This is a genomic window from Alphaproteobacteria bacterium, from assembly GCA_039980135.1.
GTDB lineage: Bacteria > Pseudomonadota > Alphaproteobacteria > UBA6615 > UBA6615 > UBA8079.
Genome location: JBDXCV010000009.1, coordinates 168,525 through 399,210, shown reverse-complemented (window position 1 = coordinate 399,210; position 230,686 = coordinate 168,525). Strand labels below are relative to the sequence as shown.

The following is a 230,686-nucleotide window of genomic DNA, read 5'->3' as shown; positions in this document are numbered from 1 at the left end:
CTCCCAAACGAGGACAGGACTCCAGACGGGTACGCACGGCACTCGGCGCCGTGGCGGTCGCTCTTGCTGTCGCATTTGGTGGAAACGTTGCAACCACAACACCGATATTGGCGTCAGAAAAGGTCACGATGGCCTACCTGCCCGTGACCCATGCACTGCCGCTTTTTGTGGCGCTGGAAGAGAAGATGTTCGAGGCCGAGGGCATCGAGCCTGAAGCTGTCAAGATGGAGAACCCCAATCTGATCATCGACTCATTCATTTCGGGGCGTTCGGATATCGGCCCGCTGGCGTCGGCGGCAGGCATTACCGTTATCGCCTCCACGCGGTTTCCGGGCACCATGAAAGTTTTTGGTTTGCAGGGTGGCAACCCTACCGGCGGTCAGGTCAACGAATCGCTCATCGTGCCGGCCGACAGCGCAATCGAATCTTTTGCGGACCTGAAGGGCAAGCGCATGGCGCATTTGCCGGGTATTCAATGGAAGACCATCAGCCGGTTTATCATTCAGAAGAACGGTCTTGACCCGGACAAGGATGTGACCTTGCAGGATCTGGCCGTGCCTAACTGGACACAGGCACTCCTGGGTGGAACCGTCGATGCCGTACTCGCGCTTGAGCCTGTCGCGTCCATGGCGGCGGCCAACGACAATATCAAGGTTGTTGTCGTCAATCCGACAGCGCTGTTTATTGCCGACCCGTTTTGGGCGGGTGCTTCGGTGATCACCACAAAGTTTATGAAAGAGCGACCCTCCGTGGCCAAGAAAACGATCGCCGTGATCGACAAGGCTACCCGCATGGTCGAAGACGACTTCAAGAAGTATGCTCCCCTGCTTGCCAAGTACACAGCTGTTCCGCAATCGGCCATTCCGGTTGTCGGACCCGTCTACTGGCGCACCAACACCCAAATCGAGGAGAAGGACATCGTCGCCTATCAGGCGTTCGCGGATATCTTCCATGACGCCGGTGTGATTAAGGCTCATCTGGATGTCCGGACCATCATGCTCCAGCCCGACGACCTGAAGTAGACCGTATCATTCGACCCTGACTAGGGGAGGCCGGAATGACCGCCTCCACTGGCCGGATCGTCTATCGCGTGCCGGTGTGATCGAGTTCTCAACCTGTTCGGGGCGTCAGGTCAGCTAAGGCACGAGGGATGTCCAGCCAGTGGTTTAAGGCGGTGCGGTTTCCAACCTTACGGACGGAGAAATTCTAGATGGAACGCTTTGTTCGGGGACTCTATCCCTGGCCATTCGATGGTTCACTTTCGGTGGTAAATACGGCTCTTGTTGTTATTGATATGCAAACAGATTTCTGCGCCGAAGGCGGTTGGCTAGATGGGACAGGCGTAGACCTTGCGCCATTACGAAAGCCAATTCCGAAACTGCAAATGGTCCTTGCGTCCGCACGTAAGGCCTCATATCCGATCATTTATACCCGTGAGGGTCACCGCCCGGACCTGACTGACCTCAACGCCAACAAACACTGGCGATCGGTTCAGAACGGTGCCGAAATCGGCGCTGAGGGACCGTTAGGGCGATACTTGGTGCGCGGTGAAGCCAACTGGGACATCATCCCGGAACTTGCACCAATGCCGTCTGAAACCATCGTCGACAAGCCGGGCAAGAGCGCTTTCTTCGCAACCGACTTCGAACAATTGTTGCGCAAGGCAAATATTCGCAACCTTATCTTGACCGGGGTTACGACAGACTGTTGTGTTCAGTCCACCTTGCGCGACGCCAATGACCGAGGATTTGAGTGCCTCCTTCTGGAGGATTGCTGTGCCGCCGTTCTTCAAACGGAACATGAGGCGCAGGTGGAAATATTTCGGCTGGTTGGCGGACACTACGGTTCCATCGCGACATCGGGGGATTTGATCGATGCCATCGGTTGACAAGGTCGCGGATTCAGTGCTGCCGCCGCTTGTCGCACAACCTTATGCCTTCCCGTTTGACGGCAACTGGAACCCGCAGAATACGGCGTTGATCGTCATCGATGTTCAAACGGACTTCTGTCTGCCGAGCGGATATGTCGATCAGATGGGCGTTGATGTTGGCTTGACGGGCGGTGTGATCGAGCCCATTCGCAGGTTGCTCGATGTCATTCGCCCGTTGGGATTTCATGTGTTGCACACCCGTGAGGGACACCGGTCCGACCTCTCCGATCTCAATGACAACAAGCGTTGGCGTTCCGCGCGTACGGGCGCGGAAATTGGCTCGCCCGGTCCATGCGGCCGTCTCCTGACGCGCGGACAACCCGGCTGGGAAATCGTCCCTGCACTGACCCCGTTGCCGCACGAACCGGTTATCGACAAGCCGGGCAAGGGTGCGTTCTACGCAACGGACTTGGAGCAAATACTCCGTCGCGCTGGCATCCGGAATTTGATCTTTGCCGGTGTGACAACCGATTGCTGTGTTCACACGACCATGCGTGACGCCAATGACCGGGGTTTTGAGTGCCTGCTGTTGGAAGATTGTTGCGCGGCGACGGAACAAGCCAACCACGATGCGATTATTCGTTCGACCATTCAGGGGTACGGACTGTTTGGAACTGTCGCGAATTCGCAAGACCTGCTGGATGCCCTTGAGGCTGCGAACCCGTCAAATGAAATATCGGGGTCCTGATCTTCAGATACGTGCTTGGGTTTGTAGCCTGATCCGAATGGAACCGGTTCGCGATCCTAAAGGGAAAAATGATGTCGAAAAGTAATGAAATCTGCTCCATGTCTGCGACTGAGCTGGCTGGACTGGTCCGTAGCAAGAAAATTTCACCCGTTGAAGTAGCCGAGGCCTCAATCGAGCGTATGGAATTGCTGGACCCCGTGCTCCACGCCTATTGCACACCCACGCCAGACCTCATGCGGGCGCAGGCAAAGGCGGTTGAGAAGAAGATCATGGACGGGGACGAAGTGGGGCCGACAGCCGGCGTGCCTGTGGGGATCAAGGACCTGGTTGTCATGAAGGACTACCCGACAGTTTCCGGGTCTGTCGCCTATCAGGACTACATCTCCGAAGACGACGATATTGTTGTCGAACGTCTGAAGGGTTCCGATAGCCTTATCCTGGGAAAAACCAATGTTCCGGAATTCGGATTCTCGGGCGTTGGTCACAATCCTGTTTTTGAAACCACGCGAAATCCGTGGAACACCGATCTAACGCCCGGAGGGTCTTCGGCGGGGTCGGTGGTTTCGACAATCACCGGAATGACACCCTATGCGATCGCCTCGGATGGAGGGGGTTCAATCCGGATTCCGGCATCGCTGAGTGGTGCCTACGGGTTGAAAGCGTCCATGGGGCGCGTGCCATTGTGGCCCGGCACGAAGGACGAGCGTTATCCCGGTGTGTCGTCCTGGGAAGACCTTGAACATATCGGGCCGGTGGCACGAACGGTCGAAGACGCGGCACTGATGATGTCCGTCATAGGTTCCGGGCCGGATTCACGCGACCGGATGTCACTGCCCGGCCCCGAGTTCGATTGGCTGGAATGTATCAAGGGGGATATCAAGGGCTGCAAGGTCGCGTTCAGCCCGGATTGGGGTTATGCCGCCGTCGATCCGCAGGTTCGCGAAGTGGTCGCGGCCGCCGTCAAGGTCTTCGAAACGGATCTGGGCTGCACCGTTGAAGTTGCCAACCCGGGCTGGGACGATCCGGGTGCCGATTTCTTTGCGGCCGTTATCGGCGGGAGTGATCTCAAGGGTCTTCGCGAGATGGTCGACAAGCACGGCCATGAAATGACCCCACATCTTGTGGAGCTCATCATGTACCCGTGGACTGCGGAAGATCTGACCAATGCACAAATGACCCGCAAGGCCGTTAACAGCAAGATGTGGCGGTTTATGGAGCTTTACGACTTCCTTCTGACTCCCACGCTGGCGGTTCCGGCTTTTCCGGTGCACATGCAGGGGCCTGAGAAAATTGATGGCAAAATCGGGAGCCCGTTCAGTTGGCTCGCGTTTACCTTCCCGTTGAATTTTACCGGTCAACCGGCGGCTTCCATTCCGGCCGGGTTCACCGATGACGGATTACCCGTTGGCTTGCAGATCATTGGCAAGCATCTCGATGATCCCATGGTTCTGCGAGCTTCGGCCTGTTTCGAGGCGGCCCAACCCTGGATTGACAGAATGCCACCGATCCTTGCAGAAATGATCCCGGGATAACGTTCCGACGAACAGCATGGTCGGACGTTGTGCCCGAAGCGCAAAATGAGAGGGCGGGGGCCGCGCATGAGGGAGTTGGCGCTGCGCGGCGAAGCACGATCCTTCGATACGGTGCTTCTCACCTCTTCGGGATTAGGATTGGATTTGTTCCTGCCGACCTCAGGATGAGGACCGGTTTTGTCGCTGCCGACGCCGATTCCATTCCGCGATCGAGAGGTTGGAAAGTGGGATGGACCGGTCCGCAATCTCCGGCATATAGGCACCCGATGTGCCATGCTGCGTCCGGCGCAGGGTTTCGATCCGCCCCTCCTGCACAGCGAAGGCTTCGGTGGAGAGCGCCATGGGTTTCTGGTCGCGGGATTTCTGAAGCTCGCGCGCATCGGAACAGAAAGTCACGATCACGCCAGCCGATGAGCTTCGTGCGCTCGGGCGCGGCTTGGAGCGCGAGGTTGATGATCTGAAACGCCTCCGAGTCGCGCCAGGAGGCCAGGAAGTAGCGGATAGTCATCACGACGATGGCCGACCATGGCAGCTGGTTGAGGCAATCGACGAGGCTGTCGAACCATGTCCGCCTGGTGATTCCGCGTGTCGCGCGCGCGTCGGTTGCTCGCGACGGCGCGCTGCAGCCGACCGAACTGGGCGGGCGCGACGGGCTGGCGGCGATCACGGAGCAGGTGCGCGCGGAAATGCGCGCGGCGCTCGCCGCACGCGAAACCCGCTAGGCGTCGAGCAGGACGTTGAGCAACGCCGGGCGACCCTCTGCGACCGCCGCGAAGGCTTGCTCCAGGACGCCGGGCAGCTCGGCCGGGGTCTCGACTTTGGCGCCGAACGCGTCGAAGGGTCTGGCGAGTTCCGCATAGTCGAATTCGGTGATCGGGTGGCCCATCCACAGATCGTTCCGCGCCGCGACGCCGTCGGGATAGTAGCTCTCCTGATCCTTCCGCATGGCGTTGTAGCCGTGATTGTTGAACACGATGGTCAGGGTCGCGAGCTGGTGCTCGCGCGCGAAGGCGAGCGCCTGGACGGCCGGGTTGTAGAGGAAGGTGCCGTCGCCCAGCGTGTTGACCACGGCGCGCTCGGGCGCGGCCAGCTTGGCGCCGAGCGCTACGCCCATCGACTGGCCGAGCCCGCCATTAACGCGGAAATAGCTGTGCGGCGCCCCGCTGCGCAGATGGCGCAGGATCGCCGGGCGGTGGGTGATGCATTCGTCGACAACAATCACGTCGTCGGGTGCGGCCTGCGCGATCGAGGCGGCGAGCAACGCCGGCGAGATGGTGTCGCGCTTCGCGGCGTCGGCTTCCGCCGCCTTTAACTCCGTGCGTCGGGCTTCCGATGCGCTGGTCCAGGTCGCGCGTCGCGCCTCGACCGCGTCGGTGTCCGGCCCGGCGGCGCGAATGGCCGCGGCGAGAAGCTCCAGGTTGGCGGTGATCGTGCCCTCGATGAAGCGCTCGGCCTCGCTTGGCTGATAGACCATGTGATCGCGGAACGGGGTGTCGTCGATGGCGACGATGCGCGCCTTCTTGGGCTTGTTGGCCAGCGGGTACCAGGGCTGGCGGCAGCCGATGGTGAGGATCAGGTCCGCCTCGTCGATGAGCGGCGGGCGGCCGGGGCCCTGATACAGGGCATGGTCGGTGGGGAAATTTGCGTAGAGCGCAAACAGCCCCTCGACCACGGGGATCGCGAGCAGTTCGGCGAGTTCGCGCAATGCCGCATGACCGGCCGGGTCGCGCCCGGCCTCTTCGGTGATGACCGCGGGGTTCTTCGCGGCGAGCAGCATCCGGGCGACCGCGTCGATATCGTCGGCGGTGGCGGTGAGAACGGGTGCCGGCGGCGGGTCGCGCAGCTCGTCGGGCGGGGTCCAGGGCTGGGTCATGACCTCGATGGGCACCGACAGATAGACCGGCGCGCGCGGGGTGCGCTGGGCGAGCTCGCCGGCGCTGACGATCTGCTGGTGCATGGCGGATACGCTGCCGGCCTGCTGAGACCATTTGACCAGCGGTTCGAGCAGCCGCGGGTTGCTGCCGACCTGGTTCAACAGCGCCTGCCACTGGAAGCCCGGATTGAACTCGGGGTCCTCGCCGAAGCTGAGAGACTCGCCCGACAGGACGACCATGGGAATGGCGCCGCGCAGCGCCCCCTCGACCCCGAGCGCGCCCTGGAGCAGCCCGACACCGGCGTGGAGCATAACGGCCTGCATGCGGCCGGTGATCGAGGTGTAGCCAACCGCCAGATTGACGGCGAGGGTTTCATGGGCGCAGGTGAGATAGGTGGGGCCGGGCTCGTTGGAGAGCTTCTGCTGGGCCATTGCCTCCCAGACGGGGCCCCATTCGGAGCCGGGGGAAGACATCACATAGTCGATTCCGAGCGCGCGGAAGGCCTGGAGGACGGCATCGCCGCCGTCGGGTGAATTTCTCATCGCATTTGCTTCCCTGATCAGATCGGCGGCCGGGTTGGTTCCCCGGCACCTGTTGCCCGTATCGTGGTGCAACGGGCGGGGACAGGCAAGCATCCCCGGCCGTCGAAGACAGACCTAGGGGTGCATGCCCTTATTGTTCTGCCGGAGCGAAAATCTCCGCGTAGATTGTCTCTATTTTTTGTGTCTCGTCAGGAGTTAACTCGCTGAATTCCTTATCGCGGGCGCGATTGGAAAGACGACCTTCATTTTGATGCAGGAAGCGGAAGAGCAGATCAATCAAGCGTTCGGGCATGTCGATTAGCGCTTCCACCCTTGTTCTGAATTCATCGTAGCGACGCAAGAATTCTGTTTCGTTGGGCAGGTCTTCTTCGATGGTTTTCCGGACACAGGCATACAGAAACTCGGCATGCGGAGTGGCGTCAAAAAAACGGTAAAAATCTCCGGTGTCGTTGAGAACGCGGACATTGAATTGCTCAGTGGCCTCCCACTCAATAAACGGGAGTAAGCGCTCTGAATAGCTTTCGAGAACCCTTCGATAGGTGTCGATCTGCTCTAAAATGGCAGCAGATACAGGGAAGACGACGCCGGGCGGATTAAAGCCCCGTTCTGACAAAACATGGTGGATTAAGTAGCGGTGGATGCGGCCATTACCGTCATCAAACGGATGGATGTAGATAAACCCAAAAGCCAGGATGGCGGCGGCCATGACCGGATCAAGCGTGCGCGCCGCGCCATGCCCAAAATCTATCAAGCCGGTGAGAAGGTCTGGCAGATCTTCATGTCGGGCACTCACATGATCGGGGAGGGGCAGACGGCTATCGCGGTCATGTTCGCCGACAAATCCGCCCTCCTGCCGAAACCCAAGTTTTACAAAGCGGGCATCTCCGATGACTATTTTTTGCAAACGGAGTAATTCTTCACGATCAAGTGGCTGACGGCCCGCTTCGGCAATCGCTCTTCCCCAGCGTTGAATACGATCTTGCGGGGCCGCTTCGCCTTCGATGGCGTAGCTCGATCTGGAGTCTTTCAGGAGCAAGAACGCAGCCGTTCGGGCGAGGAGATCACGAGGTACATCTGCAACGATATCCCTGGCGCGCTTTGGCAGATCAAGCCCTGTGAATTGTTCGAGCCGGTCTGTCCTGGCGACCAAAGGGCAAAACTCGGGGCTGCCCGGCAAGTTGTTCCGGACCCTGTAACGGGCTGCGTTTTCACCTTCGGATGCATATTGTAGCGTCGGATCGACAACGGGGACGTAACGCCCGGCGGATGCGTCAGGCAGGTCGAGTGTCTGACCAGTAAGCCACTCATAGAGGAACCAGATACGACGCGCATACGCACCTGTCGGCTTTTCGCGAATGAGCGCTTCTATCTTGTCTGGCCCGGTTGCGAAGAAGAGGCGTTTTAGAACGGCAAGGTCGAGTCCCTCATATTTGAGGGCAAAGGTGAGATGTCCTTCAAGTGTGGGGTGTGGGGCGTGGCGCGGCGTCAGAATGCGCCAGCTATTTTCTTCTGTGACACGGTGGTGCTCACCCGTGGCTGAGAGAATCCTGGGCAATGGCACCGCAAGACGATAAGCGTCGATTAAGGCGCTATAGCCAGCAGGGGTCGCTGTCTCAGGAATGCGTCTTTCCTGAAGAACGGTAACGGGCCCTGAAAATTGAGTCTGCGCCTCTTCTGGCATGAAAACTGTATCTCTATCCTGAATTTTGAGTTCATTTTAGTTTCGTTATGAATTTTGATACTAACACATGAAAAATGATTCCAAAATAGATAATTCTATGACAAATGATACTTAGAGTGTCCGGCGCTGCCAGGTCGGGTTCTCGTGAACCGGGGCCCATTAGCGCGTCTTCGCATTTATCTCTGCAAGAGACTGCTGGATTGCCGCCGACCGCTCATAGAGTTCGACAAGGTGTGTGCTGATTTGGCCCAAATGATACAACGAGCGTGACGCCCTTGGTGTCGATGACATGGCCCGCACCGATAAAGCCCTCAAGGGCATCGGTGGCAAGCGCCTCACCTATCGACGGCCTGACGAAGCCCAAGACGGTCAAACAGCACCTTAGGGCGTTCCTGAGGTGGCGAGAACGAACCAAGAACTGATTCGCGCGCTGTGGTATAATAGAGAAGCCGCCCCAAGATTTGGACATCTGGCGGGGCGGCTTCTTAGCAACCAATCGAAAGTAGAAATCAATGCAGACAACTACCCTGACCGGAATTACCGGAAAAACGTACACGTTCGAAATTTGTTTGGCAAACGGCCAATGGAGGCATGTCGCGGGCATCTACGCCTTTGTGACGCCGGAAGGCATCCCAAAATACATCGGGCAAACAAACAGCTTTGCGTCTCGCAAACCGGGGCCATCTCACGATAAGTGGGCCGAATCGCAACGATATGGAGCGACCGTCATTCTGGCGATGCACCTTCCGGGCAGCGAGGCTGTTCGCCGCACTGCGGAGAAGGATATGATTGAGTTCTATAATCCTCCAGCCAATGAACAGTTGCGCACCTCAACATCGGGGTTGACGGGGTCAACGGGGCTATTTGGCCTCGGGCTTCAAGGGCGCGGCAAAGGTCTATTAGGCGGTTAGTTATCGCCGCCTCTACGCGAGGCTCTAGCAGACGCCATATGAGGCCAATCACGAGTCTTTGGGGGCGGGCGGCTTATCGGGTCGCCCGCCTTCCTTGTGCGGCTTCGGCGGCGTGTTCAGCATCCGCCTTAACACTTCATCCTCGCGCTGACTCTGTTCGTCAGCGGGGAGTGATTTACTCTCCGGCTTCTGCTTCGGCATTCTCAACCACCAACAAAGGCAACTCCGGCACGTTGCTCTGCATCTCGCGAGCCATCGCCATGATCGCGGTGGTGCCATTATTGAACATCTCGACGGCCTTGCTCTCTGTGTACGTTTCGCGCGGATGCATCACAGGATTTCGATCCAAATCACGCATCTGGTCAAGGTTCCGAACCGTCTTCCTCTCAGGGCGGATCGGTGCGTCGCTTTCCGCCCACTCGGTCAACTGCGTGATGTAGTCGTGCCAGCTTTTGCAGGGCCTGGCATCAGGGCCAGCAAAGGTCCGGTAGTAGTCTTCCAGCACCAACTCAGTGGCGCGCAGCACGTGAAAACCCGCAGCAGTGGCCAATCCGTACGCTATGGCCTTGCCCGCGAGATTCAGTTCTCGTTTGGCATCCTCACTAACCATTGATCTAAGATCAACAGGGATGTGGTCCTCGGCAGTGTCAACCAATGACGACGTATTGAAGATTCCCACGTCGGCGACTTGGTACGTCGGAGAACCGCGCAATTCCGCTGCCAGATTATGCTCAAACCGGTCGATTAGACTGTGAAACCCCCAAAAATGATGGGACGGCACCTGGTCGTCCCAATTCTTTTCGCCGTCCCATTCATCGGTCCCCGGCCTGAGGTAGTTTTCTCTATGAAACGCCTCCAGCTTTCCGAGGAGCTCCGTTGCATCGTGCCTGCAATGCATAACCGAAACGGGCTTGCCCTCTAAAAGATCTCTGAGATGGGTCATCGCCGTCATGAGCGGCGCTATCGCATCTTCTAGAGACACCCCCTCTCTTAACGAGCGCAGGCGGAAGAACGCCTTGCCCATCTCAATAAATTCATACTGATTTACGCGGTACATCTTCCGTTCCTCATCACACCCCCCACGGGTAGTTGAGAAAAGACATACCACTTCTGCCGAATCGCGACGATCCGCGAGATGTTCTGAATCTGCGTGTGTCATCTATATAATCGCCCAGATAATGCGAAAAACGCAAGTTTTTGCAAGCCCGAGATGCCGGTCCCCGGAGTGTCCCTATCCCCGCCCGGCCCAGATAATCAGGTGCAGGCTCTCGACCTGATCGCGGGGAAATTCAAGCTGTATCGCCGGATTGAACTGCTTCAGATACAGGGTCTCGGCGGTCCGCCGGAGAAACTGTTTGACCAGGGCGCGGGGCGGCTCACCCTCGGCGTCGGGCCGGAGCTGGACGACGACGAAGGTGTCGTCGCCGTTCACGACCGCGCGGCCGGGATGGACATGCAGGGTCTCGCCGGGGAAGTAGCGGGGCACCATGGAGGTGTCGGACACATAGACGGCATAGGCGCTGGCCACACCACGCAGGGATGGCGGCCGCTCCACATAGTCCTGGATTTCGCCGTTCATCAGGAACATGCCGTCTGATTCTCCGCCGGATTTCCCGACGGATCCGCCGACCGCAGTGCCCATCACCGGTAGGTCCCGAGAGCCGAACCCGGCCGGGCGAACGGGTGCGGCCGTGCGTATGCCCGCCGATGCGGCAGATTCCGGTGTGAGGCCGGATGGAATCCCGGACTCCAGATAAGCCGCGACGACGGGCAGTTCGGCGGCGCGCAGCTGACGGGTGCCGGCAAGCAGCCGGCTGATTGCCGACGGATCGACACCGAGGGCGGCGGCGAGACCGCGCTGGGTCTTGCCGGGCTTGGTCAGCCCGTCGCGTATCCAATCGAGTTCCATGGCTGCGAACATGTTGCGATTTCAGGAAGTTGCGAAATTATCATGTTTTAAGTTGCATGCGCAATGTGAAAAACACAACATTCCGATCGCGTTGAGTTGTCCACCGTGATCGGAAATTTCGCATGCATCGGGCGGCAAAATGCGTAAAGTGTTCACGATTCGTTCTCATCTGCGTTTGCAGTTTAACAAGGGGAGACAAGCCATGTCGAAATTTCGCCGCAACCGGCCGGACCTGCAATGGCCGCCGCGATCCGATGAGGAAATGCTGGCCTGGCAACGGGCCGTGGGGACCGATCTGGAGATCGCCCGGCTGCTCGGCCTGAGCCGCGCCAGCATCTATGGGCAGCGCATGAAGTTCGGGGTGGCGGCATTGCCGCGCAAGAAACGCGCGCGGGTGCGCGAACAACGTGCCGGCAGCCGGATCACCAAGACGGCGATGCGCCGGCTCTATGCCGGTCGCGAGTATGAGGATTGGGGCCACGAGCCGGCTGCACGGACCGTGCGGGCCCGGGGGCAGGTGCAGCCGTGGATGCTGGAGCCGGTCCCGCTGTATCAGGCGGCGGAGTAACCGGATGGCGCGTGCGGGCCGGAAACGGAAGCTGGATGCAGTACGCCGCAAGACCACGCGGCGCGAACGCCGCCCGGCCGATGCCGGGACACCGGAATTCTATGCCCGACGCGCGCTTGTTGTTGGCGCGGACGGCGCACGCGATCCCCGATCCGGGGACCCGCTCGGAATTCTCCGCCTGTCGGGGCATATCACCCAGGCGCAGATGGATGCCGGCTGGGTCTATACGGTGATGCGCTGGCGGGCCTTCGGGAAGCCGACGCCCTACACCCATATTTATCAGCGCTATGCCAGCGGGCTCACGGGGATGAACGCCGGCGGCGCCAATCTCTATCCCGACGCGGATGCGCGGGCGCGGGACATCTTCGCGCGCGGCGACAATGTTTTGCGCAATGCGGGACGGCTTGCCTGGTCGGAGACGCGCCGGGTAAGCGTCGAGCATCGGCTGCCCGCCTGGTTCTGGCGCGCCAAGGCCGGGTCGCTGGGCAAGGCCGACGCGATCGAGCGGGCGGCGCTGCTGCGCGGGCTGGACGCGTTGGCAGAGGCCTATGGGCGCGGCGACAGGAACTCCGCTGCCGCCCGCGCGACAAGACTAGCCTGATGGAAGCCTAGAGCCCGCCATCGGATTGGCGGGCCTCGTAGGCCTTAACGCCGGCATAGGCCGTGGCGAGCAGCGGGTCGTCGATGCCGACCTCGCGGGCCGTCCGCAGCAGCATGCCGAGGATATGCTCGCCTTCCGAGCGGTTCCCCGCCTCGATATCACGCAGCATGGAGGTGACGTATCCGGAGTCCGGGTCCGCGAACAGCGCCCGGTAATTTTCCAAGAAGGCGTCGCTCGGCGGGTAGCCCGAGCGTTTGGCGACCTCGGCGGTTGTCTCGAGGAAATGCCGGAACAGGGCCGCGCCCTCCTGCGTGCGCACGATCTGTCCGACATTGGCGCGCATCAGCGTGGTCATGCCGGCGGCCGACGCGAGATGGACCATCTTCTCCCACATCTCCGCCATGGCGTTCTCCAGCGCCACGGGTTCGAGGCCTTTTGCTCCTTCGAGTGCAGCGCGGAGTGCGCTGACCCGGTCGGTGATGCCGCCGGCCTGCTCGCCGAAATTCAGCCAGCGCCAGTCGTTCATATGCTTGATCGTGCCGTCGGGCATCCGGGCGGCGGAAATCTTCACCGTGCCCGCGAGGACATGATCGGCACCGAACCGGTCGTTGAGTATCCGGATGTGGTCGAGCCCGTTGAGAATCGGGAAGACCATGGTGTCCGGGCCGACGCCGGGCGCGATCGCGGCGATCGCGTCGTCGAGATCGTAGGCCTTGCAGGTGAGGAGAATGAGGTCGTAGTCCGGCGTCAGCTCGGCCTGCCGGATGGTTTTCACCGGTCCCGCGAAATCGCCGTAGGTGCTCTCGATGCGCAGCCCGTCGCGCGCCAGCCGTTCGCGCGTCGCGTCGCGAACCAGGAACGTGACGTCGCGCCCGGCCTCGGTAAGCCGTCCCCCGACATAGCCGCCGATCGCGCCGGCCCCCAGAATCAGAAACTTCATGCCCCGCACCTCCCCGTGCTTCGGTTATTGTAGCCGATCATTCCGATGTGAAACGAGCCGTCCGGGGCACCAATATGAAGATCACCAAAACAGAGATCACCCGCCTGGCGGTGCCGATGCGCCGTCCGATCCGCACCTCGTTCCACGATTTCTCCCACGCCCACACGGTGCTTGTGCAGATGCGCACGGATGCGGGGCTGACGGGCATGGGCTGGTGTTTCGCCTTCGAGGAACGCAAGGCCGATGTGCTGGCGCTGCTGGCGGAAGATCTGGCCGCGCTGTACACGGGCCGCGACCCGCGCGCGGTGCGGGACAATCATGCCATGGCGTGGAAGGACATGAATTTCCTCGGTCACGCCGGGGCGTCGATGATCGCGCTGTCGGGTATCGACACGGCGTGCTGGGAGCTGGCGGCGCTGGCTGCCGACGTGCCGCTGTACCGCCATCTCGGCGGGGCCAGGACGCGGGTCCAGACCTATGCGTCGTCCGCCCTTTGGCTGGACCGGTCGATCGATGCGCTCACCGCGGAGGCGCTGGAACTGGTGAATGACGGCCACCGGGCCATGAAGGTGCGTGTCGGACAGGCGGATTTCATGAAGGATGTCGAGCGGGTCCGCGAGGTGCGCGCGGCGGTGGGGCCGGACATTACTCTGATGGTTGACGCCAACCAGGCGTGGCCGGAATCGGTCGCGATCCGGGCCGGACGCGAATTCGAGGCGCTGGACATCTTCTGGCTCGAGGAGCCGGTCTACTATACCGACATCGAAGGCTGCGCGCGGATCACCGCGGCGCTGGATATGCGGGTGGCGACCGGCGAGACGGCCTACGGCTCGGCGGCGATGAAGCAGCATCTGGATGTGCGCGCGGCGGACGTGCTGATGCCGGATCTGCAGCGGATGGGCGGGATCACGGATTACCTGAATACCTGCGCGCTGTGCGCCGCATACGATCAGCCGGTGTCGTCGCACCTGTTCACGGAAGCCTCGGGCCATGTGCTGGCGGCCCAGCCCCACGCGCTGATGCTGGAGCATATGGAGTGGTGGGAGGAATTGTTCACCGACCCGCTTGTTGTTGAAGAGGGTGCCGTGGTGCTGCCGGACGGCCCGGGGCTGGGGCTGACGCTTAAACCCGGCGCGCTTGAGAAGTTTGCCGTCTAGCTAGCCGGCCCGGCGGGTGTCGTCGGCCTCCGGGTCGTCGATTGACCCCTGTAGCGCGGAGATGCGTCGCTGGAGTTCATCGGCCGGACACGGCCAGCGAACGGTGGCATCGAAGCCGGGCAGGGAATCGAAACGGTCCATGCCGGACATCGACGGCGGAATCATCAACACCTTCGGGTAGGCCGCGTTTTTCAGGAGCCGCACCATCATCGGGGCCTGCATGTCGCTGGTGTTGAACGAGACCAGAAGCAGATCCGGGGTGATGCTTTCCTGACAATCGAGGAACTGCTTGCCGCTGTTCATCTCGATCACCATGTGGCCGCCGGCCTCGACCGCCATGCGAATTTCCGACAGATCGAACTCCGCATCGACGACGGCGACCACGGTCATGGGATTCCCGGCGATGACGGCCGATGCGGGATCGTCGACCGGTTCCGGCGTCCCGGACAAGGCGCGGTAGAGGCGCACGAGCTGCTCTTCCTTGTGCCGGTTGATCCGCACGATCTGGCGCAGGCGCGATTCGACGGTCACCAGCAGCATTTCAAAATCTACGGGCTTCGTCAGGTAGTCGTCGGCGCCAAGTTTCTTGCCCGCAATGATGTCCTTGCGGTCGGCCAGGGCTGACAGGAACACAAACGGGACGTCGTCATATTCCGCATGGGCGTCGCGCAGCTTCGTGAGGAGCTCATACCCGTTCATGTCGGGCATGTTCACGTCGCAGAGAACCAGATCGGGCTTGTGCGCGACGATCGCGTCGTAGCCCACGCGGCCGTTGGCGGCTTCGAACATGTCGTAACCGGCTTCGCGCAACTCTTCGACAATATCTTCGCGCAGCTCGGCTTCGTCTTCGATACAGAGGATTTTTGTCATGGGCGTTTTCCCGGTTCGGCCGTCTAGGCGGCCGCGTTGACGTCAAGGGGTGAACTGGAGTCGCCGCGGGCATCGGGGCGGCGTTCCGGCAGGCGCACGGTGAAGGTTGTCCCCACGCCGACATTGCTTTCGACAGTGATGTTCCCGCCATGCATTTCCACGAGTTCGCTGGCCAGGTTCAGGCCAATGCCGGTTCCCGCGATTCCCTCGGACGTGGTGGCCCGGAAGAACCGGTCAAACAGGCGCGAGAGTTCGTCCTTGGGGATGCCGATGCCGTTATCCGCGATCGCGATTGTCAGAAAACCGTCGGCCTCGCGGGCGCCGATGACCGATATGCGCGGCGTGTTCGGTGTGTATTTCACGGCGTTGGAAAGAAGGTTCGTGAAGACCTGGTCGAGAAGGGCCGCGTCCGCCTCAACCGCGTCCGGCAGGTCTTCCAGATCCAGGTGAATATCCACCTCATCGGAGAGTTCGGCCTGGCGTTCGCAGACATTGCGGACGAGTTCCGCCAGATCCATCATTTGCGAACGCAACTCGACATGACCCTCGTCGAGACGTGACGCGGACAAGGTGCTTTCGATCAGCGCCAGCATCCGGCGCACCGCGCCGCGAATCCGCGACAGGCGTTTCTCCAGTTCCGGCGCTTCGATGATGTCTATGCGACGTTCGACGCGTTGGGCGGCACCGTCGATGATGGCGAGCGGTGTGCGAAATTCATGGGAGGCCATCGAAACGAACTTGCGCTGGAGGGCGCTGAAATCCTTTTCTTTCTCGAGCGCCGTTTCGAGCTGGGCGGCCTGTTCGCGAACCTCCGCCGTGCGCTCGCGGACCTTGTCTTCCAGGCGATCGCGATGCTGCTGGAGTTCTTCCTGCGTCTCGTGAAGCTGGTCGATGCGTGTCTGCAGCATCTTTTCCTTGTTGAAGATCTCCGCCTGGGCCTTTTTCCGCTCGCGAATGTCGCGCGCGATCACCGCCGCGCCGCGGATATGGCCATCCTGACTGCGAATGAGCGAGAAACGCAGCGACACGTCGACCAGCTCGCCGTCCTTGCGCACCCGGATCGTTTCGCGGGTCGGCGTCGGCGCGCCCGACATCATCGCCTTCATCAGCTGGGTGGTTTCGTGCTCGAAACCTTCCGGCGACAGGATGCTGACATCATTGCCGATGATCTCTTCCGCCGTGTAGCCATAGAGCCGCTCCGCGCCCTTGTTCCAGCTGGTCAGTTCACCGGTTGTCGAGAGGGTCAGGATCGAATCTTCCGCCTGTTCGACGATCGCCGCGAGATCACGCAGGCGGGCCTGCACGCGGCGGCGCTCGGCGACCTCGGTCTGCAGGGGGCCGGTCAGGCCACGCAGCAGCAGCCATCCGGAAAGGCCCGCGATGATCGATGCCGCGATCACCGACGCGATGGCGATGAGCTTGGTGCTCTCCAGGTCGCGCATGCGCTTGACCAGAACGCGGCGGAGTTCCGGAAGGATCTGGTCGTAGAGCCGTAAACTGGCCTCGATCGAGGATGTGCCCAGGGCGAAAACCTCGCCCGGCGGCCGGTTGAAATCACCGCTGGCGATGAAGTGGTGGAACTTGTTGGTGTCGCGGTCGAAATCCTCGAACTGGCGGGTGAGGTTGCGGGCAATCTCGCCGTCCTCCCCGACGGCGATGTTGAAGCCGTAGAAAAGATTGTCGTGCGCGGTCTGCAGCGCCCAATCGTCAATGCTCAGGAGCTGGCGGTCACGCAAGGTCGGTTCGCGACCGCTTTCCAGTATGTTGAGCGCGCGGCTGCGCGCCTCGCTCACCCGGGCGATCATCTGCGGCAGTTCGATGACCACCAGGTCGATCAGATGCGTCGATTCGAGGCCGGAATCGACCGCCAGATTCGACGTGTTTCCGAGGTGCCGGTTCAGGTCCACCAGCTCGCGCTCGATGCCCTGATGCGGGTTCTCGGTTGTCGCCGCGTCGCCGGCGCGTCGGATTCGCTTCACGTTGGTCCAGACCGCGTGCAGGCGGGCGAAGGGTTCGGAGACCCGGAACGGGTCGCCGGATATTTCGGCCCGCTCCAGCAGCGCCTCGATCCCGGCATCGATGGCCGCTTCGATCTCCTCGATCCGGGAGCTGGATTCGCGGTCGTCGCGCCGGGCGAGCTGGACGAGTGCGCGGTGGCGGGGCGCGAGTTCGAACAGGTGACGCAGTTCGACGAGATATTCGAGGCCGGCGACTTCGTTCCGGGCCGCGCGAATCTGTGCGTTGCGGTCATCTACCAGGATGAAAACGAACACGATCAGCGGCAGCAGCAGGGTCATGGCCGCCAGCGTCAGTTTCGACGCATAACTCAGCTTGATCTGACCTTGCTGGCCCATCGGAGTCGACTTTCGCGAATGCGCGCCGAAAAGTCGGCACACCGGATGATCGACAATGGCGGGAGCAGGTTAAATTGGTCTTAAGCCCATGGGCCGCAAACGCGCGGTCACGGGGTTTTTACGCATCCAACCAGGCGCGCCAGGCCGGCCATTCCGCGATCAGCGCGGCGATCATGGCGTAGCCATCGCCCAGCACATGCACGCCATCACAATTTCGTTGCGCGGTCTCCCAGTTCGGGTTGCCGTGCAATGTCGCGAAAATATCCAGGTAGGGAACGGCCAGCTCGTCGCACAAATCCGCGTAGCGCCGGTTGAGTTCGGCGATGCGCGCGTTGTTGAAGTCGTAAGCGATGCCGTTGGGGAAAATATAGGGCTGCATGTCCTCGATGACCGGGATGGGGCCGAGCATCAGTGTCGGGCGCCAGTCGCGCGCCTCGGTGAGCATCGCACGGGCGTTGGCGACGGACTCCTCGACGGGCACCCGGATGCCCGCTCCGCTTTCCTCCGCCATGTCGTTCACGCCGAAGGAGAAGACGAGGCGGCCGTTCACATGGTCCGGCAGGCGTGAGTCGCATTCGGCGCGCCAGCGCGGCCGGATCATCGCGCTCGTGTCGCCGCGTACGCCGTTGTTGTACAGCGTGATGTCATGGCCGCGGGCGGTCTCCGCCACGCAGAGATGGCCGGGCCAGCCGAGAAATCCGGCGTCGCCGCTGCCGACCGTGATGCTGTCGCCGACGAAACAGATGCGCAATGTGGCCATGGCGGTATCTCCGTTTGTGCATTTGTGTTCAGCAGGTCAGCCGCTTCGCGCCTGGAGTCAGGGTGTTGCTGAACGACGGTCTATGTGGAACTTGAGTGACCGCCGCTCAGCCTGCACTAGATTTTTGCATTCCTTGTTGCGGAGGACTAGCGTGCACGAAATTCATGATCACAAAGTTGCGCCCGCCGGGGTCCCTCCGGCGGGTTTTTTCGTTTGCACGTCGGAGGATTTTTCCATGGCGCACGGAAACACATGGCCGAGCCACCGCCGACCCCATGGCTCCGTTCGGGTCAACAAGGCGAAGCGCGAACTTTTCCTCGAGGTGCTGGCCGAGACCGCCAGTGTAACGGCCGCGTCACAGGCGACCTGTGTTTATCGCGCGAAGTGGTACCGGATTCGCCGGGCCGATCCGGCGTTTGCGAAAGCCTGGGACGAGGCGCTGGAAATCGGTATCGACGCGGCGGAGGATGAGGCGATCCGCCGCGCGGTCGCCGGACATGAAGAGCCGATTTATTTCCGGGGCGAAAAGATCGGCGCGGTCACGAAATACTCGGACCGGATGCTGATGCAGCTTCTTCAGGCGCGCCGTCCGAGCCGCTATGGCGGCCAAGCCGCGCGCGCGGAGGCTGACGATCTCCGGAGCCTCCTGCGCGAGATCGACGGCGGCGACGTGCCGCGCGACGCGACCCCCGAAGTCCCGCGCGGATTTGCCCAGGGCGGCGCCCGCCCGGGTGCGGGACGGCGGAAATGACCGGCGACCCGGATCGCGAGGCGGCCCTCGCGCGGTTCTCCGACCGCCGCTGGCGTCTCAACAATCTCTACTGGATCAAGGACGCGTATGGCCGGCGGGTGAAGTTCACGATGAACCGGGCGCAGGCCGCACTTTTCGACGATCTGCATTCGCTCAACATCGTGCTCAAGGCCCGCCAGCTGGGCATGACGACTTTCATTCAGCTGCTGATTCTCGACGCGTGTCTGTTCACCGCCAACACGACGGCGGGAACGCTGGCCCACACGCTTCACGACGCGGAGGCCATCTTCAAGGAGAAGATACGCTATCCCTACCAGCAGTTGCCCCGCGCGCTGCGCCGCGTGATCCCGACGGTCGGGAACTCGGCGCGCGAGCTGGCGTTCGCCAACGGTTCGAGCCTGCGGGTGGGGACGAGCCTGCGCTCGGGCACGTTCCAGTATCTGCATATCTCCGAGCATGGGAAAATCTGTGCGCGGTACCCGGACAAGGCAGCCGAGATCAGGGCCGGGGCGCTGAACACGGTACATCCGGGGCAGACCATTTTCATCGAATCCACCGCGGAAGGCCGCGAGGGAGACTTCCACGAATTCTGCACGCAAGCCCGCAACCGGGCGAAGGAAGGCGCGCCGCTGACCGCACTGGATTTCCGGTTTCACTTTTTCCCCTGGTGGCGCCATCCCGGCTATGCGCTGGCGCCCGAAGATGTGGTGATCCCCGAACGACAGGCGCGGTACTTCGCCGACCTGGCCGCCGCGGGAATCGCGCTCGGCCCCGAACAGAAGGCCTGGTATGTGCGCAAGGCCGCGCAACAGGGCGACGCGATGCGCCGCGAGTTTCCCTCGACCCCGGACGAGGCCTTCGCCGCCTCGGTGACGGGGGCGTATTACGCGCGCGAGATGGACCGGGTGCGCGGCGAGGGGCGTATCCTGGGCCTGCCGCATGATCCGGCGTTGCCGGTCAACACGTTCTGGGATTTGGGCATCAACGATGTGAACGCGATCTGGTTTCACCAGCGCGCCGGGCGCGAGGACCGCTTCATCGACTATTACGAAAACGAGGGGGAGGGGCTGGCGCACTATGTCCAGGCGCTGCGCGACCGGCCCTATACCTATGGGCGTCACTATCTGCCCCATGACGTGGAGGTGCGCGAACTGGGCAGCGGGCTGTCGCGCCGGCGGATGCTGGAGGATCTGGGCCTGCGCCCGATCGTCACCGTGCCGCGCACGACGGAGATGAGCACGGATATCCAGGCGGTACGCAATGCGCTGGCGCGCTGCTGGTTCGACGGCGGCCGTTGCGACGCGGGGCTGCGGCACCTGGACGGGTATCGCCGGGCCTGGGACGACAAGCGCGGGGTGTGGCGCGACCGGCCGCATCACGACGGGGCGTCCCACGGCGCGGACGCGTTCCGGATGTTCGCCGTGGGGTATCACCCGCCCGCGCCGGTGCAGGATTTCCCGGCGACGGTGGGGATGGACTGGGACCCGTTTGCATGAGGGCCACGTCGTACAGGCGGCGGACTCGCCTCGGAGAGATGCGGACTTGAGGTTGGCGCGACGATGGCGCACAATTTTGACGGGCGATAACTATTGCTTGCACCTATTCCCGGTAACGGGTCGGGGGTTGGTGCGCCCGGAAATCAGGGGGTAGCCTGTTCGTCCCGCGCCGGGGCGGTGATCCAGGCTGTGGGGTTCTATGACCGATGGAAATGGCCACACCGGGATAATCGAATCCGCAAACGGGATTGCCGCGTGGTGCGAGGAACGCGCCGAGGCCCTCGGCAAGCAGGCCGCCGTCCAGTTTCGTCTTATTCTGCTTATCGTCGTGGTCGGCGTGGGATTGATCCTGATCCTGCCCCCGCTGGTTGGCCAGATCGACTTCTGGACGACCGAAAAATTCGGTGGTGCGCCGGCGAATGAGGCTGTCGAGAATGTCGAACGGGCTGTCGGTCAGTTGGAAGTTCAAGTTGGGCAATCCCAGGAACGTTTCGATGCGCTTGGAAACGAGCTTGCGCAAATCCAGGCCGATCTCGATCAATCGTCGATGGTGCGCAGCGAGCTTGTTGAAAGATTGTCCGCGAGCCTGAGCCAACCGTTCGCATTCTGGCGAAGCCAGGCGGAGGATCTGGATGACGAGTATGACTACGACATCTTCGCATCTCTCGTGGCGCGGGACGGGACCATCATAGCCGTCGGAACGAGCGACACGAGCTTCGACGGCGACATGATCATCCTGAACTCGTCGAATGGCACAGACTGGTCTGCCGCAAACCTCGGGGATGATTTCGACGACGAGTTTCCGGGAGTGCTTTACGGAATTGTGCAGACCGCCGAAGGCGGTTTCGTCGCCGTCGGGGGCGAGGTCTCGGAATTCGATACGAATACCGTGTTTGTCGCGCGCTCGTTTGACGGCGTGAACTGGGAAGCTGTCCGCCCGAACGACGCAGCTGGTGAATTGATCAACGGTACGTTGTTCACCGTGACGTTAAAGCCGGATGGAACGTTGGTCGCCGGCGGGGTCGAGGAGCATGAAGGCAACGGCGGCATTGAACTCGATGAAAGCGCATCCGCCTTGATCATGACGTCTCCCGACGGCCAGGCATGGACGGAGGTCGCGGCGCAGACTGCGAACGCTACGCGGATCGACAGCGTTGTACTTTCTCTGGTCGTTGCACCCGACAATGCGTTGATCGCTTTTGGCAACAAGGAAGTTCGGACCGAGAACGCAAGGTCGGGCGAATTTGAAATCGACATCCTGCGGTCGGCCGACGGTCGAAACTGGACATCCGTGCGACCCCTGAGCGTCACCGGAAAGCCGATTCAGGGCAGTCTCTTCAATGCCCAGACTTTGTCCGATGGCAGCCTGATCGCCGTGGGCCGCGAAGGGGCCTCTTTTTTCGAATCAAGGGCGCTTCTTCTGCGATCGAAAAACGGAGTCGACTGGTCGCCCGTTCGTCCCGTCGACAAAAACGGAAATCGAATCGGTGGCTCGCTTTTCGGTCTGACAAGGATGTCGAACGGCGTGGTGGTCGCGGCAGGCAGCGAGAGTGGCAGAGGCGCCGGAGGTGCCGTCCTGATCTATTCCCGCGATGGAGATATGTGGGAGGTTGTGCGGCCCGAGGATGACTTTGGTGAGCGGGTTTCCGGTACGCCGTCGGCGCTCAGCGCCGTTCGATCAAACGAACTTTACGTGCTCGGCGAGAGCATCTGGCAGCTCTGGATTGGTTCGGATCAGGACGGCCCCTGGAAGGCGTGGTCGCTTGACGGAGAAAGGACCGACCGTCCGGAACTGGTGACGGATACGCTCAACGGCATGGTCGAGTTGCTGTCGGATGGGACTTCCGGGTATCCGCCGGGTACGGACCTTGAGCGCAGTCTGGCGACCGATACGCGCAACCGATGGCTTCAGAATCTCGATTCCGAACGCCGGGTTACCGCATTGCAGAACGATACGAGTAACGCGCTGGCGCAGCAGAATGACACGCTGGCAAGCGTTCAGGGCGGGGTGGAGCAATTGTCGCGCGCGCTGACCGACGCCGACGAATTGCGCCGGGCGAGCCGGATCGCAACGCGAATTGCCATCGTCGCATTGCTGATCTACCTCGTTCAGATCATCGTGAACCGCTACCGGTATCTCCAGCGCATTTCCGGATTCTACCGTGGACGGGCACAGGCGATCAGGCTCCTCACGGCGTCTCCCGATGCGCAGGATATTCTGAAGGGCGTTCCGTTTACGGACCTCATGGCGACGCTCTCTCCGGATTCCATCGGTTTTGATAAATCCGCGGAGCCACCGACCCAGAACCTTGTCGGAATGTTTCGCGACGCGATTCGGCCGGGCCGCTAATTGATCCGGTAAAGCTTTGGAATGATTACGCGCCGCCGACCCCGCCGACGCATGTGCCTTCGACGATGAATAGCGAATCCGGCTGCCGCTCAGGCCTGGGCCTTTACAATCCGGTTCGACAGCACGCCGATGCCCTCGATCTCGCAGGACACGACATCGCCGGGCTTGATCCATTTGTCGATTTCGAAGCCGACGCTGTAGGCCGGCGGCCCGGAGCCGAAGAAGTCACCGACTTCGACGAATTCGTCGCGCGAGACATAGGCGATCAGCTCGGCAAAGGTGAAGGACCAGCCGCTGATCGCCCCGTCGAACCAGATCTCGTCGTTGACCTTTGTGGTCAGCCTGAGGCCGTCGAGATCGGGAATTTCATCCGCGGTGACCAGGCAGGGCCCCATGACCTTCGAGGTCGTGAAATCCTTGGCCTTGGCCGGGCCCATGCGTAGTGTCAGTTCATCGGGCTGGACATCGCGCAGGCCGAGGTCGTTGAAGACCGTATAGCCGGCGACATGATCCCAGGCGCGTTCGGCGGGAATGTCCCGGCCGCGCTTGCCGATATACATGCCGAGCTCGAACTCATAGTCGAGGCGTTCGGAGTATTTCGGCCAGATCACATCGTCGTCCGGTCCCGCGACCGAGCCCCGGCTCGGTTTCCAGAAGATCGGCATCGATTTGGCGGCTTCGGGAATCCGGTCCTGCTCGGCAATCTTGAACAGCCGCTCCATGCCGACGAGATAATGGTCGAGAATGAGAATGCCGTCGCGGATCATCGGCGGGCGCGGCACCGGTGCCAGCAGACGCACATCGGCCCTGTCGAAAGTCAATCGCTCGCCCTCCGGCCCGACGGGCGACGGTCCCGACTTCAGGCAGTCGCCGACATGATCGATGGCCGCCTGGGCGGCCGCGCGCGAGACCTCCGCACCTTCGAGGAAGCCGATCATGTCGGGCGGCACGAGCCCGAGGGCCGTCCGCTGGGCGGCGTTGAGATCCCCGGACTGCGCGAGATACGCGAAATAGGCGGAGGTCAGATCGACGATCGTGTCGTGGGCGAGCGCGCCGATCCGCTCAAAGCGGCCGAGCACTGTCTGAACTTCGAATGTCACCAAACGCATGGTTGCCTGATTCTCTCTTTTCGGATTTCGGCCCGGTTCGGTTCAAGCGGGAACGGGCCAGGGTTCTGAATGCTCTGATCTCACCCAATGCGGGGCGCGTCGGTCGTCCTGCTTTACAGGCTGCGCGAAGTTTCAGAAGGTCTGCGCGCTGTCGAGCATGGCGAGCCCGGCATTCGCGCATTCCCGGTCCTGCGCGCCGGTGCCCGAGCCGACACCGACGCCGCCGACGCATTTGCCGCCGACGATGATCGGCAGGCCGCCGGGCAGGTTGATGCGCTTGCCCTGGGTGGCGATGGCGAGGCGGAGGTCGGGGCCGTCGGCGATCTCGCCGGTCGGGTCCCGGTAGATCGCGGCGGTCACGGCCTTGGCGATGGCGGTGTCGTTTGACAGGGCGAACGCGCCGTCCATGCGCATGAAGGCCAGCAGGTGTCCGCCGTCATCGACCACGGCGATGCATTGGGGCTGGCCGATCTCCTCGGCCCTGGCGACGGCGCCGCGGATGATCTTGCGCGCGCCGGCGACGGTGAGTTTGGCGTGGGGCTGGAGGTCTTCGCTCATGATGGAGTCTCCTGTTTCAGGGTTGAACGGGGGCAGCCGGCGCCTTCGCGACCAGCAGGACCGCGACCATGCCGGCGAACCTGTTGCACCGGGTGCGCCGGGGCGATGCCGAAATTTCGCACGAGAAGGCCATGGGCCGATCCAAGCACCGACGACGGGTCCGGGCAATGTCCCAGATCAACTTCCCACGATTTTGCACAGGAGAAACAAGCATGAGCGCCGTGTTTTCCAGACCGCCGCCCCCGCCACCCCCGGCGCCGCCGGCACCCACGCGCGACGACCCGGCCGTGGAGGCGGCGCGACGGCGCGCCGTGATCGCCGCGCGCCATGCCCGCGGCCGGTCCGCGACCGTCCTGACCGGAAACAGGGGCCTGGCAAGCGGTGCGGGTCTTCCGGGCGACACACCGATCAGCAAGAAAACATTACTGGGAGCATGAACCGATGAGCACACCGATCAAGATACAGACCGCGGGCGTGTACCTCGAGGCGACGACGAGCCCCGGCGACCGGGTCGCCTTGCCCGGCTATGGCAGCGGCGCGCAGGTGCTGGTCTACAACGACGGCGGCGCGCTCGCGTTTGTCGAGTTCGGCACCAGCGATGTCGCCGCGACAGGGGGCACCGCCACGCCCGATATCCCCGTGCCGCCCGGGGCGATGCTGGCGCTGACCCGGCCGGCCTGGGCGACCCATGTCTCGGGCATCACCGACGCGGACAGCGCGGATCTGTACTTCGCATTCGGGGAGGGCGCCTAGATGGGACTGAAGGCACTGAGCCGGCTGATCGCCGGCGCACCGGACTATGAGAGCGGCACCTGGACACCGACGATCGCCGGCGCGACGGTGGCGGGGGTGCAGACGTATGCGGTGCAGAATGGCGTTTACATCAAGCTGGGTAAGCTGGTTGTTGCGTGGGCGACGATTACGATGACGGCGAAGGATGGAGCCACGTCCGGCAATATCCTGATTGCGGGGCTGCCGTACATGTCGGGGACTGCATCAGGTTTCCCCTCGGCACTTAACAACGTGAGCAACGTCAATCTCGACGCCGGCTACTCACAGTTCATCATTCGCGTTCGACCCAATGGAAAGACAGACGCAATCATGGGGATGGCGGGTGACAATGTGGGGTCCACGAACGTGACAGATGTGGATATTGGCAACGACACAACTGTTAGCGCCGTCTTGATTTACCAAACTGATCTATAGCCCATTCGTAGAGTTCGATATCGTAAGTGCTTTGCTCGATAGACAAGCTAACTGCTCCTGAATGGGTCTCTGGATGGAGATAGAACAGATTTCTCGACCGTGAAGGTTGCACAAATTACGAGCACATCTACTTTGGTGGTTGAGCAATTTTACTAGCCGGAGAATCGGTAGAAAGTTTCTTGGCGCATTCGTACAAGGCGATATCTAGTGCGTTTCTTTCCTCAAGAAATTCTCGATCGGCATCGCTTATATCCAGTAGAGATCGATCATAGTTGCCGACGTTGACGCGAGGTATTGGGCTTGATGGAAGACTGAGGCCACGCAGTATAACTTCTGTTGAAACGTCGAAGTTTTCATAGAAACCAATGGCGGCGCAATCTTGCAAAACCCCAACAGCTTGTTCGTACATCTCTTGTGTGACGCAGCCGAGAGGCGTGCGCCGCGCCCAATGGATACTGGTAACAGGCCAGTCGTAGGTGCAAAGGCGCCTCGTGAGCATATTGTCAATGATCGGATACTCGGAGAAGTCGTAGTCTCGCAACGAAACTGATGCGGGGTCGAACCCCTTACTTAAAAGGTGCTTCACGAAAATACCGGGCAAACGCTCGATAGGGTCGCGGAGCATCGTCGCGTATGCGCATTCTTGTCCGAGAACACGATGAATCCCGTGGGGTACATGCCCGGAAATTCCTAGTACTTGCGCCCGCTTGTCTTTGCTGAGTGTCCAGAACCCATCAAACTGAGTTTGGTTGCGTATTACTAGTGTGCCCGGCAACAAGGATTCTAGGGTCGCTGACAACGCCGACCCCCCTGTCGAGGGGATGTGAAGAAAGACGGGTAAACGTATATTTTCTTTCATTATCAGCCGGGTAGCGCCTAAATCACGTCTTCCAAAATCTGATTTGTCCGCTCAATCTGAGCGGTCGACATTTCATCCAGATAAGACCCGATTTCGCCTCTCCGAAAATGCGTTGTGCTATCTATTGAGTCGGACTGGTCAATCTCGGGAAATTCAATTTTGCCCGCCGATATTCCGTGGAAACCTAATATTTTCGAGATTGTCTCCGTCTTATTGGTGACAAAGTCCTCATAGCGAATGATCTGTTTTGAAACTCGCGTTTCCGCCTCCCATTGGTTTTGCCAGGACAGAAGCCGGGGAAGGTACATCTCGATCAAGGTGTCTAGGGCATTCTCCGGTGCGAGTTCGTAGAAGTTATCCGGTGACGTCCTTGCCGCAACAAGCATTGCGTGGTGCCAGCCGAAGCTTCGTACGTCTGGTCGATATAGGTGGTGCCACCAGGATATCACTGCGTCTCTTGGGTCGCGCAACAGCAATGTCACCCGTTCGATGCCAGCCTGTCGCAGCATTTCTATGTTGTAATCGCTCGCGGGCATGTGTTGGCCGCCGATTGCGGACGGTGCATTTGCAAACCGCCAGAGTCCTTGTGGCGAAATTTGCTGAACCAGCGGGCCGGAATTGCAAATCTGGATTTCTTCCAGACCCGCCGACAATTGCAGCGACCGCGTTATGAAAACCGTCGCGCTTTTCGGCATCGACACGAGAACAATGTGATTATCCGGCATGTCCGGCAGGGTATCCCCGCCGCGCGGTGACGCCAATCCACAAACTTACTCAACAGGAGAACCACGCACATGGGCGTTTCCGTGAACGACATCCTGCGCCAATGGGACGAGGTGGCCGCGGGCCGCGCGGGGTTCCAGTCGGTCTGGCAGGAGATCGCCGATCACCTGCTCGGCCGGCGCGACTTTACCGGCGCGGGCGCTTCTCCAGCCACGCCCGGCCGCAAGCGCATGGCGCGCATCTACGACACGACCGGGCTGCAGGCCGCCGACCTGCTGGCGGCCGCGCTGCATTCGTTCCTGACCAATCCCGCGCTGCGCTGGTTCGGGTTGCGGCCGGAGGATGATTTCCTGGCGGAGGATGATGCGGTGCGGGGCTGGCTCGGGGCGGCGGAGGATGTGCTGTATGCCGCGTTCAACGGCCCGGACGCAAACTTCGCGCCGCAGATCCACGAGGTCTATCTCGACCAGGTGGCGTTCGGCACGGCCGCCCTGTATGTGGGCGACCGGCCGGGGCGCGGGCTGCTGTTCTCCGCCCGGCCGCTGGGCGAAATCCATATCGCGGAGAACGCCGAGGGGCGGGTCGATACGGTGTTTCGCCGGTTCCGTTTCACCGCGCGCCAGGCCCATCAGGCCTGGGGCCCGGCGGCGGGCAAGGCGGTGACGGCGGCGCTGGAAGCGGGGAAGGGCGAGCGCAGCTTCGCCTTCCTGCATTGCGTGAAGCCGTTTTCGGATGCGGCCCGCTCCGGGCCGCGAACCGGGACGCGCGCGGCGTTCGCCTTCGGGTCGTATTACGTGAATCTGGACGAACGCGCGCTGGTGGCCGCGGGCGGATATCACGAGATGCCCTACATGGTGCCGCGCTGGTCGAAGGATGCGGGCGAGATCTACGGCCGGGCGCCGGGCTGGAACGCGCTGCCCGACCAGAAGATGCTCAACGAGATGAGCCGGACCACCCTCAAGGCGGCGCAGAAGGCGGTCGACCCGCCGCTGTTGATCGCCGACGACGGGGTGGTGATGCCGCTGCGCACCCAGCCGGGCGGGATCAACGTGGTCCGCGCGGGCGCGCTGTCCCAGGACCCGCTGCGGCCGCTGCCGGCGGCACCCCGGATCGATATCGGGCTGGAGATGATGGAGCAGCGCCGCGAGGCCGTGCGCGCGGCGTTTCACGGCGGCCTGCTGCAGCTGTTCCAGGACCCGCGGATGAGCGCCACCCAGGTGCTGCAGCTGGTGCAGGAGATGCAGCGGCTGCTGGGCCCGATGCTGGGGCGCCAGCAGGCGGAACTGCTGGAGCCGATGATCGAGCGGGTGTTCGGGATATTGCTGCGGGCGGGGATGCTGCCGCCGCTGCCGGATGCGTTGATCGGCGTGCCGCTGCGCGTCGATCACGTCTCGCCGATCGCGCGGGCCCAGAAGGCAGGCGACGCCCAGGCCGTGTTGCGAACCCTGGAGGCGGCCGAGGCCATGGCGGCGATCGATCCGCAGGTGACGGACCTGATCGACCCCGACGCCGGGCTGCGCCTGATCGCCGAGGCGAACGGGGTGCCGGCGAAGGCGCTGCGCGGGGCCGAGGACGTGGCCGTGATGCGGGCGCTGCGGGCGGTTTAGAGGGCGGCGCATGAGATGCCCGGATCAAGTCCGGGCATGACGAAATAAGGAAAGGCCGGGCATGACGAAATAGGGAAAGGTTGGGCATGACGAAATAAGGAAAGGCCGGGCATGACGAAATAGGGAAAAGTTGGGCATGACGGCATAAAGAAAGGCCGGGTCTGGTCACACCCACTGCCGTCATGCGCGGACTTGATCCGCGCATCTTGGTGCTTGTCCGTCTGCTGGTGCATGAGATCCCCGGAACGGACTTTGTCCGCCAACGCGCAAAGCGCGCGGGCGGGGTCCGGGCATGACGCAATTACTTTAATCCGGCCAGCCCGCCGCCCGGTCAAAGCCGGGGCGGGTCCGGTGACCTGCCCGAAAGCCGGGCCGCCCGACGCGGGTGTGAAACGCGAGACGGGTCCGCCGTGCCTCCGGGCGATGCGGGCAGCCCTTCGATTCTTCAGTCGGCCGTACGGGCGGGTTTCAAACCCGCCCCTACATCATTTGAATCGAAAGGAGGACGGATATGTCCGTCGAGATCACGACTGCCTTCCGGCAGGAATACAAGAGCGGCATCGAGATGCTGGTGCAGCAGATGAGCAGCCAGATGCGCGGGGCCGTGCGCGAGGAGGCGATTTCTTCCAAGCGCGCCTTCTTCGACCAGGTGGGTGCGGTCGCGGCCAGCGAGGCGACCGAGCGCCACGGCGACACGCAATATGTGAGTACGCCCCACAAGCGGCGCTCGGTGGCGGCCAAGACCTACCGGGTGGCCGACCTGGTCGATGTGCCGGACCTGATCCGGACCCTCAACGACCCGACGAACGCCTACAGCCAGGCCTTCGCTGCGGCGCTCAACCGGGCCATCGACCGGGAGATCGCGACGGCCGCGCTCGGCACCGCCTACACCGGCGAGACCGGGACCAACGCGGTGACGTTGCCGGCGGGCCAGAAGCTCGCGGCGGGCGGGGCGGGCTTCACGCTGGCGAAACTGCGCAGCGCCATGAAGCTGTTCAAGGCGAACAACGCGATCATGCCCGGCGATGATCTGTATGTGGCATGGACCTCGGCCCAGGAGGACGAGTTCATGGACACCAACGAGGTCAAATCCGTCGACTACAACACCCAGAAGGTGCTGGTCTCGGGCGGGGTCGAGGGCTTCTACGGGTTCAAGTTCATCCGCCTGGAAGACGCCGCCGACGGGACACTGCTGCCCAAGGCAGGCAGCACGCGTTCGTGTTTCGCCTGGGCCAAGTCGGGGTTGTTGCTCGGGCTGGGGCAGGACATCACGGCCAGGATCGACCCGCTGCCGAACAAGAACTACGCGGTGCAGGTCTACGCCTCGATGGATATCGGGGCGACCCGGATGCAGGAAGAGAAAATCGTGCAGATTGATGTGGTTGAGGGATAGGAGAAAAGACGCATGGCCATCACGACCGAAAACAGTACCCAGTACGCCAACACGCTGGCCGAGCCGCGGGTGGCGAACCCGACCCATGACGCCCACGGGCGGCTGCGGTTTGCGCGGTTCAACTTCACGCAAGGGGCCGCGGCCGGCGATGCGGGTTCGCTCGCGCGGCTGGTGAAGCTGCCGAAAGGAAAAGTGCGGGTGATCCTGCCCCTGTCGCGGCTGGCGCATTCAGCACTGGGCGCGAGCCGGACCCTCGACCTGGGCTGGGAGGCCCATGTCGGCGACGACGGATCGGGCGCGGTCGCGGCCGATCCGAACGGCCTCGATGACGGGGTGGACGTGTCGTCGGCGGGTGCGTTCGTGCCGGGCGGCACGCTCGGCGGGGACGAGACACAACTTTTCGAGAGCCTCGACGGGGTGGTGATCACGGGCCAGGTCAACGACGGGACGATCCCGGCGGGGGCAACGCTCGACGGCTATCTCGCCTACGTCATGGACTAGCGGCGACGCGTATCACCGCGCATTGCGGGGCGCTCTTCTTTTCGGGAGCGCCCCGTTTTCTTTTGAGGAGACTGCCCATGACCACCGACGTCGATATCGTCAACGCCGGGCTGATCAAGCTTGGCGAGGCGACCATTGCCAGCCTGGCCGATGACGTGAAGGCCGCGCGGCTGGCGAATGCGATCTTTGCCGACCAGCGCGACGTGGTGTTGCGCGCGCATCCGTGGAACTTCGCGCTGGCGCGGGCCGAGCTGACCGCGCACGAGACCGCGCCCCTGTGGGGCTTCGCCAACGCCTATGACCTGCCGGGCGCGCCGGATGTCTGTTTGCGGGTGATCTCGGTGGAGGGCGAGGCGGATGCGGGGCCGGGAGCATGGCAAATCGAGGCCCGGCAGATCGTGAGCGATCTTTCGAGCCCGATCCGGATTCTGTATCTGCGGCGGGTGACCGATTACGCGCTGTGGGATGCGCTGGCACTCGATGCGCTGGCGGCCCGGATGGCCATGGCGCTGGCCGAGCCGTGGGGCAAATCCACCTCGCTGCACAACGCCATGGCGCGGTTGTATGACAACAGCCTGCGCGGCGCGCGCTCGGCGGACGGGCAGGAGGGCGTTCTCGATGTTCTTGAAGCGAACTCCTGGATCGAGGCGCGCATCTGATGGTGGATTTGCAGCCAGCCCAGACGAATTTCACCGCCGGGGAGCTGAGCCCGCGTCTTTTTGGGCGGCGCGACCTGGCGCGCTACGACAACGGGGCGGGCACGCTCCTCAACGCGATCATCCAGCCCCACGGCGGCGTGACCCGCAGGCCGGGCACGCGGTTCGTCGCGAAGACGAAGGACGCGACCGACCCGGTGCGCCTCGCGCCGTTCCGGTTCAACCAGGCGCAGGCCTATGTCCTCGAATTTGGAGATCGCTATGTGCGGTTCTACCGCGACGAGGGGCAGGTCACAGGCCCGGACATAAACGGGGCCACAGTGAGCAACGGCGATTTTACGTCGGACATTTCCGGGTGGACGGACCAGTCTGCCGGCGGGGCGTCGATCGCCCATGACGCGGCGAATGGCCGGCTGAGCCTCGTGGGGTCCGGATCGGACAGTGCGGCGGCGAGCCAGCAGGTCACGAATGCGAACGCGTCCGTCAACGACGCGCTGGTGGCGTTCGACGTGATCGGCGACCCGGGAGACCGGGTGGGGGTGAGCACGGGTGCGCTGGGCGGGTTCGCGTTTATCCGCAATGCGGGCGTGGGACACCATGTGGTGGCGTTTCCCGCCTCGTCGGGCCCGCCGGCGGATGATTTCCACGTCATGTTCGAGCACAGCCTCGGCAAGACCGTGCAGATCGACAATGTGGCGGTGCTGGACGATGTGCCCGTCGAGCTGGCGACACCTTATGCCGCCGCCGACGTGTTCGGGTTGAAGATCGCCCAGTCGGCCGACACGCTCTATTTCGCGCACCCGGATTATCCGCCCTACAAGCTGCTGCGCTACGCGGATGACGAATGGTCGCTCGAGCGCGTGGATTTTCGGGACGGGCCGTATCTGGACGAGAACACGAGCGGCAAGACCATGAACCCGGCGGCGACAAGCGGGCGGCATGTATTGGTCACCTCGCAGGAAAACATTTTCACCGGCACGGATACCGGGCGTTGCCTGCGTCTCAAGCACGGGTCGACCTGGGGCTGGGGCGTGATCGTCGAGGTGGTCAGCTCGACCGAGGTCAATATCGACATCAGGTCGGACTTCGGCGGTTCAGGTGCGACGGCGGCCTGGCGGCTGGGGGCGTGGGGCGCGGTCGACCCGTCGCCGTCAGTGGACCAGGTGCCGGGCGATCAGTATCTGGCGGTCGGCCATCCGGCCTGCGTGAGTTTCCACGAGCAGCGGCTGTGCTGGGCGGGCGAGCGGAACAGCCCGCAGATGTTCCGGGCCTCGAAGTCGGGCGATTTCGAGAACATGGCGCCGACCACGACCGACGGCGCGGTGGAGGACGACGCCGCGCTCAATTACCGGATCGGCGCCGACCAGGCGAACGCGATCCTGTGGCTCCAGTCCCAGCGCTCGCTGGTGCTGGGTACCCAGGGCGGGACCTGGCCGGTGCGGGCGAGTTCGCTCGACGAGCCGCTGACGCCGACGAATATCCAGTTCAAGCGCGCGAACACCTATGGAAGCGCGGACATCCAGCCGGTGACGGCGGGGGACGTGACGCTCTATCTGTCGCCGACAGGGCGCAAGCTGCGCGAGCTGGCGTACCTGTTCGAGCGGGACAATTTCGCGGCACCCGATCTGTCGATCCTGTCGGAACACATCACCGCGGGCGGGGTGGTGCAGATGGATTTCGCCCAGGAGCCCCACGGGCTGGTGGTCATGTGCCGGGCCGACGGCATGCTGCTGGCCATGACCTACAACCGCGAGCATGAGGTGATCGGCTGGCAGCGTCATGTGCTCGGTGGGGCCTATCGGGGCGGGATTGCGCGATGGGAATCGGTCGCGGTGATCCCCGCCCCCGACCGGTCCCACGACCAGATCTGGGGCGTGGCGGCGCGGACCATCGACGGCGCGGATGTCCGCTGTGTCGAGTTCATGGTCCGGGACTTCGATGCGAACGGGGACGACGAACTCTCAGACGCATTTTTCGTCGATTGCGGCCTTTCCTATGACGACCCGAAGGCGATCACCGGCGCGACCCGGGCGGACCCGGTCGTGCTGACGGTTGCGGGACACGGATTCTCGAACGGCGATCTGGTGGATATCGAGGATGTGGTCGGCATGACCGCGCTGAACGGCAACCGCTACACGGTTGCGAGCGCCAGCACGGACGCTTTCGCCCTGGAGGATCTGGATGGCACGGGTTTCGTTGCCTACGCATCGGGCGGTGTGGTCCGCAAGGCGGTCACAACCATCGCGGGCGCGGATCATCTGGATGGTGCGGCGGTGGAGGTGGTGGCCGACGGGGCGCATCTGGGCACGAACACACCCGTCGCGGGGGTGATCGCCCTGGCGGCCCCGGCGAGCCGGGTTCATGCCGGGTTCGGCTATACGACCGATGTGGTGACCCTGCCCATCGCCGCGCGGACCCCGGACGGGTCGGGCGAGGGCAAGACCAAGCGGATCGGCGACGTGGTGGTGCGGTTCCACCGGACCAGCGGCGCCAAGACCGGACCCGATTTCGCCACGCTAGACCGGGTCCCGTTCGAGAGCGGCGATCCGCCCTATAGCGGGGTCAAGATCGTCGGCTTCCCCGCCGGGTATGACGTCGAGGGGGTGGTGGCGCTGCGCCAGGACGCGCCGCTGCCGATGACCATCCTGTCCCTGTCGCCCCGTGTAAATCTCGCCTCGAGGTAGGACCCATGCAAATTGTCCCGTTTGAACCGCCGCATCTGCGCGCGGTCGCACCCCAATGCGCGCAGGCCGAACACGCCGCCTATGTGGAAACCCTGGAATTGTCTGCACTGGTGCAGCCCGGTGCTGCCTTTACCGCGAGAGATGACACAGGGGTGCTGGGATGCGCCGGGGTCGTGCCGCTCTGGCCCGGCGTCGGTCAGGCCTGGGCGGTGTTTTCCGATGCGCTTCTGACGCACCCGGTGGCGCTGACCCGTGCGACCGAACGCGCGTTGGACCACATCATGGCGGTGGAAAACATGCGGCGGGTCCAGGCGACGGTGCTTGACGGGCACGGGGCCGGGGCGCGCTGGCTGTCGTTTCTCGGCTTCGAGCTCGAAGGGCTGCTGTTGAATTACGGACCCGGGGGTGCGGGCGATTACTGGATGTATGGGAGGACGATATGACGGGACCCGAGGTGATTCTGGCGACGGCGGCGCTTTCGGCGCTGCGTGCGGTCGAGGACGGGCGTGCGGCCGGGGCAGCTGCGGAATCTTCCGCGCGCACGGCCGCGCGTGACGCGGCGACTGCGCAAGAACGCGGTGCCGTGAACGCCGACGAGGAACGCCGGCGCGGTTCGGCCAAGGCGGCGGCGCAGCGCGCGCGGCTGGCGCATTCGCGGGCGGATGCGACGGGGACGCCGCTCGATCTGCTGGGCCAGATCGGTGGCGACGCCGAGTTCGATGCCCTGCGCCGCGCCGATGCCGGGAACCTGGTTGCGGTCAACCAGCTGTCCCGGGCAAGCATGTTTCGGCGGCGTGCGGCCGCAGCACGGCGGTCGGGTCTGCTGCGGGCGGGGTCCACGTTGCTCGGCGGTCTGCGATAGCGGGGGCGGGCAACTTCTCAAAGATCACAGACAGGAGCGTGGCCATGCGCCGGACGGTCGAACAATTGTGGCGCTTGAAGCACGACTACCGGGTCGTGTTTTCGACGCCGGAGGGAAAGCGCGTGCTGCGCGACCTCAACCGGTTCTGCATGTACGCCGCACCCACGGCCGACGCCAATGAGGCCGTGTTCACGATGGGCATGCAGCGGGTGTTCCGCCGCATCGCGGCCATGGCGCGGGCGGACGAGGACGCGATGTTGAATGAATTTCAAACCGGACAGGAGAATGACGATGACTGACGCACAGATCGATGTTTCAGAGGCTGAAGTCCCGGTGACGGACGGGCCTGCCGAGAGCTGGCGCGCCGAGCTTTCCGAGGATTATCGAGACCATCCGGTACTGGCGCGTTTCGCGGATGTCGAGGCGCTGGCGCGCGAGCATGTGAACCTGCAGAAGCTGATCGGGCGCAAGGGTATCGTGCCGCCAGGTGCGGACGCGGACGATGCCGAACGCGCACGTTTCCATGACGCGCTGGGCCGGCCCGCGCGTCCGGACGACTATAACCTGGACGGGCTGGAACGACCGGACGGGATGCCCTGGGACGAGGATTTCCAAACCCGGATGCTCGAAAGGATGCATGCCTCGGGCCTGACGGACGGGCAGGCGCGGGCGCTGCTCGAAGGCTATGTCGAGCTGCAGGGTGCGGCCTGGCAGGACGCGACCGCCGCGCAGGGCCGGGCGCTCGACGCGGCGGAGACCGGGCTGCGCCGTGAATGGGGCGAGAGTTTCGACGCGCGGATCGACGTGGCGAACCGCGCCTTCGCGGCGGCTTTTGGTGACCGTGTGGATGACGTGCGCCAGCTGCGGCTCGCGGACGGGCAGCATCTGGGCGACCACCCGGACATGGTGCGGGCGTTTGCCAAGCTGGGCAGCCTGATGGGGGAAGACGAATTCGTCGGCGGCAAGGAGGCGCGGATCGGACATTCGTCATCGGCGGCGCGTGCCGAGCTATCGACCCTGGAGGCCGACCCCGAGTTTCGTACAGCGCTGCTCGATCGGGCCCATCCCGAGCACAGGCAGGCGGTGGCGCGGCGCTCCGATCTTGCCCGCGCGGCCTATGGGGGCGACGCGGAGGCGTTCGACGAATAGCACCACGAATGGCAATCGGGGGCGAATGACCGCATGATCGGCCACAGCTTCGCCAAATTTGATTGGCAGGTTTACCGTTCCATCAAGTTGTCCGGAGAGTTGATCATGCGGTTTTTGCTTTCGTTCGTGCTGGTGTTTTCCCTGTTCGGGACAGGTGCCGCGTTTGCCGATGACGATTCTTCGGTGCCGAGGACATTGTCCATTTCCGGCAGCGGGACGGTCGCCGCGACGCCGGACCTGGTCTCCATCACCGTCGGGGTGACGACGACGGCGCCCGCCGCGCGCGAGGCGCTGACGGCCAACAACGCAAAAACGGCGGAGGTCTTCGCGTTCCTGCGCGCCTCGGGCGTTGGCCCCGGGGACATGCAGTCGACGAATATATCGGTGTCCCCGCAGTTCCGGCCGCGCCGGGGCAATGATCCCGTCCAGCCGGAGATCATCGGCTACATGGTGCGCAACAACGTGCACATCACGGTGCGCGATCTCGCCGACTTCGGCGTGGTCCTCGACGGGGTGGTCGAGGCCGGTGCAAACATGGTGCAGGGGATCAGCTTCGATATCGCGGCGCGCGACGATCTGGAAAAGAAAGCCATGGCGAACGCGGTGGGAGATGCCTTCGCGAAGGCCCGCAACATCGCCGCGGCGGCGGGGATCGAACTGGGGCCTGTCCTGACGATCAACGCCGGCGGCGTGGGGCCGGCGCCGCGCCAGTTCCTGGCCCGCGCGGCGGCCGAAGGCGTGCCGGTCGCGGCGGGAGAACTGACCGTGCGGGCGCAGGTCTCGGTCGTGTTCGCGATCGAGTAGGCGATTCGAATGTTCGCGCAGACGGCCCCGCATCGCGGGGCCGTTTTCGTATGTGGAGGAAGATCATGCAAAACGGGGTTCTGCGCCTGGTGGATCAGCCCGTGACCGTGCGGATTCTCGCCAAGATTCTGGCGACGCTCGTGGCTATCGCGGTCAGCGGATGGTGGTTCATGTTCGACGAGGTGCGGCTGGTGCGCGGCGACGTGGCGCAACAGGGCAACGAACTGGCACAGGAGATCGACAGTTCCGCCCGCTTTCAGCTCGAACAGCGCGACCGGCTGTGGAACCGCGTCGATGCGCTTCGGGAGGAAATACATGTCGTGCAGCTCGAGCTTGGCGATTTGCGCGCGCGGGTGCGGCAGGTCGGCCAGACGGCGGATGCGATCTTTGCCGTGGTCAGCCCGCGGGCAACCCGGCCTGCGGCCCCGGATCGACCGCCGGGTTCGGGCACCGCGCCGCCGCCGCCGGACTGAGCGGATGCGGGCGTGCGGGGCGTGCCCGGGGTTGTAACCTCGGGTCTTCGCCGTCAGTCTGCACCTCCCCGCGAAACAGGTGAGCATGGGGCTTCGGGATATACGGAGCTCCGGGATTTACTGGAGCGATGCTGGAACTGTTTGCGTTCTACTGGCCGTTTGCGACGACCTTCGTGCTCGGCGTCATTCCGATTGCACTCGCGGCTACCGTGATCCTCCACAAGCGCAACGAGAATGCCGCGATCGCCTGGGTTGGTCTGATCCTGCTGTCACCGGGTATCGGGTCTGTCGCCTATCTGTTGTTCGGGATCAACCGCATACGCCGCCGCGCCGCGCGGACCCGGCCGCCGTCGGGCACGCCGGTCGGATCGCTTGCTGGCCAGCCCGACGCCGAAACCGCCCTGGACCGCCTGATCGACAATCTCGCGCCCAACCCGGCCGTCGGGGGAAACCGGGTCGAATTGCTGCGCAACGGCGACGCGGCCTACCCGGCGATGATCGCGGCGATTGACGGGGCTTCCCGATCGGTCATGCTGTCGGTCTATATATTCAAGCGCGATGCCGCCGGCCTGGAATTCGTCGCCGCACTCGCCCGGGCCCGGGCGCGCGGCGTGGACGTGCGGGCGCTTGTCGACGGGGTCGGCCAGATCTATTCCTTGCCCTCGATCATCGGGGCGTTGCGGAAGGCCGAAATCCCCTTCGCCCGATACATGCATTCCTTCTGGCCCTGGCGGATGCCGTATCTCAACCTGCGCAGCCACCGGAAGATTCTGGTCGTCGACGGCGCCATCGGCTTCACCGGCGGCATCAATATCTCCCAGAACAACCGGCTGGACGCGGGTCCCCGGCGGCCGGTACGCGACCTGCATTTTCGGTTTTCCGGTCCCGTCGTGGGGCAGTTATCGGACGCCTTCGCCGACGACTGGGCGTTCACGACCGACGAGACCCTGGAGGGGGAACAATGGTTCCCGCCGCTGGCCGAGGCGGGTGACGTGGCCGCCCGCGCCATCCCGACCGGTCCGCACGAACCGATCGACCGGACGCGATGGATACTCCACGCCGCGATCATCGAGGCGCGGGAACGAATTTCGATCCAGACGCCGTATTTCCTGCCCGACGAAATCCTCATGTCGGCGTTGCGGATCGCGTCCATCAAGGGTGTGAAGGTCGATATCCTGATCCCCGAACGGAGCAACCTCCGGTTTGTCGACTGGGCGGTCCGGGCGCGTTTGGACGAGTTGCTGAAAGACGGGTGCCGTGTCTGGCTCGGGCCCCGGCCCTTCAACCACGCCAAGCTGCTGATGGTGGACCGGGAGTGGGCCCTCATCGGGTCGTCGAACTGGGACCCGCGGAGCCTGCGGCTGAACTTCGAACTGAATGTCGAATGCACCGGCGTTGCCTTCGTGGAGGAACTGTCGGAATCCTTCGAGGCGGAACGCGACCGGGCCCGGCTCCTGACGCTCGACGAGCTCGGCGCGCGATCCTTGTCTGTGCGCCTGCGCGATGGCGTGGCAAGATTGTTCTCGCCTTACCTATAGCAAAGCGGGGGACTGTGATGGCCGAGGGACAAATCGACGCGCAGGAATATTGGGTGCAGAAGGGCGACATACGCCTGTTTGTGTTCCGCAAACGGCTGGCCGGAACGCCGGCAGGCGAGGCTCCTGTGCTGTTTCTTGTGCACGGGTCGTCGTTATGCGCGCGCACCGGGTTCGATCTCGACGTACCGGGCAAGCCCGGTTTCTCGATGATGGACTGGTTCGCCGAACGCGGCTTCGATGTCTGGACCATGGACCATGAGAATTACGGCCGTTCGGACCGCACCGAGAGCAACTCCGACATAGCGAGCGGGGCGGACGATCTGGCGGCGGCGATGCCGACCATCGAGGCGGAAACGGGTCAGAAGGCGTTTCATTTCTTCGGCAGTTCGTCGGGCGCCCTGCGGGCCGGGCTGTTCGCGACCCGCCATCCCGACAATGTGCATTCGCTGACGCTCGATGCCTTCGTGTGGACCGGCGAAGGCTCGCCGACATTGGAGAAACGGCGCGAGAATCTGGACCACTTCCGGGCCCATCCCACGCGCGATGTCGACCGGGCCTTCTTCCACTCGATCTTCAACCGCGACCGGCCCGGCCTGGTCGAAGACGGGGTGGCGGACGCGTTCGCCGATGCAGAGCTGGAACATGGGACGACGATGCCGACCGGCACCTATCTGGACATGTGCGCCAATTTGCCGGTCGTCGATCCCGAACTGATCGACTGCCCGGTGCTCATCCTGCGCGGTGAACATGACGGGATCGCGACGGAAGAGGATATTGTGGCGTTCTTCGGGGCGCTGCGCTCGGACGACAAGCAGATGGTCGTGCTGCCCGATCAGGCCCATGTCGGCGCGCTCGGCCTGAACCGCCACCGCTTCTTTCATGTGCTGCTTGGGTTTCTGACGCTCCCCGAGCGGCTGCGTGCGGCGTCCTAGGGCGCGCTAGTAGGCGCGTTCGACGCAGAAATCGACGACATTCTCCAGCGCGGTGCGGTGCGCATTGTCCGGCAGGCTTGCGAGCGCGGCGCGGGCGGTATCGGCGTAGCCCCGGGCGCGGATGAGCGTGTCCGACAGCGCGTCATGGGCGGATAGAATTTCAACCGCCCGCTCCAGGTCGCCGTCCCGCTGGTCCAGATCCTCGAGGGTGCGCTTCCAGAAGGCCTGCTCTTCGTCATTGCCCCGGCGCAGCGCCAGGACGATGGGCAAGGTGATCTTGCCTTCACGGAAGTCGTCGCCGACGCCCTTGCCGAAGGCCTTGTCGGTCGCGGAATAGTCGAGATAGTCGTCGACCAGCTGGAAGGCGATCCCGAGATTGCCGCCATATTGTTCGAGCGCGGTTTCGTCGTTGCTGTTCCGGGCCGCGATATGTCCGCCGACCTGACAGGCGGCCGCGAACAGGGCCGCCGTCTTCGACCGGATGACGTAGAGATAATCCTCTTCCGTTGTCGCCGTGTCATTGGCCGTCGTGAGCTGTGCCACTTCGCCCTCGGCGATGACCGCGCTGGCATTGGCCAGGATGTCGAGCACCTTGAGGGATTCGCTTTCGACCATGAGCCGGAAGGACCGGCTGAACAGGAAGTCACCGACCAGCACGCTGGCCTGGTTACCCCACACGGCATTGGCCGTGTCGCGCCCGCGCCGAAGATCGGATTCATCGACCACGTCGTCATGCAGGAGCGTGGCGGTATGGATGAACTCGACGGCGGCTGCGAGGCCGATATGCTTGTCGCCGTCGTAACCGCACAGCCGCGCGCTGGCCAGGGTGAGCAGGGGCCGGAGCCGCTTGCCGCCGGCGGCGACGAGATGGCCGGCCAACTCGGGGATCAGCGGGACATCGGACTGCATGTGGTCGACGATGAGCTGGTTTACCCGGGCAAAATCCGAAGCGCACAGATCACGCAAATCGTCGAGCGCGTTCGGCGCTCCCTTCGACGGCGACCCCTCCAGACGGGCAATGACGGCCACGACAGGTTCTCCAAGATTGTTTGCCGGATGGCTGGTCGGCGCAGCAAGAATGTCCACGCCAGCGGCGTGCGGCGAGCATATGATGTTTGATAGGGGCGTCAAGTAAGGTGCCGACCACATTACCGCGACGGGACGGAGCGAAGCTTGCGCGAATTGTTGAGGACGAACGATCATGTCGCCCTGTCGCTGGCGATGGCGTTGTTGAAGGATGCCGGTATCGAATGCGTCATGTTCGACACGCACGCCGCAATCATCGAGGGCAGTATCTCCGCCATCCAGAAGCGCATGATGGTGCTCGATGAAGACTATGGTGTGGCCCGCGAGTTGCTGGTGGGCGCGGAACTGCTTGATTCCCGGCCATCCCGCGCGGCGCCCCGGGACGGGCCGGCGTGACAGCGGCGGCGGAAACCACGGACCGATTGCTCGGCGGGCGTGTCGAAATCAGACAGCCCGGCGCCGGTTTCAGGGTCTCGGTCGATGCGGTCCTGCTGGCGGCGGCTGTGGCGCTTGACCCCGGGCAGCGCGCGCTCGACATCGGCTCCGGTGCGGGCGGTGCGACGCTATGTCTCGCATCGCGCCTGCCCCATGGCGACGTACTCGGGATCGACCGGGACGCGCGGATGACCGGCTATCTGCGCGCGAATATTTCGGCAAACGGTTTTGACGGACGCGTCGGGGCCGAGACCCTGGATGTTGCCGGCGGCGTGCCCGACCATTTGCGTGGCACGTTCGATCACACCTTTTCCAACCCGCCCTACCTGCCGGTCCACCGCGCGGACAAGCGCACGATCGGGGATGCGGCCGGCGCGGCGACGATCGAATCCGTGCCGTTCGAAGACTGGCTGGGGTTCATGGCGGCTTGTACGAGGCCGAAGGGGCGGCTGACGATTGTCCACCGTGCCGACCGGCTCGAGGAACTGCTGACCGCCTTTGCCCGATGCAGCGGCGAGATCAGGGTGCTGCCGATCTGGCCGCGCGCGGGCGCCCCGGCGAAGCGGGTCATCATCACCGGGCGGGTTGGCGTGCACGCGCCGACTGCGCTTTGCCCCGGCCTGGTCCTGCACGGGCCCGACGGCGGCTACGCACCCGAGGCGCGGGAGATTATCGAAGCCGGCGGCGGGCTGGGGTTCGGGGCGGCGCCCGGGTAGGCACAACCCCGGCGGCGCGCTGCGAACGGTTGGCGGAACCGGCGAAGCTAGTGCTATGAAGCTGCCTGAACGCGTCGCACGGGTGTGACGCGAAGTCATTCGGAAAGCTGGCCATGTTCGGATTTTCGCTCTCAAAGCTGCTCGTTCTGGCCCTCATCGTCGGCGCGGTGATGATCGGATTCCGCCTGTTCGGGCGCGTCGCGTCACAGGGTGCGACAAAGGGCAATTCGAAGGGCGCGGCAAGCAAGCCCGAACCCGACGCGTTCGATACCGAATATGACGCGGAAAGCGATACCTACGTCGTGCGGGACAAGGACGCGAAGCCGGACTGAGCCGCCGGATCGCCGGTGCCGGTTTCGCTGAAAGTTATCGCGCGAATTCGAACCGCGCATTCTCGTTGAATATTGCACACAGAATGTCGTCTCCCGCGCCTTGACCGGGGGTGGGGGCGCTTCTATTTTCCGCCGCGCCGAAAGGCATTGGTGCACCACTTCGGACAATCGCGATCAGCCAGCCCGATGCAGCTCGCTCTGCGGCGTCGCCGCACAGCTTTCAAGACCTGATCCTCACCCTGCAGAGGTTCTGGGCGCAGCATGGCTGTGTCATCCTCCAGCCCTACGATATGGAGGTCGGTGCGGGCACGTTTCACCCCGCGACCACGCTGCGCGCATTGGGTCCGGACCCCTGGCGCGCCGCCTTCGTACAGCCGTCCCGACGGCCGACGGACGGCCGCTACGGCGAGAACCCGAACCGCCTGCAGCATTACTACCAGTTCCAGGTGATCCTCAAGCCGTCGCCGCAGGACAGCCAGGAGCTGTACCTGCAGAGCCTCGGCGCGCTGGGTATCGACCCCAAGTCACACGACATCCGGTTCGTCGAAGACGACTGGGAAAGCCCCACATTGGGCGCCTGGGGCCTGGGCTGGGAAGTCTGGTGCGACGGGATGGAAGTCAGCCAGTTCACCTATTTTCAGCAGGTCGGCGGCTTCGATTGTGATCCCGTGGCGGTCGAACTGACCTACGGCCTGGAGCGGCTGGCGATGTATGTGCAGGGCGTCGAGAATGTCTACGACCTCGATTTCAATGGTGCCGGCACCAAATATGGCGACGTCTTCCTGCGGGCCGAGCAGGAGTTCAGCGCCTATAATTTCGAACATGCGAACACCGAAATTCTGTTCCGGCATTTCGCGGATGCCGAGGCAGAGTGCCACGCGCTGATCGCGCAGGAACTGGCGCTGCCCGCCTATGACCAGTGCATCAAGGCGAGCCACACATTCAACCTGCTGGATGCGCGTGGCGTGATCTCGGTGACCGAGCGCCAGGCCTATATCCTGCGGGTGCGCGAACTGGCGAAGAGCTGCTGCGAAATGTGGCTCCACGCGCAGGCGGGTGGCTGAGCGCAATGGCCGAGCTTCTTGTTGAATTCCTGTCCGAAGAGATTCCCGCGCGCATGCAGCGCCGGGCGGCGGCGGATCTTGAGCGGCTGCTGTCGGCCGCGCTGAAGGACAATAATCTTGCGCATGGGTCGGTTGATGTGCGTGCCACGCCGCGGCGCCTCGCCATCCGGGTCGACGATCTTCCCGAGACGCAGCCGTCGCGCGCGGTCGAGCGCAAGGGGCCGCGCACGGACGCGCCTGAAAAGGCGATCGAGGGGTTCGTCGGGTCGATCGCGATAGCGCTCGAAGACTGCGAGGTCCGCGAGGACAAGAAGGGTTCCTTCTATGTCGCTGTCTGGGAGGAAACCGGCCGGCCGACCCGCGACGTGCTCTCGGAAATTATTCCCGCAGTCGCCAACGACATGCCCTGGCCGAAATCCATGCGCTGGGCGGAGTCGCGTTTTCGCTGGATCCGACCATTGCATGGCGTTCTGGCCCTGTTCGGCGGCGCGCCCCTGTCGGGCGGTCTGGATACGGGCGATGGCATCCTCGCATTCACCGACCGGACGGCGGGTCACAGATTTCACGCGCCCGCGCCTTTCGCGGTCAGGGATTTCGCCGACTACGAGACACGGCTGCGCGACGCCAAGGTTGTCGCGGACTCCGCCGCGCGGGAGCAGTCGATCCGTGAACAGCTTGCCGAGCTGTGTGCGGGTGCCGGTTTTCAGGTGCCCGACGATGAGGGGCTCTACGCGGAAGTGGCGGGTCTCGTCGAATGGCCGCGGGTTCTGATCGGGTCGATCGATCGTGACTTCATGGGACTGCCGGCGGAAGTGCTGGTTTCGTCCATGCGCGAGCATCAGAAATATTTCGGCCTGAAACAGGCCGACGGCGAGATCGCGCCTTCATTTGCGTTTGTTTCGAACATCGAGGCCGATGATCCGGCCGCCGTGGTTGCGGGCAACGAGCGGGTGCTGCGGGCCCGCCTGTCGGATGCCAAGTATTTCTGGGACCAGGACCTCAAATTTCCGCTCGAAAAGATGGGCAAATCTCTCGACGGGATCGTGTTTCACGCCAAGCTGGGCAGCATCGGCGACAAGGTCGGGCGGGTCGAGGCGCTGGCGATGTGGTTTGCCGGGGCGATCCCCGAGGCGAATCCCCAGACGGTCGGGCGCGCCGCGCGTCTCGCCAAGGCGGATCTGGTCAGCGGCATGGTCGGGGAGTTCCCCGATCTGCAGGGCACCATGGGGCGTTACTATGCGACGGCGCAGGGTGAGCCCGGCGACGTGGCGGATGCCATCGCCGAACATTATTCGCCGGCAGGCCCGTCCGACGCCTGCCCGTCGGTGCCTGTAAGCATGGCGGTTGCCCTGGCGGACAAGGTGGACACGCTGATCGGCTTCTGGTCGGTCGACGAAAAACCGACCGGTTCGAAGGACCCGTTCGCGTTGCGGCGTGCGGCGCTCGGCGTGATCAGGATCGTGCTTGAGAACGGTCTGAGGATCAGCCTGCGCGCGGCCTTCGCCGAGGCGCGGGCACATCACAAATGCAATGACGCGGTGATCGATGACGACCTCCTGTCGTTCTTTGCCGACCGTCTCAAGGTCCATCTTCGCGATGACGGCGTGCGCCACGACCATATCGAGGCGGTGATTGAACAGCAGCGCGATGGCGACCTGGTCGAACTGGTCGCGCGTGTACGCGCGCTGGGCGAATTTCTGCAATCGGATGACGGCAACAACCTGCTGGTCGCGTTTCGCCGTGCCGCGAACATCGTGCGCGCCGAAGAAAAGAAAGACGGCACCGAATATGATGGGGCGGCATATGACCCCGGGTTGGGCGGCGACGAACCGATCGAGAGTGCGCTTTGGGACGTATTGACGCGGACCGAAAGCGAAATCGAGGCGGCGCTGGCTGGCGAAGCATTTGAATCCGCCATGAGAAGCCTCGCCGGATTGCGTCAGCCGATCGACGCGCTCTTCAATGACGTGACCGTAAATGTTGACGACTCTGTCGTCAGAGGGAATCGATTGCGCCTGCTCGCGCGAATCCAAGGGGTTATGAACAATGTCGCAGACTTCTCCAAAGTCGAAGGCTGATGGAAACTCGATGAACGCTACAACGGAAAAATGGGTTTACAGCTTCGCGGCCGGGTCTTCCGACGGCAATGCCGAAATGAAGAATCTCCTCGGCGGCAAGGGCGCCAACCTGGCGGAGATGAGCAATCTGGGGCTGCCTGTTCCCCCGGGTTTCACCATCACGACCGACCTTTGCACCCATTACTACGACAATGGGGAGACGTATCCCGACACCCTCGATGCGCAGGTCGAATCGGCGCTGGCGGCGATCGAGAAGGATGTCGGCACGCGTTTCGGTGACGCCGAGAATCCGCTGCTCGTGTCCGTGCGCTCGGGCGCGCGCGCCTCGATGCCGGGTATGATGGATACGGTCCTGAACCTCGGCCTGAACGACACGACGGTGGCGGGCCTGGCGACCCGTTCGGGCGATGCGCGCTTTGCGTTCGACAGCTATCGCCGCTTCATACAGATGTACAGCGACGTCGTTCTGGGCGTCGACCATTACATGTTCGAAGAGGTGCTCGAGCAGCACAAGCTGGACAGCGGCCTGACGCTCGACACCGACCTGTCGGCGGACGACTGGCAGGCCATCGTCACCGAGTTCAAGGCCATCGTCGAGCGGGAGCTGGGCACGCCCTTCCCGCAGGACCCCCGCGTGCAGCTTTGGGGGGCGATCGGCGCGGTGTTCGGCTCGTGGATGAACCAGCGCGCGATTACCTATCGCCGGCTGCAGAACATCCCGGCGGAATGGGGCACGGCGGTGAATGTGCAAGCGATGGTGTTCGGCAATATGGGGGACGATTGTGCGACCGGCGTCGCCTTCACCCGCGACCCGTCGACCGGCGAGAATATTTTCTACGGCGAGTATCTCGTCAACGCCCAGGGCGAGGACGTGGTGGCGGGCATCCGCACGCCCCAGCATCTGACGATTGCGGGCAAGGAACGGAACGGCTCCGACCTGCCGTCGATGGAAGAGGTCATGCCGGAGGTATTCGGTCAGCTGGCCGAGGTCCGCGAGACGCTTGAGGCGCACTACAAGGACATGCAGGACATCGAGTTCACCGTGCAGAGCAACAAGCTCTACATGCTGCAGACCCGCTCGGGAAAGCGGACCGCGGCTGCCGCCGTGCGGATCGCCGTGGAGATGGTGGATGACGGGCTGATCAGCCAGTCCGACGCGATCATGCGGGTCGAGGCCGGACAGCTGGATCAACTGCTGCATCCGCGGCTCGACCCGGACGCGCCCCGCAAGGTTTTGAGCAAGGGCCTTCCGGCGTCGCCGGGGGCGGCATCCGGACGAATCGTGCTCAGCGCCGATCTCGCCGAAGATATGGCGCAGAAGGGCGAGGACGTTATCCTGGTGCGGATCGAGACCAGCCCGGAGGACATCCATGGGATGCACGCGGCACGCGGCATCCTGACGACCCGTGGCGGGATGACCAGCCACGCGGCGGTTGTGGCCCGCGGTATGGGACGCCCATGTGTTGCCGGCGCCGGCGAGATCAACGTGGATTACGACAAGGGGCAGGTGCGTGTCGGCGAACGCACGCTCGAAGCGGGGGACCGCATCACGATCGACGGCGCGACGGGTGAGATCATCGATGGCGAAGTGCCGACGATCGAGCCTGAATTGTCCGGCGACTTTGCGAAATTGATGACATGGGCGGACGGGATCCGGCGGCTCAAGGTACGCACCAATGCCGAAACCCCGGTGGATGCCAAGACGGCCCGGGATTTCGGGGCCGAGGGCATCGGGCTGTGCCGGACCGAGCACATGTTTTTCGACCCCGAGCGGATTGTCGCCGTGCGGCGCATGATCCTGGCCGAAGATGTGACGGGCCGCCGCGCCGCGCTGGACGAGCTCCTGCCGTTCCAGCGGCAGGATTTCGTCGAATTGTTCAACATCATGGCGGGCCTGCCGGTCACGATCCGGCTGCTCGACCCGCCGCTGCATGAATTCCTGCCGAAGTCCGATGAAGAGATTGGCGAGGTGGCGCGCGCCGCCGGGCGTGATCCGCAGGCGATGACCGACCGGGCGACCCAGTTGCATGAATCGAATCCGATGCTGGGGCATCGCGGTTGTCGGCTCGGCATCACCTATCCCGAAATCTACGAGATGCAGGCCCGGGCGATTTTCGAGGCCGCCGTGATCGTCGCGAAGGATTCCGACGAAACGGTATTGCCCGAAATCATGATCCCGCTCGCGGCGACGCGAAAGGAAATCGATATTCTCAAGGCGTCGATTGATCAGGTCGCGGAGGCCGTGTTCGGGGAAACGGGCACGCGCGTCGAGTATCAGGTCGGTACCATGATCGAGCTTCCGCGCGCGGCGTTACGCGCTGCCGAGATTGCCGAATCCGCCGAATTCTTCAGTTTCGGGACCAACGACCTGACCCAGACGACGTTCGGTATCAGCCGCGACGATGCGTCAAATTTTCTCAACGATTACGAGCGTCAGGGCATCATCGAAATCGACCCGTTCGTGTCGATCGACGTCGACGGGGTCGGCGAACTGGTGTCGATAGCGGCCGAACGGGGGCGCGAGACACGTCCCGATATCAAACTCGGTATCTGTGGTGAGCATGGCGGCGATCCTGCTTCGGTCAAATTCTGTGACCGGACCGGGCTGGACTATGTGTCCTGCTCTCCCTACCGGGTTCCGATTGCGCGCCTGGCGGCGGCGCAAGCCAGCGTCGAAGCCGGCGCGGAACCCAAGGCCTAATCGCCTTTCAGGCCTGACCGGGCCTCTTTTCAGGTACTATAAACGCAAAAGCCGCGCCCGGAAGGGGCGCGGCTTTGTTGTTTTGGGGTCCGGAATCGGCGCTATTCGGCGGCGACTGCGTCTCCGGACACCTCGGTCGGTTTGTCGTGGTTACGCTCGGCAAACAGCCAGCGGAAGAAGGCGACCATTGCCTCACCACGCTCGTGTTCTGCCTGGCGCAAGATCTCCACATCCGACTGGAAAGTGTTGAGGTTTTTCATCGTGTGACTCCTACGCTCGGGTTAATCGTTGTGCCCCACATATCTAGGTCAGCAATAGTGGTACATCAAGATATGTATTATGCAAAATATGCATATCTGGTGACGATATATGAACGTAGTTTGCTAAAAATACGTTAATTTATTCCAAACAGGAACATTAACGGGCCGGTGAAACACCTGGCGCGATCAAGGGTTCGCCGCCGACGGTCAGCTGTTGGCCCCCGGATTCCAGGGCGTCGAGGCGAATGGAGATCAGTAGATGATCGCCACTGCGCGATCGTATATCGCCGACTTTCTGGTCCCCCAGGAGGACATCCGTGCCGGGGATCTGGGACGCGTGGGTGGCTTTGAAGGCTGCAAGTCTGCGCTTTACGAGGCCGCGATATTTCGTCCGGGCCGTCAATTCCTGGCCCATGTAGCAGCCCTTTTCCCAATCGATCCCGTTCAGCGCGTCGAAATTGGATTCGAGGAGTGTTGATTTCTCGATATCCATATCGCGGGAGCCGTCGGGTACCTCCAGAGAGATGCGCAATGCGTCGTAGGTATCGAAATCCGCTTCCGCGATGCCGGCCCGGGTCAACCAATCCGGGGTTTCCACGTCGGGTCCGATCAGGCGACATCCCAGCGCAGGGGCGCGGGGGTCAGTAAAGGCCAGCCCCTTGGTTACCCGATCGTTCAGGGCGATCGGGGCGGTTTGCCCGGCCACCGGCGACAATCCCAGTGCATCGTGGGCGCCTTCGCCCAGAATCGCGAAAACACCGAGATCGTCGCGCGGTTCGAGCTGGACGTCTGCACGAAGCCTGAACCGCGAAAGCCGCTGGATCAGGTCAGCGCCACGCCCGGCCTCGCAGTCCAGCAACAAGCCGTCCCCAAACTGGGCGACGAAAAAGTCGTGCAGATACTTCCCCTGGGGCGTCAGCAGGGCGCTGTACACGGACAACATGGCCGAGACCCGGTCCATGTCCTGCGACACCAGTCCCTGCAGGAATGTCCGGTTGTCGGCGCCACTGATCGCGACGACATCGCGCGGCAGTTTGACGGAGAAAATGGTCATGAGACGTCTCTCGCGGCCGGCGGCGGCCAAGCGTTGTTCATCGGGATCGAATTGATAATTGGCTTGTCGCGCCGGTCTGGCAAGGCGCGCGCGCATTCTTTTTTCAGCAAGAATTGGCACGGAGCTGGGCACACGGGTATAAGCCTCATCGTCATGCGAATACTCTATGTCGGTCCCAACCGGATTGGCGATGCCGTCCTCTCCTCGGGTTTGCTGAGCTTCCTGAACAGGAACTTTCCCGACGCGCGATTCACCGTCGCCTGTGGCGCTTCGGCTGCGCCCCTGTTCGAGGAGCTTCCGGGCCTCGAACGCCTGATCCCCATGCACAAGAAACCGCGCGCCGGCCATTGGCGGTCGCTCTGGCGGCAGGTTGCCGGCCATCGCTGGTCGCTCGTTGTGGACCTGCGGCGTTCAATCATTCCCTGGACGGTCATGTCGTCACGCCGCGCGGTGGCACCCCCGCGCTCGCAGCATGATGAACATGCGGTCGTTTCGTTCGCGCGGACATTGGGTCTGTCGGAGAATCCGCCGATCCCGCACCTTTGGACCGGCGAGAAACATCGGGCTGCGGCTGCCGAACTGTTACCGGCGGAAACGCCGGTCATCGCTGTCGCACCGACGGCGAACTGGCGGGGCAAGACCTGGCCGGCGGATCGGTTCGTCGAAACCCTCCAGCGATTAACGGGTATCGCCGGACCTGACGCAGACACGATCCTGCCGGACGCGGCGATTGCCGTGCTCGGCGCCGAGAATGAGCGTGATGCGGCGATGCCGGTGCTCGATGCCATCCCGGCGGCGCGCCGGATCGACCTGGTCGGCACGCAGGACCTGCCGACGATATCGGCCTGTTTGCTGCGCTCGGCGCTGTTTGTCGGCAATGATTCGGGCCTGATGCACATGGCCGCCGCCGCGGGAATTCCGACGTTGGGGCTGTTTGGCCCGAGCCGCACGGAACGCTATGCGCCATGGGGTTCCAGGGCGACATGGGTTGCGACCGAAAAACCCTTCTCCGAACTTGTCGGCGGGGCGGGCTATGATCACCGCACGACCGAAACACTGATGGACAGCCTTTCCGTCGATACGGTCGTCAGTGCATCGGCGCGTTTGTGGCGCCGCGTGGGTGAAGACCGAGAATGACCGATCACGAACATATGCCGCGTTTGTCCGCGCTCGTCGTGGCACACAACGAGGAGGCGCAGCTCGCCGATTGCCTGACCGCGCTCGGCTTCGCCGACGAGATCGTCGTCGTTCTCGACCGATGCACGGACGGGTCCGAAGAGATCGCGCGCGCGCACGGTGCCGTTGTGGAGGCCGGGGCCTGGGAGATTGAAGGCGCGCGCAGGAACCGCGGGATCGATCTCTGCACCGGCGACTGGATCGTTGAAGTCGACGCCGACGAACGCGTGACGACGGATCTGGCGCAGGATATTCGCGAGACGATTGCGCAAGCGCCTTACGGCCATTTCCTGATCCCGTTCCACAATTACGTCGGTGACCGGCTTGTCGAGTTCGGCTGGGGCGCGGCCTGGGGCGTGAGTGCGACGGTCCGCCTGTTCGCCAAGGACCCCGCGCGCGGTCCGGCCAAGATATGGGGCGATCAGCGCATCCATCCCGCCCTGGAGCTCAAGGGCGCTTCGGGACGTTTGACGGCCCCGATGGTTCACTATGTGGACCGCAATATCTCGGACATGATCCAGCGGCTGGACCGTTACACGAGCGCGCGTGCGCGCGATTTGCGCGAATCCGGCGATATCGGCAGTTTCGGACATAATCTGCGGCGGATATTCTCGCGCTTCTGGAAATGCTACGTGGCGCGGCGGGGATATCGTGAGGGTCAGTACGGATTTTTGATTGCATTGATGGCCAGCCTCTACCCGATCCTCAGCTACCTCAAAGCCCATCTGGAGGATGAATAACCTTGCGACTGCTCCAGGCCATGGCGGGTGCAGAAGTGGGGGGCGCGGAGGCGTTTTTCGTCCGGCTGGCGATTGCGTTTGCCAACATCGATATCGAACAGCGCGTGATCATCCGTCGGGATTCGGTCCGCGCGCGTGCGCTGCGCAAGGGCGGGGTGGAGCCGCTGGAATTGCCGTTCGGCGGACGAATGGATTTCCGAACCCGGCCCGCATTGCAGCGTGAGATAGATCGCTACAAACCCGATATCGTCCTGAGCTGGATGAGCCGTGCCAGCTGGGCCACACCCAAATCTGAGGGCCCCGACGGCTACAAACTGGTCGCCCGGCTCGGCGGCTATTACGATCTCAAATATTACCGACACTGTGACTATCTGATCGGCAATACGCCGGAGATTGTCGAGCACATCGCCAAGCAGGGCTTCGACCAGGACCGGATTGTCTATCTGCCGAATTTCGTGAACCCGCCGCAACGCCCCGCGATATCGCGGATCGGCTTCGATACCCCGCTGGACGCACCGCTGTTGCTGGCGATGGGGCGGTTGCATGAAAACAAGGCCTTCGATGTGCTTTTGCGCGCGCTCGCGAAGCTGCCGGACACATGGCTCTGGATCGCCGGTGAAGGCCCCGAGGCGGCCAACCTGTCGAAACTCGCCGCCGAGCTTGGCGTAGATGATCGTGTGCGATTCCTCGGGTGGCGCGACGATTCCGATGCGTTGATGCAAGCCTGCGATATTTTTGTCTGCCCGTCGCGCCAGGAGCCACTGGGCAATATCGTGCTGGAAGCCTGGGCGGCCGGGAAACCCGTCGTGGCCGCTGCGGCCGCCGGGCCTGTCAGCCTGATCGGAGATGATGAGGCCGGTCTTATTGTGCCGGTGGATGATACCGACGCGCTTGCGGCCGGCATCCAGGCGTTCGTCGCCGACCCCGCCAACGCGGCGCGCCTGGCCGTTGAGGGCCGCCGGCGGTATGAAGAAAGTTACACGGAGGCGGCGGTCGTCGCGCAGTATCAGAACTTCTTCGAGCGGGTTTCCTGACGATGTGTGGAATCGCCGGTGTCATGGGAGCTGACGGCTCGACCGCGGATGCAGGCGTATTGCAGCGACTGGTCGACGCGCTGCGGCACCGCGGGCCGGATGGCGAGGGTGCCTATTCGGCGCGCAATGTCGCGTTGGGCCAGACGCGCCTCGCCATCATCGATCTGGAGACGGGCAACCAGCCGCTCTACGAACCGGGCGGGGCGGTCCTGGTGGCGAACGGCGAAATCTACAATTATGTCGAACTGCGGGCGCAGATGGAGGGCGAGGAGTTCTCCACCCAGTCCGATTGCGAACCGCCCCTGCATCTCTACAGGAAATACGGTCTCGATTTCGTAGATCATCTGCGGGGGATGTATGCCATCGCGCTGTATGACCCGATCGAAGGGCAGCTCGTGCTGGCGCGCGACCCGTTCGGCATCAAGCCGCTTTACTACGCCCAGACGGACCGCGGTTTTGCGTTCGCATCGGAACCCCACGCGCTCATCGAATCCGGGATGGTCGCGCCGCGGGTCAATCCGACGGCGTTGTCCGAATTGCTCCAACTCCAGTTCACGACCGGCGCGGAGACGGTATTCGACGGCATCACGCGCGTATTGCCGGGGGAATCGGTCGTCGTGCGCGACGGTCGCGTGGTCGCCCGGCGCCGCCGGTCCGTCCTGCCCTCGGATGGGGTGGCGGACTGGTCGGAGGAAACGGCGCTCGAACTTCTCGATACGGCTTTGCGTGACAGTGTCGAGGTACATCAGCGGTCCGATGTGCCCTATGGGATGTTCCTGTCCGGGGGGGTCGACAGTTCCGCGCTGCTGGCGTTGATGTCGGAGCTCAACAGCCAGCCGGTGCAGGCATTCACAGCGGGATTTGTTGGCACCTCCGTGCCGGACGAGCGCGCCCGCGCGCGCGAACTGGCCAGGATAACCGGTGCGGAGATGACAGACCTGGCGATCGATGCGGACATGTTCTGGCGCGCGTTGCCGAAGATTGCCGCGGCGATGGATGACCCGACGGCTGACTATGCGATGGTGCCGACTTATTTCCTCGCAGAGGCGGTGAAGGCGGCCGGTCTGAAAGTGGTCCTGACGGGTGAGGGGGGCGACGAACTGTTTGCCGGATACGGGCGCTACCGCAGCGCCATGCGGCCATGGTGGCGCGGCGGGCGAACCATGCGCGCGCGCGGCGTCTTCGATGGTCTTGGCGTGCTGCGTGATTCACCCACCGGCTGGCGCGATGGTATCGCTGCCGCGGAGCAGACCGCCGACACCGGCACCTACAGCCGTTTGCAATCAGCGCAGGCGGCGGATTGCGCGGACTGGCTCCCCAATGATCTTTTGATCAAGGTCGACCGCTGCCTGATGTCCCATGGCGTGGAGGGACGCACACCGTTCCTGGACCCGGAGGTTGCGGCGGTCGCGTTTCGCCTGCCGGACCAGCTCAAGGTGCGCGACGGCCGCGGCAAATGGCTTTTGCGCAAATGGCTCGACGGGGTGCTGCCCGAGGCGCGTCCGTTCGAACGCAAGCGCGGTTTCAGCGTGCCGGTCGCCGAATGGATGGAATCCGGCGCGGTGGAGATCGGGCAGCTGGTCGCGTACCAGCCGGGTGTTCTGGAGGTCTGCGACCCGCGCGCGGTGGAAGCGCTTTTTGCCAAGAAGGGCAAGCGCCCGGGCTTTGCCGCCTGGGTGTTGCTGTTTTATGCGCTGTGGCACGCCCATCACATGCTCGGTATCCGCGATGTCGAGAATGTCCGCGACGCGCTCGAGACCGGGCGCCGGGCAGCCTGACAGTGTATCCTGACAGTGCGGCGTGTCAGTGCGTCCTGATCGGGTCGCCGGACAGGGTTGCGCGGCAGCGGAAAATCGAGCGCCGGCGCCGGGTGACGCAGGATTTCTGCAAATAATTCAAACTGTTGTTCACGGGATGGGATGGTCTCCGACTTTTGGCTGACTTCTGCCCCCTGCGGGCCTATATTTTCCGTTCATATTGTGCGCCGCACCCAAGTTTGCCGGCGATAGACTCGTCCGACCATTGTGAAAAAGAAGGGGCCACAGTCGCCCCTCGAGACCGAGGAGAACCACTCATGACCGCATGCATTGTCGGTTGGGACCATCTGAAATTCGGCAAGCGCCCGGATGACGACATCGAGGACATGATCGTCAGCGTGGCCACGGGCGCCATGCGCGATGCCGGGGTCGAACCCAAGGATGTGGACGCGATCTATCTGGGCACGTTTGGCGGCGGTTTCGTGCGCCAGGAATTCCCGGCCTCGCTCGTGTTGCAGGCCCATGAGGATCTGCGCTTCAAACCCTCGACCCATGTCGAGAATGCCTGTGCGACCGGGTCGGCCGCCATCTACCAGGGCCTCAATCATATCGCCGCCAAGCGCGGGCGTATCGTGCTCGTGGTCGGCGTCGAGAAGATGACCGAGGTCAGCGGCGAGGTGCTCGGCGGCATTCTCTCCAAGGCCTCCTACCTGCGTGAGGAATCCGCGTCGAGTTTCGCCGAGATCTTCGGGCAGATCACCGATGCCTATTTCCAGAAATACGGCGACAAGTCCGACGCGCTGGCGATGATCGCGGCGAAGAACCACAAGAATGGCTGCGATAATCCCTACGCCCAGCTGCAGAAAGACCTCGGCTACGAGTTCTGCCGCAACGTGTCCGAAAAGAACCCGGTCGTCGCCGGACCGCTCAAGCGGACCGACTGCTCGCTGGTGTCGGATGGCGCCGCGGCCATCGTGCTGAGCGATGTCGATACCGCGCTGAAGATGGACAAGGCCGTCTATTTCCGTGCCGCCCAGCATGTCCAGGATTATCTGCCCATGTCGCGCCGGACCGTGATCGATTTCGAGGGACCGGCCGAAGCCTTCGCGCGCGCCTTCGACGAGGCCGGTATCTCCATCGGGGATCTCGGGTTCGCCGAGGTCCATGATTGTTTTACCAGCGCCGAGCTCCTGTCTTACGAGGCGATGGGCCTGACCGGGAAGGGCCAGGGCGAGACCGCGATCAAGGAAGGCTGGGTCTATGCCGACGGCAAACTGCCGGTGAACCGCTCCGGCGGTCTCAAGTCCAAGGGACACCCTCTGGGCGCGACCGGATTGTCGATGCATGCCATCGCGTCCATGCAGCTCACGGGCATGGCAGGCGATCTGCAGCTCGACAGCCCCAAACTGGGTGCGGTGTTCAACATGGGCGGGTCGGCGGTCTCCAGCTATGTGTCGATTCTCGAGCCGCTGCGCTAGACCCACGGCACTTCGAACCGGGATTGCGACGACATGAGCGATACATTCAAGGCCGTCCTGCTTGCGCAGGGCGACGATGACAAGGCGTCGTCGTCCGTCACGGATGTCGGCGTTGGCGATTTGCCCGACGGCGATGTGACGGTGGCGGTCGAGTATTCGACCATCAACTTCAAGGACGGCCTGGTCGTGAACGGCAATATCGGCCGCCTGGTAAGGGAGTTTCCCCATGTGCCGGGCATCGATTTCGCCGGGACGGTCGAGACGTCCGACCATCCCGACTATGCCGCCGGCGACAAGGTCGTCCTGACCGGCTGGCGGGTCGGCGAAATTCACTGGGGCGGCCTGGCACAGAAGGCACGGGTGAAGGCCGACTGGCTGGTGCCGCTGCCCGACGGGCTGACGACGCAACAGGCGATGGCGGTCGGGACGGCGGGATTTACATCCATGTTGTGCGTCGATGCGCTGGAGGCGCATGGACTGGCCCCCGACAGGGGAGATGTTCTGGTCACCGGCGGCGCGGGCGGGGTCGGCAGCGTGGCTATCGCCATCCTGGCGAAGCGCGGCTACACGGTCGTGACGTCTTCGGGACGCCGGGAGCTTGACGACTATCTCAAGGGTCTGGGCGCGAGCGAGGTGATCGATCGGGCCGAGCTGTCGGAGGCGGAATCCAAACCCCTGGAGCGCGAGCGCTGGGCGGGCTGTGTCGATGCGGTCGCGGGCAAGACACTCGCGACGGTCCTGGCGCAGATGAAGTATGGCGGTTCGGTCGCGGCCTGCGGGTTGGCGGGTGGCAATACGCTTGAAACCACGGTGCTGCCGTTTCTGCTTCGCGGTGTGAACATCCTGGGCATCGATTCGGTGATGCAACCGAAGGAACATCGCACACGGATTTGGCAGCGGATTGCCGCGGACCTTCCGCTCGACAAGCTCGATGCCATGACGAGTGTGGCGCCACTCGGCGATGTCCCCGATCTCGCAAAGGCGATTCTCAAGGGCGCGTTGCGCGGCCGCACGGTGATCGACGTCAACGCGTGAGGGCGTTCGGGTCGGGGCGGGTAAATCCTCTCTTAACCCGCGGGCGCTAGGTTTGAGCCCAACTGAGGTTGGGTGCATGGTTTCCAGGAACAACAGATGGCAGGTCGGGGCTGCGCTTGGCGCGGCGTTGCTGCTGTCCGCGTGCGAAAACCCATGGCGCGAATATCTGCCGGATTTCGACGGGGTGCTTTCGGCAGGGTGGCTGGAAGATGAGGCGCCGCTGCCGGTGGTCCCGGTCTATTGCTATGACACGATCGGCGCCGCGGATTGCTATGAGGCCCCCCTGGAAGGCGCGGGGAACCGGCTCCGGGGATTCGAAGGCCCGCCGCCGAACATGATGGACGACCGCTAGCGCGTGTTTCGCCGGGCCGCCTGCGACTTGCAACAAACGTAAAATTGTGGCGCTTTTGACCCTCGAACATGCGTACACCCGTGCGCGTGACGGATGAGGTGGAGCGTCGGATGGTGCATTTGGGGCGTCTGGGTCGTGCAACCATGGTTTTCGCGGGTCTTGCCTTTGCGGTGCCGGCCGCGGCCCAAACCGCTGCACCCGAGGGCTATACCGGCACCCTGAACTGGTACCACCAGCAAGCGGAAGCCGGGAATGCCCGCGCCCAGTTCCTCCTTGCGATCAAGTATGAAACCGGGACCGATGTCCGGCAAAACATTGCGCGCGCCGCCGATCTTTACGAGCGGGCCGCGGTCCAGGGATTGACGGATGCGCAGTTCAAGTTCGCGACGTTCCTCGAAACCGGGCGCGGGCGGCCGGTCGACATGGCGGCCGCCGAGGTCTGGTACCGGGCGGCGGCACTTCGCGCGCATCCGTCGGCGCAGTACAATCTCGGTGTCATGCTGCTGAACAGGGCGGAAACCGATGATGCAATGGCCGAAGCCATCTCGTGGCTCCTGCGTGCTAGCCGGGCCGGCCTGACGCCGGCACAGGACCTCACGGCGCGGATTTCACGTCTCCATCCGGCAGACGTGATGACAAATGCACGGATGCTGTCCGAGCTGCCCTTGTCCCCGACCGCCGGTGCGCGCTAGACCATCGAACCGGATTATTGTCTGCAGTTTACAGTGCAGAACTCACCCATCGTTTGGCGACGAGAAACTGATGCGCATCTATCGATGGATTTTTGTCCTTGGGCTGGTGTTCGGCGTGGGGGCTCTCTTTGCCGTGTTCACGAACGAACAGCAAAGCACCGCGCCCAAGCCGGTAAGATCAGGCCAGATCGCGCCTGAAAAGGGTCCCGGGGAATCCGGGTCGGGAAGTCCCGGCAGCCTGGATGAGTCTCTGGACCGGCCGGCGCTCGACCTCGATTCGAATTCCGCGCCTCAGATTATCGTCGATTCCTTCCCTCCCGGCCGCCAGACGCAGTTCGACGATTGGCGTCGAACGGATGAAGCATCCGGGCATTTCGACCGCCTTGCGGTGATCGGTGAGGGCGGCGTGTTGGTCGATCAGAAAATTGTCGGGGCAGAGAATGTTCTGGTGGCGCAAGGGTGGGCCGGCGAACGGCAGGTCGGCATCCGCTACAAGGATGTTCTTCTGGTCATGTGTCGTCTTGTTGTCGCCCGCGCGCAAGTCAGTCAGGACCGTCCCGACGTGGCCGAGGCCGTCCACCCGAATCTGGGCCGGTCGGGTTGGGAGGCGCAGATTGTCGTGGCGGATTTGCCCCTATGCGACGATGATCGGCTTTCTGCCTGGGCTGTTGTTCAGGCCACCCCGCCGTTTCTGGCGCCGCTGATTGGCTCGCACCCGGTCAGAATAAAGAATGATCGCGGCAGCGCGGTGCCCCATGTCTCGGCCCAATCTCCCCTGACCCCCGATTCTTATGATCCGCTGACCGTTGTTCGTGTCGAAATCAAGGCGTCACGGGCGAACCTGCGCACATGTGCAACGACGGCATGCAGCCGTGTGGCGCAGATCGATGGGGGGGTTTATCCGTCCGTTATACTGGACCGTGTGGACGGCTGGTCGCTGATCGCGTTTTCCGACAGGATTGGCTGGCTGTTCGACGATCTCTATGGGGTTGTGAAATAGGCGCGCGCGGCTCTCTCGATTGTCGCGCATTGTTCACTGTGACATCATTGCCGGGAAATCAGCCGATCTCGCTTCTTGCGAAAGCCCGAGTTGTGCGGACCTTCCTTTTTCATTGTGTGGCGGTGTGTCTCGTCATCGCCTACGTCAACACTTTCGTGATCTGGCAGGCGATCAGCAATGTGACATCGAAGGGGTTTCGCGACGCGATACCCTTTGTGGTGATTGTCCTCCTTGTCCTGATCATTGTCGTCTCGGCATGGATGCGGAGCCGACAACGGGGCGCCGTGATCGGCTGGAAGTATATTGCCGCCGCATTGGTCGTTGCGCTCATCGGGCTGGCGTCGACGGACCCCGCGTTTCCCGCGAAACGAATCCATGTACCCCAATATCTGATCCTGACGGTTCTGCTGTCCTTCTCGCTCCCCAAGGGTCTGCGAACCAATCGGACGCTGTTTTTCGTGCTCGTCGCGGCCGCTCTCTACGGTGTTCACGATGAGTTTCTGCAGGGGCTGCACGACAGACGTACATTCGGCGTGCGCGATATGTTCATTAATTTTTGCGGTGCTGGGGCGGGCGCACTCGCGATCCGCGCGTTCACATCGACTGTCGGCAGGCCGGCCCTCGAGGGGGCCGAGTACCGGATGTCGAAGTCCGTTGGAGTCGCGATTGTCCTGATTGTGATCGGTGTCTCGCTGTTTGCCAGCGCTGCCACGGGCTTTCGGTATGACCTTCTTCCCGACTGGACCGTTTTGCCGGCAATTGCCGGCGCGGTCGCGCTGGCCCTCGTGCTGGAACGGCTCCCGTCGGCCGGCGACAGAGCTGCACTTCGACCCATCGTCGTGATTTGTCTCCTGTTTGCGGCCTATCCGGCCGCGATCACTTTTGCGGTGCTGGAATTTGCCTAGGCGCGCCAGGCGGGTCGTGATCATGGCCGCCCTGGCACTTGCGGCATGTACACCCGTTGTCGAGATGGGGGGTGGCTGGCGCGTTCTCGAGGATGCCCCGCAAGTAATTTACCGCGAAGGGGTGCCGCACACGGATGCGCAAGGCCGACCCCGCAACGGGTATGACCCGGAGGTATCCTTCTTTCCCGTCGGGATTTACCACGGGCTTACCGGGACCTTCGGCGAGATAGAGTATGGGTTTGCGCCGCTGGTTGCGGCGGGATTCAACACGGTCGTTGCCTGGGGCGGGTTGAAAAATACCGACGTGCTCGATGCCGCGCGTGATGCCGGCTTGCAGGTCGTGATGTCGTTGCCGAGCGATGAGACCGTGAGATTGGCGAAGGGTCATCCGAATGTCCTGGCCTTCGATGTCGATCACGAACCATCCTTCGATCTGCCGGGGCCCGCGGCGGACGCGCGCGTCGATCGATTTCTGGCGCGCCGCGCGCAGATCAGAGCGATAGATCCCGATCGCGCGGTGTTTGTTGTTGATTCGCCGACGGTCTCGGCGCCGCATCTCGACCTCTGGCGGACCTGGAAGCGCGCGGGAGACGTCGCGTCCTTCTTTTCCTATCCCGTTACGGACTACACGATGGCGACACTGGATGGTCGAGAGGGGGTTGGTCCGGTGACGTCGCTTGCGGTCGAGGCGAGCATTCAGCAAAAGCCCGTCTGGTATGTGGCCCAGGCCTTCGAAAGCCGTTCTTTCGGGTGGTTGATGCCCGACGAACGCCAAGCCCGGTCGATGGCCTATACCGGGCTTGTCCACGGGGCTACGGGCATCATCTGGTTCGGCTTCGACAGCTTCGTCACGCGCAACGGGCTGGTGACCGGGATCGGACCTGAGCCGCTTCCGGCGTATGAAACGATCCTGCCCGGAAGCTTGGTGGGTGCGACGCCGTTTGCGGCAAACAGGGACGTGATCGGCAAGAGCAAGGCGCTGTGGCGCGCCGTCGTGGCGCTCAATCGCGAAATCACGGAACTGCGCGACGTCTGGCTTTCGCCGGCCGCCGCGATCGACCATGTGGTCGACGTTCGTGGTGAGGCAGACAGCGAGACACCCGTTCGCACGGTGCTCAAGGCGATGGGGCCGGACCTGGTCCTGGTGGTGGTAAGTGTTGACGACAGATCGCTGGAGTTTCGGGTGCGGCTCGACGATCCGATCCTGACGATCGACCGACTGGCCGGAGATGCCCGTGTCACCGTCAGGGATGGTCTGGTTATCGGCAGCCTCGATGGATTCGGAACCGCCGTGTTGAAGTTAACGACCGCGGATCGTTAGGGTGATGACGCACCAAGGGAAGACGCTTTTGTCGCGCAACGTGATCCTACCGGGCCTGTCGATGTTCGTTCTGGCGGTGATGTTTGTGCTCGCGCTTCGCGACGTTGTTCGTGAAGAGCCGCTCAACGTGATCGTGCTGACCGTCGAAAGCTGGCGCGCAGACACCGTGACCGCGGATGGGATGCCGCGACTTCTAGCCGCCGCGGAAGCCGGGGTCCGCTTCGACCGTCATCGGGCCGTTTCCGCGTGGACGGCACCCAATATCATCTCGGTGCTGACCGGCGTGTCGCCGCTCCAGCAAGGCACCGACACACGCGGCGATTCGCTGCCGCCGGAATATGATGTGCTGACCGAGCAGCTGTCGGCGCGCGGGTGGCGCGTTGCGGGATTGCAGGCGTTCATGCAGATCGACCTGTTTCGCAATCTCGGATTCCAATATGAACTTGGTGCCGATATGCGAAGTTGGCTGGCCGGTCGCGTGCGAGAGAAGGAGCCGTTCTTTCTTTGGCACCATTATCTCGATACCCATCTTCCGTATAGCCCGACGAAGGCAGATGAAATTCTTGCCGAGTTTCCCGTTGCCGGCCCGTCCGAAACCGCGCGGCGCAAGATGGTACGGACCTTGCCGGCCATTCCCGATGACGCTGTTGCATTCGCCGCAGGCGACCGGGCCTGGATCGAGGCGCTGTATGGTGGCGGCATTGATGATTTCGACAATTGGTTTGGGCAATTCTGGGCGTTTTTCGAGCAATCCGGTCTGCGCGATACGACCGTTCTCATCGTGACCGCCGATCACGGGGAGGAGCTGCTCGAACGGGGGCATGTCGGCCATGCGTCGACGACGCGCGCCGGGCATCTGCATGCGGAAATCGTGCGGGTCCCGATGTTTGTCTGGGCGCCGAAAGACCTGCTGCCGGTGCCGCCCGGCACCGTGGTCGACAGGCCGACCGACCATCGCATGATCGCGCCGACACTGGCGGCCATGTTGGGGTTCGGCACGATGCCTGAGGCCAAGGCACCGGACCTGTTCGACGCGCGTTCAGCCCTGGCCTGGGCTGGCTTTTCCAGTCGCGCCGGGTTTTCCGAGACCGATCCGGAGAACGTGAACGCGTTCGTGCTCGCGGGTGTCGAGGGCGATCTGAAAGTACATGTGACCGTCGATGCGGCGACGACGCCGGGGATCGAGGCATGGGATCTGGCCCGTGACCCGGGAGAGCGCATGGCGCTTAACCCGCGTCCCGCCGAAGCCGACCGGATCGCGGCGCAACTGCTGCGCGACTTCGCAGTCCGCCGGCTGCCGCCGGCCGGCGATGGCGGCGGCGATGTTTCGCGCGGAAGTGTCGGGCCGAGTTGGGTGCGGCCAAAAGTCAGCCGGCGGATCGGCTATCAGGATATCGCCGAGGCCACATATCTTGCGTGGACGGGCGATCCGAACGCGGGCTATGTCGTGGAGTATCAGGCGGGAACCGGCCTGCTTTCATTGTCGGGGGAGCTGGAGGTTGAAGGGACACGTCACGATTTCGGCCCCGTGAGCAGGAAATACTGGGAGACATGGGTGGTGCCCTACAAAAGCGTGCGGTTCCGGGTTCGTCCGTCCGAGGCATCCGAATCTTGGAGCGCGTGGCTCGAACTGGAGTTGGAGCGGTAATGGTGCGGCTCGCAACGATACGATGGCAGCTTGCCGGGCTGACACTGTTTGCCGCCGCACTGGCTGTTTTCGCTGTCGGCCTTGCCGGATCTGCACTTGTTGATGCCCGGCAAGCCGAACAACAAACGATCATCAACAACTATGCGCGCGCCGGTTCGATCGATCAGGTCCGTGAAAAGGTGCTTGCCGAGGCGTACTGGCGGCGCAATCCGGATGTTGCCGCCGACGATGTATATGGTGCTGCCAGTACGCTGGGCGTGTTCGGTGCGCGCGAGCATTTCAACCGGCATGGCCGGGTGGAGGGGCGCAAGTGGGGGCCGTAGGCGAGACGACGCCCCGGCCGCTACTGCGCTCGGTGGGCGCAAACATTGCGCTTGCTGGCGCGGTGCTGTCGCTCCTTTCGATTTTCTCGGCGTTCGCGCCGATCGAACTCGGTGTTTGGCCGCGCCTGGCCCCGATGAGCATGACGCTGTATCTGTCTGTCGGCATTTGTGCGCTCGGGCTGGTTCTCGTCTGGCTCGATGACCATGATCCCGTTGAGGCCGCGCTGACGCACCCGGCGGTACTCGCGGGCTTGTTCGTCGCATTGTGGAGCGGGGCACTGGCGCCGTTTTCCGACTATTCATGGTTGTCGATCTTTGGGACCACGGATATCGGCGAAGCAACTCTTCGATACGCTGGTTTGGCCATCTTGATCGCGACGGCGCTGGTGCTCGGCCCGGACCGGGCGCGCATGCGTATTCTGCTCGCGGTGCTCGTTGCCATTGGTGCCGGGGCGCCTCTCATTTTTGTCATCTGGGGGCAATCCTTCTTCACCAGTCTGGATCTGTTGGGGGGACTTGCGGCCCCCGCTGCGGTCGGCGTGTGGTTCCTGACCCCTGAGTTTTCGCTCAAGCGACGTTGCCTGGCGTCTGCGGCGGCGATGATCCCGGCGCTGGCTTTCTCGGTAAATCTGTCGGCCCTGATTCTCATCCCGTTTCTTGCGGTTCCGGCCGGGATCGCCGCTTACACGGTGATTCGTATCTGGCCGAATATGGAATGGCGCGTTCGTCTGGTGGCGGCGGCCGCGATTTTTTTCGCGCCGTTCGCCGGTATCTTTGCAACCTGGCTCCTGCCCGAGTTGGTCGAAGTGCCTTCGATACTCTCGCGAAAGCTCCTCAATCAGGTCTTGTTTACGGCGCTGGAGGCGGATCCCTGGATATTTGCGATTGGACAGGGGTGGGGCGAAATCGAGCTGACATTCGACCGCTTCCTGTTATTCGCCAACGCGCCGGTGTGGGGGACCGCCTGGGACTTGCCCGGACGTGGCACATCCCATGCGCACAGTATCTATCTTGAGGCCCTGTTTGGTGCCGGTTTTCCGGCTGTTCTGGGCGTTGTCGCGATCCATGCGGCGGTGGTTCTGTGTGCCCGGCGTGAGGACATCCCGGTTGCAATATTTGCCGCATCGTCGGTCGCCGGCATCGGCGCGCTGAGCGGACAACTGGCGGGAACCGTCGGCGCAAGCGCCTTGATGCTGGGCATTGTGACGGCGCGGCGAACGGCATCCCCGTCCCAGGTTTTGTCGCGCCATGGTGCACGAGCTGTGGCCATGCTCCTGCCGGTGATGGCCGCGATTTTCATCGGCGCGGGGCTCTGGCTGTTCGATCGGGACAATGATGTCCGGTTGCGGGTGGCCGATGTTCAGGCAAGGGGGGCACAAAGCCCTTTTGCCTGTGAAACCCATCCCGCCAGTGCGGTGTTCGCGGATATGGATCTTGCCCGCGGCCTCATCACATCCTACCGGCCGGCGTTCGAACGCTATGGACAGGCGGATGAGGCGCCGACCGAGACATTGCGATTGATCGACGCCTATGTCTGCTCCGCCCAGTCGCGCGCCGCGACGAGCCAATCCGTGGCGCTGCAATTGGCAATGGAAGCGTTCAGAACCGATGTCGCCTTTGGCGGTGAGGCAGGCTCGCTTCGAAGACGATACGAAGGCTCGCTCGAGAACTGGCCGCAGAAACTGGCGCGTTCGCTGATCCTGGTGCCACGGCGCTTCGATATTGCGATCGGATACCTCGCAAAGAATCTGGAACTTGAAAACTGGAGAGAAGTCGAACTCCTGTCCCGGGTGCTGTTGGATATCAGCCCGGATGACCCGATCGGTATGTGGTATCTGGGAACAATTCTGCTTCGCGCGGAACAGCAGGACCGGCGTACGGAGGGCCTGCTTCTGCTCGCGCGTGCACTCGAATTCGGCGTCACGCAGGTTCTTGAGATACCCGAGGAACTTCAGGCCCAAATTCGTCAACATGCGGTTGCCGTCGTGCGCGAACCGGAAGGTTAAATGCGTGAGACCAGCCAGGATGCTTTTCGGGTTTCATTAACCATATGTTATGGTTGTTAAATTACGAAGAAACACACTGTTGCAAAATTGCATCTAAAGGCGATTCGGTGTATCGAATCGTCTTCGAATATGGTTGTTCTGGCACGGTATTGAATGTACAAAAACCTGTGTAATTCCAACTGTTGGTACTGGATCGTCGGATGAAATTCATAAACACGTTTGGTGCAATGGCAATTGCGCTGCCTGTTCTCGCACTCGCGGGCACGTCAAGCTGGGCGGCGACGAACAAGACGACCGGAACGTCGAACAGTGACACGACCCAGGCAGCGACCACGGCCACGACCAAGAACACCGTTCAGACGACCCAGACCGGTGTGACTGGGACGGTCGCGCAGTTCGTGACAGCGACGGGCGGCACCTTTCCGAGTGGCGGTGACACAGGCGGTGGCCCCGGGGAAACCAGCCAGATTGAATACAGGTTTGACCGCAAGGACGGCTTCAAGACCCTCACGCGCGGCGCTGCGGCCGGTGGCGTGGATGGAAAACTCGCCGTTTGGCTGAATGCCGGTTACTCGAAGTTCGAGGAGGACTCGGTGGCGATTGAGGCCGATGGCGACACCTACTCGGTCTCCGCGGGCGCCGACTGGCTGTTCACGGACCGCCTGATCGGCGGCCTGTCGGTATCGGGTGAGTTCACGGAAACGACACTGACCTTTAACGACGGCTCGCTGGATAGCGAAGGCCTTACCGTTGCACCGTATTTCGTTGCCATTCTTGGCAAGAACAGAAACCTGCTTCTGGACGTCGTGGCCGGCTATGGCATGACCGAGAACGATGCGACGCGTGCGAACGGCGCAATCACGGGCAACTACGATTCATCGAAGTATTTCGTTGCGTCGAACCTCACCTATCTTCTGCGTCACTCGAACTTCGCCATTGCACCGAAGGCGGGGCTCCTCTGGTTTGAATCCAGCAATGACGGTTACACGGAATCGGGCACCGGTGGTGTCGATGTCCCGGCGGGTGATTCCCAGCTGGGCCAGGTGAATTTCGGTGGCCGGATCGACTATGTGAAAAACCCGAAATTCATCCCCTATCTTTCGATCCAGGGCGAGTATGACTTCGTCGGCGCGGATTACTCCGCCCTCGACGCTGCAACGCGGCCGCCCGAGGATGACGTCGGTGCGACCCTGGGTGCGGGTGCTTCGGTCCAGTTGTCAGAACGGGCGACCGGTACTCTTGCCGGCACAACCGCTCTGGCACGTGAGAACTTCTCGGCCTACTCCCTGTCCGCAACATTGCGTCTCAGGTTCTGATATGCCGCGCAAACTGCGCCGAAAGGCCCGCCCGAAAGGGCGGGCCTTTTTCGTACCCGCCATCGTGATGATGGTGCTTGCCGGCTGCGAGTCCGTCACGGGCGTGTTCGGCGAACGCGCCGATGTGGCCGCACACATTGCAACCGGTGCCAAGATGGAGCCGTTCTTTGTCGAGACGGGCCAGTTTGAGCTGACCGGTTACAAGCGGTTCCGCGATCCATCATCACGCGAGGTCTCGATCTACATCGAAGGTGACGGTCTCGCGTTTCTGGACGCAACGACGGTTTCCCGCGACCCGACACCGCGCGACCCGGTGTCTTTGCGGCTCGCCGCGCATGACCCGTCAGCGAACGTGGCCTATCTGGCCCGCCCGTGCCAATTCCAGACAGCCGAACGCCTGAGCCGGTGCAATTATGCCTATTGGACGAATGCCCGTTTCGCACCAGAGTTGGTCAGGGAGATGAACATTGCCGTCGACGCGATTGTTCAGGCATCCGGGGCAGACCGGGTGCGCCTCTACGGTTATTCCGGTGGCGGGGTGATTGCCGCGCTGCTGGCGGGTCAACGCCCGGATGTCGTGTTTCTGGCAACGGCTGCCGCGCCGCTCGATCATGGCGAGTGGACGCGTATCGGCCGTTACTCTCCGTTGGACCGCTCCCTCGATGCAATCGATCAGGTCCAGACTATCAAGCGCGTGCCCCAGGTTCATTTCGCCGGTGCGGACGATAGCCTGGTCCCGAAACTCGTTATCAAACGATTTGCGGAACGGGTGCATGCCGAAGGCGGCGATGTCGCGTTTGTCACGGTGCCGGGCACGGATCACTATTGTTGCTGGCAGGATGCGTGGCCGGCGCTATACCGGGACTGGGTCCGCAAACCATAAGGCGTCGCCTATTAGGTCCGGGCTCGCCTTTTGTGGGAAAATGGTGCATCCGAATTGTCCTGAACTCCCCTTGGATATTTTTCAGAGAGCCACCTGGTGCGAAGCCCCAAGAAGAACAGCAAGACGGGTCGTCGTAACGCGGACAAGGCGGGGGCGAATTCGCTCGATATAGCGACGCTTGATGTGTCCGTCGTCATCGTGAATTACAACGCGGGCGCGTTCCTGAGCGACGCCGTCGCGTCGGTGTTTGCGCAGAGCGCCACGCCTGTCGAGTGTATTGTGGTGGATAACGCATCGCGCGATGACAGCATTTCGACACTGCGATCGCGGGTCCCGGACCCGCGGCTGACCATTCTGGAACAGGAGTCGAATCTGGGATTCGCCGCCGGTTGCAACCGGGGTATTGCGCAGGCGCGTGGCGAGCTCGTTTTGCTGATGAATCCGGATTGTTTTCTCGAGGATGCCAGTCTGGCACGTCTGGTCGCCGCGCTTGCCGAGAATGAGGATGCGGGGGCTGTGGGGCCGTTGATCCTGAACATGGACGGGACCGAGCAGCGGGGTTGCCGCAGGGATATTCCCACACCGTGGCAGATCTTCTGTGTGGGTATCGGTCTGCATCGTTTGATGCCGAACCATCCGCGGTTTCGCAGCTTCAACCAGCAGGGGGCGGCACTGCCGGACGAGGTTGTCCGTGTGCAGAGCGTGTCGGGTGCGTGTATTCTCATTCGCCATGAGACGATTGAGCAGGTGGGGCTGCTCGACGAACGCTATTTCCTGCATTTTGAGGATCTCGACTGGTGCCTGCGCGCGGGGGAATCAGGGCATGAAATTCTCTTCGTACCAGATGCGGTTGCCCATCATGTCGGCGGGATCAGCAGCCGGAAATTTCCGATCCGGGTGGAAGCACACAAGCATGCCTCGCTGATACGCTTTGTGCGCGGCAACTTCGCGCAGTATTACCCGTCGGCCTTTATCCTGTTTGTCGCGCTGGTGGTGTATGCGCGCTTTCTTGCGGTTGTCGCCGGGTTGGCGTTGCGCGGCCCGAAAAGGCGCGATCGTGGTTGGCCCAGCCTCTTTGCGGATGCCGGTGCGCCGAAGCCACAGCGGGGACCGGTGACGGAGCGCGAGTCGAGCGATGACGACGGCTGATCGTACCAGTAACCTGAAGCATCTCGTTCGCGTCGCCGGCTCGGCAGTCGCGTTTCGTATTCTTCCCGTCTCGACGCGCAACATGGCACTGCTTCTGGTGTCGGTGTTCGATGTCCTGCTTTACGCCGGCGCGTTTTCGGTGGTTCTGAGCACGATCTTTTCCCTGTCGGGATGGGATCGCTTCATCCTCATGCTTCTGGGGCTGATCGTGGTGCGCTGGTCGCTCGGCTGCGCCGTCCAGGCATCACGGTTGGCAGGCTTCACAGAGATTTCCCGTCCTTTCCTGCGATATCCGGTCGTGTCGACGGCGATTGTTGCCATGGGCCACCCGACCCTCATATTTGCGCTGTCCATGGGTCTGTTGATTCCCGTCCTGCTGTTGACCGGCTCGGGTGTCAGCAGCACCCCGATCATCTGGTGGGGTTTGTACGCCGTTGGTGTGCAGGCATTCTGGAACTTCCTCCTGGTTTTGCTGGTTCTCTACATGCGCACCCACCGCTGGTTCGTTTCGGAGATGCCCGTGTTCCTGGGCTTTGCGTTGCTCCTGATCATATCTCCGGTTTTCTACCAGTTTCCCGATATCCCGCTCGCGGCAAGCCGGATTCTTACCAGCTTCAATCCCGGGTCACATTTGCTTGCCGCCTACCACAACGCGCTCTGGTTCGGCCGGGCGCCCAGCCTTGAGGTGCTGCCCTGGACGGTCGCATTTGTCATCATCGTGGCGGCCGCGATGCTGCGGATGCGATTTGGCCAGCCGACGCTGCTGGCGAGCTTTGGGGAGTCCGGGGCGCGCGTTGAGACGCTCACACTGCGATCGGGCCTGTGGCTGCATGATCACGATTATGATCATGATCATGATCATGATCAGGCTCCGGGCGAAGGACTGACGCGGTTCCGCCCCTGGCGTGGTGAATTGCCCTGGATGACGGGGCGTGAGCTGCTGCGGTTGCTGTTTCACGACCGTGACGAGCGCGCACGCGCGGTCCGGATATTCACCGGGCTTTCGCCCCGGGACCAGGAGGATGTAACCCTGGACCTGCTTTTGCCGGTGTTTCCGGATCGAATCCGCGACCGGCTATGTTGCGCTGCGGCCCTCGCGAAGCCGGGGGGCGTGTTTCTGGATCGTCTGCTGGACCTGATGGAGCCGGAAGATATTCAGAACATCAATCTGGCGGCGCGAAACAAGCGTCAGGATGGCAACGCGCCCCTCAGGGTGCGTGCGCGGGCCGGGGCCGCCCAACATCTGGTTCGTGGGCGCAACCATTGATGTGCGGAGTCAATGATAGCGGGTAAGAGAGGACGTATTTTCGGTTTCCCGATGGCCCTGTACGGGCCGTGGTTGATTTTCGTTTTCGTGGCTCGTCCTACGAAAACAGGAAGTCGTCCGTGTGCAAGTCGGTACGGTTGACGCCGATCAGGGTGAGATTGTCGTCGGAGTCGAGGGCGATGGAGACATTGGCGCCCACGTCGCTGGACGCCGCAAGCAGATCGTTGATGTCCGAAAAGCCGAAGGCACTCACATCGAGAATGTCGTCCGTGCCCGCACCGGCGACGAAGTCGGTGATCGCATCGGCGCCATCTCCGTTCTCGAAAATGAACAGGTCATCGCCCGCACCGCCTGCGAACCAGTCATTGCCGCGACCGCCGACCAGCACGTCATCGCCGCCCGCACCGTTGATCCAGTCGTTTCCGGCGTCGCCCTCGATCCGGTTTGCCGAACTGTTACCGGTCAGCGAGTCACCATGCTCGCTACCCTGCAGCCGTTCGATATCGATGTAGCTGTCGCCCGCAGCGTCGCCGAGATTACCGCCATTGGCCAGGTCCGCCGAAACACCCGTGGTCGAATCTTCATAGCTTGCGGTGTCATATCCGCCCGCACCGTTGAGCGTATCGCTGCCGGCCCCGCCAAACAGAACATCGTCACCCACGCCGCCGAACAGGGAATCGTTTCCGCCGTCCCCACGCAGCACATCGTCGCCGCTGGCCCCGTTGAGCCAGTCGGCGCCGTCATTGCCGCTGATGGCGTTGGCGCCGCCGTCGCCGACGAGCGAGTCTCCATGGGCGCTGCCGGAGATGTTCTCGACATTCGTAAACAGGTCGCCGGCGGCGTCGCCGTGGTTGCCGCCATGGGCGAGGTCGACCGCAACACCGCCGGAAGATTCGTCATAGCTGACCGTGTCCATGCCGTCGCCGCCATGGATGGTGTCCGCACCGGCGCCGCCTTCCAGGATATCGTTGCCGGCGCCGCCATCCAGCACGTCGTCCGTCGCGCCGCCGGTCAGGATATCGTCGCCGGTGTTGTCTTCCAGATGGCTCGTGACGGCGCTGAGGATGATATCGTCGGCCGCAAGGCCCGCGACGCTCGTGCCGAGGATCGTCAGCGTCGTGTTCGCGTCGAAGGTGACGACCACGTTCGAGCCGACATCCGCGGCGAGGGCGAAGAAGGTCGAATGCAGCGCGATCCCGAAATCGATGACATCCACCCGGTCGCCCAGGCCGGTACCGCCGTTGAAGTCGACGATCGTGTCGTGCCCGCCGCCGGTGCCGAAGACGAAGCGGTCGTTGCCTTCGCTACCGGTCAGGAAGTCGTTACCGCCGGCACCGTCGATCCGGTCGGCGCCGCGGCCACCATCGATTCGGTTCGCCGCACTATTGCCTGTCAGGGTGTCTGAATAACGCGAGCCGACGATGTTCTCGATCCGGATATATGTGTCGCCGTCGGCCTCACCGCCGGTACCGCCATTTGCCAGGTCCAGTGCGACGGCGCCGCCGGCGCTGAAAAATGCCGCCGTGTCGGTGCCGTCCCCGCCGTCGAGCGCGTCTGCGCCGCGACCGCCGCTCAGCCAGTCATGCCCGGCGCCGCCGAACAGGAAATCGTCGCCGTTGGCGCCGAACACCCAGTCGTCGCCACCGTTGCCCCAGATCGTGTTGTCGCCGCCATCGCCGCCCAGCGAGTCGCCATACTCGCTGCCGATGATATTCTCGATCCCGTTGAAGGTATCGCCGGCCGCGTCGCCATAGCCGCCGCCATGGGCCAGGTCGACGGCCACGCCGCTGCCGGCATCCGCATAGGTGGCCGCGTCGGTGCCGGCGCCGCCCGTGAAAGCATCTCCGCCCGCGCCGCCGTTGAATGTGTCGTTGCCGCTGCCGCCACTCAGGCTGTCGTCGCCGGAACCGCCGGTTGCATTGACCACCCCATCGGTGATGAGTTCGAGCGATTCGACATGGTCGGGCAGAACATAGTCGGTGAGGGTGGTGCGCACCGTGTCGGTACCGCCGCCCGCCAGTTCGATAATCACGTCGTCCAGGCTGTCGACAATGTAGATATCGTCGCCCGCGCCGCCGGTCAGGGTGTCGTTCCCGGTCCCGCCGTCGATCGTGTCGTTGCCGTCGCCGCCGTTGAGAGTATCGTCGCCCGCGCCGCCGTCGAGACTGTCATTGCCGGCGAGACCGCGGATAATATTTGCGCCGTCGGATCCGGTGAGTACATCGTTGCCGAGTGCACCGACAAGTTCCGGGATTCCGAGATTGTAGACATAGATGTCCGTATCGATTCCGTTTACATCCGTGACACCGGCGCCAATAGTCGTCGTCTGCGTGTAGATATAGACACGGCTGCCATCATCTGAGATGCCGAAACTCGACGAGTAGCCGTTTGCAGCTTGGTTGGAGTTGCCGGCTACAGAACTGAGAAGTGTCGTCTCACCATCCTGATGATCGTACAGAAAGACATCGTAAGACCTGGCGCCGTCTGTGACGTTGGGGACGACTGTCGGTTCCCTTGAAGCGAACATGACGTAGCGACCGTCGGCCGACATGGTTGCGCCGTTGATGGCATTTTCACCGATCGACAGCGACGGATCACTCCACTGATGGGTGACGAGCGTTGCCTGATCGGATTCCCGGTCAAACAGGTAGATGTCTCCAATCGACGAAACACCGCCGCCATTGTCGAAATTCTGCATCAGCACGAAACGGCCATCGTCGCTGATCTCGAGCGCGGTCGACCTTCCGGCGGCATTCATGTTCGATGGCGCATTGCTGGCCGTCAAAAGATCGAAGGTCGAGGACTGCGTGTCATAGACGAACACATCAGTCGAGTTGCCGTTCAGATCGGTCGCGCCTGAGACCAATCCGACACTTTGGCTTTCCAGAAGCACGTAGCGTCCGTCGGGTGTCATATCGATGCCCGCGGTCGCCGCGCGTGAGGTCGCGAGGCCCGTCGCAGGCGTGTCCGAAATAAGCGTTACTTCGTTCGTCAGCCGGTTGAAGAGATATGTGTCCAGAGAGTTCGCGTTGTCCGAAACACCGGAAACGATGTTCCATGATTCCGAGTTGAAGAGCACGAACTGGCCGTCGGCTGATATGTCCACGGCTTGGCTGTGGTCATTGGCAGTCGTGGTGGCGCTGTTGGGTGCGTGGCTGACGAGGGTGACTGTGCCGGTATCCGCGTCGAACAGATACACATCCGTGTTGCCGTTTCCGTCGGTCCCGCCGGATATCATTCCGTCTGAACTGGTGTTCTGAACGTTAAAGACCACAAAACGGCCATCGGCCGACATGCCGCCATTGGGCAGCGATATGTTCGAGATGGCGTTGGGTGTGCGCAACCCGGGTGCGGTTGTGTCATCAATCAGTTGGAACGTGTCCGTGTCGACCGTATAGAGATACAGGTCATCACGGGCATTTTGGTCGCTGATCCCCGACACTAGACTGGTAGCTGACTGAACGACGACCCGGTTGCCGTCCGCCGAGATCATTCGCGGTGTCATGTCGACGGCGGAGCTGTTCGGCGAGATCAGCGTGAAGTCGTTGGTCTCTTGGTCATAGAGGTAGGCGCCCCGGCCGCCTCCGCTGCTCACAAGGTCACTCGCACGGCTGTGGACCGCAATATACTGCCCCGTCGCCGACACCACGTTGTCCTGGGACGACCCGCCCGAAGTGAAATAGCCCCAGGTGGGGCCGTTCGCCGTCTGGCTGTCATTGCCCGCCGAATGACTGACGAGCGTGGGGGCTCCCAAGCTGCTGCTGGTGGCGGTCAAGGTCAGCGGTACATATTCTGCGCTGAAAGCGCCGCCGCCGGTGAAGCTCACCAATTCGATGTCGATGAATGTGTCCACGTCGCCGGAGCCGGCATGTGTGGCACGGACATTGCCATTTCCATCCCGATCGAAGATATAGTCATCGACAACGCCGGAGAGTTCCGCCGTGTCCACACCGGCCCCACCGTCGAGAATGTCGTTTCCTGCCCCGCCGAGCAGGGTATCGTCGTCTTGTTCTCCGCTGAGGCTGTCGTTGCCGGCGCCACCTTCCAATCGGTTTGCACCGTAGGATCCAGTCAGGATGTCGTCGTGGTCGGAACCGATAATGTTCTCAAAATCGAGAATGACATCGGACCCGCTGCCGCCCGACGCGCTTGACCCGCCGATATCCGCCGTGACCCCCGACAGCGCGGCCACATAACTGACCGTGTCGACGCCCTGACCGCCCATGAAAAAGTTGCTGTCATTCGTTCCGATGAACGTGTCGTCGTGGTCGGAGCCAATGAGCTTGGCGATGTTGATTAGAGTATCGTTCCCCGCCCCGCCGGTTGCGGTTCCGGCCACCAGATCGACGGTCACACCTGATGCCGCCCCTGCATAGGATGCATAGTTGTCGTTTGCGCCGGCACCGGGTGCAACCGCACCGCCATCGAGAATGTCGTCGCCGAGCCCGCCGACCAATGTCGTCGAAGACGAACCGCCCGTCAGAATGTCGTCGAACGCCGAACCGACGATATTTTCGATATTCACGAGACTGGCGACCACACCGCCGGTAGCCACACCCGTATCCAGGTTGACGGTAACGCCAGTGGCGATTGACGCGAAGCTGACGGTGTCACTCCCGGAGCCGCCGTCGAGGCTGTCGGTATCAGCACCGGCGACGAAGGTATCGTGATAGACGGTCCCGACGACGTTTTCGATGCTGATTAGCGTGTCCGCCCCCAACCCGGTTCCACCACCGGATACCGTGCCGGCATTGAGGTCGACCGTGACACCCGAACTGGCGTTGGAAAAACTGACTGAATCAGATCCCGCGCCGCCATCCAGGATGTCGGTCCCCCTGCCACCGACCAGCATGTCGTTGCCACCGCCACCAATCAGAGTGTCGTTGCCATTGTCGCCCATCAGAACGTTGGCACCTGCATCACCGGTCAGGGTGTCGTGGGAGGCCGAACCGACCAAATCCTCGATACCGGAGAGCGTGTCGGTACCTGCCGCGCCGGTTGCCGTGCCGTCGGCCAGGTTTGCGACGACGGCAGAATTGCCGGCGAAGGAAACGCGGTCCGTCCCCGCGCCGCCGTTCAGCGTGTCATCGCCGAGGCCGCCGAAGAGAAAATCGTCACCATCTCCGCCGATCAGGACGTTGGCCAGACCGTCGCCCGCCAGCGAGTCCGCGAATGCGGTACCTGTCAGGTTTTCGATGTTGGAAATCGTGTCGGTCACACCGCCGCCGGCAACCGTGCCGCTCGTGAACGAGGCGGTAATTCCGCTGGCTTCTGCCGCATAGCTAACAGTGTCCACACCTGCGCCGCCGTCGAGTATGTTGGCGCCGCTGGTGCCGGTCAGCGTATCGTCATGGTCCGAACCGACGATGTTCTCGATACTTGTGAGCGTGTCGTTCCCGGCACCGCCGGTCGCCGTTCCGGCATTCAGGTCCACGACCACCGACGCCGAAGCACCGGCGTAGGATGCGGTGTCCGACCCGGAGCCACCGTCGATCATGTCGTTGCCGGCGCCGCCGAGGAACAGATTGGCGGCCGCATTGCCCACCAACGTATCGTTGAAGGCCGTACCGATGACCGACTCAAAATTCGCCAGCGTGTCGTTGCCACCACCGCCGGATGCGCTGCCCGCGAGCAGGTTTACCGAGACACTCGATCCGGCAGATGCGTAGCTGATCGAATCCGAACCCGCGCCGCCATCCAGCGTATCGGCCCCCGCGCCCGAGACAAACGCATCGGCAAAACCCGATCCGATGTAACTCTCGATGCTGATCAGCGTGTCGGCGCCGGCACCAACCACGGTTCCGGCAATCAGATCAACGGTGACCCCGGCGCTGGCGGTTTCGTAGCTGACGGCGTCGAAACCTGTGCCGCCGTCGAGCAGGTCGTCGCCCGACCCGCCGCCAAGAATATCGTCGCCACCGCCGCCGGTGATCGTGTCGTTGCCGCCGCCGCCGAGCAGGGTGTTCGCAACCGACGAGCCGGTGAGTATGTCGTCAAAGGCGGAACCGATAACATTTTCGATACTGGTGAGCGTGTCGCTGCCGTGACCGCCCGATACGGACCCCGAAGTCAGGTTCACAGTCACGCCCGAGCCGGCGCCCGCGTATGACGACGTATCGTTGCCCGCGCCGCCGTCGATCACGTCGTCGCCCGCATTGCCAATGAACAGATTGTCGGCGCTGTTGCCGGTCAGGATGTCCGCCGCCGAACCGCCCGTCGCATTTTCGATGACTACGCCGTTTGCGATCGTGCGGCCACCGTAAACACCATCCGCCTTGGAGACAGCGCCACCGGCCAGAGCGCCGTCCGCGATGTCCAGCGTAGCGGCACGAAGATCGATCGTGACGCTATCGGAGCCCGAGTAGCGCATCTCGTCGGTACCGCCGGTGTCCCAGATCGACTCGTACCAGTGTCCTCCGGTGCCGATGTCCGGAAGGAAGTAAACGTTGTCGCCCGAACGCGCGGTGTCGTTGGCGCCGTACAGATGCTGCAGCGCCGCGATATCCAATGCGCCGAGAACCTGGTGGCCAAAATCGAACGAAAGCGGACTTATCGGTGTGCCATCGGCCAGCGTCTGTCCGTAATCATTGTAGGACATGACCGTGTAGAAGTTTGTATTCAGCCCGAAATCGCCCGTGTCGTAGGCGTCGGAAACACCCGGGAACACGAATGCGTTGTCGTGAGGATGTCCGAGACCCAGCGCGTGCAGTGTCTCGTGGATAACGGTGATAAACCCGTAGCCGCCGGGCTCGAGCGTACTGTGGCTCCACACTTGCGTGTAGTAGTCGTTCAGATACACCTGCCCTGTGCCGAATTCGGTAAAGACCGAGAGATCCGGAGGTAGGGCGAATCCCAGGGATCCGTCGTTTGCGGTGTATTGATTGAAGGTGAGGTCGGTCGAACCGGACCTCAGGTCGAACGTCAGGTTCGTGGCCTCGGAAATGAAATTGAAAGCGTCGGTAACTGCCGCTTTTTCCCACCACTGCCAGGAACCGGAAAAGGAATAGGTTAGGTCGGGGGAACTCCATTTGACGCCATTAGACGTGCCGAGACCTTCCCCCCACATGATCCCGTCGAGGAGGATATTTCCGGTAAAACCAGCGGTCGTCTCAACGGCCATAACTTACCTTCGACCCCCCAATATGCGGGAAGCGGACGACGCGTTCCTATTGCCAAACCCTCATACGTGCTTCGTCACAAACGAAATACTCTAACTTATTGTTTTATTTAGCAAATATTAGCAAATCCGCGCCGGTTTGCAAAGTGATCCACCCGGATTCGCAGTCGGCCATGGCGGTATTCCACAACCGTTTGAATTCTAACGGTTTCTTCCTCACGGGTGCGTGAAGGAACGACACCCTCAAGGCGCGAATCCGCGCCCGGATATACCTCTTTTCGGGAACCAACCGATTATGGCGATCGGGAGTCGGGGAATACGCGTCGCCGGCGACCTATTTGGTGGCGGTGATATTCCAGAAGTTGCCGAGGCTATTGTGCCCGCTGCGCGGACGTCGCGACGGCAAATTATATCCGAACGGGATGACCTCGCACGAGGCGAAGGGCGCGAACAACTCGGTCACCTGCGGGCGCGTATAGGAATACATGTGCGGCACGCCGAAGCATTCGTGCAACATGGTGCCCAGGCCGGGTAGGGCGGAACGTTTCTCGAGAAACATGGCGTAGATGGATCGTTCCCGACGCGTCAGAACATCGCTGGCCCGCTGCACGCCGCGAAGAATTTTGGCGACCCCGACCTTTGCCGAGAAGGTCCGATACAGGAAGACGTGGCAGGTCCCGCCGGGCTTCAGGACGCGATGCACCTCGCGAACGGCCGCCGCCGGATCCGGCGTGTGGTGCAGGACACCAAGACTGAAAACCCGATCGAAGCGATCGTCGGGAAAATCAAGATCGAGCGCGTCACCGGTGGCAAACTGTGGCACCGTGTTCAGCATTTCCGGCGGAACTTCCTCGCGCAAGCTGCGTTCCGATACGGCAATCGATTCCGGCGAGAAGTCGATGCCATGGTAGGACGAGCCGGGGGCAAGGTGCCGACAGATTTCGATGGCATCAGTCCCCTGGCCGCAACCCACTTCGAGACAGTCCAGCCGGCCACCGTTCGCCAGACTTTTCAGATATGCCGGCAGCCACGGCTCGATGATATGCCGGTGTCGCCGCCGCTCCGCGAGCGGGGCGTCGATTCCACATGGATGCGCGGACCAGAAATCTTCCTGCGTCGTCAAATCGGAATCTTCCATCCAAAACACTCTAAAAGGTGACCGTCGGCCGGCTGCGGTTCAGCCCGCGTCGGCGAAGGTGCGTCGCGCGCGTTGCGACACCCGCCGCCGGTAACTATCGATGGGCCTTTCTACGATATAGACGAGCAGGATTGATAGCGCGATCGTCAGCAAAAACACCATGATCGCCATTTCGTTTTCTGTGGGACGAACGGCGGAAATGCGGTGCCAGTTGCCGCCGATGAACTGTTTCACAAATATATGCGAGATATAGATCGGGAAGCTGAGTGCGCCGATGAAATCGTCCAGCCGGCTGTTCTTCGTGGCCAGGAAGATAAACGGCGTTGCCACCAGCGCGAACAGATACAGGGACCAGACGAGGCCCGAATCCTTGTCGGCGATGTACAGGGGGCTGTCGAGTTCGCCAAACCCGACGATATAGTAGACGCCAGCCGCGATCACCAGAATGAACAGAAGTTTGCCGACGTTTCTGGCGGTATCGGAATCGCGCAGGCGCGCATAGATGAGGTAGCTGAAATACCCCATCAGGAACATGACGAGCGTGGTTGGAATAAACCTGTAGCGGCCGGGATCGGAGGCGACGAGGCGCCGGGATATCTGCTCACTCACGCCGGCCTGGCCGGTGAGGAACCGAAAAATTTCCTCGGGAAACTGAAAGATGGCCAGTCGCAACGCCAGGCTCGACAAGGCGAGCGCGGCGACGATGGCGCGGTACTTGCGCGGTGTCGCCAGAACGAGGAACGGTGCGAGAAAGTAGAACAGGAACTCGCTCCCGAGTGTCCAGGATTGCGGAATCAGACTGCTCTGAACCGAATCGTAGGCCGGAATCAGACCGGAAATGATGTCCTCGCCGACCAACGTGATGTTCAGGATCATGAACAACACACGCTGTCCCGCATCCATGTCATCGCTCGGGATGGTGAACACGTTCTCGACGTTGTTAACCGTGAACTGCACGATCATCAGGGCCAGCACGACGTAGTAGGTCGGATAAATCCGGAGGATCCGGTTGAGAATGAACTTTCGCCGCCAGCGGTCGATGTGCCGGTATTGCTCGTTGATGATCATCGACATGTAGAAGCCGGAGATCAGGAAGAACAGCAGGACGGCAATCTGCGCGTTGATCAGAACCACGCCAAAGAAGGGCCCCCAGTGGCCGATCGCGACAGACAGGGCAAGGAAGCTGCGAACGGTTCCCATGGTCAGGCGGCCCCGATAGGGCCCGCGGGATCCGCATCCATGAAGGTGCGGAACCAGAGTTCGACCATCGCCAGCGAGTACAGCTTGTTGGCGCGGGCATAGTCCGCCAGCGTATCGGTCGAGGCGTGGGCATTCGTATCGAACATCGACCGTGCGCGCGCCGTGTCGAAGATTCCCCGCTCTTCGGTGCGGCGTGATCCGACCAGGTCACGGATGACCTCATTCAGCGGGGCTTCCCGGAACCAGCGGGCCAGGGGCGTGGGGAAGCCGCGTTTCGGGAGATCGAAAATCATCGGCGGCAACCAGTCCCGTGCCGCGGCGCGGGGAATGGCCTTCAGGGACCCGCCTGCGAGTTTCGACGACAGCGGCAGCGATGTCGCGAAATCGAGCAGGTCGTTTCCGCAGATCGGCATGCGCGCCTCGATCGAATGGGCCATGCCGACGCGATCTTCCTGCATGAACAGTGTCGGAAGATAGGTGCGCAGATAAAGCGTGAACAGGAGCTGCGCCGGTGTGTAACCGTTGCCGCCATACCGGTCGGCCACCGTGGAGGTCGGAACATAGTCAGGCTCCAACCCCTCGATCAGCGCGGGACCGGCGGTCTTCGGCCAGCCCTTGCGCGACGTCATGATGAAGATGCCGTTTCCGACTTCGGGCTGAATGAGCGGAAACATCAAGTAGTAGAGCACACGGGTGAGCTCGTCGGGCCGCACGGACGAAAGCGCACGGAACAGGCCCACGGGGCCGTGCCGCAGCCCGTCGCGAATCTGAAACGCCTTGTTGACCTGATAGCCCGCGAAAAGCTCATCGCCGCCATGGCCCGTGAGCACGACCTTCACATGCTCTGCGGCAAGCCGGGAGACGATGAATTGGGGAATGGCGCCCGTGCCCAGGGTCGGTTCGTCCAGGTGCCACATCACGCGGCGCATTTCCGTCTCGAACATCTGCGGGGTGATGACGATATCCTGAAGGCTGGCGCCGATATTGGCTGCGACCGCGCGCGCGCCGTCACGCTCGTCATAGTAGGGCCGGTCGGTGAAGGCCCCCGTGAACACCGGGAAATCGTCTCCGGGGCGCTTCGCGGCGGCCCGGGTGGCGACCGAGCCACTGTCGATGCCGCCGCTCACATAGCTGCCGACCGGCACATCGGAGATCAGGTGGCGGTCTACCGACGCGTCAAACAGTTCGGCGAAGCGCTCGGACGCCGGACCGAGAGACATCTCCTGGGGGTCCTCGGGAAACGCCAGGGACCAGAATTGTCCGCTGCGGAATCCATCCGGTCGCCATTCAACCCAGCCGCCGGGTTCGAGCTTTTCGACACCGGCGAAGAAGGTCTCTTCGGTGAGAACGTTCTGAAACGTCAGGAACTGGGCAATCGCGCGGTGGTTCGGTTTGCGCTCTATCCAGGGCAGCATCGCCTTGATCTCGGATCCGAACACGAGCTTGCGACCGACCCGGGCGGTGTACATCGGCTTGATCCCGAACCGGTCGCGCGCAAGCACGAGGCGGCGGGTTTGCCGGTCCCAGATGGCGAACGCGAACATCCCGTCGAGGTCGGCCAGCCCGTCGATCCCGAATTCCTGAAACCAGTAGGCGAGGGTTTCCGTGTCGCTGTTGGATTTCAAGTTCACGCCGCGCGCGTGCAGGCGGGCTGCGAGATCCCGGTAGTTGTAGATTTCACCGTTGAACGAAAGTACGTACCGGCCGTTTTCGGTGGTGAAGGGTTGTTGCCCGTGAGCCGGGTCGATGATCGCGAGGCGGCAATGACCCAGGGTCAGGTGGTCGTCGGCATAGACGCCGGAATCGTCGGGTCCGCGATGGGCAATCCGGTCGAGCATCCCGCGAACCTGCTCGAGGCAATTCTCGCCCGCGACCCCGATAACACCACACACGGATCAACGGTCCACGGAATCGTGACGTGTGACCTTCGTCAGGAGTTCGCGATGGTTGGGATAGGCCCGCAGCCAGTTGTCGCGCGAGAGTTCCCGAAGCAGGGTGAAGACCACGGCGAACCCGGTAAACAGCACGCCGAACAGGAACAGCAACATGGAAATCACGGCGAAAAATGCCGATACACCGCCCGTCAGAAGGTTCCAGATCGCGGCCAGCGCAAACAGAATTCCGCCCAACACCGCGATGGCCGAGATGACACCGAAATAGGCCATCGGCCGGGCCAACGCGATAAACAGGAGGTGCGACGAAATAGTGCCGAGCATGCGCCGGTTCAGGACATGCGCACCGGGTCGCTGTCGACGCGCGGTCTTGTTGCGTATTTCCCAGCTGATCGCCGCCGGAATTTCGATCGCGTTGAATCCCAGCGTGAGCAGTTTCAACAGGACCTCGAGATGAAACTCCTTGCCGTCGGACTTGAACTGGAGCGGCTTGATGATCTCGCTCCGATAGGCGCGGGTCATCCCGGTATGCATGGTGATCCCGCCGGAAAAAAACAGGCCGATCAGCTTGTTGCCGAGACGGCTGATCAGGCGCCTGCTTATCGGGACCTCGATGTACCCGACCCCCGAAAGATTGGGCGACGCGATGACGAAATGGGCTGTCTCGTCGGCTGCCAGCGCGTCGAATAATTGCGGTACGATGTTCTCGCCCCAGGACAGATCGACCTCCGTGGTCACGATAATATCGCCACGGGCGGCATCGATGCCCTGGCGCAGCGCGTGCCCGCGTCCCCGATTGGGCTGATAGGAAATCACCGCAACCCGGCCGGCTTCGAGCGAATCCCGGAATGCAAGAATTTCCGCCAACGAACCGTCGGTCGACCCGTCGTCCACCAGGATCAGCTCCCAGTCGTCAAAGCATTCGGAAAGCTTGGCGACCATCACTTCGGCCGCCGTCCTGATAATCGCCTCTTCGTTGTAGAACGGGCAAACGACAGTGACGGAACCCCGGCGTGAACCGGATGGCGTGGCAATCGGATTTTCCTGAGTCACGGTCAATCTGTCGGCAATCATATGTCTGTCACGCCCAGAATCAGGCGATCAGGGTACTCACGCAGCACCTGTCTATCTGATTTTTCCCACCGGTTAAATCCAATTGACGATCTCGGCGACTATTCGCTCGGCGGCGCGCCCGTCCCAAAGGTCCGGGATTGTCGTCTCTGCGGTATCTGTCTCGCGATATCGAAGGAATGCCGCGCGCAGGGCATCGGGGGAGTTCCCGACGATGGTGTTGGTTCCCGCGGCCACCGTGATTGGCCGTTCGGTATTTTCGCGCAAGGTCAGGCAGGGAATACCGAGCGCCGCACTTTCTTCCTGCAGGCCGCCGGAATCGGTCAGCACCAACGCGGCATCCTTCAGCAGGCCCACCATCTCGAAATAGGCAAGCGGGTCCATCACGGCCAGGCGTGGATGGGTTGCCAATTCCGTGAAGTTCGCGGCGTCGATTGCGGCACGCGTTCTCGGATGCGCCGGGAAGATCACCGGCATTTCATCGGCGATTTCCACCACGGCCTCCAGAAGCGGCCCGAGCACCTGCGGATCGTCGACATTGGACGGCCGATGCAGTGTCAACAATGCATACTTGTCCCGGGAAATCTCGCGCGCCTCCGGATCCAGTCCCGACTTGCTGAGCGTGCGGGATGCCGGGATCGCCCTGGGAAGTGCGTGAAACAGGCTGTCGATCATGACGTTCCCGACGAGCCTGATGCGTTCGGCCGCGATGCCCTCGGCCAACAGGTTGTCGACACCCGTCTGCTCCGTGACGAACAGAACGTCGGATATCCGGTCCGTGAGAATCCGGTTGATCTCTTCCGGCATCGTCCTGTCGAAACTGCGCAGGCCCGATTCCACATGAATGACGGGAATGCATTTCTTCGCGGCCACGAGTGCGCCTGCCAGAGTCGAGTTCACGTCTCCAACCACCAGGACAGCATCGACGCCGTCCGGATCAAGAATTTCGTCGAGCCCGGCCATGATCCGGCCCGTCTGGACGGCGTGCGACCCGGACCCCACGTTCAAGTTGATCTCGGGCGCGCGTATTTCGAGATCCCGGAAGAATTGTCCCGACAGGCTTTCGTCATAGTGCTGACCAGTATGCGCAAGGCGCACGGAAATTCCGTCGCACAGCGCGAACTGGCGCATGATGGGCGCCACCTTCATGAAATTTGGGCGCGCGCCAACGATACAGACAATCGTTTTCATCTATCGTCCCTCAATCGCGCTGCCGCAGTGGTGTGGGTCTGGTCATACCTGTATACAGGTTTCCGGGTTCCCCAGCCGTACCCTCGATCATTCTGTACGGTTCACACGGACCGGAAAACCCGATGTGACGTGACGATGAATTCCGCAGCAAACCATATCCGTTCCGACCCGACCCACAACCCGGTTCTGGCCCCGGTAGAAATACGGGAGCGCGCGGATGTCGGACGATGACGTGAATGTCTCCCGTGCGCCCGGCGCGCGGTTGAGAATGCTGGTGCCTCTGGTTATGACGCTGATCGCTTTCGGTCTGCTGGCGTTCTTCATTGACGTACCCCGGTTGCTCTCGATCCTGGGGGCGGCGCAGTTCGGTTTCCTTCCGCTTATTGCGCTTGTTGCGGCCACGATGATTGCGCTTACCACCATTCGCATCAACCTCATCTTCGAGCAAATCTCGGGCGGACGAATGGCTGTCGCCTTCCTGCTGCGCTTGAACTTCTTTACCGCGATCGTCGGATATATGGTTCCGATTGCCGTCATGGCGGATGGCGTGCGTGCCGCAGTGCTTTGGGCCGAGATGAAAATTTCGCCGTCGCGGGCCGTCGAATTGTCACTCCAGGACCGCGTCATCGCGCTTCTGGGGTTCATTTTCTTTGGCGCGATTCTGGTGCTGTTTCAGGACGCGGATGCGCCCGAATATCTGTTCACCCAGGCGGTTTTCTATTGGGGCTCTCTGGTTGCGCTGTTCATCGGGACGATTTCGATATCCGCTTTTCACAACCGCGTCCCATGGCCGTGGGTCGTTCGCATCAACGAACTGGTGCAACGACTTGTCGGGAATATTGTCAGGCCCAGATATCTGGTCCGGCAGGTCATTCTCGCGGCGATGTCTGTCATGTTGTACGGCGCCATGCTCTGGCTGGCGTTACAGGCGCTCGGTATCACGCAATCGCCATATTGGGCGTTGGTTGCGGTTGCGCCAAGCCTGTCGATTGCCCAGAACATCCCGGTGTTCTACCTCGGGTGGGGATCACGCGAGGCGGTGGCCGTCGTGCTGCTGACCTCGGTCGGAAACATTGATCCGAGCCAGGCGGTTGCGGCGTCACTGCTGGTCGGTGCCGGGGTGTTTCTGGGGTCGCTTCCGGGGTTGCTGTTCTTTGCGCGATTTGCACGCATGCGCCGGTCCATCTAGGCGGAATTCGCTTGCAACGGCGCCGACGCTGGCGCCCGGGCGATCAGGCGGTTGCCGAGGATCAGGTAGTCCAGGCCACTCGCGGCGAACGCGCGCAGCGCGTCGTCGGGGCTTCTGACGATCGGTTCTTCGTGCATGTTGAAGCTCGTGTTGATCAGGCAGGAAACGCCGGTGCGCGCCTTGTAGGCTTCGATAATTGCATAGAGTTCCGGATTTGTGTCGCGGCGCAAAAGCTGCGGTCTGGCGGTGCCATCCACATGGACCGCGGCAGGACACTGGGCCTGCATGTGATCGGTGCAATCAACCGTGATGGTCATGAACTCACACGCACGGCGGTCTCCGGGCCGAATCCGGAAATAGGCGTCGGCGTCCTCATACAGACAAACAGGTGCAAAGGGCATGAATTCCGAGCGCCCCAGCTTCTCGTTCAGCCAGTCGTTCACCGTGGCATCGGCACAGTGAAACAGGATGGATCGATTGCCGAGGGCTCGCGGGCCGAACTCCATACGGCCGTCGAATCGCGCGATTGTTTTCTTTTCGGACAACAGGTCGGCAACGCGTTCTGCCATGCTCTCCGGCATCGAGACGGGTCCGCAGTCATGCCGTTCGATCGCGTCGGCGATCTCGGCATCCGAATACCGGTTGCCGAGATAGGCATCGGCCAGCGGCACAATAGGAGCCGCGGTGACGGCGAGGGCGGCGCCGATGCAAAGCCCTCCGTCGCCCATATTCGGGAACACATAGGTTGAGCGGACGTTCTCGATATTGCTCATGGCCTGATTGAGTTTGACGTTCGCAAAAACGCCGCCGGCAAGTGCCAGGTCGAATTCCGAGTCTGGCAGATGTCCGTGCTCGATCAGTACGCGCCCGACGTCGTGCTCGAGTATTTGCTGGCCCGCCTGAGCAATATCCTCTCGTCGGTATCCGCGAAGCAGTCGCCGCAAGGGCGCTTTGTAGTTCCGGTAGTCGAACGAACGTGCCGCAGTGCCGAGGCCCCGGGTCAACAATGTTCGAATGCTCAGTCCTCTTGGGAAGCCCTCGCAATAGTAGCGCTTGTCGGGAACGAATTCGCTTCTCGGTTTGACCGTGCTTCGTATCGTTTCCAGGGCGCCCGAGTTCTCCATGCCGTAAGCCGCGAGACCGGTGACTTTGCCTTCATGACGGTTTGCGCGAAACCCGATTACCTGTGTGAGAGCTGAATAGAACTGGCCGAAGGAGTTTGGGTAGAACTGGTGATAGACACGATGGATGACACCGGCTCTGCCGTGGGAAATCGTGACCGAAATATCGTCGCCGACACCATCGGCCGTCATGATCACAGCCGACTTTGTGGTGCCTGTCCGGTATGCGCTCGAAGCATGTGCCTCGTGATGCTCGATAAAATAGGCCTGCGGCGTAATCCCGAACTCGTCCCGCAGGAACGAGAGGGCACGGCCATATTGATTGGCGCGGAGAAAGTAATACAGCCGGTAAAAGAATTTTGCGAAATGCGGCAGATAGTCACTAATTCCGTGGAAATCCCGAATGTCGGCGATCTGGCTTTTCAGCGACCGCGTGACGAGATCGCGCCGTTGCAGTCCGGCGATTGCCACCGCGTCTATCTCTGCTGGCGCGATGCCGGCGCTCGTGATGGCATCGCGAATGGCGCCCTTCGGCGGGTACTGCGTATCGAATTTGCGGCGCGATATACGTTCCTCGGAAACGGCGCTCAGAATTTCGCCGTTCCGGACCACGCATGCGGCGGTTTCGTGGGTCGTACTGAGGCCGAGAATCGTTTGTGGTGCGCGTGCGCGCGAATGTGCGGGCCAATCGGCAATGAAGTCTTCACTGTTGGAAATCGTGTAACGCGATCGGAGTTGACCCACCAGCGTATCTAGAAACGGCTTCTTGCGGCTCCATGACATATCGTTGGTGTAGATCTTGAGTTTGAGGTCGCCCCGCAGCCCGATTTTGTCGGCGAAGTCTGTCAGATGAAACAGATAGGTGAGGTGGTCATGGCTGCGGGCGAACCTGTTGAGGGCCATTCGGTGGTAGTGCCTGGACAGGACGAAAGCATAGCAGGGATGGAAGGGCGTCATTCCGAGGCCGCGCCGCGGCATGGGAAGTTCGATCAGTCCGCTTTCGGGAATGACTTCAAACGGCCCCGAAAAGAGACGGTAGAGGCCGACCCTTTCGTAAAAACTGTAGTCGGCGAATAGAGACGTGTCGTAGCGGTATCCCGCTTGCGCGATGAGTTCGAGCGATTCGAAGTCGATTTCATAGTCCGGCGCCCGAAATCCAATAACGGGTGCACCGGTGGCATCCTCGATGATCTTCTTTGAATCGAAGATTTCCGTCTTTTTTACCTCGGGTGACTGAAACCGCAGTTTTACGTGCGAAATCGAATGGGACGCCAGATTGTGGCCGGCGTCGACAACCTGGCGCACGGCACGCAGGCGCTCCGGCTTCGCCAGGTCGTTTGCGATAACGAAGTAGGTCGCCTTGATGGCATGTTCTGCAAAGAATTCGAGGGAATGTTCGACCGCGCTGGCAAAGTAATGGTCGGGATCGACCGACTTCAGTTCGCGCCCGTGATGCGCGTAAATGGCCTCCAGGCCATCCATGTCCACATGACACCAGGCGAGCTTTTCAGGTGTTTTTGCGGTCATGGCAGTGCGGGTGTCCACGTGGAAATGCTCGGCGCCGGATTTTGCAATGCCGACCGGTGAATATGCTGTTTTGCCACGGTTTTCCTAGGCTGTTTGCAACAATATCCAGCGCCGGAAGAAAAGGATAGTTGGTGACCTCGAACGCGTTAACGGCTATAAAATCGAGTTGGTTGCAAGTTTAGAGCACAGAAACAATTGCTTCTCTCCGCCGCCGCGAGCCGGCGGGTGATTCGAGCGTTGGTTCCGATACGATAAAGGCGCGGTGTTGAAGGCATGAGTGATACCCTGAAGTCCTTTCTGGTGCAGGCAAAGCACGCCGCGGACAGCGCGCCTGTGCACATGACAACTGCCGCGCGCCCGCTGAAGGTTTTGCTTTTGCAGGGGCCGACGATCGAAGGTGTGCAGTCCTTTCTGCCGCAGGTCGAGGAGGGGAGTGAGGGGATCGGTTACAAGCCGCCGCTCGGAATTCTCTACATCGCGACCAACATTGCCAAGAATTCGCCGCACACTGTTGAGGTTATCGATACGATTGCCGAACAGCTTTCGTTCGACGAGATCGTCGAGCGGGCCGTTGCGTTCGGTCCCGATGTCGTCGGAATTTCGGCTTGGACCGACTTCTGGTATCCGGCCTACCGCACAGGGGAGCTGATCAAACAGGCCCTGCCGGACACACATCTTTGCTACGGCGGGCCGCATCTGGGCATCTACCCGCAAGAGACGCTCGACGTGCCGTTCGTCGACAGCGTTGTGTGCGGTGATGGTGAAACACCTTTCCTGTACCTCTGCAACATGGTGTCCCATGGCATTCTGGACAATTCCATGGACGGGCTGCATTTCAAGGAGCACGGGATCAAACCGGTCCAGAACGTCTTTTTCGTCGAGGGCGATCTCGACAGCCTGCCGCAGCCCGATCGGACATTGCTGCCGATAAAGAATTACAGTTCCGTGCTCGGTAAACAGAAGTTTGTGACGACCATGATCACAAGCCGCGGTTGTCCGCACCGGTGCACCTTCTGCAAACTGAACTTCCAGAAGAACCTGGCCCGCTCGGCGGAGAGTGTTGTGAACGAGTTTCGCGAGATTCATGCACTGGGCATCCGCGAAGTCGAGATCTACGACGACACTTTCACCTGGTCGCGTAAACGACTGCGGGAAATTTGCGAGGCGCTCATCGAAGCGGATCTGGGAGTCGAATGGGCCATCCGCGACAGGGTTTCGTCGGCGTCCGTGGATGATGACCTGCTCGAGTTGATGCACAAGGCCGGCTGCCGCCGAATTCATTTCGGAATCGAGTCGGGTGTGCAGCATGTCATCGACCGTATGAAGAAGAAGATCACGCTGGACCAGGCACGCGATGCCGTGCGACTGGCAAAGAACGCCGGGATGACGGTTCTGACCTACTTCATGTTCGGCAATCTCGACGAGTCAAAAGCCGACATGTACCAGACCATCGAGTTCGCCAAGGAACTCGATGCCGACTACGCCCAATTCTCCATCACGATCCCCTATGCCGGTACGGAGATGTACACGGAAGGCCTTTCCATGGGGGTTATCAAGGCGGACTTCTGGGGCGAATATGCGTGCCGCCCGGTCCCCAATTTCCTGCCGCCCGAGATTATCGAGACCTACGCATCGCTGGATGAGTTGAAGAAGATCAGAAACGACGCCGTCCAGAAATTTTACTTTCGCCCGCGATACGTTGTGCGTGAACTTCGGAAACTCAGCAGCTTCCACGAGTTTGTCCGCAAGGCAAAAATGGGACTGCAACTGGCAGAATCGGTCTACGTAAAATAATCACATCTTCAAATCAATTGCCGGCGACGGACCCTCCTGAGGTTGTGACTCCTGCATTGCGTTTTGCGCGATCCGGTCTCTGGACGGTCTGCCCGATCTGTTGCCAGGATGCTTGCCGTGAATAGCCCGGACGACACCACCGTTGTCATCAACCCGCACTACAATCCGGACCGGCGACCGGAACTGGATGCACGCAGCGTGGCTTTCGTCCATCTGCAGAAATGTGGAGGCGGGACGTTTGCAACGCTGAATTCTGCGTTCTGCGCGCGGTTTGGTTTCACCCATGTCTGGATGAGCGGTGCCGCGCGGTTTCCCCACGATTGCGGCGAACTGTACAATTCGGTTTTTGAGGCCGAACGTCGGAACTTCATGTTCGGCCATGCACCGCTACATGTAGAAGCGCGCGCTTACGGTGCCATCGACGCGGTCACGATCCTGCGCGACCCGATCGAGCGCCTGGTTTCGGAATGCCTGTTCATGAATCTGTCCAGTCACAATGTGGCGACGACGATCGACGAACTCATTGATGTGGTCGGGCAAAGAATACGGCGGAATGCCGACGAGCTTCTCAAGGGGCCGGTTCTCGTCAAGAATTACATGACCCGGACAATACTCGGGAATGTCGATCGCAATGAGCCCCTCTCGGGCTCGCATGTCGATGCGGCGATAGCAAACGTCGCAAACGATTTTACCCTGGTGGGAACGCTCGACGAGTATGAGAAGTTCGTACGTGCCTATCTGGTTCGATACAATTTCCCCAGCGTGGCCTTCCCGCGCATCCACAGCCAGGGGAGCGCGGAGCGGCAGTTTGAGTATCGCCTGCGCTACGATGAGCTGTGCAAGCTGTTCGAAGAATTTGTCGATGCCGATCTGGAACTTTATCAGAAGGTGAAAGAAACGGAGGCGGACAGACTGAACGAGGCCATCTGGAGCGATCTATCGGAATTTTCACTGTCCGCCAACGCACCAATTTTGGCGGTCAACGAGCGCTCAAAGACGCGCGCCGGAAAATTGCTTGGTCAGCCTGTCGAGTTGCCGCCGGAGAGCAGCGCCAGTGTGGTGCTGGATTTCGACCATGCAGCGTGAACCGGCAATTACGCAGTCATGATCGGCAAGGACGTTATTCGTGGATTTCTGCTCTGGCGTATCTGGCTGAACTGGGCCTGGATCGACGTCAAGCAACGCTATCGCCGATCGGTCATCGGACCATTCTGGTCCACCATAAGCCTCGGCGTATCGGTGGTCGGGATTGGCGGTGTGTTTTCGATCCTGTGGAATGTTGAAACCCATGCGCTGTTGCCCCATTTGGCGACGGGCCTGATTCTCTGGACCTTCATCTCAACGTCCGTCAACGAGGGAACAGCGGTTTTTGCCGGCAGTGCGCATGTGATCAAGGCAATCAACTTGCCCATGTCTGTTCATGTGTTTCGGTTCATTGCGCGCAATGCCATCCTCTTTGCGCACAATTTCATCATCTACATTGCAGTATTCTTCATATTCAGCTTGCCGCTGAATACGAACACCCTGTTGATTCTGCCGGCGCTGCTGCTCTACCTCCTGAACGCCGTCTGGGTGGTTTTGTTGCTGGGTGTCGTATGCACCCGCTACCGGGATATTCCGCAAATCATCCAGAACGTGATGCTGATTTTCTTTTTCGTGACGCCAATTTTCTGGTTTTCGGAGACGCTCGGTGACGCCCAGATAATCGTCAAGCTCAACGTGTTCGCGCATTTTCTGGATCTGGCGCGCTTGCCGCTGTTGGGCAAGAGTCCGCAAAGTGAGACATGGATGGTTGTGGGCGCGGTGACGCTTGTCGGCTGGGCTCTCGCACTTCCGCTGTACGAACGATATCACCGCCGAGCTGCGAGTTGGGTCTAGTTCGCCATGGTTGAATGTGTGGCAGTTTGTCAGGCGCGCGATGGATCAACATCGTTACGCAACATCCTTCAGAGTTACCTCTTCTTCAACAACGAGAGCCTGTCCTATTGCGGGTATGTATCGGACACATTCGATCTCTGGCCCAGTTTGAGGGCCTATGTGTGTGAGTCGGACCCTGCGCCGCTTTACGGCCTGATGATGTCATGGGAACAACGTTTCGAAGTTAGTCATGGTCTCGGTTTCGCACTGCCTGCAGTCCGAGCGGTTCTGGGCGCGGACACCCGAATCATTCGCGTCACTCGACAGCGCGAACCGCATTCACGCTCCCTTGAGAATCAGTCTCAAATCGATCCGGAGCATTGGCTGGGCTACAGTTCGTTCGACGAGAGTGAATTCCCAGGGATGAGAACGATACAGCGGTTGACCGCACCGGATTTCGACGAAATGTCCGAGGAGGAATGGCGCGCCATCAGCCTGCGGGAACGTTTCGGCTGGTTTGTCGACAAGCAAACACGACTGACCGACAAGAACATCCACCTTTTCAGAAATGTCCTGACGATCGCCACGGAGGATCTGAGCGAACCAGAGGCCGTCCACGAAATCGGGAAATTCGTCAATCCCGATTGGAAATATCGGCCTTCCCCGGTACATGTACACAAGATGGGGACTGCAAATATCTCGGACCTGGATACCGAAGACCGTCGGCGGATCGAAACCGTGTGGCAGACGTTCGATATTATGCAAGCGGTTCGTGATCCGGCCTATGCGGTGGAATTCATCGTGCAGGAGCTGCAAGATCGATACAGCCATGAACCAGACGTTGTTGAACGTCTGACCGCACGACTGCAGCATGCGATCACCAGCGCGGATGGAACAACGCGCCACGACCGGGCGGAAGATCAATCAGATGAGGGGGCGCCCGAATGCTGAGGCGCGGCATACAAAGGGTTCTCGGCGAGTTCGGGTACACCGCCGTAAAAATCGTCGAACTCGAGGAGGTGCGAAACAGTCATTCGCATGCGATGCGCGTGATCGAAGCGCTTCGTGCGGAGGCAGATATGCGTGACGCCGAAGTTGAGAACATCATCGCGCATCGTGATCAGATTGCTTCGAGCCTTGCGCGGCAAAACGATGAGTTCCACCGGGTTCTGGGCGAACGCAACGAGACGCTCGGTCAAAACGAATCGCTGTCTGATGAACTGGCTGCCGTGGTCGTCCGGGCCGACCAGGCTGAACGCCAAGTTAAGAGTCTCCGCGGCAAGTTGAAGCAGGGGCTCGAGGCGATCGACAGAATTTACGAGAAGCATGTTGAAATCCTCGAAGATCGCGGGAAGGCGTGGATTGAAGCAGAAGAGGCAACTGCGCGGGCGATCGGATCGTCCGAACGGGCTGACGAAATGTCCGAACGGGCTGATGAAATGTCCAAACGGGCTAACGAAATGTCCGAACGGGCTGACGAAATGTCCAAACAGGCCGACGAATTGTCCGAACGGGCTGAAGCATTGTCTGCCGAGAACGGGGCTCTGGTGGTCCGATTGCAGGAATCAGAAGCAACGCGGCAGGGGTTGGAAGCAGACATTGCGGCGCGCGCGGCTGAACTCGATGACGCGCGCGCGAATGCCAGCGCAATTCAGCAGGAGTTGGAGCGCAAGAGTGAAGAACTCCGTGCTGCTGGCGAATTGGCCGAAGCTTCGAGAGCTGAAATTGACCAGTTAACGGCGGCACTGGCGGCCGCGCGCGACCGCGTCAATGAACTCGAACCTCAGATTGGTGCGTTGCAGGCTTCGGCCGACGAAGCTCGTCGCGGTGAAACCGAGTTGCGTACGGAACTGGATGAAGTCCGTGGTCTCGTCGCCGGTCTGCAGAAAGACGTGAGCGACGAGGTGGCACAGGTTCTTGCCGATCATGAGAAAACGCTCGAGGAGCTTGCGGGGGCGAAACACGCATTCGTCGAGGCGGAAGCGGAAATAGAACGGCTCAGGAAGTTGCGGACGGCGGCGGACGATGATGCGGACAGCCCGTCACTCCATGACAGTCACATCGTTATCGCGGGGTTGCCGTTTTCGCGAAGTGAGTCACTTGCGGAAGCGATGCGCGATGCGGCTGAGTTTGTGCCGGTGGAACTGTGCAACGGATACTTTCCGAACGATCTGCTGTCGACGGATGCGTTCCTCCAGGACCGACGATGCGTTGCGGCGACGTATCTCGACGCCTCCCCCAGGAATCTCGATGGCCTGAAACTGGCGCTCGCGGCGGTGATCGTACATGTCAGCGACCCGCGGCTGATCGTCGCCAGACGGACGCGCCTCTACTTCGAGGATCAGGGGCAGTCTCAGATTGTTGAGGCGGGATTGAGCCCGCCCTTGCAGGAGGGACAGTTTACAAATGCATCGGAACTGGTCGACTGGCAGATCGAGAACTTTGTTCCATTGATGGCAGATTGGATTCAGGGGTGGATCGAGTTTTTCGACAAACGTCCCAACTGGCCGATCATCCTCATGAGTGAGGCCGATGGTGACAACACGGACCGGCGTCGCGAGATTGCAGCCACGCTGGGTGTGCCGGACAGTGTGTGGGAAGGTGTGCCCGTGGATAAGGATATGAACTGGACGGAGGTGCTTTCGGATGAGCAGGCCGAGAGAACCATCGAACAATTTGACGACAAGCTGCGCGCCGATATGGCGTGGCGCTGACGCCCCGCGACCCGAAGAAGTAGATCAATGCCGTCCATTAAGCTGACAGATGTGGGTATGGATTTCCGCATCAGCCATGTAAGCCAGAACCGGTTGCTGCATCCCGAGTTTTTCCGTGAATTTCTGGGCGGAAAACTGGGAATTACGGCGCGCAACCAGCTGATTATATCGGCGCTGGACGGAATCAGTATCGACATCAACGAAGGTACACGCCTGGGAATACTCGGGCATAACGGTTCGGGTAAAAGCACACTGCTTCGCGTGATGGCCAATATCTATGCGCCGACGCGCGGATCGGTCACGACAGACGGCATCATCTCGACTCTTTTCAGCATCTCCCTGGGGCTCGACGAGGATCTTACGGGCCGAGACAATATCCGGTTGCAAGGATTGGTGTTCGGTATGACCGCCAACGAGATCGAGGACGCGCTGCCCGATATTGAAGAGTTCACGCAGTTGTCGGACTTTCTGAGCCTGCCCATTCGCACCTATTCATCCGGCATGCGTGCGCGTCTTTCGTTTGCCGTAGCTACCGCCCTGAAGCCGGACATTCTGCTGCTTGACGAGGTCATTGGCGCGGGTGATGCGGCGTTCATGAACAAGGCCAACGAGCGCCTCGAGCAGATGCTCGAGGATGCGAACATTCTTGTCATTGCGTCTCACTCCAATGACATCATTCGAAAATTCTGCAACCAGGCGATTGTATTGGAAAAAGGAAACCTCGTTCATTTCGGTGCGGTCGAAGAATCAATCGAAGTCTATGCAAAGCGGGTGGCGGAAGTTAGCAGCCACTGAGCAGTTCGCCGTCGCAGGTGAGACCGGCCGCGGGCGATTGCGTTAGCCGCGCGCAATCCTGTCCTGATTTGAATGTATCCAGAGTGCAAAGCCGTCATACGGTGCCAAGCGAAGTCGCGTCAGTGCTTCGTCACCGCTGAAAAAACCGAAATCCTGGCCCTCCCCGAGATCAAGCGATCGGAGCTGGTCGTTGCCGGGTGAAAGTTCGAAGAAGGTTCGGTCGATCCTCGGGCCGCCGGCAAACTCGAAGTCGAAGCCAAACACGGTCAGTTGGTTCAGTGTGCGTTCCTCGACGTGAATATCAAGCTCTTCGGCCAGTTCCCGAATCAATGCCTGAGCCGGTGTCTCCCCGGGTTCCAGGGCGCCGCCAAAGAAACCCCAATGGTCGGGGAAAAAGATGCCGGGCTTCTCATCTCTGTGCTGGAGCAGGTATTTGCCCTCGTCGTCGCGGATTATGGCGACGGCCGCGTCATCGGGTACGAGCGTCGAATCATCGGTGATGAATACATGGTTCCGGTCCAATGCTTCGGTCCTGACCTTTCGCGGGGGTCTTCTTTTTCGCCGTCGGTACGGGGCAAAAACGTAAACTAGCACTGCAACAATCGTGTGCCTTCAAGTATAAGCATGTGTGCGGAAAATGCGCGTAACGTGGGCAAATTCGTGTGTTGCGCCTACAGGGCTGTGACAGCGCAGGGGCGATATGGAAAGCTGGCAGAAAATACTTCCAAACCAGGCATTCAACGCCAACCTGTATGCGAATGCGGATGTGCCCATCGAGCAATCCATATTCGATCTCATTCTCGACGTTTGTGACCTGAGATTGCCACAGGATACCTTCGATCTTGAGGTGCCGGATTCACAAACGATCGAGGAAATGGCTTCGAGCCCGGTGGCGCTGAGCTTCCTTCAATGCCTCGTAACCCTGCGTGACGCACGTTCCATATTGGAGATAGGCACGTTCATCGGGGTGTCCGGGCTATATATGGCAAAGACCCTGCCGGACGACGGGCACCTGGTGACGATCGAGAAATTCGATCAGTTCGCGGCGATCGCAAGGCGAAACTTCGAGCGCAACGGTCTGTCGGACAAAATCGAGCTGATCAACGGCAGTGCAGATGAAGTGCTGCCGTCGTTGGTGGCTGATCGCAAGTTCGATCTGGTTTTCATCGACGGTCACAAAGAGGCATATGCCGCGTATCTGGACATGGTTGTCGATGCCGTCACTCCGGGCGGGATCGTCGTCATCGATGATGCGCTGTTCCATGGCGATGTGATGAATGCAGATTTTTCGACCGAGAAGGGAAGCGGTGTGCATGCTGCTCTGATGCGCGCCAAGGAGCTTTCCGGCTGGCGGCGCGTCCTTCTTCCCGTGTCGAACGGCATGTTGCTGCTGATGAAACCCGGTACACAGAACCGGGTTGTGGGTGATGAATGAGATTTGCGCTCAACACAGTCGTTTGGGGGCACACCTATGTCGACTTGTTGGTCAACCACTCGCTGCCGACACTGTTTTCACGCGGAAACTTTCTGGAGAATTCCTGGACTGAGCACTTTGTGTATCAGTTGATGACCACCCGGGAGGATTTTGCGGAGATTTCGCAAGCGGCCACCTACCAGCGCCTGGAACGTCTGCTGGAAGTCGATGTGATGTTCATCGACGACATCCAGGTCGATACCTCTGTCGATATCCATAAGTATAATCGGGTCTCGATCGCGCAGACTGCGGGCATGAAACGTGCGGCAGAAACCTGTGACGGTATCTTTTTCCTGTATCCCGACTTCATCTACTCGACAGGATCCTTGCGGACGGTTGCCGAGAAGCTTGCAGACGGCTACCGCGCGGTGCTGTGCCCAATTCCCTATATTTCGCAGGAAGCGGTTTGTGGGGGATTGTTCAGAGCCCACGGAATGGAGGTCGGGACCGCTCAGGGCAAGGAAATCAGTATCGAGCCACGCCAGCTCGTCGAGCTGGATATCCTTTATCCCCATCCGGTCAATCGCGGTTACGAGACCGACAGCGGGGTCTACGCCGAATGGCCCGCACTCTTTGTCTGGCCGATCATCGGCCAGGGTCAGATCATTCACAGTTTTCATTTGCATCCGACCGGATTGCTTCTGGAAAAGGATAATCCGGAGTTCTTTCGTCACTTCGAAATCAGCCTGGACGACGAGTTCATCTCACGCGTCTTCACAATTGGCGACAAGCTGGCGTTCATCAACGATTCTGACGATCTTGCCATGTGCAGCACACGCAGCGTCGAAGATCCTCCCCACCCGATGGAAGGTAGCCGGCTCAACCTGGCCCGCGCGGCATTGTGGGCCGAGGAGAGCTCGAGCCTGATCCTCCGATACTTCACCCGCCAGCAATTCTATTGGCATTACCGCGATATGACGTCTTCCGAATGGGAGGAGAAATCCGTCGAAGCGCGGCGCTTCATGAAAAATTTGCGCAAACGCCTCACCATACCCGACTCCCTTCTCGCGATCGAAGACCCGGATGCCTACAAGGCGCGCCAGCGACGCTCCGGCTACTTCATGCACAGAAACACCGGGCTCTAGCATGAGGATCGCGCGCGCCGCTCAATCACGCCCAGTGACCGATTTGTCCGATGCCTGAAGTCAGCGTTCTGATCGCGACATATCAGCGTTGCGGCATCCTCCAGCGCGCCATCGATTCAGTCCTGAAACAGGATTTCGAGGATTTCGAACTGATCATCGTCGATGATTGCTCGCCGGACGCGACACCCGAAGTCGTCAACGCCGCAGCCGAAATCGATTCGAGAATTCGCTATATTCGATTGCCCAAGAATGTCGGATCGAAGCTTGGGGATCGCGAGATCTTTCGACGCTTTGTCTATGAATGGTCCACGGGCGAATATTTCATCTACCTTTGTGATGATGATTTTTGGGTGTCGAAGAGTCTCTTGAGCCGTGCGATGGGGGTCATGAAGTCGGACCCGTCCGTGGTCCAGGTCATGGGCGGGCAGGTCCAGATCTATCCCGACCCGGTTCGGAAAATTCCGCACATCGAAGAACCGTGGAATTATGAATGGGTTCCAGGAATTGCGAACGGGCTGTTCATGAAGGGGATTTTCCCCGACGGCCTGATCCCGCGCGACGATTTTTTAGACCTGCAGGCACAGATGCCCGTCACCCGCAATATCCTGACCGGGGCATCCGTGTACCGGCGTAGCGCGTTTGAGCGTGCGGGTGTGTTTCAGGCCCGGAAGGCATCACGCTGGCAGGCAGGCTACGAACTGACGACCGGGGTCGGCACGCAGGGAAATTCCTACTATTTCGACAAGCCTTCAATTGCCGCGAATGTCGATATCGGCAGCGCGAGTTTCCGTGGCACGCAGTTGCTGCATATGAATGATTGCCTGGTATCGATCGACATTGCGTTTTCGAAACCGCTACGCGATGCGGACCCCTACGATCAGCTCGTATTGCGGTACTTCGAGAAGAAAATGAAGCATGCGATAATCTTCAACTATGTCCGCAACAAGCTGGGTTACCAGCTTGGCTGGTTCGGCGACGGCACGCTTCTGGAGATGCGGAAGATATTCAAGCCCGAGATTCGAGGTTGGAAGTTCCTGCAAACCGCAATCAAGCATGGTGTGCCGCTATCGCGTGAAAACTTGCGGCTGTTGGCGTTGTGCAGTCTTCCGTCCAGTATGCTGCCGCGGTATGTGAAACGTGAGATCGATCGCTACGGCGTTCACCACTGGCATCGCGAGATGAGCAAATGGGCGGACGATCAGGTTGAGGTGCATTTACCATGAGGTTTCTATTCCCCCTGATTGTCTGGGGACCGAGCTATGTGCGGGAGTTTCTGGAGCAGTCGCTTCCGACCCAGCTCGCCTATGGAAATCTTTCGGGTTTTCCGTGGTTGGAAGGGTCCCAGTACATGATCCTGACGACCGCGCAGGATCGCAAAATTCTCGAAGCGGCACCGATCATGCGTCGCCTGAAGCGTTTGATCGATGTGCAGTATGTGGAGATCGACAAGATCCCGCGGCACAACAAGTATATCGGCGCCAGCATGGCACAGCTGGAAGCTCTGAAACGGTCGGGTAATTTCGACGCGATCTTTTTTCTGTACCCGGATTTTATCTGCGCGACCGGAACGATCACCAACGCCGCACGGCGCATCGTTGAAGGCAAGGATGCGGTGATGTTCCCGATTCCCGCCGTTCTCAAATCCATCTTCGATGACCCGGCAATCGTCGAGAATGAGGTGATCACGCCGACGGGTGAAGGTGCGGTGATCGAAATTCCGCCGCGTCTCCTGGTCGATGCATCGACACGTCATTTTCATCCGATGATATCGGGCTACATCATGGGTGGTGAGCGGAGCAATATCGGCCCGGCCTACATGATCTGGAATGTCCCCGATGAGGGGATGCTGTTTCGATGTTTTCATTTGCATCCGCTGGTGATCCGGGTCCAGCGCGACAATCCGTTTTATCTGAACGAGTTCATTGTCAGCCTCGACGAAGAATATGTACCGCGGCTCTTCCGTTCGCTCGACGGCGTATATTTCGCGCGCGATTCGGATGAGTTCGCGATGTGCAGCATCCGGACCCCAACCTCACCGCCACAACCGCTCGATGTACCTATCCGGCTGGTACATATTGCGCACTGGGCGGAGGAATATGCAGCGCTGATCCACCGAGAATTTTCGACCATTCCGTTTCGCTGGCACGGCCAGGCAATTGAGGATGAGGATTTGTGGGAAGCCGTCGAAGCGGAAAGCGCCGAGACAATTGACGTGATCCGGGACCGGCTGGCGACGCCGGATTCCATTCTGCGGTTCGAGGATGAGACCGCGTACGCCGCGCGCGCCCGGCGGCGCGCCAGGTTCCGTGGCTGGCGAGAGCCTGTTTTTCACAGCTTCTACGAGCCGGTGGCTCCGCCGCCGCCCGTGGCCCCCGAGGGCGCCGGCATCAAATTAAAATTGCTTTTTGCTGTCGTGCGGATGGCACGTCTGCAGAAACTGCGGAATGTTCCCGGTGTCATGCCGATATGGCGCCGTTTGCGCGCGCGTCTGGCCTGATTCCCAAATGACCGTTCACGACGTGGACCCTTTCGCGCACCACAAGCACTGGTTTCGGCTCGCCACCTCGGACGTCTCGGTTGGCCGGGCCGGCCAGGCCGTTGCGCGAAATGCGGGAGCCATTTCCTGATGGGCGCCCAGTCGAGAATCTGGTGGCTCGGATTTGCGCTGGTGGCCATGGCGCTATGCTTGTTTCTCCTGCCGATCGCATCGCTGAGCACCTACAACTTCATCAATGATGAATCGTCGCGGCTCTACCTGCGGGTGATGGAGGACGGTTGGGTCGAGACGGTGTCCTGGTTCACGGGCCATCTGTTTGTGCGGCCGACATTCTTTGTCATTTACGCGGGCCTCGCGGAGCTTAATCTGGCACTCGGCCTGACACCGCTCGACTGGCAAAAGATCAGTGTCGGCTTCAGTTATTTTCTGATCGTCGGGTCGTTTTACGCCCTTTTGCGCATGGTCATGCCTGCGGTGCCGGCGACCGTGTCGCTGGCACTCGCGGCGGCCCTGATATTCTCGGTATTGATAACAACACTTGCAGATACGCCACCGGTTGGCAGCATCCTGCTGCTGTCCTGGGTCGTGGTCCTTTATTTTCCTGCTGTCGCCGCTTACTGCCTGGTCCTGTGTGCACTCCTGTTCTTGTATCAGAATCCGCAGCGGCGCCGGGCCCACCTGTTGATGTTTTTTTCCTTTCTGGCCTACGCCGGCGCCCACGACGTGAACCTGTTGGGGGGCCTCGTGATTGTCGGACTGGTTTGGCTCGCCAGTTTGGAGGGTGCCGCGGGCGGCCAGTCGGTTCTGTCGGCCTTTCCGCACACGCGCCGTCGCGAAGTGTCGCGGGGCACCCTGACCAGCGCGGTATTCCTGCCGATCCTCATGACGGTGGGGATGATCTTCCTGCATCTCAACGTGGTGTCTTTCGGGTACCGTGTCGACTACACGGACAAGGTGTCGCCCGTGGAGAGCTTCAGCACGGCGTTCGCGGACCTGGCTGGCACTTTGCCGGTATCCTATCTCGTCGACCGTCCATACCTGCTCATTCTGTTCGTGGTTGTCCTTCTGCTGGCGCGCAAATTCGGGGCCAGCGAATTCTTTAGCGGACACAAGCGCTGGATTCTCCTCGTCCCGATACCCGTCTTCTTTGCCGTCAGCTGGATGACGTTTGCAGGCAGCTACATGCAGACGGCCAACCTGCAGCCACGCGCCACGATGTTTGCGGCCATGCATCTCGCGGTTGCGCTCGTCGGACTGGCGGTGTTTCTCGGGACCAGCGGGTTTGTCATGCGTCGTCGTCTTCTGGCGGGGCGGTTTCTCACCATGGTCGGTTTGCTTGCGGTGATCGTGGTGGCGGTCAACGATCCAGTTTACCGGACCGTCGTCAGATCGGCGGTGGATTCCGGGTACAAGTTTGCCGAGAGCCTGCAGCGCCGCGAAGATCTTCTGTATTTGGGCGCCGGGAAAACCGTGAAATTTCCGGTCTTCTTTCTGTTTCTGTCGCATACAGGCGGGAGCCCGGTTCCTTATGCACCAATCGTGGGAATGCATGCGGACGGTGAAATCGCGCGGAACTATCTGGCCCGGCTCCGGAAGATTTATGGTGTTGGCGGCATTGAGCCTGTCGACTGCGAGAAAACATCGGAGATCGCCGAGTGTTTCTATGTGGATGTCCCGTGATACCGAATGGTGTAGAAGAGCGAACAAGGGCCGCCAATCCGGTGCGGCGCGTTAGGACAGGATCGGAAGTGGGGGCTGGATCGACATGTCTTTGAATTTCTACATACCCGACAGCTTTCGCCTGTATGTCGAAAAAGCCTCCGCGGGGCGGAATACCGTTCTCTATGACATTCACGGTAACCCTTCGGTGATGGTGTTGCTGCCGAAGGTCAATCTCGAAGACATCGATCCGTCGCTCGGAACGGGTGTACAGCCGGCATTCGTGCGACATGGCGTCGAAGTCGGCGATGTTTTCGTCGGCAAGTACAAGGCCGCGATGGTATCGGGTTCGGCGGTATCGCTGCCCCATTTGGACCCGGCCATCGACATGAACTTCGACGAGGCCGCACAGGCGGCGAGCGCAAAGGGCCCGGGCTGGCATCTCATGACAAACGCCGAATGGGCGTGTCTCGCTCTGGAGGCGTGGAAGGCGGGTAGTTTGCCGCGAGGCAATACGGTGGCCGGGAAGGCCCATGACGCGCCGGAAGAAGAGGGTGTCCTGACGCCCGATCGAATAACGGAGGAGGGTGTCGAAACACCGCGAACGCTGACGGGTTCGGGGCCGGATTCCTGGAACCACGATGGAACGCCGTTCGGCGTCGCCGACATGGTCGGGAATGTCTGGGAGTGGAATGCGGGGCTGCGTCTTATCGACGGGGAAATACAGATCGTCCCCAATAATGATGCCGCCGTGGGCGGTTCGATCTGCGACCTGGTTTCGAGTGCCTGGCGCGCGCTGATGCCTGACGGCACGATGGTCGAACCGGCCACGCCCGGAACGCTCAAGTTCGATGGCGTGGAGCCGGGACACTCCGGCAATCTCGGTATGCCCAAGCTCTCGACGACGACGGACAACTTCCTGCAACGCGATTCCGACGAGGACGCACATCTATCCGGGCCGTTTGGTTCGCTGGGAACCGATATCCCCGCCCCCCATTATCCGCTGCTCAAATCCCTCACAATATTCCCCCCAGACCCGGAGGTGACCGGCGGCGGTGTTGGGCTGTGGGCGCGTTCGTTCGGCGAACGGTCGGTGCTGAGGGCCGGCGACTATTACCACTTGCACAGCAGCGGGATATTCTGCCTCAATCTGAATTATGGACGTGAAGCCTTTGGGCCGCATATCGGTTTCCGGATCGCATTCTGTGCCTGAGGTATCTCCCGCGCGGCAAGGCAGCCGAACTCTGTTCGGCACGCTCGCCGGGTGCGTTGACATCTAGCTTGATTTGACATGCGCGCGAATGACAATTCACATGCCGGGTCGGAACGATTCTGGAACGTGGTTTTCGCGATTGCCGCGGTTCTTTTGCTGGCGCTTCTTGTTCCGATTGCGCTGCTCAGCACGTTCAATTTCGTCAACGGCGATGATGTCGGCCTGCTCAATCTCGTGCTCGACCGTGGGTGGATCGAGACCACGAAGTGGTTCGCCACCTATTCGATGGTTCGGCCTGTTTTCATCGGTTTGTACAGCGGGCTTGCGGACCTGACATTTTCCCTCGGGCTGACGCCCCTCGACTGGATCCGGATCGTCGTGTTCGTCGATTATCTGCTGCCGATTGCCGCGGCCACATGGCTGGTGCGGGTGGTCCTGCCGCGCATGCCGTTTGCGCTCGCATTGGCCTTTGCGGTTGCCATGATCCTGACGACATTGCTGGCGAGCCTTACGTTATCCGCTCCCGTCTTCAGCAACGTGTTGCTGGCCTGGGTGGTGAGCAATTATCTCCCCGGCTTCGCCTTCTATTGTGCGCTCCTGGCTTCGTTTTTTCTGTTCGTGTCCAAGTTGGAATTGCGCAAGTGGATAAGCATTCTCCTGCTCCTCGCTTTCGTCCTGTATGCCGGTACGCACGAGGTGAATGTGGTAGGCGGCCTCGTTTTCGTGGGCGCCGCAGGACTGGTGAGCCTCAGATGGGCGCGTCGAAGCAGCCCGATAGATGGCGGTTCCCGGGTCAGCCGAATGATTCGGGTGCGTCCCGAGATGCATAGCCGTTTGGTCTATCTCACGGGCATTGTGATGGTTCTGATCGCCGGTGCGTTCGTCTATCTGCATCTTACCGTGCACGCATTCGACAACCGGGCCGGCTACACCACCAAAGCGACACCCGTCGAAGCCATGGCGCGCGCAGCGGCGGATCTGGTGAACCTGGTGCCGAACACATATCTCGTTTCGAGCCCGTTATTCGGGATCCTGTTCCTGTTGGCGGTGGTCGTATCGCGACGCTATGGTCTCGCCAGGTTCATGAAGGGCGCCAACAGGAATTTTCTTCTGGTCCCCATACCGGTGTTTTTCGTGGTGAGTTTCGTGACCATTGTCGGCAGCTACATGCAAACGGGAAGCGCGATTCCGCGCCTGCTCAACTATACCGGGTTGCATTTGGTCATCGCCGTGTTCTGCCTTGGCATCTATGTCGGCACTTCGGGAGTGGTTCAACGCCGGCGTCTGTTGGGCGCGCGGGTGCTCGCCGGCGTCGGGTTTCTTGCGGTTGCGGGATTGGTCGCAGCGGACCCGGTATATCGCGTCGCTTTCAGCTCTGCGACCGGGCCGGGCCTGAAGCTGGCAGAGGGCTACGAGAAACGCGACGATCTGCTGAAAATGGGCCGCGACAAAGTCGTTCGCTATCCGCTTGTTTTCATGATGCTCAGCTCGGGAACCGGTACACCGATCCCCTATGCGCCGGTGATCGGATGGCCGCCATCGGGACCCGGCGCGGACAGTTACCGCAGCGGGCTGGCGAAACTATATGGTGTTCGCGATATAGAGTTCATCGATTGCGCCAAGGACCCGTCGCTGCGCGAGTGCTTCTACGTTCAGGTGCCCTGATGCGGGTTAACAGAACAGTCCTACGAAACCGACAGGCTTGGATTCGTTGACTCAATCGGCCGATCGTCGCCGACGAGCTTGTCCTCTTCCGCCAGCATGATGTTCACCGAACCCGTCCAGTCCCGCTGGACGGGAGCGCGCAATGCCTGCAGGTCCATCTCGGCCCATTCACGCGCTCTTGGATCAGTCGCCAAAGTGCCGATCGGGTGCAATTCGCAATATTCCACTTCGCTGACCCCGTAACGGTCCAAACAATGCGCCCAGGGTGCGAATGCCGTCATGACGGATTGTGCCAGACGCCCGATCTCGGTTCGCAGCAGGTCATGCACGGGTTTGGGTGGGGGCGTGTCGTTAAACCAGCAGGCATTGTTGCCCTCGATCTCGGGGCTGAATGCGTCACGGGCAGGCCAGTTGTCGAGAATCGAGAATCGGGTGTGATTGTTGATGGCGTCATTCACGACCGCATGCGGATAGGGTTCAACTTCAATTCTGGTCATTCGCGTGCCGCGACTTTCTTGCGAACCGAGAATTTGTACACAGCCGAAACCGGAAGCCCGGACCTTCTACCCGGCAAGCGGCGGGCGTGCTTCGAGCACGAGCTGAGTTTCTGCCGTCAGTTCGCGATGCTTGTTCGGATTGGTCGAAAGGCGCGAGATGTTTATGTCGCGCAGGATGCCTTCTCGCATCCTGCCCTCGACGGATTGTTCCGAGAAGTGTTTCAGGAAATCCTGCCGGCTGCACCCATAGACGCGTTCGATATCCTCGTTCGGCACACCCACATGGAACCGTATGATCCTGCGATTGAGACCCGTCGGCGGTGTCGCAGGGGGGGTGCCGCTGTGAAGCGTTACCGGGGAATCGATCATCGAGATCAGCTTGTTGCCCCTGAATTCCGAACGCCGGGAGAGCGCCGTTCCCTGCATCGGTGATCCGAACGGGACCGTATAGTCGAGCGCCCGCAGATCCTTCAGATACCAGTCGTTATCGACGATGCGATGCAGGCCGGTTCCGGCCCCCGGGTCCGTTTCATCGCCGACATAAATCAGGAAGGTGAAGAGCCAATTGACGTTGTGATTGTAGTGATTGTGCGGGTCCTGGCCCGCATAGTCCGGGCCGTGATGCATCAGGTTGAAGGTTTGGATCGAGACACGGCTGAGGAAGCCATCGAAACGGAGGGCAGTCTGCCAAACGAATTTTTCGAGATTGGCCAGAACCAGCGGATAGGCCCAGGCGTCGGTGAACTCGCGCCAGAACGCCGCTTTGGACTCGCTCATCGTGGACGGTTGGCGACCGTCCTCCACGATGATGTAGTGCATTTCCTGACCGGGAACCAATGACGGCAGATTGTCGAACGCCTCCGTCTCGGGCCAATTCTCCATCACCTTGGCGTACACGTCCGGTGGCAGTACATCATCCACCTCGAAATGCGGCCAGGGATCGACCTGTACTTCACTCGCCCAAAGCGACGCCCGGCAAGTCTCCAGGTTTACGCGTTCGGTCTGGCTGAGTGCGGCCGGGTGGATGAGGTTGGGGGTGAGCTGGTCAGCAGCTGAGATTTCGGTATCGACGACCATTAGAGTTTCCCGTAGGCCAGATCTCTAGACGCGTGTCGGCGCACGCGCGCGCAGAGGAGTCTAGTTCCGCTGCGCCAGATGCGAGGGTTTCAGGCGCCCCATGACGAAGAACACGAAACCGGCCCAGAAATACCGAAAGGCGCGACCTGGCGGAAGCTGCAGGAAATTTTGCAGGCCGAGCCAGATCGATTTCGGGCGTACATAGAAACGCCACATCGCCTTCTCGACGAAATCCTTGAGTTCTTCGCGGGTCCGCCCGTTCGGAATCCACACGGCCGCGTTCTCTGAGAGGAGCGCGTTGCGGTATTTGCCCGACGTGTCGAAATAGCCGTACTTCTGAGCATCGACCCACAACTCGGTTCCGGGAAAAGGCTCGGTGATGCCGAAGATTGCATAATCGACGGGAAACTCGATGGCGAAGTCGATCGTCTTCTGCGTCTGCGCTGCGGTTTCTGTCGGCAGTCCGAGCATGAAGGTGCCGGTGGTCTGGATGCCGGCATCCTTGGTCATCTGCAGGCCGGCTTTGTTGTGTTCGACCGAGAGGCCCTTGCTGATGACATCCAGTAAAGCATCGTCTGCGGTCTCGATGCCGAAGCTGATCATGTAGCAGCCGGCCTTACGCATGATCTCGAGCATATCCGGCGCCACGGTGTTGGTGCGCGAGTAGCACATCCACTTGATCTTGAGACCGCGGTCGATGATGCCCTGGCAGAGGTCGAAGACACGCTTTTTGTTGGCCGTGAAAATGTCGTCGTAGAACTGGAACCCGTCATAGCCCTGGGCCACGAGTTTCTCGAGTTCCCGGAGCATCCGTTCAGTGGAATGGTAACGGAAGCTTCGCCCGAAGGTGAGTTTCGTTTCGCAGAAGGTACATTTGAACGGGCAGCCGCGTGAGGTGAGAAGGTGGGCGACCCGTTTTCCGCGGATATAGACCGGCGGGAAGTATTTCTGCATATCGAACAGGTCGAGCGCGGGATAGGGCAGTATGTCGAGATTGTCCACCAGCCCTTCACGCTGATTGCGGACAACTTCACCATTCTCTGCACGGAACCAGATGCCTTTCACCTCGCGCATGGCGTCATCGTCGCCGAGTGCGTTCACCACATTCCGAATGATGATCTCGCCCTCCGACAAGACGACCACGTCGACGTCGGGGCTGAGAAAGGCTTCTTCCGGGAAGATGGTGACCTGCGGCCCCCCGAACACCACGCAAATATCCGGATTGACCTCCTTGGCAATCAGGGCAACCGAGGCGCAGCGCCGCATGTTGGTGACATAGATGGTCATCCCGATCATGTCGGGCTTGAACTCCTCGATATCACGGGCAACCTGACTCATCGGCCAGCCGTTGACCTCATAGTCGATGACCTTGACCTCGTTGCCCTGGTCGCGAAGGGCCGCGGCAATAAAGGCCAGACCAAGCATGGGCAACTCACCCGCTGCGCCCGAAAGTCGACCCGAATGTTCCTCCATCGTTCCCGGCGGGACGATAAGCAGAATACGTTTGGGTGCCGTTGTCAGCGGGGGGAGCGTTGTCAGACTCGCGTCGGGTTTGATGGCGCGCGAAATAGCCTTCTTCTTCGCAGCCGCGGCGGTTTCGTCGAAGGCGATAGGGGTCTTGATTTCACCCATACTTGTCTCCTGCGGTATGCCGCACCTAATGCCGTTGAAAACGCTCCACAAACGCGTTTGTCGGCGGAGGTTTCAGGCGACCTGCCCGTCCGGAAGCAGAACGGTCCAGTAATAGTCACCTATATACCCCGCATCATCGAATAAATCGAGCCAACCTTTCTCGGTCTTGTAGGTCAGTGCGGTCAGCATCCAGTCTTCGAATATCGCGCGTTCACTCTCGTTTCGGTAGGCGTCGACCTGGATGAATGCGTTCGCGCGCGAGACACGATGAATTTCGCGCAGCGCCCGGCGGCACCCATCCTCCGTCAAATTGTGGATCGTATTGATTCCCAGCACCAGGTCGAAACTGGCGTCCGGGAATGGAAGGCGGTCGCACGAACCCCGGATGAGTTCGCCTCTGGATCTCCCGTGGGCCCGTTCGAGAGCGTATCGGGAGATATCGAGCCCGTAGACCTCGAGCCCCGGCAATGCCTCAAGCAGGTCATTGACCAGGAAGCCCTTTGCGCAGCCGACATCGAGCACACGTTGGCCCGGTTTCAGCTCATAGGTTTCGATCAAGCGTTTCGCGACGGCGACCCAGCGACCGTCATAGCCATAGCCGCCATATCCCTGTTCGCGGGGGCCATCGAAATAGGCTTCACCGAACTCGAGTGCGATTCGACGGTTCTCTTCTTTGTCGGTTTTGCGCGCATCGATGTTCCGGGCAATCTTCGGGGCGGATTCGAGGAAATTAATCTTCTGCAATGTCATAATCGGGCATGTGGTCGGGCATGTATCTTCGGCTGGCGCGAATCAGTAGTGGGTGGCGGGACCTTGGTTCCGCGACATCACAAGCTGTTCTTCGCGTTCGATCTGGTTGCGGTAAGGCTCAAGCGTTTCGGGTTGGTGGGTCTCCCGGTATCGGGAAACCGCCTCCCGATACTCGTCGGGCGATGGAATACCGAACGCGCGCTGAAAATCCTCCAGGGATGCCGCGACATGCATCCGAATGATCTTGCGTTCCCCCCGGGCGTCAACATTGGTATCGAACGGCGTCGATCCATGAAAAGAAACCGGCGAATCCAGGAATGCAAGCATCCCGTTCGTGCGAAAGCCGGAATCATGCGCCGGTTCGACCGGTGCGGCGCCGTCATTTGCGAGCAGATTGTAGAATTCCCGATCGCGGAACGTCTCGAGGCCGTTGACGCGGTACAGACGGGTGCCGCGATCGACCCCACCGTTGTCATCAAGGTAGAGCAGGCCGGTAAAGAGCCAGTGCGGCCCGTGGTTCGAATGGTGGTGCGGCGGGTGAAACACAAACTCGGGCGAGGCGGTAAAGCAACAAAGCTGGACGACATTCAGGCGCTGGACAGGGCCACCGTAGCGGAGCGCCCAGAATGGCGAGAACCTTTCCGCCAGCGCTTCGATGAACGGCGTGAGATGAGATCGGGTGACGCTCTCCCAAAACTCCTGATGTCGGGCTCCGGGCGGCGCAAAAATCTTGTCGTCATGAACCAGCAACCGCCAGCCTCTCGTCGAGTTGCCCCACTCAGGCTCGAATTCATCCGGCTGTGGCCAATGGGCCAGGATATCAGCCAGGACATCCTCTGGCAGGACGTCGGTTAACTGCACATGCGGGAATGGCGCACTGTGGACGGGGGCGTCGCGCAGTTTCTGGTTCAGTAGTTCGCGATATGACATGCCAATATTTTTCGCTGCCGGTCTCTGACCGAGTGAGAGGACCTATCGGGCACACAATATACGCAAGCATGCTGGTGTGATCGCGCTAAATGTCGATACCCCGCGCCCGCGGCCGTATCGGGTCCAGGTGTGACCGGTGCCTCAGCCATTCTGGAGACTGTAAAACCGGTTGTCGTGCTTGAACGAGTCCCTTAATCCCTTTCATCTGGCATCCCGGTGATTTATTCCTTTTTGTGAGGTGACCCCGCGCGTCGTGTGAGGGGCGGGACGCCATTGCGATGTTGGGAGAAGCACGTGGTACTGCCTGTACCTACCGAACTTTACGAAAACATGCTCCGCATTCGCCTCGTCGAAGAGGCGATCGCGGCGCGCTATGTGGATCAGGAAATGCGCTGCCCTGTCCATCTGTCGGTCGGGCAGGAAGCGACCGCCGTCGGCGTTTGCGCGCCGCTGCGGCCCGAAGACAAGGTCTACAGCACACATCGAAGCCACGCGCACTATCTCGCCAAGGGCGGGGACCTGAAGGCGATGCTGGCCGAGATCTACGGCAAGGCGGCCGGTTGTTGCGGCGGACGGGGTGGCTCGATGCACCTGTTCGACACGTCGGTGGGCATGGAGCTTAGTGTGCCCATCGTCGGGAGTTCCATCCCGCTTGCGACCGGTGCCGCACTGGCGATGAAACAGCGCGGCGAGGACAATGTCGCGGTCGTGATCATCGGCGACGCGGCCATCGAGGAGGGCGTGTTCCACGAGAGCATGAACTTCGCCGAGCTCAACAAGCTTCCGGTTATCTATGTCTGCGAGAATAATCTGTTCTCGATCTACACCTCGCTCAACCAACGCCAGCCGGACCGTCCCATCACCGACCTCGCCGAGGCGCATGGCGTCGCATCCGGCCAGGCCGACGGGAACGATATCGAAGCGGTGTGCTCGACCATGGCGGCGGCTGTCGGCCGCGCGCGCGAAGGTGGCGGCCCCAGTTTCCTGGTGTTCGAGACCTATCGCTGGTTCGAGCATTGCGGCCCGAACATGGACAATCATCTGGGCTATCGCACCGAACAGGAGTTCGAGAACTGGAAGGGGCGCGACCCGGTCGCGGCCGCGCGCGCGGCGCTGATCCAGTCCGGTGCGGGCGATGAGGCAGCGCTTGCGACGCTGGCCGATGATCTGTCGCGCGAGATAGATGCGGCGTTCGAGTTCGCGAAGAACGCACCTCTACCCGGCCCCGACGCGGCGGTGCAGCATGTCTATGCCTGACACATCGAACAGTATGGCCGGTGACGGCGAGCCATTGGCCAATGCCCGGCTGATCAATTATGCCGATGCGATTCGCGAGGGCCTCGCGACCGCCATGGAGAATGATCCGTCGGTCTTCCTGATGGGTGAGGGCATCGCGGACCCGGCGTCGTTTTTCGGCACGACCAAGGGACTTCTCGATCAGTTCGGCGCGGCCCGCGCGGTCGAGATGCCGATCGCCGAGAACGGCATGGTCGGCGTCGCCATCGGGGCCGCACTCTCCGGGCAGCGTCCCGTCATTTCGTTGCATCGGGTCGAGTTCGCGCTGCTCGCGATCGAGCAGATCGTCAACAATGCTGCCAAGTCCCACTATGTCAGCAACGGTCGCCACAAGGTGCCGCTGGTCATCCGGATGATCGTCGGGCGTGGCTGGGGGCAGGGGCCCGAACATTCCCAGAGCCTGGAATCGATCTTCGGTCATTTCCCGGGGCTCAAGGTGATGATGCCGACCATGCCCATGGATGCGAAGGGCATGCTGATTGCCGCGATCGAGGATGACAGCCCGGTCATCTCGATCGAGCATCGCTGGCTGCACTATTCCGAGGGGCATGTGCCGGAAGGCCACTACGTGACCGCGCTCGATGGCCCGGCGGTCCTGAGGCCCGGCGGCGATGTCACGATTGTCGGCACCTCCTACATGAACCTCGAGGCGCTGCGCGCCGCCGAAGTGCTCGCCGAAGTCGGGTGCGAAGTCGAGCTGATCGATTTGCGAATGGTTCGTCCGCTGAATATGGCGCCGATCCTCGAATCCGTGGGCCGCACCGGTCGGCTCCTGACCGTGGACAGCAGTTGGGCCGCATTCGGCACCGGCGCCGAGGTCTGCGCCCAGGTGGCGGAGCACGCGTTTTCGGCATTGAAGGCGCCGCCCCGTCGCATGGCGCTCGCAAATCATCCGACCCCGAGTTCGCGCGGCATGGTCCCCGGTTTCTACCCGGACTCGATATCGATCGCGCAGGCCGTCGGGGAACTCTGCGGATTGTCCGCTTCGGATGTGGGCGCGGTCGTATCGAAGCTGGTCGAGATGAACGGCGATCAGCCGATCGATACGCCGAACGCCTATTTCAAGGGGCCTTTCTAGGGCAGAAGAGCGTGATGGCGCAGACCATGAACGAAACCCTCGCGCCGCCCGGACGGGTCGTCGTGATCGGCAGCCGGGGTGTTATCGGCCACGCCCTCGTTGAAACGCTCCAGAACATGAAAGACGGTTTCGCGCCGGTCGTTGCCGTGTCGTCGGGGGATGTGGATCTGCTCGCGGAGAGCGCGCCTGACAAACTGGGGGCGCTTCTGCGGCCGGACGATGCGGTAATCATGCTGTCCGGGCTGACTCCCGATAAAGGCCGGGATTCGGCGACGCTCATCAAAAATTTGGTCATGGCCCGGTCGGTGGGGGCGGCGCTGAAACAGGTGCCGCCGGCGCATCTTGTCTATATGAGTTCCGACGCGGTCTATCCGTTCATGCCCGGCGTCGTATCCGAGGCGACACCCGCGGCACCGGCTGACCTCTACGGCGTGATGCACCTGGCACGCGAGGTCATGTTCCGGTCACTGGGACTGGACGCGCCGCTGGCGGTCCTGCGTTGCACGCTCGTCCTGTCGCCGCGCGACACCCACAACTCCTATGGCCCCAACCGGTTTCGCAAGCAGGCGACAGAGGAAGGCCGGATCGTTCTGGGCGGAGGGGGCGAGGAAACCCGCGATCATGTGCTGGTCGATGATGTGGCGCGGCTGGTGATCGAAGCGGTCCGGGCGCGCTTTGACGGTACCCTCAATCTTGTGAGCGGGGTCTCCCATTCGTTCCATGATGTCGCGAACATGGTGGCCGATGCCATGGACGATCGGCCGGAGATCGTGACGACGGACCGCACGATGCCGGTGACCCACCGGCATTTCGACTCCACGCGGCTGACGCGGGCGTTCCCGGGCTTCCGTTTTACCTCACTCGACGAGGCCATAGGCGCCGTCCACAAGACGTTGGGTCTGAAGACATGACGGATACCTGTGCGCCGTCGATGGGTTTGCGCGGCCGCGAACCGGTGTTGACGAACAGGCCAGAGCGTTGAGCGCGACCAACCCCACATTCTCGGTCATCATTTGTCACTACAATGATGCGGACTATCTGTCCGGCGGTCTTGCGCGCGTGTTCGGTCAAACGCGCCCGCCCGATCAGGTAATTCTGGTGGACGATGGTTCCGATCCCGATCAACGCGCCATCGTTGAAACGGCTGTTCGGGCATACCCCGACCTGGAAGTCGTCTGGCAGCCATCCAATCTCGGTGTTGTCACCGCCGGCAATGCCGGGCTCGCGAAGGCTGATGGCGACTTTGTCGCCTGGTGGTCGGTTGATGACCATATTTCTCCGGACTTGCTCGCCGAAGCCGAGCGTGCGGCGATCGCTCACCCCGATGCCGGCGTTATTTCATCCGAAACGGATGTGGCCTACGAAGTTAACGGAGAGCTGGTGCCCGCCTACACCCACCGGTACGGGCTGGATTCATCGCGGTTGTTCGTCAGCGGCGAAGACCTGGCGACCCTTCAGAGCTGGCGCTATGTGTGGCTCGCATCGAGCGGCGCCTTTCTTCGCCGCGACGCGTTGGAATCAGGTATCGGCTGGCGACCGGAACTGGACTGGTTTGCGGATTGGGCGGCGCTCTACGATGTTGCCAATCGTCATGGGGCCGTCCTGGTCGGGCGACCTCTGTCTACTGTCCTGCGCCGTCCCGATTCATTCAGTGGAAAAGCGCGCGCGGACAAGCAGAAAACGCGTGCCGTGGTACGCGGCTATCTTGATTGGGTTCGCGGCCCCGAAAGTGGTGATATGGGAGCGGCACTGCGAAGGGGACCGCAGGCCTTGGGCCATGCGCTCGGCCGTTTGCTTCTGCGGGCTGCCTGGTGCCGGCCGTCCGACTGGCGGCTGCTGTGTTCTGTCGCGTGGGGATATGGCGCCCGGCGGCGGCGCGGCGGGCCCGACATTCCGATCGCATGGCTGCTAAAACGCAACGGCCTGGAACGCCATCGGGATAAGTCACCTTGATTCTTGTCCTGCGGCGGGATTTAACAGGTGTCAGAGAGGCGTCGCGCGTTCCGCGACGCGTTGGATTCCCGGATCATTTTCCAATTGAGCTGAAAGTCGACAATGAGCCACGCTGACACATACTTCGCAGAGACGACAAAGATCGCGGTCGCAATCGACAAGCAAGCCATTGAGGCGATGGCTGGTGAACTGGTTTCGCTGCGGGAGCGCGGCGGGCGGTTGTTCATCATCGGCGTTGGCGGCAGCGCCGCGAATTGCGGCCATGCGGTCAACGATTTTCGCAAACTTTGCGGGATCGAGGCCTACGCGCCGACCGACAATGTGTCGGAGCTGACCGCCCGGACCAACGATGAAGGCTGGAACACGGTGTTTGCGGCCTGGCTGCAGACAAGCAGGCTCACGGCGGACGACGCGATTTTGGTGTTCTCCGTCGGTGGCGGCAACGCGGAAAAGAACGTCAGCGCGAACATCGTCGAGGCGCTGAAGGTTGCGAAAGACAAGGGCGCCAGGGTCTTTGGAATTGTCGGCCGGGACGGTGGCTACACCAAGAAGGTCGGGGATGTGGTCGTCGTGATTCCGGTCGTTGACGATGCGCGGATCACACCCCACAGCGAGGGATATCAGGCCGTGGTCTGGCATTGTCTCGTCAGCCATCCGGATTTGCAGAACTATGCCACCAAATGGTGACGATGGCCGCGGCGGCCGACCCAAGGCCGGAACGGGCCTCGTCCGGGCAATATTTCTGGACCGTGACGGCGTTCTGATCCGAACCGATGTTCGTGAGGGCCGGCCCTACGCGATTCGCAAATCGGCGGACCTGGAATATCTTCCCGGCGCCCGGGAGGCAGTGCAGCGCGCGCGCGAACTCGGCTTTCTCACCGTCGTCGTAACCAATCAGCCGGATGTCGCGCGCGGTCTGGCCGATCGGTCGGAAGTCGATGCCATGCATGCGCAGTTGACCAGCGCGCTTGGTGTGGATGATGTGCAGGCCTGTTTCGAGATCGAAGGCCCGGATTCCCGGCGCTACAAGCCACGCCCGGGCATGCTTCTGGACGCGGCGGAACAGTTTGGAATCGACCTTGAGGAGAGTTACCTGATCGGCGACCGATGGCGCGATATCGATGCCGGCCAAGCCGCAGGGTGTTTTTCCATATTTATCGATTGCGGATACGACGAAGAGTTGAGACAACCCCCTGACGCAGTTGTATCGGATATAACCTCGGCGATGGATTTGATTGTCGGGCGTGAGCGCGATTGACGAAGCCGCAAGGCGGGAAGGCATTAATTCAAATGGCACGAGTCCCAGACATACCCGGCCTGTCGATCAAATTGTATGCGGATGGCGCGGACGCGGATGCGATCCGCGCATTGGCGGCCGATCCGGCGATCAAGGGATTCACGACGAATCCGACCCTGATGCGCAAGGCGGGTGTGTCGGATTACGAAGCCTTCGCCCGGGACATTCTCGAAATCGTCACCGACCGCCCGATCTCGTTTGAGGTGTTTGCGGACGAGTTCGATGAAATGGATCGCCAGGCGCGCAAGATCGCGACCTGGGGCCCCAACGTGAATGTCAAAATTCCGGTGACGAACACCAAGGGCGAGAGCGCGGCACCTTTGGTCGAACGCCTTTCCGGAGACGGTGTGGTCTGCAACGTGACGGCGATGTTCACGATCGACCAGGTGCGGGCGATGACGGATATCTACGCGGACGGTACCGCGGGCATTCTCTCGGTGTTCGCCGGCCGTATCGCCGACACGGGCGTCGATCCCGTGCCGCACATGATGTCTTGTGTTGAAATTGCCGCAGAGAAGCCGGGGCTCGAAGTCCTGTGGGCCAGCCCGCGCGAGTTGCTGAATGTGTTTCACGCGGATCAAAGCGGCTGCCACATCATCACGGTCACGCCGGACCTGCTCGGCAAACTTTCCGGTGTCGGCAAGGACCTCGAACTCTTCTCGCGCGAAACAGTCGACATGTTCTTCCAGGACGCTCGGTCGGCAGGCTACGACATTTCCGCATAGATCAAACGCGCCGCCGTGCCGGCCGCGCCTGAACTCAAACGACAGCAAATCGGACCGAACATGAAGAACATCCTGGTATTTGGCGGCGGTGGTTACACGGGAAGCGTCCTGATCCCCGACCTTCTGGATGAGGGGCATCGGGTGACGGTTTTCGATACGTTCTGGTACGGGCAGGGTCACCTGCCGACGGACAATCCGAACCTGTCCCTGGTGACGGCGGATGTGCGCGACATTGACGCCGTGCGCGCGGCCTGTGCGGGGCAGGACACCGTCATCCATCTGGCCTGCATCTCGAATGATTCGAGCTTCGAACTCGATGAGAAGCTGTCGACGACGATCAATCTCGAGGCGTTCGAGCCGGTTGTCATCGAGGCCAAGAAGGCGGGTGTGACGCGTTTTGTCTTTGCGTCATCCAGTTCGGTCTATGGCGTTTCAGATGCGCCGGATGTGACCGAAGACCATCCGCTCCTGCCGCTGACGCTCTACAACAAGTACAAGGGCATGTGCGAGCCGCTGCTGCTGAAACACACGGATGAGAAATTCGTCGGCGTCGTGTTCCGTCCGGCCACGGTGTGCGGGTTTGGTCCCCGTCAGCGGCTCGACGTCTCGGTGAATATCCTGACAAACCACGCGTTGAATCGCGGAAAGATCACCGTATTTGGTGGTTCCCAGCTGCGTCCGAACCTGCATATTCGCGACTATTCGGCCGTGGCGCGCTTGCTGGCGAGCGCCCCGGCGGAGAAGATCGCAAACGAGGTGTTCAACGTCGGCACCGAAAACATGTCGATCATGGACATCGCCATCACCGTGCAACGGGTGGTGGGCGAGATTTATCCCGATCGGGGCGAGATTCCGATCGTCGTCGAGCCGACAGACGATATTCGCTCATACCACATCAATTCCGACAAGATTCGCGACGTGCTGGGCTTCACACCGCAATTCACGGTCGAGGATGCGGTGCGCGGTCTCGTCGAAGCCTTTGCCGAAGGCCTGCTGCCCGACAGTTTTGACGATGACCGGTACTACAATGTCCGCACGATGAAGGCGATTGGCGCGGCATGACCGGGTCGCCGATCGCCGTCGTCACCGGTGGTGCGGGGTTCATCGGCAGTCATGCCGTCGACCGGCTGGTAGACCGGGGTTACCAGGTCCGCGTGATCGACAATCTGACGGGGGGCCGCGTCGAGAATCTGGCGCAGCATTCGGACAATGCCGATGTTACCTTTGAAGAGCGGGATATCCGGGCGTTTGCGCCGGATGATTCGCTGTTTCATGACGCGTCGATCGTGATTCATTTTGCGGGCATCGGCGACATCGTCCCGTCGATCGAGCGCCCGGCAGAATATATGTCGGTCAATGTTCAGGGCACCGTGACCATGCTCGAATGCGCGCGCGCTGCATCGGTCTCGCGGTTCGTCTATGCCGCGTCGTCGTCCTGTTATGGGCTGGCGGACACGCCCACCGATGAAAACCATCGCATTCAGCCGAAATACCCCTACGCGCTGAGCAAGTATCAGGGTGAGCAGGCGGCATTCCACTGGCATGAGGTCTACGGACTGCCGGTCAACGCCATTCGAATATTCAACGCCTACGGGACGCGGTCGCGCACGTCGGGGGCCTACGGCGCGGTGTTCGGCGTATTTCTGCGCCAGAAAATCGCCGGCGAGCCGTTCACCGTTGTCGGGGACGGCACCCAGACCCGCGACTTTCTGTACGTCACGGACGTGGCGAACGCTTTTGTTGCCGCCGCTGAATCGGATAGGGTGGGCGAAGTTTGGAATCTCGGCGCCGGGCAGCCGCAATCGGTGAACCGGCTCGTCGAATTGTTGGGGAGTGGGGATGTCATTTACATACCCAAGCGACCGGGCGAACCCGATGTCACTTGGGCGGATATCTCCAAGATAAGTGAAGAACTCGGATGGCGCCCGGAAGTCAGCTTCGAAGAGGGCGTTGAGCGGATTCTGGCCAATATCGACTATTGGAAGAATGCGCCGCTCTGGGATCCCGACTCGATCGCGTCCGCGACCAAGGGTTGGTTCGAGTTTATGGGCGACTAGTCGGATTTCTGGGGGACAAAGCCGTTGATCGATCCACTGAGCAGTGAGCTCGTGAACCACAAGATCAAGTCCGTCGAGGACCTGATCGCGGAGATCGGGCCGTTCCCGCGCGACAAGAAAGTCATCATGTGTCACGGCACCTTCGATGTCGTGCATCCGGGGCATGTGCGTCATCTGCTCTATGCCAAGCAGCATGCGGATGTTCTCGTCGCCAGCCTGACGGCGGACGCCCATATCGAGAAGGCCAATTTCAGGCCCTATGTCCCGCAGGACCTCCGCGCCATCAACCTGGCCGCGCTGGAGCTCGTCGACTATGTGATCGTTGACTCCGACCCCACGCCGCTGGCCAATCTGAAGGCGATCCAGCCGGACTATTTTGCCAAGGGCTACGAGTATTATCACGGGGCCATCCATCCGAAGACGGAGGAGGAGATCGCGGTCCTCGATTCCTATGGCGGCGAGGTGATTTTCACGCCGGGGGACATCGTCTACTCGTCATCGGCGCTGATCGAAGCCTCGCCACCGAATTTGGGCGTCGAGAAGCTGCTGCTCGTCATGAGCGGCGAATCAATCGGTTTTGCGGATCTCCGCGGCGCTCTCGACGCGATGAGAGATTTGCGGGTGCATGTGGTCGGGGACACGATCGTCGACAGCCTGACCCGGTGCAGCATGATCGGCGGCATGACCAAGACGCCGACCATGAGCGTGCGCTACGAGGAGCAGGATGACTATGTCGGCGGTGCGGGCATCGTGGCCAAGCATCTGCGGGCCGCAGGGGCCGAGGTCGTGTATTCGACGGTCCTGGGCGACGACGATTTCAAGGATTTCGCGATCGAGGATCTTAAGGAGGCCGGCGTCGAATGCCGGCCGATTATCGACCCGACGCGCCCGACGACCAACAAGAACGCAATCGTCGCCGACAATTACCGGCTGCTGAAGGTCGATACGCTCGACAACCGTTCCATATCGGAGAAGATCCGCGATGAGTTTACGGCGGCGATCCGGTCCGTCGAGACCGATATCGTCGTCTTCAGCGATTTCCGCCACGGCATATTCAATCGCGAAACGATCCCCGCGCTGGTCGACGCCATTCCCGGGAATGTTCTCCGGGTCGCGGACAGCCAGGTGGCGAGCCGGTGGGGCAATATTCTGGAATTCCAGAATTTTGACCTGATCACGCCGAATGAACGCGAGGCGCGCTTCGCGCTGGGGGACCAGGATTCCGTGGTGCGACCATTGGCCGAGGCCCTGCGTGAGCTTGCCAATTGCGAACTGCTTATTCTCAAGCTCGGTGACCGCGGCACGTTGACCTTCCGCAACCGGCCAGAAGGCGACCCGCGTGCCTTTTACTCGCTCGAGACATTCGCCGGTAACGTGAAAGACGCGGTGGGTGCGGGAGACGCGCTACTGGCCTACGCGACGCTCGCACTGAAGGCCACGGGTAACGATGTCATAGCATCCATCCTGGGCTCCATCGCCGCTGCGGTCGAGTGCGGGCATGACGGGAATATCCCGGTCACGCCCGACGATGTGCGCGGGCACATCGATATACTTGAGCGCCAGGCCCATTATCGCTGAGCGATCGAAGAACATGCGCGTCGTCGTCGTCGGTATCGGGGTTCAGGGTCGCAAGCGGCGGATGATTGCCGGCGATGAAGTGGTGGCCACGGTCGATCCCATCGCCGACGACGTCGACTTCGACAATCTTGAAGACGTTCCGCTCGATACATTCGATGCCGCGCTCGTTTGCACCCCCGACGACGCCAAGGAAACATTGCTGCGATATCTGCTGGGCCACGGCAAGCATGTGCTGGTCGAAAAGCCTCTGGTCGCCGCCACGACCGACGCGTTGCGTGAACTCGCGGCTCTCGCTCGCGACAAGGAGGCGGTTTGCTACACCGCCTATAACCACCGGTTCGAGCCGCACTTCGTGCGCATGAAGGAATGTATCGATTCCGGCGTGCTGGGCCGCATCTATTCCTGCCGGATGTTTTACGGGAACGGCACGGCGCGGCTGGTCCGGGATTCGCGCTGGCGCGACCAGGGGGCGGGCGTGCTGGGGGATCTGGGTTCGCATCTCCTCGATACGGCAAACTTCTGGTTCGGAACCCGCCCGACATCGTTCGAGGTGGTTTCCTCGAACCGTTTTGAAAACCGGTCTCCCGACCATGTGGTTCTGGTCAACGACGCTGTTTCGCCGCGACTGGAGTTCGAGATGACACTGCTGATGTGGCGGAACCATTTCACCTGCGACGTGCTGGGGGAAAAGGGCTCGGCGCATATCGAATCCCTGTGCAAATGGGGCCCGACGACATTTCGTCAGCGCACCCGCATATTGCCGTCCGGACGTCCGGAAGAGGACAGCGAAACGTTGGAACAGGACGATCCAACCTGGGCGCTTGAGTATGACCATTTCAAGTCGCTCTGCGCTCAAGCCGAGGGCACCAACCTCGATACGGATATCTGGATCAGCGACGAACTCGCCCGCCTGTCGGCGCCCGCGATCCGGATCGCGGACAAGGCCGGATGAGCGCGAAACCAATACGCGTCGGGTTCGCCGGAATGTCCCATCTCGGGCTGGTGAGTGCGGCGGGGGCGGCGGAGAAGGGTTTTTCCACTGTCGGGTACGATCCGGACCCGGCCCTGATTGCGGCGCTGACGCGTGGCGACCTGCCTGTCGTCGAGCCGGATCTCGACGCGCTCGTCGAGAAGAACGCCGGACTACTTCAGTTTACCGACGATGTTGCCGCACTGGGCGATTGTGACCTGGTCTTCGTGGCCCGTGACGTACCGACCGATGATGCGGGCCAGAGCGACCTCGCACCCATCCGCGCGCTGGTTGATGACCTGGCCGAGGCTTTATCCGAGACGGCGATCCTGACACTGTTGTGTCAGGTGCCGCCGGGATTTACGCGTTCGATCGATCGTTCGCCCGAAAAACTCTGCTATGTGGTCGAGACGCTGATCTTCGGCCAGGCCGTGCATCGGACACTCCAGCCCGAACGGTTCATCGTCGGGCTGCATGAGGGCGACGCCGGCATGCCCGAGGCGCTGGCGGCCTATCTCGGCGCCTATGGCTGCCCGCTCCTGCCGATGCGCTATGAAAGCGCCGAGCTCGCCAAGATCTCGATCAATCTGTTTTTGACTGCCAGTGTGACGACAACCAACACGATTGCCGAGATATGTGAACGTGTCGGCGCGGAATGGTCCGAGATTGCCCCGGCCTTGCGGCTGGACCGGCGCATCGGCCCGTACGCCTATCTCAATCCCGGTCTGGGCATTTCCGGGGGCAATCTGGAACGGGATATGGCGACCGCCATTGCGCTGGCAGAACGTCACGGGTCCGATGCGCGGGCGATCGAGGCTTATGTTGCCAACAGCGCTTACCGCAAGGGTTGGCCGCTGCGGACCCTTGCGCAGACGGTCCTTGGAGAACGGGAGGATGCCCGTATTGCCGTCCTGGGGCTGGCCTATAAAGAGGATTCGGACTCGGTGAAGAATTCACCGGCACTCGAGTTGCTGGATGCGCTGCGCGACTTCGATGTTGTGGCGTACGATCCGGTGGTTACGGTGGATCGGGCCTGGCATGACGGGCTGGTGGAGATGCCGACGATGGAAGCGGCGCTGGCGGGTGCGGATGCTGCGGTGATCATGACGCCCTGGGATGAGTTCCGGTCCCTGCAACCGGAGATTTTCGTGCGGGAGATGCGGGGCGACGTGATAATTGATCCCTATCGTTTGTATGATGCGAAAGTCGTGAGTTCGCACGGGCTTCGATATCACGGTCTGGGTTCAAGGCCGCGCTAAGTCTCCGATTGGGAACCGATCCGACCATGCATGTTCGCTATTCACCGCTGCCCCAGCAGTTCGCCGACGTCGATGAAGTCTTCGACGAGTTGCGCGCGCTTGTCGCCTCGGGCGATTTCACATTGGGAGCGCCGGTACGCGAGTTCGAGGCGTTGTTCGCCGAGATGCTGGGTGTGCGGCATGCCATCGGCGTGGGGTCGGGAACGGATTCGCTCAAACTGCCGCTCAAGGCCCTGGGGCTTGGGCCCGGCGACGAAGTCATCACCACGGCCAATACCTTCTATGCGACTGTCGGCGCGATCAACGAGGTCGGTGCCAAGCCTGCCTTCGTCGATTGCGACGACAATTTCTGCATGGATGTGGGGCAGCTCGAAGGCGCCATCACCGACCGGACCAAGGCGATCATGCCCGTGCACCTGACCGGCGACTGTTCCGACATGCCGGCGATCAACGCCATTGCCGAGGCCCATGGCCTGCCGGTGGTGGAAGATGCCTGTCAAAGCCTGTTGTCCGAATGGGACGGCGCGAAGGCCGGGACGTTCGGCATTGCCGCCGGATTCTCGATGCATCCACTCAAGATCATCAATGTCTGGGGCGATGCGGGCATCGTCGTGACCAATGACGACGAAATGGACCGTCAGCTGCGCCTGCTGCGCAATCACGGACTGCGCAACCGCGATGAGATGGAAATCCTCGGTTACAACACGCGTCTCGATTCAACCCAGGCGGTGGTCGGAAAATGGATCGTTAAACAGACGCCCGACATCGTGGCGCGGCGCGCCGAGGTTGCCGCCCACTATGATGCGGGCTTCGAATCCATCGACGGAGTGGTCATCCCGCGGCGCAACCCGCGCACCAGGCACGTATATCTTCTCTACATTCTGTTCGCCGAAGACCGCGATGCGTTGCTGCAGCATTGTCTCGATGCGGGCATCGAGGCGAAGGTCCATTATCCGATCGCGCTCTACCGGCAGGAGGCACTGGCCCATCTCGGCCATGTCGAGGGCGATTTCCCGGTCACCGACCGGCATGTCGAGACCATGATCAGTTTTCCGGTCGATCAGCACCTGACGCAGGCCGAGCAGGATTATGTGATCGAGACCGTCAAAGAGTTCTACGCAAGGTAAGTAACATGGCTGATTTCAAGGTTCCGTTCATCGATCTCCAGCAGCGTTACCAGGAGGAGCGCGATGAGCTGATCGCGATCTTCGACCGGGTGATGACGTCCGGGCATCTGGTGCTCACGCCGGAACTGGCCGAGTTCGAAGCCGATGTCGTCGCGTTCACGGGTGCCAAACACTGTATCGGCCTGAACTCGGGCACCGACGCGTTGCTCATGGGGCTCTGGGCCGCAGATGTGGGGCGCGGGGATGAGGTCATCACGACGCCGGTCTCGTTCGTTGCCACGACGGGGGCGATCGCGCATGTGGGTGCGGTTCCGGTTTATGTGGATGTGACCGACGATCAGAATATCGACCCATCGCTCATCGAGGCGGCGATCACGGACAAGACCAAGGCGATCATGCCGGTCCACTGGTGCGGCCGGATCGCCAACATGGACGAGGTCAACGCGATTGCGGACCGCCATGGCCTCTTCGTGGTGGAGGATTCAGCGCAGTGCATGGGCGCCTATTGGAAGGGACAGCATGGCGGGACCTTCGGCAAGGTCGGCGCGATTTCGACCCACCCGCTCAAGAATTTGAACGCACTCGGCGATGGCGGTTTTCTGCTCACCGACGATGATGAGATTGACCGTAAGGTGCGGCTGTATCGCAACCACGGCCTCGAAAGCCGTGATGATTGCGTCATGTATGGCGTCAACTCGCGGCTCGATATTCTCAACGCGGAAGTTCTCAAATACCGGCTGACCCGGCTGGAGGATGTCATCGCGCGGCGCGCGAAGAACGTGAACCAGTATCGCGAGATGATTACGACGGAGCAGGTGTTCATCCCGGCGGACAAGCCGGAAGAGCAGAATGCCTGGGTCATGTTCCTGGTCCAGGCCGACGACCGCGATGGCCTGCAGGCGCATCTGGCCGAGAACGGCGTTCAGAGCCTGATTTACTATGGAACACCGTTACATCTGCATAACGCGGCCGCACAGTGGGGGCGTTACAAGCGTGGCGACATGCCCGTCGCCGAAGCGCAATGCGACCGGGTGCTGGCGCTGCCGCACCATCAGTGCCTGACCGAAGATCAGGTCTCCTATGTCGCCGAGCAGGTCAACGCCTTCTACGCGTAGATATTCAGCGACCGAGCGCGTCGCGCAGCATTTTCTGGAATCGTCCCGCAGGATACGCGCGCGCTGCATTTTCGCCGATCCGGGTGCGTAGCTCCGGGTCCGAGCGCAGTCGTTTCAGCCATGTGGAGGCCGCATCGAGATCAGGCTCCGCCCAATGTTGCCCTGCGCCGGGATAAATGCCTTGCGGGTCATGGACATCTGTCGCTTCGAAGCCGACGAGGCACGCCGTCTGCGCAGTCATGAACTCCATGTTTCCCGACCAGCCGGTGGCGATGACGGGAAGTCCCATGCGCATGGCCTTGGCGAGCACGAGGCCAAAACCTTCGGAGCGGTGCAATGAAATCACCACATCCGCCGATGCGATGAAACGGGTGTATCCGGCCTCATCCACGGTGTCTTCGAGCAATCGAACGTTCTGATGCGCCGCGCAACGCCGTTCGAACGCCGCGACCACCGGGTCCGTTGACGACCCGTGTCCCAGCCGGATGCTGAGGCGGACAGCCGGGTCATCGCCGAATGCATTTCGGAATGCGAGAAGGGCGCCCTCGAGATTCTTGCGCGCGAGACTGGAGCGCGCGTCCCCGCCGGCGATCACATGAAACTCGACGTCACGGTCGGCCGTTCCCGACACAACAGGTGGCAGTTCCGGGAGGATATGCGGCACGGTCCTCACCGGGACAGTCGCGCCGGTCGAAAGCGCGGCGGTGCAGAAACCACTCGGGGTCCAGACTTCATGGACGTACTGCATCGCGCGCAACCAGCTTGCCGGTGCTTCAGGCAACTCCCATGCCCAGTATCCGATGATCTTGCGGCCGGCGAGGCGTTGGCGGCCGATCAGGCGCAGTGCGCGCGGAAGTTCCGGCGGGTTCAGATGGATGATGAGCGGGCCGGCATTTCCGGATCGGGTCGTCTGGTAACGCTCGGCGTGGATGTCGTTCTGGTGAAGCGCGTCGCTCAGATCAATCGTATCGGTCTCGATGCCCAATCCGCGCAACGCGTCGACACAGAGCCGTGCCGATTCCCCGATCCCGCTGGCCGCACCAAACAGCCCGGCGATCGTCGGGTCTGCCGTCGGGTTGTCGTAGTCTCCGGACCTTGGCGCCATGGCGGCTTCGATGGCATGGGCGAGCCGCCGTTTCGCCATGTTGAGGGATCGCGACAACGCCATCGTCATTCGCCCCGAAACCGTTGGCGAAGATACCCGAGCGGGGTCCAGTCGACAGCATCCAGGACTGTCGAGCGGGCTGCCGCGTCGTGTTTCTCGCGTTTGATGCGCCGCAGGCCGCCGATACCATCCCTGATGCCCCTTGCGACCGCACCGCCATTCCCCTGCAGGGCCGCGATGGTCAGGAAGAATCCGAGGATGATCAGGTGTATCGGGGCCAGCAGAATCAGGGGCCCGATCGGCATGTTCTTCGCGAAACACCAGACCAGGTTGCGTGTGCCGTGGTAACGCGCGAAATCCGACCGTCGACCGCCGCCCGCGCCGCCACCGACGTGATGCACCAACGCATCGATGACCTGCAGGCAGCGGTGGCCCCGTCGGCGCATCCGGAAGGCGAGATCGACATCCTCCACGTAGCAGAAAAAGTTTTCGTCGAAGCCCCCGGCATCCCGAAAGGCATTTGAACGATAGAGCGCCGCCGCGGCACAGGGCGAGAAGGTCTCGAACGTGTCATGGCCCTGCTTGCGCGCGTTGTCGAGACGTGCGCGTGAACGATCACGCCACGGGATACCGGCGACAAAGTAGCGGTCTCCGGCGCCATCCAGTTTGGCCGGATCGTTCGCCATGACCTGCGTTGAACCGAACATCGCGATGTCCGGATGGCGCTTCGTGGCTCCAACAAGGGTCTCAAGCCAGTCGGCGGCGGGGAACGCATCGGGGTTCAGCGTGGCGATCCATCTGCTCTGCGTGTTCGCGGCGCCGCGATTGTTGCCGGCAGCAAAACCGAGATTGGATTGCGGCTGCGAGATGGAAAATCGCGTGTCGTCACCGATTTCGGCACGGGCCAGGTCGAGGGACCGGTCACTTGAGGCGTTGTCCACGAGAACGACGGAGAAATCCGTATACGACTGCGCCTTCAGCGCCGCGACGCATCTGCGCAGATGTTCGCCCGCATTGAAGTTGACGATGATGACTGTGACGGAGGCCGACAATTCTGGGGTTGTCCGGATAGAGTTCAAAAGGGTTCATGCGGCCAACGGCGTGAGCGTGTTCCGTTCATCCGCCCGATGGGCCGGTTTCTCTTGCTCGGTGCGCGCTTTACCTCGGTTTGCGACGATCATACACCCTATGCCATTGATCCGGCTGTATTTAACTGGCGGCATGTTTCCCATGGGGCCAGAAAACATGGCTACTTGCAGGCAGCTTCCTTGACGCACCGGGGTCGCACCGATACTTCGTTCCTGTGCAGATCATCGACACAGATATTCCGGACGTCAAAATCGTCGATCCCGGCCGCCACATGGACAATCGCGGCTGGCTGAGCGAACTCTGGAATCCGGCGGTATTGGCCGAGGCGGGGCTCCCGGTCTCGTTCGCGCAGGACAATCTGACCCATAGCGCGGCGGTCGGTGTGATCCGCGCATTGCATTTTCAGATCCCGCCCCATGATCAGGGCAAGCTGATCGTATGCCTCTCGGGCGCCATCTACGATGTCGCGCTGGATGTCCGCAAGGGGTCGCCGACCTTCGGCAGACATGTGGGTGTTACCTTGCGCGGTGACTCGCCGCAGCAGCTATGGATCCCGCCGGGTTTTGCGCACGGATACTGCACGACCGAGCCCGACACCCTCGTCTTCTACAAGCTGACGGCACCCTATCGCGCCGAGGCGACAGGCGGTGTGTTGTGGCGTGACCCTGCGCTGGCGATCGATTGGCCGGTGGGCGTGGGCGATGCAATTGTGAATGCGCGCGACGAGGCCCTGCCGCTTCTGGCGGATCTCGAATCACCGTTCGGCCGGGATGACTGAAGCCACGCCCGCCGCGCTGCTGGTCGTCGGCGCCACGGGGCAGATCGGCGCACACATTCTGACGCGTCTGGGTGACCGGCCGGTCCTGGCGTTGGCGCGGGAGCCCGGCAGACTCCCCAGGCTCAAGAGCCTGCAGCCGGCCGCCTTCGAGGCCGAACAGGGGTTCGCACCCGATGCGGAACTGCCCCGGCAGGCGATCGCGACAATACCAGTATGGCGCCTCGCACCCCTCGCGGACCCGCTCGCGGAAGGCGGTGTGCAGCGCCTGGTCTGTTTCAGCACCACATCGGTGCTCGGCAAGGCGGATACGTCGACGGCGCATGAAAAGGCCGTGGTCGAGCGGGTTCTCGATGCCGAGCAAAAACTGCAGGACCGAAGCCGCACCCATGGCATGGCCCTGACAATCTTGCGGCCCACCCTGATCTACGGGACGGGCCGGGACCACACCGTTGCGGCGGCGGGGCGTTTCATTCGCCGGTTCGGCGTCTATCCTGTTTATGGCGACGCCATGGGTTCCCGCCAGCCCGTGCATGCCGACGATCTGGCGGCCGCGGCGCTATCTGCGCTGGATAACAGGCAGACCCATGGCCGCATCTACGCCCTCGGCGGCGGCGAGACCCTTTCCTACCGGGACATGATCGCAAGGATTTTCACGGTGCTGGAACGGTCACCGCGAATGATCAATATCCCGGCCTTGCCGCAGATACTGGCGCTCGCCGGCGGCGTCATTCCCGGCAGCGAGCTAAGCGCGGATGTCGCGCGACGGATGAATCGGGACCTTGCCTTCGATGTGGGCGCGGCGGCGGCGGATTTCGGCTATGCGCCCCGGCCGTTCCTTGCCGGCGGGCGCGGCGATCTGTTCGGGCCGGGTGAGGCGACCTAGCAGCCCTTCAGGCCCGCTTTCAGGCCGATCCGGGGAGTCCAGCCGGGCAAGGGAGTACCCTCCCACGGCGCCATGACCTCGCCGTCGCGATGGGGCCGGCGGCCCCAATCAATCTCGACGCGGCAATCGTTCGTCGACATCCACAATTCGGCCAGCTCACGCAGCGTGACGGCCTGCCCCGACGGCAGGGTGTGGCTGGCGCGGCCGCGAATTTCACCCGTCGCGAGAAGATTGCCCGCATGGACGAACCCGTCGACCAGATCGTCCACATGCACCATGTGGAGCAACTGATCGCCCGGAGTCGCATCGAGCGCTTCACCCCGGGTTGCGGTCTCGCGAAGCACGGCCAGGAACTTGCGCCGGGGATCGTCGGGGCCGTAGCTGTCGTAGATCTTGAGCGTGACCGCGTTCAAATCCGACTGCCGGCAATAATAGTCGATGATGTCATCGGCCGCCTGCTTGCTCGCGGCATAGAGCGTGTTCGGGGCCGGTGTCGGATCACCGGGGGCGCTCCCGGCGTTCTGCCATCCGGTGCCTGCGGCCACGAGGGCCGGGCATTTCGCGGCGACGGCCGCTTCGCAGAGCTGGGCCGTGAAGGTCACATTGTCTTCGATCAGTCCCGCGATATCGTCGGGCGTGTGGGCGCCCAGGAATCGCGCCGCGAGATGGAACACCGTATCGGGCTTCGCCCGGTCGAGACAGGCGATCAGATCGGCGCTGTCGCCCGTTGCGGTGTGGATTTTGATGTTGTCCGGCAACTCCGCGATGCGCGCCGGGTCGCTCGACGGGCGCGTGATCACGGTAATCGCGACACCGGCGTCGGCCAGACGGCCGGCGAGATGAAATCCAAGGAACCCCGTCGCACCGGTCACCAGCGCGGACGAGAAGTCTGGAGCCGGGCGCGAATCAGCCATCGGATGCCCGTTCGGCGCCGGCGATGAAATCGTCGATGCCGGTCTCGAACAGATCGGCCGAATTGCGAATCTTCGTTTCCGGCCAGTTCCACCATGCGATGGCCTCAAGTGCCGCGATCTGCGCGGGTTCGAACCGGCTCCGGACGTTCCTTGCCGGCACACCGACATTGACCGAGTATGACGCGATATCGCGGGAAACCACGGCGCCGGCGCCGATGACGGCCCCGTTTCCGATGGTCACGCCGCTGAGGATGATCGCACGGGCGCCGATCCACACATCATGTCCGATGGTGATGGGCCCGCGGGTGACGGCATCGGGGTTGGCCCCGCCGCTTTCCAGGAGACTGCGCACGGGATAGGTCGCGGGGCGGTCCGTCCGATGGTCGGTCTTGCAGAGGATCATGACTTCGGGCCCGACGGAACAATAATTCCCGACTGACACCGGACAGTCGGGCGACAGGCCGGCGAAGCTGTTTCGGTCGAGGCCGTAGGTGCCACGTCCGATCGAGATATAGCCGGGAAGCTGGCTCTTGCGCGGCGGGGCACCGAACAGGCGGCGGAGGCTGTAGCTGAGGCCCCCCATTCTAGACCTCGGTCGCGAAGTCGGGATAGGACGCATCGCGATCGGACATCAATGCCGGCTCGTGCGGCCAATCAATCCCAAATGCGGGGTCATCCCACCGCACCCCCTGCGCCAGCTCGGCCACATAGGGAGCTCCCATCAGATATTCGATGTCGCAATTATCCTCGAGCGTCAGGAATCCGTGTGCGCAACCGGGGGGCACGAAAAGGGCGTTCTGATGTTCCGGGGTGAGCTCGGCGCCGGTCCAGCTGCAGAAGGTTTCCGACCGGGGCCTGAGGTCGACGGCGACATCGAAGATGCGCCCACGTGTACAGCGGACGAGTTTCGGGTCGGGGGACGGTTCGGCCTGATAGTGCATGCCGCGCAGCGTGCCGCGCCGGTGGTTGCGCGAGATGTTCGTCTGGGTGATGCCGAAGCGAATGCCGGCTGCCCGAAACTCATCGGTGCAATAGCTTCGCGCAAAATCACCGCGTTCGTCTGCGATCGGTTCCGTCGCGATGACGAAGACTCCGGCGATTTCCGTGGGCATAAACTTCATCACAGGATGGTCAGCTCCGGCACGGCGACGACAAACCGACCACCCCATTCCGCGATATAATCATGGGCGACGGTGATCTCGCGTTTCAGGTTCCACGGCAATATCAGCACAAAGTCCGGCTTCGTGTCGCGCAACCGCGCGGGGGCGACGATCGGGATATGGCTGCCCGGCAGGAACTTGCCCTGTTTCTGGTCACTCACATCGGCCACGAAGTCGATAAGTGCCGCGTCCACCCCGCAATAGTTCAGGAGCGTGTTGCCCTTGGCGGCCGCCCCATAGGCGGCGACGGACTTACCGTCGTCCCCGGCCTTTGCCAGAAACGCGAGCAGCCCGTCGCGGATGGCCTCCACACGCGCCTGGAACCCGGCGTAACTCGCGACCTTGTCGAGCCCCATCGCGGCCTCGTCGCGGCGGACCTTTGCGAGGCCGGATCCTTCCGGGCGTGCCGCGCCGTCTGCGTGCGACGCGAATATTCGCAAACTCCCGCCATGGGTCGGTAATTCTTCGACGTCGAACAACCGCAGCCCGTGCCGGGCGAAGACCTTTTCGACGACGAGCAGTGAAAAATAGGAGAAATGCTCGTGGTAGATCGTGTCGAACTGCGCATGCTCGATCAGCCGCGCCAGATGGGGGAACTCCATGGTCAGGACGCCGTCTTCCGCCAGCAGACGGGCGAGACCGGCGACGAAGTCGTTCAGGTCCGGCACATGGGCCAGCACGTTGTTGCCGAGCAGGAGGTCCGCTTGGGTTCCCTTGCTTCGCAGGGCATCTGCCAGTTCGAGGCCGAAGAATGCGGCCATGGTCGGCACGCCGTTCGCCTCGGCCGCCTCGGCGACGTTGGCGGCGGGTTCGATCCCGAGGACGGGGATTCCCGCCTTGACGAAATGTTGCAGCAGGTAGCCGTCGTTGCTGGCGACTTCGACGACCGAGCTCGAGGAATCCAGATCGAAACGCTTGGTCGCCATCTTCGTATAGGCTTCGGCATGGGCGACCCAGCTCGTCGAGAAAGATGAGAAGTAGGCGTATTCGGAGAAAATCTCCTCGGCAGGCACGACGTCTTCCGCCTGGACGAGGAGGCAGTTGTCACACACGCGCGCGTGGAGCGGATAGGACGGGTCCGGGGTGCCGGGGTCGGCGTTGTCCAGGTAGCTGTTCGCGAGCGGTGTCGCACCCAGATCGGCAAAGCTGGTCCGCAGGACCTCGCCACAGAAACGGCATGCCGGATGTGTGCCGGTGACGGCGTTCATGATGCGAGATCCCGATAGGCGTTGATCTGTGCCTCGACGAGATCGCGCGGGGATGCACCCTGCAACGCCCGGGCGTGCCAGCGCGCTGTCCACTCGGCGGCATCCGTCTGCGAGAGGCGCGGTCGCCAATCCAGTGTCGTGGCCGCAAGCGTCGCATCGAGGGCCAGATTGGTGGCTTCCGCAGGCCCGTCCTCCGGCACGTGGTGCCAATCCTGGACGTCGATGCCTTCGGTGCGGGCGGTTTCGATCACACGTTCCAGGACCCAGCGCACCGGCTGTGCCGATTCCACATCGGGGCCGAAGTTGAGCGCGGTCGGAAGCGTTGCATCCTTGTCGCGCACCAGGGCCTCGGCATAGCGCATATAGCCCGCCAGCACGTCGAGCACATGTTGCCACGGTCGCGTCGCGTCGGGGTTGCGGACCTGGAGCGCGTCGCCCGCGCCGATGGCCCGGAACAGGTCGGGCAATATCCGGTCCTCCGACCAGTCGCCGCCGCCGATGACATTGCCGGCGCGCGCGGTGGCGAGCCGCGGTGCACGCTCGCGGTTTTCGAGGATGCCTTTGCGCCAGCCGGCGCTGAGCGTTTCCTGCGCCGCCTTCGACGCCCCATAAGGCTCGCTGCCCCCCAACGGGTCGGATTCCACGAACGGGCGGCCGCTATTGTCGTTCCTGTAACATTTGTCGCTGGTGACAACCAAAATCGCGCGGAGCCCCGCACAGGCGGAGAGCTTTTCAAGAAGATTTCCGGTGCCCTGCACGTTGCTCGCGTAGGTGCCCAGCGGGTCGCGATGGGCGCGGCGGACCAGGGACTGGGCGGCCAGATGAATGACGATATCCGGGTCGGCGGCGGCGCAGGCGATTTCCACAGCCTCGCGATCACGGATGTCGCCCGTCATGGAGGTGAGGTATGTCCACGCGCCCAGGTCACGGAACAGGTTTGCGCCCGGCTCGGGAGGGAGCGCGAAACCATGCACCTCGGCGCCCAGCATCTCCAGCCACGCGCACAGCCAGGCGCCCTTGAAGCCGGTATGGCCGGTCACGAGGACGCGCCGTCCGCGCCAGAAGTCCTGATCGGGATTGCTCATCGTCACTCTATGCCGGTTTGTTGGGGTCTGGCGCGCGCCACCGTCCGGGATGCCGGGATGTGAAGCAAATATCCGACCGTCCCGAACAGCCGGGCCACGTCTCGCCATGCCTGTGCGCGGCGCAGGGTCAGACCATTCCCGATTGCTTTCAAGGTGTAACGCAGCAGGTTGGGCCAGGCGATCGCGGCGCAGGCGACGCGGCCATGATATTTTTGTTCGAGATAAAGCCGAGACCAGGCCATGTGCCAGTATTTTTCCCAACGGTAATGCGCGCTCGGTCGGACCGACCCGCCACCGCCATGGTTGACCATGGCATCGGGCACCAGAATGGCACTGAAGCCCTTGCGGCGTATGCGCATGCAGAAATCATCGTCTTCGTAGTACAGAAAGATCGCGTCGTCGAACGGCCCGATGTCCCGAAATGACGCCATGCGAAGCAGAACCACCGCGCCGGAGAGATATTCCGCACAACAGGGGCCATCGGGTGGCGTTTCGCCGGCCCGTGCCGGCAACAGGTGGCGCCGGAAAAGTTCGGCATCGTGCGCCGGCTCATATGCGCCAGCGTCGTCGAGCACACAGGGTGCGAGCAGGGCGGCGTCCGGATACGCGTCGGCGGCGGCAAGCAGCCGTTCCAGCGCGATCGTATCGACCCGGGAATCGGGATTAGCCAGAAGCGCAAACTCACGCGTTACCTTCGCGAGGCCCTGGTTGGCGCCCGCGCCGTAGCCCACGCCGATCGCATTTTCCTGGATATCCGCATGGGGTACCAGCCGCCGCACGAGGTCCGGCGTCCCATCGTCGCTGGCGTTGTCGATAACGACCACTTCGGCATCGTCGCCAATGCCGGCCAGGCAATTTTCGATGACCGCGCGGCTGTGATGGGTTACCGCCACAACCGAGACCCGTCGCCACGGATCGGTGTGTGTCGTCCTCATATTCTCGGTTGTGGGAGTCACGCCCGGCGCCAGTTTTCTGCGGTGAAGATGGATCGGGATATTGGCCCCGGCGGTCGCGTCGCCACAAGAGGTGTCAGGCGTCTCCCAGCAGCATTTCCCGTGCCAGACCGAACAGTTGACCATCGCTGTCGAACAAAGATTCGAGCACGCTGAAATGGTTGCTGCCGTGGATGCTGGCGATTCTGACATGGGTGCCGTGACTGCGGCAGTGTGTGGCAAAGGCTTCGGCCTGGCGGTGGAACTCGCGCCCTTCATGGGAACCGAGTGCCACCACCGTTTTGGCCCCGGTTCGGGGGAGTGCAAACATCGGGCTGAGTGCGGCGGCGCTCACCGCGTCGAGTCCCAGCGGGTCGCCGATTGGCGTGTGCCGGAGCGGTTCGATGTCGAAAACACCGCTGATCGGCATGGCACTCTTCACGACATCGTTCGGGAGGCTATCGTCGAACGCGGTCCAGTCCGTTGTCAGAACCACGCCGGTGAGATGTCCGCCGGCGGAATGCCCGCTGACCTGAATCCGGTCCCGGTCATAGCCGAGGTCGGGGCCTTGCTTCCAGATATGCGCAATACCCGCGCGGACATGGTCGACGAGTTCCGCGAGGGAAACGCCGGGGCAGAGGGGATATTCAAGGTTTGCGAAGCCGATACCTGCGTCCAGAAACGGTTTGGCCAGAAACGCATATTCGTCCTTGTCGTTCCACTGCCAGTACCCGCCATGGATGAAGACGTGGAGCGGCGGGTTTACCACGTCGGGCAGAAACAGGTCGAACCGGTCCCTTGGTCCGTCGCCATATGCCAGATCGACCCGCCCGTTCTTCGCGTCGGCGCGGAGCTTGTCGCTGCGCGCGGCACCCTCGGCAATGAGCGATGCGAACTCCGCCACCTTGCCGCGGTTGTTGTACTCGGCGAACAGCGTGTCCGCGTCGTAGTCGAGATACACAATTTCGCCCATTTGAAACCCTCTGGAAGTGTTCAACCCGTCTCACGCTCGGTGCCCGAGATCGTCTCGTACATCTTGCAGAGCGCGGCCGTATCGATGTCATACATGCCCATCCCGACAGCGGCCTGATGCATCTGCAGCGCGGTCTGGAACAAGGGCACAGGATAATGCATCTCCTGCGCAAAGGCACCGATGACCGGGCCGTCCTTCGACGCCATGCCGAAATTCCCGCGCGAGCTGGAGTAGTCCTCGGTGACCATCATCGGCCCGCGTATCTCCCAGAGCACCGAGTTCGCTGCGCTGTCTTTCACCAGATCGAATACGTCATCCGCCTGCAAACCGGCCTTGAGCGCCATTGCCATGGCTTCGGCATTCGCGGCAGTGAGAACGCAGACCAGATGGTTGATGACAAACTTGATCTTGCTCGCATTGCCGAATGCACCGACAAAGCTGTGTTTGCGGGTGAACGCAGACAGGACGTCGGCATTGGCGTTACAGGCAGCTTCATCGCCGCTCATATAGGCGGTGAGGGTCTTGGCCAGGATCATGTCCCGGTTGCCGCTGACCGTGCCGTCGATCAGGGTCATGCCCGCCGCTTCGGCCATGCGCGCGCCTTCCTCCTTGATCGCGATCGGCAGGGTGCAGGTGTCGATGAGGACCAGGCCCTCCTTGCCGCTCGACGTGATGCTGCCCTGTTCGCGCAGGACGCTTTGGAAGGCCTCGACGGTCGGCAATGACAGGATAACAACATCGGCCTGTTCCGCGACGTCGCGCGGGCTCCCGGCGCGGATACCGCCGTTTTCCTCCAGCTCGTCGAGGGCTTCTTCGCGCGGGTCGAAGCCGACGACCTGGAAGCCCCCCTTGACCAGCATGATCGCCATGGCGGATCCCATCGCACCAAGTCCCACAACACCAACCGTCCGGCTCATCTCGTCTTCCTCCGCTTCCGCTTTGATCAGGGTCCAATTTTCGTTCATTCGGTTTGCCACACCGAATAAACGGCTTCATGCCATGGCGACGGGAGTCTTAGCCGGTGAGACACAGCATTTTCATATCTTGTCGCACATCGGCGACTGGGGAAAGCTCGCCGAACATTCCAATCGCCACGCATGCCGACGACAGGAGTTCCAGCATGACCGCCACGATGTCCAGCGACCGCCCCTACCGAGTTGCTGCGGGAGACGAGTTTCCCATTCTGGATGTCGGCCCCTATCTCGCCGGCGAGGCTGGGGCGCTTGACGCGCTGGCGGCGCAGGTGCGCGACGCGCTGGTGCGGGTCGGTTTCATGATGTGGGTCAACCACGGGCTCGACTGGTCGGTGATCGAGAACGGATTTGACGGGGCACAGCAGTTCCATGATCTGCCGCTGGACGAGAAGATGGCGCTGCGGGTGAACGAGCATCAGATCGGCTATGTGCCGATGAATTTTACTTTCAACGAAGCCCATGCGGTGGACAGTACGAAGGGCCTGAAGCGTGATGCGTCGGAGAACCTGACCTACTATCAGGAACGTTCGCCGGACGATCCCAAGGTCCTGTCGGGTGAACGTTTCCGCGGGCTGAACCAATGGCCCGAAGAAAGCCACGCGCCGGGTTTCCGGAACTCCCAACTGGCCTATCACGGCATGATGTCGGATCTCGGCTACCGCATGCTGCCGGTCTATGCCCGGGCGATGGATATGCCCGACGATTTCTTTGACGACTATTTCAAGGATCCGACGATCGTGGTGCGGATGGTCAAGTATCCCGCGGTCGGCGAACTTCGTGACGATCAGTTCGGCGCCTCTTCCCATACGGATGCCGGTTTCATCACCATGCTGCCCCAGAGCAACCAGCCGGGGCTGCAGATCAAGACGCCCGATGGCGAATGGATCGACCATCCACCGATGGCCCGGGGGGTGATCGTCAATTCCGGCAATATGCTGCGGCGCTGGTCGAACGACCGCTTCGTGGCGACGCCGCACCGGGTGACGACCGCGACCACGCAAGACCGCTATTCGCTCGCGTTCTTCTTCAATCCCGACCTCGACGATGTGATCGATCCGGTCGCGGGATGCTGTGGGGCGGACAATCCTTCGAAATATGATCCGATCCGATACGGGAAATTTTTTGCCGACTATCTGGCCAGCACCTACACCCATCAGAAGCGTAAGCCGGAAGCCGCCGGATAGGCTCGCCGGCCGAAATATCCACCGTCCCCGGTCTGGTTTTCGGCGGGGGTGGCAGTTAGTCTGCGCCCAACATTCTGAACACAAACAAACCGTTGGGAAGCAAGATCATGGCGAAGGTGACACTCGAACAGGCGAACAAGATCATCGCGGCCGGCCAGGCCAAGGGGCGGGACCTCGATATCGGCCCGCTGACCATCGTCGTCCTCGACGATGGCGGCCATCTCGTATCGATGCAGCGTGAGGACAAGAGCGGAATCATGCGGTTCGAGATTGCCTTCGGCAAGGCCTGGGGCGGGTTGGCCATCGGCCGGTCCTCGCGGGCCAATGAGACGGATTTCCTGACCCGTGAGCATTTCGGCGTCGCGATTGCGGCCGCGTCCGGCGGCCGGGTCATTCCCGTCGCGGGCGGCGTGTTGATCCGCGATGCGGATGGCAATGTTGCCGGTGCGGTCGGCGTGACGGGCGACAGCTCGGACAATGACGAGACCTGCGCGGTGGCGGGTATCGAGGCCGCGGGTCTGACCGCACAGGTCTGATTTCCATGCGCGGCGGGGTCGTTAAGCCCCCCGTCGGCTGTAATACCTGATGACCACAAGGAAGACGGTCAGGCTCGTGAGGGTTGTGGCCGTCTGTGCCATGCCCATCTGCAGCGACAAGTTGTGGGGCAGGTTGGCCACGATCAGGGCCATGACGAACGCCACACCCATATGCAGGAAGCCGCCAAGCGCCGACGCGGCACCCGCGAATGACGGCGGGACGGTGTTCAGGGCCTGGGCGTAGCAGTTGGCAAGCACCAGTCCGGTGCCGAAGTTGGATACCAGGATCGCCGCGACGATATGTGTCGGGGTGGCGTGGCCTGACAGCGCGAAACTCACCTGGAGAATGCCGCCGAGGACCCCCATGGTGGATCCCACCCCGACGATCAGGTCGACCGGCAGGAACCGCACGAGCCGTCCGGCCACGAAGCTTCCGGTGATGAAGGCGAGGGGGATCACCATCAGATACAGGCCGAACAGCTTCGGGGTGACCCCGAGCTGGCTGATCAGCACGATCGGGGCCGCGGTCATGAAGACCTGGAAAGTCGAACTCTGGAATGAAACGGTCAGGCTGTAGCCCATGAACCCGGCGCGCTTGAACAATGCCAGGTAGCCCCGGACGAGCTGAAAGATATCGATCCGCTCCCGCGCCTGTTCCGGCAGCGTTTCGCGGAGCACCGGGATCGCGACGAGCAGGGACAGGCCGCTTGCAAGTGCCGTGACCAGGAAGGTTGCGCGCCAGTTGAAGGTTTCAACGAGCTCGGCGCCGATCAGAGGCGCGATGGCGGGCCCGACGCCCAGCGAGATCGCGACATAGGACATCGCCTGGGCCGCCGCCTTGCCGTCGTTCGTGTCGCGCACGGTCGCGCGCCCCACGACGATGGACGCACACGCCCCCGCCGCCTGGAAAAAGCGCCCGCCCAGTAGCTGCCAGATATCCGTCGCGAAGGCGCAGGCCAGGCTCGCGAGCATGAACAGCGCGACCCCGCCCATGATGACGGGGCGTCTCCCGAACCGGTCGGAAAGCGGTCCGACGATGAGCTGCATGAATGCGAACGCGATCAGGTAAGCCGGGATGATCAGCTGGGTCCGGCCGAGCGTTGTCTCAAGGTCGCGCGCGATGTCCGGCACGGCCGGCAGGAAGATCGTCAGCGCCAACTGGCTCGAGAACATCATCGCGAACAGCACCGCGAGCGAAGATTTGTGCAGCACCATGCGTGGGATCAGTAGAGGCCGGCGCGTCGCGCGCGCCCGCGGAGCAGGGCCAGAACCGTATCGACGGTCGGGGTTGGGATACGCGCAATCTCGCCCATCTCCGAGACGACGGAGACCATGGCATCGATCTCAAGCGGCCGGCCGCGCTCCAAATCCTGGAGAATGGAGGGCTTGAACTCCCCGAGCTCCGCGCCGAGTTCGATCCGATCTTCGGCGCTCATGTTCATCGGCAGGCCGAGCGCTTCGCCCACATCCATGGCCTCTTGCATCATCGCCGCCGCGATGGGGCGTACATCGGCATCTCCGGCCAGGCCCGCCAGGGTGGCGCCGGTCAGGGCACAAATGGGCCCCATGCCCATATTCCCGACGAGTTTCATCCAGATTTCGCCATGGATGTCGTCGGAGCTACGCCCATCGAGCCCCGCGTCGGTAAACGCATCGGCCAGCGTGACGGCGGGGGCGGACAAGAGCCGGCCGGCGTCACCCACGATGAAGAGATTCCCCGCCGCGTGATCCACCAGACCCGGTTCGGGGACCGAGGCGCCCGCATGCACCACGCAGCCGAGCACGCGTTCTCGCGTCAGGGTTTCGCCCAGGATGCCGTTCGGGTCGGTGGAGTGCAGCGACCGCCGTGCCAGCGGTCCTTCGAGCGCGAGGCAAAACCACCAGGGCACACCGTTCATCGCCGTCACAACGACCGTATCGGGTGCAAGCAGGGGTGTGAGCGATGCGGCGATACCGGGCAGGGCGGGTGCCTTGACCGTCAGGATGACGTAGGCCTGTGGCCCAAGCTCGGATGCGTTGGACGCCGCGTTTATCTCGACCGTGAATTCTTCGGCGCCCGCACGCAGGGTGAGGCCGCGGTCCCGGATTGCGTCCAGATGATCGCCGCGTGCAATGGCCGAGACATCATGCCCGGCGCGCGCCAGACGGGCGGCAATGATGCCGCCGATCGCGCCGGCGCCGACGATGCAGGCCCTCACCGACCCGGTCCCCTGTAACCGCACGTTGCGCGGTTGGTGTGCAAGGTCATCGTCGAACCAGCCTGGCCGTTCGCCCGGTCGTCGTCGGCTGTTCGATCAGAGGATTTCCAGCACGGCTTCCGGGGGACGGCCGATGCGCGCCTTGCTGCTCGTCGTTACGATCGGTCGCTCCATCAGGATCGGAAATTTGAGTATCGCGTCGATGATCTCGTCTTCGGTTTTCGACGGGTCGGCAAGGTTGAGTTCCTTGTACGGCGCTTCGCCCGTACGCAGCAGCTCGCGTGCGGATATGCCCAGCAGATCGAGCAGCTGGCGAAGCTCGATATCGTCCGGCGGCTCTTTCAGATACTCGATCACGGAAACGTCGATTCCTCGTGATTCCAGGAGTTCCAGGGTCGCCCGTGATTTGCTGCAGCGGGGGTTGTGATAGATGTCGACACTGTCGCTCATGTCTTTTTCCTTCCTTCAGTGCGCCGGAAAACCGGCCTTTACTATCTGGCTTCCGAAAGCATTTGTTAACCAAACAAGCCCTAGTTTAACGGTTGTTGGCTATTTTTACGCGTATCTGTTCACCAGATGCCAGACGCCTGATACCGGGGAAGCTTGTGACCAATCTGAACGGCCGTGATTTGTCCGAACTCGTGGTGATGATTGTCGATGACAATGATCATATGCGACGCCTGCTGCGCAGCATTCTGGAGGCGTTGTCAGTTGCCCAGGTGCGCGAGGCGGGGAATGGTGTGACGGCGCTTAACGACAGCAAGCTCATGATACCCGATGTGATCATCACCGATATGATGATGGAACCGGTGAACGGTCTCGAATTCACCCGCATGCTGCGCGATGATCTGACCCACCCGGCGACCCGGGTTCCCGTTCTCATGATCACCGGCTATTCGGAAAAGCAACATGTGGAAGCCGCGCGTGACGCCGGTGTGACGGAATTCCTGGCCAAGCCGGTCACGGTCAAGGGCGTGGGTGCGCGCCTGAACAGTCTGCTGACAAATCCGCGGCCATTTGTCCGGACACAATCGTTCACCGGTCCGGATCGTCGCCGCCGGCAGGTCCCGGTTGAAGACGACATGCGGGGTTCTGATGCGCCGTCACCAACGGTGACACCGCTACCCCGGCTGACCGCACCCGTCCCGGCGCATGCAGAGCCGGGCCCGGAGAATGCCCCGGACCCGAAACGCCGCGCGCTTCGCTAAGCGTGAACTTTCCTGACGCCTGTCCCGCCTAGAAGACGCCCATGCCCGCTGTTCGCGGCAGCCACAGCACGATCTCCGGAAACAGCGTGATCAGCATGACCAGGAACAGTGTGAAGATGAAGTAGGGTGCAACACCCTTGAATATCTTCATCAACGGCACGTCGGGTGCCATCTTTGCCATCACATAGACATTGATCCCAACCGGCGGTGTAATCAGCGCCAGCTCGGCCATGATCACCGCATACACGCCATACCAGACCGGGCTGTAGCCCAGGTCCAGAATGATCGGCATGGTGAACGGAATGGTCAGGATCAGCATGCCCCAGACGTCCAGCACCATCCCCAGTACGATGAACAGCAGGCTGATCATCAGCATGACCATCAGCGGCGAGAACTGGGCCGCCGTGATCCAGTCGACGACGCCGGTGGTCAACCCGGTGAGGACCACAAACTTGCCCATCATGTGACCGCCGATGATGATCACGAAGATCATCGCCGAGGTGTGCATGGACTTGAGCAGGGATTCCTTGAAGTTGGTGATGTTCAACCGCTTCATCGCGATGGAAATGAGCAGAAGCGCGAGCACGCCGACGCCGGCGGCCTCGGTCGGGGTGAAGACACCGGTGTAAATACCGCCGATCACGATGATGAATGTCAGGAAGATCGGCGTCACCTTGGTCAGCGACCGGACCTTCTCACCCATGCTGTATTTCTCGCCCACGGGCCCCAGCTCGGGGTTGATCATGCATTTGACCATGATCGTTGCCGAATACCCGATCGTCATCAGGATGCCCGGAATGATACCGGCGATGAACAGCGCGCCGATCGATGTCTCGGTCAGGATGCCGTAGCCGATCATGATGATGCTTGGCGGAATGAGGATACCCAGCGTACCGGCAGCACTCACGCTGCCTGTTGCCAGTGAATCGTCGTAATTGTATCGACGCATGGCGGGAATACACATCGGGGCCATGGTCGCGACCGCGGTCACGCTGCCTCCCGACACGGCGCCAAAACCGCCACAGGCGACGACCGAAGAGATCGCCAGGCCGCCGGGCAAGCGCCCCAGCCAACGATAGACGCATTCATACAGATCGTAGGCGATGTTCGTTCGCTGGACGATCTGGCCCATCATGAAATAGAGGGGCACCGCGACGAAAACGAAGCTTGTACCCTGCTCGATGAAGGTGATCGAGAGTTGTGTTTCGGCAAAATTCGATCGCCCGACGATGAAGAAACCGGCCACGGCCGTCGCCAGCATCGCGAAACCGATCGGCACGCCGAGCACGATCAGCAGCATCATGGCCGCGAACGCAATGAGACCGATGGCGCTCTTGTCGACGGATTTGAGGGCCTCGAGTGTGCCTGTGGCACTGAAGAGGGCGGCGGCGAGCAGGATGACAACCAGCACCCCCAATGCGGGTAAATTTATCGCTTTAGCGTTCATCGTCTATTCCTCCAGCCCGACAGATTCGGTCCGCGTAAACTCTCCAAAATTGAAGATCGTGGCGACAAGCCGCAATACGTAATAGATGATCAGGATGACGCACATTCCGAAAATCGCCAGATGATGGCCCCATATGGGCAGCCGGACGAACTCGGTGATGCGTCCCAGTTCGTAATCGAACAGGAACTCTTCCCAGGCGTGGTGGCCAAGGAGATAGAAAAGAGAAATCGCGCACAGGATATAGACGACATCCATCGCCTCCTGGCTGCGTTTGGGCAGGTTCGAGATCAGCAATTCCATGCGCACATGGCCGTTCTGACGTGTGCACTCGGGGATCGCGAATGCAAAAATTAACAGTAGCATCCACTCGTTGAATTCAAGGCTCCAGATCCAGGGGTCATTCAGCGCATAGCGTTTGAACACATCGACAATGACGATTGTGGAAATCGCGGGCAGAACGATCAACCCGCCGATCTTGTCGAGGTTTCTGGATATGAACAGAAATGCTTTTTCGACTTTTTCCATCTTTGGAGCCTTTCAGAAGGTGTCCGGCCGGCGTGTGCGCCGACCGGACGAAACCTCCGTTACTTCATGTCGTACATGCCCTGGACGGGATTGTTGATCGCGTCGAGCATGACTTCGTTCGGAGACATCTTGGCGTATTTCGCCGCGCCTACCCGAATATCAGCCATCATGGCCTTGGCCGGAACGCCCTTCTTCTCGGCATCCGCAACCCAGGCTGACTCGACACCCGCGACGGCGGCTTTCCACTTGTCGAGTTCAGCTGCACCCATGTTGAGGCTCTCAAGGCCTTCCGACTCCATTTTGGCGACGTTGACCAGTCCGCCATAGTCATAGAAGCCGACGGCCTCGGCGATCGCCATCTGGCGACCCCAGTTGTTAACGACAACCTGCAGGTCGGCCGGCAGGTCGTCGAACCAGTCACCGGACATGCAGTACTCGATCGTCAGCACGTTGAAGCCGTTCTCGGTACGGAACTTCGTGACTTCGTGGAGCTTGAAGATCAGTGCCGCGGCGTCGTTGAAGTGGATCGCGTCGAGTGTGCCGCGCTGAACGGCCGTGTAGGCCGAAGCACCCGGCATGGACACCTGGGTTGCACCCAGCGCCCCGATGATCTGGGCATGGGTGCCGCCACCGGCGCGAACCTTCATGCCCTGGACATCTTCGAGCGTGCGGACCGGCTTGTTGTTGTACAGATGGTACGGGCCGGTATGGGCCTCGCGCATGATCTTGACCTTGAACCGCTCGAACTCCTCCTTCAGATACTTCGGATAGAGATGCTCGGCCGTGGCCACCGCTTCATGCGAGTTGTTGAACAGGAACGGCAGTCCCAGTCCGCCAACCACATTGTAGTCGCGCGCGGTATAGAGTGAGAAGCATGGTGCCTGGTCGGACAGCCCGGTGCGGACCGCCTTGCGGCCTTCACGCACACCGTGGACCGACTGGGACCATGTGGTCGAGACCTTGATCTTGCCGCCCGACATACTCTCGAGCTGATTGAAACCCTTGATCTGGAGTTTGGCGAGACTTGAAACGGCGGGAATGTGGCTCGTCGAACGGAACTCGATAACCGGTCCGTCATACGAAACGTCATTCTTGCCGTAATTGTCGAGCTTGCCGTCGAGCCAGTCGAGGACGACCTGCGAGTTTCCCTTGGCTTCTTCGACGGTGCTGCCGAAGGGGCCGGCTGCTGCCGATCCAATGGCCAACACCATGCCCATTGCCAGGCTGGTGGTTGCTAGTAGTGTTTTGCGCATTTGATCCTCCCTAGAGACGTTGAGCGCTCCCCCGTTCTTGGGTTAACTCTGCGGTTGGCCCTGGAACGGGTCAAGGCCAACCGTCACAAACATCCGTGACCGGTATTTTTGGTCCGTTATTGCAGACCATCCTACCGATACGGTGGACTCGGGACAGATAAATTTACTGTTGCGTCCCGTTATTTAATCGCCAGCGGATTCACCGGTGATCCGACCGCACCCGTAATCGGCAGGGCGGGGGCGACAAACATGAACTCGTAGACTTTATCCTCCGCACAATCGTCGGCGATGTCCTTGAGGTAGAAGATTTCGCCCATCGTCAGGCCGAGGATCGGAATCGCGATCCAGTGCCAGGGCTGATTGATGTTTTCGTCGGTCTCGCACGGGCGCACTTCGTTGCCCCAGGTGTCGGACGCGTAACCGGCGATTTCCTTGTTGTAGATCCAGTCGAGGGTCTCGAAGGCCATGCCCGCGGCGTCGCCGCCGGCATATCCGTCCCAGCTGCCGTCTTCCAGGCAGCGCTCCATCATGCCCGTGCGCAGCACCACATAGTCGCCCTTGCGCACTTCTACGCCCTGTTCTTCACAGGCTTCGTCGAGATCCTCGCATGTGATCGGATAACCGTCTTCCAGATATTCGACGCCCTTGACGCGGGGGATATCGAGAAACACGCCGCGACCGGTCATCTTGTCCTTGGTCTTCTCGATGCCCGCCTTCTGGGCACCGGCGGATGTGACTTCACGGCATTCGTAGCCGTTCCACATATGGTCCCAATAAAAGACATGACCGAGGCCATCCCACTGGGTGCCGCACTGGAGCGGCATCATGACGAGATCATCCGCACCGCGGATGCCGCGGCTGTCGAGTGTCCCTGCCCAGGCATCGGTGCCCGTGCGGGTCATCATGTGGATCGGGTTGAAGCGCCCCATGGCGGGATAGGGGGTCTTGGCGCCCTGCGGACCGAACTGGTCGAAGTTCAGGCCCATGGACATGACCTTGCCCTTCTTGACCAGCTGGGCCGCGCCTACAACGTCGTCCTGCGTGGTGTAATTGAGCGTACCGATCTCGTCGTCGGGTCCCCATTTGCCCCAGTTCTTGTACTTCTCGGCATATTCAGCGAGGACTTCGTGCGTCACGCGCATATCGCTATTGGGATTGGCCATCGTCGTTTTTTTCCTTCTGGCTTATCGTTTGGAAGATTTGACAGTTCGCAGCATTTCCACCGGCTTCGCCGTACGGGCGATCGGTGGACTGCAAAACATTTGGGCGAGCATCGGGACGAGGTAGTCGAGAGCCTGATCGGGGTCCGAGGGATCACACGCATTCTCGGTCAGTATTTGTATGCGACCCGGATTCGCGAGGGTGTAGACCATCGCGCCCAGCATCATGTGGAAGCGCCAGTGCAGATCATGCGCCGGCAACGCGGGCATGGCTTCACCGAGGGCCTCTAGGAACCGTCCGGTCGAATCATTGAGGTGGAGTGCGTAGAGTTCGCGGGTCTGCTCGCTGTTCTCGGCCAGCATGCGCCCGCGCAGCAGCGCGAATGTCGTGCCGCCATGTTCGCCGCGCATGCCCGGTTCGAGAAATGCCGAAATGATCTGCTCGACCAGCGGCGGGCGACCCGGTGCGGTGCGGCAATCCGCGAGCAATGTCGCGCGTTCCGCGGCCATGCCTGTCGCGTGGCGCTCGAACACCGCGTGCAGCAAGCCTTTCTTGGAACCGAAGTGATAGTTGGCGGCAGCCGAGTTGGCGCCGGCCGCCGCGGTAATGGCCCGCAGGGACACGCCATTGATGCCACGTTCGGAAAACAGACGCTCGGCGGCGTCGAGTATCCGTTGGCGCGTGGCCTCGCCCCGAGGCTCCGGGGCGACACCAGCATCTTCCAGTGGAAGTGCTGTCACTGTTCCTCCCTGCCGTCCGTTGACCGGACGATCAGGAAAGATATTCAATCAAGCGTTTGATTGAGTCAAATGCGCCGGATTACCGCCTGTCCGAACCCAGCACGTCTGCGGCCCAGTCGGCCATGTACTCGACCGCCAGTGCACCGTGGTCGACCTGGCAATGTTCGATGCCGCCGTCGTCGGGCGTGAAGACCTTGAGTTCCGCGCGCGGGCTCTTGACCGCTTCGCGGATCGTCTTCTGGGCCATTTCCAGCGGAATTTGGCGGTCCCCCTCGCCATGCACCACCAGCAGTGGGCATTGGATGTTCGGGACGGCCTCTTCCAGGTTCATGCGGTCGACGACCTCGAGGATTTCCTCGGCCGAGTTCGTGCCGAACACCCAGTTCATATGTTCTTCCCAGTGTGACACGGACAATTTGGTGCCAGTGCCGTCCAGGCGGCCGCGGGTGATCTTGCCGTAGTCGTTGATGCCGCCCCAGGCGATGGCGCATTTCAGGCGATGTTCGAAGCCCGCCGCGCGCGGCACGTAGTAGCCGCCCAGGCTGATGCCGGCCATGCCGACCCGGTCCGAATCCACGTCATCGCGCGCCTCGAGATAGTCCATGGCCGCCCCGGCCGGGATTTCGGTTTCGGGGAACAGCTTCAGCCCGCGCAGGCGCAGCGCCTCGCCGACGCCGGGATGGTCGATCATCAGGGTCGAGATGCCGCGCGCGGCATAGGCCCGCGCAACGCCGGCCAGATAGAGAAACTCCTTCATCACATCGAGGCCGTCGAAATGGATGATGCAGGGCGGCGGTCCGTCGCCGGTCACGGCGTTGGCGTCGGCCGGATAAAACAGCGCCGGCAGCGTCGTGTCTTCGCCATTATGTGCGTACGGTACCTCGACCCACTCGGCCGGGCCCTGTTCACGCTCAACACCCTTGCGGAACATCGCGAGCATGCGTTCATAGGTCTCGATTCGGATCGGCGCTTCGGACTTACACATGCGTTCTGCAGTCATGTAGTAGACCGCTGCGCGTTTGTACTTGGCGCTGGCACTGAGACGCCGTCCGGCCGCGTCGTCTTCGTTGGCGAGCCGCTCGCTGCGTTCGCCGAGCATCATCCAGCGGGCATGCCACGCATCATTCGCGTCATCATCATTCGCCGCGGCCACCGGTTTGAGCGGGTCGAGCGCTTCGTGAACTTCCGAAAGCACCGCGCCGGCATTGATCGCCATCACGGCGGCCATCGACCAAGGGTAATTGTCGGGGAAATATTCGAACATCATGGCGTGGCACTCCCTTGAGATTGTACCGGGGTCTCTCGCCCCGTGTTTGATTCGGCGAATCCGGGTCGTTTCTAGGCCGACGAAAGCTCCGACATTTCCTTGTAAAGATCGGCCTGGGCCTCGAAACCGATCCCCGGGCGGTCCGGATCGAGCTTGAGATAGCCATCGATGATTTCCGCATCGTCGGCGAAGCCGGAGAACATCCCGAAGGTGTTGGGGTAGGATTCGCACAGCAGCATGCCCAGCCCGGCGGCGATGTGCAGGGACATCTGATTGCCGCCATGGGGCATGACCGAGCTGCCCGCGGCCCAGCCGGACTTGTTCAGCATCTCGACCGTGCGCGCCACGGCAACCACGCCATAGCTTTGCGGCGGATCGATCTGCAGGACGTCGTGATTCTGGCGCATGCCGCCAAACGTGACGAGGTTGCGCATGTCCTGCTGGGAGAACAGATTCTCGCCGGTTGCCAGCGGCGGTTCGTAGATGTCGGCGAGTTCGGCCATGAGCGCGAAGTCGAGCGGATCCGTCGGCTCCTCGTACCAGCGCAATTTGTAGGGCGACAGCGCCTTCGCGTAAGCACGCGCACCATCGTCCGTGAGGCCGCAATTGGCATCCACGGCCAGGTTCCAGCCGTCATCGCCGACGAGTTTCAGCACGGCTTCGAGGCGTTCCATGTCTTCCGCGACGGAAGCGCCGCCCACCTTCATCTTGAGTTGGGTATAGCCCATGTCGAGATAGCCGCGCATTTCGTCGAGCAGCTCGGGAATGCCCTTGTCCGGCGCATACCAGCCGCCACCCACATAGACGAACATGTCGGGTTTCGCGCCGCCCGGGTTGTAGCGGTCGGCGATCGATTGATAGGCGGGTTTCTCCTCGATCTTCGCGATCGCATCCCAGACCGCGACCTCGATCGTGCCGATGCCGACCGAGCGGTCGGAATGTCCGCCCGGCTTCTCGCCTTGCATCATGGCCGCCAGAATCGCTTCCGGGTCCAGATTGTTGCGCGCCGCGTCGATCAGGCTGTCGGGGTCCGAATCCAGAATGCGCGGGATAAACCGCGCGCGCATCTGTGCGCCGCAGGCATAGCGCCCGGTGGAGTTGAAGGCATAGCCGACCACGGGCTTGCCGTCGCGGATCACGTCGGTGATTACGGCGACAATCGATGTGGTCATTTGGCTGAAATCGAACACCGCATTGCGCAGGTTCGAGTTCAGGGGGATCGCGGTCTCGCGGATGTCGGTGATTTGCATGGCTGCTTTCTTACGATGCTCGGGCGCGGACGCCAAATATGGATTAGTTCGAAGGGGTGGAAAACCGTTCCTTGATTTCGCGGCGCAGGACCTTGCCCACCGCGCTGCGTGGCAGGTCATCGACCAGATGCACGGCCTTGGGGGCCTTTACCGAGCCGAGCTGGTCCTTCGCGTGGGCGATGATGTCATCGGCGCCGGCCGTCGCGCCCTCGCGCAACTGCACCGCCGCCTCGACCCGCTCGCCCCAATGGTCGTCGGCGGCACCGAACACGACGCATTCATAGACATCGGGATGGCGCACCAGCGCCCCTTCGACGTCTGTCGGGTAGACGTTGAAGCCGCCCGAGATAATCACGTCGCGAAGACGGTCTTTCAGGAACAGGTAGCCGCGCTCATCGATCAGCCCGCCGTCGCCGGTCAAGAGCCAGCCATCGCGAAACGCTGCCGCGGTGGCCTCGGGGTTCTTGTAATAGCCGGTCATTGTCAGGCCGCCGCGCACGACGACCTCGCCGGTCTCGCCCGGCGGCAGGATGTTGCCTTCGGTGTCCATGATCTCGACCCGCATCAAAGGTGTCGCGCGCCCGACCGAGCCGTTGTTCGCGTCCATCTCCAGTTCGGCCGCCGTCATGGTCGTACAGACCGAGGAGGCCTCGGTCTGGCCGTACAAGGTCTCGAGCGCGTGTGGAAACACCTGCTGGGCTTCGTGCACCTTTTCCGGCGGCATGGGGGCGGCGCCGTAGATCAGGTGGCGCAAATTCGGGAAGTTGCGCATCGCGATATTCGGCTCGGCCATCGTCTTGTAGATCATCGTCGGCGGCATGAAGATCGTGCTGACGCCGCGATGTTCGAAGGCATGCAGGATGCGGTCCGGGTCCGGCGAGGGCAGTACGATGTTGCGCCCGCCCACGGCGAAGATCGGCAGCATCAGGATGAACGCCGCGTGGCTCACGGGGGCTGCCGCCACCTGGATGTCGTTGGCGTTCACGCCAAACACCGACAGAACGGTGCCGATCAACGTCGTTCCCGTGCGGTAGGGCTGCATCACGGCCTTGGGCAGGCCGGTCGAACCGCCGGTGAACTTGATCGCCTGCAAATCCGTGTTCGGGTCCAGCAGATGACGTTCGGGCCGCTTGCCGCGATACGCCTCGATCAGGCCGTCGACGGTATCGTCGGCATGGGACCGGCCGTCCGGTCCGGCGACGACGAATGGCGTATCGCCGATGTCGAACGCGTCGCGCGCGGCGTCATCGGCGATCATAAGGTCCGGCGCGACGAGGTCCATCAGGGCGGTGTTCTCCGCCTTGCCCGAGCGCGGATTGACGGCCACCCAGATATGCCCGGCCAGATGGGTCGCGAGGATCGCAATCACATGCTGCAAATTGTTGAATCCGCACGCGCCGACCCTGGCCTGTGGCGCAGGCAGGCGCTCCTGCAGCGCGGCGGCGAGCGCCTCGACCCGCGCGACCAGCTCGCGATAAGTGAGTTGGGTCGTGTCGTCTTCGAGCGCGACCCCGTCGGGATTGATCTGTCGGCCGCGATAAAGTGTGTCGATGGGCAGCATCGGAGAAGTTCCAAAAAAGCGTCAGGCTGAAACGGCTATCCACAAACGCGGTCCGTTGCGTAGCATGGCAGCCTAGTGATTGGTGCTCCATCCGCAAACCGGAACGGGGCAGGCGGTCTCACATTCTGGGAGGAAAGCATGGCGAAGAAGATCGAACATTGTCACTGGCCCGATGCGCCGGACATCTGGATGCCTTACGCGCCGGCGATCAAGGTGGCGGGCGGGACGACTGTTTATCTGGCGGGTGTGACGGCGGCACCGGTCTATCACAGCCATCCCCATGTGCCCGAAGAGTTCGCCGACATGCCCGACGACATGGACGGGCAGGCCCGCGCGGTGCTGGAGAATCTGAAGAAGGGCCTCGACGCGGTGGGTGCCACCTTCGACGACATCGTCACCGCCGACCGGTTCCTGACCGACATGGAGGACCAGGACATCCTCAACAAAGTCTGGGCGGAATATTTTGTGGATGCCAAGCCGGCCACCACGACGGTGCAGATCGTGCGCCTCGCCACCGACCCGCGCTGCATCATTGAGGTCAACGCAATCGCGGTGATTGATTAGGACTAGCAATCCCGCCTGCTACCCCCGGCGCGGCGGCGCGTCGCGATACTTTGCGATCAGCTCATCCGGTTCGAGCGAGTCCACCTGGCGCAGCTTGGGGAACAGCCAGGCGAAGCTGACCGCAACCGTCACCGTGGCCGCGCCGCCGACCACGACGGCGGGCACGGTGCCCCACCAGTGGGCCGTCACACCGGATTCGAATTCGCCGAGTTCATTGGATGCGCCGATGAACACCGCCGTCACCGCGCTCACCCGGCCGCGCATCTCGTCGGGCGTGATGATCTGCACCAGGTTCTGCCGGACGAACACGCTGACGGAATCGGCCAGCCCCATGACGATCAGCGCGGCCGCCGAAAGCCAGAAGATCTCCGAGACGCCGAACACGATCACGCCGATCCCGAATACTCCCACGGCAGACAGGAGCTTCACGCCGGCACGCCGGGTCACCGGATTTTGGGTCATGTAGAGCGCGCCGACGAAGGAGCCGAGGGTGAAGGCAGAGCGCAGCAGCCCGAACCCGTCCGCGCCCACGTCGAGAATATCCTTGGCGTAGACCGGCAACAGGGCGATGGCGCCGCCGAACAGCACGGCGAACAGGTCGAGACCGATGGCCCCGAAGATCACCTGTCGCGAGGCGATGAATTTGAACCCGCCGAGAATGTTGCCGATGGTGATCGGGGCCGAACTGACGATCTGCACCGGCTTGCGCACCATCCCGGCAAGCATCGTCGCCAGCACGAACACGCCGACGGCGAGTACGTAGACGAAGAACTCGTCCTGCCCGCGTGCGGCGCCGAATGCGATGAGCAGCCCCGAGATGGTGGGGCCGATTATCCGCGCCATCTGGAACCCGGTCGCCGACCAGGCGATGGCGTTGGCGAGGTCTTCTTTCGGGACCAGGTTGGGCACGATCGCCATCTGCGCGGGGGCCTGGAAGGCGCGCGCCACGCCGAACAGGACCAGAATCGCCAGAATCACCCCGAAGTCGATGGCGCCCGACCATGTGCCCCACAGCAGTGCCGCGGCACAGACGGTCTGCAGCGCCACGCAGGCGAAAATGATCCGCATGCGCGGCAACCGGTCGGCGGCCACACCCGAGACCAGAAACAGAAGTGCGAAGGGGGCGAACTGGGCGAAGCCGATCAGGCCCAGATTCAGCTCGCTGGATGTCAGGCGGTAGACCTGCCAGCCGACCGTCGTGACCAGCATCTCCGTCGCCAGAATGCCCGATACGCGTGTGGCCCAGAAGTAGCGGAAATCACGGTGCCGGAAGGCGCGCGCGCCGGTGAGTTCACTGCGCGGGGCGGGCGGTGTGGGATCGGATACGGACATGAGCAACGGGAGAAAGGGTTGAGGACGGCGGCGGGCAGGGCGCTACTTGTACGTCTTTTGTCACGGTCGGAATATGCCTAACTTGGACATGTTTCGGACAGGCCGGGTCGGGTGTGGCGGGTTGCGCGTCGCCCTTTACGGTCGCTTTTGGGTCGATTAGTCTCTGCCGGAGATAGAAACAATCAGCCTTTTCATTCGTTAAACGTGTTCGTGAATATGCGCCGCCTTCCGCCTGTTGTGGGGGCTGCGAATGTCGATTGGGGGATCGAATGCTGGCCATATTGGGTTTTCTCGCGCCTTTCCTGCCGGACGTGCTCGGCTTCGGCAAACAGTGGCTGGACCACAAGCAGGAAATGCAGATGCTGCGCCTGCAGGGCGAGTTGGCGGAAAAGGAGCACGCCTACCGGCTCGAGCAGATCGAGGTTGAATCGGCACTCGCCGACCGGCGATCCGCGCGACGCCCTCATCAATCCTATGGCGTGAAACTGCTCGAAGCGGCGGCCAATCAGGATCATGTCTGGCGCTGGTCGTTCAACCTGGCCTTCATGCTGTTCGCCGTTCTGGACTGGCTGATTTCGGCGGTGCGCCCGACCGTGTCCTACTGGGTGTTCGGCCTGTACGGACTGCACAAGGCCGGTCAGTTCAGCCTGATTTTCGGGACCACGGACAGCGCGGATTCCGTGACGGCGCGCGCGCTCGAGGTCTTCACCACGAATGGCTTCTATACACAGTTTGATCAGGATGTGCTGTTCGTCATCCTCGGTTTCTGGTTCGGTGACCGTGTGCGGCGGCGCGCGAACAATAACGTATGAGCGACCCGCAGCCTGACATCTTCGGCGATGCCCGCATCAACCCCGCGCTTGAAGAAGCGGCGTTGCTGGCGGAGGATTTCGAGGGCCTGATCCTCGAGCCGTATCATGATCCCGTCGGATATCCGACCATCGGATATGGGCATCTGCTCTCACGCGAACCCGGCGCGGACCTGACGCAATGGGCGGCGTTGCCCGATCGCGACGCGGCGCTGGAATTGCTGATGAAGGACATGTTGCGGGCCGCGGCGTCGGTCGATCGACTGATCGACGTGCCGCTCTCCGTCGAGCAGGAGGCCGCGCTGATCGATTTTGCCTTCAATTGCGGGTCGGGAAATCTCATGGCGTCGACCCTGCGCAAGGTCATCAACAGGGGCGAATATGCGGATGCGCCGGCGCAGTTTCGCCGCTGGGTGTTTGCGCGCGGACGCAAACTTGCCGGGCTGGTGCGCCGCCGGGAGGCCGAGGCGCAGCTCTGGATGGCCGGCTAGGCCGCATTTCGGATTGCGCTTTTTCGCCGGGACTCGTGATTCCGCATTTGCTACTCAAAAGGCGCTGCCGCACCGGGCTGGGCCGCGCGGTCGCGGGCTGCGGTCGGGCAACCCGGCAATCCAACGCGGTCATGCAAAGGGATCTCGCCATGACACAGTCCAGAATATCCCCCGACCAACTCCGCAGCCGTCGCTGGCTCGACGGGGAGACCATGCGCGCCTTCAGCCATCGCGGGCGCCTGCGCCAACTCGGTTTCAGCCCGGATGATTTCGACGGCAAGCCGGTCATCGGCATCGTCAACACCTGGTCCGATCTGAACACCTGCCACGGCCATTTCCCCGAGCGCGCCGAACAGATCAAACGCGGGGTGCTACAGGCGGGCGGTTTCCCGGTCGAGATGCCAGCGATTACGCTCGGCGAGATCCTGATGAAACCGACGACCATGCTCTATCGCAACCTGCTGGCGATGGAGTGCGAGGAGCTGATCCGCTCCTACCCCGTCGATGGCGTGGTGCTTATGGGCGGCTGCGACAAGACAACACCGGCGCTGATCATGGGGGCGGTCTCGGCGGGCCTGCCGCTGATCTACATGCCCGCGGGCACGATGCTGCGCGGCTTCTGGAACGGCGAGACGCTGGGCAGCGGCACGGATCACTGGAAGTATTACGCCGAATATCGCGCCGGCAACGTGGATGCCTCGGTGGTGGATGAGGTGCTGGCCGGCGCGTCGCGCTCGTCGGGCACCTGCATGACCATGGGTACGGCCGCGACCATGATGTCGCTCACCGAAGCTCTTGGCCTGACCCTGCCGGGCGCGTCGTCGATCCCCGCGCCGGATTCCAACCATGGGGTCATGGCGGCCGCCAGCGGGCGGCGTATCGTCGAGATGGTCTGGGAGGACTTGAGGCCGGAGAACATCCTGACTGCGGCCTCCTTCGACAACGCGATCACAGTGGACATGGCAATCGGCGGGTCGACCAACGCGATCATCCATTTGGTCGCCATGGCGGGGCGGGCGCACATCGATATCCCGCTGTCGCGTTTCGACGAGATATCCAAACGCACGCCCTGGCTCGCGAACATCCGCCCTTCGGGCGAATTCCTGATGGAGGATTTCTACTATGCGGGCGGGCTGCACGCGCTGATGCGCGAATTGGGCGATCTGCTCGACGGCAGCGCGGCGACGGTCTCCGGCCGGCCTCTGGGCGAGTCCTACAAAGACGCGCCGCTCCACAATGACGACGTCATCCGCCGCCGTGACAACGCGCTGAGTGCGGATGGTGGCACGGTGGTGCTGTCCGGCTCGCTCGCGCCCGACGGTGCCGTGATCAAGCAATCCGCCGCCGACCCGTCATTGCTCAAACACACCGGCCCTGCCGTGGTGTTCGCAGACAGGGCGGACCTCGACGCCCGGATCGACGATCCGGATTTGCCGGTCACGGCGGATTCGGTGCTGGTGCTCCAGAACGCCGGGCCCGTGGGTGCGCCGGGGATGCCCGAATGGGGCCAGTTGCCGATTCCGAAGAAACTGCTGGAAGCCGGCGTGCGCGACATGGTGCGCATCTCCGATGCCCGCATGTCGGGCACCAGCTACGGGACGTGCGTGCTGCATGTCGCGCCCGAGGCCCATGTCGGCGGGCCGCTGGCGCTGGTGCACGACGGGGACATGATCACGCTCGATGTGGAAGGCCGAAAAATCGATCTGGATGTGGACCCGGAAGAACTCGCCCGACGCCGGGCCGACTGGACACCCCGGAAAAAGATTCCCGAGCGCGGCTACGTATCGATGTATGCCGAGCATGTGACCCAGGCCAACCGGGGCTGCGACTTCGACTTCCTGCATGCGGGGGAGATGATCCCCGAGCCGGAGATTTTCTAGCCGCCTGCTGCGTCTACTTGCTGTCGAGCACCCACACGCCCTGCCAATCGCCGTCCGGTGGTGTGTCGATCAGGCCCTGGCAGCGCGCGATATAGAGCGCGGCGACATTGTCGTCGGGCGCCTGTTCCGTGCAGGCCGCGAAGCCGTCGCGTGCTGCGGCGAAATCCCCGTCCCGGTAGAGCGTGAGCGCGGCCGCAAATGCCTCGCGGGTCGCGCGCTTTTGGGCAGCGCTCGCGTCCGTATCGCAGGCCAGTAGCTCGTAGATGGAAACCGGGGCCGCGCGGCCTTTCACAACCACCCGGTCGAGTTCGCGCAGGTCGACCGCGTCGGGCTGCTGCAGCCGCACCAGCGTGTGCTCGGTGCACAAGGCCTCGACCCCGTACTGCCGGGTCAGGCCCTCCGTGCGCGAGGCCAGATTTGCGGTGTCGCCGATGACGTTGGAATCGAGCCGTTTGCCGCCGCCCAGCGCACCCAGCATCAGCGGGCCGCTGTTGATCCCGAGCCCGAAGTTGATCGGCATTTCCCCGGCCGCGACGCGATCCGCATTGAATGGTCCGGCGGCGTCGGTAATCGCTGTCGCGCAGGCGAGCGCGGCGTCGGCGTCCTCGGGAAACAGCGCCATGACCGCATCGCCGAGATACTGGTTGATGAAGCCGCCCGCGCCCGTCACCAGCGGCTCGACGACTTCGAGGAATGCGTTCAAGGAAGCGAAAATATCCGCCGGTCCGAGACGCTCGGAAAGAGCGGTGAAGCCGCGGATATCGACGAACAGAACGCTCATATCCAGCGCCGTGCTGTCGCCGGTATCAATTTCCTGGATCGTCGACCGACCCAGAAGTTCCAGAAACTGGAAGGGCACGAAGCGGCTATATGAATCGGTCAGGCTGGCGAGCGCCCGGTTGTGCTCGAGGATTTCGGCGTTCAGCTGCCGGTTGATGAACAGCGCGCCGGCCTGCTGCACCATCACCGTGAAGGCCGGCAGTTGAGTCCCGCTCAACGGCTCGAAAAAGTCCGCGCCCGCCGCCGTCACCCCCGCCGCGATGGCGCCTGCGAACGCGCCGTTCTTGTCGTGGTAGGGACACAGGATCGCCTCGCTGAAGCCGAGGTCCGACCATGCTTCGAGCGCGGGGTCGTCCGCGGCGACGATCCGGCTTTCGTCCGAAGCAAACCAGCTCGCATCGTGCGGCAGATTCTCGGGCACATCCTCGAAACCGAACTGGTCGACCACGGCGAGAGTGCCGCTGTCCGGCATGTGCCGGAGGAAAACGGCCACCTCAAGCTCGAAAGCCTCGATGATCGCCTCCAGCGTACGGGTCGTGAATTCGGTCTCGCTGTCGCTGTCCAGCGCACCGGAGATGTAGCGTTGGATTGCCTGGAAGCGGGTCAGTTCTTCATCGACCTGGCGCTTGGCGACGATCAGCCCCTGCTGGGTCACGATATGCTGGCCGACCTCTTTCTCGAGCCGCGTGTTCTGCTGGAACAATTCGCCGTTCAGACTGCGGATGTTGAGCATCGTCGCGGCCTGACCGACCATGACGGTAAAGGCGGATGCCAGAGCCTCGGTTGGTTCCGTGTAGTAACCCGATCCGTCATGGGTGACGCCGGCAACGATAATGCCGGCGACAGACTGGTTCTCGTCGTGGAACGGGCAGGCGATCGCCTGCTTGAGGGGGAGCTCGCCCCAACCGGCAAGCATCTCGTCGCCGATCTCCGCGACCCGGCTCCCGGGACCCGTGAACCAGTCCGGATCGAAGGGAAGGGACTCCGGTACGTCCTCGAAGCCGAACTGGCCCAGAACGTCCAGTCGTTCGCCGGCCGCATCGATTCGCAGGAACAACGCAACCTCCACCTCGAATGCCTCGATCAACGTTTCCAGCGTGAGATTGTGAAATTCGTCCTCGGTTTCGGTTTTCAGGCCGGCGGCGATATAGCGCTGAAATGTCTGGAACCGTGCGAGTTCTTCATCGACCTGATCCTTTGCACGGATCAGGTCATTCTGCACGACGAGCCGACGACCGGATTCGGTTTCCAATCGCGCGCATTTCGCGACGAGTTCATCGTAACTCGGCTTTTTGTCGCTGTCCGTCATCTAACGTCCGCTCGGTCCCGCAAACGGCGTCAGGCGGACTCGCGGCGCACCAGCGGATAGAGCGATGTCGTGTAATTGTGGAATCGGTTGCGTCCGGACAAACGGCTGAATTCCGCATACCCATAGACTCCGAGCCAGGGCACACCGTCGTCGCCCGCCAGCGGATACTGGATCTTGGCAATGATCTCGTCCTTCAGGATCTTGTTGAAGGTCATGCGTCCGCGCGCCATGCAGTCCGACTGGAAGACCGCGACCGGCTTGCGGCCGACCAGCGCATCGGTCATGCGTGACATCAGTCGGTCGACCCCGTCGAAGATGTGTTGCTCATCGCGCTGCATGAGGGTCAGCTTGGTCCCTTCCTCACAGGTCGAATGAACGAAGAAGGTCTGGTGATCGTCCGTGACCCGGATCGGGACCCTCAATATCTGCTTGTTGTCGTATTCATCGGCATCTTCGGGGCTCAAATCCTCTCCCAGGCCGCTCATGCCCAGAACCGAACCCGGGTCGGTTTCCGGCGGCAGGCCAAGCCGGCCCATCAGGGTTGGCCATGCCGGTTTGCCGTCGAGTTCAATGATCTGATTGCCGTCGGATTTGGTGACGTCGAAGGTCATGCCCTCGACCGGGAGGGAGCCGTGATGGACGCCGGTCAGCAATTCGAGCGTGGGATCGGCGAAGCCGACCATCGTGATGCCGTCTTCCAATACACCGCCACTGTGAAACTGGAAGGTGCGGGCGGCCTTGCCGTTGTCGCCGGCTGACGCGCCGAACAGCGGCGTATCGGGGCCGAAGACGCTCTCGATCCCGGCGATGACCCGATCACCCGCGACATCCAGACCTGCGGTGATCACATAGATCATGTTGATGCCGTCGAGCTTCGCCTTCAGCGCTTGCGCAGTTTCCGCGGCCAGGTCCCTGGAATTTGTGCTGGTCAGCCCGGCATTCTGGATGACGGCGCATTCGTCACCCACAACCGCCATCAGGGCAAGGGCGCGCATGTTTTCGCTCACCCCTTCGCGGCCGATGACGCCACTGCCGGTGCAGCCGACGATTTCCGCATCGGGACAAAATGCCTGTATGGCGTCATGGATCTGGGCCATGTTGTGGCCCATTGTCGAGTGGACGAAAACGATATTCGCATCGCTGCCGCCGCCTTCGCCAAATGCCAAATCCAGGCATTCACGGACGGCCGACTTTGAATTTACGGCGCTGCTGCTACCGGAAAAAAATTCAAGCATCACCCGGTTCCCCCCACAGGTGGTTGATCCGTGAGCGTATCACAATCGGTGTTGGGCGGAACGGTTTTAAAATACCCGCAATCGGGGTCGGCCTTGATCGAACTGGTGCCGCCGGAGTGAATTGAACACTCGACCTCGCCATTACCAATGGCGCGCTCTACCCCTGAGCTACGGCGGCACGATGGTCGAAAAACGCGCGGGTTATGCCACGGGTCTTCCCGTGCAGCAAGGCCATGGTTGGCGCGCGAAACGCGCCGTGCAAAAATCCGCGCGCTTTCAGATTGCGAACCCCCATGAGGCAGCCACTTTGTTCGACCGATTTCGCAAGGAACTCCAGCGTCACCGCCAGCGGCCGTTTCTCGAAGCTGTCGCCGCCGCCTGCGCGCTTGTCGCTACCGCCGACGGCGAGGTGAGCTTCTCCGAACGCGCGCGGCTCGACGCCGTGGTCGAGAGCCTGTCCGAACTGCGTCTGTTCGATCCCCACGAGGTCGTCGATGCGTTCGACGAGCATGTGGCCGTGCTGGCGGACGATCCGGACGAGGGCCATAACAAGATGCTGAAGACGATCACTGCCGGCACCGAGAACGAGGGCGCGGCGGATCTGTTGTTGCGGATCAGCGTTGCCATGAGCCTCGCCGACGGGCGCGACAGCGCCGACGAGCACAAAGTCATCGATCAGATTTGCGCGGCCCTCGGTCTCGCGCCCGAGGCGACGTCGGGCGCATTCGAGGCGCTTGCCGAATAGCCGCGATACGAAATCAATGGAGGGCCGTCATGCTTAATCTCGTAAACCCGGACACGCTGCCCGCCCCGGCCAGCAACTACAGCCATGTCGTCGAGGTGCCCGAGGGCAGCCGCCTGATCTTCGTTTCGGGTCAGGTGGGGCTCGATACGCACGGCAACTGCGCGGATGATTTCGCCGGCCAGTGCAATCAGGTGTTCGCCAACATCAAGGCCGCACTCGCCGCCATGGACATGCAGATGTCCGACCTCGTGCGTCTCAACGCCTATCTGACGGATGCCGGCGATGTCGGTGGTTTCCGGGATATCCGCGACCGGTGGATGGCGGGCCATGCGGCGGCATCGACCCTGGTGATGGTGCCGGCACTGGCCGCGCCGAACTGGAAGGTCGAGGTCGAAGTCGTGGCGTCGCAAAGTAAGTAGGTGCGGGTTTAAATGAACGACGAGACCTCCGGGGACGCCGACAAGGCGGCCACAAAAAAGTCCAACCAGACCGAAAGCGAGCGCGCCCGCGAGGCGCGCCAGGCAGCGGCGCTCCGTGAGAACCTGCGCAAGCGCAACGCCCAGCGCCGGGAACGCAAATCGCCCGCGCCCGACTCCGGGACGGCGGTCGATGGCGACTAGGCCATTAATCGATTGATTTTAAACATATAATTGTTATCCACCGGGTATGCTTGAGGGGCCGTGGGCCATCGGCTACAAGGCAATATCAGGTCTTCGCGCGTCGTCGTTAAGGCCGCTGGATGTCCTTGGGGGTTCGTTACATGCCGATCATGCCCGATAGCTGGATTCGCCAGATGTCTCGCGACAACGGCATGATCGAGCCTTTCGTCGATGAGCAGACCCGCGAAGGGGTCATTTCCTACGGCCTGTCGTCCTACGGCTACGACGCGCGGGTGTCGGGTGAGTTCAAGATTTTCACCAACGTCCATTCGGTCACGGTCGATCCGAAGAATTTCAACGAGGAAAGCTTCGTGGACCGGGAGACCGATGTCTGCGTCATCCCGCCGAACTCCTTCGCGCTGGCCCGCACGGTCGAGTATTTCCGCATCCCGCGCGACACCCTCGTGATCTGCCTTGGCAAGTCCACCTATGCGCGCTGCGGCATCATCGTGAATGTGACCCCGCTGGAGCCCGAGTGGGAGGGTCACGTGACCCTGGAGTTTTCCAACACCACGCCGCTGCCTGCGAAGATCTACGCCAACGAGGGCGCGTGCCAGTTCCTGTTCCTCAAGGGCGAGGGCGAACCGGAAATCTCCTATGCCGACCGCAAGGGCAAGTACATGCATCAGCGCGGCATCACGGTGCCCAAACTCTGATGATGGCGGGCCGAAGCTCACTCGACGACACGCAATTGCCGCATTCGCCGGCTATCAGACGCGCCTCACGCAACCACAGCCGGTAACGGGATTTCATGGACAAGATCAGGATCCGGGGTGGCAACACGCTGAACGGCGTCATTCGGATCGGCGGTGCGAAGAACGCCGCCCTGCCGTTAATGGCCGCGAGCCTGCTGACCGACGAGGCCCTGGTGCTGTCGAACGTGCCTCATCTGGCCGACATCACCACCATGGCGAACCTGCTCGGCCAGCACGGCGTGCTGGTATCCCTCGAAGGCCAGGCGGGAAATGGCGGCCATGTGGGCCGGGTCATGTCCCTGACCGCCGGCCGGATCACCAGCACCACCGCGCCGTATGACCTGGTGCGCCGGATGCGCGCATCCGTGCTCGTTCTCGGTCCGATTGTGGCGCGCGAGGGTGTGGCGACCGTCTCCCTGCCGGGCGGCTGCGCCATCGGCACCCGGCCCGTCGACATTCATCTGTCGGGGCTGGAGGCGCTGGGCGCCGAGATCGAGGTCGAGGCCGGTTACATTCGTGCGCGCGCACCGAACGGCCTGCGCGGCGCGCGCTATGTCTTCCCCAAGGTCTCGGTGGGTGCGACGGAAAATCTTCTCCTCGCCGCGTCGCTGGCGACCGGGGAGACCATATTCGAGAATGCCGCGCGCGAACCGGAGATCACCGACCTGTGCGAATGTCTGATCGCCATGGGCGCAAGGATCGACGGGGTCGGGACCGCAACACTGACGGTGCAGGGCGTCGACCGGCTGCACGGGGCCGAGCATGCGATCATGCCCGACCGGATCGAGGCGGGTACCTACGCCATGGCCGCCGCGATCACCGGCGGCACGGTTGAACTCGAGGGTGCGCGGCTCGACCATATCGAGGCGGCGGCGGCCCAGCTGCGCAAGACCGGCACGACCATCGAGACCCGCAACGGCGGCATCTTTGTCAGCCGCGCGAACACCGAATTGCTGGGCGTCGATGTCGAGACCGACCCGTATCCCGGATTTCCGACCGATCTGCAGGCGCAGTTCCTGGCACTGATGGCGACGGCGAAGGGCGCCTCGGTCATCACCGAGACGATCTTCGAGAACCGCTTCATGCATGTGCCCGAGCTGCAGCGCATGGGTGCGGACGTGACCATCCAGGGCAATACGGCGGTGGTGCGCGGGGTCGATCGGCTCAACGGGGCGCCGGTGATGGCGTCGGATTTGCGGGCCAGCGCATCGCTGGTACTCGCGGGTCTCGTCGCCGACGGCGTGACCGAGGTGCGGCGAATCTATCATCTCGATCGCGGCTATGAGCGGCTGGAGGAAAAGCTCCGCCTCGTCGGCGCCGATGTCGAGCGGGTCGAGGACAGCTGATGTCTGCCGATGCACCCCTGCTGAAGCTCGCCGCCACGGACGAAAAGGACCTGGCGGTTGTCTCCGGGGCGCTGCAGGACGCGATCGTGCCTATTGGTGACATTGCATTTCAGCCCGAAGACAGGCGTTTCCTGTTCGTCGCCAACCGGTTCCGCTGGGAGGCTGACGATGCATCCCGGGCGGGTGAAAAGGCCGAACGTATCAACGCGGGCGTGACGTTCTCGAACGTGACTGACGTCAAGCGCCGGGGCATCGATTTCGCCGCCCGCGGTGCCTTTTTGAATCTCCTCGCGATCGCGTGTGAGCCCGACAGCGTGGGCGAAGGGACCAGCGTGCAATTGACCTTCTCCGGAGATACGGCTATTCGGCTGCAAACAACCGGACTTCTCTGCCATCTGGAGGATTTCGGCGAAGCTTGGCCGACCCAGTGGCGGCCCGAGCACGCGGACAAATAGCGGCCGCCGGACGGCGCGAGGTGCCAGCCTCCGGTGACCGGCGGCACTGGATGCGGTCCATGGAAGGTGTGACGTGGCGACAAAGACCGAGAAACTGATCCTTGCCCTGCCGAAAGGCCGAATTCTGGGCGAAGTGATGCCGTTGCTCACCCATGTGGGCATCGAGCCCGAGCCTGCGTTTCATGACCCCAAGTCGCGCCTGCTGCGGTTCGAGACCTCGGTACCGAATGTCGACATCATTCGTGTGCGGGCGTTCGACGTGGCCACCTTCGTGGCTTTCGGCGCGGCGCATTTCGGCGTCGCGGGCAGCGATGTGATCATGGAGTTCGACTATCCCGAACTCTATGCGCCGATCGATCTCGGCATCGGCACGTGCCGCCTGGCCGTGGCCGCGCCGCAATCCGTCGTCGCGGTGGATGACCCCGCGCGGTGGAGCCATGTGCGCGTCGCCACCAAATATCCCAACATGACCCAGAAATATTTTGCCCGACGTGGCGTGCAGGCCGAATGCATCAAGCTGAACGGCGCGATCGAGTTGGCCCCGGCGCTCGGCCTGTGTCGACGGATCGTGGATCTGGTCTCGACCGGCTCCACCCTGAAGGCCAACGGCCTGGTGGAGATCGAGACAATCGCGGAAATCAGTTCGCGGCTCGTGGTCAATCGCGCGGCCCTGAAGACCCGCGCGACGGAAATGACGGGCTGGATCGACCGGTTCCGGGATGCGGCCCAGGAAGCCCGAGATGTCGCGTAGGCTCGATGCCGCGCACGCAGATTTCGCCACGTTGTTCGCAGCGCTGCTGGCCGAACGGCGCGAGGCCGGTGTCGATGTGCGCAGTGATGTCGAGGCCATCGTCGCCCGGGTCAAGGCGGAAGGCGATGGCGCACTGCTGGCCCTCACGGAAAAACACGACCGTCTGAGCCTCACCGCTGATGACCTGCAAGTCACGGCGGACGAGATTACCGCTGCGCGCGGGGCGTGCGATGTCGACGCGCTCGCGGCGCTCGAGACGGCGCATGCGCGTATCGTCGCCTATCATGAAAACCAGCGCCCCGATGCGTTCGACTATGTCGATGATCTGGGAGTTCGGCTCGTCAGCCGCTGGCGCCCGGTCGCGGCGGCGGGGCTTTATGTGCCCGGTGGCACCGCGGCCTATCCATCGTCCGTTCTCATGAACGCGGTCCCGGCCCGCGTCGCGGGCGTGGATCGGATCGTCATGGTGGTGCCGTCGCCCGATGGCGTCCTGAACCCGCTGGTGCTTGCGGCCGCGGGTATCGCCGGTGTCGATGAAATCTATCGGGTCGGCGGCGCCCAGGCCGTGGCGGCCCTGGCCTACGGGACCGAAACCGTTGCGCCTGTCGACAAGATCGTCGGCCCCGGCAACGCCTATGTGGCCGAAGCCAAGCGCCAGGTCTTCGGTGTGGTGGGGATCGACATGATCGCCGGGCCGTCTGAGATACTTGTCGTTGCCGAGGCGTCCGCGAACCCGGCCTGGATCGCCGCCGATCTCCTGAGCCAGGCCGAGCATGACCGGAGCGCCCAGTCCGTCCTGATGACCGATGATGCGGCTTTCGCCGACGCGGTGGAGGCCGAGGTTTTCCGCCAGATTCCCGCGCTGCCACGCCACGAGATCGCGGGCGACAGCTGGGAGAAATTCGGCGCGGTGATCGTGCTGGATGACCTGGACGACGCCTTGCCACTGATCGACCGTATGGCGCCCGAACATCTCGAGTTGATCGGCCCGCGCAGCGAGGCGTTCGCGCCGGAAATCCGCAATGCCGGATCGATCTTCCTCGGCGCCTACGCACCCGAAGTTCTGGGGGATTACCTGGCCGGGCCGAACCATGTGCTGCCGACGGCGCGCACGGCGCGATTCTCGTCCGGCCTCGGGGTGCTCGATTTCATGAAGCGCAGCTCGATGTTTTCGGCCAACGAGGAGAGTTTCCGCGCCCTTGCCGGGCCGGCCATAACGCTCGCCCGCGCCGAGGGGCTCGAGGCCCATGCGCGCGCGGTTGAGGTGCGGCTCGCGGGCGATCCGACACCCCGTTCGGACGATGGCTGAGACGGCGCCGGATCTGCGATGAGCGACACCGGACACAGGATCGCGCGGGTCGAAATCGATAATCCCGGCGTCGTGCGTTACCATCCCGATGTGGAGCGCGAGATCGAGGTCGCGATCTACGACCTGGTCGAGGCCAACCTGTTTGCACCTGACGCGGCCCATTTCGGCGCCGTGCCCGACGGCCCCTACGTGTTGATCCTGCGCGCCCAGGGCCGCCAGCTTCAATTCGATATCGCGAGCGAAACCGGTGCAGCGGTCGGAACGATGCCGTTGCCCATGACCCCGTTCCGCAAGATCATCAAGGACTATTTTACCGTCTGTGAGAGCTACTATGAGGCGATCCGTGCCTCGTCCCCGGCCCAGATCGAGGCGCTCGATATGGGCCGCCGCGGCCTCCACAATGAGGGCTCGGACCGGCTGCGGGAGATGCTGGACGGCCGCATCACGATTGACCACGACACGTCGCGGCGGCTTTTTACGCTGATCTGCGCGCTGCATATACGGGCCTGACCATGACCGACGGCCTGCCAGGCAGCATCCTGTTTGCGTGCAACCGCAACACCATTCGCTCGGCGATGGCCGAGGCGATAATGAAACATCTGGTCGGACATCGCGTCTATGTCGACAGCGCCGGTGTGCAGTTGACCGACGAACAGGCCGATCCGTTCGCGATCGCCGCGATGCGGGAGATCGATATGGACATGTCGGCGCATCGGGCCAAAAGCTTCGATGATCTGTCTGACGATTCGGTCGATCTGATCATTGCCCTGACGCCGCAGGCCCAGCTGCGCGCGGTTGAATTTACTCAGACGATCGCGTGCGACGTGGAGTATTGGCCCCTGATGGACCCGGGGGATGTCACGGGTCCGCGTGAGGTTCAGCTCGAGGCCTATCGAGAGCTGCGCGACACGCTTTTCGAGAAGATCAAGGCGCGGTTTCCCGACCCCGACCGGACCATTTGAGGCATTCGTGTGCGCAGACCGCCCGAAAACGCTTGAATTGGCGGTGGTTTTCGGGTTGCTTGCCCCATCCCGTGCAACTGCGGGCCGATATCAACAACGTGATGATGGGTATGGCAAAAGAAGACCTGCTCGAATTTTCCGGTACCGTGACCGAAATCCTGCCCAACGCGATGTTCCGCGTTGAGCTCGACAACGGCCATGAAGTCCTGGCGCACACCGCCGGTAAAATGCGCAAGCACCGTATCCGCGTTCTCGCCGGTGACAAGGTGAACGTGGAGATGACGCCCTATGACCTGACCAAGGGGCGCATCACGTTCCGCTTCAAGTAAGCGCGTGATTATTCCCGGCCCGCCGAATATGTCGGCGGGAGTCCGGCCACCTAAAATGTTCCAAGACCCTGGGGGCACGCCGTGAGCCAGCGCCTTATCCTGGCATCCGCCTCGCCGCGTCGACGCGACCTGCTGGTGCAGATCGGTATTGTCCCGGATGCGGTCGTGCCCGCCGAGATCGACGAGATGCCGCGCGCTGGCGAGCTTCCGCTCGCCACCGCCAAGCGCCTGGCCGCCCTGAAGGGCGACGCGGTCGCCCGACAGGAACCCGGTACCTTCGTGCTGGCCGCCGACACGGTCGTCGCGGTCGGTCGCCGGCAGCTCGGCAAGCCGGCCGGCGCGGCCGAGGCGCGGGCATTTCTCGAGATGCTTTCGGGACGGCGCCACCGGGTGCATGGCGGGATTTCCGTGATCGCACCAGATGGCCGCCGTTCGGATCGCGTCTCGACCACGATCGTCCGGTTCAAGCGCCTGGCCGACGCCGACATCGCGGCCTACCTCGCCACCGATGAGTGGCAGGGCAAGGCCGGGGGTTATGCGATCCAGGGAAGCGCCGGCGCATTCGTGCCGACGATCAACGGCTCCTACACCAACATTGTCGGCCTCGATCTAGCGCTGACGAAGTCCATGCTCATCGGGCTGGGCTGGAAAGCAACCATGTGAGCAAATTCTCGACGACCATCATCATCGACAGCGGCCCGGGCGAAGTGCGCGGCGCGCTGGTTCGCGGCGGTGCGACCTGGGATGTCGTCCACCATCGCGACGCGGAGCCCAGCCTGATCGGCGCGGTCTATCGTGGCCGGGTCCGCAAGGTCGATCATGGGCTGAACGGCGCCTTCGTCGATATCGGGCAGGGCGCGGCGGCCTATTTGCGCGCACGCAACGCATCCGACCCCGCCGACAAGGCCCCGCGCAACGCGCGGATCGGCGAGCGGGTGAACGAAGGCATGCAGGTCGATGTCCGGGTGGTGGCGGACGGGTTTGCCGACAAGGGGCCGCGCATCGCCCGGGTCAGCCCGAACCCGATGTTCACGGACAGGACCGCGCCCGATTGCCTCGAATCGCCACCTACGGCAGTGGCACTGATCCTTGAGCGTTTCGCCAATCGCGATACGGAACAGGTCATCTGCGGCGATGCCGCGCTCGAGAATGCCGCGCGCGCCTGGGCGGCCGAGAATCTCCCCGACCTCGCCGGGATCATCACGCGCGGATCGGGTGATCTGTTCGCCAAGCATGACATCGAGGACGCGATTGAGGCGGCGCTGTCGCGGCGCATCCGGATCGCCGGCGGCGCCGAACTGGTATTCGACACGACCGAGGCGATGTGCGTGATCGACATCAATTCCGCGGCGGCGGTCGGCAAGTCCGGCCGCGCGTCGCGCGACGTGAACCAGAAGGCGATGCCAGAGATCGCCCGGCAGCTGCGCCTGCGTAACATCGCCGGCGCGATCGTCATCGACGCCTTGAAGATGGGCGCCCGCGACGATCGCAACCGGGTCCTGGGCGCATTGCGCAACGCGCTGAAGGATGATCCGGGCGCGTGCCATGTGCTGGGGATTACCAATCTGGGATTGATCGAGATGACCCGCACGCGCACCGGCCTGTCGCTGGCCGATCGCATGCTTACACCGGCGCCCGCGCCGGAGCTTTCGGTCGACGCGGTGGCCTATGCCGGTTTGCGGGCCGTCGTGCGCGCGGCGGCGGCAAAACCGTCGGGCGGGTACCGTTTGCTGGTCGCGCAACCCGTGGCCGATGCGCTCGGTCGCCGGCTCAAGGGCGCCTGCGATCAGGCTGCCCGGACCGTCGGACGGCTGGACGTGGTGGCCGAGGCCGACCGTGCGAATGACCGATTCGAGGTCATGCTAGGGTCCGCCTGAAACTCGAACCCGCATCCGCATATATTTCGACAAGAAACTCTTCTCCCCGCGATGGCCAAAACCTGTCCGATCTGTTCCAAGGAAGTCGATGAGAAGCATCGGCCGTTCTGTTCCCAGCGCTGCGCCAATGTCGATCTGTCGCGTTGGCTGGGGGGCAATTACCGCATCCCGACCGACGAAGCGCCGACCGTCTATGAAGGCGGGCTGAACGATGGTGAGGAAGATCAGGGGTGAGCGCTGGACAGGCCGGGTGAATTTACGTATATCCGCGCCTTCCAACTGACCGTGTGCCCAGGTAGCTCAGTTGGTAGAGCACGCGACTGAAAATCGCGGTGTCGGTGGTTCGAATCCGCCCCTGGGCACCACTACTCCACATTCCGGAACTCAGAGACAGGCGGCGTTCGGGACGCGGTGTTTGCCTATCCGCGTTTGAACAGGACGTTCACCGTCCCGTCGCGGGGCGTGAACGGTTCGCCGCGGCGTAGGTCGATGGCGTGGAATCCGTGTTCAGCCAAGTGGGCGATCAGGTCGGCGCCGGAGTAGCCGAATTGCGCGAACGCGCTCTCGCTGTATTCGACCAGCAGTTCTATGTCGGGGCTGCGGGCAAGGGTCTCGTCGGCACCGCGCAGTGCGAATAGCTCGAACCCCTCAATATCGATCTTCATGAAGCGCACGGGGCGCGGGTCGCCGGCCAGGACTGAATCGATGGTGACCACGGCGATGCCCGATGATCCGCCATCCGTGTTTTCCCCGCGTGTTTCCATGCGCGCGGTCGAGAGATTCCCCTCGACCTGCATGGCGGCGACCGCGTTCGTCTCGCCGCATGCGGAAGGCTCGATCACGACGTTGTCGAGATTGTTCAGGCCGATGTTGCGCTTGAGGATGGCGATGTTTGCCGGCACCGGCTCGAAGGCGAAGACCTTGCCGTCCGGCCCGACCAGAGTGCCGAACAGGGCGGCAAAGAAACCGATGTTTGCGCCGACATCCACGGCCATGTCGCCGGGTTGGAGACACGTGCGCGCATAGGCGGCCTCCTTCTTGTTGAATCCCTTGCCGAGCAACGGCGCGCTGGTGGAGCGGGGGTCGAGATAGAGCTGGAACCCGCCCATATCGACCGGGCGGCGCATGAGCACCCAGCGCCCGAGTGCCGCCATGCCGGTCACGGCCGCCAGTCCGCGCACGGTCGCGGCGACAAACGGGACCCGGCCGATACCTTCGCCTGCGAGGATTGACTGATAGGTCTTGAACGCACGTTTGATCATGGATGGAAACTACACCGATTCCTGCCCATGGTGTGTTTGACGCCGATCCCTCGGCATGCTTCCGTTCGGGGTGCAATCAATCCGAGGAGAGAAGCATTGTCCGTCGCCCGCCATCCGCGCCCGCCCGAACTCGTCGATACCTCGCTCGAGGAGATCATGGAAACCTACGTCGCGCGCTACCGCGACCGGGTGCCGGACTGGGAAGCCTTCGAGGACGCCAAGATCGAGGGCTACCGCCGCGCTCAGCACCGCTTCATCGGGGCCGGCGGCTCGGGCAAGCATGACGACGACAACGCGATCCCGGCGCGCGCGCACACGCTCTCGATCATGTACGTGAATCCGGGCCAGGGGAACGCGGCCCACACCCATGAGGTGGAGGAGACATTCTTCGTGCTCAAAGGCCTGCTCGATGTGTTCGTCGAGGACGAGGACGGGCGTCGGCTGGAGACGCGACTGGGGCCGTGGGAGTGCATCACCTGCCCGCCGGGCGTGATCCACGGCTATGACAACAACAGCCTGGAGCCGGTCTGGTTCCAGGTGATGCTCGGCCGGGGCCAGCCCGAGACGATGGGCTATGCCGACGAAAACCTTTACGCCAATCGCGACGGCCATTTGAAGAAAGACTAGTCGCGAACCACACAATTGGGAGACGCCATCATGGCCCGACGCATCATCGACCTGAGCCTCGACATCGAGGACAACATGCCGTCCCACAAACTGTTCCAGAGTCCGGTCTATCTCAAGGCGATGACCCATGAGAACACCAAGGCGCTTAACCTCGGCACGCCCGACGACCCAATCACCTTCCAGACCAACTTCATCTCGACCCTGGACCATGTGGGGACCCATGTGGACGCGTTGCGCCATTTCGATCCCGCCGGCGCTTCGATCGACGAGATGCCGATCGACCGGTTCTTCGGCAAGGGCGTGTGTTTCGACATGCGCCATGTCGGCGACCTGGGCGATATCGACGTTGTGGACATGGAAAAGGCCGAGGTGGAATCGGGCGTGACCATCGACGGGCACATAATTTTGCTCTGCACGGGCCTGCACAAACGCCACTACCCGGACCGCGAGGTCGTGTTGTCGAATGCGGGCATCACGGTCGCGGCCACCCAGTGGATGTATGATCGCGGTTCGCGCCTGCACGGGGTGGAAGGGCCGTCGACCGACAAGCCGTCCGACAGCCTGTTCGCCCAGCATCGCATCTGCCGGGAGCTCGGCATCAGCCATATGGAATGGCTGGTCAACCTGGAAGACCTGATCGGGCTGGGCGAGTTCGAGTTCTTCGGTGTGCCGCTCCGGTTCAAGGGTGGCTCCGGCTCGCCCATCCGCGCCTTCGCCATCGTCGACGAATAATACGAAGCACGGAAAGAGGCGCCGCCATGGCCCATGACTTTGACTATATGAGCGCCAGCGAGTTACGCCTGCGCATCGGCCGCAAGGACATCTCGCCGGTCGAGCTGGCCCGGCATAGCCTCGAACGTGCCGCGGCGGTGCAGGCGGACCTCAATCCGTTCTTCGTCATGTTCCCGGATGAAGCGCTCGACGCCGCGCAGGCCGCCGAGGACGCGGTCATGTCCGGCGGCACGCTCGGCGCGCTGCATGGCCTGCCCATGTCGGTGAAGGACCTGATCGCGGTCGGCGACGCACCCTTCGCGTATGGCTCCAAGGTGATGGCCGACAACATCGCCCCGGCCGATGCCCCGGCGGTCGAACGTGCCCGTGCGGCCGGCGCCATCGTGATCGGCAAGACCACGACCAGCGAGTTCGGCTGCAAGCCGGTGGGGGATTCGCCCCTGACCGGGATCACCCGAAACCCGTGGAACCGCGACAAGACGCCGGGCGGGTCGAGCGCCGGCGCCGGTGCGTCGATCGCCGCCGGGGTCACGCCATTTGGCCTGGGTACCGACGGCGGCGGGTCGATCCGCATCCCCTGTTCGCTGACCGGGCTTGCCGGCATCAAGGGCAGCTTCGCCCGGGTGCCGGTCTGGCCGACCACTGCGACCCCGACGCTGGCCCATGTCGGGCCGATGGCACGTAACATGCGCGATGCCGCGCTGCTGTTTTCGGCAATCGCAGGCTACGACGCGCGTGATCCGTTCGGCATCGCGGGTGATGTGCCCGATGTGATTGCTGCGTGCGAGCAGTCGGTCGAAGGCATGCGGATCGCCTGGAGCCCGACCCTGGGCTACGCCAAGCCCGACCCCGAGGTGGTCGAGATCGTGGAGGCGGCGGTTCGCAAGTTCGAAGATGCGGGCGCCCGTGTGGAACAGGTCGATGACGTGTTCACCGAAGACCCGGCGGACCTCTGGTCGGCGGAATTCTATGCCGGTGTCGGCATCAAGCTGCGCGCCGTGCTCGAGGACCAGCGCGACATGCTCGACCCGGCGGTGGCCGATATTCTGGAGCCGGCGCTCGGCCAGGAGATGCGCGACTACTACACCAAGGTGTTCGAGCGCTATGTCCTGCGCGACCGGATGACGGCGATGTTCGAGAAATATGACGCGCTGATCTCGCCGGTCCTGCCGGTCAGCTCCGTGGATGTCGGGGTCAACGTCCCGGCGGGTTACGAGGACCGCAATCTGGTGTCCTGGGTCTACTACACATATCCGTTCAATCTGACCGGCCAGCCGGCGGCATCGGTCTGCGCCGGGATCGCCAGCGACGGGATGCCGGTGGGGCTGCAGGTTGTGGGGCGTTATCTGGATGAGGCATCCGTCGTCCGCGCCGCCGCCTTTGTCGAGCGGATGCAACCGCCGGGCTACAATCTCAGCGGTTACGAATAGTGTGAAATTATGCGGCCGCCTGTTTCGGGATGCCGCCCATCGCCACGAAACGGTAGCGTTCGTCGAGGACGGGCGCCAGCGGCCGGCGCTTGCCCTCGGGCAGTGCGATCCAGACGCGCAACAGGTGGCGTTTCAACACCGGGTCGTCGTGATCTTCATACGCCTGGCGGGCGTGGAGGATGGTGTGGTTGTTGATGAACTGCATGTCGCCGGGCTGGAAATCCATCATCAGGCGAAGCTCTTCGCGGTTCGAAATTTCCTGGAATGCGTCCAGTGCCGCACGCTGGGCCTCGCTGAGAGCGAGATCGTCGCTGTAGCGTGATACGGATTCCATGAAGGACCGGTTGGTCACGCGCGACGCGAGCTTGCCGTTGCGCGCGCTGAGCATCGGGATGTCGTACCAGGGCTGTTCGCCATCGGGATGGTCGCCGCGCCAGTCCACATGAAAGGGTTCGTACATCACGTCCAGCAGTTCGGGGTGCTCCGCGAGCATGACATTGTGCACGGCGGGCGCGCTGACGAGGTAGCTGGTGCCGCCGGACCTGGCGCCGCGCAGGCAGAACAGGCCCAGCACATCGACCGGCAGCTGGTCACTGTGAAAGTCGAGGCGGTTCCTGGTCTGGTAGCCGCGTGCGTTCGGGTCGGCGAGGGTCTTGCCCTCATCGGTGACATGACCCAGCAGGTGCCCGCGCCCGTTCTGCGAAACCGGCGATCCGATATGTGCGCTCAGGCCCCAGTAAATCAGGCCGCATTCCTCGTCGGTATAGCGCTCGCGCGGGACGCCGCGGATCAGGATGACCCCGAGTCCGTTCGAGACGCGATCCATCAGCTCGTCAAGGCGCGCCTTGAAAGCGGGAATGGGAAAGGCGTCGGCCGGGAACGGGATGTGCTGGCCGCCTGATTTCACGGACTCCAGCGCGGCGTCGATCTCGTCCACTTCCATGTCGCTGAGGCGGTGTAGCCATCGGCTGTCGCCCTGGATGTCCGGGCCGACCCAAGCATCCGGTGTGGCGATATTATCGCGGATGATCTCGACCATCTTCGTCGTCCTCGCGCCGCCGTTGGGATCAATTGTAGTTGAAATCAGAATCTATCGGGAATATGCGCCGCGGTGCAAACCGGGTGCGCGAAATTCTCTTTCGTGAGAAAAATCTCTTTTTGCGAATTTGTCAGGACAAATGCTCTTGCCATTGCTTTGCCTCACTGCCATCGTTCGCCCTTCAAATATCCGTCCGTACAAGTGTGCGGTGCGGGCTAATTCGTGGCGTTAAGTCACATCACATAAAATTCCGATCTGGGAGGGATTTATGAAACTCGTAACAACCCTTATTGCTGCAGCCAGTGTGGTTGCGCTCAGCACTGCGGTGCAGGCCGAGGAATCCTATCGCATCGGCGGCGGCCCCGCCGGTGGTGGTTGGCATCCGTCGGTGAGCGCCGGCGCACAGCTGCTGAACGCCGAGCTTGGCGACAAGTACAAGTTCAACTATTCGCCGTCGAACGGTTCGGTCGATAACGTTCGCCGCACCGCCTACGGCAAGTTCGACACGGCCTGGGGTCATGTCGGTCAGGTCTACCAGGCCTGGAACGGTGAAGGTCTCTTCAAGGAAGACGGCAAGCTCCAGGATTTCCGCATCATCGCCAACGTGCGTAAGCAGACGCAGATCGTTGCCGTGCTCGCGGACAGCCCGATCAAGTCCTACGCGGACATGAAGGGCAAGATCGTGAACCTGCTGAACAAGGGTTCGGGCTCGAACGTCAACTGCCGCAACATCATGGAAGGCGCGGGCATCATCGGTGATGTCGATGTTCGCAACCTCGGCTTCTCCGACTCCGCGCGAGCACTCGGCGATCGTCAGATCGATGTGTATTGCTCGGCCGGTGCGCCGTTCACGATCCCGGCGCTGACGCAGCTGTCGATCACCAAGCCCGTGCGCTACGTCGGTTTGTCCGAAGCGGAGCAGGCCGCGGTCATCAAGACCAACCCGTTCTATGCGGCGGTCACCATTCCGGTGCAGCCTGACGTGAAGGGCATGGACGCGCCGGCGCGTTCGATCTCCTATGACGTCTACTGGATGGCCAACAAGTCGATGTCCGACGCGGCGATCTACGACATGCTGACGGTCGTTGCCGATCCGGCCAATCTCAAGAAGCTGGCAGCCGTTGCGGGTTACTGGAAGACGCTGAATGGCGACTTCTCGAACCTGAAGGCGCTCGGTATTCCGCTGCATCCGTCGGCGGAGAAGTACTGGAAAGAACGTGGCTTCGACACCGCGGGTGTTGAAGTCAAGGCTTTCTAGTCCGGGTCTTCAGCCAGACCAAAAGTTTGAATAAGTGCATCGAGGCGCGAAGAAGTTATCTTCTTCGCGCCTCGTCCGCATGAATAACAATTCGGGTACGTGCGTATTCGCGCATGGGGGGACGTAAGCTATGGCTATCACCACACTTTCGGTACTGACCAAGATCGGCATCATTGCCGACGAGATGACGCCGCCGCGCGGCTTGTCCGGCATCGTTCGGCCGATCTTCTCCGTGGTCGCGGTGGTCTACGCGTACTTCTTTATTCATATTTCCTTCTTCGGGCCGCCGGTCGAGGAAGTGTTCCGCGGCACCTTCGTGCTCGGAGTCGCCGTCATGTCGCTGCTGGCATTCAAGAACCGGCATCGTTCGTTCCGGGACAGGACGGTTTGGCTCGACGAAATGTTCGCGATCATCAACCTCGCGATGATCGCCGCCGCGATCGCCATCTGGATTCACTGGCAGGTCACGGACAGCCCGGCCCGCTGGATAAACTATTTCGACGACAATGTGCGGATGATCGGTTTCATCGGCGCCGCATTCGGTATCGCGCTTTATGTCTTCGAGGGCTACGGGGAGAAGCGTAGCGACGGGTTCACCATCTCCGATGTTCTGTACCTCATATGCATGATCCTCGCCGTTCTGTGGTGGGTCGAGAATGTGCAGGATCTGCGCATCGCAACCGGTCGGCCCATTCCGGCGCTGCTGTTTATCTATGCGATCATGATGGTGGCGGTCAGCTTCGAGATTGCGCGCCGCATTGTCGGGCCGCTGATCCCGCTGCTTGGTTTCCTGTTCTTCATCTACTCGTTCGAGGCGATAGGTCAGGCGATGCCGGGCCTCCTCAATCATCCGGGCTACCAGGCCGAAGAGGTGATGGACTTCCTGGTTGCCTCGACCGAGGGCATGTTCGGCCTCATCACAAATGTGTTCGCCACATTCATCGTGATTTTCGTCATTCTCGGTGCGTTTCTGGAGAAAACCGGTCTCGGCGCCGTGATCATCAACACCGCGTATCGGTTGACGGGCGCCAAGACCGGCGGGCCCGGTCTCGCCGCGGTGGTCAGCTCTGGCCTGTTCGGGATGATCTCGGGCAGCGGCGTGGCCAATGTCATGACCACGGGCACGCTGACCATTCCCCTGATGAAACGCGTTGGGTATCGGCCTGCCTTCGCGGGCGGTGTCGAGGCAGCCGCGTCCACGGGGGGCGCGTATATGCCGCCGATCATGGGCGCGGGCGCGTTCCTGCTCGCCGAGCTGACGGAAGTGCCTTATTTCGACATCGTGAAGATCGCCGTCATCCCGGCCATTCTCTACTATCTGTCGGTTGGTCTGATCGTCTATTTCCGCGCCAAGCATGACCGTTTGCACGGCGTGCCGGTCAGCGAGTTGCCGCGCTGGGACGATATTGTGCCGCGCCTGCATCTTCTGTTGCCCATTCCGGCGATGGTCTTCTTCCTGGTGATCGGCGATTCGCCGTTCCTCGCGGCGGCCAAGACGATCCTGCTGATCCTCATGCTCAAGCTGATTGATCTGCTGGTCTCGATACCGACGGTGAAATCGAAAACCTCCTGGAAGCCCTATCTGTTGATCTCGGTCACCGTGGGTGTCCTCGTATACTTCTTCGGCATGAAAATCGGTGCGCCCTTCAGCTGGTTCGTCGAGGACTATGTGGGCATCGGCTTCGGGGATGCCGCCTACTGGGTCGTCTTCACCTTCATCGTTCTGAAGCTCGGCGAGATCGTGATCTATGGACGCGACGAAGTGGCGGCGGCCGAACTGGCCAAGCAGCCGACGAACGAGAACATGATCGGCGTCTCGATGGACGAAAAGCCGATGACCGGGCTCCGGGATGTGCTGTTTGAACTGGTCCGCACCATTTGGGTTTCGCTCGAGGCCGGCGCGCGCAACACACTGGTCGTGAGCTGCATCGCGGGTGTGCTGGGCATTCTGTTGTCGGCGGCGACCAAGACCGATCTGCCGAGTACGATCGGCGGCGTACTGATCTCGGCGAGTGGCGGCATCCTGCCGATCACCATCGTTTTGATCATCTTTGCCGGCTACATCATCGGCATGGGGCTCCCGATTGTCGCCAGCTATGTCCTGCTGGCGATCTTCTCGGTTGGCGCGCTGGTTGAGCTGGGTGTGCCCAGCCTGGCCGCGCACATGATCAGCTACTGGGTCGCCGTCGTAAGTGCGGTCACGCCGCCGGTGGCCCTGGCGGCATTCGCGGCCAGCTCGATATCCCAGTCGGATCCGGTTGCGACGGGGAACCAGGCTTTCAAGATGGCCTCGACGATCCTGATCATGCCGTTCCTGTTCGTGTACACGCCGTTGTTGCTCGATGGCACGACCCTGGAAATCACCATCACGGCCGCTGCCTGTGTCTTCGGCGTGGTGGGCTGGGCGATTTTTCTGGAAGGGTTCGGGAGCGGTCGTCTGATCCGGCCGCTGGCGGGGCTGGTCTCGGCCTGTCTGTTGCTGCCGACCGGTGCGATTGTCTCGCTGATATTCGGTCTCGACAGCCCGTTGCTGCATGAACTCTACGCCGTCGGTGCCGTTCTGTCGGTCATCATGTTCGTGCTGCTGTGGCGTGACAAATCCTTCGCTACCGAGGGGTAAGGGTGCGCCGCGCGCCGGGCGGATATGCGTCGGCAGGCGTTGTGTCCCGCGCGCGGGCTGGCTACGATTCTTGACCGACAACAACTGCAAACGGACCCGGTAGAAGGGGCCGATGGAACATTGAGGGGAACGATGACATGGCGAAAATGACCGGTGCACAGGTGATGGCCGATATGCTCAAGGGCTACGGGGTCACGCATATTTTCCACGTCCCGGCCGTGCTGCGCACGTCCATGATGGAGATCGAGAAACGTACGGATATCAAGCGCCTGCACGTCCATTCCGAAGCCACGGCAGCCTATATGGCCGACGGATATGCCCGCGCCAGTGGGAAGCCCGGCGTCTGCATGGCCCAGGTGATCGGCGCGCTTAATCTCGCGGCCGGCCTGCGTGATGCCTGGCTGGCCAAGTCGCCGGTGATCGCAATGACGGGCGGACGGAACCCCAAGACAAAATTCAGAAACGTGTATCAGGAAGTCGACGACGTCCCTGCGTTTGAGCCGGTGACCAAGTTCAACGCCACCGTCGACGATGTTTCGCGCTTCCCCGACATGGTCCGGCAGGCGTTCCGCGTGGCGACCTCAGGGACGCCGGGGCCGGTGCATCTGCAGTTCCGCGGCAATGAGGGCCAGATGGATATGGAAGAGGCGGATATGGAGCCGCTGATCGAAGAGGCCTTCGCACAACTGCCGGCCTATCGCCCCGAACCTTCGGAAGACTCACTGCGTGCTGCCATGGCCGCGATCGAGGCCGCCGACCGCCCGGTGATCGTCGCCGGTGGCGGCGTGCGCGCGTCGGGGGCACAGGCGGACGTGGTCGCGCTGGCCGAACGCCTGAATATTCCCGTCGCGACCTCGCTCAATGGCAAGGACAGCATTCCGGCCAATCATCCACTTTCGGTGGGCGTCGTGGGCACCTATTCGCGCGAGAGTGCGAACATCATCGTCAACGAAGCCGATCTCGTCATCTATATCGGTTCGACCACGGGCGGCATGGTGACCCACTTCTGGGCCGTGCCGGAAATTGGCCGGAAGGTCGTGCATATCGACATCGAGCCGATGGAAATAGGCCGCAATTATCCTGTCGTTGCCGGGGTGCAGGGCGATGCGAAGGTTGCCTTGACCCGGATGCTGGCGATGACCAATGCGGAATCGGCCGGCCGGCGTGCCGGTTGGGCGGCGCGCGCCGCGGAGGCCGACCAGCAGTGGCGTGATAAGTATAACGACCTGCTGACATCCGACGCCGAACCGATGCGTCCCGAGCGCATGTGCAAGGAACTGTCGGAGCATCTGCCCAGCGACGCAATCGTCGTGGCCGACACGGGCCATACGGGCATGTGGATGGGCGGCATGCTCGATCTGAATTCGCCAAGCCAGAGCTACATGCGTTCGGCCGGTCATCTGGGCTGGGCGTTCCCCGCAGCGCTCGGCGCCAAATGTGGCGCACCCGAGCGTCCGGTCTTCTGTTTCACCGGCGATGCGGGATTCTGGTATCATATCGGCGATGTGGAGACGGCGGCTCGCTGGGGGATCAACACGGTCACGCTGGTCAACAACAACGCTTCGGGAAACCAGTCCAAGCGCGGTTTTGACACGGTTTACGGCGGCAACCAGACCGACGAGTCACGCAAGATGTGGCAGTTCACCGAAGTGAATTTCGCCCGGATCGCCGAGGAAATGGGTGCGGTCGGTATCCGTGTCGAGAAGCCGGGTGAGGTTGCGGGCGCACTGCAGCAGGCGTTCGAAGCCGCAAAAACGCGTCCGGTGATCCTCGATGTCACGAGCGACCTGGAGGCCATGGCGCCGGTCGCGGTGAGTTAACGCAGCCGGGTGCGCGATGGCGATCCTTCTCTACGATCTGGTGGGTCGAGACGACCGGCGGTTCAGTTCGAATTGCTGCAAGACCCGCTATGCGCTCGCCCATAAGGGCCTGGCGTGCGATACGGTGCCGACCCGTTTCTCCGATATATCCTCGATCGGCGATGGCTCGTTCCCGACGATCCCCGTGATCGAGGATGGCGCCACCCGTCTTGGTGACAGTTGGGAGATCGCCGCCTATCTCGAAGCAACCTATCCGGATGCACCTTCGCTATTCGGCGATGCGGCCGGGGTCGATTATGCGCGGTTCGTCGGCCACTGGAATGTGACCCGGATTCAGCCGTTGGTCATGACGATGGTCGTGCATGATATTTACGAGCATCTCGATCCGGCCGACCAGCCATATTTCTGGGAAAGCCGGGCAAAGCGCCTGGGCCGACCCATCGACCAGGTGCAGGCGGGGCGTGAGGACCGGCTGCCGGAGTTGCAGGCAAGGCTCGAGCCGCTGCGCCGGGTCGTTGCCGATCAGCCTTTCCTGGGTGGCGAGACGCCGGTCTATGCCGATTATCTGGCCATAGCACCGTTCATCTGGACACGAAAGGTGAGTCCGTTCGTCCTGTTGGACGACGACGATCCGGTTCATGCATGGGTGCACCGATGCCTCGATCTGTATGGCGGGCTGATGCGCCAGGACACGGATTACGATTGGTAGCGGCGCGACAGCGGGTACAGGGATAATCGGGCATGACGGATACAGCTTTCAAACTGGCGACAGTCCAGAACCGGAATGCGCCCTTCGTGATGATGGTGATCGGAGAACAGGGCTGGTCGCTGGACGAACTCTACAAGGCGTGGCGGCAGGGAAGGCGCGGTGGCGCGCTACTCGGGGTCAGCAGCATCCGGCATCTGCTCGATGAGTGGGAGATGAATTTCGAGGCGTTGTGCGAGATGGCGGCGTTTGCAGCCGCGGGGAATGCCGGCCCGGAAGTGGCGGTCGATCCGGCAGAGGTTCGTTATCTCCCGCCGATCCTGAACCCCGGCAAGATGATGTACGCGGCCGCGAACTATGGCGGGCACATCCGCGAGATGGTCGCGGCGGGCACCGCCAAAACCGATGAAGAGCGCGACAACATGCTCGATCGGGACAAAGCCCGGGTGCGGCCTTACTCTTTTCTGAAAGCCGCGAGTGCGCTCTCGGGCGCCTATGACGATATCGTCATCCCGCCGGACACCACCAAGGTCGACTGGGAAGTCGAGCTGGCGCTGGCGATGGGCCGGACGGGCAAGCGGATTCCGGCCGAGAAGGCGATGGATCACGTCGCCGGGTTCATGACCACCAACGATGTCTCGGCGCGCGACTGGAACATGCGTGACGACTGGCCGACCCTGCGGACGGACTGGTTCGGCGGCAAGAGCCATGACACGTTTGCGCCCATGGGGCCGTATTTTGTCCCGCGCGCCTTCGTGCCGGACTACCGGAGCCTGCGCCTGACCCTGAAGGTCAGCGGCGAGACAAAGCAGGACGGGATCACCGGCGACATGGTGTTTTCCGCCGAGGAGCAGATCGAGCATTGTTCGACCCTGATCACGCTGGATCCCGGCGATATTCTGTCAACCGGCACCCCGGAAGGGGTCGGGCACGGCGCCGGCACCTATCTGAAGGCGGGCGACATCGTGGAAACCGAGGTTGAAGGTCTGGGCGCCCAGCGCAACAATGTCGTCGCCGAAGTCGACGAGCAGTAACAGGAGGCCCGCCATGGCCAATGCCGAAATCGTAGATTTGTATCCGAGTGTCGAGAATCAGGTGTCGCCCGAGGAATGGGAAACGCGCGTCGATCTGGCCGCCTGTTACCGGCTCGCGGATCTCTATGACATGACCGATATGACCCGTACCCATATTTCGGCACGGGTGCCCGGCGAGGAAACCTTCCTGCTCAACCCCTACGGCCTGATGTTTAACGAGATCACGGCATCGAGCCTGATCAAGGTCGACCTGGACGGCAATGAGATCGAGAACAAAGGTCCGTACAAGATCAACAAGGCGGGTTTCACGATCCATTCTGCGGTTCACGAGGCACGGCCCGAGGTCGCGTGTGTGATGCACACCCATTCGGATGCCGGCCTGGCCCTGTCAGCCATGAAATGCGGGCTGTTGTTCATCACCCAGCACGCGATGCGCTTCTACAACCGGATCTCGTATCACGACTATGAAGGCCCGGCGCTCGATCTGGGCGAGCGCGCGCGGCTGATCGCCGATCTTGGCGACAATCTCGCCATGGTCCTGCGCAATCACGGGTTTCTCGCCGCCGGTGGGTCGATGTCCGAGGCATTCTCGGTGATGTTTTATCTGGAGAAATGCGCCAAGAGCCAGATCCAGGCGCTCTCGGCCGGCGGGCCCGACGCGCTGGTCTACCCGTCTGTCGAGGTTTGTGAGAAGTCGGCGCTGGCATACGAGAACGCGCTGCCGGTGGCCACACGTGACTGGGCGGGGCATCTGCGCCGGCTCGACGCGCTCGACCCGAGCTACCGGACCTAGGGCTTTCGCCACGGGCGCTCTGCTGTGTGACCGCGATGTGTGACCGCCGGGCCGCGGGACGTCCCGGCGGCGGAAAAGTTATCGACGCCACGCCCGCAGTCGCCTAAAACCCTCGGGTTTCCACCACACATTGATACCCAGATGCCTCGCAATCTCGGCTCCACATTGTTGCGGCTGTTTATCCTGTCCCTGATCATCGGGCTCGTCCTGTCGGCGTTCGATATCCGGCCGGAATCGCTGCTCGGTGCCGTGGGCGGGACGGTTGAGAGTATCTTCAATGTGATCGCGGACACTGTGGAATGGGCCGTGCCCTTCGTCCTGATCGGGGCTGTCGTGGTGATCCCGATCTGGGTGATTTTGACAGCGATCAGAATCGCACGGCGGCGGTAACAGAATTTCGAAAACCAGCTGGTTCGCGAGCGTGGGGAGGCGCGCAGCCAGGAATAAAAACCAGGGGTAAGCACAATGAGCAATGAAGACATTCAAAACCTGATCGAACAAATCTATACGGTGCTGGCGAGCTACGGGCTGAACGTGCTCGGTGCGTTGGCCATCATCGTCATCGGCTTCATCGCCGCCGGGTGGGCGCGCCGTTCACTGGAGCGTGCCCTGAGCCGCACCGGCCGCGTTGATGCGACGCTGGTCCGCTTCTTCGGCAGCATCGTCCGCTACGCAATCATCGCCTTCGTCATCATCGCCGCGCTGCAGCGCTTCGGGGTCGAGGCGACCAGCCTCGTGGCGGTCTTCGGTGCCGCGGGCCTGGCCATCGGTCTCGCCCTGCAGGGTACGCTCAGCAATGTCGCGGCTGGTGTGATGCTGCTGATGTTCCGGCCCTTCAAGATCGGTGATTTCATCACCGCCGGCGGCCAGACGGGCACGGTCAAGGAGGTCGGCCTGTTCACCACGGAAATGGCGACCGGCGACAATGTGAAGATCATCGTGCCGAACGGACAGATCTGGGGCACGGCAATCCAGAACTTCAGCGCCAACCCGACGCGGCGCGTGGATCTGATGATGGGCATCGACTATGGCGACAATATCGATACCGCCATGGCCACCATCAATCGGGTGATCGGCGAGGAAAGCCGCGCGCTCAAGGATCCTGAATCGGTCGTCGCCGTCGCCGAACTGGCCGACAGCTCGGTGAACATCGTCGTGCGTGTCTGGGTAAATGCCGCTGATTACTGGGGCGTTCGCTGGGACATCACCAAAAAGCTCAAGGAACAGCTCGAGGCGGACGGCATCTCGATCCCGTTCCCGCAGCAGGTGGTCCATCACGTCAACGCCGCCGAGTAGCGGTCAAACATGCGCGCGGCGGTCCTTTCAAAGGCGGGTCTCGACAATCTTTCGGTTGTCGACTTGCCGGACCCCGAACCGGGCCCGGGCGAGGTGCTCGTCCGGGTGCGGGCCGCGACGCTCAACTACCGCGACCTGCTGACGGTCGAGGGCGGCTACGGCTCGCGCCAGCGCACCGAGAACCTGATTCCTGTGTCCGACGGCGCGGGCGAGGTGGTCGCGGTCGGCGCCGGTGTCACGCGTTTTGCTGTCGGCGACCGGGTCGTGGCGAATTTCTTCCAGGAATGGCTGGCGGGCGAACCCGATGAGGCTGGCCTCCACTCCGGGCTGGGCGGGCAGATCGACGGCATGGCCTGCGAGCTGCGGGTGTTGCCGGCGTACGGCCTCTGCCACACGCCGTCGCACTTGTCGGATGCGGAGGCCGCCGCGCTGCCCTGTGCCGGATTGACGGCGTGGAGCGCGGTATTCGATCAGGGCGGCGTGAAACCCGGGGACCTGGTCCTCACACAAGGTTCGGGCGGGGTTTCGGCCTTCGCGCTGCTGTTCGCCAAGATGGCGGGCGCGGAGGTCATCGCGACTTCGTCGTCGGACGCGAAACTCGAACGCCTGCGATCGCTGGGCGCCGATCACCTGATCAACTATGTGGACACGCCCGAATGGGCGCGGCCGGCGCGCGAGATCTCCGGCGGGCGCGGGCTTGATCTGGTCGTCGAGGTCGGCGGTGCCGGCACGCTGGAGCAGTCGATCAAGGCGGTCCGTCTGGGCGGGGCGGTGATGCTGATCGGCGTGCTGTCGGGTGCCAATCATGAATTCCGGCTGCCGCTGGTGGTGACCCGCAAGATCCGCCTCGAAGGAGTTACCTGCGGCTCGCGCGAACAGTTCGAAGCGATGCTCCGGGCGATCGAACGGAACGGCCTCAAGCCGGCGCTGGACGAGCGGCGCTTCAGTCTCGACACGCTGCCCGCCGCGATGGCGCATCTGCGCGAGGGCCGCCATTTCGGCAAGGTCGTCGTCGAAATCTGAAAACCGTCCCCACGGACAGGGCATTTCGGGCCGAAAGCTGTTGCCTTCGACCACGTTTTCGCGAATGCTGATCCCCACTGAGAATCTAATTCCGGTGCAAACCTTCGTTTGCCGCGCGGAACGAATATCCTGAGGGGAATCATGAAAAAATACCTGATCGCTGCCGGTGCCTTGCTGTCCTTCTCGACGCCTGCCTTGGCGCATCATCCGCTCGGCGGCATGCCGATGGAGACTTTCGCCCATGGTGTCCTGTCGGGCATCGGTCACCCGATCCTCGGCTTTGACCATCTCTTCTTCATCGCGCTGGTCGGTATTGCGGCGCTCTATACCGGCCATCGCCTCGTCGCGCCGGCGACGTATATTGCAGCGATGCTGATCGGCACATTGGTGATGAGCCTGGGCCTGGCGCTACCGGCGGCGGAGATCGTCATCGGACTTTCCCTGCTCGTGTTGGGTGGGTTCGTGCTTTCCGGCCGGGCGCTCGGTATCGGCCCGGCGGTCGTGCTCTTCACGTTGTTCGGCCTGTTCCACGGTTCAGCCTTCGGCGGGTCGATCGCGGCGCAGGAGGCAGGCGTAAGCAATGCCGTGTTGATCGGTTACCTGATTGGTTTGGGTGCGACCCAGTATCTGGTCGCGCTGGCGGCCGGCTGGTTTGTCGGCACGGCGCTGAAGGCCACCGAGGCGAGCGCCGTTCAGGCGCGCATCGCGGGCGCGGTCGTGGCGGGGGTCGGCGTGTTCCTGACGCTCGAAAATGCCGAAGGCCTGGTCTTCTCGGCCATGGGCTGGGTCGTCTGAGCGAACGGCGCCGAACAACTGGAATTGAAGAGGGCGCGGGCGCAGGCCGGCGCCTTTTTCTGTTAGGGTTACGCGAGTTCAACCAAGCCAACGGTGATCCGGATGCGCCTGTATGAAGATTCACCCTTCCCGGTCCGCGCGGACCTGGAAGCCGCCCATCAGGCCCAGTTCGACCGGTTCGGCCAGCCCGGCACCTGGGGCAGCGGCGCCCAGCGGATCGCGGTGATCGCGGCCGCGCGCCAGGCGGGGGTCGACGCCGGCGTGCTCGAAGCACCCGAAGACGGTGGCACCACGAGTGACTTGGAACTGCCCAAGGTGGTGCAGGACATCATCGCCACGGTCGCGGTGCGACCCAAGGATGTGGATCTGGAATTCTACAATGCGGCGATCGGCAGCGGGCTGAGCGATGCCGAATACACCGAAATCGTCGGCCTGGTGTCCTTCATCACCGATCTCGATGTATTCGCGCGCGGCATTGGCGTCCCGCTGCGGCCCCTCCCGGCGCCCGAGCCCGGCGAACCGTCACGGGTGCGCCCGCCCGAGGCCGTGCAGGAGCAGGCCTTCGTGCCGACCATTCCCAACCCGCCCGAGGGCGGCGAGGTGGCCAAGGCGATGTACGGCCCGTTCAAGCCCTACATCATGCGGGCCATGAGCCTGGTGCCGGAAGAGTTCAACGACCATATCGCGCTCGAGCGCGCCCAGTATCTGCCGCTCGAGAAGATCATGGAGTTCGACTTCGACCATCATGAGGGGCTGACCCGGCCCCAGGTGGAGGTCGTCGCCGGGCGGGTGTCCGCGCTCAACGATTGCTTCTACTGAACCACCGGGCATGCCCGGTTCCTCCGTGAGAGTGGACAAGCAAGAAACCTGAATGTGAACCCGGAAGCGCTGGTGCGGCCGGAACTGGATATCGGTGTGCCCCATGGCGACCTGCTGCTGGCCTTCGCCGAGGCGATCATCGGCACCGACCGCGCAGCGCTGGATACGGCCCGCGCGGCGCTCGCCGCGGCACTCGGACCCGAAGCCATCGCCGGGGCGGCGGCCATCGCCGGTAATTTTACCAAGAACGATCGGGTCGCCAACGGCCTCGGCATTCCCGTGGACCCGCCCGTCCTCAAGGGCACCGAGGAGTTGCGCGAGCAACTCGGCCTCAACAACTACCGGTCGGCGGCGAACACCTTCCGGCACATGTAACGCCGGTGCAAACGGGTGCGGCCATGCCGGACGCACATGGGAGCCTTGCCATCTTCGTTTGCCACGGGGTGCAATCCTGTTCCCGGGTCTGGTACTGAATCAGGTATACATTCAACGATGGACGCCGTCGGCGGATGGCGAATGTTCGATGCGCCTGTATGAAGATTCACCCTTTCCGGTCCGCCCTCACCTCGAGGCGGCCCACCAGGCCCAGTTCGACCGGTTCGGCAAGCCCGGCACCTGGGGCAGCGGCGCGCAGCGCATCGCGGTGGTTTCCGCCGCGCGCCAGGCGGGGATCGATGCCGGCGTGCTCGAGGCGCCGGAGGATGGCGGCGCCGTCAGCGATTTCGAACTGCCGAGGGTCGTGCGCGACATTATCGCGACCGTAGCCGTGACCCCCAGGGTCGTGAACGAGGATTTCTACAAGGCGGCCATTGGTACCGGCCTGAGCGATGCGGAATATACCGAGATCATCGCGCTGGTGGCATTCATCACCAATCTCGATGTTTTCGCCCGCGGCCTCGGCGTGCCCCTGCGGCCCTTGCCTGCGCCCGAGCCCGGTGAGCCGTCGCGGGTTCGCCCCGCCGAGGCGAAACAGCAAGAGGCCTTCGTGCCGACAATTCCCAACCTGCCCGAGGGCGGTGAATTCGCCCGGGAACTCCTCGGTAAGTGGAGCCCCTTCATATTTCGCTGTCTGAGCCTCGTGCCCGACGAGTATCGCGCCAATCTGGAACTCGAAGGCGCGCAGTATGTGCCCGTCGACAGGCTGATGGAGTTCGATCTCCACTATCACGAGGGGCTGACGCGGCCCCAGACGGAGGTCGTCGCGGGGCGTGTGTCAGCGCTCAACGACTGCTTTTACTGAACGACCGGGCATGCAAGGAACCTCCGTGAGAGTGGCAAAGCGATAAACCTGAATGTGAACCCGGAAGCCCTCGTGCGGCCGGAACTGGACAGCGGCGTCCCCCATGGCAATCTGTTGCTGGCGTTTTCCGATCTGGTGCTGGGCACCGACCGCAAGGCGCTGGACGAGGTGCGCACCGAGCTTGCCGCAGCGCTCGGCCCTGTCGCCATCGCCGGCATCTCGGCCATCGCCGGGGATTTCACCAAGAACGACCGGATGGCCAATGCCCTCGGCATTCCCCTCGACATGCCGATGTTCAACGACACCGTGGAATTGCGCGAACAGCTCGGCATCAACGACTTCAGCACCGCGATCAACACGTTCCGGCACATGTAGGGTCGGCTTGTGTAGATTTGTGCCGAGATGCCCGGATCAAGTCCGGGCATGACGATGGTGTTGTGTGCGCCCGGATTTTCAGACAAATACCGCCATGGCCGGACTTGATCCGGCCATCCACGTGGTGATGTCACGTGACCCGATGACGTGGATGGCCGCAACGCGTGCGGGCATGACGACATTGCTTGGATGATCCTGTTCATGAAATCCACAACGGGGCGGATCATTCTTGCGATTGATCCGGATCAATGCGGGTGCGATGATGGCATATGAGAGTATGCTCATGAACAGATGCCGTGCATATACAAACTGGCTGAAAGCGGCGGTTGCCGCGGTTGGAATGCTCGTGCTTTCCGCGCCGGCGAATGCCGAATCCGGGTTGCCCGCGCCGACCTTCCTGACCGAGAACACGCTGATCTATCCCGGCGTGGACGGGCAGGAGAACCTGATCCATTTCGGCCGGTTCGGGAATTTCGACTGGTACTTCCCCTGCACCATCGAGAGCGGCAGCTGGTCCCTCGATCCCGACAACGTCCTCAGCCTGACCTATGACAATACGGATTTCGCGGCGCGGTCATATCGACTGACGCCCCGTGAGGACCCTGACGGCGTGCGTGTGGAGATGATTGCGCCCGAGCGCACATTCGCGGCGGTCATGGAAAAGGGCAACACGTTGCCCTACACATGAAAGGTCTACTGACCGCGCGTGCCGCGGTCCGACCCGGACTATCAACCAGTTTCGTCATGCGCGGACTTGATCCGCGCATCTCCGTCGCAGGTGCATGAGATGCCCGGGTCAAGCCCGGGCATGACGAAGTAGGGCGGGTTTGAAACCCGCCCTACGTCGATTGGTACGTGCCTTGTCGGGGCGGGCCTACCGCGCGCCCGAGACGTTGACCTTGGTGCCGGCGATATAGGACGCGTCGTCCGACAGCAGGAACAGGATGGCGGCGGCGACTTCCGAGGCCTGGCCGACGCGTTTCATCGGCAGGTTCGGGCCTACGGCCTCGACCCGGCCCTCGGGCTGGATCTCGGTGTCGATGACACCGGGGCTGACCGCGTTGACGCGAATGCCCTCGGCGGCCACTTCCTGGGCCATGCCCCAGTTCATTGAATCGATCGCGCCTTTCGAGGCTGCGTAGGGCACGTTCACGCCGGCACCACCCAGATGGGAGGCTGCGGACGACAGGTTGACGATCGCGCCACCCTTGCCGCCATGCTTGGTCGACATGCGCTTGATGGCCTCGCGGCAGCAGATCATCGTCGAGGTGATGTTGAGCGTCCAGAGCTCTTCCAGCGCATTCCAGTCGTCCAACTCGTCGACGCGCGCATAGGGGCCGACAATGCCCGCGCTGTTCACCAGATGGGTAACGGTCCCGAGTTCCTTGTCCACGGTCTCGAACATCCGCACGATGTCGGCTTCCCTGGTGATGTCGGCCTGCACGGCGAGGGCCTTCGCGCCGGCCTTCTCGCAGGCCCCGACGACCTGGTCGGCACGCTCCTTGTTGCCCACATAGTTGACGCAGATGGCCTCATAGCCCTGTTCAGCCGCCGCGATGCAGGTGGCCGCACCCAGGCCCCGGCTGCCGCCGGTCACGATCAAAACTTTCGACATGGAACTTCCCCCGGTTGGTTCTTTTTGATGTTCCCCCATGCATAGCGATTTGGGGCTTTTGGTTCAATCTTGCCTTTGTCTCGCCGCCTCTTTGCATGGCGGCAAGCCTACGGCACAATCCGGGCAGCGAACAATAAAACCACCAATACACCGGGGACGAAGACGATGGCGAAAGACGATATCAAGAGTTTCGACGTGGCGTTCGAGTGCGATGCCACGGGTGTGGGCAAGATGCGCTGCGAGATGGATGTACGCCTGATGGTGCCCGAGGTCATCGAGTGGCAGATGGCGTCGGACGAGTATGGTTTCCATGGCGGCGACGGCTCGGCCCCGCTGCCGATCGCCTATTTCATCGCCGGGCTGACCTCCTGCCTGATGACCCAGATGCGCGCCTTCTCCAAGCGCCTGCGTGTGGACATCGAGGACCCGAAGATTTCCTGCCGCTGCGAATGGGTGGCGACCCAGAAGGGCCGCGAACCCTATGAGTCTGCGCCCAAGAGCATCCATATGGACATCTCCATGGACACGGAATCGCCGGTCGAGGATCAGCTGCGGCTGATCGAGGCGGCCAAGAAGGGCTGCTTCATCGAGGCGATGCTGACGCCCCAGAACAACATCACCCACCGCCTCAAGACCGCCGACGGCTGGGTGGACTGCTGACCGCTGTTTGAGATGCCCGGATCAAGTCCGGGCATGACGTTTAAGAGTTCGGTCGGGACCATAATGAACCGTCATGCGCGGACTTGATCCGCGCATCTCGTCGCAATCTTGTACACAGCCCTTGAACCCGCGATAAATGGCGCTGAAAACGCCCGCCAAGGAACCGCGTACCATGCTCAAACTCTCCTCCTGCATCATGATGATGTTCACCGATCTGCCGCTGCCCGAGCGGATCACCGCCGCGGCCGATGTGGGCTTCACGGGCGTCGAGATCCAGCGGCCCTATGGCGAGGATCTGGACGAGCTGGCCAAGCGCCTCGATGCGGCGGGCATCGAATGCACCCTGCTCAACACGCCCTATGGCGACACGGAGGCCACCAAGTTCGGTCGCGCCTCGATCCCGGGCGAGGAGGCGGCCTTCGCGGCCGATCTCAAGCTCGCGATGGACAGTGCGGAAGCGCTGGGTTGTACGCGTGTTCACGTCATGTCGGGCACGGTGCCTGAGGGCGGCGATCCGGCAGCGCACCGCCAAACGCTCCTGTCCAACCTGCGCGCGGGCGCGGTGGCGGCGTCGGCGCGCGGCATAACGCTCCACATCGAGCCCCTGAACTTCACCGACAACCCCGGCTACTTCCTGATCGGCCAGGCGATGGGACACTCGATCGTCGAGGAGGCCGGGATGGACAATGTGAAGGTGCAGTTCGACCTGTATCACGCCCAGATGTCGGAGGGTTTCATCGCCGACAAGATCGAGCGTTACCTCGCCCAATCAGGCTATGTGCAGTTCGCCGGCGTGCCCGGCCGCCACGAGCCCGACGATGGCGAGATGAACTACGAGTTCCTGTTCGCGATGCTCGAAGACGCCGGCTATGACGGCTGGGTCGGCGCGGAATACAGGCCACGCGGCGACACGGTTGCGGGGCTGGGCTGGGCGAAGAAATACGGGATTGGGTGAGGCGTAATCAGCTAGTCATGCAGTTCGATCTCAATTTTGGTCTTCAGTTGAACAGGGAGGCGGTTTAGACCGCCGCTACACTTAACTTGCACTTCGTTCCTGAAATGATTCCGGCTGAATTTTCTGCACTTCTGACAAGATTCATGGTCATTGCGGGAGCCAAAAATTGGAAGAAACGATTCGAATCCTTCGACACCCAAATAAAGAGTAATCCGTTCTATGAAGAGTACATTGTCGATCGGTTTCCTTTGGAAATATCATTACAGGATTTTTTGAGTTGGAGGAAATCGACTGGGAGGAATTATCGAGTTCCTATTGACGCGGATGAAGCAGCCCTTTTTGGGTTTATTGGTATGACCAGTAGGATTCATCAACGGCTTTCGAGCCAAGGAAAAGTTCGGCTCGAAGGTGCAATTCGTGACGCACTTAAAAACGACAGTGGTTTAGCCCCCGTTGCTTTTGAGTTTGTTGTCGCTGCGCACCTTATGCATAGGGGGTTTTCCGTCGAATTTGTCGACCTGGAAGGAACTGAAAAATTCGACCTTCTATGTGAGAGGGATGGCTCTTTCCTTGAGGTCGAGTGCAAGAACCTGAGCGGAGACGCGGGGAGACCGATTCACAGGAAAAGGTTGGTTCAACTTGGGGCTGCCATACAGAATATTGTTGGTGAGGATCGAAAGCGTGAGGCAGGGATTGAGTTAGTCAAGGTGACTTTGGAAAAGCGATTGGAAGGTCGAACCGAACATCAACTTAGCATTGCAAATGCGGTAGCCGAAAGTTTGCGAACGCAGACAGGCTCTTCGGGTGTCGACGGTTTTAGTGTGGAATATCGATTGGTCGGACCAGTCGAATGTCCAGAGATTCCGACCATCATCAATCCGGAATCCGTTTCGGGTCTCCGGAGCGCAGTTGAAAGTTTGGCGGAAACGCAGAACGCTAACATAGTGTTCAATATTACGCCTGGACACGGGGTCACGGCAGTTGTCGTCGACAGTCAGGCGGACACAAGAATCATGGACTATTTGGCGGAGCGGACTAAGGAAGCTGCGTCTGATCAGCTTTCTGGATTACGATCCGGAATGGTCTGTGTCCGGTTTGTTGATATGAGCGATCAACAACTGCACGAGATAGCGGAGGTAGAGAAATCAACCAATCTGTCCGCTCTACAGCATCTGGCTAGTGATTTGTTGTCGAGAGAGGATTGGAGCCATATCCATAAATTTGCTTTTTTTGCACGCGGTGACGCCAATGTTGGCATTCATCAATCTAGTGTCATTGGGGATTTTTCTTCCACTACGGGTGGTTCTGTTTATCACTTCAAAAACAAAGGCGTTAAATACACTGATTTTTCTGGGTATTCGATTTTCTAAATAGGACTCGGATTATTTAATGTTTTCTTCCCGCTTTCGGTGTGCGTCGTGCAGTTGTTGTAATTGGTGATCTCAATTTGGGTTGGTCACACCATGCCCTAACGATCTCCTACTCTACTGATCCGGTGTCCACAGAATATCGGTCGTCATCGAGCGCGGGTCGCGCAGCTCCCAGCGGCCGGCATCGACCCGGGCCAGGAAGTCGCCCAGCTGCTGGTTGAACAGGCCCGGCTCCTCCAGGTTGATCAGGTGACCCGAACGGGGCAGCAGCACGAGCGCGGCTGAGCGGATGTTGCGCTTCATGAACAGGCCGACATCGAGGCACGGGTCGTCTTCGTCACCATTCATGATCAGGGTCGGAACCTCGAGGGCCTGCATCTCGCGCGCGAAGTCGTAGAGCGACGGGCGGCCGCCCTGGACGGCACGCATGGTGTTCGCCGAGCCTTTGGTCGAATGGTCGGCGAGCTCCTGGGAGAAGGCCTCCCAGCCGCGTGGGTCCTTGTTGGCATACTGCACCCGGGTCGGGCCGATGGCGTAGATCTTGGAGAATTCGGCCATCGTGTCGGCCTCGATCCGCGAGGCCACTTCCTTGGTTTCGTCTGCGAACTGCGCGTGGACGTCGGGGTGGGCACCGTAACCCGCGCCGGCCACCGTGAGGGACAGCGCCCGGTCGGGGTGGCGGAAGCCGAAATGGAGTGCCGCGAAGCCGCCCATGGACAGGCCAACGATATGGGCCTTTTCGATGCCCAGCGCGTCGAGCACGGCGAGGATGTCGTCCACGGCCCGGAACTGGCCGTACATGGCCAAATCTTCGGGCACGTCCGAGGGCGGGTAGCCCCGGGCGTTGAAGGCGATCGTGTGGTAGTTCCGCGCGAAGTGGCGGAGCTGCGGTTCCCAGCTGCGGATATCGCCGCCGAACTCGTGGGCGAAGATAATTGGCGTCCCGCTGCCATGCTCCTCGACCCAGAGCTTTACGACGTCGTCGGTGGTGATGTGCGCCATGGTTCGTTCCTCCCGAAATCGGGCCTCAGCCCTTCTTCTCCATCGCCTTGATCAGCGCGTTTACCGCGTCGTCATGCTCGCCCGTGTGATGGGCAAGCGCCTGGAAGGCGGCGGCCATTTCGAGCACCGTCTCGAGGCGGGAATGCACGCCCTCGCGCAGCAGGCGCTTGGACATGCGCAGGGAGTGGCCCGGATTGGCGGCGATCTTGCCCGCCAGGATGTGGGCCTCGTCCATCAGGCTGTCATGGGGCACCACGCGTGAGACCAGCCCGCATGCGAGCGCTTCGTTGGCGTCGATCATGTCGCCGGTGAAGGTCATTTCGGCGGCCTTGGACATGCCGACCAGCTTGGGCAGCAGGAAGGCCCCGCCGTCGCCCGAGATGATGCCCAGCTTGACGAAGCTCTCGGCGAAGCGGGCCTTTTCGGACGCGATGCGGATGTCGCACATGCAGGCGAGATCGCAGCCTGCGCCCACGGCGGCACCGTTCACGGCGGCTATGGTCGGCACCTCGAGGTTGTAGAGGGTAAGCGGGATGTTGTGGATGTCGCGCTTGTAGTTGTTGCGGATCTGATACGGCCCGCCTTCCGACAGGCCCTTGCGGTCGCGCATGTCCTTGACGTTGCCGCCGGCGGAAAAGGCGCTGCCCGCGCCTGTGAGGATCACGCATTTCACGGAATCGTCGCGGCTGATCCGGTCGGTCGCGTCCACGAAAGCTTCATACTGGCTCTCGCCCGACAGGGGGTTGCGCGCATCGGGCTGGTTCATCGTCAGGGTGACGACCGCGCCGTCCTGTTCATAGATCAGAAAATCGCTCATTGGTTTCCTCCCCCAGAGTTACCTCCGTTGGGCCATCTTGAGGCCGTAGGGGCGGGTTTTAAACCCGCCCGTTCTTCGAGGGAAGCGCGGTTGGATGTGATGCTTTCCGCGGGCGGGTTGCAAACCCGCCCCTACAGAGACCGGAAATGCCTAATCGGGGCGGGTCTGTGACCCGCCCGTGTGTTCGAGACTGGCACCGGTGGTGAGATGCCCGGATCAAGTCCGGGCATGAGGCTGAGTTGTTCGGGAAGGCGACGAACCCGGGTTCCATCCTCTAATATGCGCGTTCAACAGGAGGACAGATGCAGGCCTTTGCCTTCGAGCCATGCGAACTGCCGCCCGGCGCCGACGCGTTGCGGGCCGAGGTGCGCGCGTTTCTGGACGCCGAGGCCTCGGACATCCTGGTCCCGGCGCGGGCCCGGTCCTGGGTCGGCTTCGATGCGGACTTCTCGCGCAAACTGGGGCAACGCGGCTGGCTGGGCATGACCTGGCCCGCGCCCTATGGGGCCGGGCGCAGCGCGCTCGAGCGTTACGTGGTCATCGAGGAGTTGCTGGCGGCGGGGGCGCCCGTGGCGGCCCACTGGATCGCCGAGCGCCAGTCGGGGCCGCTGATTTTGCGTTTCGGCACCGACGAACAGCGCGAAACGCTGCTGCCGGGGATCGCGGCGGGGGAGTCCTATTTCTGTATCGGTATGAGCGAGCCGGATTCAGGCTCCGACCTGGCGTCGATCCGCTCGAAGGCCGAACCGGCGGAAGTGAATGGCGAGAAAGGCTGGATCGTCGACGGCCGCAAGGTCTGGACCACCTACGCCCAGCATTCCCACTACATGATCGCGCTGCTGCGCACCGGCGAGGCGGGGGAGAACCGCCATGGCGGCACCACGCAATTCATCATCGACCTGGCCTCGCCCGGCGTGACGGTCCAGCCGATCCGCAACATGATCGGCGACGCGGAGTTCAACGAGGTCACGTTCGATGATGTGTTCGTTCCCGATACGATGCTGGTGGGCGAGGAGGGCACCGGCTGGCGCCAGGTGACGGCCGAGCTCGCCTTCGAGCGCAGCGGACCGGATCGGTTCCTGAGCGCCTTCGCGTTGCTCAAGGAGCTGGTGCGGGTGGCGGGCGAGGCGCCGACGGACATGGCGGCGTCGGCGATCGGCCGCCTGTATGCCCATTTGTCCACCTTGCGGGCCATGTCCCTGTCGGTCGCGGCCCAGTTGGATGCGGGCGCGGAACCGGCGCTGGAGGCGGCCTTCGTCAAGGATCTGGGGGTGATGTTCGAGCAGTCCGTCCCCGAGATCGCGCATCAGGTGATCGGCGCGTCACCGCGGATCGACCACGGCGGCGATTTCGAGAAGACGCTGGCCTATGTGCAGCAGGCCTGCGTGTCGTTCTCGTTGCGTGGTGGCACGACCGAGATCATGCGCGGTGTCATCGCGCGGGGGCTGGGGCTGCGGTGATCGCTTTCCAAACCATTCCCACCGTCGTCATGGCCGGGCTTGACCCGGCCATCCACGTTCATCCGGCGGAAACTATTCGGGAGATGCCGGGATCAAGTCCGGGTATGACGATTGTGGAAGGCGCGTGCCCATGAACGAAGAACGCGCCATGATCGCCGAGACCTGCGACCGGCTGTTCGCAGAACATCTCGACGCGGATGTGTTCCGCGCCGCCGAGGCGGGCGACTTTCCACAGGGCCTGTGGGACGTGATCACCGAAAACGGCCTCGACCGCATCCTCGTATCCGAAGAAAAAGGCGGCAGCGGGCTCGGCTGGGAGGATGCCGAAGTGGTTCTGCGCGCCGCCGGCGCACACGCAGCACCTGTGCCGTTGGCCGAGGCAATCGCCGCGGGCTGGATGTTCGCCGGCGGCGGCCACGACATCCCCGCGGGTGTGCCGACCATCGCGGATGCGCCGCCGGTTGCGATGACGGAAGCCGGGATAACGGGTGAACTCGAACGGGTGCCGTGGGGCCGGTCGGCGACGCATGTGCTGGTGGACGCGATGCGGGGCGATGCGTTGCATCTGGCCGCTGTCGCAACATCCGATACGCGCGTCACCGCCGACCGCAATATCGGCCGCGACCCGCGCGATGCGCTGACGTGCGACAAGACGTCTGTCACGGCATGGGAGGTGTCCATCGGGACACCCCCGCTGCGGACCCTCGGCGCGCTGGTGCGGTCATGTCAGATGGCGGGGGCTATCTCTGCCGCGCTCGACCTGTGCGTGACCTATGCCAACGAACGGGTGCAGTTCGGCCGGCCCATCGGGCGGTTCCAGGCGATCCAGCAGCAATTGGCCGTGATGGCCGGGGAGGCCGCCGCCGCCGGGGTCGCCGCGCGGAAGGCCTGCCGGGCGGTGGATCGTTTCGGGCTGGATGGCGCGGGGCTGTCGGCCATCGCGGCGGCCAAGATCCGTACCGGCGAGGCGGCAGGCAAGACGGCCAGTATCGCCCATCAGGTGCATGGCGCGATCGGGTTCACCGACGAGTACCGGCTGCATCATCTGACCCGGCGGTTGTGGGCCTGGCGGTCGGAGTTCGGGGCCGAAGGCGCATGGTCGGAGATGCTGGGCTCAATGATCATCACGCGTGGCGCGGACAATCTCTGGCCGGATTTGACGGGATAGGGTCTGGTCAATTTCGTCATGCGCGGACTTGATCCGCGCATCCGGGGCACCGTTGTCAGAGATGCCCGGGTCAAGCCCGGGTATGACGCGTTTCTTTCTAATTCCTGGTTCAACCCATGGCTTGGTCGCTCGGTCCCCAACGGATATGCTCGGGTCAAAGCAGGGGAATACATGCAGTTCGTGAGTTATATCGGTGCCAAAGGTGCGACCTGGGGCTTCGTTGCCGGTGACGGCGTGGTCGATCTCGGCGCCCGTGGGCCTCATGGCAGCCTCAGGGCGGCGATCGCGTCGGGTGATCTGATGGACATCGGTGCGGCGGCACGGGGCGAGGGCCCGGATGCGGCGCTGGCGGACATCACCTATCTGCCGACCATCCCCGATCCCACCCATATGTTCTGCGCCGGCAAGAACTACAAGGATCATGTCGAGGAGATGGGCTTCGAGATGCCCGAGAATCTCTCGCTGTTCCTCAAGGCAAACTCGACGCTGGTGCCCCATGGCGGCGCCATGATTCGGCCCAGAGTGTCGGAGTGTCTCGATTTCGAAGGGGAGATCTGCGCCGTCATCGGGCGGGAGACCCGCCATGTGTCGGAGGCCGAGGCGCTGGACCATGTTGCGGGATACACGATCATGGTCGATGGCAGCGTCCGCGATATCCAGAAACACTCGGTGACGGCGGGCAAGAACTTCGTGGCGACGGGGCCGTTGGGCCCGGTGATGACCACGGCGGACGAGATTCCCGACCCGTCCAGGCTGCATGTGACGACCCGCCTCAATGGTGAGGTCGTGCAGGATTGCGGCGCGGACATGCTGATCTTCGATATTCCGTATATCATCTCGTACCTGTCGAAGGTCACGCCGCTGCAGCCCGGCGACATCATCGCGACAGGTTCGCCTGCGGGTTCCGGCGCGGGGCGCGAACCGTTGCTCTGGATGAAGGGCGGCGACAGGCTCGATGTCGAGGTGCCGAAGATCGGCACGCTGGCTGTCGATATTATCGACGAGATTTAGAGGGAAATGTCATGAAGTTCATCAGCTACAGGGTCGCGGACGGCCCCGATACATTCGGCCTGGTCCGCGAGGACGGGGTCGTAGACCTCAGTCAGCACGGACCTCACAAGAGCCTTCGTGCGGCGATTGCCGCCGGCGATCTGGATGCGCTGGGTGAAAGCGCCATGACCGGCGATCCCGACACGGTGCTGCCGGACGTGACCTTCCTGCCCGTGATCACCGACCCGGACAAGATTCTCTGCGCCGGTCTGAACTACAAGGACCATGTGACGGAGACCGCCAACACATTGCCGGCCGAACTCCAGCTCTTCATGCGCTCGACCAACACGCTTGTCGGCCATTGCGGTGAGATGGAGCGGCCGAAAGCCTCGGACAATTATGACTTCGAGGGCGAACTGACGGCGATCATCGGCAGGGGCGGCCGGCATATCAGCGAGGCCGATGCGCTGGATCATGTCGCCGGCTACACGATCTTCATCGACGGCAGCGTGCGCGACTACCAGAAACACTCGGTCACGGCGGGCAAGAATTTCTACAAGTCCGGCCCGCTCGGACCGTGGCTGGTGACCGCCGACGAGATTCCCGATCCGTCTGCGATGGAGCTCACCACCCGGCTCAACGGCGAGGTCGTGCAGCATTCCACGACCGATATGTTGCTTTTCTCCGTGCCGTATATCATCTCCTACATCTCGCGCTTCACCCCGCTGGAGCCGGGGGACGTGATCGCGACGGGCACGCCGAGCGGGGTCGGCGCCAGGCGCAACCCGCCGCTTTGGATGAAGGCGGGGGACCGGATCGAGGTCGAGATTTCAAAGATCGGTACCTTGTGGGCCGACGTCGTCGACGAGTAGATTTGACGAAGTTAGAGGCGGGAGGAACCAGCCATGACCATCACGCGTGTCGAGAAACTGATCTATGGCGTCGAGGATATGGAGACCGGCGCCAACTACTACCGGGACTGGGGCGTGAACGAGGTCGAGAGCGGCCCTGAGCGCACGGTTTTCAAGACCCGCACGGGCCAGGTTATCGAGCTGCGCCGGTCCGATGATCCGTCGCTGCCGGCGACACCGGACCCGGCGAAATCGACGCTGCGGCGTGCGATCTGGGGCGTGGCCGATGCGGCCGGTCTCAAGGAGATGGGCGAGGATCTCGCCAGCGATCGCGACGTGACCGACGAGGGTGGCACGCTCTGTTTTGCCGATGAGAGCGGCAACGGGCTGGGCCTCATGGTCGCGTCACCGACACAAACCGACGTCGAGATCATCCCCCACAACGTCAACACGAACGAGCCGCGGATGAATGCCGTGATCTCGCCGGCAGCCCAGGCGAACCCGATCCGGATCGGCCATGTGGTCTACATGATCGAGATGGCCGACCGGGAGAAGGCAGTGAGCTTCTATCTCGACCGGCTGCGCTTCCGCCTGTCGGACAGCACCAAGACCGGTGGCGACTTCATGCGCTGCGAGGGCGGGCATGACCATCACAATCTCTTCCTGATCAGCCGGGCCGACCGCAACGCCTTCGATCATGCCTCCTTCGAGGTCGAGAATTTCGACATGGTCATGATGGGCGGCAAGTTTATGAAGGATAAGGGCTGGGACCCGGATACGACCCCGGGCCGCCACATCCTCGGTTCGAACTATTACTGGTATTTCAACAACCCGGCGGGCGGGCGTACCGAGTATTTCGCCGACATGGACCGCATGGACGACAGCTGGGAGCCGCGCATCTGGGACGAGAGCCCGGGATTCGCCCTCTGGTCGGTCGACGACGCGACGCTCTAGGGCCGTTCGTCACCGAGATGAGATACGCGGGTCGAGCCCGCGCATGACGGCTTTTGCGAGCTTTCGTCATGCCCGGACTTGATCCGGGCATCTCGTCGAAGTTTTACGCTGCCAGCACGGCCAGCATCGCGTCGAGATGGGCCGCACCGAAGGCCTGGCAGCGGTCGGGTGACCAGCCGAAGGTCGCGTCGGGCCGGTCGGCGTTGTCCTTGAATGGCATCTCCAGGGTGAGTGCCAGGCAGCCGAATGCCTCCGCGACCCAGTTGGAACAGAGCGTCATGTTGCCCTTGCCGGGCTTGGCGTCGGGATAGCCGTATTTGGTCTGGAAATCCGGACTGGCCGCCAGCAGCGCGTTGGAGAAGACTTCCTGCAGCGATTTTTGGCGTTCGCTGAGGGACGGAATACCCATCATCCCAGCGAGGAAATTATACGGCAGGGCCTCGTCGCCGTGCACATCGAGACAGAAGTCCACGCCGGTATCCTGCATACGTTGTCGAACGAGGAACACTTCCGGGCTGCGGTCCATGGCGGGTTCGGACCATTCCCGGTTGAGGTTGGCCCCGGCGGCGTTCGTGCGCAGATGGCCGCGGCGCGACCCGTCCGGGTTCATGTTGGGAACGATGTGGAACACGGCGCGCTCCAGCAGCGCCTTCGCTGTTCTGTCTGCGGGATCGAGAAGCCGCGCGAGGAACCCGTCCATCCACCATTCGGCCATGCTCTCGCCGGGGTGCTGGCGGGCGATGGCCCAGAAGTTCTGCTTGTCGGGCGATGGCGCGCCGATGGTCAGCAGGTCCATGGCCTGGCCGTCGAGGGTCTCGCCGAGGACGTCGAGCGACACCCGGTCGTCGAGTTGGGTGCGGGCAATCAGGTCGGCGTGGCGCTCCATGGAGTAGGGCGCGAAGTAGGCGTACCAGACACTGTCCGCGGCGGGGGTATGCTCGATGGTCAGCACGCCGTCGGCATAGCTGGTCGGCACCCGGATCCAATTCTCGCGATCCGAGGACGCAACGGCCCGATACCCCTCCCAGCCCTTGGGATAGGCCGCCCCGCCGGCGTTGGTGATCTTCATGGATACAGCCGTGTTCTTCGCGCCCGTCAGGCGGAAGTGGAACCACATGTAGAAGTCGGAGTTGTTGTCCTTGGAAATCTCCAGCCGGATGTCGCCCGGGTCGGAGGCGTCCCGGCAGACGATGTTGCCGCTGTCGAAATTACTGGCGATGTGGAGGGGCATACCTATTTTTCCTTGGGCTTTCCGTGGTCGCACGAATCACATTCGTCATGCCCGCGCAGGCGGGCATCCATAACCGCCGATGCTTGAACGGGCAACGTCCGTGTTTATGGGTTCCCGCCTTCGCGGGAACGACGAACCATTATTATTTGGTGATGCCTTCGTACAAATCCGACCACTCGGGGTTCGTCTGCTCGATCAGTCCAATCTTCCAATCGCGATTCCATTTTTCAGTTGTTTCTCGCGCGTGATTGCCAGCGGAACCGTCGCGTGTTGCTCGAAGTACACGAGCTTTCTGATTCCGTATTTGGAAGAGAATCCCTGGATGGCATCGCATCGGTGTTCGTTGATCCGCCGAACGAGGTCGTTCGTCACGCCGATGTAAAGCGCACCGTGTTTTCGGTTCGCAAGAATATAGGTGAATCCGGACACCACGCCTCCTGTTCTTCATGGGTCACAGGATACCGGGACTTCACGGAATGATCTTGTTGTCGCGCAGCTTCTGGAGTTGGCGGGTGATGGTCGCCTCGCTGTCCCACACATTGGTCCAGCCGGCCTTGAAAATCTTCGTCAGGCTCGACATCTGGTCGAAGTCGTTGTTGAGCGCCATGTCGAGATAGGCCCAGTTGACGATCTCGTCCAGTGCGTAGGGCCTGAGGCCGTTCCCGGCGACCATCCGGTCCCACAATTCGCCCTTGTCGGCCATGGTGGCGGCGATCGGGATCGGCTGGGGTTCGGCCACGTCCATCTCGAAGAAGTCGGCGATGCGCGGCCATATCTGGCGCCAGCGGAACAGGTCGCCGTTGGTGATGTTGAAGGCCGCGTTCTTGGCTGATGGCGTGGTCGCGGCCCAGACCATGGCCTCGGCCAGCAGGTCCACGTCGATCAGCTGGTAGAGCCGGTCGAAGAAGCCCGCGTTGCCCGGCCAGCGCAGCGGCACACCGAGCTGTTTCGAGATCGCGGCGTAACACGCGACGCCTGTCATCAGGTTCATGGCCGAGCCTGTCGAGAAGCCCCAGACGCCATGGGGGCGCATCGCGGACCATGACCAGCTTGACTGAGCCGCCTGTCGCTCAACCAGCCAGTCCTGCTGGGCGTGGTAGAAATTCACGGGCAGAGGGCGCGGGTCGTCCTCGCGGGCGGGCGTCTTGTAGGAACCCAGATAGGTGCCGTACCACTTGGCTCCGTGCATCAGCTGGACGTGTCGAAGATTGGCCGTTTCCTCGACCGCGTCCATCAGGTTGGCGAGCATGCCCACATTGACCGGGATCTCCGCCGCCACCGTCGCCTGCTGGCTGTAAGCTGTGTAGAAAACATGCGTGATTTCGCGGTGCGCAGCGAGCTTCGCCCGGCAGTCGGCCGCGTCCGTCAGGTCGACCGAAAGAAAGGTCGCGCGGGTCGGGAAATCCGGCGCCCGGCGCGAAAGGGCGACGATGTCCCAGTCGGGCTTGTCCTCGAGATGCTCGACAAGCGCCCGCCCGGTGACGCCCAGCGCGCCGGCGATGAGTGCGGTGTTTTGGGTCATGGGTGGTGTCCTTCGGTACGCACCGCAGCATCATCGTCATGCTCGCGCAGGCGGGCATCCATAGACGCCGATGGCTGCCCGTACAAACGCAGGTGTTTATGGGTTCCCGCCTTCGCGGGAACGACGAAACTGGCGGTTGTCACGCTCACGGCAAAACCGGGGCATGACGGTGGTGGGTTTCGGTAGCCACCACGCCCTTTTTCTCATGGCCGGACTTGATCCGGCCATCCACGTGGAGATGCGAGGTAATCCGATGACGTGGATGCCCGCAACAAGTGCGGGCATGACGGTATTTGATGGTTCCCGCCTTCGCGGGAACGACGATCGGTGTGGTTGTTATGATCACGGGATGATCCGGTTGTCGCGCAGTTTCTGCAGCTGATCCGTGACCGTTTCTTCCGTATCCAGTACCTCGGTCCAGCCGGCCTGTCGGATGTTGGTCAGGCTCGACATCTGGTCGAAACCGTTGGCGAAGGCGTAGTCGAGGAACGGCCAGGTGACGATGTCCGACATGGCGTATTTGCGCAGCTGGTGCGCCTCCGCGATCTCGGCCCAGACGGTCTCCTTGTCGGCCATGATGGTCTGCGTGTTCACGCTCTGGACCGGCCCGACCTCCATGTCGAAGAATTTGGCCAGCTTCGGCCACAGGAGCTTCCAGCGCGTGTAGTCGCCGTTGGTGATGTTGAAGGGCTGGTTGGCCGCGCCGGGCGTGGTCGCGGCCCAGACCATGGCGCGGGCCAGCAGTGCCACGTCCGTGATCTGGTAGACGCTGTCGAGCAGTGCCGGGTTGCCGGGCCAGCGCAGCGGCAGGCCGAGATGCTTCGACACGGTGGCGTAAACCGCCAGCGACGTCATCATGTTCATGGCCGAGCCGGTCGAGAAGCCCCAGACCCCGTGGGGGCGCAGTGCCGACCAGCTCCAGCCCTTGCCGTCTTTCTGCGCCATGGCCTGACGTTCGACCAGCCAGTCCTGATGGTCGTAGTAGAAGTTGGGCGGCATGTGGCGCGGATCGTTCTCCTTTGCGGGCGTCTTGTAGGGCTTGCCGAACTGGACGCCGTACCATTTCGCACCCTGCATCAACTGCACATGGGCGAGGCCCTTCGCGGCGGGCTCCACCGCGTCCATCAGGTTAACCAGCATGGCGAGGTTGGGCGCCACCTCGGCGGCGAAGGTCTCGTGCGGCGCGTAGGGGGCGAAGAAGACATGGGTCACGTCCGACATCTCGCCGAGCGCAGACTGCGTCGCGGCCCGGTCGAGCAGATCGACCGATGCGAAGCTGGCGTTCGTCTCGAAGTCCGGCGTGCGGCGCGACAGGCCGACGACCTCCCAGTCCGGGTCGTCGTCGAGATGCTCGACAAGCGCCCGCCCGACGACGCCGAGCGCCCCGGCGATGAGTGCCTTTTGTCTGCGCATCCGCGTTCCTTCGGGCCCATGTGAGTTCTGGATGCCCGGATCAAGTCCGGGCATGACGAGAGAATAATATCGGTCGTCCACATTGCCCCGTCATGGCCGGACTTGATCCGGCCATCTCTGGCGCGTTGGTGGATGGCGTCTCCCCGGCGCGATAGTATCAGCGCTGGCTGCAAACCGGTATCGCGTTCGCGCATCAAGGGGTGAGAACAGGCCATGCTCGAAAAATTCGCCGATATGGAGCTCCGGTATCTGGGCGAGACGATCTGGGTGCCGGAAACCAAGTTCGGCGACTATATCGGCAGCGGTAACGGGACGATCACCGGCGATCTCCTGGCAGGCGATATCAAATGGAGCCTGTTCGAGAACGAGGCGCCGGACGTCTGTGATTTCTCCATCGTCGGGACGATCACGGACGAGGCCGCTGTCGCGCACGGCTTCGAGATCCTCGGCTACTCCCAGCACGAGCCGGACACGCGCACCTGGCGCCTGTCGGCCGGCATCCGGTTCACGTCCCGCCCGAACGATGCGGCCTACCCGGCGGTGGGCGTCGTCACCGGCGTGTTCGAGACCGCCAGCCGGACCCACCGCTACGAGCTGTTCCGCAACACGGGCTGACACGCGCGCCCGAAACCAAACACCGAATGCGTGAATTACCGCTTTTCTTACCACTGATATATCAATAGTATTTCAGAGTAGACGAGACAGGAGTGCCTTGTTTTGGGTGGAAATCCGGGAATCAGCCTCACCGAGCAGGCCTACACGCAGATCGAGGAGCTGATCGTGACCCTCCAGCTGCCACCCGGCGGCGCCGTGTCCGAGGGCGAGCTGTGCGCCCGGACCGGCTTCGGCCGGACGCCGGTGCGCGAGGCCCTGCAGCGGCTTGCCCGCCAGGGCCTGATCAACATCCTGCCGCGCCGGGGCATGTTCGTGACCGGGATCGACGTCGAGACCCAGCTGCAGCTGCTCGACCTGCGCCGCGAGGTGGAACGGCTGATGGCGCGGCACGCCGCGCGCCGGGCCAGCGCGGATGAACGCAGCCGGTTCCGCAGCCTCGCCGACGCAATGGACCGGGCTGCACGCGACGGCGACGACGAGGGCTTCATGGCCCTCGACCAGGCCTTCAACAACCTGGTCGGCACGGCCTGCCGCAACCCGTTCGCCCGGGCCTCCATGGAGCAGTGGAACCCCCTGGCGCGCCGCTTCTGGTTTCAGCACCACCGCAATGTGGGCGACCTGCCGCGCATGGCGTCGCTGCACGCCGCGGTGGCGCGCGCCGTCGCCGATGGCGATGCGGACACGGCCGCGCGGGCGTCGGATGAATTGATGGATCACCTCGCGGGCTTTACCCGCGCCGCGCTCGATGCCGGGCGCTGAACGACATTTGCAAGGAGAAGACAATGGCAGATCGTAAACTGAAATACTGGGGCTGGGGCTACGAAGACGCCGGCCTCGACGCCGACCAGACGAAGGCATTGCTGGCCACCTTCGCCGACGGGTTCGGCATCCGGCCGTCCCGCGACGGCAGGTTCCCCACCCTCGACGCCATCGAACTGCCGAAATGCCGCCTCGAAGCGCCTGCGTCTCTGGAAGGCGTCTGCACCGACGATCACTTCGAGCGCGTCTATCACGCCTTCGGCCAGTCCCAGCCGGATTCGCTGCGCACCTATAACGGCGATTTCGACCACGCGCCGGATATCGTGGCCTTTCCCGAGACCGACCGGCACATCGCCGAGATCTACGAGTGGGCGGGCAAGGCGAACGCCGCCGTCATCCCCTGGGGCGCGGGTTCATCCGTGGTCGGCGGCGTCACGTCCGATGTGGGGTCCCGATATAACGGCACCATCTCGGTCGACATGGGGCGCATGAACAAGGTGCTGGAGGTGGACCCGGTCTCCCGCGCCGCGCGCATCCAGGGCGGGGCGCTGGGCCCGCAGCTCGAGGCACAGCTGAAGCCCCATGGCCTGACTCTGCGCCATTTCCCACAATCCTTCGAGCATTCGACCTTCGGCGGCTGGATCGCGACCCGCTCGGGCGGCCATTTCGCGACGCTCTACACCCATATCGACGATCTGGTGGAGGCGACGACGACCGTCACCCCCGCGGGCGATATCGTGAGCCGCCGCCTGCCGGGCTCGGGCGCGGGGCCCAGCCCCGACCGTTTCGTCGCCCTGGGCTCCGAGGGCGCGCTGGGCATCATCACCGAGGGCTGGGCGCGCCTCCAGGGCCGGCCGACCTTCAAGGCCACGGCGGGCTATCGCTTCACCGACTTCTTCGACGCCGCGCGGGCCGTGCGCGCCGTCTCCCATGCCGGGCTGTTCCCGGCCAACGTCCGCATCGTCGACGGCACGGAACTCAAGGTGAACGGCGCGGGCGACGGCAGTTTCACGTTGATGGTCGTCTCGTTCGAGAGCGCGGATCACCCGGTGGACGCGTGGATGGAACGCGCCGAGCAATGCTGCCTCGATCACGGCGCCGTGGTGGACGTGGAATGGCGCGATAACCCGGAGGCCCATCTGCAGGGCGCGGTCGGCGCGTGGCGCACGGCCTTCATCCGCATGCCCTATAACCGCGAGCAGCTGACCCCGCGGGGCATCATCTCCGACACCTTCGAGACCGCGATCACCTGGGACCGGTTCGAGGAATTCTACAACGCCATCAAGGCTGCGACCCAGGCGGCCATCCGCGACGTGACCGGCCATGACGGGGCGGTGTCATGCCGCTTCAGCCACGCCTACCCGGACGGCCCGGCGCCCTATTTCGCGTTCCACGCGCCGGGCGATCCGGACGGCAAAGCGATGCTGGCCCAGTGGCAGGAGATCAAGACGCGTTGCTCGGACGCGCTGATCGCCAATGGCGGCACCATCACCCACCATCACGCCGTGGGGCGCGACCACCAGAAATGGTACGAGCAGCAGCGCCCGGCGCTGTTCGGCGATGTGGTGGCGGATGCGAAAAAGCGGCTGGACCCGAAGGGGGTGCTGAACCCTGGGGTGATTGTGGGGTAGGGCTAACCTATGAGGTAATTTCCCCGAATGTTGAACATCGTAGTTGCTCGTCGACAATTGGTCGTTGTCACTGTCGGGGCTCGATTGCCTAGTCGGAACTGAAGAGTTTTCAATACGCGGCGTTAAACGCAGGGCTGTATCGAACGGATAGGGCCGGGAGTCCCTCATCGTCAGGATGGAGACAGGGATGGAATTGCGTGCGGGTCAAACCGTTCGGAGTTTGAATTTCACTTGAAATCCTGCCGCCTTCGCCAAATCCGGTTAGCAAGCGGCATCGATTGGGGCTTTGTACCCGCTGACCCCGCCACACCCCCTCTGGTGCCCCAAAGTACTGGTGCAGCGTCTGGCGCCGTATGCAACCTCCAGTGCGTCGCACAAGGAGCGCAGAATACTACAAAATAAATGATATATGATTTTTATGTCATATAAGAAGAATGATGTATCTATATTATGTGAAATATATAGAATATATTGCTTGAAATATGACAAATGAATATTATAATATCGTCATATTAGAAAAATGGGACTGATATTTACATGCCGGAACGAGACAAGAGGGCGAAGTTCATCGAACTCGCGGAGAACAGGGTCAACCGGGCAATCAAGGACCTCAAACTAATCGGTAATCTTTCGAACCGCTCCGCATACGAGTTCACCGAAGAGGACATCCGAAAAATGTTCCGCGCGTTACAAAAAGAACTCGAAATTGCAAAAGGTCGATTTTCTCGTGGCGAGAAAGCTGACGATGATTCCTTTCGGATTTGATGAAACGGGGACTGGTTGAAATGACGGACGTACGGCTGGAGTTTCTTGAAAATCAGGCGGGCGAGGTCGAGGGGCTTGGGCATGCCGGCATCGAGACATTTCGCGACACACCTTTCGTTAGCTGTAGCCGCGAAGCGGGCCAGAACACGCTAGATGCCGCAGACAGTCGGCCTGTCCGGATGGTGCTTCGAGAGCACAAAGTGCCTGCGGACGAAATTCCCGGCATCGACAAACTGAGGGAGACCATTTCGTCATGCCTGGAAGCTGCCCGTGCGACAGGAAGCGAGAAAGACCGGGACTATTTCGAGAATGCATATGATGTTGTCTCGAGCGACGTCATTCCGGTCCTAGAAATCGCCGATTTCAACACGACAGGGTTGGAGGGCCCTCCAAACAGCGCCGAATCAAATTTTCACGCACTCGTGAAAAGCTCCGGCAAGAGCGACAAGCCTACGGACACGTCGGGTGGTTCGTTCGGAATTGGGAAGAACGCAACCTTTGCAGTTTCCGACCTTCGAACTGTTTTCTATTCCACACTCTATGGACCCGCGAACGATCTTAAGTTCGCACTTCAGGGTAAGGTGCAACTCGTTTCACATCGGGATGCCGCCGGTGTAGAGCGAACCGCGAAGGGCTACTGGGGCCACCCGGGTCACTTCGCGGCGGTTGAGGAGCCGGACCTGGTTCCTGAATGGCTCAAGCGCGACAGCAAGGGCACCTCCGTCTTTTCTGTCGGTTTCCGAGGGCGCGAAGACTGGGTCGACCGCATGACGGTCCCGCTTCTGTCAAATTTTTTTGTGGCAGTCGACGACGGCGATATCGAATTCGAAGTTGGAGATGGTGCGCGCATCGTCAACGGTGAGAATCTCGCATCACTGCTCGATGACGCAGCCATTGAAAAAGTGGCCGAAGAGGCCTCACATGGTGATGATTTTCGCCTTGCCGGGCAGATCTATCGCTGCCGCAAATCAGACGAGGCTGTTACAAAGAGGTTTCAAGTCGACGATCTCGGTGAGTTCAAGGCAAAGATCCTCGTTAAAGAGGGCATGCCCAAGCGTGTCGCAATCGTTCGCAACGGTATGCTGATCGCCCAATCACTCGAACACTTCGGAGATAAATTCGCAAGATTCCCGGGTGCACGGGATTTTATCATGCTGGTCGAGCCGGCTGATGATGAGGCCAGCAAGGTTTTGAAGTCTCTGGAGAACCCGCAGCACAACGCCTTTTCACCAGGACGCCTTGATAATCCCAAAAAACAAAAAAATGTCACCCGGGCAATGAAGCGGCTGATCCGTGAGATCCGCACCATGATCCAGGAAAACGCGGAAATCACTGGAGGGGATGCGACCAAACTCGATGAGCTCGGCGAGTTCTTTGCTGACGCAGGAAGCGAAGAGGCCAAAATTCCCTCAGCTGAAGACGATCCTGAAACGATCAGCTTTAAACCGACGAAACGCGTCAGGCCAAAACCTATCAAGCCCGTGGCTCCACATGGTGAAGGTGATGAAGGCGGCGCAGGCCACGACGATGGAGGTGGCGGTGCTGGCACAGACGGACAAGGCGATGGTTCAGGTTCCGGAGAAGGTGGCGATGGCACCTGGGGGCAAAAACCAGACGTGCGCCTTACGACAGTACGAAATGTTGAGAAGAGTGCGAAGGTCAGGAAAGTCTTTTTCACTCCTGATGAAGCTGGCGACATAGAGCTTACATTTCTTGCAACAGGCGTCTTCTACGAGACCGAACTCAGAGTGGAAACCGCCTCCGGAGCGAAGAAATGTGCGGCGAAACACGGACGCGTCGAACTAAACGTTGACCAGGGCGCGCGCGTCGAGATCGAAGTAACTTTCGATGACGACTATACCGGCCCGGTTGAGGTTTATGCTGTGCGGAGGGCGAGTTGATGAAAATCGATCTGAACAGCCATTTCCCGCATCCGGTTCTGAGTGATGGTAATGATGATTTTCTCAGCGGTAGCTTTGATCTTCAGATCGCTGAAGTTCGTGAGTCTACCGACGGTAATGTGGAGGTTGATTTCGCTGTGTCGCTCGCGTCATCCGACGTGCAGGCTCTGGTAGATGACGGTACCGCGCGCGTGGGCGCTTTTATTCGGTGTCAGGACACCTTCTATTCGGAACTTCGGGCCATAGACGAGACGACAGGAACCTGGCGTTTTGATCGTGGATCCCTCTATGGACGTGTCGAGGCAAAGCCGGCGATCTGGCTCGCCAGGCCACTGAAGGACTGGCAAGCGGAGAACCTAAACCCAGAATTTGGTGGCGCCGTTTCGATCCGCGGGTCCGAAATCATTGGCCTCGCCAACGACACCGTCTTCCACATCGGGCAGGACAAGCTCCGGAAATTTGAGAGCATTTTTGAGCTTGTTCCTTCCGACGATATTCCCAAAGGCAGGCTGAAGCTGGACCTGTTGGCAGATGCAATCCGCATTCTTGCACCGCTCGATCTGTTCAAGTCGATCGAACAGATGCGCGGAACCAGAGGAGGCAAGCCTGTATTGTTGAGTGCAGTCTACATGCCGGTCGTGATGGAAGTTCTGGAAAGCATCCGCGGACAGGGAGATTCCGGGTTCGAGGACCGGCCCTGGTACCGGGTTTTTTCAGCGAAGTGCGAACACCTCGGGATTGATATTGAACAGGCGCCCCTGCTGGAAAGTGCACAAAGGCTTCTCGGCTCCCCGGTCGAGAAGCTTGGTGGAGCATTCATGGAGCTGACGGACAATGCCTAAACTAAAGTACGTAGCGGAAAGTATCCTCGCGGACCTGAAAGCCAACGTCCCTTCGAACCTTGAGCGTTATCGCAGTTCAGGCTTTGACGACTGCGCTGATCTGAATGGTTGGGCGATGGAATTATCTTCTGTTGAGGTCGATCCGGAGAAACTCGGCAAGCTCGACCCGGCCGGTGGAAGTGCCGCTGAAGTCAGCAACTCCATGATTGTTTTCAACGCTTTCGAAGGGATGACCCCGGCGCTCGCGACCGAAGAGCGTATCTGGAGCCGCCTGACACATTTCGAATGCCTTGGTTACGTCCGGAAACGTTGGCCACTGAAGGATGAACCGAAGGAACCGAACAATCTGCTGAGCAACCTTGTGGGATCGAATGAAAAGGTCGCAGAACAGCGAATGAGGATTCTGCACGACAATATCAGCCAAGTTGAAAATCATTACTTTGCACGCGGACGAACAGGTTACCGTGACGACAACGCCATATCCCGTCTCTGGTGGAACGCGTACATTGCGTGGCGCGTAGACCCTGAGGATCAGGTGACGATGCTGGCAGAGTTGCTGAGAAGTGCGGACATCCGTTCGAACCTTGTCGAACGTCCGATACTCAGTAACCGGGCGAGCCTGTTGCGCGGAATTATTCGGACGATGCGAAGCCAGCCGGATGTTTACGGGACTGAAGCCACTTTTCGCGAATTCATGAAGGCCCTGAACCTTCGGGGAAGCGGTGTGCTTTTCGAGTCGCTGTCGGATCAGGAGACTGACAAGATACTTCTGAATTGCCGCGATGAAGCGCTCCGTCGGGTTAAGGCAACCCGGCAGGCAGCCTAGGCCGAGCGAAGGTGGCATGAGGTCTCAAACACGTTAGCTTTTCGAGACTATCTGAAGCACGAGCCCAGCAATTTGCTTGGCCAAGAAGGGGGGAACGGCATTTCCAACCTGATGGTATTGCTGGGTTCTGGGTCCCATGAAGAAATAGTCATCAGGAAAAGTCTGTAGCCGCGCCGCTTCCCTTACGGTGAGGCTTCGGCATTGTGCAGGATCGTAGTGGATGAAGTAGTGTCCATCTTTTGAGATATGGCTGGTGATCGTGGTGGCCGTGTCTTCCGCGACCTGAACCCGGAATCGATCAGCGAATTTGCCTGTCGACCAGTTTTTGTGAGCTGGTGCCAGTCCTAATGGAAACTCGTCGGATTTGGGCGAGTACTTCTCCACCGAGGCCCAGGCGGCGCAAAAAAGATAGCGCCCGAAATCTTTTGCTATGTGCGCGCGGGTTTCATGATTGGCAACCGAACGTAGGCGGTCATTGGTAAGCCATTCAACGAGCGTGCGCGTCACATCCGGGTCCATTTCCGGATGAAGCGTTCTTTCGGATTGGTGTCGACGTTCGAGCGGTTCATTGCGTGTTCGAAGACTGTTGGCCGCCTCGTTCAACACTTCGCGGATCTCATCGAAATTTGCTTCGAACAGAGTATCCGAGCCGGTCTCATGAAGAGCCGTGGCTACTAGCTCAGCCTGGTTAATGACTTCCCTGGACCAGAGTTCATACGTATCTGGCGACGTTCGGCCACGTCGGGACAAACCGCTCCGTAGTGGCGGCAGATCCCCAATTACGGCGCGCAAGCTCGGCGCCGGCATCTCAGATTTGGGCAGGATAAGGTCAAAGTCCGGCTCGATGTCCTCTCGTACCCCAAGAATGAAAATTCGGTGCCGACGCTGAGGAACTCCGTACTCCTCTGCACGCAGTATGAAACTGCGGGGGTCAATGCGAGCGAGTGTTTTGTCGCGCGAATAACACTCACCGGTCAGCATCGAATACAGTCGATACCCTTGTCCCTCGGCGCTTGGACTGTGCTCCAGCGCCAGGTCCGGATCGCTGAGGTCCTCCAGGATACGATCAAAGATCGGTGCCCCATCGAGCGTGGAAGAGAGAAGTCCCTTGACGTTCTCCATGACGAAGACAGCAGGGCGCTTCTTCTGAATTATCTTCAGGTATTCTCGGTAGAGCAGGTGGCGGTGATCCTCCTCAGGGACATAGTCATCTTTACCCTGATTCCTGGCTCGACCCACCAGTGAGTAGGCCTGACACGGGGGGCCTCCCACCAATATCCAGTCGCTGTTTTCTTCAACTCGTGCGTCGAGCAACCTGTAAAGCTTTGCGTCGTCGTCTTCGTTCCCAAGTTCTAGCTGAAGTGCTTCACCGTTGGCCTCCGCCCACTCTTCGGAAAAGCGCTCCGATAGTATTTCGAATGCTTCTGTGGTCGGGTTCGCGAGGTAATCGAAGTACTCGTCTGGAACATGCGCCGCGTCCGGGAACTGGCGGTAAAACGCACGCAAACGAAGAGTTTCCCGTGCGACCGGATCCATCTCGGCGGAGATGGTGATCTTGAACGGGCGCCAACAATCTTCACCCGAGCCGTGTGTGAGCGCAGAGAAGCCTTCTCCAAGCCCGCCAGGACCAGCAAATACGTCAACTACCTTGATAGGCGATTTCATCTCTCGTACTTGCTTTCTGCGTTGACCGGGGCGTTGTGAAGTATATTGGAACCGTAAAACCAAACCAGGGCGGCGTGCAGGTCATGGCTGACATCGTTGATCGCAAGACACGCTCCAGAATGATGTCCGGCATTCGTGGCAAGAACACCAAGCCGGAACTGCTTGTGAGAAGAGGCCTCCACTCCAGAGGTTTCAGGTTTACGCTTCATGATCGAACACTTCCAGGTGCTCCGGATATCAAGTTGCCGAAATTTCGGACGGTAGTCTTTGTGCATGGTTGTTACTGGCACCACCACAAGAACTGCGCCAAAGCGACTACGCCGAGTACGAATACGAAGTGGTGGGTCGAGAAGATTCAGGGGAATGTTGAGAGGGACGGACGTAACGTTCGGCATCTCCTGAAAGAGGGCTGGCGTGTGGCAGTGGTTTGGGAGTGCGGGCTGGTTGATCGGAACGATCTTCTTGGGAAATCGATGGACAGGCTCGAGAATTGGATCCGGGGTAATGATGGGCAGATTGTTACAATCCCCCGCATGCCGCCGGTGAAGCGCAGGATGAAGGAAGCATGAGATACCCGGATCAAGCCCGTGTATGACGGTATGTGTGTTGGGTTGTCACACAGACTCCCAATTTGACCCTCCACAAGGCAAACTCCGGCTCTGACATTTCAGCGTCACAACTTGCCGGTCCCACCATGCCCAAACCCATCCACATCAATCTCTTCATCCAGTCGCGAGGTCATCATGAGACGGCGTGGGATCATCCCGGTGCCGATCCGCGCTCGCTGATGGACATCTCCTACTATGTGGACCTGGCCAAACAGGCCGAGGCGGCGAAGCTCGATTCCATCTTCTTCGCCGACGTGCTGATGATGACCAACGACGCCATGGAATCCGGCCGCTTCTGGCCCGACCCGGTGATCATGCTCGCCGCGATCGCCATGCAGACCGAACGGGTCGGGCTGATCGCCACGGGCTCGTGCACCTATTCCGAGCCTTACAACCTGGCGCGCCAGTTCGCCTCCATCGACCACATCTCCGGCGGCCGGGCGGCGTGGAACATCGTCACCACCTGGGTCGAGGCGGTTGCGGCCAATTACGGGCGCGAGCACACCGCCCATGGCGACCGCTACGAGAAGGGCGAGGAGTTCGTCGCCGCGGTGAAGGACCTGTGGGACAGCTGGGCCGACGACGCGCTGGTGGATGACCGCACCCCTGACAAACAGGCCGGCGGCGTGTGCGGCGATCTTTCGCGGATCACGCCGATCGATTTCAAGGGCGAGTATTACCAGGTCAAGGGGCCGCTGAACGTGCCGCGCAGCCCGCAAGGCCGGCCCGTGCTGGTGCAGGCCGGCGCGTCGGATCGCGGGCGGGATTTCGCCGCGCTCCACGCCGAGGCGATTTTTACGGCCCATCTGGAGAAGGAAACCGCCCAGGAATTCTATAGGGACATCAAGAAACGCGCCGCCAATTTCGGCCGCAACGCCGACCAGGTGGTGATCCTGCCGGGGCTCAACCCCGTGATCGGCGGCACCGAGGCCGAGGCGAAAGAGAATCTGATGGAACTGAACGCCCGGATGGACCCGGAGGTCGGCCGCCGCACACTCTCCCAGCGGTTCGCGGGGCATGATTTCTCCCATATCGATCTCGACCAGCCGCTCAAGGCGTCGGACTTCCCCGAGCCCGAGGGTCTCGAGACCATGAAGAGCCGCGCGGCGCTGATCGTGCGGATCGTCGAGAAGGAAGGCCTGACCCTGCGCGAGCTGCTGGCGCGGTTCGCGGGCGGGCGCGGCCATTACACGACGGCGGGCACGCCCGAGCAGATCGCCGACCTCATCCAGGACTGGTGCGACCCGGACAGCGCAGGAAGTGATGGGGGCGGCCCCGCAGCCGACGGCTTCAACTACATGCCGCCGGTGATCCCCGCACTGATGAACCCGTTCATGGACGAGGTGGTGCCGCTGCTCCAGAAGCGCGGCCTGTTCCGCACGGAATATGAAGGTACGACACTGCGCGAGAATCTCGGTCTGGACCGGCCGGCAAGCAGGTTCTTTCCCGCATAGTTCGTCATGCCCGGACTTGATCCGGGCATCTCATCACGCGCCGAGACGAGATACGCGGGTCAAGCCCGCGTATGACGGCTTTGGGTGGCGTCATGCCATGGCCACAACGCCGCGTCATGCCCGCGTAGGCGGGCATCCATAAACACAAGCGTCTGCCCGGTTGAACGCCGGCGTCTATGGATTCCGGCCTTCCGGCGCTGACGCGCCTGCAGCCGGAATGACAATGAATGGTTGGTCGGTTGTCCGTCCTGTCTCCACGGGCCTATGCTTTGGAAAAGGCAATTCAGGGGACGGGGCCATGAAACTCTCAGACAGCACGCTTTTCCGCCAGCAATGCTACGTGAACGGCGAATGGGCCGACGCGGATTCGGGCGAGACCATCGAAGTGACCAACCCGGCCGACGGCGCGGTCATCGGCACCATCCCGAAGATGGGCACGGCCGAAACCCGCCGCGCGATCGAGGCGGCCGAGGAAGCCCAGAAGGAATGGAAAACGCGCACCGGCAAGGAGCGCGCCGCCATCCTGCGCAAGTGGCACGATCTGATGATGGCGAACCAGGAAGATCTGGCGATCCTGATGACCACCGAACAGGGCAAGCCGATCGCCGAGAGCCGGGGCGAGATCGCCTATGCGGCCGCCTTCATCGAGTGGTTCGCGGAGGAGGGCAAGCGCATCTACGGCGACACCATCCCCGGCCATACCCGCGACACGCGGATCGTTGTGTTGAAGGAACCCATCGGTGTTACGGCGGCGATCACGCCGTGGAACTTCCCCGCCGCGATGATCACCCGCAAGGCGGGCCCGGCCCTGGCCGCGGGCTGCTCGATGGTGGTGAAGCCCGCCACCTCGACGCCCTATTCGGCGCTCGCGATGGTCGAACTGGCCGAACGCGCCGGGGTGCCGGCGGGGGTTTTGTCGGTCGTCACGGGTTCGTCGAAGGAGATCGGCGAGGAGATCACGTCGAACCCCATCGTGCGCAAGCTGACCTTCACCGGCTCGACCGAGGTGGGCAAGGTGCTGATGGCCCAGTCGGCCCAGACGATCAAGAAGGTGTCGATGGAACTGGGCGGCAATGCGCCGTTCCTCGTGTTCGATGACGCCGATCTGGATGCCGCCGTGGTTGGCGCCATGGCGTCGAAGTACCGCAACACTGGCCAGACATGCGTGTGTGCCAACCGGATTCTCGTACAGGACGGGGTCTATGAGGCCTTCACCGAGAAACTTTCCGAAGCCGTGCGCGAACTCAACGTCGGCAATGGCCTGTCCGAAGACGTGCAGCAGGGCCCGCTGATCGACATGGCGGCGGTCGAGAAGGTGGAACAGCATATCGCCGACGCCGTCGCCAAGGGCGCGAAAATCGCCGTCGGCGGCGCGCGCCACGATCTCGGCGGCACGTTCTTTCAGCCGACACTGCTGGTGGACGTCACGCCGACCATGGACGTCAGCCGGGAAGAGACGTTCGGGCCGCTGGCGCCTTTGTACCGCTTCGGTTCGGACGAAGAGGGCATCGCCATGGCCAACGACACGGAGTTCGGCCTGGCGGCGTATTTCTATGCGTCCGATCTCAAACGCGTCTGGAAGGTCTCGGAGGGACTCGAGTCCGGCATCATCGGGGTGAACACCGGCCTGATCTCGACCGAGGTCGCGCCCTTCGGCGGGGTCAAGGAGAGCGGCGTGGGCCGCGAGGGCTCCCACTACGGCATCGACGACTATGTGGAGATCAAATATCTCTGCCTGGGCGGGATTGCTTAGGTCTACCACCACGTCATGCCCGGACTTGATCCGGGCATCTCATGTGGTTCTGAGACGAGATACGCGGGTCAAGCCCGCGCATGACGATGAAGGGAATGGCGGGCGGGTTTGAAACCCGCCCGTATTCCAGCCCTAAAGCCCCAGTATCTCCCGCGCTTCGGCCGGGGTGGCGGCGGTGTCGCCGGTGCTCTCGACGATCTGCACCGCGCGTTCGACCAGCTGGGCGTTGCCCGAGGCGAGCTCGCCGCGCGCGATGTAGAGATTATCCTCCAGCCCCACGCGGGCATGGCCGCCGAGCAGGACGGCCGAGGCCACCATCGGAAACTCGAAGCGCGAGATTCCGAACGAGGCCCAGTTGGCGCCCGCCGGCAGCATGTCGCGCATCAGCATCATCGTCTCGGCGTTGGCCGGTGCTCCCCAGGGGATGCCCAGGCAAAGCTGATAGAGCGGCTTGTCGTCCTTGATCGCGCCGGTCTCCAGCATGTGGTTGGCGAGGCGCACATGGCCGGTATCGAAGACTTCGAGTTCCGGCTTCACGCCGGCTTCCTGGATCAGCACCGCCATCTCGTTGAGCATCTCCGGCGTGTTGACCATGGGTCGTTCGCCGAAGTTCATCGTCGCGATGTCCAGCGAGCAGATGTCGGGCTTGTTCTCGACCACATGGGCGACGCGCTCGACTGCGGTCTTCATCACCGAGCCGGGGGCCGCCTTCATCGGGTCATCGCGTTCGGGCATGAAGCGGCCACCCGGGCCCGTCGTCAGGTTGATGATCACCGGCGAGCCCGAATCCCGGATGCGGTCCACCACCTCCTTGTAGAGCTTGGTGTCCATGCTCGCCTTGCCGGTCTCCACGTTGCGGACGTGAATATGCGCGATGGCCGCACCGGCCTTGTTGGCGGCGATGGCCTCGTTGGCGATTTCTTCGGGTGTGACGGGGACGGCCGGATTGGCGCCCTTCGAGTCGGCCGCACCGGTGACGGCACAGCTGATGATCACGGGTCGAGACATGATGGAACTTCCCCCTTGGTGTCCGCGTGCCTTGTTTGGCACATTGGATCAAAGCCTAGCCAGCCGGATGGCCGCAAACAAGAGGAGGGACACACAAGATGCGCAATGCCGCCGAACATGTATCGCCCAAGGTTTCAGCTGAGGAGATGGAAGCGACCCGCGTGGCGCGTTTCAAGGACCTCAAGAAGTTCAACGTCGCGTTCGTCGATTCCCTGCTGCCCGAACATCGCAAGAAGAACCTCAAGGTGATCGGCCGCGGCGTGGTCGAGGATCCGCGCATGAGCCCGCCGATCGCCGAGGACCACGGCTTCACGGTCGCCTTCATCACCTGCGATCCCGACACCGGGGCCGCGCTCCACAGCCACGAGACGGCCGAAGTGTTCATGCCGCTCAACGGCAGCCTGATCGTCTATTGGGGCGATGACGGCGAGGAAGAGCTGACCCTGGAACCCTGGGACACGATATCGGTCCCGGAGGGTGTGATGCGGGGCTTCCGCAACCCGAACGACGAAGAGGTCGTGATCCTCGCCATGGTCGGCCAGCAGGATGGCGGCGGGCCTGTCACCTGGCATCCCGAAGTGCTCGCGCGCGCCAAGCATACCGGTCTCGGCGTGGAGGACGGCAAGCTGGTCCGGCTCGAAAATTTCGAGATGCCCGAGGGCATGGAAGAAATCGAAACCGGCTAATGTCCTTCCGGGCGTGAAGGACTAGATAACTCTGCGCCGCCGTATCGGCGAACAGCACATAATCAACCGACGTCAATTTGTTTGAGGAAACCCCGTGATGGTGAAAGCAATTCGAATTCATGAGTTCGGCGAGGCCGATGTCCTGAAATGGGAGGACATCGAGGTGGGCGATCCCGGCCCGGGCCAGCTGCGCCTGCGCCACACGGTGATCGGCTTCAACTTTCTCGACATCATGGTCCGCAAGGGCCTCTACCCGGTGCTGCCGGAACTTCCCTCGGTGCTGGGGACGGAGGCCGCCGCCGTCATCGAGGCGGTCGGCGCGGGGGTCGATGATTTCTCGGTCGGCCAGCGGGTGGTCTATGCCTCGACCTACCCTGGTTCCTACGCCGAGGCCCGGCTGATCGATGCGGCGCAGGTCGTCGCCCTGCCGGATAACGTGTCCGACGAAGATGCCGCCGCGAGCCTTTTGAAAGGCATGACGGCGGAGTATCTGATTCACCGGACCTATCCTGCACAAGCGGGTGAGACCGCGCTGGTGCATGCGGCGGCGGGCGGCGTGGGCCTGTTCCTGTGCCAGTGGCTGGCCTCGAAAGGCGTGACCGTGATCGGCACCGTGGGCTCCGATGCCAAGAAGGAGACGATCCTGGAGAACGGCGCCAAGCATGCGGTGAACTACAAGACCGAGAACTTCACCGAGGTCGCCCGCGAGGTCACCGGCGGTGAAGGGGTCCACGTGGTCTATGATTCCGTCGGCAAGGATCACTATCAGGGCTCGATCGATGCGCTGCGGCCGCGGGGTTACATGGTCAATTTCGGCAACGCGTCGGGCCCCGTGCCGCCGATCGATGCGGTGGAGCTCAACGTGAAGGGCTCGCTGTTCTTCACCAAGGCGTCGATGCGCTTCTATCAGCTGAACCGTCAGGAACTCGACGACAGCGCCGCGACCCTGTTTGCGGCCATCGCGGCGGGCGACATCAAGCCCGTGATTGGCCAGACCTACGCGCTCCAAGACGCCGCCCAGGCGCAGACCGACGTGTGGGACGGCAAGACGACGGGTTCGACGTTGCTGACGGTTTGACCCAGAACAAGCCGTCATACGCGGGCTTGACCCGCGTATCTCGTGCGCCATGAGGCTGGAATTGAACTGAGATGCCCGGATCAAGTCCGGGCATGACGATTGGTTTTAGTGGTTGCAGAATAGGGGAGAAGGACATCATGGACCTCGAATACCGACCGGTGAGTGAAGCGGCGCTCGAACTGATGCGCACCGGGCATAACCACCCGGAGATGGTCGCGACCCTGAAGGAGATCGCGGCCGAAGGCCTGCCGCCTGCGCCCGAGAATACGGACGGCGAGACCGAGGATATCGGCGGGCTGGACGTCAAGCATAGGTTTGTGGAGGCCCCGGGCGAGAGCGAGACCATCCGCTGGCATTTCGTCGAGGCGGGTAAAGGCCCGGTGCTGTTGCTGATGCACGGTATTCCGCAATCCTGGTGCATGTGGCGGCCGATCCTGCCGGAACTGGCGAAGCATTTCCGCTGCATCGCCATCGATCTCAAGGGCTACGGCCAGTCCGACAATCGCCGCGGCGACTACCGCCATGAGGGTGTCGCGGAACAGGTGGTCTCCCTGCTCGACACGATCGGGGTGGAGAAGTTTCACCTGTTCAGTCACGACCGGGGCACCGTTCAGGCGGATTTCATCGCCGCCAAACATGCCGACCGGGTCCTTCGCTGGGTGCGCGGATCCCAGCATCTGATTCATTTCCACCCGGACCTTGCACCCCAGGAGTTGATGTTTACGAACCTCGAGACCCGCGGCATTCTCCAGGACCCGGTCAAGGTCTTCGAATGGGGCTTCGGCCGTTTGTGCAAGCACCCGATCCCCAAGCCGGACGTGATCCGCGCCATGCAGGAATTCTCGCGCCCGGGTACCGGCGTCGCGGTGGAGCGGTATTTTCAGTCCTCGACCTTCCGCAAGGACTGGATCGACCGGCTGACCCGATTGATCCCGGCCTGGACCGCACCGATGCTGATCCTGCAGGGCTCCGACGAGCCGCCGATGCCGGTCGAAAACTACGAGGGGCTGGAGGAATACCTGCCCGACGCCAAAGTCGCGCTGGTCGATGGCGGGCATTTCTATGTCGAGGAAAACCCGGCGGATACGCTGGCGAAGGCGCTGCCGTTCTTGTTGGGGGACTAGACGGGCGGTCTATCCCGGTTCGTCATACGCGGGCTTGACCCGCGTATCTCGTGCGCCCCGCGGCTGAAATCGAGCTGAGATGCCCGGATCAAGTCCGGGCATGACGACTAGAGAGAGTTCACCCGTCCCTGTCGGACGTGATCTTCGCGAAGGCGGCCAGGGTCTCGGCGCTGACATAATGCTCGATGCCCTCGGCGTCGAGCTCCGCGTTGCGCGCGCTGACCCCGATCGCGCGCAGGAAATTCAACACGATCTGGTGGCGTTTGCGCGAGGCGTCGGCGAGCGCTGAGCCTTGCTCGGTCAGGAAGATGGACCGGTACGGGCGTGACGTGACCAGCCCGTCGCGCTGGAGCCGCTTGACGATCTTGTTGACCGTGGCATGGGACACACCGAACCGCTGCGCCAGATCGGTGACCCGCGCCTCGCCATAGGCGTTGATCAGATCGTCGATCATCTCGACATAGTCTTCGGCCTTCTCGGTCTGCTGGGCGTTGCGGACCCGCTCGAACTGGGCGGCCTGGCGGTCCGCATCCATCAGTTCGTCGGCGCTGTCCGATGCCGCGTCGTCCGTGGTCAGGGTCTTGCCGCGCTCGGCCATCGGATCGGCCCTCTAGACCTGCACGAGGAAGGCGGTGGCGTACATGGCGAGCACGCCTGTGCCGAAACCGGCAAACGCGGTCCCGCCGGACAGGCTGTCGGTACTCTCGCGCCCGAGCGCGAGGATGAAGCGGATGACCTCGACCATGACCTGCAGAATGGCACCCGCGGCGATTCCAAAGAAGATCGCACCCCAGTGGGGCAGGAAGGCGAAGGCACCGATCCACGCGCCGGCAACGGCAGGAAGGCCGGCCAGCGCGGTCCAGCCGACGAACATCCAGAGCCCGGGTGTCTTGCGGGTGACCGGCGCAGCGATGGCGATGCCCTCGGTCAGGTTGTGGACGGTAAACCCGACGATCAACAGACTACCCAGCGCCGCGTTGCCCAGGATGAGCGCGGTGCCGATCGACAGGCCCTCGCCGAAATTATGTAGCCCGATGCCGAGCGCCATCCAGGTCGCCAGTGCAATGCCGCCCGTGCCGCCTTTGCGTCCGCCGATCCGGCTGAGCGCCATCAGCGCCGCGAATGTGAGGGCAGCGACGACCCAGACGATCACGTCGGTCTGGTAGGCGCCGGCCGCCTCCGCGGCGAGTTCGAGCCCTTCGGCCAGCGTGTCCACAAGCAGGAAGGCGAGAAGCCCGACAGTCAGCGCCATGGCGAAGACCATGCCTTCGGTCCCCATGCGGCGCAGAATCGGGATCGTGGCCAGCCCGAGTGCGATGGGAACGACCCCGACAAACAGGCCGAGCAGCGCCAGGTCGAACAACGCGCCGAGACTGAACGGCGTCGTGTCGCGTGCCACGTCGATCGAGTAGCCGAAGGTGGTGCCGGTGCTGGTCACGAAGGTCAGGTGATGGGCGTCGCCCGCGACCCAGGGGTAGGGAATTTCGATCAGCGCGCCCTCGAACCGGCCGAGCGGGCCATCGGGGGTCTGCTTGAAGTTCCAGTAGGCCCCGTCGACCTGTACCTGGGCGATGGAAACATCGTCGCGACCGTCGCCCCGGACCCAGACTTCGATCCCGTTCGGTTCGGTCGTGCCGCGCTCGATGGCGAGGCCTTCATCGGGCGGCAGGCCGGTGCCAAACCGCGCCAGCGGGTCGAACAGGGTCACGGCCAGCGCGACCAGCGCCAGCAGAAACAGCGGGAAGCCGATGGCCAGGCCGCGTTTCGTTGCAACGCTATGGTCTGCGGAGGCGGGGATCATCACGTCACCTCGAACACACTCATCCAGCCGAGTTCGGCGAACTCGCTCTGATGGGCGTGGAACATGTAGCGGCCGGGTTCGTGGTTCGCGAAGGACATCTCGAGAATCCCGCGCTGGGCCTGGCACTGCATGATCGTATCAACCGTTCTGAGGGTCGGCGTCAGCGTCGTGCCATGGTCGTAATAGTCGAAGAAATTTCCGTGCAGATGGAACGAGTTGATGGGGTCGAACTCGGTGATGTTCACCAGATAAATCCGGATCGGGCGGTCCCGGTCCACCTGGATCGGGCGTTTCATATACTCATGGGCGACCGTGTTGGCCGCGTAGATCTCGTTCTCGTCGTCGAAATTCGTGTCGAAACCGTTCATCACCATGACGAATTCCTGCCAGGTGTCGTTCTCGGGCGTCCCGAGCAGGCGCGCGCGCGCCACATCGGTATGTTCCGGGTGCCGCGCCGGATCGGGATCGACGATGAAGGCGCCGTACAGGCCCTTGTGGACATGCCGTTTCAACGGCGTCGCGTGGCAGTGATACAGGTGGCAGCCGAAGGGCTCGGCGGGCATCTCGTAGGTGAAGCTTTCGCCCGGTCCCACGAGGCCTGCGCCCGCGATCCCGTCCATGCTGGCGGCGTGGATGCCGTGGAAATGGATCGAATGGGTGTGACTGCCCGCGTTCGTGAAGTGGATCCGCAGCCACTCGCCTTCGACCGCGCGGATGGTCGGGCCGGGCACCCGGCCATTATAGGCCCAGGCGGGAAAGAAGATGCCGGGCGCGATCTCGATCTCGATATCGACCGCGGTGATCTCGTATTCGCGCACACGCCGCCCGTTGGCATCGGTCGTCACCGTGCCCAAATCCCAGTCGTTCAGAATCTCGTGGGGGTCGAACCCATTGCGCACGTGATCGACATTGCCGACGGTCGTCATGCCGTCCAGATGGCTGCCGGCATGGACAGAGCCCGGTGACTGGGCCTGCGCGGTGTCGATTCCGGACCCTGCCAGGATCGGCGCCAGGGGCAACGCGGCACTTGCGCCCAGAAAGGCGCGCCGGTTCGTCACCGATTGCAAAATACGCGAAATCATTGTCGTCCAACCTGACCAGGGTGCCAGCTTCCGGCGTGTGCGGCGGAGTTAAGCGCGTTATATGCCTGTGGTCAACTATTCAAGACACACAACAAAATGTAGCTATAGCTACAAATAAGAAAATGCAAAACCGGCAAGGTTTTCGGAGAACGTTCGTTGGTTGTCCGGATCCACGGGCGGGTCAAAGACCCGCCCCTACCGGCATTTAACCAGGAATGCAGGGGCGGGATTCAAACCCCCCGAAGCGGTCAGTGCAGCAGCTGCGCGACATGCTCGGCACGAAGTTCGCGCAGGCGATCCCGGATGGTCGGCCCGTAGGTCTCCATGTCGGAGAGTTCCTGGGCCGTAAGCCGGTCGCGTATCCCGTCCCTGAAACTCGGCAGCGCGCTGGCGCGCTCCCACCAGGCCTGGACCCGCGGCCGGTCATCGTTCCAGACGTCGAACAGGCCGAGGTAAACCATCCGCGCGGCGTAGGGCATGATGTTGATATCGGCCAGGGTGTAGCGATCGCCGAAGATCCAGTCGCGGCCGTCGCCGAGCGTTTCATCCAGGGTCTTGAACATCTTCTCGTAGGCCGCGATGGCATGCAGGACGAACGGGGATTCCACCCCGTCCTCGTAGGTCGATGTAAAACGCATGCGCCGCCGGGGATCGCCGATATTGTGCAGTCGCTTTTCGCGTTCTTCGGGCGAAAGGGATTTCATTTTCTCGCGGAACATGGCGGAGAAGCTGATCTCGGTCGTGCCTTCGTGCAGGCCCTCATCGACCATCTTGCTCCAGATGCGCATCTGGCTGCGATCATAGGGGTCGTCGGGCGTGAGCTTGGGGTCCGGGTAGACCTCGTCGAGATATTCACAGATCAGGGTGGATTCGCAGATCGGGCGGCTCTCATGGATCAGGGTCGGCACGACGCCCTTCGGGTTCAGCTTCAGATACGCCGGCGAATACTGCTCGCTCTTGAACAGATTGACCTCCCGCGGCTCCCATTCGAGGCCTTTCTCGAAAAGGGTGATCCGTACCTTCTGGGCGCAGACCGAGTTGCCGAACTGATAGAGCGTGATCATGGTGTCTACTCTCAGACCTGGGTTGGCTGCCCGCTGGCGGCCGACTTGGCGATCGCCTCGTGGATCGCGGCGGTGTGGGCCATCTCGTCGGGCGTGAACAGATAGGTTTCTTCGCCCACGCACGCGGCGGCGAAGTTTTCGTCGTTGAGCCTGATCTGGGTGTAGATGCTGCGCTCGGGTAACTCGATCTCGTTCGCGAAGCCGCCTGATTCCTCCGGCGTGCCGGCGCCGAAGCATGTCGTGACTTTCGTCGTGTCCATCCAGCCGTTGGCCCGGGCCCAGCCCTTTGATCCCATCACATGGAGATGCATGGTGGCGGGCGTCGTCATCAGGTTGGCCAGATAACCGGTGATGCCGGATTCGAACTTCACCAGAACGGAGCCCACATCGTTGTCGAGGATGTGGGTCGCGAGCTGGCCATAGACCTCGCGCATCGGGCCGCCATACCAGCACATGATATCGATCATATGCGCGCCGAAATGCACGATGCCGCCCGTCGGTGCCTCCTTGTTCGCGCGCCGCCAGCCTTCGATGCCGATCTGGCCCTGATGGCTGAGATTGGCCTCGATATGGTGGATGTCGCCCAGATCACCGGACTCGATGATCCGCTTGATTTCCTGCACGGCGGGGCCGTAGCGGTAATTGTGGCCGATCCCCAGGGTCAGGCCGGCATCCTTCATGGCGTTTGCGGCGCGCAGACCTTCGGCCTTCTCGAGCGCAAACGGCTTTTCGGTCAGCACATGCTTGCCGGCTGCGGCCCCGGCGACAATCTGGTCGGTATGCTGGCTGTGGGGCGTGACCAGCACAACGGCGTCGATGTCGCGGTCGTTCAGCGCATCCGCATAGTCGGCCGTCAGGGTCAGTTCATGCTCGTCGCAGAAGCCCTGGACGTTTTCCGGCGCCAGATCGACCGCGCGGGTGAACCGGATCTTGTCCGAACCCTTCGTGGCCGTGACATGGTTCTGGCCCCACCAGCCGAGCCCCACGATTGCTGCATTGATCATGCTTTCTTCCCCGCGTTTATCGCCTTGAACCGTACTACCCTCAGGCGACCGGTTCACGCTTTCCGGATTTGATCGACAGCGCCATCGCGTCGAGCGTGGCGACATCGTGGATCATCTGATCGTTCGTGAACCGGTATGGGGCGATGCCGGCGATGGCGTCGGCGAACCCTTCCATGTTGGCGCGGACCGGATTGACGGGATCCAGTTCGATGGTTTTGGGCTCTTCCCCGCGCATGGAGACCAGCAGGCTCGCCGGGCTGGCGACTTTCGCCCAACCCTTGGTGCCGAAGACATTGCCCATGCGATTGTCGCTGGTGACCATGACATTGCCGATATAGGCGGATGCGCCGCATTCGAAGGTCAGCAGCGCCGATGCCGTGTCCCGGGGAATGACCACGTCCAGAGCCTGGGCATAGACCCCCTCGATCGGGCCGACATAGTGCTGGAACAGGTCGAGAAAATGGCTGCCCATGTGCCAGAGGCCGCCGCCGGGAGCTTCGTCGACATTGTGGCGCCATGCGTGCGCACCGGAGAGGCTGTCGTGGGACGTGTTCCCCTCCATGTGCATGATCTCGCCCAGCTCGCCGGCGTCGATCATGTCCTTGATCACGGTCTGCGGGCCGCCGTAGCGCTGATTGTGGCCAAGCCCGAGCATGATGCCGGCAGCCTCCGCGGCCGCGACGGCGCGCTCGGCTTCGGACTTCGACAGGGCGAAAGGCTTTTCTGTAAAGATGTGCTTGCCTGCGGCGGCGCCGGCGACAATCTGGTCGGTGTGCAGGGAGTGCGGCGTAACCAAAATCACCGCGTCGATCGCGTCGTCGGCCAGAACGGCTTCGTAGCTCGGTGCGGTTCGCGCGCCGATCGTATCGGCGGTTTTCTTTGAGAGATCCGGGTCCAGGTCCACGACCGTATCGATACGAATCTTCTCGCTATTCTCATGTGCTCGGATGTGGTTCTGTCCCCACCAGCCAAGCCCGATCAATGCAACATTCAACATTCTGCTTTTCCCCCGAGAGTTTATTTATCATCGCGTGAATGCGGATGAATTGGCCGGCGACATTTCATCCTTCTCACATGTCGAGACGATTGTCTGTCGCCAGTCCAGTATGCGTTCGGGCATGATATTTTGCATCTGGTTTAATGGAGAAATCGCATGAAGTTCGGCCTTTTCGGAAGCGCCCAGGCAAAACGCGGCGGGCCTGACGTCGACAGTGCCAAGGGCTATAACGACTGGCTCGATTTCAATGTCGAGGCCGAACAACTCGGCTTCCACAGCACCTTTGCCGTGGAGCACCATTTCACGGGCTTCGGTCAGGTGTCGGCAACGGTCAACCTGCTGACCTATTTGGCGGCGCGCACGTCGACGATCCGCCTCGGGACCGCTGTATTGGTGCTGCCCTGGCATAACCCGGTGCTTCTGGCGGAACAGGTCGCGACCCTGGACCTCCTGTCCGGCGGGCGTTTCGACTTCGGCGTCGGCAAGGGCTACCGCTTCAACGAGTTCAAGGGTTTCCGGATTCCGATGGAGGATGCCGAGGGCCGGTTCGAGGAATCTCTCAAGATTCTGACCAGGTCCTTCACCGAGGATGATCCCTGGACCTATGAAGGTGATTTCTGGTCGTTCGAGGATGTCATTGTCGAGCCGCCGACGGCGCAGCAGCCCCACCCGCCGTTCTGGATGGGCGCGGGCAGCCCGGCGTCGATCACGAAGGTGGCGGAACGCGGTTACAATCTCTTGCTCGACCAGTTTGCCTCGGTCGACGCGACAATCGAGCGGGTCGAGACCTATCGTACGGCGATCGAGGCCGGGGGTGGCACCTTCAATGCCAGCAATGTCGGCGTGGCGCGCGGGCTCTATGTCGCCAAGGACGCGGCGGACCGCGATGCCGCAATCGAGCGGCGTATTGCGGCCCGACGCCGGGTCGACAATCTCGCCCAGAAACCGGATGGCAGCAACAAGGCGTCGATCATGTCCTATGACGACAGCGTCCAGACGACGGCGGAGGCGGCATTTTTCGGCACGATCGACGAGATCGCGGAGAAGGTCGAACGTTTCCGGCAGGCGGGCGTGAAGTACATGCTCTTTTCCGATGGCGGCTCTGGCATCGAGGGGCTGCGGGCCTTTTCGAAGGAGATCATCCCGGCCTTTGCTGACGGCGACGATGACGCGGCGGCCAAAGCCGCCGAATAGGGGCAGTTACTATGGCTCTCGAGCTCTATCACGCGGCTCATTCGACCTGCAGCCAGAAGGTGCGTATCTGCCTGGCCGAGAAGGGAATCGAGTGGGTCAGCCGCCCGGTTGATTTCTCGACGCGCGGGAACCTGGCACCAGAATATATGGCCATCAATCCCAACGGCGTGGTCCCCGCCTTCGTTCATGACGGCACGCCGATCATCGAGTCGACGGTGATGTGCGAGTATCTGGACGAGGTCTGGCCCGATGTGCCGAGGCTGTCGCCCGACGATCCCAAGAAACGTGCCGAGATGCGGGCCTGGCTGCGTTTCATCGACGAGGTGCCGTCGATGGCGGTGCGCGTCCCGTCTTTCCAGAACGTGTTCCTCGACCGGTTCAAGGAGATGAGCGAGGAAGAGTATGCAGCGTTTCGGGATTCAAACACGTTGCGCCGCGATTTCTTCATGCGCATGAACCAAACCGGCTTCAATGACGACGAGTATGAAAATTCCATGCTCCAGCTGCGCGCCACCGTCGAGCGCATGGAAGAGGCGCTGACCCGGGAGGGCCCGTGGCTGATCGGGGCGCAATTCACCATCGCCGATATCTGCTTGGCGCCATTGTTCGAGCGAATGGAGGAACTGAGCCTGTCGGATATGTGGGACGACGCCCCCGCCGTCACCGACTGGTTCGCGCGTATCAAGGGCCGCCCGTCCTTCGAGGAAGCGTTTTACCCCGGATCCCGATTGGGTGAGGTGTATCCTGAGTTGCGGGAGAAGGCGTCGGCCAGATAGTCAAATACGAGCCGGATGCGCCTGCTGGTGTGCAACTCGCGATGGGTCACCAGCCAAATCGGGAACTGGAACGGGCCAAGCTCCGGCAGCACGCATTCCATTTCGGGCGTAAGCGCCGCCACATCCTTTGCCATCATGCAGATGCCAAGACCCTGTTTCGCCAGCTCCCAGGCGACAACGCCGCTACTCGTGAAAACGCCGAAATTCGCTTCGCTCAGCTCCAGGCCGCTTCCGTTCAGGATCGCGATGAGCTGATTTGTGGACCCGACACCGATAAACGCCGCATCCGTCAGGTCTTCGGGAGAGCCTGGACGCCCGGCTCGGTCAAGATAGTTGCGTGACGCATAGAGGTGGCCGGTTGTTTCTCCTATCAGCTTTGCGATCAGGTCGGGTTGGTCGGGTCGAACATGCCGGATGGCGATATCGGCCTCGCGCCGGTGCAGATCGCTGACCACATTGGAGGCGACCACTTCGATCCGGATACCCGGTGCGTCTTCCCGCAGGGGAGCAAGCAGTGGCGGCAGGAGATAGGCCGACATGACGTCGGTCGCCGAAATACAAACCTCGCCCTCGATCGCCTCAGACTGGCCGGTTGCCGCGAGTGAGACGTCGCTGGCCGCCGCACCCATCGCGCGTACATGGTCGAGCAACTCCAGCCCCGATTGGGTCGCTGTAAGCGAACGCCCGACCCGCTCGAACAGAGTCACACCGAGATTTCTCTCTAGCGCGGCAACCTGCCGGCTGAGGGTCGGCTGGGTCTGTCCGAGCGCCCGCGCGGCCGCAGACAACGATCCTTCCTCTGCCGTCGCGAGAAATGCGCGTGCCTGGTTCCAGTCGAACGAAATGGCCTGCCAATTCATGCATATATGTATATATAAAGAACGAAATTAGGCAATTTATATTCGATCAAAGTATGGGTACATCCGCCGTCTCGAACACTTGCCTTAAGGTCAGACGATGAAAAACGACAGCCGCTTCTGGGACCGGCACGCCGCGAGATACGCGAAAAGCCCGGTCAGTGACGAAGCCTCCTATCAGAAAAAATTAGAGATCACGCGGGCGTATCTTCGCCCCGATTTGGAGGTGTTGGAATTCGGCTGTGGCACGGGATCGACCGCGCTCGTGCATGCGACCTTGGTAAAGCATATTCGGGCGACCGATATTTCACCGAAGATGATCGAGATCGCCCGGGCCAAGGCGGACGCCGCCGAAGTTTCGAATGTCGATTTCGCCGTTGCGGCGATCGATACGCTGGATATGCCGGAAGAGAGCTTCGATGTCGTCATGGGGCACAGCATTCTTCATCTTGTGCGCAACAGGGACGACGTCATCCGCCGGGTTTTCCGGACGCTCCGGCCGGGGGGCGTGTTTGTGAGCAGCACCGTGTGCCTTGGCGAGACCATGAAGTGGTTCAAGTTTATCGGCCCGATCGGGGAATTCATCGGCTTGTTGCCGATTGTCAGGGTGTTTGCACCGCAGGAGCTCGTAACCGGCCTCATGGAAGCCGGCTTCGAGATCGATCACCGATGGCAACCCGGAAGGGGCAAGGCGACGTTCGTCGTTGCGAAAAAGCCGAACGCGTGACGCCGTCTATTTCTTCTCGGGAATCTTGACGTCTTTTTCCTCGGTCGGGCCCTCGGCCTTGACCCAGGCGCCGTAGCCGCCGCGCATGTGCGCCACCGGGGCGAGGCCCATATCGTGCACAGCTTTCGCCGCCAGCGCCGAGCGCAGCCCGCCCGCGCAGTAGAAGATGAACTTCTTGCCGGAGGTGAAGAGTTCCCGGTGGTAGGGGCTTTCCGGGTCGACCCAGAATTCGAGCATGCCGCGGGGCATATGCTGGGCGCCGGGGATCGTGCCGTCGCGCCACAGCTCGCGAATGTCGCGGATATCGACCAGTACGACTTCTTCGTCGTCCTGTACCGCCATGACCTGCTCGACGGTCATGGTCTCGATCTCCTGCTCGGCTTCGGCGCAGAGTTCCTTGATGCCCTTGGTAATCATTGTTGGTCCCTTGGTGGCCTGGCGAATTTTCGCAAACTGTTTGAAAGAGAATATAGCGAATGAACACGATCGGGACTCGAATCCATACCCCTGTTTCGTGCTATTCAGGGACGGAATTCATTGATCGCCCCGACCGGGGCGGAAATTCAGAACATTCAACAGCAGATACGTCATAGGGGCGAGTGTCATGAGTGAAATGGTCCAGGTGGGCAATATCCAGGTTGCCGGCGAACTCTATAACTTCATCAATGATGAGGCGGTGCCGGGAACCGGCATCGAGCCCGATGCCTTCTGGGCCTCTGTCGATGAAATCGTGAATGATTTGGGCCCGCGCAATCGCGAGCTACTGGAAAAGCGCGACGCACTGCAGAGTCAGATCGATGCCTGGCACAAGGCGAACCGCGACAAGGAATTCGATCCGGCGGCCTATCGCGCGTTCCTGGAAGAAATTGACTATCTGGTGCCCGAGGGTGATGCCTTCACCGTCGAGACCGCTAATGTGGATACGGAAATCTCGACAATCGCCGGCCCGCAACTGGTGGTTCCGATTACCATCTCGCGCTACGCGCTGAACGCGGTGAATGCCCGCTGGGGCAGACTGTATGACGCAATCTATGGCACCGACGTCGTCTCCGACGATGGCGGCGCGGAACCGGGCAAGCTCTATAACCCGACCCGTGGTGCGAAGGTCATCGCCCGGGCGCGTGCGCTGCTCGACGAAGCTGCGCCGCTGGAGGCTGGGTCCCATGCGGATTCCATGGGCTATGCGCTTGTCGATGGTGCGCTTTCCGTGACCCTGGCCGATGGATCGACCACGGGCCTCAAGGACCCCAAGGGATTTGCCGGTTACAGGGGGAATGCGGATGCGCCGTCGGCCATCCTCCTGGTTCACAACAACCTTCACCTGGAGATCATGATCGATGCTGGCAGCCTGATCGGCCGGCACGATCCCGCCGGGATCGAGGGTGTGATGCTCGAATCCGCGATTACGACGATCATGGACTTCGAAGATTCGGTCTCGACGGTGGACGCACAGGACAAGGTGCTCGCCTACCGGAACTGGCTCGGGCTGAACAAGGGCAACCTGGTTGCGAAGTTTCAGAAGGCTGGCCTACCGGCCTCGCGCAAGATGGAAAAGGACCGCGTCTATACACAACCCGACGGCAGTACGCTGACGCTCCATGGTCGTTCGCTGATGCTGGTCCGCAATGTCGGCCATCTGACGACCAACGGCATGGTTCTCGACAAGGATGGCAATCAAGCCTTCGAAGGCATTCTCGACGGTATCTTCTCCGCGCTGATGGCGATGCATGACATCAAGGGCAACAGCTCTTACGCCAACAGCCGGACCGGTTCGATCTACATCGTGAAGCCCAAGATGCATGGCCCTGAAGAGGCGGCATTCACCAATGAGTTGTTCGGCCGGATCGAGGATGAACTCGGGCTCGAACGTTATACCCTCAAGGTCGGCATCATGGACGAGGAGCGGCGTACCACCGTCAACCTCAAGGAATGCATTCGGGCGACCAAGAACCGGGTGTTCTTCATCAACACGGGCTTCCTCGACCGGACCGGCGACGAGATGCACACCTCGATGGAAGCCGGCGCCATGATCCGCAAGGGCGACATGAAGGCCGCCCCGTGGATCCAGTCCTATGAGGACTGGAACGTCGATATCGGGCTGGAATGCGGCCTGCCGGGCCACGCCCAGATCGGCAAGGGCATGTGGGCCATGCCGGACCGCATGGCAGACATGATGGAGCAGAAGATCGGCCACCCGATGGCTGGTGCGAACACCGCCTGGGTGCCGTCGCCGACCGCGGCGACGCTACATGCGATGCACTACCATGAGGTCGATGTCGCCGCGCGCCAGGCGGAGCTAAAGTCCCGCGGCCGGGCCAGCCTGGACGATATCCTGTCGATCCCTGTCGCCGACCGGCCGAACTGGCCGGAATCCGATATCCAGGCCGAGCTCGACAACAATGCCCAGGGTATTCTGGGCTATGTGGTCCGCTGGATTGATCAGGGTGTTGGCTGTTCCACGGTGCCGGACATCAATGATGTCGGGCTGATGGAAGATCGCGCTACCTTGCGCATTTCATCGCAGCACATCGCCAACTGGCTGCATCACGGCATCGCGTCGGAAGAACAGGTCATCGAGACCATGAAGCGGATGGCCGGCGTGGTCGACGAACAGAATGCAGGCGACCCGCGTTATCGCCCGATGGCGGCGGATTTCGACGGATCGATCGCCTTCCAGGCAGCCTGCGACCTGGTCTTCAAGGGGCTGGCCCAGCCGAATGGCTACACCGAGCCTATCCTGCACGCGCGGCGTATCGAGGCGAAGGCCAAGTTCGGCGGCTAGCGGGCGTTCTAGGCGTCGTTTTCCGCCGCCGAGACATAGGCCGATACACCGCGCGCGTTGATGTCGGTTGCGAGTGCATGCGCGACGGGCGGAAACGCGCGCTGGGCGCAATCCATGCGCGGACATATCCGGCACGAGATGCCGATCGGGATCGTCCGCTCGGGCCGCTCGAGGTCGATCCCGTCCGCGTAGACCAGGTTCGAGGCATGATCGATCTCGCAGCCCATGCCGATGGCCTGGTAACTGCGCGGCTGGCCATAACCGCCCGTGGCCTTCAACACCGTGCGGGCGATGCAGAAGAAGGTCGCGCCGTCGGGCATCTGGGAAATCTGGACATTGATTGTCCCGGGCTGGAGGAATGCCGCATGTACGTTCCAGCGCGGGCAGGCGCCGCCATGGCGGGGAATATGGATTCCCGACAGCGAGAATCGCTTGGAGATGTTGCCGGCGATGTCGGCGCGCAGAAAATGCAATGGGACTCCCCGATGGCCGGGCCGCTGCAGGTTGGTCAGGCGATGACAGGCCTGTTCGAAGCTGACACCGAACTGATGCTGCAGGAGCTCCACATCGTAGCGCAGGTTCTTCGCCGCCTTGA

General features: G+C 62.0%; 218 protein-coding genes, 2 tRNA genes and 2 pseudogenes (2 of these 222 only partly in view). 146 read left to right on the top strand and 76 right to left on the bottom strand.

The window, feature by feature from the left end; genetic code table 11:
- From ABJ363_12360 to ABJ363_12345, 4 genes are all read left to right on the top strand, one after another.
- Positions 1-1,022 carry the 3' portion of an ABC transporter substrate-binding protein gene (locus ABJ363_12360; GenBank protein ID MEP4379787.1) on the top strand. It extends 25 nt beyond the left edge of the window, so only the last 1,022 of its 1,047 coding nucleotides appear in the window; its start codon lies off the left edge, out of view; its stop codon occupies positions 1,020-1,022.
- Between the two features lie 188 nt (positions 1,023-1,210).
- Positions 1,211-1,888, top strand: coding sequence for an isochorismatase family cysteine hydrolase (locus ABJ363_12355; protein ID MEP4379786.1), 678 nt, complete (start codon positions 1,211-1,213; stop codon positions 1,886-1,888).
- A complete protein-coding gene (locus ABJ363_12350; protein ID MEP4379785.1) occupies positions 1,875-2,618 on the top strand; it encodes an isochorismatase family cysteine hydrolase in 744 nt (247 codons plus the stop codon). Before ABJ363_12355 ends, ABJ363_12350 begins: the two co-directional genes overlap by 14 nt.
- Before the next feature lie 98 nt (positions 2,619-2,716).
- Positions 2,717-4,150, top strand: coding sequence for an amidase family protein (locus ABJ363_12345; GenBank protein ID MEP4379784.1), 1,434 nt, complete (start codon positions 2,717-2,719; stop codon positions 4,148-4,150).
- 159 nt (positions 4,151-4,309) lie between these two features.
- Here ABJ363_12345 and ABJ363_12340 read toward each other — a convergent pair whose 3' ends face one another.
- Complete coding sequence (locus ABJ363_12340; GenBank protein ID MEP4379783.1) at positions 4,310-4,552, bottom strand: hypothetical protein; 243 nt, start codon at positions 4,550-4,552, stop codon at positions 4,310-4,312.
- A gap of 113 nt (positions 4,553-4,665) precedes the next feature.
- Here ABJ363_12340 and ABJ363_12335 point away from each other — a divergent pair, with 113 nt between their 5' ends.
- Entirely contained in the window at positions 4,666-4,872 is a 207-nt protein-coding gene (locus ABJ363_12335; GenBank protein ID MEP4379782.1) for a hypothetical protein, read from the top strand.
- On the opposite strand, the gene ABJ363_12330 is transcribed toward ABJ363_12335, so the two are convergent.
- Positions 4,869-6,566: a thiamine pyrophosphate-dependent enzyme gene (locus ABJ363_12330; GenBank protein MEP4379781.1), complete on the bottom strand. Its 1,698-nt coding sequence runs from the start codon at positions 6,564-6,566 to the stop codon at positions 4,869-4,871. The genes ABJ363_12335 and ABJ363_12330 overlap by 4 nt on opposite strands.
- A gap of 130 nt (positions 6,567-6,696) precedes the next feature.
- On the bottom strand, positions 6,697-8,247 hold the full coding sequence (locus ABJ363_12325) for a Fic family protein (GenBank protein ID MEP4379780.1): 1,551 nt from the start codon (positions 8,245-8,247) through the stop codon (positions 6,697-6,699).
- Positions 8,248-8,503: 256 nt separating this feature from the next.
- Between ABJ363_12325 and ABJ363_12320 the strand changes: the two are divergent.
- Positions 8,504-8,632, top strand: a pseudogene (locus ABJ363_12320) (IS1595 family transposase).
- Between the two features lie 127 nt (positions 8,633-8,759).
- Positions 8,760-9,158: a hypothetical protein gene (locus ABJ363_12315; GenBank protein MEP4379779.1), complete on the top strand. Its 399-nt coding sequence runs from the start codon at positions 8,760-8,762 to the stop codon at positions 9,156-9,158.
- A gap of 175 nt (positions 9,159-9,333) precedes the next feature.
- Here ABJ363_12315 and ABJ363_12310 read toward each other — a convergent pair whose 3' ends face one another.
- Together ABJ363_12310 and ABJ363_12305 are read right to left on the bottom strand one after the other, a co-directional pair.
- On the bottom strand, positions 9,334-10,215 hold the full coding sequence (locus ABJ363_12310; GenBank protein MEP4379778.1) for a hypothetical protein: 882 nt from the start codon (positions 10,213-10,215) through the stop codon (positions 9,334-9,336).
- Positions 10,216-10,389: 174 nt separating this feature from the next.
- Positions 10,390-11,079: a S24 family peptidase gene (locus ABJ363_12305; protein MEP4379777.1), complete on the bottom strand. Its 690-nt coding sequence runs from the start codon at positions 11,077-11,079 to the stop codon at positions 10,390-10,392.
- A 190-nt stretch (positions 11,080-11,269) separates the two neighbouring features.
- On the opposite strand from ABJ363_12305, the gene ABJ363_12300 reads away from it, so the two are divergent.
- Positions 11,270-11,635 (top strand): hypothetical protein, encoded by a 366-nt coding sequence (locus ABJ363_12300; GenBank protein ID MEP4379776.1) that lies wholly within the window; start codon positions 11,270-11,272, stop codon positions 11,633-11,635.
- Between the two features lie 4 nt (positions 11,636-11,639).
- Positions 11,640-12,236 carry a hypothetical protein gene (locus ABJ363_12295; protein ID MEP4379775.1) on the top strand — a complete coding sequence of 199 codons (597 nt, stop codon included), beginning with the start codon at positions 11,640-11,642 and terminating at the stop codon, positions 12,234-12,236.
- Between the two features lie 7 nt (positions 12,237-12,243).
- Here ABJ363_12295 and ABJ363_12290 read toward each other — a convergent pair whose 3' ends face one another.
- Positions 12,244-13,176 (bottom strand): ketopantoate reductase family protein, encoded by a 933-nt coding sequence (locus tag ABJ363_12290; protein MEP4379774.1) that lies wholly within the window; start codon positions 13,174-13,176, stop codon positions 12,244-12,246.
- Positions 13,177-13,250: 74 nt separating this feature from the next.
- Between ABJ363_12290 and ABJ363_12285 the strand changes: the two genes are divergently transcribed.
- The gene (locus ABJ363_12285) at positions 13,251-14,333 is read left to right on the top strand and encodes a mandelate racemase/muconate lactonizing enzyme family protein (protein ID MEP4379773.1); all 1,083 of its coding nucleotides are present in this window, start codon (positions 13,251-13,253) and stop codon (positions 14,331-14,333) included.
- Here ABJ363_12285 and ABJ363_12280 read toward each other — a convergent pair whose 3' ends face one another.
- From ABJ363_12280 to ABJ363_12270, 3 genes are all read right to left on the bottom strand, one after another.
- Complete coding sequence (locus tag ABJ363_12280; protein MEP4379772.1) at positions 14,334-15,203, bottom strand: response regulator; 870 nt, start codon at positions 15,201-15,203, stop codon at positions 14,334-14,336.
- A gap of 23 nt (positions 15,204-15,226) precedes the next feature.
- Complete coding sequence (locus ABJ363_12275; protein ID MEP4379771.1) at positions 15,227-17,557, bottom strand: PAS domain-containing sensor histidine kinase; 2,331 nt, start codon at positions 17,555-17,557, stop codon at positions 15,227-15,229.
- A 118-nt stretch (positions 17,558-17,675) separates the two neighbouring features.
- The gene (locus ABJ363_12270; GenBank protein ID MEP4379770.1) at positions 17,676-18,317 is read right to left on the bottom strand and encodes a GDSL-type esterase/lipase family protein; all 642 of its coding nucleotides are present in this window, start codon (positions 18,315-18,317) and stop codon (positions 17,676-17,678) included.
- A 235-nt stretch (positions 18,318-18,552) separates the two neighbouring features.
- On the opposite strand from ABJ363_12270, the gene ABJ363_12265 reads away from it, so the two are divergent.
- The 3 genes from ABJ363_12265 to ABJ363_12255 all read left to right on the top strand — a co-directional run bounded on the left by ABJ363_12265 (position 18,553) and on the right by ABJ363_12255 (position 22,914).
- Complete coding sequence (locus tag ABJ363_12265) at positions 18,553-19,068, top strand: hypothetical protein (GenBank protein MEP4379769.1); 516 nt, start codon at positions 18,553-18,555, stop codon at positions 19,066-19,068.
- Positions 19,065-20,564 (top strand): terminase, encoded by a 1,500-nt coding sequence (locus tag ABJ363_12260; GenBank protein ID MEP4379768.1) that lies wholly within the window; start codon positions 19,065-19,067, stop codon positions 20,562-20,564. Before ABJ363_12265 ends, ABJ363_12260 begins: the two co-directional genes overlap by 4 nt.
- 199 nt (positions 20,565-20,763) lie before the next feature.
- Positions 20,764-22,914, top strand: coding sequence for a sialidase family protein (locus ABJ363_12255; GenBank protein ID MEP4379767.1), 2,151 nt, complete (start codon positions 20,764-20,766; stop codon positions 22,912-22,914).
- Positions 22,915-23,003: 89 nt separating this feature from the next.
- On the opposite strand, the gene ABJ363_12250 is transcribed toward ABJ363_12255, so the two are convergent.
- Both ABJ363_12250 and ABJ363_12245 read right to left on the bottom strand, forming a co-directional pair.
- On the bottom strand, positions 23,004-24,023 hold the full coding sequence (locus ABJ363_12250; GenBank protein ID MEP4379766.1) for a fumarylacetoacetate hydrolase family protein: 1,020 nt from the start codon (positions 24,021-24,023) through the stop codon (positions 23,004-23,006).
- A 132-nt stretch (positions 24,024-24,155) separates the two neighbouring features.
- Positions 24,156-24,581, bottom strand: coding sequence for a heme-binding protein (locus ABJ363_12245; GenBank protein ID MEP4379765.1), 426 nt, complete (start codon positions 24,579-24,581; stop codon positions 24,156-24,158).
- 212 nt (positions 24,582-24,793) lie between these two features.
- On the opposite strand from ABJ363_12245, the gene ABJ363_12240 reads away from it, so the two are divergent.
- From ABJ363_12240 to ABJ363_12230, 3 genes are read left to right on the top strand one after another with little or no spacing between them, the layout of a single operon-like run.
- Positions 24,794-25,018 carry a hypothetical protein gene (locus tag ABJ363_12240; GenBank protein ID MEP4379764.1) on the top strand — a complete coding sequence of 75 codons (225 nt, stop codon included), beginning with the start codon at positions 24,794-24,796 and terminating at the stop codon, positions 25,016-25,018.
- 4 nt (positions 25,019-25,022) lie between these two features.
- The gene (locus ABJ363_12235) at positions 25,023-25,334 is read left to right on the top strand and encodes a hypothetical protein (protein MEP4379763.1); all 312 of its coding nucleotides are present in this window, start codon (positions 25,023-25,025) and stop codon (positions 25,332-25,334) included.
- On the top strand, positions 25,335-25,787 hold the full coding sequence (locus ABJ363_12230) for a hypothetical protein (GenBank protein ID MEP4379762.1): 453 nt from the start codon (positions 25,335-25,337) through the stop codon (positions 25,785-25,787).
- Positions 25,788-25,914: 127 nt separating this feature from the next.
- Here ABJ363_12230 and ABJ363_12225 read toward each other — a convergent pair whose 3' ends face one another.
- On the bottom strand, positions 25,915-26,412 hold the full coding sequence (locus tag ABJ363_12225; protein ID MEP4379761.1) for a hypothetical protein: 498 nt from the start codon (positions 26,410-26,412) through the stop codon (positions 25,915-25,917).
- Between the two features lie 251 nt (positions 26,413-26,663).
- Positions 26,664-27,407, bottom strand: coding sequence for a sulfotransferase domain-containing protein (locus ABJ363_12220; GenBank protein MEP4379760.1), 744 nt, complete (start codon positions 27,405-27,407; stop codon positions 26,664-26,666).
- A 33-nt stretch (positions 27,408-27,440) separates the two neighbouring features.
- On the opposite strand from ABJ363_12220, the gene ABJ363_12215 reads away from it, so the two are divergent.
- The 13 genes from ABJ363_12215 (at position 27,441) to ABJ363_12155 (ending at position 39,968) form a co-directional block, all read left to right on the top strand.
- On the top strand, positions 27,441-28,976 hold the full coding sequence (locus ABJ363_12215) for a portal protein (GenBank protein MEP4379759.1): 1,536 nt from the start codon (positions 27,441-27,443) through the stop codon (positions 28,974-28,976).
- A 511-nt stretch (positions 28,977-29,487) separates the two neighbouring features.
- Complete coding sequence (locus ABJ363_12210) at positions 29,488-30,369, top strand: phage capsid protein (protein ID MEP4379758.1); 882 nt, start codon at positions 29,488-29,490, stop codon at positions 30,367-30,369.
- A 12-nt stretch (positions 30,370-30,381) separates the two neighbouring features.
- Positions 30,382-30,870: a hypothetical protein gene (locus ABJ363_12205; GenBank protein MEP4379757.1), complete on the top strand. Its 489-nt coding sequence runs from the start codon at positions 30,382-30,384 to the stop codon at positions 30,868-30,870.
- A gap of 77 nt (positions 30,871-30,947) precedes the next feature.
- Positions 30,948-31,529, top strand: a complete 582-nt coding sequence (locus ABJ363_12200; protein MEP4379756.1) for a hypothetical protein — start codon at positions 30,948-30,950, stop codon at positions 31,527-31,529.
- The gene (locus ABJ363_12195; protein ID MEP4379755.1) at positions 31,529-34,210 is read left to right on the top strand and encodes a ubiquitin-activating E1 FCCH domain-containing protein; all 2,682 of its coding nucleotides are present in this window, start codon (positions 31,529-31,531) and stop codon (positions 34,208-34,210) included. Before ABJ363_12200 ends, ABJ363_12195 begins: the two co-directional genes overlap by 1 nt.
- A 5-nt stretch (positions 34,211-34,215) precedes the next feature.
- Entirely contained in the window at positions 34,216-34,653 is a 438-nt protein-coding gene (locus ABJ363_12190) for a hypothetical protein (GenBank protein MEP4379754.1), read from the top strand.
- Positions 34,650-35,072, top strand: coding sequence for a hypothetical protein (locus tag ABJ363_12185; protein ID MEP4379753.1), 423 nt, complete (start codon positions 34,650-34,652; stop codon positions 35,070-35,072). The genes ABJ363_12190 and ABJ363_12185 overlap by 4 nt, the downstream gene beginning before the upstream one ends.
- Positions 35,073-35,116: 44 nt before the next feature.
- A complete protein-coding gene (locus ABJ363_12180; GenBank protein ID MEP4379752.1) occupies positions 35,117-35,371 on the top strand; it encodes a hypothetical protein in 255 nt (84 codons plus the stop codon).
- A complete protein-coding gene (locus ABJ363_12175; GenBank protein MEP4379751.1) occupies positions 35,364-36,221 on the top strand; it encodes a hypothetical protein in 858 nt (285 codons plus the stop codon). Before ABJ363_12180 ends, ABJ363_12175 begins: the two co-directional genes overlap by 8 nt.
- Positions 36,222-36,326: 105 nt before the next feature.
- Positions 36,327-37,025, top strand: a complete 699-nt coding sequence (locus tag ABJ363_12170; protein MEP4379750.1) for an SIMPL domain-containing protein — start codon at positions 36,327-36,329, stop codon at positions 37,023-37,025.
- A 65-nt stretch (positions 37,026-37,090) separates the two neighbouring features.
- A complete protein-coding gene (locus ABJ363_12165; GenBank protein ID MEP4379749.1) occupies positions 37,091-37,498 on the top strand; it encodes a hypothetical protein in 408 nt (135 codons plus the stop codon).
- Positions 37,499-37,626: 128 nt separating this feature from the next.
- On the top strand, positions 37,627-39,036 hold the full coding sequence (locus tag ABJ363_12160; protein MEP4379748.1) for a phospholipase D-like domain-containing protein: 1,410 nt from the start codon (positions 37,627-37,629) through the stop codon (positions 39,034-39,036).
- 17 nt (positions 39,037-39,053) lie between these two features.
- On the top strand, positions 39,054-39,968 hold the full coding sequence (locus ABJ363_12155) for an alpha/beta fold hydrolase (GenBank protein ID MEP4379747.1): 915 nt from the start codon (positions 39,054-39,056) through the stop codon (positions 39,966-39,968).
- 6 nt (positions 39,969-39,974) lie between these two features.
- Here the strand turns inward: ABJ363_12155 and ABJ363_12150 are convergent, their stop codons facing one another.
- Positions 39,975-40,934, bottom strand: a complete 960-nt coding sequence (locus ABJ363_12150; protein ID MEP4379746.1) for a polyprenyl synthetase family protein — start codon at positions 40,932-40,934, stop codon at positions 39,975-39,977.
- Between the two features lie 207 nt (positions 40,935-41,141).
- Here ABJ363_12150 and ABJ363_12145 point away from each other — a divergent pair, with 207 nt between their 5' ends.
- The 6 genes from ABJ363_12145 to ppdK all read left to right on the top strand — a co-directional run bounded on the left by ABJ363_12145 (position 41,142) and on the right by ppdK (position 48,320).
- Positions 41,142-41,390 (top strand): DUF2007 domain-containing protein, encoded by a 249-nt coding sequence (locus tag ABJ363_12145; protein MEP4379745.1) that lies wholly within the window; start codon positions 41,142-41,144, stop codon positions 41,388-41,390.
- Positions 41,387-42,145: a methyltransferase gene (locus ABJ363_12140; GenBank protein ID MEP4379744.1), complete on the top strand. Its 759-nt coding sequence runs from the start codon at positions 41,387-41,389 to the stop codon at positions 42,143-42,145. The genes ABJ363_12145 and ABJ363_12140 overlap by 4 nt, the downstream gene beginning before the upstream one ends.
- Before the next feature lie 113 nt (positions 42,146-42,258).
- Positions 42,259-42,477, top strand: coding sequence for a hypothetical protein (locus ABJ363_12135; GenBank protein MEP4379743.1), 219 nt, complete (start codon positions 42,259-42,261; stop codon positions 42,475-42,477).
- A gap of 173 nt (positions 42,478-42,650) precedes the next feature.
- Positions 42,651-43,541, top strand: a complete 891-nt coding sequence (locus ABJ363_12130; protein ID MEP4379742.1) for a glycine--tRNA ligase subunit alpha — start codon at positions 42,651-42,653, stop codon at positions 43,539-43,541.
- A gap of 5 nt (positions 43,542-43,546) precedes the next feature.
- Positions 43,547-45,619: a glycine--tRNA ligase subunit beta gene (glyS, locus tag ABJ363_12125; GenBank protein MEP4379741.1), complete on the top strand. Its 2,073-nt coding sequence runs from the start codon at positions 43,547-43,549 to the stop codon at positions 45,617-45,619.
- Positions 45,620-45,629: 10 nt separating this feature from the next.
- Entirely contained in the window at positions 45,630-48,320 is a 2,691-nt protein-coding gene (gene ppdK / locus ABJ363_12120) for a pyruvate, phosphate dikinase (protein ID MEP4379740.1), read from the top strand.
- Between the two features lie 101 nt (positions 48,321-48,421).
- On the opposite strand, the gene ABJ363_12115 is transcribed toward ppdK, so the two are convergent.
- Both ABJ363_12115 and ABJ363_12110 read right to left on the bottom strand, forming a co-directional pair.
- On the bottom strand, positions 48,422-48,580 hold the full coding sequence (locus ABJ363_12115; protein ID MEP4379739.1) for a hypothetical protein: 159 nt from the start codon (positions 48,578-48,580) through the stop codon (positions 48,422-48,424).
- A gap of 157 nt (positions 48,581-48,737) precedes the next feature.
- The gene (locus ABJ363_12110; GenBank protein ID MEP4379738.1) at positions 48,738-49,634 is read right to left on the bottom strand and encodes a folate-binding protein; all 897 of its coding nucleotides are present in this window, start codon (positions 49,632-49,634) and stop codon (positions 48,738-48,740) included.
- A 153-nt stretch (positions 49,635-49,787) separates the two neighbouring features.
- Here ABJ363_12110 and ABJ363_12105 point away from each other — a divergent pair, with 153 nt between their 5' ends.
- From ABJ363_12105 to ABJ363_12020, 18 genes are all read left to right on the top strand, one after another.
- Positions 49,788-50,771 (top strand): glycosyltransferase family 9 protein, encoded by a 984-nt coding sequence (locus ABJ363_12105; protein ID MEP4379737.1) that lies wholly within the window; start codon positions 49,788-49,790, stop codon positions 50,769-50,771.
- Positions 50,768-51,550, top strand: coding sequence for a glycosyltransferase family 2 protein (locus tag ABJ363_12100; protein ID MEP4379736.1), 783 nt, complete (start codon positions 50,768-50,770; stop codon positions 51,548-51,550). The genes ABJ363_12105 and ABJ363_12100 overlap by 4 nt, the downstream gene beginning before the upstream one ends.
- A gap of 2 nt (positions 51,551-51,552) precedes the next feature.
- Complete coding sequence (locus ABJ363_12095) at positions 51,553-52,584, top strand: glycosyltransferase (GenBank protein MEP4379735.1); 1,032 nt, start codon at positions 51,553-51,555, stop codon at positions 52,582-52,584.
- A 2-nt stretch (positions 52,585-52,586) separates the two neighbouring features.
- Positions 52,587-54,362, top strand: a complete 1,776-nt coding sequence (gene asnB, locus ABJ363_12090) for an asparagine synthase (glutamine-hydrolyzing) (GenBank protein MEP4379734.1) — start codon at positions 52,587-52,589, stop codon at positions 54,360-54,362.
- A gap of 296 nt (positions 54,363-54,658) precedes the next feature.
- Positions 54,659-55,819 carry an acetyl-CoA acetyltransferase gene (locus ABJ363_12085; protein ID MEP4379733.1) on the top strand — a complete coding sequence of 387 codons (1,161 nt, stop codon included), beginning with the start codon at positions 54,659-54,661 and terminating at the stop codon, positions 55,817-55,819.
- A gap of 33 nt (positions 55,820-55,852) precedes the next feature.
- On the top strand, positions 55,853-56,854 hold the full coding sequence (locus ABJ363_12080; protein MEP4379732.1) for an MDR family oxidoreductase: 1,002 nt from the start codon (positions 55,853-55,855) through the stop codon (positions 56,852-56,854).
- A 76-nt stretch (positions 56,855-56,930) separates the two neighbouring features.
- A complete protein-coding gene (locus tag ABJ363_12075; GenBank protein ID MEP4379731.1) occupies positions 56,931-57,206 on the top strand; it encodes a hypothetical protein in 276 nt (91 codons plus the stop codon).
- Between the two features lie 68 nt (positions 57,207-57,274).
- A complete protein-coding gene (locus ABJ363_12070) occupies positions 57,275-57,898 on the top strand; it encodes a tetratricopeptide repeat protein (GenBank protein MEP4379730.1) in 624 nt (207 codons plus the stop codon).
- Positions 57,899-57,968: 70 nt separating this feature from the next.
- Positions 57,969-58,898: a hypothetical protein gene (locus tag ABJ363_12065; protein ID MEP4379729.1), complete on the top strand. Its 930-nt coding sequence runs from the start codon at positions 57,969-57,971 to the stop codon at positions 58,896-58,898.
- A gap of 92 nt (positions 58,899-58,990) precedes the next feature.
- Positions 58,991-59,803: a VanZ family protein gene (locus tag ABJ363_12060; protein MEP4379728.1), complete on the top strand. Its 813-nt coding sequence runs from the start codon at positions 58,991-58,993 to the stop codon at positions 59,801-59,803.
- A 22-nt stretch (positions 59,804-59,825) separates the two neighbouring features.
- The gene (locus tag ABJ363_12055; GenBank protein ID MEP4379727.1) at positions 59,826-61,124 is read left to right on the top strand and encodes a hypothetical protein; all 1,299 of its coding nucleotides are present in this window, start codon (positions 59,826-59,828) and stop codon (positions 61,122-61,124) included.
- 4 nt (positions 61,125-61,128) lie between these two features.
- Positions 61,129-62,772 carry a sulfatase gene (locus tag ABJ363_12050; protein ID MEP4379726.1) on the top strand — a complete coding sequence of 548 codons (1,644 nt, stop codon included), beginning with the start codon at positions 61,129-61,131 and terminating at the stop codon, positions 62,770-62,772.
- The gene (locus tag ABJ363_12045) at positions 62,772-63,095 is read left to right on the top strand and encodes a hypothetical protein (protein ID MEP4379725.1); all 324 of its coding nucleotides are present in this window, start codon (positions 62,772-62,774) and stop codon (positions 63,093-63,095) included. The genes ABJ363_12050 and ABJ363_12045 overlap by 1 nt, the downstream gene beginning before the upstream one ends.
- Before the next feature lie 32 nt (positions 63,096-63,127).
- The gene (locus ABJ363_12040; protein ID MEP4379724.1) at positions 63,128-65,101 is read left to right on the top strand and encodes a hypothetical protein; all 1,974 of its coding nucleotides are present in this window, start codon (positions 63,128-63,130) and stop codon (positions 65,099-65,101) included.
- A 200-nt stretch (positions 65,102-65,301) separates the two neighbouring features.
- Positions 65,302-66,417 (top strand): autotransporter outer membrane beta-barrel domain-containing protein, encoded by a 1,116-nt coding sequence (locus ABJ363_12035; protein MEP4379723.1) that lies wholly within the window; start codon positions 65,302-65,304, stop codon positions 66,415-66,417.
- Between the two features lies 1 nt (position 66,418).
- Complete coding sequence (locus tag ABJ363_12030) at positions 66,419-67,300, top strand: alpha/beta hydrolase (protein MEP4379722.1); 882 nt, start codon at positions 66,419-66,421, stop codon at positions 67,298-67,300.
- Between the two features lie 96 nt (positions 67,301-67,396).
- Complete coding sequence (locus ABJ363_12025) at positions 67,397-68,449, top strand: glycosyltransferase family 2 protein (GenBank protein MEP4379721.1); 1,053 nt, start codon at positions 67,397-67,399, stop codon at positions 68,447-68,449.
- The gene (locus ABJ363_12020; GenBank protein MEP4379720.1) at positions 68,436-69,716 is read left to right on the top strand and encodes a hypothetical protein; all 1,281 of its coding nucleotides are present in this window, start codon (positions 68,436-68,438) and stop codon (positions 69,714-69,716) included. Before ABJ363_12025 ends, ABJ363_12020 begins: the two co-directional genes overlap by 14 nt.
- Positions 69,717-69,813: 97 nt before the next feature.
- Here ABJ363_12020 and ABJ363_12015 read toward each other — a convergent pair whose 3' ends face one another.
- The 6 genes from ABJ363_12015 to wecB form a co-directional block, all read right to left on the bottom strand.
- The gene (locus ABJ363_12015; protein ID MEP4379719.1) at positions 69,814-76,836 is read right to left on the bottom strand and encodes a M10 family metallopeptidase C-terminal domain-containing protein; all 7,023 of its coding nucleotides are present in this window, start codon (positions 76,834-76,836) and stop codon (positions 69,814-69,816) included.
- Between the two features lie 331 nt (positions 76,837-77,167).
- Complete coding sequence (locus ABJ363_12010; GenBank protein ID MEP4379718.1) at positions 77,168-77,971, bottom strand: class I SAM-dependent methyltransferase; 804 nt, start codon at positions 77,969-77,971, stop codon at positions 77,168-77,170.
- Positions 77,972-78,010: 39 nt separating this feature from the next.
- On the bottom strand, positions 78,011-79,171 hold the full coding sequence (locus ABJ363_12005; GenBank protein ID MEP4379717.1) for an acyltransferase: 1,161 nt from the start codon (positions 79,169-79,171) through the stop codon (positions 78,011-78,013).
- Between the two features lie 2 nt (positions 79,172-79,173).
- Entirely contained in the window at positions 79,174-81,063 is a 1,890-nt protein-coding gene (asnB, locus tag ABJ363_12000; GenBank protein ID MEP4379716.1) for an asparagine synthase (glutamine-hydrolyzing), read from the bottom strand.
- A 3-nt stretch (positions 81,064-81,066) separates the two neighbouring features.
- Positions 81,067-82,137 (bottom strand): glycosyltransferase family 2 protein, encoded by a 1,071-nt coding sequence (locus ABJ363_11995; GenBank protein ID MEP4379715.1) that lies wholly within the window; start codon positions 82,135-82,137, stop codon positions 81,067-81,069.
- Between the two features lie 72 nt (positions 82,138-82,209).
- The gene (gene wecB, locus ABJ363_11990) at positions 82,210-83,325 is read right to left on the bottom strand and encodes a UDP-N-acetylglucosamine 2-epimerase (non-hydrolyzing) (protein MEP4379714.1); all 1,116 of its coding nucleotides are present in this window, start codon (positions 83,323-83,325) and stop codon (positions 82,210-82,212) included.
- Between the two features lie 217 nt (positions 83,326-83,542).
- On the opposite strand from wecB, the gene ABJ363_11985 reads away from it, so the two are divergent.
- Entirely contained in the window at positions 83,543-84,514 is a 972-nt protein-coding gene (locus ABJ363_11985) for a lysylphosphatidylglycerol synthase domain-containing protein (protein ID MEP4379713.1), read from the top strand.
- Here the strand turns inward: ABJ363_11985 and ABJ363_11980 are convergent.
- Entirely contained in the window at positions 84,511-87,162 is a 2,652-nt protein-coding gene (locus tag ABJ363_11980) for a carbamoyltransferase C-terminal domain-containing protein (GenBank protein MEP4379712.1), read from the bottom strand. The two genes, ABJ363_11985 and ABJ363_11980, sit on opposite strands and share 4 nt — an antisense overlap.
- 273 nt (positions 87,163-87,435) lie before the next feature.
- On the opposite strand from ABJ363_11980, the gene ABJ363_11975 reads away from it, so the two are divergent.
- From ABJ363_11975 to ABJ363_11950, 6 genes are all read left to right on the top strand, one after another.
- Complete coding sequence (locus ABJ363_11975) at positions 87,436-88,956, top strand: radical SAM protein (protein ID MEP4379711.1); 1,521 nt, start codon at positions 87,436-87,438, stop codon at positions 88,954-88,956.
- A gap of 117 nt (positions 88,957-89,073) precedes the next feature.
- Positions 89,074-90,042 carry a hypothetical protein gene (locus ABJ363_11970; GenBank protein ID MEP4379710.1) on the top strand — a complete coding sequence of 323 codons (969 nt, stop codon included), beginning with the start codon at positions 89,074-89,076 and terminating at the stop codon, positions 90,040-90,042.
- Positions 90,043-90,060: 18 nt separating this feature from the next.
- Positions 90,061-90,834, top strand: a complete 774-nt coding sequence (locus tag ABJ363_11965; GenBank protein MEP4379709.1) for an ABC transporter permease — start codon at positions 90,061-90,063, stop codon at positions 90,832-90,834.
- Positions 90,835-90,840: 6 nt separating this feature from the next.
- Complete coding sequence (locus ABJ363_11960; protein MEP4379708.1) at positions 90,841-91,764, top strand: hypothetical protein; 924 nt, start codon at positions 90,841-90,843, stop codon at positions 91,762-91,764.
- Positions 91,758-93,527 carry a hypothetical protein gene (locus ABJ363_11955; protein MEP4379707.1) on the top strand — a complete coding sequence of 590 codons (1,770 nt, stop codon included), beginning with the start codon at positions 91,758-91,760 and terminating at the stop codon, positions 93,525-93,527. The genes ABJ363_11960 and ABJ363_11955 overlap by 7 nt, the downstream gene beginning before the upstream one ends.
- Before the next feature lie 27 nt (positions 93,528-93,554).
- Positions 93,555-94,322 carry an ABC transporter ATP-binding protein gene (locus ABJ363_11950; GenBank protein MEP4379706.1) on the top strand — a complete coding sequence of 256 codons (768 nt, stop codon included), beginning with the start codon at positions 93,555-93,557 and terminating at the stop codon, positions 94,320-94,322.
- A 42-nt stretch (positions 94,323-94,364) separates the two neighbouring features.
- Here the strand turns inward: ABJ363_11950 and ABJ363_11945 are convergent, their stop codons facing one another.
- Positions 94,365-94,844, bottom strand: coding sequence for an NUDIX domain-containing protein (locus ABJ363_11945; GenBank protein MEP4379705.1), 480 nt, complete (start codon positions 94,842-94,844; stop codon positions 94,365-94,367).
- Positions 94,845-95,088: 244 nt separating this feature from the next.
- Here ABJ363_11945 and ABJ363_11940 point away from each other — a divergent pair, with 244 nt between their 5' ends.
- The 7 genes from ABJ363_11940 to ABJ363_11910 all read left to right on the top strand — a co-directional run bounded on the left by ABJ363_11940 (position 95,089) and on the right by ABJ363_11910 (position 103,915).
- On the top strand, positions 95,089-95,757 hold the full coding sequence (locus ABJ363_11940; GenBank protein MEP4379704.1) for an O-methyltransferase: 669 nt from the start codon (positions 95,089-95,091) through the stop codon (positions 95,755-95,757).
- The gene (locus tag ABJ363_11935) at positions 95,754-96,881 is read left to right on the top strand and encodes a hypothetical protein (protein MEP4379703.1); all 1,128 of its coding nucleotides are present in this window, start codon (positions 95,754-95,756) and stop codon (positions 96,879-96,881) included. The genes ABJ363_11940 and ABJ363_11935 overlap by 4 nt, the downstream gene beginning before the upstream one ends.
- Before the next feature lie 50 nt (positions 96,882-96,931).
- The gene (locus ABJ363_11930; protein MEP4379702.1) at positions 96,932-98,104 is read left to right on the top strand and encodes a glycosyltransferase family 2 protein; all 1,173 of its coding nucleotides are present in this window, start codon (positions 96,932-96,934) and stop codon (positions 98,102-98,104) included.
- Positions 98,101-99,378: a hypothetical protein gene (locus ABJ363_11925; protein MEP4379701.1), complete on the top strand. Its 1,278-nt coding sequence runs from the start codon at positions 98,101-98,103 to the stop codon at positions 99,376-99,378. The genes ABJ363_11930 and ABJ363_11925 overlap by 4 nt, the downstream gene beginning before the upstream one ends.
- A 129-nt stretch (positions 99,379-99,507) precedes the next feature.
- Positions 99,508-101,058 carry a hypothetical protein gene (locus ABJ363_11920; GenBank protein MEP4379700.1) on the top strand — a complete coding sequence of 517 codons (1,551 nt, stop codon included), beginning with the start codon at positions 99,508-99,510 and terminating at the stop codon, positions 101,056-101,058.
- Positions 101,059-101,143: 85 nt separating this feature from the next.
- A complete protein-coding gene (locus ABJ363_11915; GenBank protein MEP4379699.1) occupies positions 101,144-102,250 on the top strand; it encodes an SUMF1/EgtB/PvdO family nonheme iron enzyme in 1,107 nt (368 codons plus the stop codon).
- 78 nt (positions 102,251-102,328) lie between these two features.
- Entirely contained in the window at positions 102,329-103,915 is a 1,587-nt protein-coding gene (locus ABJ363_11910; protein MEP4379698.1) for a hypothetical protein, read from the top strand.
- A 20-nt stretch (positions 103,916-103,935) separates the two neighbouring features.
- On the opposite strand, the gene ABJ363_11905 is transcribed toward ABJ363_11910, so the two are convergent.
- The 5 genes from ABJ363_11905 to ABJ363_11885 form a co-directional block, all read right to left on the bottom strand.
- Positions 103,936-104,412: a hypothetical protein gene (locus tag ABJ363_11905; protein MEP4379697.1), complete on the bottom strand. Its 477-nt coding sequence runs from the start codon at positions 104,410-104,412 to the stop codon at positions 103,936-103,938.
- Positions 104,413-104,478: 66 nt separating this feature from the next.
- Positions 104,479-105,489, bottom strand: a complete 1,011-nt coding sequence (locus ABJ363_11900) for a hypothetical protein (GenBank protein MEP4379696.1) — start codon at positions 105,487-105,489, stop codon at positions 104,479-104,481.
- Between the two features lie 60 nt (positions 105,490-105,549).
- Positions 105,550-107,121: a radical SAM protein gene (locus ABJ363_11895; GenBank protein MEP4379695.1), complete on the bottom strand. Its 1,572-nt coding sequence runs from the start codon at positions 107,119-107,121 to the stop codon at positions 105,550-105,552.
- 72 nt (positions 107,122-107,193) lie between these two features.
- Positions 107,194-107,865, bottom strand: coding sequence for a class I SAM-dependent methyltransferase (locus tag ABJ363_11890; GenBank protein MEP4379694.1), 672 nt, complete (start codon positions 107,863-107,865; stop codon positions 107,194-107,196).
- Positions 107,866-107,913: 48 nt separating this feature from the next.
- Complete coding sequence (locus ABJ363_11885) at positions 107,914-108,801, bottom strand: hypothetical protein (protein ID MEP4379693.1); 888 nt, start codon at positions 108,799-108,801, stop codon at positions 107,914-107,916.
- A gap of 330 nt (positions 108,802-109,131) precedes the next feature.
- On the opposite strand from ABJ363_11885, the gene ABJ363_11880 reads away from it, so the two are divergent.
- From ABJ363_11880 to ABJ363_11815, 14 genes are all read left to right on the top strand, one after another.
- On the top strand, positions 109,132-110,058 hold the full coding sequence (locus tag ABJ363_11880; protein ID MEP4379692.1) for a thiamine pyrophosphate-dependent dehydrogenase E1 component subunit alpha: 927 nt from the start codon (positions 109,132-109,134) through the stop codon (positions 110,056-110,058).
- Positions 110,045-111,175 (top strand): transketolase C-terminal domain-containing protein, encoded by a 1,131-nt coding sequence (locus tag ABJ363_11875; GenBank protein ID MEP4379691.1) that lies wholly within the window; start codon positions 110,045-110,047, stop codon positions 111,173-111,175. The genes ABJ363_11880 and ABJ363_11875 overlap by 14 nt, the downstream gene beginning before the upstream one ends.
- Before the next feature lie 14 nt (positions 111,176-111,189).
- Positions 111,190-112,086: an NAD(P)-dependent oxidoreductase gene (locus tag ABJ363_11870; protein ID MEP4379690.1), complete on the top strand. Its 897-nt coding sequence runs from the start codon at positions 111,190-111,192 to the stop codon at positions 112,084-112,086.
- A gap of 67 nt (positions 112,087-112,153) precedes the next feature.
- Complete coding sequence (locus ABJ363_11865; GenBank protein ID MEP4379689.1) at positions 112,154-113,128, top strand: glycosyltransferase family 2 protein; 975 nt, start codon at positions 112,154-112,156, stop codon at positions 113,126-113,128.
- A gap of 102 nt (positions 113,129-113,230) precedes the next feature.
- Positions 113,231-113,815, top strand: a complete 585-nt coding sequence (locus ABJ363_11860) for an SIS domain-containing protein (GenBank protein ID MEP4379688.1) — start codon at positions 113,231-113,233, stop codon at positions 113,813-113,815.
- The gene (locus ABJ363_11855) at positions 113,799-114,386 is read left to right on the top strand and encodes an HAD-IIIA family hydrolase (GenBank protein MEP4379687.1); all 588 of its coding nucleotides are present in this window, start codon (positions 113,799-113,801) and stop codon (positions 114,384-114,386) included. The genes ABJ363_11860 and ABJ363_11855 overlap by 17 nt, the downstream gene beginning before the upstream one ends.
- A 32-nt stretch (positions 114,387-114,418) precedes the next feature.
- The gene (locus ABJ363_11850; protein MEP4379686.1) at positions 114,419-115,150 is read left to right on the top strand and encodes a transaldolase; all 732 of its coding nucleotides are present in this window, start codon (positions 114,419-114,421) and stop codon (positions 115,148-115,150) included.
- A 60-nt stretch (positions 115,151-115,210) separates the two neighbouring features.
- On the top strand, positions 115,211-116,212 hold the full coding sequence (locus ABJ363_11845) for an SDR family oxidoreductase (GenBank protein ID MEP4379685.1): 1,002 nt from the start codon (positions 115,211-115,213) through the stop codon (positions 116,210-116,212).
- A complete protein-coding gene (locus ABJ363_11840) occupies positions 116,209-117,207 on the top strand; it encodes a GDP-mannose 4,6-dehydratase (GenBank protein ID MEP4379684.1) in 999 nt (332 codons plus the stop codon). The genes ABJ363_11845 and ABJ363_11840 overlap by 4 nt, the downstream gene beginning before the upstream one ends.
- A gap of 24 nt (positions 117,208-117,231) precedes the next feature.
- On the top strand, positions 117,232-118,785 hold the full coding sequence (locus ABJ363_11835) for a PfkB family carbohydrate kinase (protein ID MEP4379683.1): 1,554 nt from the start codon (positions 117,232-117,234) through the stop codon (positions 118,783-118,785).
- Between the two features lie 13 nt (positions 118,786-118,798).
- A complete protein-coding gene (locus tag ABJ363_11830) occupies positions 118,799-119,737 on the top strand; it encodes a Gfo/Idh/MocA family oxidoreductase (protein ID MEP4379682.1) in 939 nt (312 codons plus the stop codon).
- Positions 119,734-121,014, top strand: coding sequence for a nucleotide sugar dehydrogenase (locus ABJ363_11825; GenBank protein ID MEP4379681.1), 1,281 nt, complete (start codon positions 119,734-119,736; stop codon positions 121,012-121,014). Before ABJ363_11830 ends, ABJ363_11825 begins: the two co-directional genes overlap by 4 nt.
- A gap of 26 nt (positions 121,015-121,040) precedes the next feature.
- Positions 121,041-122,141 carry a DegT/DnrJ/EryC1/StrS family aminotransferase gene (locus ABJ363_11820; protein MEP4379680.1) on the top strand — a complete coding sequence of 367 codons (1,101 nt, stop codon included), beginning with the start codon at positions 121,041-121,043 and terminating at the stop codon, positions 122,139-122,141.
- 5 nt (positions 122,142-122,146) lie between these two features.
- Positions 122,147-123,256: a DegT/DnrJ/EryC1/StrS family aminotransferase gene (locus tag ABJ363_11815; protein MEP4379679.1), complete on the top strand. Its 1,110-nt coding sequence runs from the start codon at positions 122,147-122,149 to the stop codon at positions 123,254-123,256.
- Between the two features lie 4 nt (positions 123,257-123,260).
- On the opposite strand, the gene ABJ363_11810 is transcribed toward ABJ363_11815, so the two are convergent.
- Both ABJ363_11810 and ABJ363_11805 read right to left on the bottom strand, forming a co-directional pair.
- Positions 123,261-124,424, bottom strand: coding sequence for a glycosyltransferase (locus tag ABJ363_11810; protein MEP4379678.1), 1,164 nt, complete (start codon positions 124,422-124,424; stop codon positions 123,261-123,263).
- 2 nt (positions 124,425-124,426) lie between these two features.
- On the bottom strand, positions 124,427-125,413 hold the full coding sequence (locus ABJ363_11805) for a glycosyltransferase family 2 protein (protein MEP4379677.1): 987 nt from the start codon (positions 125,411-125,413) through the stop codon (positions 124,427-124,429).
- Between the two features lie 251 nt (positions 125,414-125,664).
- Here ABJ363_11805 and rfbC (ABJ363_11800) point away from each other — a divergent pair, with 251 nt between their 5' ends.
- Both rfbC (ABJ363_11800) and ABJ363_11795 read left to right on the top strand, forming a co-directional pair.
- Entirely contained in the window at positions 125,665-126,228 is a 564-nt protein-coding gene (gene rfbC, locus ABJ363_11800; GenBank protein MEP4379676.1) for a dTDP-4-dehydrorhamnose 3,5-epimerase, read from the top strand.
- Positions 126,221-127,111 carry an NAD-dependent epimerase/dehydratase family protein gene (locus ABJ363_11795; GenBank protein MEP4379675.1) on the top strand — a complete coding sequence of 297 codons (891 nt, stop codon included), beginning with the start codon at positions 126,221-126,223 and terminating at the stop codon, positions 127,109-127,111. The genes rfbC (ABJ363_11800) and ABJ363_11795 overlap by 8 nt, the downstream gene beginning before the upstream one ends.
- Here the strand turns inward: ABJ363_11795 and ABJ363_11790 are convergent.
- The 8 genes from ABJ363_11790 to ABJ363_11755 all read right to left on the bottom strand — a co-directional run bounded on the left by ABJ363_11790 (position 127,108) and on the right by ABJ363_11755 (position 134,348).
- A complete protein-coding gene (locus ABJ363_11790) occupies positions 127,108-128,025 on the bottom strand; it encodes an NAD(P)-dependent oxidoreductase (GenBank protein ID MEP4379674.1) in 918 nt (305 codons plus the stop codon). The genes ABJ363_11795 and ABJ363_11790 overlap by 4 nt on opposite strands.
- Positions 128,018-128,608, bottom strand: coding sequence for a CatB-related O-acetyltransferase (locus tag ABJ363_11785; protein ID MEP4379673.1), 591 nt, complete (start codon positions 128,606-128,608; stop codon positions 128,018-128,020). Before ABJ363_11785 ends, ABJ363_11790 begins: the two co-directional genes overlap by 8 nt.
- Before the next feature lies 1 nt (position 128,609).
- Entirely contained in the window at positions 128,610-129,146 is a 537-nt protein-coding gene (gene rfbC / locus ABJ363_11780) for a dTDP-4-dehydrorhamnose 3,5-epimerase (protein MEP4379672.1), read from the bottom strand.
- Positions 129,146-130,393 (bottom strand): class I SAM-dependent methyltransferase, encoded by a 1,248-nt coding sequence (locus ABJ363_11775; protein MEP4379671.1) that lies wholly within the window; start codon positions 130,391-130,393, stop codon positions 129,146-129,148. The genes rfbC (ABJ363_11780) and ABJ363_11775 overlap by 1 nt, the downstream gene beginning before the upstream one ends.
- Positions 130,390-131,478, bottom strand: a complete 1,089-nt coding sequence (gene rfbG / locus ABJ363_11770) for a CDP-glucose 4,6-dehydratase (GenBank protein MEP4379670.1) — start codon at positions 131,476-131,478, stop codon at positions 130,390-130,392. The genes ABJ363_11775 and rfbG overlap by 4 nt, the downstream gene beginning before the upstream one ends.
- 2 nt (positions 131,479-131,480) lie before the next feature.
- On the bottom strand, positions 131,481-132,413 hold the full coding sequence (locus ABJ363_11765) for a glycosyltransferase (GenBank protein MEP4379669.1): 933 nt from the start codon (positions 132,411-132,413) through the stop codon (positions 131,481-131,483).
- Positions 132,414-132,507: 94 nt separating this feature from the next.
- A complete protein-coding gene (locus tag ABJ363_11760; GenBank protein ID MEP4379668.1) occupies positions 132,508-133,383 on the bottom strand; it encodes an alpha/beta hydrolase in 876 nt (291 codons plus the stop codon).
- A 20-nt stretch (positions 133,384-133,403) separates the two neighbouring features.
- On the bottom strand, positions 133,404-134,348 hold the full coding sequence (locus ABJ363_11755; protein MEP4379667.1) for an NAD(P)-dependent oxidoreductase: 945 nt from the start codon (positions 134,346-134,348) through the stop codon (positions 133,404-133,406).
- A 155-nt stretch (positions 134,349-134,503) separates the two neighbouring features.
- Between ABJ363_11755 and ABJ363_11750 the strand changes: the two genes are divergently transcribed.
- Positions 134,504-135,541, top strand: a complete 1,038-nt coding sequence (locus ABJ363_11750; protein MEP4379666.1) for a 2OG-Fe(II) oxygenase family protein — start codon at positions 134,504-134,506, stop codon at positions 135,539-135,541.
- Positions 135,542-135,648: 107 nt separating this feature from the next.
- Positions 135,649-136,077, top strand: coding sequence for a heme-binding protein (locus ABJ363_11745; GenBank protein MEP4379665.1), 429 nt, complete (start codon positions 135,649-135,651; stop codon positions 136,075-136,077).
- Between the two features lie 21 nt (positions 136,078-136,098).
- Here the strand turns inward: ABJ363_11745 and ABJ363_11740 are convergent, their stop codons facing one another.
- The 3 genes from ABJ363_11740 to arsC form a co-directional block, all read right to left on the bottom strand.
- Positions 136,099-137,292, bottom strand: a complete 1,194-nt coding sequence (locus ABJ363_11740) for a multidrug effflux MFS transporter (GenBank protein ID MEP4379664.1) — start codon at positions 137,290-137,292, stop codon at positions 136,099-136,101.
- An 8-nt stretch (positions 137,293-137,300) separates the two neighbouring features.
- Entirely contained in the window at positions 137,301-138,275 is a 975-nt protein-coding gene (locus tag ABJ363_11735) for a 2-dehydropantoate 2-reductase (protein ID MEP4379663.1), read from the bottom strand.
- Between the two features lie 96 nt (positions 138,276-138,371).
- Complete coding sequence (gene arsC, locus ABJ363_11730; GenBank protein MEP4379662.1) at positions 138,372-138,725, bottom strand: arsenate reductase (glutaredoxin); 354 nt, start codon at positions 138,723-138,725, stop codon at positions 138,372-138,374.
- A 155-nt stretch (positions 138,726-138,880) separates the two neighbouring features.
- Here arsC and ABJ363_11725 point away from each other — a divergent pair, with 155 nt between their 5' ends.
- Positions 138,881-139,483 carry a response regulator gene (locus ABJ363_11725; protein MEP4379661.1) on the top strand — a complete coding sequence of 201 codons (603 nt, stop codon included), beginning with the start codon at positions 138,881-138,883 and terminating at the stop codon, positions 139,481-139,483.
- Positions 139,484-139,511: 28 nt separating this feature from the next.
- On the opposite strand, the gene ABJ363_11720 is transcribed toward ABJ363_11725, so the two are convergent.
- The 8 genes from ABJ363_11720 to ABJ363_11685 form a co-directional block, all read right to left on the bottom strand.
- Positions 139,512-140,930, bottom strand: a complete 1,419-nt coding sequence (locus ABJ363_11720; protein MEP4379660.1) for a TRAP transporter large permease — start codon at positions 140,928-140,930, stop codon at positions 139,512-139,514.
- Positions 140,931-140,933: 3 nt separating this feature from the next.
- A complete protein-coding gene (locus tag ABJ363_11715; GenBank protein ID MEP4379659.1) occupies positions 140,934-141,455 on the bottom strand; it encodes a TRAP transporter small permease in 522 nt (173 codons plus the stop codon).
- A 59-nt stretch (positions 141,456-141,514) separates the two neighbouring features.
- On the bottom strand, positions 141,515-142,708 hold the full coding sequence (gene dctP / locus ABJ363_11710) for a TRAP transporter substrate-binding protein DctP (GenBank protein ID MEP4379658.1): 1,194 nt from the start codon (positions 142,706-142,708) through the stop codon (positions 141,515-141,517).
- A 179-nt stretch (positions 142,709-142,887) separates the two neighbouring features.
- Positions 142,888-143,850, bottom strand: a complete 963-nt coding sequence (locus ABJ363_11705; GenBank protein ID MEP4379657.1) for a cyclase family protein — start codon at positions 143,848-143,850, stop codon at positions 142,888-142,890.
- Positions 143,851-143,892: 42 nt separating this feature from the next.
- Complete coding sequence (locus ABJ363_11700) at positions 143,893-144,609, bottom strand: TetR/AcrR family transcriptional regulator (protein ID MEP4379656.1); 717 nt, start codon at positions 144,607-144,609, stop codon at positions 143,893-143,895.
- Positions 144,610-144,688: 79 nt separating this feature from the next.
- Positions 144,689-145,876, bottom strand: coding sequence for a prolyl oligopeptidase family serine peptidase (locus tag ABJ363_11695; protein ID MEP4379655.1), 1,188 nt, complete (start codon positions 145,874-145,876; stop codon positions 144,689-144,691).
- A 71-nt stretch (positions 145,877-145,947) separates the two neighbouring features.
- The gene (locus ABJ363_11690; GenBank protein MEP4379654.1) at positions 145,948-147,126 is read right to left on the bottom strand and encodes an enolase C-terminal domain-like protein; all 1,179 of its coding nucleotides are present in this window, start codon (positions 147,124-147,126) and stop codon (positions 145,948-145,950) included.
- A gap of 43 nt (positions 147,127-147,169) precedes the next feature.
- Entirely contained in the window at positions 147,170-148,687 is a 1,518-nt protein-coding gene (locus ABJ363_11685; protein MEP4379653.1) for an AMP-binding protein, read from the bottom strand.
- A 138-nt stretch (positions 148,688-148,825) separates the two neighbouring features.
- Between ABJ363_11685 and ABJ363_11680 the strand changes: the two genes are divergently transcribed.
- A complete protein-coding gene (locus tag ABJ363_11680) occupies positions 148,826-149,251 on the top strand; it encodes a RidA family protein (GenBank protein ID MEP4379652.1) in 426 nt (141 codons plus the stop codon).
- 18 nt (positions 149,252-149,269) lie between these two features.
- Here ABJ363_11680 and ABJ363_11675 read toward each other — a convergent pair whose 3' ends face one another.
- On the bottom strand, positions 149,270-150,583 hold the full coding sequence (locus tag ABJ363_11675; GenBank protein MEP4379651.1) for an MFS transporter: 1,314 nt from the start codon (positions 150,581-150,583) through the stop codon (positions 149,270-149,272).
- Positions 150,584-150,852: 269 nt separating this feature from the next.
- Here ABJ363_11675 and ABJ363_11670 point away from each other — a divergent pair, with 269 nt between their 5' ends.
- The 3 genes from ABJ363_11670 (at position 150,853) to araD (ending at position 153,763) form a co-directional block, all read left to right on the top strand.
- Positions 150,853-151,395, top strand: coding sequence for a hypothetical protein (locus tag ABJ363_11670; protein ID MEP4379650.1), 543 nt, complete (start codon positions 150,853-150,855; stop codon positions 151,393-151,395).
- Positions 151,392-151,883, top strand: a complete 492-nt coding sequence (locus tag ABJ363_11665; protein MEP4379649.1) for a lysozyme — start codon at positions 151,392-151,394, stop codon at positions 151,881-151,883. Before ABJ363_11670 ends, ABJ363_11665 begins: the two co-directional genes overlap by 4 nt.
- Positions 151,884-152,032: 149 nt before the next feature.
- Positions 152,033-153,763, top strand: coding sequence for an L-arabinonate dehydratase (gene araD, locus ABJ363_11660; GenBank protein MEP4379648.1), 1,731 nt, complete (start codon positions 152,033-152,035; stop codon positions 153,761-153,763).
- A 13-nt stretch (positions 153,764-153,776) separates the two neighbouring features.
- Here the strand turns inward: araD and ABJ363_11655 are convergent, their stop codons facing one another.
- The 3 genes from ABJ363_11655 to ABJ363_11645 all read right to left on the bottom strand — a co-directional run bounded on the left by ABJ363_11655 (position 153,777) and on the right by ABJ363_11645 (position 157,265).
- Positions 153,777-155,852, bottom strand: coding sequence for an adenylate/guanylate cyclase domain-containing protein (locus tag ABJ363_11655; GenBank protein MEP4379647.1), 2,076 nt, complete (start codon positions 155,850-155,852; stop codon positions 153,777-153,779).
- Positions 155,853-155,881: 29 nt separating this feature from the next.
- Entirely contained in the window at positions 155,882-157,087 is a 1,206-nt protein-coding gene (locus ABJ363_11650) for an FIST N-terminal domain-containing protein (protein MEP4379646.1), read from the bottom strand.
- Positions 157,088-157,190: 103 nt separating this feature from the next.
- A tRNA-Thr gene (locus ABJ363_11645) sits at positions 157,191-157,265 on the bottom strand.
- Between the two features lie 3 nt (positions 157,266-157,268).
- Here ABJ363_11645 and ABJ363_11640 point away from each other — a divergent pair.
- The 15 genes from ABJ363_11640 (at position 157,269) to ABJ363_11570 (ending at position 166,580) form a co-directional block, all read left to right on the top strand.
- A complete protein-coding gene (locus ABJ363_11640; protein ID MEP4379645.1) occupies positions 157,269-157,832 on the top strand; it encodes a TerB family tellurite resistance protein in 564 nt (187 codons plus the stop codon).
- 29 nt (positions 157,833-157,861) lie between these two features.
- Entirely contained in the window at positions 157,862-158,251 is a 390-nt protein-coding gene (locus tag ABJ363_11635) for a RidA family protein (protein ID MEP4379644.1), read from the top strand.
- A gap of 12 nt (positions 158,252-158,263) precedes the next feature.
- Positions 158,264-158,452 carry a hypothetical protein gene (locus ABJ363_11630; GenBank protein ID MEP4379643.1) on the top strand — a complete coding sequence of 63 codons (189 nt, stop codon included), beginning with the start codon at positions 158,264-158,266 and terminating at the stop codon, positions 158,450-158,452.
- Positions 158,453-158,592: 140 nt separating this feature from the next.
- Positions 158,593-159,147 (top strand): dCTP deaminase, encoded by a 555-nt coding sequence (gene dcd / locus ABJ363_11625; GenBank protein MEP4379642.1) that lies wholly within the window; start codon positions 158,593-158,595, stop codon positions 159,145-159,147.
- A 95-nt stretch (positions 159,148-159,242) separates the two neighbouring features.
- Positions 159,243-160,532, top strand: a complete 1,290-nt coding sequence (gene murA / locus ABJ363_11620; protein MEP4379641.1) for a UDP-N-acetylglucosamine 1-carboxyvinyltransferase — start codon at positions 159,243-159,245, stop codon at positions 160,530-160,532.
- Positions 160,532-160,987 (top strand): DUF2948 family protein, encoded by a 456-nt coding sequence (locus tag ABJ363_11615; GenBank protein ID MEP4379640.1) that lies wholly within the window; start codon positions 160,532-160,534, stop codon positions 160,985-160,987. Before murA ends, ABJ363_11615 begins: the two co-directional genes overlap by 1 nt.
- Before the next feature lie 73 nt (positions 160,988-161,060).
- Entirely contained in the window at positions 161,061-161,738 is a 678-nt protein-coding gene (hisG, locus tag ABJ363_11610) for an ATP phosphoribosyltransferase (GenBank protein MEP4379639.1), read from the top strand.
- Positions 161,728-163,047: a histidinol dehydrogenase gene (gene hisD, locus ABJ363_11605; protein MEP4379638.1), complete on the top strand. Its 1,320-nt coding sequence runs from the start codon at positions 161,728-161,730 to the stop codon at positions 163,045-163,047. The genes hisG and hisD overlap by 11 nt, the downstream gene beginning before the upstream one ends.
- 18 nt (positions 163,048-163,065) lie before the next feature.
- Positions 163,066-163,557: a UPF0262 family protein gene (locus ABJ363_11600; GenBank protein MEP4379637.1), complete on the top strand. Its 492-nt coding sequence runs from the start codon at positions 163,066-163,068 to the stop codon at positions 163,555-163,557.
- 2 nt (positions 163,558-163,559) lie between these two features.
- Positions 163,560-164,009 (top strand): low molecular weight phosphatase family protein, encoded by a 450-nt coding sequence (locus tag ABJ363_11595; protein MEP4379636.1) that lies wholly within the window; start codon positions 163,560-163,562, stop codon positions 164,007-164,009.
- 110 nt (positions 164,010-164,119) lie between these two features.
- A complete protein-coding gene (infA, locus tag ABJ363_11590; protein ID MEP4379635.1) occupies positions 164,120-164,338 on the top strand; it encodes a translation initiation factor IF-1 in 219 nt (72 codons plus the stop codon).
- Positions 164,339-164,419: 81 nt separating this feature from the next.
- Entirely contained in the window at positions 164,420-165,001 is a 582-nt protein-coding gene (locus tag ABJ363_11585) for a Maf family protein (protein ID MEP4379634.1), read from the top strand.
- Positions 164,998-166,215 (top strand): ribonuclease E/G, encoded by a 1,218-nt coding sequence (locus tag ABJ363_11580; GenBank protein MEP4379633.1) that lies wholly within the window; start codon positions 164,998-165,000, stop codon positions 166,213-166,215. Before ABJ363_11585 ends, ABJ363_11580 begins: the two co-directional genes overlap by 4 nt.
- A 51-nt stretch (positions 166,216-166,266) precedes the next feature.
- Positions 166,267-166,449 carry a DNA gyrase inhibitor YacG gene (gene yacG / locus ABJ363_11575; GenBank protein MEP4379632.1) on the top strand — a complete coding sequence of 61 codons (183 nt, stop codon included), beginning with the start codon at positions 166,267-166,269 and terminating at the stop codon, positions 166,447-166,449.
- A 55-nt stretch (positions 166,450-166,504) separates the two neighbouring features.
- Positions 166,505-166,580 (top strand) — tRNA-Phe (locus ABJ363_11570).
- 54 nt (positions 166,581-166,634) lie between these two features.
- Here ABJ363_11570 and ABJ363_11565 read toward each other — a convergent pair.
- Positions 166,635-167,477 (bottom strand): FkbM family methyltransferase, encoded by an 843-nt coding sequence (locus ABJ363_11565; protein MEP4379631.1) that lies wholly within the window; start codon positions 167,475-167,477, stop codon positions 166,635-166,637.
- Between the two features lie 96 nt (positions 167,478-167,573).
- Here ABJ363_11565 and ABJ363_11560 point away from each other — a divergent pair, with 96 nt between their 5' ends.
- Genes ABJ363_11560 through ABJ363_11550 form a run of 3 tightly spaced genes read left to right on the top strand, consistent with a single transcriptional unit; the run spans position 167,574 to position 170,266 of the window.
- Entirely contained in the window at positions 167,574-168,104 is a 531-nt protein-coding gene (locus ABJ363_11560) for a cupin domain-containing protein (GenBank protein ID MEP4379630.1), read from the top strand.
- Between the two features lie 30 nt (positions 168,105-168,134).
- Positions 168,135-168,836 (top strand): cyclase family protein, encoded by a 702-nt coding sequence (locus ABJ363_11555; GenBank protein MEP4379629.1) that lies wholly within the window; start codon positions 168,135-168,137, stop codon positions 168,834-168,836.
- 26 nt (positions 168,837-168,862) lie between these two features.
- Positions 168,863-170,266 carry an amidase family protein gene (locus tag ABJ363_11550; protein ID MEP4379628.1) on the top strand — a complete coding sequence of 468 codons (1,404 nt, stop codon included), beginning with the start codon at positions 168,863-168,865 and terminating at the stop codon, positions 170,264-170,266.
- A 7-nt stretch (positions 170,267-170,273) separates the two neighbouring features.
- Here the strand turns inward: ABJ363_11550 and ABJ363_11545 are convergent, their stop codons facing one another.
- Positions 170,274-171,305: a TauD/TfdA family dioxygenase gene (locus ABJ363_11545; GenBank protein ID MEP4379627.1), complete on the bottom strand. Its 1,032-nt coding sequence runs from the start codon at positions 171,303-171,305 to the stop codon at positions 170,274-170,276.
- Between the two features lie 268 nt (positions 171,306-171,573).
- On the opposite strand from ABJ363_11545, the gene ABJ363_11540 reads away from it, so the two are divergent.
- The 12 genes from ABJ363_11540 to ABJ363_11485 all read left to right on the top strand — a co-directional run bounded on the left by ABJ363_11540 (position 171,574) and on the right by ABJ363_11485 (position 185,084).
- Entirely contained in the window at positions 171,574-172,563 is a 990-nt protein-coding gene (locus ABJ363_11540; GenBank protein ID MEP4379626.1) for a TAXI family TRAP transporter solute-binding subunit, read from the top strand.
- A 130-nt stretch (positions 172,564-172,693) separates the two neighbouring features.
- Positions 172,694-175,183: a TRAP transporter fused permease subunit gene (locus ABJ363_11535; GenBank protein MEP4379625.1), complete on the top strand. Its 2,490-nt coding sequence runs from the start codon at positions 172,694-172,696 to the stop codon at positions 175,181-175,183.
- A gap of 137 nt (positions 175,184-175,320) precedes the next feature.
- Positions 175,321-177,003, top strand: coding sequence for a thiamine pyrophosphate-binding protein (locus tag ABJ363_11530; GenBank protein MEP4379624.1), 1,683 nt, complete (start codon positions 175,321-175,323; stop codon positions 177,001-177,003).
- Between the two features lie 16 nt (positions 177,004-177,019).
- The gene (locus ABJ363_11525; GenBank protein ID MEP4379623.1) at positions 177,020-177,712 is read left to right on the top strand and encodes a glutathione S-transferase family protein; all 693 of its coding nucleotides are present in this window, start codon (positions 177,020-177,022) and stop codon (positions 177,710-177,712) included.
- A gap of 32 nt (positions 177,713-177,744) precedes the next feature.
- On the top strand, positions 177,745-178,743 hold the full coding sequence (locus ABJ363_11520) for a fumarylacetoacetate hydrolase family protein (protein MEP4379622.1): 999 nt from the start codon (positions 177,745-177,747) through the stop codon (positions 178,741-178,743).
- A 13-nt stretch (positions 178,744-178,756) separates the two neighbouring features.
- A complete protein-coding gene (locus tag ABJ363_11515; GenBank protein ID MEP4379621.1) occupies positions 178,757-179,536 on the top strand; it encodes a class II aldolase/adducin family protein in 780 nt (259 codons plus the stop codon).
- Between the two features lie 141 nt (positions 179,537-179,677).
- Positions 179,678-179,926 (top strand): DUF6460 domain-containing protein, encoded by a 249-nt coding sequence (locus ABJ363_11510; GenBank protein MEP4379620.1) that lies wholly within the window; start codon positions 179,678-179,680, stop codon positions 179,924-179,926.
- 75 nt (positions 179,927-180,001) lie between these two features.
- Positions 180,002-180,832 carry a mechanosensitive ion channel domain-containing protein gene (locus ABJ363_11505; protein ID MEP4379619.1) on the top strand — a complete coding sequence of 277 codons (831 nt, stop codon included), beginning with the start codon at positions 180,002-180,004 and terminating at the stop codon, positions 180,830-180,832.
- Between the two features lie 9 nt (positions 180,833-180,841).
- A complete protein-coding gene (locus ABJ363_11500) occupies positions 180,842-181,855 on the top strand; it encodes an NAD(P)-dependent alcohol dehydrogenase (protein ID MEP4379618.1) in 1,014 nt (337 codons plus the stop codon).
- Positions 181,856-181,996: 141 nt separating this feature from the next.
- Positions 181,997-182,650: a HupE/UreJ family protein gene (locus ABJ363_11495; GenBank protein ID MEP4379617.1), complete on the top strand. Its 654-nt coding sequence runs from the start codon at positions 181,997-181,999 to the stop codon at positions 182,648-182,650.
- 102 nt (positions 182,651-182,752) lie between these two features.
- Positions 182,753-183,844, top strand: a complete 1,092-nt coding sequence (locus ABJ363_11490; protein ID MEP4379616.1) for an alkylhydroperoxidase-related (seleno)protein — start codon at positions 182,753-182,755, stop codon at positions 183,842-183,844.
- Between the two features lie 148 nt (positions 183,845-183,992).
- Positions 183,993-185,084: an alkylhydroperoxidase-related (seleno)protein gene (locus ABJ363_11485; GenBank protein MEP4379615.1), complete on the top strand. Its 1,092-nt coding sequence runs from the start codon at positions 183,993-183,995 to the stop codon at positions 185,082-185,084.
- A gap of 78 nt (positions 185,085-185,162) precedes the next feature.
- Here ABJ363_11485 and ABJ363_11480 read toward each other — a convergent pair whose 3' ends face one another.
- Positions 185,163-185,369: a hypothetical protein gene (locus tag ABJ363_11480; GenBank protein ID MEP4379614.1), complete on the bottom strand. Its 207-nt coding sequence runs from the start codon at positions 185,367-185,369 to the stop codon at positions 185,163-185,165.
- On the opposite strand from ABJ363_11480, the gene ABJ363_11475 reads away from it, so the two are divergent.
- On the top strand, positions 185,368-185,772 hold the full coding sequence (locus ABJ363_11475; GenBank protein ID MEP4379613.1) for a hypothetical protein: 405 nt from the start codon (positions 185,368-185,370) through the stop codon (positions 185,770-185,772). The genes ABJ363_11480 and ABJ363_11475 overlap by 2 nt on opposite strands.
- Positions 185,773-185,958: 186 nt before the next feature.
- Here the strand turns inward: ABJ363_11475 and ABJ363_11470 are convergent, their stop codons facing one another.
- Positions 185,959-186,699: an SDR family oxidoreductase gene (locus tag ABJ363_11470; protein MEP4379612.1), complete on the bottom strand. Its 741-nt coding sequence runs from the start codon at positions 186,697-186,699 to the stop codon at positions 185,959-185,961.
- Between the two features lie 165 nt (positions 186,700-186,864).
- On the opposite strand from ABJ363_11470, the gene ABJ363_11465 reads away from it, so the two are divergent.
- The 3 genes from ABJ363_11465 to ABJ363_11455 all read left to right on the top strand — a co-directional run bounded on the left by ABJ363_11465 (position 186,865) and on the right by ABJ363_11455 (position 189,684).
- Complete coding sequence (locus ABJ363_11465; protein ID MEP4379611.1) at positions 186,865-187,359, top strand: OsmC family protein; 495 nt, start codon at positions 186,865-186,867, stop codon at positions 187,357-187,359.
- 172 nt (positions 187,360-187,531) lie between these two features.
- On the top strand, positions 187,532-188,314 hold the full coding sequence (locus tag ABJ363_11460; protein MEP4379610.1) for a TIM barrel protein: 783 nt from the start codon (positions 187,532-187,534) through the stop codon (positions 188,312-188,314).
- 143 nt (positions 188,315-188,457) lie between these two features.
- Positions 188,458-189,684: a hypothetical protein gene (locus tag ABJ363_11455; GenBank protein ID MEP4379609.1), complete on the top strand. Its 1,227-nt coding sequence runs from the start codon at positions 188,458-188,460 to the stop codon at positions 189,682-189,684.
- A gap of 114 nt (positions 189,685-189,798) precedes the next feature.
- On the opposite strand, the gene ABJ363_11450 is transcribed toward ABJ363_11455, so the two are convergent.
- Both ABJ363_11450 and ABJ363_11445 read right to left on the bottom strand, forming a co-directional pair.
- The gene (locus ABJ363_11450) at positions 189,799-190,686 is read right to left on the bottom strand and encodes an alpha/beta hydrolase (protein ID MEP4379608.1); all 888 of its coding nucleotides are present in this window, start codon (positions 190,684-190,686) and stop codon (positions 189,799-189,801) included.
- Positions 190,687-190,711: 25 nt separating this feature from the next.
- Complete coding sequence (locus ABJ363_11445; GenBank protein MEP4379607.1) at positions 190,712-191,503, bottom strand: crotonase/enoyl-CoA hydratase family protein; 792 nt, start codon at positions 191,501-191,503, stop codon at positions 190,712-190,714.
- Between the two features lie 302 nt (positions 191,504-191,805).
- On the opposite strand from ABJ363_11445, the gene ABJ363_11440 reads away from it, so the two are divergent.
- The 5 genes from ABJ363_11440 to ABJ363_11420 all read left to right on the top strand — a co-directional run bounded on the left by ABJ363_11440 (position 191,806) and on the right by ABJ363_11420 (position 196,926).
- Positions 191,806-192,963: an acyl-CoA dehydrogenase family protein gene (locus ABJ363_11440; protein ID MEP4379606.1), complete on the top strand. Its 1,158-nt coding sequence runs from the start codon at positions 191,806-191,808 to the stop codon at positions 192,961-192,963.
- A 130-nt stretch (positions 192,964-193,093) separates the two neighbouring features.
- On the top strand, positions 193,094-194,131 hold the full coding sequence (locus tag ABJ363_11435) for an acyl-CoA dehydrogenase family protein (protein ID MEP4379605.1): 1,038 nt from the start codon (positions 193,094-193,096) through the stop codon (positions 194,129-194,131).
- Between the two features lie 171 nt (positions 194,132-194,302).
- Positions 194,303-195,142 (top strand): fumarylacetoacetate hydrolase family protein, encoded by an 840-nt coding sequence (locus ABJ363_11430; protein ID MEP4379604.1) that lies wholly within the window; start codon positions 194,303-194,305, stop codon positions 195,140-195,142.
- Positions 195,143-195,153: 11 nt separating this feature from the next.
- On the top strand, positions 195,154-195,993 hold the full coding sequence (locus tag ABJ363_11425) for a fumarylacetoacetate hydrolase family protein (GenBank protein MEP4379603.1): 840 nt from the start codon (positions 195,154-195,156) through the stop codon (positions 195,991-195,993).
- 33 nt (positions 195,994-196,026) lie between these two features.
- The gene (locus tag ABJ363_11420; GenBank protein ID MEP4379602.1) at positions 196,027-196,926 is read left to right on the top strand and encodes a VOC family protein; all 900 of its coding nucleotides are present in this window, start codon (positions 196,027-196,029) and stop codon (positions 196,924-196,926) included.
- 103 nt (positions 196,927-197,029) lie between these two features.
- On the opposite strand, the gene ABJ363_11415 is transcribed toward ABJ363_11420, so the two are convergent.
- The 4 genes and pseudogenes from ABJ363_11415 to ABJ363_11400 all read right to left on the bottom strand — a co-directional run bounded on the left by ABJ363_11415 (position 197,030) and on the right by ABJ363_11400 (position 201,092).
- The gene (locus ABJ363_11415) at positions 197,030-198,157 is read right to left on the bottom strand and encodes a M14-type cytosolic carboxypeptidase (protein MEP4379601.1); all 1,128 of its coding nucleotides are present in this window, start codon (positions 198,155-198,157) and stop codon (positions 197,030-197,032) included.
- A gap of 142 nt (positions 198,158-198,299) precedes the next feature.
- Positions 198,300-198,586: pseudogene (locus ABJ363_11410) on the bottom strand (GIY-YIG nuclease family protein).
- Positions 198,587-198,626: 40 nt separating this feature from the next.
- Complete coding sequence (locus ABJ363_11405; GenBank protein MEP4379600.1) at positions 198,627-199,679, bottom strand: SDR family oxidoreductase; 1,053 nt, start codon at positions 199,677-199,679, stop codon at positions 198,627-198,629.
- A 342-nt stretch (positions 199,680-200,021) separates the two neighbouring features.
- Positions 200,022-201,092 carry an SDR family oxidoreductase gene (locus ABJ363_11400; GenBank protein MEP4379599.1) on the bottom strand — a complete coding sequence of 357 codons (1,071 nt, stop codon included), beginning with the start codon at positions 201,090-201,092 and terminating at the stop codon, positions 200,022-200,024.
- 213 nt (positions 201,093-201,305) lie between these two features.
- Between ABJ363_11400 and ABJ363_11395 the strand changes: the two genes are divergently transcribed.
- From ABJ363_11395 to ABJ363_11365, 7 genes are all read left to right on the top strand, one after another.
- Positions 201,306-201,707, top strand: coding sequence for a hypothetical protein (locus ABJ363_11395; protein ID MEP4379598.1), 402 nt, complete (start codon positions 201,306-201,308; stop codon positions 201,705-201,707).
- A gap of 102 nt (positions 201,708-201,809) precedes the next feature.
- Complete coding sequence (locus ABJ363_11390) at positions 201,810-202,466, top strand: GntR family transcriptional regulator (GenBank protein ID MEP4379597.1); 657 nt, start codon at positions 201,810-201,812, stop codon at positions 202,464-202,466.
- A gap of 23 nt (positions 202,467-202,489) precedes the next feature.
- Complete coding sequence (locus tag ABJ363_11385; GenBank protein ID MEP4379596.1) at positions 202,490-204,097, top strand: FAD-linked oxidase C-terminal domain-containing protein; 1,608 nt, start codon at positions 202,490-202,492, stop codon at positions 204,095-204,097.
- Positions 204,098-204,634: 537 nt separating this feature from the next.
- On the top strand, positions 204,635-204,862 hold the full coding sequence (locus ABJ363_11380) for a hypothetical protein (protein MEP4379595.1): 228 nt from the start codon (positions 204,635-204,637) through the stop codon (positions 204,860-204,862).
- The gene (locus ABJ363_11375; GenBank protein MEP4379594.1) at positions 204,862-206,763 is read left to right on the top strand and encodes a hypothetical protein; all 1,902 of its coding nucleotides are present in this window, start codon (positions 204,862-204,864) and stop codon (positions 206,761-206,763) included. Before ABJ363_11380 ends, ABJ363_11375 begins: the two co-directional genes overlap by 1 nt.
- On the top strand, positions 206,763-207,605 hold the full coding sequence (locus ABJ363_11370) for a hypothetical protein (protein ID MEP4379593.1): 843 nt from the start codon (positions 206,763-206,765) through the stop codon (positions 207,603-207,605). The genes ABJ363_11375 and ABJ363_11370 overlap by 1 nt, the downstream gene beginning before the upstream one ends.
- A complete protein-coding gene (locus ABJ363_11365) occupies positions 207,598-208,431 on the top strand; it encodes a DUF6339 family protein (GenBank protein MEP4379592.1) in 834 nt (277 codons plus the stop codon). The genes ABJ363_11370 and ABJ363_11365 overlap by 8 nt, the downstream gene beginning before the upstream one ends.
- Positions 208,432-208,464: 33 nt before the next feature.
- Here the strand turns inward: ABJ363_11365 and ABJ363_11360 are convergent, their stop codons facing one another.
- Both ABJ363_11360 and ABJ363_11355 read right to left on the bottom strand, forming a co-directional pair.
- Positions 208,465-210,096, bottom strand: coding sequence for a DNA cytosine methyltransferase (locus ABJ363_11360; GenBank protein ID MEP4379591.1), 1,632 nt, complete (start codon positions 210,094-210,096; stop codon positions 208,465-208,467).
- The gene (locus tag ABJ363_11355) at positions 210,093-210,305 is read right to left on the bottom strand and encodes a hypothetical protein (GenBank protein ID MEP4379590.1); all 213 of its coding nucleotides are present in this window, start codon (positions 210,303-210,305) and stop codon (positions 210,093-210,095) included. The genes ABJ363_11360 and ABJ363_11355 overlap by 4 nt, the downstream gene beginning before the upstream one ends.
- Between ABJ363_11355 and vsr the strand changes: the two genes are divergently transcribed.
- From vsr to gabD, 3 genes are all read left to right on the top strand, one after another.
- Positions 210,216-210,665, top strand: coding sequence for a DNA mismatch endonuclease Vsr (gene vsr, locus ABJ363_11350; GenBank protein ID MEP4379589.1), 450 nt, complete (start codon positions 210,216-210,218; stop codon positions 210,663-210,665). The genes ABJ363_11355 and vsr overlap by 90 nt on opposite strands.
- 125 nt (positions 210,666-210,790) lie before the next feature.
- Positions 210,791-212,158, top strand: a complete 1,368-nt coding sequence (locus ABJ363_11345; protein MEP4379588.1) for an LLM class flavin-dependent oxidoreductase — start codon at positions 210,791-210,793, stop codon at positions 212,156-212,158.
- Between the two features lie 298 nt (positions 212,159-212,456).
- Entirely contained in the window at positions 212,457-213,911 is a 1,455-nt protein-coding gene (gene gabD / locus ABJ363_11340) for an NADP-dependent succinate-semialdehyde dehydrogenase (GenBank protein ID MEP4379587.1), read from the top strand.
- Positions 213,912-214,043: 132 nt separating this feature from the next.
- Here gabD and ABJ363_11335 read toward each other — a convergent pair whose 3' ends face one another.
- Positions 214,044-214,919: a 3-keto-5-aminohexanoate cleavage protein gene (locus ABJ363_11335; protein MEP4379586.1), complete on the bottom strand. Its 876-nt coding sequence runs from the start codon at positions 214,917-214,919 to the stop codon at positions 214,044-214,046.
- Between the two features lie 98 nt (positions 214,920-215,017).
- On the opposite strand from ABJ363_11335, the gene ABJ363_11330 reads away from it, so the two are divergent.
- The 3 genes from ABJ363_11330 to ABJ363_11320 all read left to right on the top strand — a co-directional run bounded on the left by ABJ363_11330 (position 215,018) and on the right by ABJ363_11320 (position 217,807).
- Positions 215,018-215,605, top strand: a complete 588-nt coding sequence (locus tag ABJ363_11330; protein MEP4379585.1) for a cupin domain-containing protein — start codon at positions 215,018-215,020, stop codon at positions 215,603-215,605.
- A 97-nt stretch (positions 215,606-215,702) separates the two neighbouring features.
- Positions 215,703-216,683 carry a quinone oxidoreductase gene (locus ABJ363_11325; GenBank protein MEP4379584.1) on the top strand — a complete coding sequence of 327 codons (981 nt, stop codon included), beginning with the start codon at positions 215,703-215,705 and terminating at the stop codon, positions 216,681-216,683.
- A 137-nt stretch (positions 216,684-216,820) separates the two neighbouring features.
- Positions 216,821-217,807 (top strand): alpha/beta hydrolase, encoded by a 987-nt coding sequence (locus tag ABJ363_11320; protein MEP4379583.1) that lies wholly within the window; start codon positions 216,821-216,823, stop codon positions 217,805-217,807.
- A gap of 118 nt (positions 217,808-217,925) precedes the next feature.
- On the opposite strand, the gene mntR is transcribed toward ABJ363_11320, so the two are convergent.
- The 6 genes from mntR to ABJ363_11290 form a co-directional block, all read right to left on the bottom strand.
- Positions 217,926-218,405, bottom strand: coding sequence for a manganese-binding transcriptional regulator MntR (gene mntR, locus ABJ363_11315; protein ID MEP4379582.1), 480 nt, complete (start codon positions 218,403-218,405; stop codon positions 217,926-217,928).
- A gap of 12 nt (positions 218,406-218,417) precedes the next feature.
- Positions 218,418-219,608: a metal transporter gene (locus ABJ363_11310; GenBank protein MEP4379581.1), complete on the bottom strand. Its 1,191-nt coding sequence runs from the start codon at positions 219,606-219,608 to the stop codon at positions 218,418-218,420.
- Positions 219,608-220,534 carry a multicopper oxidase domain-containing protein gene (locus tag ABJ363_11305; protein ID MEP4379580.1) on the bottom strand — a complete coding sequence of 309 codons (927 nt, stop codon included), beginning with the start codon at positions 220,532-220,534 and terminating at the stop codon, positions 219,608-219,610. The genes ABJ363_11310 and ABJ363_11305 overlap by 1 nt, the downstream gene beginning before the upstream one ends.
- A gap of 404 nt (positions 220,535-220,938) precedes the next feature.
- Complete coding sequence (locus ABJ363_11300) at positions 220,939-221,754, bottom strand: glutathione S-transferase family protein (GenBank protein MEP4379579.1); 816 nt, start codon at positions 221,752-221,754, stop codon at positions 220,939-220,941.
- 11 nt (positions 221,755-221,765) lie between these two features.
- On the bottom strand, positions 221,766-222,758 hold the full coding sequence (locus tag ABJ363_11295; GenBank protein ID MEP4379578.1) for a Gfo/Idh/MocA family oxidoreductase: 993 nt from the start codon (positions 222,756-222,758) through the stop codon (positions 221,766-221,768).
- A gap of 40 nt (positions 222,759-222,798) precedes the next feature.
- Positions 222,799-223,755 (bottom strand): Gfo/Idh/MocA family oxidoreductase, encoded by a 957-nt coding sequence (locus ABJ363_11290; GenBank protein MEP4379577.1) that lies wholly within the window; start codon positions 223,753-223,755, stop codon positions 222,799-222,801.
- 156 nt (positions 223,756-223,911) lie between these two features.
- Here ABJ363_11290 and ABJ363_11285 point away from each other — a divergent pair, with 156 nt between their 5' ends.
- Both ABJ363_11285 and ABJ363_11280 read left to right on the top strand, forming a co-directional pair.
- Positions 223,912-224,949, top strand: a complete 1,038-nt coding sequence (locus tag ABJ363_11285; protein MEP4379576.1) for an LLM class flavin-dependent oxidoreductase — start codon at positions 223,912-223,914, stop codon at positions 224,947-224,949.
- Between the two features lie 11 nt (positions 224,950-224,960).
- A complete protein-coding gene (locus ABJ363_11280; GenBank protein MEP4379575.1) occupies positions 224,961-225,725 on the top strand; it encodes a glutathione S-transferase family protein in 765 nt (254 codons plus the stop codon).
- Here ABJ363_11280 and ABJ363_11275 read toward each other — a convergent pair.
- Complete coding sequence (locus tag ABJ363_11275; protein MEP4379574.1) at positions 225,662-226,585, bottom strand: LysR family transcriptional regulator; 924 nt, start codon at positions 226,583-226,585, stop codon at positions 225,662-225,664. The genes ABJ363_11280 and ABJ363_11275 overlap by 64 nt on opposite strands.
- A 97-nt stretch (positions 226,586-226,682) precedes the next feature.
- Between ABJ363_11275 and ABJ363_11270 the strand changes: the two genes are divergently transcribed.
- On the top strand, positions 226,683-227,309 hold the full coding sequence (locus ABJ363_11270) for a class I SAM-dependent methyltransferase (GenBank protein ID MEP4379573.1): 627 nt from the start codon (positions 226,683-226,685) through the stop codon (positions 227,307-227,309).
- Between the two features lie 6 nt (positions 227,310-227,315).
- Here the strand turns inward: ABJ363_11270 and ABJ363_11265 are convergent, their stop codons facing one another.
- Positions 227,316-227,726, bottom strand: coding sequence for a rhodanese-like domain-containing protein (locus tag ABJ363_11265; GenBank protein MEP4379572.1), 411 nt, complete (start codon positions 227,724-227,726; stop codon positions 227,316-227,318).
- A 187-nt stretch (positions 227,727-227,913) separates the two neighbouring features.
- Between ABJ363_11265 and ABJ363_11260 the strand changes: the two genes are divergently transcribed.
- Positions 227,914-230,091: a malate synthase G gene (locus ABJ363_11260; GenBank protein ID MEP4379571.1), complete on the top strand. Its 2,178-nt coding sequence runs from the start codon at positions 227,914-227,916 to the stop codon at positions 230,089-230,091.
- Between the two features lie 8 nt (positions 230,092-230,099).
- On the opposite strand, the gene ABJ363_11255 is transcribed toward ABJ363_11260, so the two are convergent.
- Positions 230,100-230,686: the end of a short-chain fatty acyl-CoA regulator family protein gene (locus ABJ363_11255; protein MEP4379570.1), read on the bottom strand. The gene runs 865 nt beyond the window's last position; the window shows 587 of its 1,452 coding nt (coding positions 866-1,452); its start codon lies beyond the right edge, outside the window; the stop codon is at positions 230,100-230,102.

Bases quoted from the DNA above. Each gene is read 5' to 3' on its own strand.
- ABJ363_12355 (MEP4379786.1), top strand. From the start codon at position 1,211: ATGGAACGCTTTGTTCGGGGACTCTATCCCTGGCCATTCGATGGTTCA.
- ABJ363_12350 (MEP4379785.1), top strand. From the start codon at position 1,875: ATGCCATCGGTTGACAAGGTCGCGGATTCAGTGCTGCCGCCGCTTGTC.
- ABJ363_12345 (MEP4379784.1), top strand. From the start codon at position 2,717: ATGTCTGCGACTGAGCTGGCTGGACTGGTCCGTAGCAAGAAAATTTCA.
- ABJ363_12335 (MEP4379782.1), top strand. From the start codon at position 4,666: ATGGCCGACCATGGCAGCTGGTTGAGGCAATCGACGAGGCTGTCGAAC.
- ABJ363_12330 (MEP4379781.1), bottom strand. From the start codon at position 6,566: ATGAGAAATTCACCCGACGGCGGCGATGCCGTCCTCCAGGCCTTCCGC.
- ABJ363_12325 (MEP4379780.1), bottom strand. From the start codon at position 8,247: ATGCCAGAAGAGGCGCAGACTCAATTTTCAGGGCCCGTTACCGTTCTT.
- ABJ363_12315 (MEP4379779.1), top strand. From the start codon at position 8,760: ATGCAGACAACTACCCTGACCGGAATTACCGGAAAAACGTACACGTTC.
- ABJ363_12310 (MEP4379778.1), bottom strand. From the start codon at position 10,215: ATGTACCGCGTAAATCAGTATGAATTTATTGAGATGGGCAAGGCGTTC.
- ABJ363_12305 (MEP4379777.1), bottom strand. From the start codon at position 11,079: ATGTTCGCAGCCATGGAACTCGATTGGATACGCGACGGGCTGACCAAG.
- ABJ363_12300 (MEP4379776.1), top strand. From the start codon at position 11,270: ATGTCGAAATTTCGCCGCAACCGGCCGGACCTGCAATGGCCGCCGCGA.
- ABJ363_12295 (MEP4379775.1), top strand. From the start codon at position 11,640: ATGGCGCGTGCGGGCCGGAAACGGAAGCTGGATGCAGTACGCCGCAAG.
- ABJ363_12290 (MEP4379774.1), bottom strand. From the start codon at position 13,176: ATGAAGTTTCTGATTCTGGGGGCCGGCGCGATCGGCGGCTATGTCGGG.
- ABJ363_12285 (MEP4379773.1), top strand. From the start codon at position 13,251: ATGAAGATCACCAAAACAGAGATCACCCGCCTGGCGGTGCCGATGCGC.
- ABJ363_12280 (MEP4379772.1), bottom strand. From the start codon at position 15,203: ATGACAAAAATCCTCTGTATCGAAGACGAAGCCGAGCTGCGCGAAGAT.
- ABJ363_12275 (MEP4379771.1), bottom strand. From the start codon at position 17,557: ATGGGCCAGCAAGGTCAGATCAAGCTGAGTTATGCGTCGAAACTGACG.
- ABJ363_12270 (MEP4379770.1), bottom strand. From the start codon at position 18,317: ATGGCCACATTGCGCATCTGTTTCGTCGGCGACAGCATCACGGTCGGC.
- ABJ363_12265 (MEP4379769.1), top strand. From the start codon at position 18,553: ATGGCGCACGGAAACACATGGCCGAGCCACCGCCGACCCCATGGCTCC.
- ABJ363_12260 (MEP4379768.1), top strand. From the start codon at position 19,065: ATGACCGGCGACCCGGATCGCGAGGCGGCCCTCGCGCGGTTCTCCGAC.
- ABJ363_12255 (MEP4379767.1), top strand. From the start codon at position 20,764: ATGACCGATGGAAATGGCCACACCGGGATAATCGAATCCGCAAACGGG.
- ABJ363_12250 (MEP4379766.1), bottom strand. From the start codon at position 24,023: ATGCGTTTGGTGACATTCGAAGTTCAGACAGTGCTCGGCCGCTTTGAG.
- ABJ363_12245 (MEP4379765.1), bottom strand. From the start codon at position 24,581: ATGAGCGAAGACCTCCAGCCCCACGCCAAACTCACCGTCGCCGGCGCG.
- ABJ363_12240 (MEP4379764.1), top strand. From the start codon at position 24,794: ATGAGCGCCGTGTTTTCCAGACCGCCGCCCCCGCCACCCCCGGCGCCG.
- ABJ363_12235 (MEP4379763.1), top strand. From the start codon at position 25,023: ATGAGCACACCGATCAAGATACAGACCGCGGGCGTGTACCTCGAGGCG.
- ABJ363_12230 (MEP4379762.1), top strand. From the start codon at position 25,335: ATGGGACTGAAGGCACTGAGCCGGCTGATCGCCGGCGCACCGGACTAT.
- ABJ363_12225 (MEP4379761.1), bottom strand. From the start codon at position 26,412: ATGCTCCGCGACCCTATCGAGCGTTTGCCCGGTATTTTCGTGAAGCAC.
- ABJ363_12215 (MEP4379759.1), top strand. From the start codon at position 27,441: ATGGGCGTTTCCGTGAACGACATCCTGCGCCAATGGGACGAGGTGGCC.
- ABJ363_12210 (MEP4379758.1), top strand. From the start codon at position 29,488: ATGTCCGTCGAGATCACGACTGCCTTCCGGCAGGAATACAAGAGCGGC.
- ABJ363_12205 (MEP4379757.1), top strand. From the start codon at position 30,382: ATGGCCATCACGACCGAAAACAGTACCCAGTACGCCAACACGCTGGCC.
- ABJ363_12200 (MEP4379756.1), top strand. From the start codon at position 30,948: ATGACCACCGACGTCGATATCGTCAACGCCGGGCTGATCAAGCTTGGC.
- ABJ363_12195 (MEP4379755.1), top strand. From the start codon at position 31,529: ATGGTGGATTTGCAGCCAGCCCAGACGAATTTCACCGCCGGGGAGCTG.
- ABJ363_12190 (MEP4379754.1), top strand. From the start codon at position 34,216: ATGCAAATTGTCCCGTTTGAACCGCCGCATCTGCGCGCGGTCGCACCC.
- ABJ363_12185 (MEP4379753.1), top strand. From the start codon at position 34,650: ATGACGGGACCCGAGGTGATTCTGGCGACGGCGGCGCTTTCGGCGCTG.
- ABJ363_12180 (MEP4379752.1), top strand. From the start codon at position 35,117: ATGCGCCGGACGGTCGAACAATTGTGGCGCTTGAAGCACGACTACCGG.
- ABJ363_12175 (MEP4379751.1), top strand. From the start codon at position 35,364: ATGACTGACGCACAGATCGATGTTTCAGAGGCTGAAGTCCCGGTGACG.
- ABJ363_12170 (MEP4379750.1), top strand. From the start codon at position 36,327: ATGCGGTTTTTGCTTTCGTTCGTGCTGGTGTTTTCCCTGTTCGGGACA.
- ABJ363_12165 (MEP4379749.1), top strand. From the start codon at position 37,091: ATGCAAAACGGGGTTCTGCGCCTGGTGGATCAGCCCGTGACCGTGCGG.
- ABJ363_12160 (MEP4379748.1), top strand. From the start codon at position 37,627: ATGCTGGAACTGTTTGCGTTCTACTGGCCGTTTGCGACGACCTTCGTG.
- ABJ363_12155 (MEP4379747.1), top strand. From the start codon at position 39,054: ATGGCCGAGGGACAAATCGACGCGCAGGAATATTGGGTGCAGAAGGGC.
- ABJ363_12135 (MEP4379743.1), top strand. From the start codon at position 42,259: ATGTTCGGATTTTCGCTCTCAAAGCTGCTCGTTCTGGCCCTCATCGTC.
- glyS (MEP4379741.1), top strand. From the start codon at position 43,547: ATGGCCGAGCTTCTTGTTGAATTCCTGTCCGAAGAGATTCCCGCGCGC.
- ppdK (MEP4379740.1), top strand. From the start codon at position 45,630: ATGAACGCTACAACGGAAAAATGGGTTTACAGCTTCGCGGCCGGGTCT.
- ABJ363_12115 (MEP4379739.1), bottom strand. From the start codon at position 48,580: ATGAAAAACCTCAACACTTTCCAGTCGGATGTGGAGATCTTGCGCCAG.
- ABJ363_12110 (MEP4379738.1), bottom strand. From the start codon at position 49,634: ATGACCATTTTCTCCGTCAAACTGCCGCGCGATGTCGTCGCGATCAGT.
- ABJ363_12105 (MEP4379737.1), top strand. From the start codon at position 49,788: ATGCGAATACTCTATGTCGGTCCCAACCGGATTGGCGATGCCGTCCTC.
- ABJ363_12100 (MEP4379736.1), top strand. From the start codon at position 50,768: ATGACCGATCACGAACATATGCCGCGTTTGTCCGCGCTCGTCGTGGCA.
- asnB (MEP4379734.1), top strand. From the start codon at position 52,587: ATGTGTGGAATCGCCGGTGTCATGGGAGCTGACGGCTCGACCGCGGAT.
- ABJ363_12085 (MEP4379733.1), top strand. From the start codon at position 54,659: ATGACCGCATGCATTGTCGGTTGGGACCATCTGAAATTCGGCAAGCGC.
- ABJ363_12080 (MEP4379732.1), top strand. From the start codon at position 55,853: ATGAGCGATACATTCAAGGCCGTCCTGCTTGCGCAGGGCGACGATGAC.
- ABJ363_12075 (MEP4379731.1), top strand. From the start codon at position 56,931: ATGGTTTCCAGGAACAACAGATGGCAGGTCGGGGCTGCGCTTGGCGCG.
- ABJ363_12070 (MEP4379730.1), top strand. From the start codon at position 57,275: ATGCGTACACCCGTGCGCGTGACGGATGAGGTGGAGCGTCGGATGGTG.
- ABJ363_12065 (MEP4379729.1), top strand. From the start codon at position 57,969: ATGCGCATCTATCGATGGATTTTTGTCCTTGGGCTGGTGTTCGGCGTG.
- ABJ363_12055 (MEP4379727.1), top strand. From the start codon at position 59,826: ATGGCCGCCCTGGCACTTGCGGCATGTACACCCGTTGTCGAGATGGGG.
- ABJ363_12050 (MEP4379726.1), top strand. From the start codon at position 61,129: ATGACGCACCAAGGGAAGACGCTTTTGTCGCGCAACGTGATCCTACCG.
- ABJ363_12045 (MEP4379725.1), top strand. From the start codon at position 62,772: ATGGTGCGGCTCGCAACGATACGATGGCAGCTTGCCGGGCTGACACTG.
- ABJ363_12035 (MEP4379723.1), top strand. From the start codon at position 65,302: ATGAAATTCATAAACACGTTTGGTGCAATGGCAATTGCGCTGCCTGTT.
- ABJ363_12030 (MEP4379722.1), top strand. From the start codon at position 66,419: ATGCCGCGCAAACTGCGCCGAAAGGCCCGCCCGAAAGGGCGGGCCTTT.
- ABJ363_12020 (MEP4379720.1), top strand. From the start codon at position 68,436: ATGACGACGGCTGATCGTACCAGTAACCTGAAGCATCTCGTTCGCGTC.
- ABJ363_12015 (MEP4379719.1), bottom strand. From the start codon at position 76,836: ATGGCCGTTGAGACGACCGCTGGTTTTACCGGAAATATCCTCCTCGAC.
- ABJ363_12010 (MEP4379718.1), bottom strand. From the start codon at position 77,971: ATGGAAGATTCCGATTTGACGACGCAGGAAGATTTCTGGTCCGCGCAT.
- ABJ363_12005 (MEP4379717.1), bottom strand. From the start codon at position 79,171: ATGGGAACCGTTCGCAGCTTCCTTGCCCTGTCTGTCGCGATCGGCCAC.
- ABJ363_11995 (MEP4379715.1), bottom strand. From the start codon at position 82,137: ATGATTGCCGACAGATTGACCGTGACTCAGGAAAATCCGATTGCCACG.
- wecB (MEP4379714.1), bottom strand. From the start codon at position 83,325: ATGAAAACGATTGTCTGTATCGTTGGCGCGCGCCCAAATTTCATGAAG.
- ABJ363_11985 (MEP4379713.1), top strand. From the start codon at position 83,543: ATGTCGGACGATGACGTGAATGTCTCCCGTGCGCCCGGCGCGCGGTTG.
- ABJ363_11980 (MEP4379712.1), bottom strand. From the start codon at position 87,162: ATGACCGCAAAAACACCTGAAAAGCTCGCCTGGTGTCATGTGGACATG.
- ABJ363_11975 (MEP4379711.1), top strand. From the start codon at position 87,436: ATGAGTGATACCCTGAAGTCCTTTCTGGTGCAGGCAAAGCACGCCGCG.
- ABJ363_11965 (MEP4379709.1), top strand. From the start codon at position 90,061: ATGATCGGCAAGGACGTTATTCGTGGATTTCTGCTCTGGCGTATCTGG.
- ABJ363_11960 (MEP4379708.1), top strand. From the start codon at position 90,841: ATGGTTGAATGTGTGGCAGTTTGTCAGGCGCGCGATGGATCAACATCG.
- ABJ363_11955 (MEP4379707.1), top strand. From the start codon at position 91,758: ATGCTGAGGCGCGGCATACAAAGGGTTCTCGGCGAGTTCGGGTACACC.
- ABJ363_11950 (MEP4379706.1), top strand. From the start codon at position 93,555: ATGCCGTCCATTAAGCTGACAGATGTGGGTATGGATTTCCGCATCAGC.
- ABJ363_11935 (MEP4379703.1), top strand. From the start codon at position 95,754: ATGAGATTTGCGCTCAACACAGTCGTTTGGGGGCACACCTATGTCGAC.
- ABJ363_11930 (MEP4379702.1), top strand. From the start codon at position 96,932: ATGCCTGAAGTCAGCGTTCTGATCGCGACATATCAGCGTTGCGGCATC.
- ABJ363_11925 (MEP4379701.1), top strand. From the start codon at position 98,101: ATGAGGTTTCTATTCCCCCTGATTGTCTGGGGACCGAGCTATGTGCGG.
- ABJ363_11920 (MEP4379700.1), top strand. From the start codon at position 99,508: ATGGGCGCCCAGTCGAGAATCTGGTGGCTCGGATTTGCGCTGGTGGCC.
- ABJ363_11915 (MEP4379699.1), top strand. From the start codon at position 101,144: ATGTCTTTGAATTTCTACATACCCGACAGCTTTCGCCTGTATGTCGAA.
- ABJ363_11910 (MEP4379698.1), top strand. From the start codon at position 102,329: ATGCGCGCGAATGACAATTCACATGCCGGGTCGGAACGATTCTGGAAC.
- ABJ363_11905 (MEP4379697.1), bottom strand. From the start codon at position 104,412: ATGACCAGAATTGAAGTTGAACCCTATCCGCATGCGGTCGTGAATGAC.
- ABJ363_11900 (MEP4379696.1), bottom strand. From the start codon at position 105,489: ATGGTCGTCGATACCGAAATCTCAGCTGCTGACCAGCTCACCCCCAAC.
- ABJ363_11895 (MEP4379695.1), bottom strand. From the start codon at position 107,121: ATGGGTGAAATCAAGACCCCTATCGCCTTCGACGAAACCGCCGCGGCT.
- ABJ363_11885 (MEP4379693.1), bottom strand. From the start codon at position 108,801: ATGTCATATCGCGAACTACTGAACCAGAAACTGCGCGACGCCCCCGTC.
- ABJ363_11880 (MEP4379692.1), top strand. From the start codon at position 109,132: ATGCTCCGCATTCGCCTCGTCGAAGAGGCGATCGCGGCGCGCTATGTG.
- ABJ363_11875 (MEP4379691.1), top strand. From the start codon at position 110,045: ATGTCTATGCCTGACACATCGAACAGTATGGCCGGTGACGGCGAGCCA.
- ABJ363_11870 (MEP4379690.1), top strand. From the start codon at position 111,190: ATGGCGCAGACCATGAACGAAACCCTCGCGCCGCCCGGACGGGTCGTC.
- ABJ363_11860 (MEP4379688.1), top strand. From the start codon at position 113,231: ATGAGCCACGCTGACACATACTTCGCAGAGACGACAAAGATCGCGGTC.
- ABJ363_11855 (MEP4379687.1), top strand. From the start codon at position 113,799: ATGCCACCAAATGGTGACGATGGCCGCGGCGGCCGACCCAAGGCCGGA.
- ABJ363_11850 (MEP4379686.1), top strand. From the start codon at position 114,419: ATGGCACGAGTCCCAGACATACCCGGCCTGTCGATCAAATTGTATGCG.
- ABJ363_11845 (MEP4379685.1), top strand. From the start codon at position 115,211: ATGAAGAACATCCTGGTATTTGGCGGCGGTGGTTACACGGGAAGCGTC.
- ABJ363_11840 (MEP4379684.1), top strand. From the start codon at position 116,209: ATGACCGGGTCGCCGATCGCCGTCGTCACCGGTGGTGCGGGGTTCATC.
- ABJ363_11830 (MEP4379682.1), top strand. From the start codon at position 118,799: ATGCGCGTCGTCGTCGTCGGTATCGGGGTTCAGGGTCGCAAGCGGCGG.
- ABJ363_11825 (MEP4379681.1), top strand. From the start codon at position 119,734: ATGAGCGCGAAACCAATACGCGTCGGGTTCGCCGGAATGTCCCATCTC.
- ABJ363_11820 (MEP4379680.1), top strand. From the start codon at position 121,041: ATGCATGTTCGCTATTCACCGCTGCCCCAGCAGTTCGCCGACGTCGAT.
- ABJ363_11815 (MEP4379679.1), top strand. From the start codon at position 122,147: ATGGCTGATTTCAAGGTTCCGTTCATCGATCTCCAGCAGCGTTACCAG.
- ABJ363_11810 (MEP4379678.1), bottom strand. From the start codon at position 124,424: ATGGCGTTGTCGCGATCCCTCAACATGGCGAAACGGCGGCTCGCCCAT.
- ABJ363_11795 (MEP4379675.1), top strand. From the start codon at position 126,221: ATGACTGAAGCCACGCCCGCCGCGCTGCTGGTCGTCGGCGCCACGGGG.
- ABJ363_11790 (MEP4379674.1), bottom strand. From the start codon at position 128,025: ATGGCTGATTCGCGCCCGGCTCCAGACTTCTCGTCCGCGCTGGTGACC.
- ABJ363_11785 (MEP4379673.1), bottom strand. From the start codon at position 128,608: ATGGGGGGCCTCAGCTACAGCCTCCGCCGCCTGTTCGGTGCCCCGCCG.
- rfbC (MEP4379672.1), bottom strand. From the start codon at position 129,146: ATGAAGTTTATGCCCACGGAAATCGCCGGAGTCTTCGTCATCGCGACG.
- ABJ363_11775 (MEP4379671.1), bottom strand. From the start codon at position 130,393: ATGAACGCCGTCACCGGCACACATCCGGCATGCCGTTTCTGTGGCGAG.
- rfbG (MEP4379670.1), bottom strand. From the start codon at position 131,478: ATGAGCAATCCCGATCAGGACTTCTGGCGCGGACGGCGCGTCCTCGTG.
- ABJ363_11765 (MEP4379669.1), bottom strand. From the start codon at position 132,413: ATGAGGACGACACACACCGATCCGTGGCGACGGGTCTCGGTTGTGGCG.
- ABJ363_11760 (MEP4379668.1), bottom strand. From the start codon at position 133,383: ATGGGCGAAATTGTGTATCTCGACTACGACGCGGACACGCTGTTCGCC.
- ABJ363_11755 (MEP4379667.1), bottom strand. From the start codon at position 134,348: ATGAACGAAAATTGGACCCTGATCAAAGCGGAAGCGGAGGAAGACGAG.
- ABJ363_11750 (MEP4379666.1), top strand. From the start codon at position 134,504: ATGACCGCCACGATGTCCAGCGACCGCCCCTACCGAGTTGCTGCGGGA.
- ABJ363_11745 (MEP4379665.1), top strand. From the start codon at position 135,649: ATGGCGAAGGTGACACTCGAACAGGCGAACAAGATCATCGCGGCCGGC.
- ABJ363_11740 (MEP4379664.1), bottom strand. From the start codon at position 137,292: ATGGTGCTGCACAAATCTTCGCTCGCGGTGCTGTTCGCGATGATGTTC.
- arsC (MEP4379662.1), bottom strand. From the start codon at position 138,725: ATGAGCGACAGTGTCGACATCTATCACAACCCCCGCTGCAGCAAATCA.
- ABJ363_11720 (MEP4379660.1), bottom strand. From the start codon at position 140,930: ATGAACGCTAAAGCGATAAATTTACCCGCATTGGGGGTGCTGGTTGTC.
- ABJ363_11715 (MEP4379659.1), bottom strand. From the start codon at position 141,455: ATGGAAAAAGTCGAAAAAGCATTTCTGTTCATATCCAGAAACCTCGAC.
- dctP (MEP4379658.1), bottom strand. From the start codon at position 142,708: ATGCGCAAAACACTACTAGCAACCACCAGCCTGGCAATGGGCATGGTG.
- ABJ363_11705 (MEP4379657.1), bottom strand. From the start codon at position 143,850: ATGCGCGTGACGCACGAAGTCCTCGCTGAATATGCCGAGAAGTACAAG.
- ABJ363_11695 (MEP4379655.1), bottom strand. From the start codon at position 145,876: ATGATGTTCGAATATTTCCCCGACAATTACCCTTGGTCGATGGCCGCC.
- ABJ363_11690 (MEP4379654.1), bottom strand. From the start codon at position 147,126: ATGCAAATCACCGACATCCGCGAGACCGCGATCCCCCTGAACTCGAAC.
- ABJ363_11685 (MEP4379653.1), bottom strand. From the start codon at position 148,687: ATGCTGCCCATCGACACACTTTATCGCGGCCGACAGATCAATCCCGAC.
- ABJ363_11680 (MEP4379652.1), top strand. From the start codon at position 148,826: ATGGCGAAGAAGATCGAACATTGTCACTGGCCCGATGCGCCGGACATC.
- ABJ363_11675 (MEP4379651.1), bottom strand. From the start codon at position 150,583: ATGTCCGTATCCGATCCCACACCGCCCGCCCCGCGCAGTGAACTCACC.
- ABJ363_11670 (MEP4379650.1), top strand. From the start codon at position 150,853: ATGCTGGCCATATTGGGTTTTCTCGCGCCTTTCCTGCCGGACGTGCTC.
- ABJ363_11665 (MEP4379649.1), top strand. From the start codon at position 151,392: ATGAGCGACCCGCAGCCTGACATCTTCGGCGATGCCCGCATCAACCCC.
- araD (MEP4379648.1), top strand. From the start codon at position 152,033: ATGACACAGTCCAGAATATCCCCCGACCAACTCCGCAGCCGTCGCTGG.
- ABJ363_11655 (MEP4379647.1), bottom strand. From the start codon at position 155,852: ATGACGGACAGCGACAAAAAGCCGAGTTACGATGAACTCGTCGCGAAA.
- ABJ363_11650 (MEP4379646.1), bottom strand. From the start codon at position 157,087: ATGCTTGAATTTTTTTCCGGTAGCAGCAGCGCCGTAAATTCAAAGTCG.
- ABJ363_11640 (MEP4379645.1), top strand. From the start codon at position 157,269: ATGGTCGAAAAACGCGCGGGTTATGCCACGGGTCTTCCCGTGCAGCAA.
- ABJ363_11635 (MEP4379644.1), top strand. From the start codon at position 157,862: ATGCTTAATCTCGTAAACCCGGACACGCTGCCCGCCCCGGCCAGCAAC.
- ABJ363_11630 (MEP4379643.1), top strand. From the start codon at position 158,264: ATGAACGACGAGACCTCCGGGGACGCCGACAAGGCGGCCACAAAAAAG.
- dcd (MEP4379642.1), top strand. From the start codon at position 158,593: ATGCCGATCATGCCCGATAGCTGGATTCGCCAGATGTCTCGCGACAAC.
- murA (MEP4379641.1), top strand. From the start codon at position 159,243: ATGGACAAGATCAGGATCCGGGGTGGCAACACGCTGAACGGCGTCATT.
- ABJ363_11615 (MEP4379640.1), top strand. From the start codon at position 160,532: ATGTCTGCCGATGCACCCCTGCTGAAGCTCGCCGCCACGGACGAAAAG.
- hisD (MEP4379638.1), top strand. From the start codon at position 161,728: ATGTCGCGTAGGCTCGATGCCGCGCACGCAGATTTCGCCACGTTGTTC.
- ABJ363_11600 (MEP4379637.1), top strand. From the start codon at position 163,066: ATGAGCGACACCGGACACAGGATCGCGCGGGTCGAAATCGATAATCCC.
- ABJ363_11595 (MEP4379636.1), top strand. From the start codon at position 163,560: ATGACCGACGGCCTGCCAGGCAGCATCCTGTTTGCGTGCAACCGCAAC.
- infA (MEP4379635.1), top strand. From the start codon at position 164,120: ATGGCAAAAGAAGACCTGCTCGAATTTTCCGGTACCGTGACCGAAATC.
- yacG (MEP4379632.1), top strand. From the start codon at position 166,267: ATGGCCAAAACCTGTCCGATCTGTTCCAAGGAAGTCGATGAGAAGCAT.
- ABJ363_11565 (MEP4379631.1), bottom strand. From the start codon at position 167,477: ATGATCAAACGTGCGTTCAAGACCTATCAGTCAATCCTCGCAGGCGAA.
- ABJ363_11555 (MEP4379629.1), top strand. From the start codon at position 168,135: ATGGCCCGACGCATCATCGACCTGAGCCTCGACATCGAGGACAACATG.
- ABJ363_11550 (MEP4379628.1), top strand. From the start codon at position 168,863: ATGGCCCATGACTTTGACTATATGAGCGCCAGCGAGTTACGCCTGCGC.
- ABJ363_11545 (MEP4379627.1), bottom strand. From the start codon at position 171,305: ATGGTCGAGATCATCCGCGATAATATCGCCACACCGGATGCTTGGGTC.
- ABJ363_11540 (MEP4379626.1), top strand. From the start codon at position 171,574: ATGAAACTCGTAACAACCCTTATTGCTGCAGCCAGTGTGGTTGCGCTC.
- ABJ363_11535 (MEP4379625.1), top strand. From the start codon at position 172,694: ATGGCTATCACCACACTTTCGGTACTGACCAAGATCGGCATCATTGCC.
- ABJ363_11530 (MEP4379624.1), top strand. From the start codon at position 175,321: ATGGCGAAAATGACCGGTGCACAGGTGATGGCCGATATGCTCAAGGGC.
- ABJ363_11525 (MEP4379623.1), top strand. From the start codon at position 177,020: ATGGCGATCCTTCTCTACGATCTGGTGGGTCGAGACGACCGGCGGTTC.
- ABJ363_11520 (MEP4379622.1), top strand. From the start codon at position 177,745: ATGACGGATACAGCTTTCAAACTGGCGACAGTCCAGAACCGGAATGCG.
- ABJ363_11515 (MEP4379621.1), top strand. From the start codon at position 178,757: ATGGCCAATGCCGAAATCGTAGATTTGTATCCGAGTGTCGAGAATCAG.
- ABJ363_11510 (MEP4379620.1), top strand. From the start codon at position 179,678: ATGCCTCGCAATCTCGGCTCCACATTGTTGCGGCTGTTTATCCTGTCC.
- ABJ363_11505 (MEP4379619.1), top strand. From the start codon at position 180,002: ATGAGCAATGAAGACATTCAAAACCTGATCGAACAAATCTATACGGTG.
- ABJ363_11500 (MEP4379618.1), top strand. From the start codon at position 180,842: ATGCGCGCGGCGGTCCTTTCAAAGGCGGGTCTCGACAATCTTTCGGTT.
- ABJ363_11495 (MEP4379617.1), top strand. From the start codon at position 181,997: ATGAAAAAATACCTGATCGCTGCCGGTGCCTTGCTGTCCTTCTCGACG.
- ABJ363_11475 (MEP4379613.1), top strand. From the start codon at position 185,368: ATGAACAGATGCCGTGCATATACAAACTGGCTGAAAGCGGCGGTTGCC.
- ABJ363_11480 (MEP4379614.1), bottom strand. From the start codon at position 185,369: ATGAGCATACTCTCATATGCCATCATCGCACCCGCATTGATCCGGATC.
- ABJ363_11470 (MEP4379612.1), bottom strand. From the start codon at position 186,699: ATGTCGAAAGTTTTGATCGTGACCGGCGGCAGCCGGGGCCTGGGTGCG.
- ABJ363_11465 (MEP4379611.1), top strand. From the start codon at position 186,865: ATGGCGAAAGACGATATCAAGAGTTTCGACGTGGCGTTCGAGTGCGAT.
- ABJ363_11460 (MEP4379610.1), top strand. From the start codon at position 187,532: ATGCTCAAACTCTCCTCCTGCATCATGATGATGTTCACCGATCTGCCG.
- ABJ363_11455 (MEP4379609.1), top strand. From the start codon at position 188,458: ATGGTCATTGCGGGAGCCAAAAATTGGAAGAAACGATTCGAATCCTTC.
- ABJ363_11450 (MEP4379608.1), bottom strand. From the start codon at position 190,686: ATGGCGCACATCACCACCGACGACGTCGTAAAGCTCTGGGTCGAGGAG.
- ABJ363_11445 (MEP4379607.1), bottom strand. From the start codon at position 191,503: ATGAGCGATTTTCTGATCTATGAACAGGACGGCGCGGTCGTCACCCTG.
- ABJ363_11440 (MEP4379606.1), top strand. From the start codon at position 191,806: ATGCAGGCCTTTGCCTTCGAGCCATGCGAACTGCCGCCCGGCGCCGAC.
- ABJ363_11435 (MEP4379605.1), top strand. From the start codon at position 193,094: ATGAACGAAGAACGCGCCATGATCGCCGAGACCTGCGACCGGCTGTTC.
- ABJ363_11430 (MEP4379604.1), top strand. From the start codon at position 194,303: ATGCAGTTCGTGAGTTATATCGGTGCCAAAGGTGCGACCTGGGGCTTC.
- ABJ363_11425 (MEP4379603.1), top strand. From the start codon at position 195,154: ATGAAGTTCATCAGCTACAGGGTCGCGGACGGCCCCGATACATTCGGC.
- ABJ363_11420 (MEP4379602.1), top strand. From the start codon at position 196,027: ATGACCATCACGCGTGTCGAGAAACTGATCTATGGCGTCGAGGATATG.
- ABJ363_11415 (MEP4379601.1), bottom strand. From the start codon at position 198,157: ATGCCCCTCCACATCGCCAGTAATTTCGACAGCGGCAACATCGTCTGC.
- ABJ363_11405 (MEP4379600.1), bottom strand. From the start codon at position 199,679: ATGACCCAAAACACCGCACTCATCGCCGGCGCGCTGGGCGTCACCGGG.
- ABJ363_11400 (MEP4379599.1), bottom strand. From the start codon at position 201,092: ATGCGCAGACAAAAGGCACTCATCGCCGGGGCGCTCGGCGTCGTCGGG.
- ABJ363_11395 (MEP4379598.1), top strand. From the start codon at position 201,306: ATGCTCGAAAAATTCGCCGATATGGAGCTCCGGTATCTGGGCGAGACG.
- ABJ363_11385 (MEP4379596.1), top strand. From the start codon at position 202,490: ATGGCAGATCGTAAACTGAAATACTGGGGCTGGGGCTACGAAGACGCC.
- ABJ363_11380 (MEP4379595.1), top strand. From the start codon at position 204,635: ATGCCGGAACGAGACAAGAGGGCGAAGTTCATCGAACTCGCGGAGAAC.
- ABJ363_11375 (MEP4379594.1), top strand. From the start codon at position 204,862: ATGAAACGGGGACTGGTTGAAATGACGGACGTACGGCTGGAGTTTCTT.
- ABJ363_11370 (MEP4379593.1), top strand. From the start codon at position 206,763: ATGAAAATCGATCTGAACAGCCATTTCCCGCATCCGGTTCTGAGTGAT.
- ABJ363_11365 (MEP4379592.1), top strand. From the start codon at position 207,598: ATGCCTAAACTAAAGTACGTAGCGGAAAGTATCCTCGCGGACCTGAAA.
- ABJ363_11360 (MEP4379591.1), bottom strand. From the start codon at position 210,096: ATGAAATCGCCTATCAAGGTAGTTGACGTATTTGCTGGTCCTGGCGGG.
- vsr (MEP4379589.1), top strand. From the start codon at position 210,216: ATGATGTCCGGCATTCGTGGCAAGAACACCAAGCCGGAACTGCTTGTG.
- ABJ363_11355 (MEP4379590.1), bottom strand. From the start codon at position 210,305: ATGAAGCGTAAACCTGAAACCTCTGGAGTGGAGGCCTCTTCTCACAAG.
- ABJ363_11345 (MEP4379588.1), top strand. From the start codon at position 210,791: ATGCCCAAACCCATCCACATCAATCTCTTCATCCAGTCGCGAGGTCAT.
- gabD (MEP4379587.1), top strand. From the start codon at position 212,457: ATGAAACTCTCAGACAGCACGCTTTTCCGCCAGCAATGCTACGTGAAC.
- ABJ363_11335 (MEP4379586.1), bottom strand. From the start codon at position 214,919: ATGTCTCGACCCGTGATCATCAGCTGTGCCGTCACCGGTGCGGCCGAC.
- ABJ363_11330 (MEP4379585.1), top strand. From the start codon at position 215,018: ATGCGCAATGCCGCCGAACATGTATCGCCCAAGGTTTCAGCTGAGGAG.
- ABJ363_11325 (MEP4379584.1), top strand. From the start codon at position 215,703: ATGGTGAAAGCAATTCGAATTCATGAGTTCGGCGAGGCCGATGTCCTG.
- ABJ363_11320 (MEP4379583.1), top strand. From the start codon at position 216,821: ATGGACCTCGAATACCGACCGGTGAGTGAAGCGGCGCTCGAACTGATG.
- mntR (MEP4379582.1), bottom strand. From the start codon at position 218,405: ATGGCCGAGCGCGGCAAGACCCTGACCACGGACGACGCGGCATCGGAC.
- ABJ363_11310 (MEP4379581.1), bottom strand. From the start codon at position 219,608: ATGATCCCCGCCTCCGCAGACCATAGCGTTGCAACGAAACGCGGCCTG.
- ABJ363_11305 (MEP4379580.1), bottom strand. From the start codon at position 220,534: ATGACGACCGTCGGCAATGTCGATCACGTGCGCAATGGGTTCGACCCC.
- ABJ363_11300 (MEP4379579.1), bottom strand. From the start codon at position 221,754: ATGATCACGCTCTATCAGTTCGGCAACTCGGTCTGCGCCCAGAAGGTA.
- ABJ363_11295 (MEP4379578.1), bottom strand. From the start codon at position 222,758: ATGATCAATGCAGCAATCGTGGGGCTCGGCTGGTGGGGCCAGAACCAT.
- ABJ363_11290 (MEP4379577.1), bottom strand. From the start codon at position 223,755: ATGTTGAATGTTGCATTGATCGGGCTTGGCTGGTGGGGACAGAACCAC.
- ABJ363_11285 (MEP4379576.1), top strand. From the start codon at position 223,912: ATGAAGTTCGGCCTTTTCGGAAGCGCCCAGGCAAAACGCGGCGGGCCT.
- ABJ363_11280 (MEP4379575.1), top strand. From the start codon at position 224,961: ATGGCTCTCGAGCTCTATCACGCGGCTCATTCGACCTGCAGCCAGAAG.
- ABJ363_11275 (MEP4379574.1), bottom strand. From the start codon at position 226,585: ATGAATTGGCAGGCCATTTCGTTCGACTGGAACCAGGCACGCGCATTT.
- ABJ363_11270 (MEP4379573.1), top strand. From the start codon at position 226,683: ATGAAAAACGACAGCCGCTTCTGGGACCGGCACGCCGCGAGATACGCG.
- ABJ363_11265 (MEP4379572.1), bottom strand. From the start codon at position 227,726: ATGATTACCAAGGGCATCAAGGAACTCTGCGCCGAAGCCGAGCAGGAG.
- ABJ363_11260 (MEP4379571.1), top strand. From the start codon at position 227,914: ATGAGTGAAATGGTCCAGGTGGGCAATATCCAGGTTGCCGGCGAACTC.